This is a genomic window from Acidovorax soli (assembly GCF_014207955.1).
GTDB classification, from domain to species: domain Bacteria; phylum Pseudomonadota; class Gammaproteobacteria; order Burkholderiales; family Burkholderiaceae_C; genus Acidovorax; species Acidovorax soli_A.
Genome location: NZ_JACHLK010000009.1, coordinates 108,430 through 310,546, shown reverse-complemented (window position 1 = coordinate 310,546; position 202,117 = coordinate 108,430). Strand labels below are relative to the sequence as shown.

Annotated in this window: 182 protein-coding genes and 8 tRNA genes (1 of these 190 cut by a window edge); 110 read left to right on the top strand and 80 right to left on the bottom strand. The window is 67.1% G+C overall.

All coding sequences use genetic code 11. The annotated features are described in order from the left end of the window. Positions 1-462 (bottom strand): dihydrodipicolinate synthase family protein (locus tag HNP48_RS22405; RefSeq protein ID WP_184861209.1); only part of this gene is annotated, 462 nt, incomplete at its 3' end. Positions 463-502: 40 nt separating this feature from the next. Next, positions 503-1,480: a tripartite tricarboxylate transporter substrate binding protein gene (locus tag HNP48_RS22400; protein ID WP_184861207.1), complete on the bottom strand. Its 978-nt coding sequence runs from the start codon at positions 1,478-1,480 to the stop codon at positions 503-505. A gap of 430 nt (positions 1,481-1,910) precedes the next feature. Between HNP48_RS22400 and HNP48_RS22395 the strand changes: the two genes are divergently transcribed. Beyond that, positions 1,911-3,008, top strand: a complete 1,098-nt coding sequence (locus HNP48_RS22395; RefSeq protein WP_184861205.1) for a beta-propeller fold lactonase family protein — start codon at positions 1,911-1,913, stop codon at positions 3,006-3,008. 29 nt (positions 3,009-3,037) lie between these two features. Continuing rightward, entirely contained in the window at positions 3,038-4,030 is a 993-nt protein-coding gene (locus tag HNP48_RS22390; protein ID WP_184861203.1) for a tripartite tricarboxylate transporter substrate binding protein, read from the top strand. 21 nt (positions 4,031-4,051) lie between these two features. Here the strand turns inward: HNP48_RS22390 and HNP48_RS22385 are convergent, their stop codons facing one another. Together HNP48_RS22385 and HNP48_RS22380 are read right to left on the bottom strand one after the other, a co-directional pair. Beyond that, complete coding sequence (locus HNP48_RS22385; RefSeq protein ID WP_184861201.1) at positions 4,052-4,402, bottom strand: DNA-binding transcriptional regulator; 351 nt, start codon at positions 4,400-4,402, stop codon at positions 4,052-4,054. Between the two features lie 73 nt (positions 4,403-4,475). Continuing rightward, positions 4,476-4,976, bottom strand: coding sequence for a rod shape-determining protein (locus HNP48_RS22380; protein ID WP_184861199.1), 501 nt, complete (start codon positions 4,974-4,976; stop codon positions 4,476-4,478). 140 nt (positions 4,977-5,116) lie between these two features. On the opposite strand from HNP48_RS22380, the gene HNP48_RS22375 reads away from it, so the two are divergent. From HNP48_RS22375 to HNP48_RS22325, 11 genes are all read left to right on the top strand, one after another. After that, on the top strand, positions 5,117-5,503 hold the full coding sequence (locus tag HNP48_RS22375) for a thioredoxin family protein (protein ID WP_184861196.1): 387 nt from the start codon (positions 5,117-5,119) through the stop codon (positions 5,501-5,503). Between the two features lie 118 nt (positions 5,504-5,621). After that, the gene (locus HNP48_RS22370) at positions 5,622-9,179 is read left to right on the top strand and encodes a DEAD/DEAH box helicase (protein WP_184861194.1); all 3,558 of its coding nucleotides are present in this window, start codon (positions 5,622-5,624) and stop codon (positions 9,177-9,179) included. A gap of 253 nt (positions 9,180-9,432) precedes the next feature. Then, a complete protein-coding gene (gene rimP, locus HNP48_RS22365) occupies positions 9,433-10,026 on the top strand; it encodes a ribosome maturation factor RimP (protein WP_184861192.1) in 594 nt (197 codons plus the stop codon). A 93-nt stretch (positions 10,027-10,119) separates the two neighbouring features. Continuing rightward, positions 10,120-11,607 (top strand): transcription termination factor NusA, encoded by a 1,488-nt coding sequence (gene nusA / locus HNP48_RS22360; RefSeq protein WP_184861190.1) that lies wholly within the window; start codon positions 10,120-10,122, stop codon positions 11,605-11,607. 24 nt (positions 11,608-11,631) lie between these two features. Continuing rightward, positions 11,632-14,505 (top strand): translation initiation factor IF-2, encoded by a 2,874-nt coding sequence (gene infB / locus HNP48_RS22355; RefSeq protein ID WP_184861188.1) that lies wholly within the window; start codon positions 11,632-11,634, stop codon positions 14,503-14,505. Positions 14,506-14,525: 20 nt separating this feature from the next. Continuing rightward, positions 14,526-14,897, top strand: coding sequence for a 30S ribosome-binding factor RbfA (gene rbfA / locus HNP48_RS22350; protein WP_184861186.1), 372 nt, complete (start codon positions 14,526-14,528; stop codon positions 14,895-14,897). A gap of 3 nt (positions 14,898-14,900) precedes the next feature. Further along, entirely contained in the window at positions 14,901-15,893 is a 993-nt protein-coding gene (truB, locus tag HNP48_RS22345; RefSeq protein ID WP_184861184.1) for a tRNA pseudouridine(55) synthase TruB, read from the top strand. After that, entirely contained in the window at positions 15,890-17,713 is a 1,824-nt protein-coding gene (typA, locus tag HNP48_RS22340) for a translational GTPase TypA (RefSeq protein ID WP_184861182.1), read from the top strand. Before truB ends, typA begins: the two co-directional genes overlap by 4 nt. A 22-nt stretch (positions 17,714-17,735) precedes the next feature. After that, the gene (locus tag HNP48_RS22335) at positions 17,736-19,079 is read left to right on the top strand and encodes a hypothetical protein (RefSeq protein ID WP_184861179.1); all 1,344 of its coding nucleotides are present in this window, start codon (positions 17,736-17,738) and stop codon (positions 19,077-19,079) included. Next, a complete protein-coding gene (locus tag HNP48_RS22330; RefSeq protein ID WP_260420332.1) occupies positions 19,066-19,956 on the top strand; it encodes a DMT family transporter in 891 nt (296 codons plus the stop codon). The genes HNP48_RS22335 and HNP48_RS22330 overlap by 14 nt, the downstream gene beginning before the upstream one ends. Next, positions 19,953-21,083 carry an enoyl-CoA hydratase/isomerase family protein gene (locus HNP48_RS22325; RefSeq protein WP_184861177.1) on the top strand — a complete coding sequence of 377 codons (1,131 nt, stop codon included), beginning with the start codon at positions 19,953-19,955 and terminating at the stop codon, positions 21,081-21,083. Before HNP48_RS22330 ends, HNP48_RS22325 begins: the two co-directional genes overlap by 4 nt. Positions 21,084-21,089: 6 nt before the next feature. Here HNP48_RS22325 and HNP48_RS22320 read toward each other — a convergent pair whose 3' ends face one another. The 4 genes from HNP48_RS22320 to smpB form a co-directional block, all read right to left on the bottom strand. After that, positions 21,090-21,953, bottom strand: coding sequence for an anti-sigma factor (locus HNP48_RS22320; RefSeq protein ID WP_184861175.1), 864 nt, complete (start codon positions 21,951-21,953; stop codon positions 21,090-21,092). Between the two features lie 23 nt (positions 21,954-21,976). After that, on the bottom strand, positions 21,977-22,525 hold the full coding sequence (locus HNP48_RS22315; RefSeq protein WP_184861173.1) for an RNA polymerase sigma factor: 549 nt from the start codon (positions 22,523-22,525) through the stop codon (positions 21,977-21,979). An 18-nt stretch (positions 22,526-22,543) separates the two neighbouring features. Further along, complete coding sequence (locus HNP48_RS22310) at positions 22,544-22,909, bottom strand: hypothetical protein (RefSeq protein ID WP_184861171.1); 366 nt, start codon at positions 22,907-22,909, stop codon at positions 22,544-22,546. 254 nt (positions 22,910-23,163) lie between these two features. After that, positions 23,164-23,637: an SsrA-binding protein SmpB gene (smpB, locus tag HNP48_RS22305; RefSeq protein WP_184861169.1), complete on the bottom strand. Its 474-nt coding sequence runs from the start codon at positions 23,635-23,637 to the stop codon at positions 23,164-23,166. A 148-nt stretch (positions 23,638-23,785) separates the two neighbouring features. On the opposite strand from smpB, the gene HNP48_RS22300 reads away from it, so the two are divergent. Both HNP48_RS22300 and HNP48_RS22295 read left to right on the top strand, forming a co-directional pair. Continuing rightward, a complete protein-coding gene (locus tag HNP48_RS22300) occupies positions 23,786-24,226 on the top strand; it encodes a type II toxin-antitoxin system RatA family toxin (protein ID WP_184861167.1) in 441 nt (146 codons plus the stop codon). Further along, positions 24,219-24,569 (top strand): RnfH family protein, encoded by a 351-nt coding sequence (locus tag HNP48_RS22295; protein WP_260420331.1) that lies wholly within the window; start codon positions 24,219-24,221, stop codon positions 24,567-24,569. Before HNP48_RS22300 ends, HNP48_RS22295 begins: the two co-directional genes overlap by 8 nt. A 63-nt stretch (positions 24,570-24,632) precedes the next feature. Here the strand turns inward: HNP48_RS22295 and HNP48_RS22290 are convergent, their stop codons facing one another. Beyond that, entirely contained in the window at positions 24,633-25,184 is a 552-nt protein-coding gene (locus tag HNP48_RS22290) for a DUF4124 domain-containing protein (protein WP_184861165.1), read from the bottom strand. Positions 25,185-25,323: 139 nt separating this feature from the next. Between HNP48_RS22290 and guaB the strand changes: the two genes are divergently transcribed. From guaB to guaA, 4 genes are all read left to right on the top strand, one after another. Beyond that, entirely contained in the window at positions 25,324-26,799 is a 1,476-nt protein-coding gene (gene guaB, locus HNP48_RS22285; protein ID WP_184861163.1) for an IMP dehydrogenase, read from the top strand. 264 nt (positions 26,800-27,063) lie between these two features. Beyond that, positions 27,064-27,360 carry a type II toxin-antitoxin system Phd/YefM family antitoxin gene (locus tag HNP48_RS22280; protein ID WP_184861161.1) on the top strand — a complete coding sequence of 99 codons (297 nt, stop codon included), beginning with the start codon at positions 27,064-27,066 and terminating at the stop codon, positions 27,358-27,360. Next, entirely contained in the window at positions 27,357-27,791 is a 435-nt protein-coding gene (locus HNP48_RS22275; protein ID WP_184861159.1) for a type II toxin-antitoxin system VapC family toxin, read from the top strand. Before HNP48_RS22280 ends, HNP48_RS22275 begins: the two co-directional genes overlap by 4 nt. 29 nt (positions 27,792-27,820) lie before the next feature. Continuing rightward, positions 27,821-29,440: a glutamine-hydrolyzing GMP synthase gene (gene guaA, locus HNP48_RS22270; protein WP_184861157.1), complete on the top strand. Its 1,620-nt coding sequence runs from the start codon at positions 27,821-27,823 to the stop codon at positions 29,438-29,440. A 72-nt stretch (positions 29,441-29,512) separates the two neighbouring features. Here guaA and HNP48_RS22265 read toward each other — a convergent pair whose 3' ends face one another. Beyond that, on the bottom strand, positions 29,513-30,307 hold the full coding sequence (locus HNP48_RS22265) for a hypothetical protein (protein WP_184861155.1): 795 nt from the start codon (positions 30,305-30,307) through the stop codon (positions 29,513-29,515). Then, positions 30,304-31,176, bottom strand: coding sequence for a hypothetical protein (locus tag HNP48_RS22260; RefSeq protein ID WP_184861153.1), 873 nt, complete (start codon positions 31,174-31,176; stop codon positions 30,304-30,306). Before HNP48_RS22260 ends, HNP48_RS22265 begins: the two co-directional genes overlap by 4 nt. On the opposite strand from HNP48_RS22260, the gene HNP48_RS22255 reads away from it, so the two are divergent. After that, complete coding sequence (locus HNP48_RS22255) at positions 31,175-31,753, top strand: 2'-5' RNA ligase family protein (RefSeq protein ID WP_184861151.1); 579 nt, start codon at positions 31,175-31,177, stop codon at positions 31,751-31,753. The two genes, HNP48_RS22260 and HNP48_RS22255, sit on opposite strands and share 2 nt — an antisense overlap. Before the next feature lie 40 nt (positions 31,754-31,793). On the opposite strand, the gene HNP48_RS22250 is transcribed toward HNP48_RS22255, so the two are convergent. From HNP48_RS22250 to msuE, 3 genes are all read right to left on the bottom strand, one after another. Next, a complete protein-coding gene (locus HNP48_RS22250) occupies positions 31,794-32,819 on the bottom strand; it encodes a methionine synthase (protein WP_184861149.1) in 1,026 nt (341 codons plus the stop codon). 96 nt (positions 32,820-32,915) lie between these two features. After that, the gene (locus HNP48_RS22245; protein WP_184861147.1) at positions 32,916-33,890 is read right to left on the bottom strand and encodes a DUF1852 domain-containing protein; all 975 of its coding nucleotides are present in this window, start codon (positions 33,888-33,890) and stop codon (positions 32,916-32,918) included. A gap of 45 nt (positions 33,891-33,935) precedes the next feature. Continuing rightward, the gene (gene msuE, locus HNP48_RS22240) at positions 33,936-34,517 is read right to left on the bottom strand and encodes an FMN reductase (RefSeq protein ID WP_184861145.1); all 582 of its coding nucleotides are present in this window, start codon (positions 34,515-34,517) and stop codon (positions 33,936-33,938) included. 89 nt (positions 34,518-34,606) lie between these two features. Here msuE and HNP48_RS22235 point away from each other — a divergent pair, with 89 nt between their 5' ends. The 3 genes from HNP48_RS22235 to HNP48_RS22225 all read left to right on the top strand — a co-directional run bounded on the left by HNP48_RS22235 (position 34,607) and on the right by HNP48_RS22225 (position 38,115). Beyond that, positions 34,607-35,518: a LysR family transcriptional regulator gene (locus HNP48_RS22235; protein WP_184861258.1), complete on the top strand. Its 912-nt coding sequence runs from the start codon at positions 34,607-34,609 to the stop codon at positions 35,516-35,518. A gap of 247 nt (positions 35,519-35,765) precedes the next feature. After that, positions 35,766-37,034, top strand: a complete 1,269-nt coding sequence (lplT, locus tag HNP48_RS22230) for a lysophospholipid transporter LplT (protein ID WP_184861143.1) — start codon at positions 35,766-35,768, stop codon at positions 37,032-37,034. Positions 37,035-37,056: 22 nt separating this feature from the next. Further along, complete coding sequence (locus HNP48_RS22225) at positions 37,057-38,115, top strand: glycosyltransferase family 1 protein (RefSeq protein WP_184861141.1); 1,059 nt, start codon at positions 37,057-37,059, stop codon at positions 38,113-38,115. Between the two features lie 31 nt (positions 38,116-38,146). Here HNP48_RS22225 and HNP48_RS22220 read toward each other — a convergent pair whose 3' ends face one another. Further along, the gene (locus HNP48_RS22220; RefSeq protein ID WP_184861139.1) at positions 38,147-39,232 is read right to left on the bottom strand and encodes an asparaginase; all 1,086 of its coding nucleotides are present in this window, start codon (positions 39,230-39,232) and stop codon (positions 38,147-38,149) included. 269 nt (positions 39,233-39,501) lie between these two features. On the opposite strand from HNP48_RS22220, the gene HNP48_RS22215 reads away from it, so the two are divergent. Next, positions 39,502-40,446: a LysR family transcriptional regulator gene (locus HNP48_RS22215; RefSeq protein ID WP_184861137.1), complete on the top strand. Its 945-nt coding sequence runs from the start codon at positions 39,502-39,504 to the stop codon at positions 40,444-40,446. Positions 40,447-40,469: 23 nt separating this feature from the next. On the opposite strand, the gene HNP48_RS22210 is transcribed toward HNP48_RS22215, so the two are convergent. Continuing rightward, positions 40,470-41,387: a LysR substrate-binding domain-containing protein gene (locus HNP48_RS22210; RefSeq protein ID WP_260420330.1), complete on the bottom strand. Its 918-nt coding sequence runs from the start codon at positions 41,385-41,387 to the stop codon at positions 40,470-40,472. 178 nt (positions 41,388-41,565) lie between these two features. Here HNP48_RS22210 and HNP48_RS22205 point away from each other — a divergent pair, with 178 nt between their 5' ends. The 3 genes from HNP48_RS22205 to HNP48_RS22195 are packed head-to-tail and all read left to right on the top strand — an operon-like array spanning position 41,566 to position 44,850. Continuing rightward, positions 41,566-42,573 carry a tripartite tricarboxylate transporter substrate binding protein gene (locus HNP48_RS22205; protein WP_184861135.1) on the top strand — a complete coding sequence of 336 codons (1,008 nt, stop codon included), beginning with the start codon at positions 41,566-41,568 and terminating at the stop codon, positions 42,571-42,573. Between the two features lie 4 nt (positions 42,574-42,577). Continuing rightward, a complete protein-coding gene (locus HNP48_RS22200; protein WP_184861133.1) occupies positions 42,578-44,050 on the top strand; it encodes an amidohydrolase family protein in 1,473 nt (490 codons plus the stop codon). Beyond that, on the top strand, positions 44,047-44,850 hold the full coding sequence (locus HNP48_RS22195) for an aspartate/glutamate racemase family protein (protein ID WP_184861131.1): 804 nt from the start codon (positions 44,047-44,049) through the stop codon (positions 44,848-44,850). The genes HNP48_RS22200 and HNP48_RS22195 overlap by 4 nt, the downstream gene beginning before the upstream one ends. Before the next feature lie 66 nt (positions 44,851-44,916). On the opposite strand, the gene HNP48_RS22190 is transcribed toward HNP48_RS22195, so the two are convergent. The 5 genes from HNP48_RS22190 to HNP48_RS22170 form a co-directional block, all read right to left on the bottom strand. After that, positions 44,917-47,421: a TonB-dependent receptor gene (locus HNP48_RS22190; protein WP_184861129.1), complete on the bottom strand. Its 2,505-nt coding sequence runs from the start codon at positions 47,419-47,421 to the stop codon at positions 44,917-44,919. 108 nt (positions 47,422-47,529) lie between these two features. Further along, positions 47,530-48,525, bottom strand: a complete 996-nt coding sequence (locus tag HNP48_RS22185) for a FecR domain-containing protein (RefSeq protein ID WP_184861127.1) — start codon at positions 48,523-48,525, stop codon at positions 47,530-47,532. Then, positions 48,522-48,998 (bottom strand): sigma-70 family RNA polymerase sigma factor, encoded by a 477-nt coding sequence (locus tag HNP48_RS22180; protein ID WP_184861254.1) that lies wholly within the window; start codon positions 48,996-48,998, stop codon positions 48,522-48,524. Before HNP48_RS22180 ends, HNP48_RS22185 begins: the two co-directional genes overlap by 4 nt. Before the next feature lie 108 nt (positions 48,999-49,106). Next, the gene (locus tag HNP48_RS22175) at positions 49,107-49,850 is read right to left on the bottom strand and encodes a triacylglycerol lipase (protein WP_184861125.1); all 744 of its coding nucleotides are present in this window, start codon (positions 49,848-49,850) and stop codon (positions 49,107-49,109) included. Then, a complete protein-coding gene (locus HNP48_RS22170) occupies positions 49,847-51,514 on the bottom strand; it encodes a wax ester/triacylglycerol synthase family O-acyltransferase (protein WP_184861123.1) in 1,668 nt (555 codons plus the stop codon). Before HNP48_RS22170 ends, HNP48_RS22175 begins: the two co-directional genes overlap by 4 nt. Positions 51,515-51,902: 388 nt before the next feature. On the opposite strand from HNP48_RS22170, the gene HNP48_RS22165 reads away from it, so the two are divergent. After that, a complete protein-coding gene (locus HNP48_RS22165) occupies positions 51,903-52,637 on the top strand; it encodes a Crp/Fnr family transcriptional regulator (RefSeq protein ID WP_260420340.1) in 735 nt (244 codons plus the stop codon). Here HNP48_RS22165 and HNP48_RS22160 read toward each other — a convergent pair. Beyond that, complete coding sequence (locus HNP48_RS22160; RefSeq protein WP_184861119.1) at positions 52,606-53,559, bottom strand: GlxA family transcriptional regulator; 954 nt, start codon at positions 53,557-53,559, stop codon at positions 52,606-52,608. The genes HNP48_RS22165 and HNP48_RS22160 overlap by 32 nt on opposite strands. A 109-nt stretch (positions 53,560-53,668) precedes the next feature. Between HNP48_RS22160 and HNP48_RS22155 the strand changes: the two genes are divergently transcribed. Beyond that, positions 53,669-54,667, top strand: coding sequence for an SLAC1 anion channel family protein (locus HNP48_RS22155; RefSeq protein ID WP_260420329.1), 999 nt, complete (start codon positions 53,669-53,671; stop codon positions 54,665-54,667). A 7-nt stretch (positions 54,668-54,674) separates the two neighbouring features. On the opposite strand, the gene HNP48_RS22150 is transcribed toward HNP48_RS22155, so the two are convergent. After that, the gene (locus tag HNP48_RS22150) at positions 54,675-55,685 is read right to left on the bottom strand and encodes a GlxA family transcriptional regulator (RefSeq protein WP_184861115.1); all 1,011 of its coding nucleotides are present in this window, start codon (positions 55,683-55,685) and stop codon (positions 54,675-54,677) included. Positions 55,686-55,747: 62 nt separating this feature from the next. On the opposite strand from HNP48_RS22150, the gene HNP48_RS22145 reads away from it, so the two are divergent. Further along, on the top strand, positions 55,748-56,491 hold the full coding sequence (locus tag HNP48_RS22145) for an SDR family oxidoreductase (protein WP_184861113.1): 744 nt from the start codon (positions 55,748-55,750) through the stop codon (positions 56,489-56,491). After that, positions 56,488-57,495: a bestrophin family protein gene (locus HNP48_RS22140; RefSeq protein WP_184861111.1), complete on the top strand. Its 1,008-nt coding sequence runs from the start codon at positions 56,488-56,490 to the stop codon at positions 57,493-57,495. Before HNP48_RS22145 ends, HNP48_RS22140 begins: the two co-directional genes overlap by 4 nt. 45 nt (positions 57,496-57,540) lie before the next feature. On the opposite strand, the gene HNP48_RS22135 is transcribed toward HNP48_RS22140, so the two are convergent. The 4 genes from HNP48_RS22135 to HNP48_RS22120 form a co-directional block, all read right to left on the bottom strand. Beyond that, positions 57,541-58,443, bottom strand: a complete 903-nt coding sequence (locus HNP48_RS22135; RefSeq protein WP_184861109.1) for an MBL fold metallo-hydrolase — start codon at positions 58,441-58,443, stop codon at positions 57,541-57,543. 178 nt (positions 58,444-58,621) lie between these two features. Beyond that, on the bottom strand, positions 58,622-59,245 hold the full coding sequence (locus HNP48_RS22130; protein WP_184861107.1) for a protocatechuate 3,4-dioxygenase: 624 nt from the start codon (positions 59,243-59,245) through the stop codon (positions 58,622-58,624). Positions 59,246-59,278: 33 nt separating this feature from the next. Then, complete coding sequence (locus HNP48_RS22125; RefSeq protein ID WP_260420328.1) at positions 59,279-60,097, bottom strand: DUF4336 domain-containing protein; 819 nt, start codon at positions 60,095-60,097, stop codon at positions 59,279-59,281. 27 nt (positions 60,098-60,124) lie between these two features. After that, entirely contained in the window at positions 60,125-61,021 is an 897-nt protein-coding gene (locus HNP48_RS22120) for a LysR substrate-binding domain-containing protein (RefSeq protein WP_184861105.1), read from the bottom strand. A gap of 101 nt (positions 61,022-61,122) precedes the next feature. Here HNP48_RS22120 and HNP48_RS22115 point away from each other — a divergent pair, with 101 nt between their 5' ends. The 3 genes from HNP48_RS22115 to HNP48_RS22105 are packed head-to-tail and all read left to right on the top strand — an operon-like array spanning position 61,123 to position 64,412. Beyond that, on the top strand, positions 61,123-62,100 hold the full coding sequence (locus HNP48_RS22115) for a tripartite tricarboxylate transporter substrate binding protein (protein WP_184861103.1): 978 nt from the start codon (positions 61,123-61,125) through the stop codon (positions 62,098-62,100). 5 nt (positions 62,101-62,105) lie between these two features. Further along, a complete protein-coding gene (locus tag HNP48_RS22110; RefSeq protein WP_184861101.1) occupies positions 62,106-63,161 on the top strand; it encodes a M14 family metallopeptidase in 1,056 nt (351 codons plus the stop codon). A gap of 54 nt (positions 63,162-63,215) precedes the next feature. Then, positions 63,216-64,412 (top strand): PLP-dependent aminotransferase family protein, encoded by a 1,197-nt coding sequence (locus HNP48_RS22105; RefSeq protein ID WP_184861098.1) that lies wholly within the window; start codon positions 63,216-63,218, stop codon positions 64,410-64,412. 26 nt (positions 64,413-64,438) lie between these two features. Here HNP48_RS22105 and HNP48_RS22100 read toward each other — a convergent pair whose 3' ends face one another. After that, complete coding sequence (locus tag HNP48_RS22100; protein ID WP_184861096.1) at positions 64,439-65,299, bottom strand: MurR/RpiR family transcriptional regulator; 861 nt, start codon at positions 65,297-65,299, stop codon at positions 64,439-64,441. Positions 65,300-65,412: 113 nt separating this feature from the next. On the opposite strand from HNP48_RS22100, the gene HNP48_RS22095 reads away from it, so the two are divergent. Continuing rightward, positions 65,413-66,417, top strand: a complete 1,005-nt coding sequence (locus HNP48_RS22095) for a tripartite tricarboxylate transporter substrate binding protein (protein ID WP_184861094.1) — start codon at positions 65,413-65,415, stop codon at positions 66,415-66,417. A 7-nt stretch (positions 66,418-66,424) separates the two neighbouring features. Continuing rightward, the gene (locus HNP48_RS22090; protein ID WP_184861093.1) at positions 66,425-67,381 is read left to right on the top strand and encodes a succinylglutamate desuccinylase/aspartoacylase family protein; all 957 of its coding nucleotides are present in this window, start codon (positions 66,425-66,427) and stop codon (positions 67,379-67,381) included. Here the strand turns inward: HNP48_RS22090 and HNP48_RS22085 are convergent. Continuing rightward, positions 67,378-68,154 carry a helix-turn-helix domain-containing protein gene (locus HNP48_RS22085; RefSeq protein WP_184861091.1) on the bottom strand — a complete coding sequence of 259 codons (777 nt, stop codon included), beginning with the start codon at positions 68,152-68,154 and terminating at the stop codon, positions 67,378-67,380. The two genes, HNP48_RS22090 and HNP48_RS22085, sit on opposite strands and share 4 nt — an antisense overlap. Positions 68,155-68,489: 335 nt before the next feature. Here HNP48_RS22085 and HNP48_RS22080 point away from each other — a divergent pair, with 335 nt between their 5' ends. The 3 genes from HNP48_RS22080 (at position 68,490) to HNP48_RS22070 (ending at position 70,651) form a co-directional block, all read left to right on the top strand. After that, positions 68,490-69,149 (top strand): MSMEG_1061 family FMN-dependent PPOX-type flavoprotein, encoded by a 660-nt coding sequence (locus HNP48_RS22080; protein WP_409362577.1) that lies wholly within the window; start codon positions 68,490-68,492, stop codon positions 69,147-69,149. Continuing rightward, positions 69,136-69,867, top strand: coding sequence for a siderophore-interacting protein (locus HNP48_RS22075; protein ID WP_221480302.1), 732 nt, complete (start codon positions 69,136-69,138; stop codon positions 69,865-69,867). The genes HNP48_RS22080 and HNP48_RS22075 overlap by 14 nt, the downstream gene beginning before the upstream one ends. Positions 69,868-69,994: 127 nt before the next feature. Beyond that, positions 69,995-70,651: a 2'-5' RNA ligase family protein gene (locus HNP48_RS22070; RefSeq protein ID WP_184861087.1), complete on the top strand. Its 657-nt coding sequence runs from the start codon at positions 69,995-69,997 to the stop codon at positions 70,649-70,651. Positions 70,652-70,669: 18 nt separating this feature from the next. On the opposite strand, the gene HNP48_RS22065 is transcribed toward HNP48_RS22070, so the two are convergent. The 5 genes from HNP48_RS22065 to HNP48_RS22045 all read right to left on the bottom strand — a co-directional run bounded on the left by HNP48_RS22065 (position 70,670) and on the right by HNP48_RS22045 (position 77,101). Further along, positions 70,670-72,439, bottom strand: coding sequence for a methyl-accepting chemotaxis protein (locus HNP48_RS22065; RefSeq protein ID WP_184861085.1), 1,770 nt, complete (start codon positions 72,437-72,439; stop codon positions 70,670-70,672). Positions 72,440-72,472: 33 nt separating this feature from the next. Continuing rightward, a complete protein-coding gene (locus HNP48_RS22060; protein ID WP_184861083.1) occupies positions 72,473-72,982 on the bottom strand; it encodes a chemotaxis protein CheW in 510 nt (169 codons plus the stop codon). 265 nt (positions 72,983-73,247) lie between these two features. Continuing rightward, positions 73,248-75,782: an ATP-binding protein gene (locus HNP48_RS22055; RefSeq protein WP_184861081.1), complete on the bottom strand. Its 2,535-nt coding sequence runs from the start codon at positions 75,780-75,782 to the stop codon at positions 73,248-73,250. 2 nt (positions 75,783-75,784) lie between these two features. After that, positions 75,785-76,621, bottom strand: a complete 837-nt coding sequence (locus HNP48_RS22050; RefSeq protein ID WP_184861079.1) for an ABC transporter substrate-binding protein — start codon at positions 76,619-76,621, stop codon at positions 75,785-75,787. A 108-nt stretch (positions 76,622-76,729) separates the two neighbouring features. Beyond that, positions 76,730-77,101: a response regulator transcription factor gene (locus HNP48_RS22045; RefSeq protein ID WP_184861077.1), complete on the bottom strand. Its 372-nt coding sequence runs from the start codon at positions 77,099-77,101 to the stop codon at positions 76,730-76,732. 141 nt (positions 77,102-77,242) lie between these two features. Here HNP48_RS22045 and HNP48_RS22040 point away from each other — a divergent pair, with 141 nt between their 5' ends. Genes HNP48_RS22040 through HNP48_RS22030 form a run of 3 tightly spaced genes read left to right on the top strand, consistent with a single transcriptional unit; the run spans position 77,243 to position 79,078 of the window. Further along, positions 77,243-77,947 carry a helix-turn-helix domain-containing protein gene (locus HNP48_RS22040; protein WP_184861075.1) on the top strand — a complete coding sequence of 235 codons (705 nt, stop codon included), beginning with the start codon at positions 77,243-77,245 and terminating at the stop codon, positions 77,945-77,947. Positions 77,948-77,998: 51 nt separating this feature from the next. After that, positions 77,999-78,709, top strand: coding sequence for a response regulator (locus tag HNP48_RS22035; protein ID WP_311773849.1), 711 nt, complete (start codon positions 77,999-78,001; stop codon positions 78,707-78,709). Then, positions 78,710-79,078, top strand: coding sequence for an ANTAR domain-containing protein (locus HNP48_RS22030; protein ID WP_311773848.1), 369 nt, complete (start codon positions 78,710-78,712; stop codon positions 79,076-79,078). 12 nt (positions 79,079-79,090) lie between these two features. Here HNP48_RS22030 and putA read toward each other — a convergent pair whose 3' ends face one another. After that, positions 79,091-82,834, bottom strand: coding sequence for a trifunctional transcriptional regulator/proline dehydrogenase/L-glutamate gamma-semialdehyde dehydrogenase (gene putA, locus HNP48_RS22025; RefSeq protein ID WP_184861073.1), 3,744 nt, complete (start codon positions 82,832-82,834; stop codon positions 79,091-79,093). Between the two features lie 130 nt (positions 82,835-82,964). Between putA and HNP48_RS22020 the strand changes: the two genes are divergently transcribed. The 3 genes from HNP48_RS22020 to rlmD all read left to right on the top strand — a co-directional run bounded on the left by HNP48_RS22020 (position 82,965) and on the right by rlmD (position 85,369). Continuing rightward, positions 82,965-83,438, top strand: a complete 474-nt coding sequence (locus tag HNP48_RS22020) for an Lrp/AsnC ligand binding domain-containing protein (protein ID WP_184861071.1) — start codon at positions 82,965-82,967, stop codon at positions 83,436-83,438. Between the two features lie 95 nt (positions 83,439-83,533). Then, positions 83,534-83,836, top strand: coding sequence for a hypothetical protein (locus tag HNP48_RS22015; RefSeq protein ID WP_184861069.1), 303 nt, complete (start codon positions 83,534-83,536; stop codon positions 83,834-83,836). 69 nt (positions 83,837-83,905) lie between these two features. Next, positions 83,906-85,369 carry a 23S rRNA (uracil(1939)-C(5))-methyltransferase RlmD gene (gene rlmD, locus HNP48_RS22010; RefSeq protein ID WP_184861067.1) on the top strand — a complete coding sequence of 488 codons (1,464 nt, stop codon included), beginning with the start codon at positions 83,906-83,908 and terminating at the stop codon, positions 85,367-85,369. 58 nt (positions 85,370-85,427) lie between these two features. Here rlmD and HNP48_RS22005 read toward each other — a convergent pair whose 3' ends face one another. Both HNP48_RS22005 and HNP48_RS22000 read right to left on the bottom strand, forming a co-directional pair. Further along, positions 85,428-85,790, bottom strand: coding sequence for a hypothetical protein (locus tag HNP48_RS22005; RefSeq protein WP_184861058.1), 363 nt, complete (start codon positions 85,788-85,790; stop codon positions 85,428-85,430). 105 nt (positions 85,791-85,895) lie between these two features. Further along, positions 85,896-86,591: a Bax inhibitor-1/YccA family protein gene (locus tag HNP48_RS22000; RefSeq protein ID WP_184861056.1), complete on the bottom strand. Its 696-nt coding sequence runs from the start codon at positions 86,589-86,591 to the stop codon at positions 85,896-85,898. Positions 86,592-86,849: 258 nt separating this feature from the next. On the opposite strand from HNP48_RS22000, the gene HNP48_RS21995 reads away from it, so the two are divergent. Continuing rightward, complete coding sequence (locus HNP48_RS21995) at positions 86,850-87,257, top strand: heme-binding protein (protein ID WP_184861054.1); 408 nt, start codon at positions 86,850-86,852, stop codon at positions 87,255-87,257. Positions 87,258-87,337: 80 nt separating this feature from the next. Here HNP48_RS21995 and HNP48_RS21990 read toward each other — a convergent pair whose 3' ends face one another. The 10 genes from HNP48_RS21990 to HNP48_RS21945 all read right to left on the bottom strand — a co-directional run bounded on the left by HNP48_RS21990 (position 87,338) and on the right by HNP48_RS21945 (position 96,478). Beyond that, positions 87,338-88,543: a fatty acid desaturase gene (locus HNP48_RS21990; RefSeq protein ID WP_184861052.1), complete on the bottom strand. Its 1,206-nt coding sequence runs from the start codon at positions 88,541-88,543 to the stop codon at positions 87,338-87,340. A 394-nt stretch (positions 88,544-88,937) separates the two neighbouring features. Beyond that, positions 88,938-89,147 carry a hemin uptake protein HemP gene (gene hemP / locus HNP48_RS21985; protein WP_184861050.1) on the bottom strand — a complete coding sequence of 70 codons (210 nt, stop codon included), beginning with the start codon at positions 89,145-89,147 and terminating at the stop codon, positions 88,938-88,940. Between the two features lie 226 nt (positions 89,148-89,373). After that, positions 89,374-89,781, bottom strand: coding sequence for a biopolymer transporter ExbD (locus HNP48_RS21980; protein WP_184861048.1), 408 nt, complete (start codon positions 89,779-89,781; stop codon positions 89,374-89,376). 3 nt (positions 89,782-89,784) lie between these two features. Continuing rightward, on the bottom strand, positions 89,785-90,504 hold the full coding sequence (locus tag HNP48_RS21975; protein WP_184861046.1) for a MotA/TolQ/ExbB proton channel family protein: 720 nt from the start codon (positions 90,502-90,504) through the stop codon (positions 89,785-89,787). Positions 90,505-90,519: 15 nt separating this feature from the next. Next, the gene (locus tag HNP48_RS21970) at positions 90,520-91,215 is read right to left on the bottom strand and encodes an energy transducer TonB (protein WP_184861044.1); all 696 of its coding nucleotides are present in this window, start codon (positions 91,213-91,215) and stop codon (positions 90,520-90,522) included. Positions 91,216-91,316: 101 nt separating this feature from the next. Continuing rightward, the gene (locus HNP48_RS21965; protein WP_184861246.1) at positions 91,317-91,589 is read right to left on the bottom strand and encodes a bacterioferritin-associated ferredoxin; all 273 of its coding nucleotides are present in this window, start codon (positions 91,587-91,589) and stop codon (positions 91,317-91,319) included. 109 nt (positions 91,590-91,698) lie between these two features. Continuing rightward, positions 91,699-92,832 (bottom strand): alpha-hydroxy acid oxidase, encoded by a 1,134-nt coding sequence (locus tag HNP48_RS21960; RefSeq protein ID WP_184861042.1) that lies wholly within the window; start codon positions 92,830-92,832, stop codon positions 91,699-91,701. Positions 92,833-92,856: 24 nt separating this feature from the next. Continuing rightward, on the bottom strand, positions 92,857-93,543 hold the full coding sequence (locus tag HNP48_RS21955) for a Fe2+-dependent dioxygenase (RefSeq protein ID WP_184861040.1): 687 nt from the start codon (positions 93,541-93,543) through the stop codon (positions 92,857-92,859). A gap of 39 nt (positions 93,544-93,582) precedes the next feature. Further along, positions 93,583-95,835 (bottom strand): TonB-dependent siderophore receptor, encoded by a 2,253-nt coding sequence (locus HNP48_RS21950; protein ID WP_260420327.1) that lies wholly within the window; start codon positions 95,833-95,835, stop codon positions 93,583-93,585. Positions 95,836-96,145: 310 nt separating this feature from the next. Next, entirely contained in the window at positions 96,146-96,478 is a 333-nt protein-coding gene (locus tag HNP48_RS21945) for an SWIB/MDM2 domain-containing protein (protein WP_184861038.1), read from the bottom strand. Between the two features lie 323 nt (positions 96,479-96,801). On the opposite strand from HNP48_RS21945, the gene rraA reads away from it, so the two are divergent. Then, positions 96,802-97,314 (top strand): ribonuclease E activity regulator RraA, encoded by a 513-nt coding sequence (rraA, locus tag HNP48_RS21940; protein WP_184861036.1) that lies wholly within the window; start codon positions 96,802-96,804, stop codon positions 97,312-97,314. Positions 97,315-97,352: 38 nt separating this feature from the next. Here rraA and HNP48_RS21935 read toward each other — a convergent pair whose 3' ends face one another. Next, positions 97,353-98,306: a DMT family transporter gene (locus tag HNP48_RS21935; RefSeq protein ID WP_184861034.1), complete on the bottom strand. Its 954-nt coding sequence runs from the start codon at positions 98,304-98,306 to the stop codon at positions 97,353-97,355. Between the two features lie 114 nt (positions 98,307-98,420). Between HNP48_RS21935 and HNP48_RS21930 the strand changes: the two genes are divergently transcribed. The 11 genes from HNP48_RS21930 to HNP48_RS21880 all read left to right on the top strand — a co-directional run bounded on the left by HNP48_RS21930 (position 98,421) and on the right by HNP48_RS21880 (position 109,008). Further along, on the top strand, positions 98,421-98,840 hold the full coding sequence (locus tag HNP48_RS21930) for a gamma-glutamylcyclotransferase (RefSeq protein WP_184861031.1): 420 nt from the start codon (positions 98,421-98,423) through the stop codon (positions 98,838-98,840). A gap of 346 nt (positions 98,841-99,186) precedes the next feature. Beyond that, positions 99,187-100,506, top strand: a complete 1,320-nt coding sequence (aceA, locus tag HNP48_RS21925) for an isocitrate lyase (protein WP_184861029.1) — start codon at positions 99,187-99,189, stop codon at positions 100,504-100,506. Positions 100,507-100,904: 398 nt separating this feature from the next. Then, positions 100,905-102,824: a threonine--tRNA ligase gene (gene thrS / locus HNP48_RS21920; protein WP_184861026.1), complete on the top strand. Its 1,920-nt coding sequence runs from the start codon at positions 100,905-100,907 to the stop codon at positions 102,822-102,824. A gap of 81 nt (positions 102,825-102,905) precedes the next feature. Further along, complete coding sequence (infC, locus tag HNP48_RS21915) at positions 102,906-103,514, top strand: translation initiation factor IF-3 (RefSeq protein WP_184861242.1); 609 nt, start codon at positions 102,906-102,908, stop codon at positions 103,512-103,514. Between the two features lie 190 nt (positions 103,515-103,704). Then, positions 103,705-103,908 (top strand): 50S ribosomal protein L35, encoded by a 204-nt coding sequence (gene rpmI / locus HNP48_RS21910; protein WP_005795135.1) that lies wholly within the window; start codon positions 103,705-103,707, stop codon positions 103,906-103,908. 25 nt (positions 103,909-103,933) lie between these two features. Beyond that, positions 103,934-104,293 (top strand): 50S ribosomal protein L20, encoded by a 360-nt coding sequence (gene rplT, locus HNP48_RS21905; protein WP_005795139.1) that lies wholly within the window; start codon positions 103,934-103,936, stop codon positions 104,291-104,293. A gap of 104 nt (positions 104,294-104,397) precedes the next feature. Beyond that, on the top strand, positions 104,398-105,450 hold the full coding sequence (gene pheS, locus HNP48_RS21900) for a phenylalanine--tRNA ligase subunit alpha (protein WP_184861024.1): 1,053 nt from the start codon (positions 104,398-104,400) through the stop codon (positions 105,448-105,450). An 82-nt stretch (positions 105,451-105,532) separates the two neighbouring features. Then, on the top strand, positions 105,533-107,980 hold the full coding sequence (gene pheT, locus HNP48_RS21895; RefSeq protein ID WP_184861021.1) for a phenylalanine--tRNA ligase subunit beta: 2,448 nt from the start codon (positions 105,533-105,535) through the stop codon (positions 107,978-107,980). A gap of 36 nt (positions 107,981-108,016) precedes the next feature. Continuing rightward, on the top strand, positions 108,017-108,370 hold the full coding sequence (locus tag HNP48_RS21890) for an integration host factor subunit alpha (RefSeq protein WP_184861019.1): 354 nt from the start codon (positions 108,017-108,019) through the stop codon (positions 108,368-108,370). A 99-nt stretch (positions 108,371-108,469) separates the two neighbouring features. Next, positions 108,470-108,901: a MerR family transcriptional regulator gene (locus tag HNP48_RS21885; protein ID WP_184861017.1), complete on the top strand. Its 432-nt coding sequence runs from the start codon at positions 108,470-108,472 to the stop codon at positions 108,899-108,901. A 30-nt stretch (positions 108,902-108,931) separates the two neighbouring features. Beyond that, positions 108,932-109,008 (top strand) — tRNA-Pro (locus tag HNP48_RS21880). A gap of 197 nt (positions 109,009-109,205) precedes the next feature. Here HNP48_RS21880 and HNP48_RS21875 read toward each other — a convergent pair. Then, the gene (locus HNP48_RS21875) at positions 109,206-109,424 is read right to left on the bottom strand and encodes a hypothetical protein (protein ID WP_184861015.1); all 219 of its coding nucleotides are present in this window, start codon (positions 109,422-109,424) and stop codon (positions 109,206-109,208) included. Positions 109,425-110,009: 585 nt separating this feature from the next. Here HNP48_RS21875 and HNP48_RS21870 point away from each other — a divergent pair. Next, on the top strand, positions 110,010-110,327 hold the full coding sequence (locus HNP48_RS21870) for a single-stranded DNA-binding protein (RefSeq protein WP_184861013.1): 318 nt from the start codon (positions 110,010-110,012) through the stop codon (positions 110,325-110,327). Between the two features lie 131 nt (positions 110,328-110,458). Here the strand turns inward: HNP48_RS21870 and HNP48_RS21865 are convergent, their stop codons facing one another. From HNP48_RS21865 to HNP48_RS21830, 8 genes are all read right to left on the bottom strand, one after another. Continuing rightward, complete coding sequence (locus HNP48_RS21865; protein WP_184861011.1) at positions 110,459-110,671, bottom strand: hypothetical protein; 213 nt, start codon at positions 110,669-110,671, stop codon at positions 110,459-110,461. 288 nt (positions 110,672-110,959) lie between these two features. Further along, positions 110,960-111,035 (bottom strand) — tRNA-Thr (locus tag HNP48_RS21860). 12 nt (positions 111,036-111,047) lie between these two features. Beyond that, entirely contained in the window at positions 111,048-112,055 is a 1,008-nt protein-coding gene (locus HNP48_RS21855; RefSeq protein WP_184861009.1) for a class 1 fructose-bisphosphatase, read from the bottom strand. A gap of 32 nt (positions 112,056-112,087) precedes the next feature. Continuing rightward, positions 112,088-112,930, bottom strand: coding sequence for a tetratricopeptide repeat protein (locus tag HNP48_RS21850; protein ID WP_184861007.1), 843 nt, complete (start codon positions 112,928-112,930; stop codon positions 112,088-112,090). 16 nt (positions 112,931-112,946) lie between these two features. Beyond that, positions 112,947-115,661, bottom strand: a complete 2,715-nt coding sequence (gene pepN, locus HNP48_RS21845) for an aminopeptidase N (RefSeq protein ID WP_184861004.1) — start codon at positions 115,659-115,661, stop codon at positions 112,947-112,949. Next, the gene (locus HNP48_RS21840; RefSeq protein WP_184861003.1) at positions 115,645-116,322 is read right to left on the bottom strand and encodes an HAD family phosphatase; all 678 of its coding nucleotides are present in this window, start codon (positions 116,320-116,322) and stop codon (positions 115,645-115,647) included. The genes pepN and HNP48_RS21840 overlap by 17 nt, the downstream gene beginning before the upstream one ends. A gap of 85 nt (positions 116,323-116,407) precedes the next feature. Then, a protein-coding gene (gene prfB / locus HNP48_RS21835) for a peptide chain release factor 2 (protein ID WP_184861001.1) occupies positions 116,408-117,512 on the bottom strand; the annotation gives its coding sequence in 2 pieces (ribosomal slippage) (positions 116,408-117,430 and positions 117,432-117,512; 1,104 coding nt in all). A 246-nt stretch (positions 117,513-117,758) separates the two neighbouring features. After that, the gene (locus HNP48_RS21830; RefSeq protein ID WP_184860999.1) at positions 117,759-118,682 is read right to left on the bottom strand and encodes an alpha/beta fold hydrolase; all 924 of its coding nucleotides are present in this window, start codon (positions 118,680-118,682) and stop codon (positions 117,759-117,761) included. 183 nt (positions 118,683-118,865) lie between these two features. On the opposite strand from HNP48_RS21830, the gene HNP48_RS21825 reads away from it, so the two are divergent. From HNP48_RS21825 to HNP48_RS21780, 10 genes are all read left to right on the top strand, one after another. Then, the gene (locus tag HNP48_RS21825) at positions 118,866-119,882 is read left to right on the top strand and encodes an AraC family transcriptional regulator (RefSeq protein WP_184860997.1); all 1,017 of its coding nucleotides are present in this window, start codon (positions 118,866-118,868) and stop codon (positions 119,880-119,882) included. A gap of 116 nt (positions 119,883-119,998) precedes the next feature. Continuing rightward, a complete protein-coding gene (gene andAc / locus HNP48_RS21820; RefSeq protein ID WP_184860995.1) occupies positions 119,999-121,279 on the top strand; it encodes an anthranilate 1,2-dioxygenase large subunit AndAc in 1,281 nt (426 codons plus the stop codon). A 13-nt stretch (positions 121,280-121,292) separates the two neighbouring features. Continuing rightward, positions 121,293-121,811, top strand: a complete 519-nt coding sequence (andAd, locus tag HNP48_RS21815; protein WP_184860985.1) for an anthranilate 1,2-dioxygenase small subunit AndAd — start codon at positions 121,293-121,295, stop codon at positions 121,809-121,811. A gap of 11 nt (positions 121,812-121,822) precedes the next feature. Next, complete coding sequence (gene andAb / locus HNP48_RS21810; RefSeq protein ID WP_184860983.1) at positions 121,823-122,170, top strand: anthranilate 1,2-dioxygenase ferredoxin subunit AndAb; 348 nt, start codon at positions 121,823-121,825, stop codon at positions 122,168-122,170. Between the two features lie 59 nt (positions 122,171-122,229). After that, complete coding sequence (locus tag HNP48_RS21805; RefSeq protein WP_184860981.1) at positions 122,230-123,435, top strand: ABC transporter substrate-binding protein; 1,206 nt, start codon at positions 122,230-122,232, stop codon at positions 123,433-123,435. Between the two features lie 201 nt (positions 123,436-123,636). Further along, positions 123,637-124,557: a branched-chain amino acid ABC transporter permease gene (locus HNP48_RS21800; protein ID WP_184860979.1), complete on the top strand. Its 921-nt coding sequence runs from the start codon at positions 123,637-123,639 to the stop codon at positions 124,555-124,557. A gap of 26 nt (positions 124,558-124,583) precedes the next feature. After that, positions 124,584-125,549, top strand: coding sequence for a branched-chain amino acid ABC transporter permease (locus tag HNP48_RS21795; RefSeq protein ID WP_184861240.1), 966 nt, complete (start codon positions 124,584-124,586; stop codon positions 125,547-125,549). Then, positions 125,546-126,304, top strand: coding sequence for an ABC transporter ATP-binding protein (locus tag HNP48_RS21790; RefSeq protein ID WP_184860977.1), 759 nt, complete (start codon positions 125,546-125,548; stop codon positions 126,302-126,304). Before HNP48_RS21795 ends, HNP48_RS21790 begins: the two co-directional genes overlap by 4 nt. Continuing rightward, positions 126,301-127,020, top strand: coding sequence for an ABC transporter ATP-binding protein (locus HNP48_RS21785; protein WP_184860975.1), 720 nt, complete (start codon positions 126,301-126,303; stop codon positions 127,018-127,020). The genes HNP48_RS21790 and HNP48_RS21785 overlap by 4 nt, the downstream gene beginning before the upstream one ends. Before the next feature lie 17 nt (positions 127,021-127,037). Beyond that, a complete protein-coding gene (locus tag HNP48_RS21780) occupies positions 127,038-128,108 on the top strand; it encodes a CDP-6-deoxy-delta-3,4-glucoseen reductase (protein WP_260420326.1) in 1,071 nt (356 codons plus the stop codon). A gap of 16 nt (positions 128,109-128,124) precedes the next feature. Here HNP48_RS21780 and HNP48_RS21775 read toward each other — a convergent pair whose 3' ends face one another. From HNP48_RS21775 to HNP48_RS21755, 5 genes are all read right to left on the bottom strand, one after another. Then, positions 128,125-129,180: a hypothetical protein gene (locus HNP48_RS21775; RefSeq protein WP_184860973.1), complete on the bottom strand. Its 1,056-nt coding sequence runs from the start codon at positions 129,178-129,180 to the stop codon at positions 128,125-128,127. 50 nt (positions 129,181-129,230) lie between these two features. Further along, entirely contained in the window at positions 129,231-130,352 is a 1,122-nt protein-coding gene (locus tag HNP48_RS21770; RefSeq protein ID WP_184860971.1) for a hypothetical protein, read from the bottom strand. A gap of 55 nt (positions 130,353-130,407) precedes the next feature. Next, positions 130,408-134,007, bottom strand: a complete 3,600-nt coding sequence (locus HNP48_RS21765; RefSeq protein ID WP_184860969.1) for a hypothetical protein — start codon at positions 134,005-134,007, stop codon at positions 130,408-130,410. 148 nt (positions 134,008-134,155) lie between these two features. Continuing rightward, the gene (locus HNP48_RS21760; RefSeq protein WP_184860967.1) at positions 134,156-134,737 is read right to left on the bottom strand and encodes an acyl-homoserine-lactone synthase; all 582 of its coding nucleotides are present in this window, start codon (positions 134,735-134,737) and stop codon (positions 134,156-134,158) included. A gap of 145 nt (positions 134,738-134,882) precedes the next feature. After that, positions 134,883-135,287, bottom strand: a complete 405-nt coding sequence (locus tag HNP48_RS21755; RefSeq protein WP_184860965.1) for a DUF4902 domain-containing protein — start codon at positions 135,285-135,287, stop codon at positions 134,883-134,885. Between the two features lie 26 nt (positions 135,288-135,313). Here HNP48_RS21755 and HNP48_RS21750 point away from each other — a divergent pair, with 26 nt between their 5' ends. Beyond that, positions 135,314-136,036 (top strand): LuxR family transcriptional regulator, encoded by a 723-nt coding sequence (locus tag HNP48_RS21750; protein WP_184860963.1) that lies wholly within the window; start codon positions 135,314-135,316, stop codon positions 136,034-136,036. Positions 136,037-136,214: 178 nt separating this feature from the next. On the opposite strand, the gene HNP48_RS21745 is transcribed toward HNP48_RS21750, so the two are convergent. Next, on the bottom strand, positions 136,215-137,270 hold the full coding sequence (locus tag HNP48_RS21745; RefSeq protein ID WP_184860961.1) for an AraC family transcriptional regulator: 1,056 nt from the start codon (positions 137,268-137,270) through the stop codon (positions 136,215-136,217). A gap of 251 nt (positions 137,271-137,521) precedes the next feature. On the opposite strand from HNP48_RS21745, the gene HNP48_RS21740 reads away from it, so the two are divergent. The 8 genes from HNP48_RS21740 (at position 137,522) to HNP48_RS21705 (ending at position 147,746) form a co-directional block, all read left to right on the top strand. Further along, entirely contained in the window at positions 137,522-138,322 is an 801-nt protein-coding gene (locus tag HNP48_RS21740) for an SDR family oxidoreductase (protein ID WP_184860959.1), read from the top strand. A 13-nt stretch (positions 138,323-138,335) separates the two neighbouring features. Further along, positions 138,336-139,856, top strand: a complete 1,521-nt coding sequence (locus tag HNP48_RS21735) for an NAD(P)/FAD-dependent oxidoreductase (protein WP_184860957.1) — start codon at positions 138,336-138,338, stop codon at positions 139,854-139,856. Between the two features lie 43 nt (positions 139,857-139,899). Further along, positions 139,900-141,123: a dienelactone hydrolase family protein gene (locus tag HNP48_RS21730; protein ID WP_184860955.1), complete on the top strand. Its 1,224-nt coding sequence runs from the start codon at positions 139,900-139,902 to the stop codon at positions 141,121-141,123. A 127-nt stretch (positions 141,124-141,250) separates the two neighbouring features. Further along, positions 141,251-142,576: an ABC transporter substrate-binding protein gene (locus HNP48_RS21725; protein ID WP_184860954.1), complete on the top strand. Its 1,326-nt coding sequence runs from the start codon at positions 141,251-141,253 to the stop codon at positions 142,574-142,576. 54 nt (positions 142,577-142,630) lie between these two features. Further along, the gene (locus HNP48_RS21720; protein WP_260420325.1) at positions 142,631-144,379 is read left to right on the top strand and encodes an iron ABC transporter permease; all 1,749 of its coding nucleotides are present in this window, start codon (positions 142,631-142,633) and stop codon (positions 144,377-144,379) included. Between the two features lie 13 nt (positions 144,380-144,392). Then, the gene (locus tag HNP48_RS21715; protein WP_184861234.1) at positions 144,393-145,478 is read left to right on the top strand and encodes an ABC transporter ATP-binding protein; all 1,086 of its coding nucleotides are present in this window, start codon (positions 144,393-144,395) and stop codon (positions 145,476-145,478) included. A 232-nt stretch (positions 145,479-145,710) separates the two neighbouring features. Next, entirely contained in the window at positions 145,711-146,595 is an 885-nt protein-coding gene (locus HNP48_RS21710; protein WP_184860952.1) for a LysR family transcriptional regulator, read from the top strand. Between the two features lie 89 nt (positions 146,596-146,684). Then, entirely contained in the window at positions 146,685-147,746 is a 1,062-nt protein-coding gene (locus HNP48_RS21705; RefSeq protein WP_184860949.1) for an aldo/keto reductase, read from the top strand. 33 nt (positions 147,747-147,779) lie between these two features. On the opposite strand, the gene HNP48_RS21700 is transcribed toward HNP48_RS21705, so the two are convergent. Beyond that, positions 147,780-149,207 carry a M20 family metallopeptidase gene (locus HNP48_RS21700; protein ID WP_184861232.1) on the bottom strand — a complete coding sequence of 476 codons (1,428 nt, stop codon included), beginning with the start codon at positions 149,205-149,207 and terminating at the stop codon, positions 147,780-147,782. Positions 149,208-149,226: 19 nt separating this feature from the next. Beyond that, positions 149,227-150,237 (bottom strand): tripartite tricarboxylate transporter substrate binding protein, encoded by a 1,011-nt coding sequence (locus HNP48_RS21695; protein ID WP_184860947.1) that lies wholly within the window; start codon positions 150,235-150,237, stop codon positions 149,227-149,229. Positions 150,238-150,406: 169 nt separating this feature from the next. On the opposite strand from HNP48_RS21695, the gene HNP48_RS21690 reads away from it, so the two are divergent. The 3 genes from HNP48_RS21690 to plsY are packed head-to-tail and all read left to right on the top strand — an operon-like array spanning position 150,407 to position 152,560. Further along, entirely contained in the window at positions 150,407-151,348 is a 942-nt protein-coding gene (locus tag HNP48_RS21690) for a LysR family transcriptional regulator (RefSeq protein WP_184860944.1), read from the top strand. A 20-nt stretch (positions 151,349-151,368) separates the two neighbouring features. After that, on the top strand, positions 151,369-151,860 hold the full coding sequence (locus HNP48_RS21685; protein ID WP_184860942.1) for an aminoacyl-tRNA deacylase: 492 nt from the start codon (positions 151,369-151,371) through the stop codon (positions 151,858-151,860). Between the two features lie 46 nt (positions 151,861-151,906). Next, positions 151,907-152,560, top strand: a complete 654-nt coding sequence (plsY, locus tag HNP48_RS21680; protein ID WP_184860940.1) for a glycerol-3-phosphate 1-O-acyltransferase PlsY — start codon at positions 151,907-151,909, stop codon at positions 152,558-152,560. Between the two features lie 25 nt (positions 152,561-152,585). On the opposite strand, the gene HNP48_RS21675 is transcribed toward plsY, so the two are convergent. From HNP48_RS21675 to HNP48_RS21665, 3 genes are read right to left on the bottom strand one after another with little or no spacing between them, the layout of a single operon-like run. Beyond that, positions 152,586-153,614 carry an HD-GYP domain-containing protein gene (locus tag HNP48_RS21675; protein WP_184860938.1) on the bottom strand — a complete coding sequence of 343 codons (1,029 nt, stop codon included), beginning with the start codon at positions 153,612-153,614 and terminating at the stop codon, positions 152,586-152,588. A gap of 26 nt (positions 153,615-153,640) precedes the next feature. Beyond that, a complete protein-coding gene (locus HNP48_RS21670) occupies positions 153,641-154,294 on the bottom strand; it encodes a TIGR02281 family clan AA aspartic protease (RefSeq protein ID WP_184861230.1) in 654 nt (217 codons plus the stop codon). A 12-nt stretch (positions 154,295-154,306) separates the two neighbouring features. Beyond that, positions 154,307-154,792 (bottom strand): YajQ family cyclic di-GMP-binding protein, encoded by a 486-nt coding sequence (locus HNP48_RS21665; RefSeq protein ID WP_184860936.1) that lies wholly within the window; start codon positions 154,790-154,792, stop codon positions 154,307-154,309. A gap of 81 nt (positions 154,793-154,873) precedes the next feature. On the opposite strand from HNP48_RS21665, the gene murB reads away from it, so the two are divergent. Further along, positions 154,874-155,947 carry a UDP-N-acetylmuramate dehydrogenase gene (murB, locus tag HNP48_RS21660; protein ID WP_184860934.1) on the top strand — a complete coding sequence of 358 codons (1,074 nt, stop codon included), beginning with the start codon at positions 154,874-154,876 and terminating at the stop codon, positions 155,945-155,947. A gap of 55 nt (positions 155,948-156,002) precedes the next feature. Here murB and argG read toward each other — a convergent pair whose 3' ends face one another. From argG to HNP48_RS21640, 4 genes are all read right to left on the bottom strand, one after another. Continuing rightward, positions 156,003-157,343: an argininosuccinate synthase gene (gene argG, locus HNP48_RS21655; RefSeq protein WP_184860932.1), complete on the bottom strand. Its 1,341-nt coding sequence runs from the start codon at positions 157,341-157,343 to the stop codon at positions 156,003-156,005. Between the two features lie 23 nt (positions 157,344-157,366). Beyond that, positions 157,367-157,684 carry a pyrimidine/purine nucleoside phosphorylase gene (locus tag HNP48_RS21650; protein ID WP_184860930.1) on the bottom strand — a complete coding sequence of 106 codons (318 nt, stop codon included), beginning with the start codon at positions 157,682-157,684 and terminating at the stop codon, positions 157,367-157,369. 189 nt (positions 157,685-157,873) lie between these two features. Beyond that, the gene (locus tag HNP48_RS21645) at positions 157,874-158,491 is read right to left on the bottom strand and encodes a glycine zipper 2TM domain-containing protein (protein ID WP_184860928.1); all 618 of its coding nucleotides are present in this window, start codon (positions 158,489-158,491) and stop codon (positions 157,874-157,876) included. Positions 158,492-158,637: 146 nt separating this feature from the next. After that, positions 158,638-159,027 carry an arsenate reductase gene (locus tag HNP48_RS21640; protein ID WP_184860926.1) on the bottom strand — a complete coding sequence of 130 codons (390 nt, stop codon included), beginning with the start codon at positions 159,025-159,027 and terminating at the stop codon, positions 158,638-158,640. Between the two features lie 57 nt (positions 159,028-159,084). On the opposite strand from HNP48_RS21640, the gene folC reads away from it, so the two are divergent. The 16 genes from folC (at position 159,085) to paoC (ending at position 171,738) form a co-directional block, all read left to right on the top strand. Beyond that, positions 159,085-160,413 carry a bifunctional tetrahydrofolate synthase/dihydrofolate synthase gene (folC, locus tag HNP48_RS21635; protein WP_184860924.1) on the top strand — a complete coding sequence of 443 codons (1,329 nt, stop codon included), beginning with the start codon at positions 159,085-159,087 and terminating at the stop codon, positions 160,411-160,413. A 24-nt stretch (positions 160,414-160,437) separates the two neighbouring features. After that, the gene (locus tag HNP48_RS21630) at positions 160,438-161,355 is read left to right on the top strand and encodes an SPOR domain-containing protein (RefSeq protein WP_184860922.1); all 918 of its coding nucleotides are present in this window, start codon (positions 160,438-160,440) and stop codon (positions 161,353-161,355) included. 23 nt (positions 161,356-161,378) lie between these two features. Next, positions 161,379-161,867, top strand: coding sequence for a CvpA family protein (locus tag HNP48_RS21625; RefSeq protein WP_184861228.1), 489 nt, complete (start codon positions 161,379-161,381; stop codon positions 161,865-161,867). A 71-nt stretch (positions 161,868-161,938) separates the two neighbouring features. Further along, positions 161,939-163,444 (top strand): amidophosphoribosyltransferase, encoded by a 1,506-nt coding sequence (gene purF / locus HNP48_RS21620; RefSeq protein ID WP_184860920.1) that lies wholly within the window; start codon positions 161,939-161,941, stop codon positions 163,442-163,444. A gap of 185 nt (positions 163,445-163,629) precedes the next feature. Further along, entirely contained in the window at positions 163,630-165,060 is a 1,431-nt protein-coding gene (gltX, locus tag HNP48_RS21615) for a glutamate--tRNA ligase (RefSeq protein ID WP_184860918.1), read from the top strand. A 100-nt stretch (positions 165,061-165,160) separates the two neighbouring features. Then, a tRNA-Ala gene (locus HNP48_RS21610) sits at positions 165,161-165,236 on the top strand. A gap of 36 nt (positions 165,237-165,272) precedes the next feature. After that, positions 165,273-165,348, top strand: a tRNA-Glu gene (locus HNP48_RS21605). A gap of 60 nt (positions 165,349-165,408) precedes the next feature. Continuing rightward, positions 165,409-165,485, top strand: a tRNA-Asp gene (locus tag HNP48_RS21600). A gap of 46 nt (positions 165,486-165,531) precedes the next feature. Continuing rightward, positions 165,532-165,607: transfer RNA gene (locus HNP48_RS21595), tRNA-Ala, on the top strand. Between the two features lie 35 nt (positions 165,608-165,642). Then, positions 165,643-165,718 (top strand) — tRNA-Glu (locus HNP48_RS21590). 52 nt (positions 165,719-165,770) lie between these two features. Further along, positions 165,771-165,847, top strand: a tRNA-Asp gene (locus tag HNP48_RS21585). A gap of 448 nt (positions 165,848-166,295) precedes the next feature. Then, positions 166,296-166,931 carry a YbhB/YbcL family Raf kinase inhibitor-like protein gene (locus tag HNP48_RS21580; protein WP_184860916.1) on the top strand — a complete coding sequence of 212 codons (636 nt, stop codon included), beginning with the start codon at positions 166,296-166,298 and terminating at the stop codon, positions 166,929-166,931. Further along, positions 166,931-167,821, top strand: coding sequence for a helix-turn-helix transcriptional regulator (locus HNP48_RS21575; RefSeq protein WP_184860914.1), 891 nt, complete (start codon positions 166,931-166,933; stop codon positions 167,819-167,821). Before HNP48_RS21580 ends, HNP48_RS21575 begins: the two co-directional genes overlap by 1 nt. A 102-nt stretch (positions 167,822-167,923) precedes the next feature. Beyond that, positions 167,924-168,577, top strand: a complete 654-nt coding sequence (gene paoA / locus HNP48_RS21570) for an aldehyde dehydrogenase iron-sulfur subunit PaoA (RefSeq protein WP_184860912.1) — start codon at positions 167,924-167,926, stop codon at positions 168,575-168,577. After that, positions 168,574-169,527, top strand: coding sequence for a xanthine dehydrogenase family protein subunit M (locus HNP48_RS21565; protein WP_184860910.1), 954 nt, complete (start codon positions 168,574-168,576; stop codon positions 169,525-169,527). Before paoA ends, HNP48_RS21565 begins: the two co-directional genes overlap by 4 nt. Before the next feature lie 3 nt (positions 169,528-169,530). Next, a complete protein-coding gene (paoC, locus tag HNP48_RS21560) occupies positions 169,531-171,738 on the top strand; it encodes an aldehyde oxidoreductase molybdenum-binding subunit PaoC (RefSeq protein WP_184860908.1) in 2,208 nt (735 codons plus the stop codon). A 3-nt stretch (positions 171,739-171,741) separates the two neighbouring features. Here paoC and HNP48_RS21555 read toward each other — a convergent pair whose 3' ends face one another. Both HNP48_RS21555 and map read right to left on the bottom strand, forming a co-directional pair. After that, the gene (locus HNP48_RS21555; protein ID WP_184860906.1) at positions 171,742-174,333 is read right to left on the bottom strand and encodes a [protein-PII] uridylyltransferase; all 2,592 of its coding nucleotides are present in this window, start codon (positions 174,331-174,333) and stop codon (positions 171,742-171,744) included. 81 nt (positions 174,334-174,414) lie between these two features. After that, a complete protein-coding gene (map, locus tag HNP48_RS21550; RefSeq protein WP_184860904.1) occupies positions 174,415-175,230 on the bottom strand; it encodes a type I methionyl aminopeptidase in 816 nt (271 codons plus the stop codon). 143 nt (positions 175,231-175,373) lie between these two features. On the opposite strand from map, the gene purL reads away from it, so the two are divergent. From purL to HNP48_RS21535, 3 genes are all read left to right on the top strand, one after another. Beyond that, positions 175,374-179,369, top strand: a complete 3,996-nt coding sequence (gene purL, locus HNP48_RS21545) for a phosphoribosylformylglycinamidine synthase (RefSeq protein WP_184860902.1) — start codon at positions 175,374-175,376, stop codon at positions 179,367-179,369. A gap of 133 nt (positions 179,370-179,502) precedes the next feature. Next, positions 179,503-180,495, top strand: a complete 993-nt coding sequence (locus HNP48_RS21540; protein ID WP_184860900.1) for a DUF808 domain-containing protein — start codon at positions 179,503-179,505, stop codon at positions 180,493-180,495. A gap of 159 nt (positions 180,496-180,654) precedes the next feature. Next, positions 180,655-181,263, top strand: a complete 609-nt coding sequence (locus HNP48_RS21535) for an OmpW family protein (RefSeq protein WP_184860898.1) — start codon at positions 180,655-180,657, stop codon at positions 181,261-181,263. Here HNP48_RS21535 and HNP48_RS21530 read toward each other — a convergent pair. The 3 genes from HNP48_RS21530 to HNP48_RS21520 all read right to left on the bottom strand — a co-directional run bounded on the left by HNP48_RS21530 (position 181,260) and on the right by HNP48_RS21520 (position 183,379). Further along, positions 181,260-181,886: a LysE family translocator gene (locus HNP48_RS21530; RefSeq protein WP_184860895.1), complete on the bottom strand. Its 627-nt coding sequence runs from the start codon at positions 181,884-181,886 to the stop codon at positions 181,260-181,262. The genes HNP48_RS21535 and HNP48_RS21530 overlap by 4 nt on opposite strands. Next, positions 181,883-182,134, bottom strand: a complete 252-nt coding sequence (locus HNP48_RS21525; RefSeq protein ID WP_184860893.1) for a DUF1272 domain-containing protein — start codon at positions 182,132-182,134, stop codon at positions 181,883-181,885. The genes HNP48_RS21530 and HNP48_RS21525 overlap by 4 nt, the downstream gene beginning before the upstream one ends. Before the next feature lie 225 nt (positions 182,135-182,359). Further along, positions 182,360-183,379, bottom strand: coding sequence for a metal-dependent hydrolase (locus HNP48_RS21520; protein WP_184860891.1), 1,020 nt, complete (start codon positions 183,377-183,379; stop codon positions 182,360-182,362). A 431-nt stretch (positions 183,380-183,810) separates the two neighbouring features. Between HNP48_RS21520 and egtD the strand changes: the two genes are divergently transcribed. From egtD to HNP48_RS21495, 5 genes are all read left to right on the top strand, one after another. Continuing rightward, on the top strand, positions 183,811-184,767 hold the full coding sequence (gene egtD / locus HNP48_RS21515; protein ID WP_184861226.1) for an L-histidine N(alpha)-methyltransferase: 957 nt from the start codon (positions 183,811-183,813) through the stop codon (positions 184,765-184,767). A gap of 55 nt (positions 184,768-184,822) precedes the next feature. Next, positions 184,823-186,079: an ergothioneine biosynthesis protein EgtB gene (gene egtB / locus HNP48_RS21510; protein ID WP_184861224.1), complete on the top strand. Its 1,257-nt coding sequence runs from the start codon at positions 184,823-184,825 to the stop codon at positions 186,077-186,079. A 303-nt stretch (positions 186,080-186,382) separates the two neighbouring features. After that, complete coding sequence (locus HNP48_RS21505) at positions 186,383-191,155, top strand: RHS repeat-associated core domain-containing protein (protein ID WP_184860889.1); 4,773 nt, start codon at positions 186,383-186,385, stop codon at positions 191,153-191,155. Beyond that, complete coding sequence (locus tag HNP48_RS21500; RefSeq protein WP_184860887.1) at positions 191,155-191,610, top strand: hypothetical protein; 456 nt, start codon at positions 191,155-191,157, stop codon at positions 191,608-191,610. The genes HNP48_RS21505 and HNP48_RS21500 overlap by 1 nt, the downstream gene beginning before the upstream one ends. 428 nt (positions 191,611-192,038) lie before the next feature. Then, on the top strand, positions 192,039-192,911 hold the full coding sequence (locus HNP48_RS21495; protein WP_184860885.1) for an RHS repeat domain-containing protein: 873 nt from the start codon (positions 192,039-192,041) through the stop codon (positions 192,909-192,911). 745 nt (positions 192,912-193,656) lie between these two features. Here the strand turns inward: HNP48_RS21495 and HNP48_RS21490 are convergent. Both HNP48_RS21490 and HNP48_RS21485 read right to left on the bottom strand, forming a co-directional pair. After that, the gene (locus HNP48_RS21490) at positions 193,657-194,940 is read right to left on the bottom strand and encodes an O-acetylhomoserine aminocarboxypropyltransferase/cysteine synthase family protein (RefSeq protein WP_184860883.1); all 1,284 of its coding nucleotides are present in this window, start codon (positions 194,938-194,940) and stop codon (positions 193,657-193,659) included. Between the two features lie 150 nt (positions 194,941-195,090). Then, positions 195,091-197,094, bottom strand: coding sequence for a U32 family peptidase (locus HNP48_RS21485; protein ID WP_184860881.1), 2,004 nt, complete (start codon positions 197,092-197,094; stop codon positions 195,091-195,093). A 233-nt stretch (positions 197,095-197,327) separates the two neighbouring features. Here HNP48_RS21485 and HNP48_RS21480 point away from each other — a divergent pair, with 233 nt between their 5' ends. Then, entirely contained in the window at positions 197,328-198,476 is a 1,149-nt protein-coding gene (locus HNP48_RS21480; RefSeq protein ID WP_184860879.1) for a branched-chain amino acid ABC transporter substrate-binding protein, read from the top strand. A gap of 154 nt (positions 198,477-198,630) precedes the next feature. Here the strand turns inward: HNP48_RS21480 and HNP48_RS21475 are convergent, their stop codons facing one another. Further along, positions 198,631-199,638, bottom strand: a complete 1,008-nt coding sequence (locus HNP48_RS21475) for a GlxA family transcriptional regulator (RefSeq protein WP_184860878.1) — start codon at positions 199,636-199,638, stop codon at positions 198,631-198,633. Between the two features lie 101 nt (positions 199,639-199,739). Between HNP48_RS21475 and HNP48_RS21470 the strand changes: the two genes are divergently transcribed. From HNP48_RS21470 to tadA, 3 genes are all read left to right on the top strand, one after another. Continuing rightward, a complete protein-coding gene (locus HNP48_RS21470) occupies positions 199,740-200,360 on the top strand; it encodes a LysE family translocator (protein ID WP_184860876.1) in 621 nt (206 codons plus the stop codon). 61 nt (positions 200,361-200,421) lie between these two features. Then, positions 200,422-200,685: a hypothetical protein gene (locus tag HNP48_RS21465; RefSeq protein ID WP_184860874.1), complete on the top strand. Its 264-nt coding sequence runs from the start codon at positions 200,422-200,424 to the stop codon at positions 200,683-200,685. Positions 200,686-200,724: 39 nt separating this feature from the next. Continuing rightward, positions 200,725-202,117: the 5' portion of a tRNA adenosine(34) deaminase TadA gene (gene tadA, locus HNP48_RS21460; RefSeq protein WP_184860872.1), read on the top strand. It continues 2 nt past the right edge of the window; 1,393 of the gene's 1,395 nt are visible here — the first part of the coding sequence; it begins with the start codon at positions 200,725-200,727; its stop codon straddles the right edge of the window (only 1 of its three bases is visible, at position 202,117).

Sequence of the window (202,117 nt, the reverse complement as noted above, 5' to 3'; positions counted from 1 at the left end):
GGCCAGGGAGTTGGCCGTGAGCTTGGTGCGGTCGCGGTTGTAGACGATGACGCCGAACTTCACGCTGTTGCAGACCGCAGCCACATGCTCGATCAAGCCCTCCTGGCCAGCTTCGGTCAGGTAGTGGGGCAAGAGCAGGATGCCGTGGGCGCCCAGGCGCTCGGCCTCCTGGGCATGGGCGATGGCCGTGCGCGTGGGGCCGCCGGCACCGGCAATGATGGGCACCTTGCCGCGGCAGGTGTCCACGGCGGTCTTGATGACCTCGCCGTACTCGGGGCCCGAGAGGGAGAAGTACTCGCCCGTGCCGCCGGCGGCAAACAGGGCGCTGGCGCCGTAGGGGGCCAGCCATTCGAGGCGGGCGGCGTAGCCCTTGGGATTGAAGTTGCCCTGGGCGTCGAAGTCGGTGACGGGGAAGGACAGCAGGCCGGAGCCCATGATGGATTTGAGGTCTTGCGGGGTCATGGTGGTAGCGAGGCGGTGATGTGGAAAAAGAGGCGGGTGCTCAGTCGAGCTTGATGTTGGCGGCCTTCACCACGGAGGCCCAGCGCGCACGCTCCTTGGCGAAGAACTGGTCCTGTTCGGTGGGGGTCATGGTCACCACTTCGGCGCCCTGGCCGGCCAGGCGCGAGCGGATGTCGGGCGAGCGGATGGCGGTGATCAGCGCCTTGTTCAGCCGTTGCACCACGGCGTCGGGCGTGCCGCGGGGCAGCAGGATGCCCTGCCAGGTACCGGACTCGTAGCCTGCAACGCCTTGTTCGGCGATGGTTGGCACGTCGCCGATCAGCGGCATGCGTGTGGGCTTGGACACACCCAGCACCTTGAGCTTGCCGTTCTGCACCTGGGGCAGGGTGGCGAGCATGCCGTTCATCAGCACCTGGGTCTGGCCGGCCACGGTGTCCTGGATGGCGGTCACGCCACCCTTGTAGGGGATGTACTGCCAGCGCGCGCCGCTGGCACGCTCCAGCGCCACACCGGCCAGGTGCGGCGCGCTGCCGGTGGCGGTGACGGCGAAATTCAGGTCCGTTGTCTTGGACAGTGCAACCAGTTCCTTGAGGTTGTTGGCTTTGACCGAAGGGTGCACCACCAGCAGGTGGGGCGAGTAGGCCAGCATGGTCACGCCGCGCAGGTCCTTGGAGGGGTCGAACGACAGCTTGGTGTAGACCGAGGGGCTGATGGCGAGGGCGCCCACGTCGCACAGCAGCATGGTGTAGCCGTCCGGCTCGGCCTTGGCCACGAAATCGGCGCCCAGGTTGCCGTTGGCACCGGGCTTGTTCTCCACGATCACGGGCTGCTTGAGCAGCTCCGACAGCGATTGGCTGATGGAGCGGGCAATGATGTCCGAGCTGCCGCCGGGCGGGTAGGGCACGACCAGTTTCAGGGTCTTGGTGGGCTGCCATTCCGCTGCGGTCTGGGCGGCGGCCGTGGCCGAGGCGAGTGCGGCGGTGCACGCCAGAATGGCGTCGCGGCGGGTCAGTGTCATGGATTGTCTCCTGGTTGCTGGCTTGTTGATAGTCATCGTACAACTAAGCACGGGGAAAAACAATGGCCTTGCGAAAAAATGGCGCAATAAAGTGCTGCTGCCGTGCCGGCCATGGTGCATCCAAAGTCCTTGGGAGGGCTGCAGCGGGTGCTTTTTCCGACACGCCGAAAGCCCTCGGTTTCCCTATGGAGATGGCGCTGGATCCGGGAAGGGCACTGCGCTGATCCAGGCAGGAGGGCGGCATGCAATCGGGTTCGGGTAATCCCCTTGGTCGGATGGGCTCTCGGGCCCCACAATCCGCCATGTTGTATGACGACATATGACGGGCGGCTGATTTTTGTTGCGAGAGATGGCCTGTCGCCCCGTGTCGCCTGCTGGTTCTCTGGCCCGCCGCTGGTGGGGGCCTTCCCTCTTTTGAAAGGAAATACCGATGCTCCGTGCAATTCGTTGGCGCAGCCTGGCGCTGCCCCTGGCTGTGGGTGCCCTGTGGTTGGGGGCTGGCTCTGCCGCCCTGGCCGCCACCTGGGTCTATGTGTCCAATGCCGACAGCCAGGATCTCTCGGTGCTGGAGCTGGACCGCAGCGCCGGCACGCTCAGGCCTGTGGAGACGGTGCCGCTGGGCGGCATGGCCATGCCCATGGCCGTGAGCCCGGACAAGCGCGTGCTCTATGTGGCCTTGCGCTCCCAGCCGTTCCGGGTGGTCAGCCTGGCCATCGATCCGGCCAGCGGCAAGCTGCGCAAGCTCGGCGAGGCGCCGCTGGCCGACAGCATGGCCAATATCGACACCGATGCCACGGGCCGTTGGCTGTTCGCCGCCTCGTACCCCGGCCACAAGATCACGGTCAACAGCATCGGCAAGGATGGGGCGGTGGGGGCGGTGCAGCAGCTCATCCCCACGGCGCCCAATGCGCATGCCATCCATGCCGATGCCGCCAACCGCCACGTGTTCGCCACCAGCCTGGGCGGCGACAACCTCTCGGCCTGGCGCTTCGATGCCGAGACCGGGCGGCTCACGGCCCACGAGCCGGCGCTGACCAGCGTCCCGCCCGAGAAGTCGGGCCCACGCCATTTCGTCTGGGACCGTGCGCAGCGCCACATGTATCTGCTCAACGAACTCGATGCCGCCGTGCACGTGATGGGCTATGACGCGGCGCGCGGCACGCTGCGGTCCGTGCAGCGCACCACGGCGCTGCCGGCGGGCTTTGCCGGCAAGCCCTGGGCGGCCGACCTGCACCTTTCGCCCGATGGCCGCACGCTCTATGCCTCCGAACGCACATCGAGCACCCTCAGCAGCTTCCGCGTCGATGCTGCCACCGGCCAGCTGCAGCCGCTGGGCCAGGTGCCCACTGAAAAATCGCCACGCGGCTTCGCAGTCGATTCCTCGGGCCGTTTCCTGATCGCGGCCGGGCAGGAGTCGCACAGCCTGTCGCTGCATCCCATCGATGCGGCCACGGGCATCCCTGGTACGCCGACCCGTGTGCCCGCCGGCAAGAACCCCAACTGGGTCGAGATCGTCGACTTCCCCTGAATCCCTCTTTCTATCTGGAGACAAATCCCATGCAACGCAGAACCCTCCTTGGCACGGCCACCCTGGCGGTGGCGGGCGCCCTCATCGGCCTGCCGGCCGCCGCTCAGGGTGCCTGGCCTACGGGCAAGCCCATCAGCTACGTCGTGCCCTTTGCCGCAGGTGGTACCACCGACACCCTGGCGCGCATGATCGGCCAGCCACTGGGCACGGCCCTGGGTACCACGGTGGTGGTGGAGAACAAGGCCGGCGCCGCGGGCAGCGTGGGCTCGGAGGTGGTGGCCCGTGCGCCGGCCGATGGCTACACGCTGCTGGGCGGTACGGTGAGCTCGCATGCCATCAACGCCAGCCTCTATCCCAAGCTCGGCTACGACGCCCTCAAGTCCTTCAGCCCGGTCACGCTGATCGGCACCAACCCGGTGGTGCTGGTGGTGGCTGCCAGCAGCCCCTACAAGACGCTCAAGGACGTGCTTGCGGCCGCCAAGACCAAGGAGGGTGGCCTGTCCTCCGCCTCGGCCGGCACCGGCAGCTCGCAGCACCTGGCCGTGGAGCTGCTGGGCTTCAAGTCGGGCGTGAAGTTCACGCACATTCCCTACAAGGGCAGCGGCCCGGCCATCCAGGACGTGATCGGTGGCCAGGTGGACATGATGTTCGACACCACCGTGGTGGCGGCGCCGCACGTGCAAAGCGGCAAGCTGCGCGCGATTGCCGTCACCTCGCCCAAGCGCCTGGCCTCCATGCCCGAGGTGCCCACGGTGGCCGAGTCGGGCATCAAGGGCCTGGAGGACTTCCAGGTGCAGTCCTGGCAGGCGATCTTTGCGCCGGCCGGCACGCCGGCGCCGGTGGTCAGTCGCCTGCACGACGAGATCCGCAAGATCCTGGCCCAGCCCGAGATGCAAAAGCGCCTGGCGGGCTTCGGCATGGAGCCGGCCGACCTGGGTGTGGCACAGATCGCGGCCTTCCAGAAGGCCGAGGTCGAGAAATGGGCCCAGGTCATCAAGGCCGCGAACATCAAGGTGGATTGAGCGGCCGGCAGGGATGGGCGGCTATTCGGGCGAAATGTTTTCTTCGTCACCCGGTGCCGTGGAATCCGGCGCCGCTGCCGGCGCCTGGCCTGCATCCGGCTTGCGCTGCAGCACGAAGTCCGGGTGCTGGCCCGTGAGCAGCAGGAACATGGCGAACACGGGGCCCTGCATGCTGCGCTCGTCGCTGGTGCTCTCCAGGGCCTGCCAGGTGCGCGATTGCAGGCCGCCGCGGCTGCCGGTCTGCAGCGGATAGCCCATCAATTCAGCGGCCTGGGCCTGGCTCAGGCCCGCTGCCGTGCGTGCGGCCTTGAGCTGCTCACCGCTGGGCACGGGCATGTTCAGTGCAATGGTGTCGGGCTTGGTGGTGCTCATGGGCGTGCGGTGTCCTTGGTGGGGCGGCATGGGGTGTTGCCGTCCATTGTGATGCAGGCGCAGTGTGCATGGTTCATGCCGGCAGCACCTGGCCGGTGGCTGGGAAATATCCCGAGCGCAGGTCTTCGTCGCTGAGCGGTGTCCCCTGCCACAGGGTCACCTTGCTGGCGCCGCTGCCCATGGCCAGCTCGCGCAGCGCACGCAGTTCCACCTGGGTGTAGCCGCCAGCGGGATCGCTGGGCGGGTGCAGCACCATGTGCGGGGAGGGGGTGAGGCCCCAGGTGCTGCCGCCATTGCGCAGCACATGCTGCACGGCGTAACGCAGCAACTGCTCAGCCAGCGCGTAGTCCGAGATGATGCTGCGCGGATGGGCCAGCGGGTTCACCAGGCGGGCGCCCGTCTGGCTGGCCGCCTGCCTGGCGTTGTCGCCCACGGCCTGGATGGTGGGCTTGGGTGCCTGCGCGATGGCCAGCTCCGGCGCGCCGCTCCAGGCGCCACCGGTCCTGGCGTTGCGCACCTCCAGCCGCTGGGGCGACAGCTGCACGTACAGCACGGGGATCAGTGACTTGAGCATGGTGTGTTCGACGGCGTGTGCAACAGGGTAGCACGCTGATCCTTCATCCCTGCACGGGCCCGGGCATCCCGGGTGCCATGGACGCAGTCTGGCGGCAGCCGTTGTACAGTGCCACGCCTGAACCCACGAGGATTGCGCAGATGAACACCCCGGCCGCTTTGCCCCATGCCACCCCTGCCGCCACGCACACCGGCTGGTGGGCCGTGTGCCTGTGCGCCAATTGGTGTGGTACCTGCCGCGACTACCGGGCCATCTTCGATGCCCTGGCCCAGGACCACCCGGGCGTGCGCTTCGAGTGGGTGGATATCGAGGACGAGTCCGAGCTGGCGGGCGACCTGGATGTGGAGACCTTTCCCACCCTGCTGATCGCCGATGGCGTGCATGCCCGCTTTCTGGGGCCGCTGCTGCCCCAGGCACCCGTGCTGGCGCGGCTGCTGTCCAGCCTGCAGGCAGGGCAGGGCGGGCAGGGGGCCGGCGCCGAGGCGCAAGAGGTGTTTGCGCGCGTGCGCGCGGCGCGGGGCGGCTGATCCGCAGCGATGCGCGTGGGGCCACAGGGGGCTCCTTGGGTGCTATTTTTTGAATAGCATTTGTGCAGTACCATGGGCCGATTTCCCCTCTTCGCCCCTGTCGCGTACTGAGTTGTCCATGTCCCTGGAGTTCTGGTTCGAACCCGAGTCCCTGCGTGCGCTGTGCGATGACGGCGTGTGGGCGCGGGGGACCGCGCTTTTCAAGGCGCGCGCCGTGCGGCGGCTGGCCATCAGCGCCCAGGGCGACCACTGGCTGCTCGAAGGCGATGTGCAGGGCAGCCAGCTGGCGCCCTACCAGCTGTCCGTCTCGATGGCCCTGATGCCCGATGGTGCGGTGGACTACTGGCGCAGCCAGTGCAGCTGCCCCGTGGGCCTGCAGTGCAAGCACGGCGTGGCGCTCATGCACCAGGCCGCGCGCCAGGGCCCGAGCGAGGCCGAACGCGCGCGCGGCCTGGCGGTGCCTGCGGCCGGGCTGAGCCGCCCGCCGCCTGCGCGCAGCGATGCGCAGCAGCGCATGGCCGAAGTGCACCGCCTGGAGTCGGAGGCGCGCCTCATGAACTGGCTGCAGGCGCTGGACCGGGCGGCGGGCCTGGTCGATGGCGAGCCGCCGGCAGGCGCCAACGGCGCGGCTGACCGCCCCGAGCAGTATGTGTACCTGGTCTCCGCCGTGGGCGCGCCCCGTGCAGCGCCCATGCTGCAGCTCGAGGCCGTGGTGTCCTACCCCAAGGTCACGGGGGGCTGGGCCAAGCCCAAGCTGGTGCGCACCCAGCCGGCCAAGGGCCAGGCGGTGTTCGACCGGGCCAGCGACACCGACCGCAAGGTGCTGCAGCTGCTGCGCGCCCTGCCGCGCCAGCAGAACTACTACTCGGCCTACAGCGGTGCGCCCTGCGCGGTGCTGGAGGGGCAGATCGGCCTGCTGGCCCTGCAGCAGGCGGCCAGCACCGGGCGCCTATTTGCCGATGCGGGTGGCTCCACCGTGGGTGAGCCTCTGCGCTGGGGGGCGCTGCTGCCCATCGAGTGGAGCTGGCAGGCGGTCTCCGGCGGGGCGGCTGGAGCGCTGGCGCAGGACAGCGGCTGGGCCCTGCAGGCCCGCCTGCCTGGGGTTGGGGCCACGCTGTGCCACAACAGCCCGCCGATGTATCTGGATGCCGCTGCCGGCCTGTGTGGTCCGGCGCATGCGCCGGGCATGGAGAGCGCGCAGCTGGAGGTGCTGCTGCATGCGCCCCCGCTCAGTGCGGCCGCGCTGCAGAAGTACCAGGCCGATGTGGCCCGGCGCCTGGGTGCCCTGCCGCTGCCGCCCGTGCTGCAGGGGCTGGGCCGGCTCGATGGCGTGGCCCCGGTGGCGCGCCTGCACCTGGCGCCCACGCCGGCTCCCGGGGTGGCCTACATGGGGCTGATCACGGCGCAGCTGCGCTTTGACTACCAGGGCCATGTGGGCTGGTGGGCGGGGCAGCCCCTGTCGGTGCTGGTGGATGGGCCGGACGGCAAGGTCCTGCTGCAGCGCGATGGCCGTGCCGAGATCGATGCCGTCTCGCGCCTCATGGACCTGGGCTTGCTGGGCGTCGATGAAGGCCTCTTCGGCATTCCCGGCGAACGCCCGCAGGGCGCCTGGATGCTCTGGGCCGACGAAGACTTTGCCGTGCTGCGCAACGCCGGCTTTGCGCTCACGGTGGCCCCTGAGCTCGATGGCTGGATCACGCACGCGCAGACCGTCCATGTGCACCTGGGGCCGGAAGGTGGCGACGATGAGGACGAAGAGGCGTTCGGGCTGGATGGCGAGGATGCCGGCCAGGCCGGCGACGGTGGCGCCATCGGGGGCGATGGCGCCGGGCCGGGCCCGTCGCCCTGGTTCGAACTGTCGCTGGGCATCGAGATCGATGGCCAGCGCCACAACATCCTGCCCTGGTTGCCGGAGCTGATCGCGGCCGTGGCCGCGGCGCCGATGGGGGAGTCTGCTGGTGCCTCGGGCCTGCCGGACCTGCCCCCTCATGTGTTCCTCGCGGCCCCCGGTGGCCACGGCTATGTGCGCCTGCCCACCGATGCGCTGCGGCCCTGGCTGGCGGCGCTGCTGGACCTGGCGGGCGACCGTGCGCACGACTTCTCGGGCGCCAGCCTGCGCCTGTCGCGCCTGGAGGCGCTGCGCACCAGTGCCTCGCTGGGCGATGGCGTGGCCTGGGCGGGCGCTGCCAGTCTGCAGGCGCTGGTGCGGCAACTGCAGGGCCAGGGCCAGCTGCCCGAGGTGCCGGTGCCTCCGGGCGTGCACGCGCAGCTGCGGCCTTACCAGCAGCAGGGGCTGAACTGGCTGCAGTTCCTGCGGTCCAACGGCCTGGCGGGCGTGCTGGCCGACGACATGGGCCTGGGCAAGACCCTGCAGACGCTGGCGCACATCCAGGTCGAAAAGGATGCTGGCCGCCTCGCACAGCCCGCGCTGATCGTGGCGCCTGTGAGCCTGATGGGCAACTGGGAGCGCGAGGCCGCGCGCTTCACTCCCGGCCTGCGCAGCGTGGTGCTGCACGGCAGGGAGCGCCACGCCCTGGCCGAGTCCATGGCCGAGCACGACCTGGTGATCGCCCCGTATTCGCTGTTGCAGCGCGACCGCGAGCGCTGGCTGGAGGCGCGCTGGCACCTGGTGGTGCTCGACGAGGCGCAGAACATCAAGAACGCCACCACCAACGCCGCCCAGGTGGTGGCGCAGCTGCAGGCCAACCACCGGTTGTGCCTGTCGGGCACGCCCATGGAAAACCACCTGGGCGAGGTCTGGAGCCTGTTCCACTTCCTCATGCCGGGTTTCCTGGGCAGCCAGCAGCGTTTTCGCGACCTGTTCCGCACCCCCATCGAGCGCCAGGGCAACACCGAGCGGCTGGCACAGCTGCGCGCGCGCATCACCCCCTTCATGCTGCGCCGTGCCAAGTCGGTGGTGGCGCACGAGCTGCCGCCCAAGATCGAGACGGTGATGCCGGTGGACCTGTCGGGCGGCCAGGCCGACCTGTACGAGACCATTCGCCTGGGCATGGAAAAGACGGTGCGCGAGGCGCTGCAGGCCAAGGGTCTGGCGCGCTCGCAGATCACCATCCTCGACGCGCTGCTCAAGCTGCGCCAGGTATGCTGCGATCCGCAGCTCGTGCCGCTGGAGGCGGCGCGCAAGGTGCACCACTCCGCCAAGCTGGCGCAGCTGATGGAGATGCTGCCCGAGATGCTGGCCGAGGGGCGGCGCATCCTGTTGTTCTCGCAGTTCACGAGCATGCTCTCGCTGATCGAGGCGGAACTGGCCAGGCGCGGCCTGCCCTGGGTCAAGCTCACAGGCCAGAGCCAGAAACGCGATGCCATCATCGAGCGGTTCACCAGCGGGGAGGTGCCGCTGTTCCTGATCAGCCTGAAGGCCGGCGGGGTGGGGCTCAACCTGCCCCAGGCCGACACCGTGATCCACTACGACCCGTGGTGGAACCCTGCCGTGGAGGCCCAGGCCACCGACCGTGCCCACCGCATCGGCCAGACGCAGAGCGTCTGGGTGGTCAAATTGGTGGCGCGCGGCACCATCGAGGAGCGCATCCTGGCCCTGCAGGAAAAAAAGGCGCAATTGGCGGAAAATCTTTACCAGGGTGCCGCGGGTCGCAAGCAGCCGCTTTTCACCGAAAGCGACCTCGCCGAGCTGCTGCAACCCTTGTCTCCGTCGTAGCGCTGTACCGCGGCTGCAACGGTCCGTTTCCCGGCAAAGCCCCGCCGGGCTTGGGTTTGCGCCGAGCTGGGGCGCGCCTGCCCGGAAAAGCCCTGTTGCAACTTTGCAAACAGGTGCTTTACGGGCTACAATATGGTTCTCACGACCAAACGGGCGGGTACCAACCGCCCGTTTTTTTTGGCCGTTTGCTTTTGGAGCTCGAAGCCTCTGGGGGTTATCGGGTTTTTTGTTTTTCCGGGATTGAATAGAACACGTGGCACTGCAGCAAGTCGTTGAACAAATCGTGATTGGCCTGGGGTATGACCTGGTGGAGATCGAACGCTCCGCCGGTGGTCTGCTGCGCATCACCATCGACTTGCCCTGGGTGCAGCCTGCCGCCGATGCGCCTGCGCCGGCCGTCGAGCAGTTCGTCACGGTCGAGGACTGCGAGAAGGTCACGCGCCAGCTGCAGTTCGCGCTGGAGGTCGATGGCGTCGAGTACAAGCGCCTGGAAGTGTCCTCTCCCGGAATCGACCGGCCCCTGCGCCACGAGCAGGACTTCGTGCGCTTCGAAGGTTCGGTCGTCGACATCACATTGAAGGCGCCCATCGGCGCAGCAGGCGCGGGGCAGGTCAACGCTACGCGCAAGAAATTTCGCGGCACGCTGGAGCGGGCCGAGGCAGGGGGCTGGCAGATCGTCTGGAGCGACGAGCCACCTGCCAAGCCGGGTCAAAGAGTCAGCAAGAAGCGCGTGCCCGCCCCGTTGCAGGCGCTGGGCTTCACCCTGGATGAGCTGCGGGATGTGCGCCTGGCGCCCATCGTGGACTTCAAGGGGCGCGGCAACAAGGCAGGGCCCGCGCCCGCCTGAGCCGCAAGCCGAGCAGGCTGCTGAATGAATTGGGCAGATGGCCGCCGCGTGCAGCCTTTGCCTTTCGGGTGATTGAACTAGGAGAGTCGTCGCATGAATCGCGAATTGTTGATGTTGGTTGAGGCCATTTCGCGCGAGAAGAACGTGGAACTGGACGTGGTCCTGGGCGCCGTCGAGTCGGCCCTGGCCCAGGCCACCAAGAAGCTGTACCCCGGCGAGGTGGATATCCGCGTGTCCGTCGACCGCGACAGTGGCAACTACGAGACTTTCCGCCGCTGGCTGGTGGTGCCTGATGATGCGGGCCTGCAGAACCCCGATGCCGAAGAGCTGCTGATGGATGCGCGCGACCGCATCCCCGACATCGAAGTCGGCGAGTACATCGAGGAAGGCGTCGAGTCCGTGCCCATCGGCCGCATCGGCGCCATGGCCGCCAAGCAGGTCATCCTGCAGAAGATCCGCGACGCCGAGCGCGAGATGCTGCTCAACGACTTCATGTCGCGCGGCGAGAAGATCTTCACCGGCACCGTCAAGCGCATGGACAAGGGCGACATCATCGTCGAGTCCGGCCGCGTGGAAGGCCGCCTGCGCCGCAGCGAGATGATCTCCAAGGAAAACCTGCGCAGCGGCGACCGTGTGCGCGCCATGATCATGGAAGTGGACCTGACGCTGCGCGGCGCACCCATCATCCTGTCGCGCTCGGCCCCCGAGTTCATGATCGAGCTCTTCCGCCAGGAAGTGCCTGAGATCGAGCAGGGCCTGCTGGAGATCAAGAGCTGCGCCCGCGACTCCGGCTCGCGCGCCAAGATCGCCGTGCTGTCCCACGACAAGCGCGTGGACCCCATCGGTACCTGCGTGGGCGTGCGCGGCACCCGCGTGAACGCCGTGACCAATGAGCTCGCCGGCGAGCGTGTGGACATCGTGCTGTGGTCCGAAGACCCGGCCCAGTTCGTGATCGGTGCGCTGGCCCCGGCCAACGTCTCCTCCATCGTGGTGGACGAGGAAAAGCACGCCATGGACGTGGTGGTGGACGAGGAGAACCTCGCGATCGCCATCGGCCGCGGCGGCCAGAACGTGCGCCTGGCGTCCGACCTGACCGGCTGGAAGATCAACATCATGGACGCCGCCGAATCGGCGCAGAAGCAGGCCAACGAGACCGACACGGCCCGCAAGCTGTTCATGGAAAAACTCGATGTGGACGAGGAAATCGCCGACATCCTGATCTCCGAAGGTTTCGCCAGCCTGGAAGAAGTGGCCTATGTGCCGCTGCAGGAAATGCTGGAGATCGAAAGCTTCGACGAAGACACCGTCAATGAACTGCGCGCCCGCGCCAAGGATGCGCTGCTCACCATGGAAATCGCCCGCGAGGAAAGCGTGGAGGATGTCTCCCAGGACCTGCGCGACCTCGAAGGCCTCACGCCCGAGCTGATCGCCAAGTTGGCTGAAGGCGGTGTGCATACCCGTGACGATCTGGCCGACCTGGCCATTGATGAGCTGACCGACCTGACCGGACAGTCCGCAGACGAAGCCAAAGCCTTGATCATGAAGGCGCGCGAACACTGGTTCGCGGGGCAGCAAGAGTAAGGGTCAGGGAGGCACGAACCACATATGTCCAGTAACACTGTCGCCGAGTTCGCCAGCGAACTCAAGAAATCGCCTGAAACCCTGCTCGACCAGCTCAAGGCTGCCGGCGTGGGCAAGACCGCCCCGTCGGACGCGCTGACCGAGTCCGACAAGCAAAAGCTGCTCGTGCACCTGCAAAACAGCCACGGCACGGTTGCGGCCGACCGCAAGAAGATCACGCTGACCAAGAAGTCCACCAGCGAGATCAAGCAGGCCGACGCCACCGGCAAAGCGCGCACCATCCAGGTGGAAGTGCGCAAGAAGCGCACCTTCATCAAGCGCGATGACGGTGTGGACGGTGCTCCCGAGGCCGAAGAGGCCGCAGTCGTCGAGGAGGCGGCCGTCTCCAGCGAGGACCTGGAGCTGTCGCGCCGCGAGGAAGAGGCGCGCCGCCAGGCCGAGCTGATCCGCCGCCAGGAGGCCGAGCTCGCCGAAAAGCGTGCCGAGCGCGAAGCGCGCGAGAAGCGCGAGCGCGAGGCCGAAGAGCGCGCCGCTGCCTATGCCGCCCAGGAAGCCGAGAAGAAGGCCCAGGCCTCTGCCGAGAAGGAAGAGGCCTCGCGTGAGCAGGCTGCTGAGGCCGCTGCGCGCGCTGCTGCCCAGGCAGAAGCCCGCGAAAAGGCTGCGGCCGAATCCAAGGCCCGCTCCGACGAAGAAGCGGCCCGCGCTGCCGACCTCGACGCCCGCCGCCGCAAGGCCGAAGCCGAGGCTGCCGCGATCCGCTCCATGATGGCCACGCCCAAGAAGGCGGTCATGGTCGCCAAGAAGCCCGAGGAACCCAAGCCCGTGGCCAAGCCTGCTGCGGCTGGCGACGCCAAGAAGGGCACGCTGCACAAGCCAGCCGTGGGTACGGGCGCGTCCGCACGTGCCGGTGCGCCTGCTGCAGCCCCTGCGGGCGGTGCTGGTGCCGGCAAGGAAGTGAAGTCGGCCAAGCTGTCCTCCAGCTGGGCAGGCGACACGGCCAAGAAGAAGGAAATCAAGACCCGCGGCGACAGCAGCGGCGGCGTGGGGCGCAACAACTGGCGCGGAGGTCCGCGTGGCCGCCGCGGCAACGACCGCGACCACCGCGACGACATGCACCAGCATTCCGCCCCCGCGGAGGCGCGCATCATCGAAGTGCACGTGCCCGAAACCATCACGGTGGCCGAGCTCGCGCACAAGATGTCGATCAAGGCGTCCGAAGTCATCAAGGCGCTGATGAAGATGGGCCAGATGGTCACCATCAACCAGCCGCTGGACCAGGACACCGCGATGATCGTGGTGGAAGAACTCGGCCACAAGGCCGTGGTGGCTGCGCTGGACGACCCAGAAGCCTTCACCGACGAGGATTCGGGCCAGAAGGACGCCGAGCTGCTGCCGCGCGCTCCTGTGGTCACCGTCATGGGCCACGTGGACCACGGCAAGACCTCGCTGCTGGACTACATCCGCCGCGCCAAGGTCGCTGCGGGCGAAGCCGGTGGCATCACCCAGCACATCGGTGCCTACCACGTGGAAACCCCACGCGGCATGGTGTCGTTCCTCGATACCCCCGGTCACGAGGCCTTCACGGCCATGCGTGCCCGCGGTGCGCAGGCCACCGACATCGTCATTCTGGTGGTGGCGGCCGACGACGGCGTCATGCCCCAGACCAAGGAAGCCATCAAGCACGCCAAGGCAGCCAAGGTGCCGATCGTGGTGGCCATCACCAAGGCCGACAAGCCCGATGCCAACCCCGACCGCGTCAAGCAGGAGCTGGTGGTCGAAGAGGTGGTGCCTGAAGAATACGGCGGTGACTCGCCCTTCGTGGCCGTGTCGTCCAAGACCGGCATGGGCATCGACGACCTGCTCGAGCAGGTGCTGCTGCAGGCCGAAGTGCTGGAACTCAAGGCACCGGTGGAATCGCTGGCCAAGGGTCTCGTGATCGAAGCCCAGCTCGACAAGGGCCGCGGCCCCGTGGCCACGGTGCTGGTGCAGTCCGGTACGCTCAAGGTGGGCGACGTGGTGCTGGCAGGCCAGACCTCGGGCCGCGTGCGCGCCATGCTCGACGAAAACGGCAAGCCGGCCAAGACCGCAGGCCCGTCGATCCCGGTGGAAATCCAGGGTCTGTCCGACGTGCCCCAGGCCGGCGACGAGTTCATGGTGCTGTCCGACGAGCGCCGTGCGCGCGAAATCGCGACCTACCGCGCCGGCAAGTTCCGCAACACCAAGCTGGCCAAGCAACAGGCCGCCAAGCTGGAGAACGTGTTCTCCGAGATGACCGCAGGCGAGGTGCAGACCCTGCCCATCATCATCAAGGCGGACGTGCAGGGCTCGCAGGAAGCGCTGGCAGCCTCGCTGCTCAAGCTCTCCACCGACGAGATCCGCGTGCAGCTGGTGTATGCCGGCGTGGGCGGCATCAGCGAGTCCGACGTCAACTTGGCGATTGCCTCCAAGGCCGTCGTGATCGGCTTCAACGTGCGCGCCGATGCTGGTGCGCGCAAGCTGGCCGAGTCGAGCGATGTGGACCTGCACTACTACAACATCATCTACGACGCCGTGGATGAGTTGAAGGCGGCCATGTCCGGCATGCTGGCACCCGAGCAGCGCGAAGAAGCCATCGGTACGGCCGAGATCCGCACCGTGTTCGTGGCCTCCAAGATCGGTACCGTGGCGGGTTCGTACGTCACCTCCGGCCAGGTCACGCGCAATTGCAAGTTCCGCCTGCTGCGCGACAACGTGGTCATCTACACCGGCGAGGTCGAGTCCGTGCGCCGCCTCAAGGACGATGTGCGCGAAGTCAAGGAAGGCTTCGAGTGCGGTATCAAGCTGCGCAACTACAACGACATCAAGGAAGGCGATCAACTCGAGTTCTTTGAAATCAAGGAAATCGCCCGGACGCTGTAAAAGGCGGAAACGACGACAACATGGCTGCAAAGAAATCCGCCACTCCCAACCGCGCCTTCAAGGTGGCCGATCAGATCCAGCGCGATCTGACGGAGCTGATCGCGCGCGAGTTGAAAGACCCGCGCGTGGGCATGGTGACGCTGCAGGGGGTGGAGGTGACTCCCGACTACGCGCACGCCAAGGTGTTCTTCAGCCTGCTGGTGGGTGACCCTGTGGAAACGCAGGCGGCGCTCAACCAGGCGGCTGGGTTCCTGCGCAATGGCCTGTTCAAGCGCCTGCACATCCACACGGTGCCCACGCTGCACTTCGTGTACGACCGCACCTCCGAGCGTGCGGCCGACATGAACGCCTTGATCGCCAAGGCCGTCTCTTCGCGCGCGAAAGAGGACTAGCCCATGCACGCGCCTCGCACCAGGGTGCAGCGGCGCCCTGTGCACGGGGTGTTGCTGCTGGACAAACCGCTCGGCCTCTCGAGCAACGATGCCTTGCAAAAGGCCAAATGGCTGCTGCGCGCCGAGAAGGCGGGCCATACCGGCACGCTCGACCCGCTGGCCACCGGCGTGCTGCCACTGTGCTTTGGTGCCGCCACCAAGTTCAGCCAGCTGCAGCTCGACGCGCCCAAGACCTATGAAGCCGTGGCCCTGCTCGGGACCACCACCACCACCGGCGATGCCGAAGGCGACGTGATCGCGCGGCGCCCCGTGGTGCTGGCCGAACTCACGCCCGAGCGCCTGGCCGCCGTGCAACAGCAATTCACCGGCCCGATCCGCCAGGTGCCGCCCATGCACAGCGCCCTCAAGAAGGACGGCAAGGCCTTGTACGAGTATGCGCGTGCTGGCATCGAAGTGGAGCGCCCGGCCCGCGACGTGGTGATCCACTCGCTCTCCCTCACCCTGTTGGCGGACAATCCGGACGCCATCGCCCTTAAAATGGTGGTGCAGTGCAGCAAGGGAACCTATATCCGCACCCTGGGTGAGGACGTGGGCGCGGCGCTGGGCTTTGGCGCGCACCTCACGTTCCTGCGCCGCATCGATACCGGGGGTATCGGTGTGGAGCGCTGCGTCACGCTGGCGCAGCTCGAAGCCATGGAAGAGGGCGCGCGCCTGTCGCAACTGGAGCCGCCCGAATCGCTTTTGGCACAACACGTGCGTGTCACGCTGGACAGCGAGAATGCCGCTCGCTTCCTGTCGGGCGTGCGCCGCCGGGGCACCTGGCCCGATGCCGGGGCCGTGGCGGTGTTTGGCGACAGCCCCCCGGCGCTGCTGGGGGTGGGCCACATCGTGGGCGGGGAGCTGGTGCCCGACAGGCTCCTGAGTCCGCTGGAGATTCAACAAATTTTGGAAGGTACGCCGCACCTGCAAGCCAGCGGCACATTGGAAAAACTATGACGAAACAGATCCGCAACATCGCCATCATCGCCCACGTTGACCATGGCAAGACCACCATGGTGGACCAATTGCTGCGCCAGTCCGGCACCTTCGCAGACCACGAAAAGGTGGTCGACACGGTGATGGACAACAACGCGATCGAAAAAGAGCGTGGCATCACCATCCTGGCCAAGAACTGCGCCGTGAGCTGGGAAGGCACGCACATCAACATCGTCGACACCCCCGGCCACGCGGACTTCGGCGGTGAGGTGGAGCGCGCCCTGTCCATGGTGGACAGCGTGGTGCTGCTGATCGATGCGCAAGAGGGCCCCATGCCCCAGACGCGTTTCGTGACCAAGAAGGCCCTGGCCCTGGGCCTGCGCCCCATCCTGGTGGTCAACAAGGTGGACAAGCCCGGTGCCAACCCCGACAAGGTGGTGAACGCCGCGTTCGACCTGTTCGACAAGCTGGGTGCGACCGACGAGCAGCTCGACTTCCCCGTGGTGTACGCCTCGGGCATCAACGGCTGGTCGTCGCTCGAAGAAGGCGCGCCGGGCGAGCAGTGGGGCCCCGACATGTCGGCCCTGTTCAACACCATCCTGAAGCACGTGCCCCCGAACTCGGGTGACGCGAACGCTCCGCTGCAGCTGCAGATCTCGGCGCTCGACTTCTCCACCTTCGTGGGCCGCATCGGCGTGGGCCGCATCAGCCAGGGCACCCTCAAGCCCGCCCAGGACGTACTGGTCATGGAAGGCCCGGACGGCAAGGCCGTCAAGGGCCGCGTGAACCAGGTGCTGACCTTCCAGGGCCTCGATCGCATGCAGACCCCCGTGGCCGGCCCCGGCGACATCGTGCTGATCAACGGCATCGAAGACATCGGCATCGGCGTGACCGTGACCGATCCCGCCAACCCCTCGCCGCTGCCCATGCTCAAGGTGGATGAGCCCACGCTGACCATGAACTTCTGCGTGAACACCTCGCCGCTGGCAGGCCGTGAAGGCAAGTTCGTGACCAGCCGCCAGATCTGGGACCGCCTGCAAAAGGAACTGCAGCACAACGTCGCCCTGCGCGTGAAGGAAACCGACGAAGAAGGTATTTTCGAAGTCATGGGCCGCGGTGAACTGCACCTGACCATCCTCTTGGAAAACATGCGCCGTGAAGGCTACGAGCTGGCCGTGTCCAAGCCCCGCGTGGTGTTCAAGGATGTCGATGGCGTCAAGCACGAGCCCATCGAGCTGGTGACGGCCGACATCGAAGAAGGCCACCAGGGCGGCGTGATGCAGGCCCTGGGCGAGCGCAAGGGCGAGCTGGTGAACATGGAGCCGGACGGCCGTGGCCGCGTGCGCCTGGAGTACCGCATCCCTGCGCGCGGCCTGATCGGCTTCACCAACGAATTCCTGAACCTGACTCGTGGTTCGGGCCTGATCAGCAACATCTTCGACAGCTACGAGCCGCACAAGGGCGACATCGGCGGCCGCAAGAACGGCGTGCTGATCTCCATGGACGACGGTGAAATCTTCACCTACGCCCTGGGCAAGCTCGACGACCGTGGCCGCATGTTCGTCAAGGCCAACGACCCCGTGTACGAAGGCATGATCGTCGGCATCCACAGCCGCGACAACGACCTGGTGGTGAACGCCACGCGCACCAAGCAGCTGACCAACTTCCGCGTCTCGGGCAAGGAAGACGCGGTCAAGATCACGCCGCCCATCGACGCCACGCTGGAATACGCCGTGGAATTCATCGAGGACGACGAGCTGGTCGAGATCACGCCCAAGTCCATCCGCATCCGCAAGCGCTTCCTGACCGAGAACGAGCGCAAGCGCGCAGCCCGTTCCTGATCTGCGGGCCACGGCTGCACAGATGACCGCACCACAGGCTGCACGGCCTGGTGAGAGGGGCGCGCCAGCCTTGGGGGCTGGCGCGCCCCTTGTCTTTCATGCGCGGGACTACCACACGGGCACGGCCGCGCAGCGCGCCCAGCGGCGCCGGCTGGGCCGGGTGGTGGGCATCGTCCTGGTCATGGTGCTGGCCGTGTCGCTGGTCATGGCGGTGGCCACTCTGGTGGGTGCCACTGCCCAGCCATTCCCCTGGCAGATGCTGGCCAGCCGCTCGGCCGCCGCATGGCAGCGTGCAGACCCTCTGCGCCTGGTTTTCCATGCCCTGCAGCTCCTGCTGCTGTTGGCCCTCGTGCTTGGGCTTGCGCTGCACCGCAGGCGTGCCCGCCTGGTGCTCGACAACCAGTCGCTGCGCTATACGTCCGGGTTGCCCGTAGTGTGGCGCTGGCTGGACTGGCAACTGGACCTGGGCGCCTTGCGCAGCGGTGCCGTCTCCTGGCAACTGGCGGGTGCCCCCGTGCCCGCCAACCCGCTGGCCACACTGAGGATTACCTGGAAGGGCGGTGCACGCCTGGGCCTTTCGCCCGCGCGTTGGTACCTGCCGGGAGAGCCGGAGACCGACGATGATGTCCGCCCGCACAGCATGGCCGGCCTGGTGCTCTGGAATTCCGCGAAGAACCTGCCGGTGGTGCAGCGGATGTTCGAAGCCCTGCCACTGGTGCGCGCGTTGCGCGAGCGTGGCGTGCCCGTACCCGCTCCCGATGGTGCCCGCTCGCGCGCCGGTGTGGACAGGGACCTGATGGCCTACCCACGCATGAAGGCCGTCGTCATCGGCTTCTTCGTCGGCCTGGGGGCAGCGGCTGCGCTGTTCCATGCCATGCGACACCAGCACTACTTCATGGCTCCTCCCGTGGGTGTCTGGGGTGCGGTGGGCGCCTGCACGGCGCTTCTGGTGCTGGCCTGGTTGTGGCCTGAAGCGAAACTGGCCCATGGCAGTGCCAGCCCCACTGCCTCGGAGCGCGCGGGCTTTCGCACCACCCAGTTGCTGGTGGCAGCTCTGGCTGCCGTGCCAGCGGGCTTGTGTGCTCCCTCGGTGCCTCTGGCCTGGGCCTGGGTCACCGAGGCGCCACGCACCGTGGCCTTTGCTGTCGCGCCGTCCGTGCAGTCGCTGCCGCGCGTGGTGCTGCGGGCACCGCAAGGCGGCGATGTCCCGCCCCTGGAGCCGCGCCAGGCCATCGACTACTGGCTGAGCCTGCGCACCGGCGCCACCGTGGAGTTGCCTGTGCGGCGCGGCCTGGCGGGCCTGTGGTGGCAGTTCGACAGCAGCGTGCTCGAAGAGCGCCTGGAGGTCTTCTATGGCCGGCGCTAGGGCCGCTGTGCTCACCCACGGCCGGGCTGTCTGGCTCATGGTGGTGGTCACCCTCATGTGGTCCATCGCCGGCGTGGTCACGCGCCACCTGGAGGCGGCGCGCAGCTTCGAGGTCACCTTCTGGCGCAGCCTGTTCACGCTGGCCGCGCTGCTGGTGATACTGCCGGCGCTGCAGGGGCGGGCGGTGTTCGCCTCCATGCGCAAGAGCGGTGGGGCGCTGTGGATCGCCGGCCTGTGCTGGGCCGTGATGTTCACGGCCTTCATGGTCGCCATCTTGCTCATGCCGGTGGCCAATGTGCTGGTGACCATGGCGGTCGCGCCGCTGCTCACCGCACTGCTCGCGCGCATCTTCATCGGCCACCACATCGCGCCGCGCACCTGGGCGGCCATCGGCGTGGCGGGCCTGGGCATCGCGTGGATGTATGGTTCAGAGATGGCGGGCCTGCCGCTGGTCGGCACGCTGGTGGCGCTGTGCGTGCCCATCGCCGGTGCCGTGAACTGGACGGTGGTGCAGCATTCCCAGCGCCACGGCCACCGGGTGGACCTGGTGCCCGCCGTGCTGGTCGGGGCGGTGCTCTCGGTGGTGGCCACGCTGCCGCTGGCGCTGCCGTTCCAGGCTTCGGCGCACGACCTCGCGCTGCTGGCGCTGCTGGGTGTGGTGCAACTGGCGATTCCCTGCGTGCTGGCGGTGCGCTGCGGCCAGGTGCTCAAGGCGCCCGAGATCGCGCTGCTGAGCCTGCTCGAGGTGATCTTTGGTATTTTGCTGGCATGGGTGGGCGCGGGCGAGGAGCCCGGGGCGGCCGTGCTGGCGGGTGGGGCGCTGGTGATCGGCGCACTGGTTTTCAATGAACTGTTGGCTTGGAAGGAACAACAATGACGGAGACGACGACAACGAATGCAACGGCCGCCGCGGCAGCCCCCGAGGTGCTCAGCGAGGTGCGCGGCCAGGTGGGCTTCATCACGCTGAACCGCCCGCGCGCGCTCAATGCGCTCTCGCTGGGCATGGTGCGCGACCTCATGGCCATCCTGCTCGCCTGGCAGCACGATGACGCCGTGCTGGCCGTGGCCATCCGCGGCAGCAACAAGGAAGGCCCGTTCGGCGCCTTCTGCGCGGGTGGCGACATCCGCTTCCTGCACCAGGCCGGCAGCCAGGGCAACCCGCAGCTCGAAGACTTCTTCACCGAGGAATACGCCCTCAACCACCTGATCCACAACTACGCCAAGCCCTACATCGCCTTCATGGACGGCATCGTCATGGGCGGCGGCATGGGCATCAGCCAGGGCGCAGCGCTGCGCCTGGTGACCGAGCGCACCAAGATGGCCATGCCCGAGACGGCCATCGGCCTGTTCCCCGACGTGGGCGGCGGCTACTTCCTCGCGCGCTGCCCCGGCAGCGCAGGCGAATGGCTGGCACTGACCGGTGACACCATCGGCGCCGACCTCGCCATCGCCTGCGGCCTGGCCGACGGCTGCATCCCCGTGGACCAGCAGGCCCCCGTGTGGGAGGCCCTGGGCACGCAGCAGTTTGCCGACGCCGAGGCCGTCAAGGCCTTCGTCGTGGCCCGCCTGTTGCCCAAAAGCCAGGTCCTCCAGCCCGCGGCTGCCGAGTTGGCCCAGGCTGATGCGTACTTTGCCCTGCCCAGCGTGGGCGAAATCGTGCGCGCGCTCGAAGCCGCCGACACCGACTGGGCCCGCGCCACCGCCGCCACGCTGCGCAAGCGCTCGCCACTGATGCTGCACGTGGTGCTCGAACAGATCCGCCGCGCCCGCAGCATGGGCCTGGCCGACGACCTGCGCATGGAGCGCGACATGGTGCGCCACTGCTTCTACCTGCGCCCCGGCCAGAGCGAAACGGTGGAGGGCATCCGCGCCCTGGCCGTGGACAAGGACCACGCCCCCAAGTGGAACCCCGCGCGCATTGAAGACGTCACGCCCGCCATGGTGGTGCCGTTCTTCGCGAGCCCCTGGCCCGCGCATTCGCACCCCCTGGCCGCGCTTGCCTGAACAGGCCTATAGCTGCCGGTACACCGCCGATGCCAGCGCCAGCAACTGCTGGCGTGACAGCTGCCCGCTGAGCGCGTAGCCAAAGCCCTGATCCACCCAGTAGAAGCCGGGCACCGGGCCCTCGCTGGTGAACTGGAAGGCGGTTTCTCCGGCATCGGGTTTCTTCGATGCGGCGGTTGCCGCACCGGGCTTGCCTGCGGCGATGGCGCCCAGGTACAGCGTGATGCGCTCGCCCTGCGCGTTCTGGTACATGAATTGCGCGCGCGCGCCCGCATCGCCGGGCAGCAGGCGGCCGCCCACCAGTTCGTAGCCCTCGTCGGCCAGCACGGGCAGCTTCAGCGGCCGGCCCAGGCGTTTGGAAAGCCACTGCACCAGGTGCTCCTGCTGTGCGGCCGGCACCTCCACGGGGTGGCGCACCTCGGGCTGGTACACGGCGTGTGCCACGGCCGCCTGCTGGGCAAAGTGCTGCGCGGTGGCGGTGCTGGCCAGCGCCAGCACAGGCCCTGCCGGGGCCATGGCGGGCCACAGGCTGCGCCCGGTCCAGCCCAGGGCAAACGCCAGCAGCACCGACGCGGCCATGCCGCCCCAGCGCCACCAGCGGTCGTGCCGATCCCTGCGCGCCGAGGTGCGCAGCGCTGCGGCCACCAGCGCCTCGGGCACGGGCTCGGTCAGCATGCCCTGGTGCAGGGCGCGCAGTTGCTGGCGCTGCTGTTCCCACTGCGCCAGCGTCTCTTCGCCCCCTGCCTGGCCTTCGAGCCGCTGGCGCAGTGCGGCTGCCTCCGCAGGCGACAAGCGGCCATCCACCAGCGCGTGCCATGCGGCTTCATCGTCGGCGGGTGGGGCGGGGTGGTGGTGTGGGTGCTTTTCCATGGCGGGCTGGCGCGCGGGCTTCCTCATTTGAGGCGGCGCAAGGGGGTTGGCTGGCCGGTGGGGGCATCGGGGTCCGGGTGGTTGCCGGCGGCGGTCGGTGCGTCGGGGGCGCGCTCCATCAGCAGGCGCAGGCGGCTGCGTGCGCGCGACAGGCGCGACATCACCGTGCCCACGGGAATGCCCAGGATGCGGGCCACATCGCCATAGTCCATGTCCTCCAGTGTCACCAGCAGCAGCACGGCGCGCTGCTCGGCGGGCAGGCGCTGCAGGCAGCGCTCCAGGTCCAGGGCATCATCGTGCATGCCGTCGCTGCCCTGCAAGCTGTCGCGCAGCCCATCGACATCCAGGTGGGGCGAGGGCGGCTGTGCACGCACCTGGTTGAGGTACAGGTTGTGCATCAAGGTGAACAGCCAGGCGCGCAGATCGCTGCCCGCGCGCCACAGCAGCCACTTGCTGCAGGCACGCTCCAGCGTGTCCTGCACCAGGTCATCGGCCGCCCAGGCGTCACCCGTCAGCACGCGCGCATAGCGGCGCAGCGCGGGCAACTGCTCGACGACCTGGGTGCGGTTCATGCCGGAGAGAAGCCCCGATCAGGGTTTGGCGGTACGCCACACCTGGTTGAACCCGTCGCCGGTCTTGTCGCCCGGCTTGGTGTCCTTGACCCAGTAGTACAGTGGCTTGCCCTTGTAGGCCAGCTGCATCTTGCCATCGTCGCGCGCCACCACGCTGTAGTCGCTGCCCGGGGCCTTGTCGGCCAGCAGCGGCGGCCAGTTGGTGGCGCAGGGGCCGTTGCACACCGATTTGCCGCTGCCCGCGGCGTCGCGGTCGAAGGTATAGAGGGTCATGCCGCCAGCGCCGACGAGCACGCCGTCCACGGTCTTCACAGGGCCATCGGCCGCCATGGTGGAGCAGCCGGCAACGGCCAGGAACGCAGCGATGGACAGGATCTTTTTCATGGTTTCTCCAGGTGGAAGAAGAGGGTTTGCATGCAACGGCCAATGCCGCCTTGCACCTCCACAAACACAGGGGCGCAGTGGTTTATTCCACCGCACATGAAAAAAATCCCAAAGATCGGACCTGCCGAAGCCGCCCTCGCTTTCCGCCGCGTATGCAACTGGCGCGGCACCATGCCAGTGCCGCCGTGCAAGGGCCGCCCCGCCGCAGGGGCGGCGTCCCCCTGTAGGGGGAAGGCGCGCAGCGCCTCAGGGGGTTACCTATTCCTGCTTTTCATCGCGCGCTCGACCTCGCGCTTGCCTTCGCGGTCCTTGATGGTGTCGCGCTTGTCGTGCTCGGCCTTGCCCTTGGCCAGGGCAATCTCGCACTTCACGTAGCCGTTCTTCCAGTGCAGGTTCAGCGGCACCAGCGTGTAGCCCTTTTGCTCCACCTTGATGATCAGGTGCTCGATGTCGTTCTTCTTGAGCAGCAGCTTCTTGGTGCGGATGGCATCGGGGTTGACGTGGGTCGATGCGGTCTTGAGCGGGTTGATCTGGCAACCCAGCAGGAACAGCTCGCCCTCGCGGATGATCACGTAGCCATCGGTCAGCTGCACCTTGCCCTCGCGCAAGGCCTTCACTTCCCAGCCGTACAGGACCATGCCTGCCTCGTGGCGTTCTTCGAAGAAATAGTTGTAGGCCGCCTTCTTGTTATCGGCAATGCGGGCGGTTGGATCGGGTTTCTTGGCCATGTCTTATTAATTGAGGCGCAAACGAGGAGATAAAAGGCCTCCCTACAATGCTTGGGTCTCGCACCTGTCATTTTAGGGCGTGTCCTTCATCTTCTCGGGCGCATGCCGGTGCGTGCGCTGAGGATCCCGGACCGAACCCTGCCCCTGCATGAAAACCGTCAACAAGTCCGTCCTCATCTGGTACAGCCCCGAAGAAATGTTCGCCCTGGTCACAGGGGTGGAGAAGTACCCCGAGTTCCTGCCCTGGTGCGACAGCGCCACCGTGCTGGAGCGCTCCGAGGAGGGCATGACGGCCGAGGTGGGCATTGCCTTCAGCGGCCTGCACAAGAGCTTTGTCACACGCAACACGCACGAGGCGGGCCGGCGCGTGCAGATGCACCTGGTCAAGGGCCCGTTCTCGCGGCTCGACGGCGACTGGCACTTCCACCCCGTGGGCGACGGCAGCCAGCGCGCCTGCAAGGTCGAGCTCAGCCTGAACTACGGCTTCGACAACGCCGCCCTGGCGGCCCTGGTGGGCCCCGTGTTCGACCGCATCGCGGGCAGCATGGTCGATGCCTTCGTGAAGCGCGCGGAGCAGGTGTATGGCTGATGGTGAGTGCGCAGCCCCCGCGCTGATGCAGATCACCGTGGTGCTCTCGCGGGCGCCGCGGCAGGTAAGCGAATGCACGGTGCAACTGCCCCCGGGCAGCACCCTGGCCGACGCCCTGCAGGCCGCCGGCCCCCTGGCCGCGCAGCGCGAGGGCATGGTCTGCGGCATCTGGGGCCGCGTTCTGCCCGAAACCACCGTGCTCAAGGACCAGGACCGGGTGGAGCTGTACCGCGAGCTCAAGGTCGACCCCAAGGTGGCGCGGCGCGAACGTTTCGCGCGCCAGGGCGCACGCGCCACCGGCCTCTTTGCGCGGCAGCGGCCAGGCGGCAAATCAGGATACTAAATGAAACAAAAACGGCGCCCCAGGCGCCGTTTTTCTGCAACGAAAGGGGGCTTTTCGCCCGGCTCAGCGCTTGCAGTCGGCCGCAATGGCCGCGTTGATGCGCTTGGTCTCGGCCGCGCGCTGGGCCTCGTCGAGGAACACGCGTTCGCCCTGGGCATTGGTTTGCCGCAGGGGGGTGCCCGAATCCATCAGCGCCTTGGCTTCGCGCGCACGGGTGCAGTTTTCTGCCTTGGCCTTGGCGATCTTCTCGTCTTCGGCCTTCTTCTTCGCGGCTTCGGCGGCTTCTGCCTCGGCCTTGCGCTTCTCCAGTTCCTTGTCCTTGCCGCTGGCGGCGGCGCTGGCTGGCGCCGCGGGGGCAGCCGCAGCGCCAGGGGCTGCGGCGCTTGCGCCGCCGGCTGCTGCGGGGGCGGCTGGCGCAGCCGGGGTGACGACGGGCGTCACACGCGGGCCGCCGAAGCTCGGTTGCTTGAGCATGTTCTTTTCAGGAATATCCTGCGGCGGCGGGCGGTCGCTGAAGACCTTGCGGCCATCCTTGTCGATCCACTGCCATTGGGCAGCGGCACCCAGTGCCCAGGTGCAGGCAATGGCCAGCAAAGCAATCTTGTGCAATTTCATATGGAGAAGTTTAGCGGCGCAACAAGTCGGCCGCCAGTGCAGCCGGACGGGCGGGCGTGCTGCACCGCCGCACGGACAGGGGGAGGGCGCCAGCAGTGTCACGCGGACGCGGGTACAATCCGTCTTTTGGAGCCTTCTCATGCGCCTTCTTGGAAAAGCGCTCACCTTCGACGATGTGTTGCTGGTGCCAGCGTACTCCCAGGTCCTGCCCAAGGACACGTCCCTCGCGACGAAACTCTCCCGCAACATCCAGCTGAACCTGCCGCTCGTGTCCGCCGCCATGGACACCGTGACCGAGGCGCGTCTGGCCATCGCCATCGCCCAGGAGGGCGGCATCGGCATCGTGCACAAGAACCTCACCGCGCAGGAGCAGGCCGCCCACGTGGCCAAGGTCAAGCGCTATGAGTCCGGCGTGCTGCGCGACCCCGTGGTCATCACCCCCGAGCACACCGTGCTGCAGGTGCTGCAGCTGTCCGAGCAACTGGGCATCTCGGGCTTTCCCGTGTGCGACGGCGGCAAGGTGGTCGGCATCGTCACGGGCCGCGACCTGCGTTTCGAAACCCGCTACGACGTCAAGGTCCACCAGATCATGACCCCGCGCGAGAAGCTCATCACCGTCAACGAAAAGGCCGGCACCTCGCCCGCCGAGGCCAAGGCCCTGCTCAACAAGCACAAGCTCGAGCGCCTGCTGGTCGTGAACGACGAGTTCGAGCTCAAGGGCCTGATCACCGTCAAGGACATCACCAAGCAGACCAGCTTCCCCAACGCTGCACGCGACGCCTCGGGCCGCCTGCGCGTGGGCGCCGCCGTCGGCGTGGGTGAGGGCACCGAAGAGCGCGTCGAAGCCCTGGTCAAGGCCGGTGTGGACGCCATCGTCGTCGACACCGCCCACGGCCACAGCAAGGGCGTGATCGAGCGCGTGCGCTGGGTCAAGCAGAACTATCCGCACGTCGACGTCATTGGCGGCAACATCGCCACCGGCGCTGCTGCACTGGCCCTGGTCGAAGCGGGTGCCGACGCCGTCAAGGTCGGTATCGGCCCCGGCTCCATCTGTACCACCCGCATCGTGGCCGGCGTGGGCGTGCCCCAGATCATGGCCATCGACAGCGTGGCCACCGCCCTCAAGGGCACCGGCGTGCCCCTCATTGCTGACGGCGGCATCCGCTACAGCGGCGACATCGCCAAGGCCCTGGCCGCTGGCGCCAGCACCGTCATGATGGGCGGCATGTTCGCCGGCACCGAAGAAGCGCCTGGCGAAGTCATCCTGTACCAGGGCCGCAGCTACAAGAGCTACCGTGGCATGGGCAGCATCGGCGCCATGCAGCAGGGCAGCGCCGACCGCTACTTCCAGGAGTCGAGCACCGGCAACCCCAATGCCGACAAGCTCGTGCCCGAAGGCATCGAAGGCCGCGTGCCCTACAAGGGCTCCATGGTCTCCATCGTGTTCCAGATGGCCGGCGGCGTGCGCGCCTCCATGGGCTACTGCGGCTGCGCCACCATCGACGACATGAACAACAAGGCCGAGTTCGTCGAGATCACCACCGCCGGTATCCGCGAAAGCCACGTGCACGACGTGCAGATCACCAAGGAAGCGCCGAACTACCGGGCTGATTAAGGGACAACCCCCTGAGTCGCTTCGCGCCTTCCCCCTTCTCTCGAATGGCTGTGCCATTCGGGAAGGGGGACGCAGCCAGTGCGGCGGGGCGGCCCTTGCACGGCTGCCCTGGCTTGGGCTGTCGATGTTCGCAGGACGTGGGTCTGCTCTAACCTCAGAGATCCGGAGTCTGGCCTGATTGAAAATATCTGGTCAGAATGATATAGTCTGGTCTGAATTCACCATTCAGGCCAGACTTTTTCTTTTTTGGGGGTCCGCGCATCCATGCAGTCCGTCGGCATCTACGAAGCCAAGAGCAGGTTCTCTGCCCTGATCGAGCTGGTCGAGCAGGGTGAAGAAGTGCGCATCACCCGCCACGGCAAAGAGGTGGTGCGCATGCTCCCCGTGCGCCGCCGCCCCGTCATCACCGACGAGCAGATCGCCCGCGAGCTGGGCCAGATCGACGCGCTGCACGCCACGGTTCGCCCCGTAGTCGGGGCGAACCCTCCCGATACTTTGCGAGCCGCAGGTGAGGCCACCGCCACAGATACTTTGCGCCGCAAGGGCAGGGCCGTCGCATGACCGCCTTTGTCCTCGACGCCTCCGTCACCGCCGCCTGGCTGCTGCCCGACGCGGCCAGCGAGCACACCCGCCGCCTGTACACCCTGATCCGCCGCGACGAGGTCGAGCCCCAGGCCCCCAACCTCTGGCAGTGGGAGTGCAGTAACCTCATCAGCAGCGGCGTGCACAGCGGCCGCATCCCACCCGCATCGGTCGAAGGCCTGTGGGGCGTGCTCGAAGCCATACGCCACCGCGTGGAACTGCACGACCTGGCCCCCGCCCAGCACAAGGCCGTGATGGACGTGGCGCTCGACACCGGCCTGCCCACCTTCGACGCCGCCTACCTGTGGCTCGCCCGCTCGCTGCGCCTGCCTCTGGCCACCTTCGACGCTGCGCAGGCAGCCGCTGCCAAGCGCAGCGGCGTACCGCTTCTCGATCTCTCCAGCCTTTAAGTAAAACACCCCAACCGCCGCCCAACACCATGCAACACCAGAAAATCCTCATCCTCGATTTCGGCTCGCAAGTCACCCAGCTCATCGCCCGCCGCGTGCGCGAAGCCAATGTGTACTGCGAGGTGCACCCCTGCGACGTGACGGACGAATGGGTGCGCGATTACGCCAAGGACGGCTCGCTCAAGGGCATCATCCTCTCGGGCAGCCACGCCAGCGTGTACGAAGACACCACCGACAAGGCGCCCGAAGCCGTGTTCCAACTCGGCCTGCCCGTGCTCGGCATCTGCTACGGCATGCAGACCATGGCCCACCAACTGGGTGGCAAGGTCGAAGGCGGCCACAAGCGCGAGTTCGGCTTTGCGGCCGTGCGCGCCCGCGGCCACACCGCCCTGCTCAAGGACATTGCCGACTTCACCACCCCCGAAGGCCACGGCATGCTCAACGTCTGGATGAGCCACGGCGACAAGGTCACCGAGCTGCCCCCGGGCTTCAAGCTCATGGCCAGCACCGACAGCTGCCCCATCGCCGGCATGGCCGACGAAGAGCGCCGCTTCTACGCCGTGCAGTTCCACCCCGAAGTCACGCACACCGTGCAGGGCAGGGCGCTGCTCGACCGCTTCGTGCTCGGCATCTGCGGCACCAACCCCGACTGGGTCATGCGCGACCACATCGCCGAAGCCGTGGAACAGATCCGCGCACAGGTAGGCGATGAAGAAGTGATTCTCGGCCTCTCCGGCGGTGTCGATTCGTCCGTGGCCGCCGCCCTGATCCACCGCGCCATCGGCGACCAGCTCACCTGCGTGTTCGTCGACCACGGCCTGCTGCGCCTGAACGAAGGCGACATGGTCATGGACATGTTCGAGGGCAAGCTCCACGCCAAGGTCATCCGCGTGGACGCCAGCGACCTGTTCCTGGGCAAGCTCGCTGGCGTGAGCGACCCCGAGCAAAAGCGCAAGATCATCGGCGGCCTGTTCGTCGACGTGTTCAAGGCCGAGGCCGCCAAGCTCAAGGCCGGCGGTGCGGGACACAAGGGTGCCACCTTCCTCGCCCAGGGCACCATCTACCCCGACGTGATCGAATCCGGCGGCGCCAAGAGCAAAAAGGCCGTCACCATCAAGAGCCACCACAACGTGGGCGGCCTGCCCGAGCAACTGGGCCTCAAACTCCTGGAGCCCCTGCGCGACCTGTTCAAGGACGAAGTGCGCGAACTCGGCGTGGCCCTGGGCCTGCCGCCCGAAATGGTCTACCGCCACCCCTTCCCCGGCCCCGGCCTGGGCGTGCGCATCCTGGGCGAGGTGAAGAAAGAGTATGCCGACCTGCTGCGCCGCGCCGACGCGATCTTCATCGAAGAACTGCGCAACCACGTGGACGAGGCCACCGGCAAGACCTGGTACGATCTCACCAGCCAGGCCTTCACCGTCTTCCTGCCGGTCAAGAGTGTTGGCGTGATGGGCGACGGCCGCACCTACGACTACGTGGTCGCCCTGCGCGCCGTGCAGACCAGCGACTTCATGACCGCCGACTGGGCCGAGCTGCCGTACGCCCTGCTCAAGAAGGTGTCGGGGCGCATCATCAACGAGGTGCGGGGCATCAACCGCGTGACCTACGACGTGAGCAGCAAGCCGCCGGCGACGATTGAGTGGGAGTGAGGCAAGGCCGCCCTGGCGGCCTTGCGTTTGAAGCCAAAGCGCCTCATCAAGCGATGAGGCGCTTTTGTCCGTTCAGTGGCCTGCCGGCTTGACCTGGCTGTGGCTGCCGTAAGAATGGGACACAACAGACAGCTGCCGCTGCGCCAAAAACTCGGATGCCGCCTGCCGCTGCTCTTCCGACATGATGGCCCAGACATGCAGGCCCGGGGTAAGCCGCTCAAGACCACCGAACACCGCCAGTCCATTCGCCAGCGCCTCGCCCGAGGTCGAAGCCTTCATATCCAGAAAATCCCGGCCCAGCACATTGACCGGAAACGCGTCCCTGACGTACGCGCCATCCGTGTTCCACGCGCAGGCGCGAAACCAGCGTGCCACTTTTTCCTCGTCGGCAAACAGTGGGGCCAGCTCGGGGCTCGGCTTGCCTGCGCTCATGCCCAGGCCACAGTACACGTCCTTCGGGGTGCGCCCGGAATAGCCGAAGCCGTATCTGATGTCGGCGATGCCAGCCAGCGCCTGGGCCGAGGCGACAAACCAGTCGTGCAGGTTGGCGGGGGTAGAAGAGGGCTCGCGGTAGCGGCAGAGGTGGGCATCGTGCTCGCCGGGGTGGGCGCAGTAGATGCCCCAGCCGTCCAGAGGGTCGCGGCTTCTGGGGTTGCTGCCTGCCTGTACCGAGCGGTTGCGCGATGCCGCAATTGCCTCGATCAGCGCCTCGCGGCCGGGTGGGGCCTTGCGCCAGCCAGAACCCTTGCCGCCCACCAGCGCAGGGGTGTTGTGGCCGTGGGCGGCGATCTGGTCGATGGCAAAGCGGGCCCAGGCGCGGGCGTCCGGTGCGCGCTGGAGGCGAAAGAACACGAAGTCGAAGCTCATGGGGCCGCTGACGCCGTGCCCTGCAGCCTCTTGCGAATGGCCCGCAGCGCCGACTTTTCCAGCCCCGCATGTGGGCCGCTAAAGGGCTTGATCGTGGCCAGGAACTGGGCCGTGGATTCATCACCCACACCCCGCAGGGCGCAGACCACGGTGCAGCGCTCGGCTTCCTTGCGGGCCAGGGGGTAGAGCGCCATCAAGAACGACCGGGCCTGGTCGGCCTGGGCGGGCGTTGGCGGCAAAGAGCCCTTGAACGAAAACTTGATGTTGATGGTGCTGGCCAGTTCCAGCGCCTCTGCCACATGGCCCCCTGGGTCGTCCAGCACATGGGCAAACAGGGAGAAGAGGGCGTCGTTGGCTTCCTGCGTCTTGAGCGCCTCGAGCATCGCAAGCACGTAGTCGGCGGGTGCCCCGTGCCCTGCTGCTGCCCGCGCCGTCGCCTGCATCCACCCTGCCAGGCCGGGGATGCCATGCTCTGCGTAGGCGCCCGCCACCTCGGCCCAGCGGGCGAAAGGCACGACGTGGCCGCCACCGCGTGGGTGGGGCGTGTGCGACCACTCCAGTTCGGCAGACAGGCGCTGAAGCTCTTCCTGCAGGCCCGCTGGGCGGCGCGCAGCCGCCGCCAGAATGTCCTCGACCTCCAGCGTATGGGCTTTGGCTTTCTTGCGCAGGGTGTTGATGTTCACGGTGAAAAAGTGCGCTCCATCGGTGGTGGCAACCTGTCCATTATTGCGGGCCGCATCGGCGTCTGGACCTGTCAATTTTTCGGGTGCGCGAGCCTGGTCTTTGGGGTGTTTAAGGAAAAATAACTGTATTTTTATACAGTATTTGTGCAAAATGGGTGCCGCCTTCACCGGACGTCTGATCGCCATGGCACAGCCCCACGACCTCTACTTTTTTGTCGGCCTTCCTGCCCATCTGGCATGCCGGGCAGTCGGGCTGCTCGGCAGCCTGGGCCTGTCGCCCTTTCCTGAGCGGGGCGCGCCCATGCGCGAGGACGGCCTGCACATCACCATCGAGAAGATGGGCCGCTTTCTGGACCGCATTCCAACCCGCCAGCTCGATCTGGCAATGGCGGCGGGCAACACCGTGGTGGCCGAGCCGTTCGACATCTGGCTGGATGCCGTGCAATCGAGCACGCACCCCGATGGCAAAAGCATGGCGCAGCTGACCGGCCGGGCGGCGGGCCTGCGCGGCATTTGCGGTTTCGAACACAGTCTGGCGCAGGCGATGCGGCGGGTGGGCTTTCACGAAAGCCAGATTCGCCGCAGCTTCAGCCCCCATGTCACGCTGGACTACCGGCATGCGCCCTTTGCCCGGCGCGCGATTGAGCCGTTTGCATGGCGGGTGTCGGAGTTCATGCTGGTGGACAGCCTGTATGGGCTGAGCGAGCATGTGGTGCTGGGCCGCTGGCCTTTGGTGTCGCGCCAGCAGGCATTCGATTGGTAGCGGTGGTTGTGGTCTGCGCAGCCTGCCTGCCGCGGGGGCGTCACGCCGCGGCCAACCGCTCCTTCGCCAGCTTCGTACCCTCAGCCAGCGCCTGCAGCTTGCGCCACGCCACATCGCGCCCCATGGGAGCCAGGCCGCAGTTGGTGCACGGGAACAGCCGTTCCTTGGGCACAAACTCCAGAGCGCGGGCAATGGTGTCGGCCACTTCCTCGGGGGTCTCGACCACGTCGCTGGCCACGTCGATCACGCCGACCATCACGTCCTTGCCGGCCAGCAGCTTCATCAGCTCGGGCGGCACGTGGGAGTGGATGCATTCCAGGCTCACCTGGTCGATGCTGCTCTTGGCCAGGGCCGGGAACACGGCCTCGTACTGGCGCCATTCGTCGCCCAGGGTGCTCTTCCAGTCGGTGTTGGCCTTGATGCCGTAGCCGTAGCAGATGTGCACCGCCGTCGTGCAGGTCAGGCCCTGCGCGGCGCGCTCGAGCGCCTGCACGCCCCAGTCGGCGGCGTCTTTCATGTAGACGTTGAAGGCGGGTTCGTCGAACTGGATGATGTCCACGCCATCGGCCTGCAGCGCCAGGGCCTCCTGGTTGAGCAGTTCGGCAAAGGCAAAGGCCATCTTCACCTTGTCGCCGTAGAAGCGGTCGGCCACGGTGTCGACAATCGTCATGGGGCCGGGCAGGGTGAACTTGAGCTTCTTCTTCGTGTGGGCGCGCGCCAGCTGGGCCTCGAAGGCGTGCACGCGGCCTTTGAGGCGCAGGGCCGAGACCACCTGCGGCACCATGGCGTCGTAGCGGTTGTCGCGGATGCCCATCTTCACCTTGTGCTCGAAGTCGATGCCTTCGACCTGTTCGAGAAAGCCGTGCACGAAGTGCTGGCGCGACTGCTCGCCATCGCCCACGATATCGAGGCCTGCGTCTTCCTGCGCCTTGATCCACAGCAGGGTGGCGTCGGCCTTGGCCTGGCGCAGTGCATCGCCTTCGGCCATCCACTGGGGCCAGAGCTTGTTGGTTTCTGCCAGCCAGGCGGGCTTGGGCAGGCTGCCGGCGATGGAGGTTTCAAACATCTGAGAATTCCTTTGTTCTAAACGAAGAGGGTTGGGTGAGCATATGCCGAGGCGTCAAGGCACGCTATCACACCGGCAGATCGAGCATCAGAGCGGTCATCGGGCCGCCCATTGCTCAAGAACGTTCTTGTACGGCTTGATGAAGTGCTCTTCGGCAAACTTGCCCTGCGTGATCGCCAGTTGGCTGCGTTCTTCGCGGTCGTAGACGATCTGCGTGGACGAGTAATCCTGGTTCTTCAAGCTCGGTTGGTAGATTCTGCCGGCGGCAGAGTTGGCGTTGTAGATCTCGGGGCGGTAGATCTTCTGAAAGGTCTCCATGGTGCTGATGGTGCCGATCAATTCGAGGTTCGTGTAGTCGCCCAGCAGGTCGCCATGGAAGTAGAAGGCCAAGGGCGCAACGCCATTGGGCGGCATGAAGAAGCGCACCTGCATGCCCATCTTGGCGAAGTACTGGTCGGTGGAGGACAGTTCGTTCTGCTGGTACTCGACACCCAGCACCGGGTGCTGGTTGCCGGTGCGCTGGTAGGTCTTGCTGGTCGAGGCGCTGATGCAGATGACCGGCGGCTTGCCAAAGTGCTCCTTGTACAGGCGTGAGTTGGCAAACTGCTGGAACAGCTTGCCATGCAGGTCGCCAAAATCGTCGGGCATGCCAAATTCCGCGCGATGGGCGTTGTATTGCGGCAGCACCACGCTGAAGTCGTAGTCGCGCACGTAGGACGAGAAATTGTTCCCCGCGATGCCGTCAATGCGCTGGTTGGTTTTCTTGTCGAGGATGCAGGTTTTCAGGATCTCGATCAGCGGAAACGCCGCACGGCGGGTCTCCGCGCCGATGCTCATCTCGACCGAGATGATCTCCAGTTCGACGGAATAACGGTCGCCCGTCGGGTTGTCCCAATGCGCCAGGTTGTTGAAGCGGTTGTCGATCATCCGCAGCGTATTGCGCAGGTTCTGCTGGCGGCTGGTTCCGCGGGCCAGGTTGGCAAAGTTGGTGGTGATGCGCGTGCTGTCCGATGGCTGGTAGTTCTCATCGAAACAGATGCTTTTGAGGTGAAAGGCGGGTTCTTGGTGCATGGCGATGGGGTGGGCTGAATGGGGGGAGTCAAGGCGGGTCATGGCTCAGGCCAGCACCACGTCTTCGGCCTGCAAGGGCTTGGTGTGGCGCGCCAGTGCAATGAGCGGCAATGCCCGCTGCACCGCCAGCCGGGCCCGCGCGATCAGGGCCTCGCTCTGCAGGCGGTGGTTGGTGAAGTCCTGGTCCGTGGCGTAGACGCCCAGCGGCAAGGTGCGCGCCTGAAAAAAGCTGAACAGTGGGCGCAACTGGTGGTCGATCACCAGCGCATGGCGCTCGCTGCCGCCGGTGGCCGCCAGCAAGACCGGCTTGTCGACCAGGGCGTCCTGGTGGATGAAGTCGAAGAAATGCTTGAACAGCCCGGTGTAGGCGCCGCGGTAGACCGGGGTTGCCACCACCAGCACGTCGGCTTGTTCGACCACTGCCAGCTCCCGCTCCACCGCATCGGGCAATTGGGAGCGCCACACCGCGCCCGCCAGCTGCGGCGCGAGCGGGCCCAGCTCGACCAGGCGCTGTTCGCACGGGAGTTCGTCGGCGATCAGGTCCAGCAGATGCTCTGCCAGAGCCGCCGCCTTGGAGGGGCGCTGCAAGCCGCCGGAAACCGCGACGATGCGCAGGGGATGTGCCATGTTTGCTGTCATGGGAGGGGATGCTAGTGGCGGCGGTTGATGAAGTAAAATGGTTTTATTTCACAAATCCATGAATTTGGATCATGCAAATGTTGGAGCGCATCCACCTCAGCATCGTTCAGCAGGTTGAAAAGCAAGGCTCGCTCACGGCCGCTGCCGGCGTGCTCAACCTCACCCAGTCGGCCCTGAGCCACAGCATGAAGAAGCTGGAGCAGCAGCTGGGCACCGACATCTGGCTGCGCGAAGGCCGCAGCCTGCGCCTGACGCAGGCCGGCCAGTACCTGCTGGCGGTGGCCAACCGCGTGCTGCCGCAGCTGGACCTGGCCGAAGAGCGCCTGGGCCAGTTTGCGCAGGGCGAGCGCGGCGCGCTGCGCATCGGCATGGAGTGCCACCCCTGCTACCAGTGGCTGCTCAAGGTGGTGTCACCCTACCTGGCCGCATGGCCTGATGTGGATGTGGACGTGAAGCAGAAATTCCAGTTCGGCGGCATCGGCGCGCTCTTTGGCTACGAGATCGACCTCCTGGTCACGCCCGACCCGCTGTTCAAGCCGGGGCTCAAGTTCGAGCCCGTGTTCGACTACGAGCAGGTGCTGGTGGTCGCCAAGGGCCATGCCCTGGCTTCGGCGGCCTACGTGAAGCCGCAGCAGCTGACGCAGGAAGTGCTCATCAGCTACCCCGTGGACATCGAGCGCCTGGACATCTACAACCAGTTTCTGCTGCCGGCCGGTGTCACGCCCAAACGCCACAAGGCCATCGAAACCACGGACATCATGCTGCAGATGGTCGCCAGCGGCCGCGGCGTGGCGGCCCTGCCGCGCTGGCTGGTCGAGGAGTACGCGGCCAGAATGGACGTGGTGCCCGTGCGCCTGGGCGCGCGCGGCATCGCCAAGCAGATTTTTCTGGGGGCGCGCGAGGCCGACACGGCCATCGACTATGTGCGGGCCTTCATCGAACTGGCCAGGCGGCCCTCTGCGGCTGTGGAGCAAAGCGCCAGCGCATAGGAGCCATTGCCAAACGCAGAGCGCTGGCTTGCCCGTTCTGCTGGCATGGCAAGGTGTTGCCGCGTCACTGCAGCGCGCCGTGCCCGAGGGAGACCGCAGAGACGCTGTTGGCCCTGGCATCGGCTGCACCAGCTTCTCCTTTCTTTTGTCCAGGGCGCGGTAGAGGGCTACCGTCACGCAAAAGACACATGCGCCCTGCCTAATGGCGCGCCATGAACGCATGTGGCAGCCCTGCAGGCGACACCCCATGAGCATTCGTGGTGTGCGCCTGCTGGTCGCCGCGCAGTTCGTCTCGGGGCTGGCCGACAACGCGCTGCTCGTGGTGGCCATTGCCTGCCTCATGCAGAGGGGCGAGGCGGCGTGGCTGGCGCCGCTGCTCAAGCTGGTCTTCACCGTGGCCTATGTGGTGCTGGCGCCCTGCGTGGGCGTGGTGGCCGACCGCTGGCCCAAGGAGCGGGTGATGCTGGCCGCCAACCTGCTCAAGGCCTGCGCCGCGCTGGCCATGCTGCTGGGCCTGCACCCGCTGGCGGCCTTTTGCCTGGCGGGGCCGAGCGCGGCCTGCTATTCGCCCGCCAAGTACGGCCTGGTCACCGAGCGCGTGCCGCCTGCGGCCCTGGTGCGCGCCAATGGCTGGCTGGAGGTGAGCACCGTGGGCGCCATCATCCTGGGCACGGCGCTGGGGGGCTGGCTGGTGAGCGATGGCTTTGCCGCGCTGTGGGGAGAAGGGGAGGGCGGGGGCCTGCAGGTCGCGCTGCTGGCCGTCATGGCGGTGTACCTGGCGGCCGGTGTGCTCAACGGCTTCATTCCACGGCGCCCGGCGGCGGGTGCATCGTCGGCCTGGCGCTTGCCCACGCTGCTGTCGCGCTTTGGCCTGGCGCAGGGCGTGCTGTGGCGCGACCGGGCGGGCGGCCTCTCGCTGGGGGTGACCACGCTGTTCTGGGGCGCGGGCGCCACGCTGCAGTTCGTTGTGCTGGCCTGGGCGCAGCAGTCGCTGGCGCTGGGGCTGGACCAGGCGGCCTATCTGCAGGCTGTGGTGGCGGTGGGCATTGCGGCCGGTGCTGCCCTGGCGGGCCGCTGGGTATCGCTGGCGCAGGCGCCGCGCGTACTGCCGCTGGGCGTGCTGATCGGGCTGGCCGTGCCGCTGATGCTGCTGGTGGAGTCAGTCGCCTGGGCCATTCCGCTGCTGGCGGCCGTGGGCTTTGCCTCGGGCGCCTTTGTCGTGCCCATGAATGCGCTGCTGCAGCACCGCGGCCATGTGCTGTTGAGCCCGGGCGAATCCATCGCCGTGCAGAACTTCAATGAGAACCTGAGCGTGCTGCTCATGCTGGGCGCCTACACCCTGCTGCTGGCACTGGGGGGGACCACGGGCGGGCTGATCGCCGCGCTGGGCCTGCTGGTTGCGGGCTGCACGGCGCTGGCCGGCTGGCGCTGGCACGTTTCGCACCGGGCCCTGCAGCAGGCCGACAGTGAGGCGCCGCTGCAGGCCGCGCAAGCCACATCCCCCCACCACCCTTGATGCAAAAGGAAGAGAGGCGCCGATGAAGATACTGATCGTGAGCGATGCCTGGGAGCCCCAGGTCAATGGCGTGGTGCGCACGCTCAAGATGACGCGCGCCGAGCTGCAGCGCATGGGGCACGAGGTCGAGATCCTCTCGCCCCAGGGCTTTCGCTCCATGCCATGCCCCACCTACCCCGAGATCGCGCTGGCGCTGACCACGCGCGCCGAGGTGGGCCGGCGCATCCGCGCCATCGACCCCGACTGCCTGCACATCGCCACCGAAGGGCCGCTGGGCTGGCTGGCGCGGTCTTTCGCCATCCGCGAAGGCTGGCCCTTCACCACGGCGTACCACAGCCGGTTTCCCGAATACGTGCACGCCCGCATCGGCCTGCCCACACGCTGGAGCTATGCGCTGCTGCGGCGCTTTCACAACGCCGCGCGCGCCACGGTGGCGCCCACGCCGGCCATCGTCGACGACCTGAAGGCGCGCGGCTTCACCGGTGCGCGGCTGTGGTCGCGCGGGGTGAACCTGTCGCTCTTCTCGCCCGAGGGCGAGCGCATGGAGCGCGGCAGCGCGCCGTTGTTCCTGTACGTGGGCCGCATCGCGGTGGAAAAGCAGGTGCACAAGTTTTTGGAGCTGGACCTGCCCGGCGAGAAGTGGGTGGCGGGCGAGGGCCCCGAGCTGCCCCGGCTCAAGGCCCGCTTCCCCCAGGTGCGCTGGATCGGCGTGCTCGACGGACAGGCGCTGGCTTCCGTCTACCGCACGGCCGATGTGATGGTGTTCCCCAGCGTCACCGACACCTTCGGCCTGGTGATGGCCGAGTCCATGGCCTGCGGCACACCCGTGGCGGCCTACCCGGTGCCCGGGCCCATCGACGTGGTGGGCAAGGACTCGCCCGGCGGTGTGCTCGACACCGACCTGCGCGCCGCCTGCCTGGCGGCCATGCTCAAGCCGCGCGACGCGGTGCGCCGCCATGCCGAGCAGTTCAACTGGGAGGCCGCCACACGCCAGTTCGAGCAGGCGCTGGCACCGCGGCGTGCCCAGGCGCTGGTGCCGCCGGTGGTGGGTGGGGTGCAGGTGCCTGGCGGCTCGGCCTGAACCTCTGGGGGAGGTTTGCTGCAGCCCTTCTTCAATACTCGTTGAAGATGCGCTGAATCTCCTTGGGGTCGTTGGTCTTGGTGAGGGCCAGCATCAGCAGGATGCGGGCTTTCTGGGGTGAATGCATCATCGCGCTGGCAAAGCCGGCCTTGGTGAATTCACTGGTGGGCGTGACGATGCCGGTCATCACGCGGGAGCCCGTGACGATGGCCACGCCTTTTTGCTGGGCCGTGACCAGGCTGGCCATGGTGGCATGCGGCATGTTCGCGTGCCCTGTTCCCGCGTTGACGATGCCGCGGGCGCCGGCGGCCACCGCCGCGTCGATGAGCACGCCGTCCGACCCCAGCGTGGTGTAGTTGATGTCCACGCGCGGCAGGCTTTGCAGCGGGCCGATGTCGAACTCGCTGTCGAGCGTGTGCCTCTTGGCGGGGCTGGCGATGAAGAACGGCTCCGAGTTCTGCATGTAGCCGAGTTCGCCGCCGTCCGGGCTCTTGAAGGTGGCGGCATTGGTGGTGTTGGTCTTCATCACGCCGAAGGCGCTGCTGATCACGTCGTTCATGCTCACCATCACGCCCCGGCCCCTGGCCGCGGGGCTGGCTGCCAGCGCGACGGCATTGACCAGGTTCAGCGGGCCGTCTGCGCTCATGCCGGTGCTGGGGCGCATGGAGCCGACCAGCACCACGGGCTTGTGGGTCTTGACCACCAGGTTCAGGAAGTAGGCGGTTTCCTCCAGGGTGTCGGTTCCATGCGTGATGACCACGCCGTCCACCTCCTTGGTTGCCAGCAGGGCGTTGGTGCGCTTGGCCAGGGCCAGCCAGTTGTCGATGCTGAGCTTGGAGCTGCCGACGTTGAAGAGCTGCTCGCCCGTGATGTTGGCGAATTTCTGGATCTCGGGCACGGCGGTCACCAGGGCCTGGATGGCCACGGGCTGGAGGCCGACGCTCTGCCCGTAGTCGGTCAGCGCCAGGCTGTTGGCGCCTCGGCTGGCAATGGTGCCGCCGGTGGCCAGGATGGCCACGTTGGCCTTGGGCGCCGGTTGTTGCGCCCAGGCCGGGGCAGCGCCGATGGTGAGGGTGGCAGCGCACAGCACGGTGGCGGCGAGTTTTTCGAGTGGCATGGTCAAGGTCTCTCCGGGGGATCAAAAAATGGACGGGCGGGTGTGGCGGGCAGGCGGGGGCGGCCCTGGCGCTGCGGCCCGGGCATGCCCTGGTTCCACTACCATGGCGGAGCTCGGGCGGGCAGGGCAGGTGGGCGGCGGCGCATGGCATCAATCCTTTGTGGGGCGGAACATGGCTGGCAGCGTATCGCCGCGCTTTGCCGCGCCCAAATAGAAAAACATGGCTGCATTCGCACACGAAGTTATCTACGCCAAGGGTTTCCACCAGCATGTCTGACCATTCCCCCGACCCCGGCGCAGAGGCGGCCAACGCGCCCCGTGGCCTGAACATGCGGCAGCTGGAGGTGTTCCACGCCATCATGACCACGGGCAGCTTGAGCGGCGCTGCCCTGGCGCTGCATGTGTCGCAGCCAGCCTTGAGCCGCACCCTGTCGCACTGCGAAGTGCGGCTGGGCTATCCCTTATTCGAGCGCGTGGGCCGCAGGCTGCAGCCCACGCCCGAAGCCCTGCGCCTGCACGAAGAGGCGCGCGACGTGTACCGCGGCCTGGACCGCCTCAACACCCTGGCGCAGCGCATGGGGACCGCGGGCGTGGACACTCTGCACATCGCCGCCAGCGCCACCTTTGCCACCACCCTGATCCCGCAAGCCCTGCGGCAGCTGATGCGCCACAGCCCCGGTGCGCGCATCGACTTTCGCACGGCCACCTATGACGAGCTGCCCGAGCACCTGCTCTCGGGCCAGGCCGAGGTCGGTGTCTCGCTGGTGCAGTCCGACCACCCGGGCCTCAAGTCCCGGCTTCTGGGGCGTCAGCCCCTGTTGTGCGTACTGCCTGCGGACCACCCCCTGGCGGGCGAGCCCTGCATCGACCCGCAGCAGCTTTGCCGCAGCGCGTGGATTGGCTACCCGCCCGACACGCCCCTGGGGCGCACCTGTGAGCGGCTGCTGGGCATGGACATCGCCTGCGCCAGCATCCAGGTGCGGTCACCGGTGATTGCGCTGAGCTGCGTGCAGATGGGTCTGGGCGCGGCCATCGTGAGCGCTTCCTGCCTGTCGCTGGTGCCGCCCGGCGACTGCGTCACCCGCCCCCTGGCGGTGGTTGCCGACTCGGACATCTGGGCCATCACCTCGGCGCGCCTATCGGGTTCGGCGCTGGCGCAGAATTTCGTGGATGCCCTGTATGCCGTCATCCAGCGTCTGGAGCGCGCTGCCTGACGGCGATGGCCAGGCAGCCTGGGCTATGGAGTGGCCGTTGGATCCGTCTGCGCGCCTTCGGCCTGCGACAGGCCGAGCAGCCAAGTGCGAAAGGTCTGCAGGGCGGGCAGGCGCTGCGACTCTTCGGGGTAGACAAGGTAGTAGCCCCGGGCGTAGCGCCACGTGCGTGGTGACAGGCGCTGCAGGCGGCCGGCCTGCACCATGTCCTGCGCCATGTAGTCGGGCAGCAGCACCACGCCCAGGCCCGCCACGGCGGCGTTGAGCGCCATGGCCATGATCTCGAAGCGCGGGCCGTCGCGGCCGGGGCTGGCGTCGATCTGCTCGAAGCTGAACCATTGCTCCCAGGCATCGGGCAGGGTGTGGTGGTTGAGCAGGGCCGTGCGTGGCGTGGAGGCGTCCACCCGTGCGCCATGGCGCTTCACCCATGCGGGCGCGGCGTAGGGCGAGAGATGGAGCGCGGCCACGAAGTCGCTGCGCAGGCCCGGGCGCTGGCCGTCGCCGAACTCCAGCGAGGCGTCGATGGCGCCGCTCTTGAAGTCTGCGGGCCCCACGCGGGTGCTCAGGTTCAGCGTGATCTCGCCGTGGGCCCGGGTGAAGGCCGGCAGGTGGGGGATGAGCCAGTACGCGCCCAGGGATGCGCCCACCGACAGGGCCAGCCCGCCGCCGCGGCCCTTGAAGGCCGTCACGTTCACCGTGGCGCGTTCCAGGCGCTGCAGCAGCGGGGTGATCTCGTCCAGGTAGTAGCGGCCCGCATCGGTGGGCACCAGCGCATCGCGCCGGCGGGTGAACAGCCGCACGTCGAGCCGGCCTTCCAGCGCCTGCACCTGCCGGCTCACGGCGCCCTGGGTGAGGTGCAGCTCCTGTGCGGCGGCGGTGAACGAGCCCAGCCGCGCACTGGCTTCCAGGCACAGCAGCGACATGGTGGACGGGGCGCGGTACATGCTTTGCTCCATGAGGTATGCACATGATCGGTGCAAGAAGGCCTTGCAGAGATAGCCGGGCACCATCAAGATGCATGAGCTTTTTGCATGGTACCCGCAGAAATCATGGTTTGTGAAAAGGGCGGGCGGTTTCTAGCATTCCCCCATGACACGCCGCTCTCCACGAAAGGAATGCACCATGACATCCGCCGCTTCTCCCTCCCAGGCCATCACCACCCGCCGCATCTGGCTGCAGGCCGCCACCGCCGGTGCCGGTGCGGCGCTGCTGCCCGGCTGGGCACGGGCCTCCGGCTACCCCGATCGCCCCATCCGCCTGGTGCTGCCCTCGGCTGCCGGCGGCTCCCCCGATGCCATCGTGCGCATCCTCACCAACGAGCTGGCCCGTTCCCTCGGCCAGCCCCTCGTGGTGGACAACAAGCCCGGCGCCAGCGGCGGCATCGGCATGACGGATGTGTTCCGTGCAGCGCCCGACGGCTACACCCTGGGCTATGGCAACGTGGGCACGCTGGCCATCAACCGCGCGCTGTACGCCAAACTGCCCTACGACCCCGATGCCCTGGTGCCCGTGGCCCTGCTGGGCTTTGTGCAGAACGCCCTGGTGGTGCGCAAGGACCTGCCCGCCAACAGTGTGAAGGAACTGATCGCCCTGGCCCGCGTGAAGCCCGGCGCGCTGAGCATGGCTTCCGCCGGCAGCGGCACCACCGGTCACCTGAGCGGTGAGCTGTTCAAGTCCATGGCCGGTGTCTCGATGACGCACATTCCGTACCGCGGCAGCCCGCAGGCCATCCAGGACCTGATGGGCGGCGTGATCGACGTGATGTTCGACAACCTGAGCTCCATCACCCCGCACATCCAGTCGGGCCGTGTGCGGGTGCTGGCCGTGAGCGGCAGCACGCGCAGCCCGCTGCTGCCGCAGGCGCCCACGGTGGCCGAGTCCGGTGTGCCGGGCTACGAGACCGTGGCCTGGGGTGGCATCGTCGCGCCGCCGGGCACGCCCAAGCCCCTGGTAGCGCAGCTCAACAAGGCCATCAATGAACTGCTGCGCCTGCCCGCCGTGCAGGAGAAGTACGCCGCCATTGGCTTTGAGGTGACCCCCGGCCCCGCCGAGCGCCTGATGGAGCGCGCAAAGAAGGAATCACCCATGTGGGCCGAGATGGTCAAGCGCTCCGGCGCGCAGGTGGGCTGAGCGCATGCTGGACCTGATCATCTCCGGCGGCACGGTCGTCGACGGCAGCGGCGCGGCGCGCTTTCGGGCCGACGTGGGCGTGGCCCGGGGCCGCATCACGGCGCTGGGCGACCTGCGCGGCCAGCCCGCCCTGGCGCGCCATGACGCCAGTGACCGCATCGTCTGCCCCGGCTTCATCGACGTGCACACGCACGACGACCGGCTGCTGCTGGCCACGCCGCACGGCCCGCACCCCAAGCTCACGCAGGGCGTGACCACGGTGGTCACCGGCAACTGCGGCATCAGCCTGGCGCCGCTGGTCAGCGCCACCACGCCCCCCGCGCCGCTGGACCTGCTGGGCACCGACGACTGGCGCTACGAGCGCTTTGGCGACTACCTGGAAGCGCTGCAGGCCGCGCGCCCGGCCCTCAACGCGCTGTGCCTGGTGGGCCATTCCACCCTGCGCGTGCGCCATGTGGCCGATCTGGAGCGGCCGGCCACCGCGCATGAGGCCGCGCGCATGGCCACCGACCTGGCCGATGCCCTGCAGGCCGGCGCGGGCGGGCTGTCCACTGGCCTGTACTACCCACCCGCCCGCGCTGCCACGGCGCAGGAGGTGATTGCCGTGGGCGGGCCGCTCACGGCGGCCCGTGGCATCCTCACCATGCACCTGCGCGATGAGGCCGACGGGATCGACGATGCCCTGCGCGAGGCGCTGCACATCGGCAACGCCCTGGGCGTGGAGGCCGTGCTGTCGCACCACAAGCTCATCGGCCAGCGCAACCATGGCCGCTCGGTGCACACCCTGGCGGCCGTGGATGCGGCCGCCGCGCACCAGCCGGTGTGCATGGACTGCTACCCGTACAACGCCTCGTCCACCATGCTGCTGGCCGCGCGCGTGGGCCAGTCCAGCGAGGTGCTGGTCACCTGGTCGCGCGGCGATCCCAGTGCCGCTGGTCGCTCGCTGTTGGCACTGGCGCGCGAACGCGGTTGCACGCCCGAGGCCTTGGTGGAGCAGATCGCGCCCGCAGGGGCGGTCTATTTCGCGATGCACGAGGACGATGTGCGCCGCATCCTGGCCCATCCGCTGACCATGGTGGGATCTGACGGCCTGGCCCACGATGCCGTGCCCCACCCGCGCCTGTGGGGCACGTTTCCGCGCGTGCTGGGGCACTATGCGCGCGAGCAGCGCCTGTTCTCGCTGGAGACGGCCATCCACAAGATGAGCGGGCTGAGCGCGCGCCGCTTCGGCCTGCAGGACCGGGGGCGCATCGCGCCCGGGTGCGCCGCCGACATCGTGGTCTTCGACGCAGACCACGTGGCCGACCGCGCCAGCTTCGAGCACCCCACCACGCCGAGCGCGGGCATCGATGCTGTCTTCGTCAACGGCCAACTGGCATGCGAGAACGGCCGCACGGTGCATGCCCATGCGGGCCAGGTGCTGCGCAGGCGGGTGGGCCTGCAATCGGCGTCCGCGTCGCAGGAGCAGGCCGCATGAGCGCCGTACGCAAGGTTGGCATCCTCGGCGGCATGGGGCCGGCGGCCGGCGTGGATTTCGTGCGGCTGTTCCTGGCGGCCTGCGAGGCCCATCTGCACGCGCGCGGCCAGGCCATCCGCGACCAGGCCTACCCCGAGCACTGGATGGTGCAGGTGCCCGCGCCGGACCGCACGGCCGCCTTGCTGGAGGGCGGGCTCTCACCGTTTCCCAGCATGGCCAGGGCGCTCCAGGGCTTGCAGCACGAGGGCGTGGCCACGGTTGCCATCGCCTGCAACACGGCGCACGCCTGGCACGCGGACATGCAGCGCGAATGCCCGGGCATCGAACTGCTGCACATCGTGCAGGAGACCACGGCCCAGTTGGTGCGCGAGGGCATCACTTCCATCGCCCTGCTGGCCACGCTGGGCACCTACCGGCTGGGCTTGTACGAGGGGGCGCTCCAGCAGGCGGGCATCGACTGCCACCTGCCACGGCCTGACGAGCAGGCTGCGGTGATGCGCGGCATCAGCGAGGGTGTGAAGGCCGGCGATCTGGCACTCGCGACCGCGCTGTTCACGGAGGTGGCCGCCCGCATGGTGGAGCGCCACCGCTGCCAGGCGGTGGTGATGGCCTGCACGGAGATTCCGCTGGCCTTGCAGGCGTTGGCGGGGCATCCCGCGGTGCGGCTGGTGAATCCGGCGCAGGTGCTTGCCGGTGTGCTGGCGCAGCGGGCTTATCGGGGCCACGGGCAGCAGCAGCTGTCCGCAGGCGCACCGGGCCGTCTGCGCGAGACGGCATCCTCGCCCCGCCGTGATGCATGACAATTTGGAAATTGTCATGCATCCCACTGTGCCGGGCGTGAACCGGCTGGGGCCGCCGCCCCTGGCTCAGAACCGGTAGCTCGCCTTCAGCCACGCATTGCGCGGGTTGCCGTACACGTAGGTGGAAAACCCGCTCAGGTTGACGTACTGCTTGTCCGTGGCGTTCTCCACGTTGAGCGACACGCTCAGCTGTTTGTTCACGTCATACCGCGCCATCAGCCCCAGCACGGTCACGCCGCCCTGCGCCACGGTGCCCTGGCCGTAGAACTCGTTCATCCAGATGGCGCTTTGCCAGCTCAGGTTGGCGCCCAGGGTCAGGCGGTTCCAGTCGCCGGGCAGGCGGTAGGTGGTGGCCACGCGCAGGGTGCGTGCGGGCAGGTGGGGCGAGAGCAGGCTGCCGTCGTTCTTGCGCGGGGTGACGTAGCTGTAGCCGCCCATCAGCTGCCAGCCGGGCAGCACTTCGCCTGCGGCCGTGAACTCGTAGCCGCGGCTCTTGGTGCCCTTGGCGGGGCGGTAGGCGGCCGAGCCGTCGGGCTGCGTGCCGCTGGCCACGGGCACGTTGTCCTGCTCGGTCTCGAACAGCGCGAAGCTGGTGTTGAGCTTGCCGCCGAAGTGCTCGCCCTTGATGCCCAGCTCCAGGTTGGTGCCGCGCTGCGGGTCCAACACCTGGCCGCTGCTGTCGTTGACGGTGTTGGGCTGGAAGATGTCGGTGTAGCTGGCGTAGACCGAGAAATCACGGCTGACGTCAAACACCACGCCGGCATACGGGGTGAACACCGCGTCCTCCACCGTGCGCAGGCCGTTCACCGGGCGGCCCGTGCCGCCGCTGAACCAGATGCGCGTCCAGGGCGCGTTGTCGTACCAGGTGAGGCGCCCGCCCAGCAGCACCGACAGGGCGTCGGTGGGCTTGAGGCGCGTGGAGGCGTAGACGGCCTTCTCCTCGGTCTTGGCGCCGTAGTAGTAGCGCGGGTACTTGAAGTCGGGCTTGGCGATGGCGTCCACGTTGAAGATGTTCACCGGGCGCTGGTCGATCATGGTGCCGGTGGCCACGGCGCGATTGGTCTCAATGGCGTAGGCATAGCGGTTGATGTTGAAGCCCAGCACGGCCTGGTGCGTGCGGCCGAACAGCTCATACGGCCCGGTGGCGTGGAAGTCGAGCGACTTGTTGGTGCCGTCCGCCGGGTTGTCGCCCAGCTGCATGGTGCCGATCTGCGTGCTGGCGTTGATGTTGGCCGGGCTGGTCCAGATGTCGCCGCTGTAGCGCTCGCGCTCGTTCTTGAGGTGGTTGGCCTCGGCCTTGAGGTGCCAGCCGTTGGCCATGCGGTGGTCCAGGTTCACGAAAACACGCTGGGTCAGCATGTTCCAGGTGCTCCACGAGGTGCTGGAGTTGAACGAGCGCGGCACGCTGATGGGTGTGCGGTTGTTGTAGAACAGCGGTATGGCGCCGAAGTTGGCGCCAGCGATGGACGTGTCCTGGTACTCCAGGCCGGCGGCCAGCACGGTGCCGGGGGCGAGGTCGGCCTCGGCAATGGCGTAGAGCACGTCTTCGCGGCGGCTCTTGTTCTGGGTGAAGGTGTCGCCGTTCAGGTGCGACGCCACCACGCGCCCGCGCAGGCTGCCCGATGCGTTGAGCTTGCCGCCGATGTCGGCCTCGGCCGCGTAGCGGTTCCAGCTGCCCACGCCGGCCGACACGCTGCCCGTGAACTCGGTGGTGGGGCGCTTGCGCACCATGTTGACCGAGCCGCCCGGCGCGCCCACGCCGTTGAGCAGGCCGGCCGCGCCGCGCACCACTTCCACGCGGTCGTAGATGGCGGTGCTGGACATGCTGGCCTCGGCCGCCACGTTGCTGTAGGCCAGGGTGGGCACGCCGTCCACCATCTGGCTCAGTGCAAAGCCGCGCGCGTAGAAGTCCACGCGCTCGTCGCGCCGGTTGACGATGATGCCGGGCGCCTGGCGCAGCGCGGCCTCCATGGTGGTGAGGTTCTGGTCCTCCATCTGCTGGCGGCCCACCACGCTCACGGACTGCGGGGTTTCGCGCAGCGACAGCTCCATGCGCGTGCCCGCGCCGGTGGCGCGCGTGGTGTACGAGCCCGTGCCCTCGGTAGTGCTGCCGGCCTCGGCCTGGGCGGTCACCGTCACGGGGGCGAGCTCCGCTGCTGCGCCGGGGGCGATGGGTGCTGGGGCTACCGATGCCTTGCGCAGGGCAAACGCGCTGCTGCCTTGCGGCACCGCGACAAAGCCGCTGCCGCGCAGCAGCAGGTCAAAGCCCTGCTGCGTGCCATGGCTGCCCTGCAGGCCCGGGCTGCGCAGCCCCGCCAAGGCCGCAGGGTCGAACACCAGTTGCACCCCGGCCGTGGCCGCGAACTGGGCCAGCACGTCGGACAGCGGGCCCGCGGCAATGGCGTAGGTACGGGGCGTTGCCGCGGCGGGTGCCGGGTCTGCCGCCCGCGCGGGCGCAGCCGCCAGGGTGGAGAGGGCCATGCCGGCCAGCGCGGCGCGGATGGCGGCCGTGCTCAGGGCCATGGCGAACGGTGCTGGTGCGCGCAACGGGCGCGAAGGGGATGCGGTCATGGTGTACGGGATCTCGAATGGGTGGGCAGGCTGCCTGGTTGGCATCCTTCTGCCCACTACACCGGACGAGGCGCAAAAAGTGATCACCCTGGCGCAGATTTTTTTCTGCTACTGCGGCCCCACCGTCACCCAGTATTTCGTCAGGCGCTCCACCCGCACGGGCAGCGAGCGTTCCAGCAGCGCCAGCGCCATGTCGGTATCGCCCAGTGCAATGGCGCCCGATACCTGCAGGTCGGCCACGGCCGGGTGGCAGCGCAGCACGCCGCTGCGGTGGCGCGCCATTTCGGCCAGCACGTCGGCCAGGCGCATGCCGCGGGCCAGCAGCATGCCTTGCTCCCACAGCGTGGCGCTGGCGTCCACCGGCACTGAGGGCTGCACGGCGGTGGCCGTGAAGTCGGCCTGTTCGCCCGCGCGCAGGGTGCGGGTGGCGCCGCTGTCGGCATGCACCTGCACCGCGTGCTCGAACACGGCCACGCGGCTCGCGCCTTGCGCTCCATCGAGCTGGCGCACGCTGAAACGCGTGCCCAGGGCCTGCACGCTGCCCTGCGCGGTCTGCACGGTGAAGGGGCGGTGGGTGGGCGATGGGTCGGCGTGCCCGGTGGTCACCAAAATCTCGCCCGCGCGCAGGTGCACGCGGCGCTCCGTGGCAGTGAAGGCAATGTCCACGGCCGTGGCGGTGTTCAGCACCAGCTGCGTGCCATCGGCCAGCTGCAGGGTGCGGCGCTCGCCCGTGGCGGTGGCTATGTCGGCCGACCATTCCTGCCAGGGCACCTGGCGCCAGGCCAGCCAGCCGGCAGGGGCCGCCACCAGCAGGGCGCCCAGCAACTGCAGGCTGCGGCGGCGCCCGGCGCGTTGTTGTTGCTGCTGCTGCAGGCTGCCCAGCGCGTTCTTGCCGATGCCGGCGGGCAACTGGGCAAAGCTGCCCATCACCGCCTCGGCCCGGGCCCAGGCCTCACCGTGCGCGGGGCTCTGTTGGCGCCAGCGCTCGAAGGCCTCGGCATCGCGCTCGGCCGCGCCGCCGTAGCGCAGGGCCATGACCCAGTCGGCCGCCTCCTTGAGCAGGGCGGTGTCCGGGGTGGTGGTGGTTGGGGGTATGGCGCTCATGCCACCGCCATGCAGGCCACCAGAGCGCGGTGGATGTGGCGGCGCACGGTGATCACGGGCATGCCCGTGGCGCTGGCGATCTCCTGCAGGGTCAGCCCGTCGAGCTGGGCCAGTAAAAACACCTCGCGTGTGCGCGCGGGCAGGCTGCCCAGCATGGCGTCGATGCGCAGCAGCGCTTCGATGATGAGCAGCCGTGCCTCGGGCGAGGGCGCCTCGGGCTCGGGCAGGTGGGCAATGGCCTGCAGGTAGGCGCGCTCCACATCCTGGCGCCGCCAGTGGTCCACCACCAGGCCCTTGGCGATATGGGTGAGCAGGGCGCGGGGCTCATCACCCAAAGGCTGCTGCGCACGCCGGCCGGCCATGATGCGCACGAAGGTGTCGTGCGCCAGGTCGGCCGCGTCAAACGCATTGCCCAGCTTGCGCTGCAGCCAGCCCTGCAGCCAGCCGTGGTGGTCGCTGTACAGCGCATGCATGTCGACCGTAGTTTCGCCTGCCACGATAGTCCCGCCCCCTGTGCCGTATGGATTGCCATCTCATCTGAGAATGGTTCTCATTTTACAGCGGCGGGCGTTGGCAGGTGCTCAGCCTCTCTTGCAGACGCACGACCCCTGCCGTGGCTGCCAACCCTCTTCGGGCTGCGACAGGCGCTCGGCCAGCAGGCGCAGCACCACGGGGTTCATGCCCATGCCCACGTGGCTGGCGGGCACGCGGATGTTCTGGGTTGCGGGGCCCTCGGGCTGCAGGCTGGCGCGCCAGTCCACGATGCCATCGCTGCGGCTGTAGATGGAGGTGCAGGGCACGGGAACGGGCTCGTCCAGGCGGGCCATCAGCTCCGGGTCATAGGCGCGCGGGCCGCTCACGAACTCATACAGGCGCCGGGCGTTGGAGGCATTGGCGTGGTGCCTGACCGGGCTGCCCAGGGTGACCACCTGGCGCACCGCACCGGGCAGCCGCTTGGCCAGTTCGCGGGCGTAGACACCGCCCAGGCTCCAGCCCACCAGGCTGACGCGGCGGCCCGATGTGGCGTGCAGCTGCTCCACGCGGTCCAGGCAGGCCTCCAGCACGCCGGGGCGGGGCCCCAGGTTGCGCCCCTGGCGCCAGGCATGGGGCTCCCAGCCCTGCGCGCGCAGAAAGCTGCGCAGCAGGTGGGTGGAGACATCGCTGGCCGCCAGGCCCGGCAGTACCAGCACGCTGTGGCCGTCGCCGCGCGCCGCGTTGCGCAGCCAGGGCCACAGGGCCAGCGATGCCGCGGCCTCCATGGGGGCGCGCCATTCCAGTGCCAGGCGCAGCGCCCCGGGGGGCGAGGGTGGCCGCGGCGCCTTCATGCGCCGGTGGCCGCAGTGCGGCGGCGTGCGGGTTTCTTGGTGGTTGCGGCAAGCGCTGGCGATGCGGTGGGCGTTTTGGGTGTGGCCGGCCGTGCGCGCTGCGCCCGGACGGGCGTGGTGCGGCGGGTTTTGGCCGGGGCAGCGGGCGCTTTCTTGGCGGCAGCGGGCTTGCTGGCTGCCTTGGCGGTTTTTGCCGGCGCCTCCTTTGGCGCTGGCGGGGCGGCGGCTGGGGGCGCTTCCGCAGTGGCCGCCGCAGCGGCAATGCTCTTGGCCAGTTCGTGCGCGGCGTCGATCATGTAGTCGCCCAGGTCGCCCACATCGGGCATGGCGCGCCGGCAGGCGGTCAGGCCGATCTCGATGGTGCCGTTGTAGCTTTGCACCGTGATGTTGAGCGCCATGCCGTGGGCCGGTATCGATACGGGCGAGTAGGTGGCGATCTTCGCTCCCGCCAGGTACAGCGGTGCCTGCGGCCCCGGCACGTTGGAGATGACGACATTGGCCACCGGCGGAATCTTGTCGGCCAGGCGCGAGCGGCCATACAGCGAGGCCAGCCCGCTCATGAGCCAGGGCGCACCGAAAGAGGGGAAGTCCATCGGTATCGCCCCCTTCACCTGGCCCGTGACCCGCTTGCCCGTGTTGGCCGAGGCGTGGATGGCGCGCAGCCGTTCCAGCGGGTCCTTGATGTGCGTGGCCAGGCTCACCATGATGAACGAGACCTGGTTGGTCATGTCCTGGTTGCCCTGCTCGCGCAGCGACACCGGCACGCCGGCCACCAGGGGCTTGTCGGGCTTGCAGTCGTATTCGGCCAGGTAGCGCCGCAGGGCGCCGGCGCAGATGGCCATGACCACGTCGTTCAGGCTGGTGTTGCTGGCCTTGGCCAACTGCTTCAGCGTGGCCAGCGGCAGCGCGCGCGTGGCGAACGAGCGCTGGTTGGTGATGGCCACGTTGATGGGCGTGCGGGGCGCCAGCTTCCAGCCCTTGGGCAGGGCCAGGCGGCGCTTGCCCGTGGCTTCGTCCACCGGCAGCAGCACGCTGCGCGCGGCGCGCAGCGTGGTGGGCAGGGTTTGCACCAGCTTCACGTACTGGCGCACCGTATTGCCCAGGGCGGCCGTGGCCAGCTCGGCCACGCCCAACTGGTAGCGGTTGAGCTGGCGGCGCGGGCGCGGCGGCTTGACCACGCGCGGCTCGGCGCTCAGGTCCAGCAGCGCGGCGGCCAGAGCCACCCCGGCCTGGCCGTCGATGGCGGCATGGTGCACCTTGGTGTAGACGGCCACCTGGCCCGTGGCCAGCCCCTCGATGACCACCATCTCCCACAGCGGGCGGCTGCGGTCGAGCAGCGGCGAATGCAGCCGGCTCACCAGGCGTTCGAGCTGCTCGCGCGTGCCCGGGCGCGGCACGATCAGGTGGCGGATGTGGTGATCGATGTCCAGGTCTTCATCGTCCACCCACACCGGGTTGGCCAGCTCGAAGGGCATGAGCGCCAGCTTGCGCTGGAACACCTTGGCCAGGTGCAGGCGCTTGCCCACATGGGTCTTCACGTTTTCGTAGAAGTCGCCGACATAGCCCTCGGGCAGGTCCAGCACCATGAGGCTGCCCACGTGCATGGGCATCTCGGGCGTTTCCAGGTGCAGGAACGAGGCGTCCATTCCGCTCAGGTGGTTCATGCGGTCTCCTTGTGGTGAAAGTGCTTTATGCCGCGGCGCAGGCCACCGCCGCCGGGCGTGCGGTGGCCCAGTGTTGCGCACAACCGGGGCGGGCGGGATCGAGACAAGCGCTGATGCCGTTGCGGCGTGCCCGTGGCAAGATACGGCGGCTGGCTTGGGCGTGGAAGATCTGTAGAGGCTGGCTCGGCGGCAATCAGGTGCATGCGGGGATGTCTTCTTCCATGCGCCGAAGTCGGCTGTTCCAGCATAGGCCGCCGCGCCGGCGCAGACTGTGCGCTGCAGGACACTCTGGCGCTGCAGCCCCTGGGGGTTACCCCGAAGGCAGTGGTTCCAGGCCTGGGGTGAGAATGGACCTCGACCCTTTGCCTGCAGCCCCTTTACCTCCTTGATGGCCGACCACGCCGACGCAGCGACCCTGCGCACCACCATGCTGGCCGACAGCTGGTTCCGCCACTGCGGCGCCGCCCTGCAGGATGCCTTGCTCGCCCACGGCCGCCAGCGCGTGCTGCAACCCGGCGAGCACCTGTTCGCCCAGGGCGAGCCAGGCGGCGGGCTGTGCTGCGTGCTTTCGGGCTCGCTCACGGTGCAGTCGGTCGATGCCGATGGCCAGATGCCGGTGCTGGTGGTGCTGTCCCCCTGCCTGTGGTTTGGCGAGCTGTCGTTCACCGACGGGCAGCCGCGTTCGCACGATGCCGTGGCAGACGTGCCTTCCACCGTGTTCTGCGTGCCGCGCGAGCCGCTGCTGGCCTGGCTGGAGGCGCACCCGCAGCATTGGCGCGCCATTGCCGGCCTGGCGGTGGGCAAGCTGCGCATCGTCTACCGCGTGATCGATGAGGAGATGCGCCGCCCGCTCACCCAGCGCATCGCGCGCCGCCTGTGGCTGGCCCTGCACGGCTGGGGCTGGCGCCACGACAACCCCGTGCACGCGGTGCACTGGTCGCAGGAGCAACTGGCGCGCATGCTGGGCAGTGGCCGCTCCAGCGTCAACCGGTCGCTGCGCGAGCTGCAGGAGGGCGGGGCGATACGGCTGAGCTACGGCAGCATCGAGGTGCTGGACGCGGCGTTGCTGCGGCAGGCGTGCGACATGGGGCTCAGCCCGCAAAGCGCCGTCGGTACTCCGTGAGGCCCACGCCCAGGCGGCGGGTGAAGGCGCGGCGAAAGCCGTCCACGCTGGCATAGCCCACGGCATCGGCCAGGCGCTTGGCCGGCAGGTCCGACTCCTCGGCCAGGCGGCGCGCGGCGTCGATGCGTGCGTTCTCGACGAACTCGGCAGGCGTGGTGCCGGTCTCGCTGCGGAAGGTGCGTGCAAAGCTGCGCTCGCTCATGCCGGCGTGCGCCGCCAGGGCGGGCACCGAGAGGTTGGCTTGCAGGTTGGCCAGCACATGCTCCTGCAGCGCGCGCACGCTGGAGCGCTCTGCCGTCTGCGCCGCCAGGTGGGCACTGAACTGGCTTTGCCCGCCCGGCCGCTTGAGAAACATCACCAGCTCGCGCGCCACGCGCAGCGCCAGATCGCGGCCATGGTCCTGCTCCACCATGGCCAGCGCCAGGTCCATGCCGGCCGTGACACCGGCCGAGGTGAAGAGCCTGCCGTCCTGGACGTAGATGGCATCGGCCTCGACACAGGCGTCGGGGTAGCCCGCTGCCAGCTGGGCGGCAGAGTTCCAGTGGGTCGCCACGCGCTTGCCGTCGAGCAGCCCGGCAGCGGCCAGCACGAAGGCGCCAGTGCACACCGAGCCATAGCGCCGCACTGTGCGGGCGCGGCGGCGCAGCCAGTCCTGCAGCGGTACGTCGGTCGCCATGTCGTTCCGGTCAGGGCTGCCCGCCACCAGCAGCGTATCGATGGCGCCGCGCTGCGTGGCCACGGTCGCATCCACGGCCATGCGCAGCCCACAGCTGCTGCGCAGCGGGCCTGGGCTCGCGCTGAGCATCTGCACCTGGTAGGCCTGCGCTTGGCCCAGCTGGCGCGCCGCCTCGGCAAACACATCGGCAGGGCCGGCCACATCGAGCAGCTGGAAACGGGGAAAGGCGAGGATGGCGATGCGCATGGCAGACAGGGCCCGGTCATTGGCAGAAAACGCCGTGCCGTGGCCGGGACGGCCGCGCCAGTTTGGCAGAAACTACCTATCCATGCAAATTCTGCCAATCAGGCCCACCATGCAAGCATCTTCCATCCCTTCCTCTCCTCCCGCACTCCACCCGCGCTCCCAGGCCTCGGTGCGCAATCTGCCCGTGAATCTGTTCGCCGCCGTCATGGGCCTCAGTGGCCTGGCACTGGCCTGGCGGCTGGCGCATGGCGGCCTGGGGGCACCGGCCGTCATCGGCGAGGCCATCGGGGCGCTGGCCTTCGGGGTCTTCGTACTGCTGTCGGCAGGCTACCTGGCCAAGCTGGTGAAGCACCCCGATGCCGTGCACGCCGAGTTCCACCACCCCGTGGCGGGCAACTTCTTCGGCACCATCGCCATCTCGGTGCTGCTGCTGTCGGCCGTGGCCGCGCCCTACAGCGCGGGCGCCGCGCAGACCGCCTGGGCGCTGGGCGTGGCGGCCACGCTGGTGCTGTGCTTCGTGGTCGTCTCGCGCCTGCTCAAGGGCCAGGTGGATGCGTCGAACGCCGTGCCGGCCTGGATCGTGCCCTGCGTGGCCACGCTCGACATTCCCGTGACCGGCGCGCACATGCCCATGGCCTGGGCGGCGGAGGTGAATCTGCTGGCCGCCGCCATCGGCAGCATGATGGCGCTGGTGCTCTTCACCCTGATCGTGGGCCGGCTGGTGCACCGCGAACCGCTGGCGCCGGCCATGGCCCCGTCGCTCATGGTGCTGCTGGCGCCATTCGCCGTGGGGTTTCTCGCCTACTGCAATCTCGTGGGCGGCGTGGACCGGTTCGCGGCGCTGCTGTTCTACTTCGGGCTGTTCATGTTTGCGGTGGTGGCGCCCAAGGTGTTTCGCCCGGGCATCCCGTTTTCGCCGGGCTGGTGGGGCATCAGCTTTCCGATGGCGGCACTGGCCAATGCGGCGCTGCAGTATGCGCAAGCCCGGGCGAGCGGGCCGCTGTGGGCACTCGCCATCGTGCTGCTGGGCGTGCTGAGCGTGGCGCTGGCCGTGCTCCTGCTGCGCACCGTGCGCATTGCGGTGGACGGGACGCTGCTGCGGCCGTAGCCGACCACTATCTGCGCGCAAAGCGCCTGCGGTAGTCGCGCGGCGCCACGCCCAGGTGGCGCTGAAAGGTCACGCGCATGCGCTCCTCGTCGCCAAAGCCGCATTGCGTGGCGATCTGGTCGATGTGGCGGATGGAGTCCTCCAACAGGCGCTTGGCGGCTTCGAGGCGAAACACCTCAACCGCCTTGGCTGGCGTGCGGCCGGTCTTTTCCTTGTACTGGCGGGCAAAGTTGCGCGGGCTCATGCGGGCGCGCTCGGCGAGGAACTCCACCGTGAGGTCCTCGCGCTGCAAATGGGCGCAGATCCACAGGTTGAGCTCTTCGAAGGCGGGCGAGGTTTCGGCCTGTGAGCGCAGCAGGGCGCTGAACTGGGACTGCCCGCCCGGCCGCTTGAGGTAGACCACCAGCTCGCGCGCCACCTCCATGGCCACGTCGTGGCCGCAATCGGCCTCCACCAGCGCCATCGCCAGGTCGATGCCCGCCGTGACGCCAGCCGAAGTCCACACGGCGCCCTGCTGCACGAAGATCGCGTCGCGGTCGATCTCCACCGTGGGAAAGCGCTCTTTCATGCGGTCGAACATGAGCCAGTGCGTGGTGGCGCGCTTGTGGTCCAGCAGGCCGGCCGCGGCCAGCAAAAAGGCGCCGCTGCACACCGATGCCGTGCGCCGCGTTCTCGCCGATGCGCGCCGCAGCCACTGCACCAGCGGGGCGGAGTGCTCGAGCACCCCATCCATGTGGGGCGAGCCGGGCACGATGAGCGTGTCCACCGACGCCGCGCGGCATTGGCGCAGCGCCACGGTCTGCAGCTCCAGCCCCTCGGCGCTGCGCACCAGGCCGCCCGCGGGGCTGGCGGTGATGCGCTCATAGCCCGGCAGGCCGCGTGCTTCCATGGCCTTGGTCGCGGCCCAGAAAACGGTCTGCGCGCCCGTCAGGTCAAGCAGGCCCACGTCGGGAAAGGCGACGAACAGCACGCGCCGGGCACGCGCACGTTTTGGCAGGATTTCAGGGGTATTGGTCATTTGAGACGGATGCCATCGATCCTACCATTCAGGCATCAACCTGCATGTGCCCAAGGAACACCATGAAGATCGTCGTCATCGGAGGCACCGGCCTCATCGGCAGCAAGCTCGTCCAGCAGCTCACCGCGCGCGGCCATGAGGCCGTGGCGGCATCGCCCAACACCGGCGTCAACACGCTCACGGGCGAGGGCCTGGCCCAGGCGCTGGCCGGCGCGCAGGTGGTGGTGGACGTGGCCAATTCGCCCTCGTTCGAGGACAAGGCGGTGCTCGACTTCTTCGAGACCTCGGGCCGCAACCTGCTGGCGGCCGAGGCGGCGGCCGGCGTGCGCCACCATGTGGCGCTTTCAGTGGTGGGCACCGAGCGCCTGCAGGCCAGCGGCTACTTCCGCGCCAAGCTGGCGCAGGAAAAGCTGATCAAGGCCGCGGCCATTCCCTACACCATCGTGCATGCCACGCAGTTCCTGGAGTTCCTCGCCGGCATCGCCCAGGCGGGCACCGAGGGGCAGACGGTGCGCCTGTCGCCCGCGCTGGTGCAGCCCATCGCCTCCGACGACGTGGCCTCGGCCATGGCCGACGCAGCACTCGGCGCCCCCGTCAACGGCACCATCGAGATCGCCGGGCCCGAGCGGTTCGGGCTGGCTGCGCTGGTGCAGCGCTACCTGGCGGCCGTTGGTGATGCGCGCACGGTGGTGGCCGACGCCACTGCGCCGTATTTCGGCGTGCAGCTCGACGACCGCTCGCTCACGCCGGGCGAGGCGCCACGCCTGGGCACCATCACATTCGAAACCTGGATGACGCAACGATGAACGTTGGCAGGGGATACCGGCTCTCCGAGTTCATGGTCTGGACGCGGCGGGAGATCTATGTCCTGGTCGCGCTGGGCCTGGTGCCGGTCTGTCTCTACCAACTGGCGCACTGGCGCTGGCTGAGTGTGCCCTGGACCGTGGTGGCGCTCATCGGCACGGCCACGGCGTTCATCGTGAGCTTCAAGAACACCCAGACCCATGGCCGCACGGTGGAGGCCCAGCAGGTGTGGACCGGTATCCTCAATGCCAGCCGCGCCTGGGGCCTCGTGAGCCGCGACTATGTGAAGAGCGAGGCGGCCACCCGGGAACTGGTGCACCGGCACCTGGCCTGGGTCACCGCGCTCAGGTACCAGATGCGCCGGCACAGGGCGTGGGAGAGCACGAACCGGCGCACCAATGCCGAGTACCAGCGCCGCTACTGCGTGCCCGAGCAGGAGACGGCGCTCGAGGTGGAGTTGGCCAGGTTTCTGGATGCGGACGAGCTGCGCGCGGTGCTCGCCTCGCGCAACAAGGCCACCGCCTTGCTGGCCCAGCAGAGCAGGACCATTCTGAAATTGTTCCAGACGGGCGAGATCCCCATCAACTTCTTCATCGAGATGGAAAAGGTCCTCAAGGAGCTGCTGGACCACCAGGGGCGCAGCGAGCGCATCAAGAATTTCCCGTACCCGCGCCAGTACGCGATCATCAACACCTTCTTCATCCGCTTCTTCTGCGTGCTGCTGCCCTTTGGCTTGCTCAAGGAGTTCGATGCGCTGAATGCCTTGGCCAGCGGTTGGATGCAGGGCCACATGGTGTGGCTGGTCGTGCCCTTCAGCGTGGCGGTTTCGTGGATGTACACCACGCTGGAGCAGGTCGGTGCCAGTACCGAGAACCCGTTCGAAGGCGGTGCCAACGATGTGCCCATCGCCCAGATCAACCGCATGGTCGAAATCGAACTGCGCGAACTGCTGGGCGATGCGGACCTGCCGCCGCTGCTGCGGCCGCGCAACAACATCATCCTGTGAGCGCCGTGATCGGGCGCGGCAGTCACTTCCATGCCGCAGCCGTCCTCACTGGCAGGCCGCCGCAGGCACCCAGGGCATCTCGCCCTTGTTGACCTTGGCGCCCAGGGCCAGCACGTCATCGCCGATGGCCTTGGGGTAGCGCCTTTTCATGGTGGCGATGAGCTCGGTGGCGTTCCGGGCCTTGGGCAGTGCAGCGCCGTACGCCTGCAGGTAGGCCTTGCTGAAGCGCACGGCGCCCAGGTCCGTGGGGTGGCCCGGGCTGGCATGGCCGGGCACCACGGTGCGGGGTGCCAGGGCCTCGATGCGCTGCAGGTCGTTCAGCCAGCATTGCCGCTCTGCGGGCGAGGCGCTGTCCGTCATCCACAGGTGCATGTTGCCGAAGACACGCACGCCGCCGACCACGGCCTGGACGGAGGGAATCCAGACAAAGCTGTACAGCGGCGAAGGGCCGTCCAGCCCGATCACTTCGAGCCGCTGGCCTTCGAGTTCGAATCCGTTGCCTGCCAGGGCGGTGGGTACGATGGGTGCCACCGGGCCATTGGCGCCGAGCACGGGCCCCCAGACCTTCATCTTCTCGGGCAGGCTCGCGCGGATGTGCTCGATGGTGGCCTGGCTGGCGATGACCTGGGCCTGGGGGAAGGCCTGGTGCAGGACTTCCAGCCCGAAGTAGTAGTCGGGATCGCCCTGGCTGATGTAGATGTGGGTCAGCCGCTTGCCGCTCGCCAGGATGTTGGCGACCAGGCGGTGGGCATCGGCGCGGGTGAACTGGGCGTCGATCAGGACGGCGTCCTGCTGGCCCATGACCAGGGTGGACGCCACGTGAAAGCCCTTGGCATCAGCCCGGTAGATCTCAAGGGCAAGGGGTGCGTTGCTGGCCAGCGCTCCACTGGCGTGGCCCAGGAACAGGGCCAGGAGGGCTGCGATCAGGCGGCAAAGAATCGGGGGCATGGTGGTGTCCTGAAGGGGGGTGTAAGGGCCCGCAGGATGCCATCGGGTGCAGCGCCTGTTAAGTACGCACCTGAAGGTACGCACCCGAAGGTGAGTGGTGCGCCGGGAGCGGCTTTTCGGCTTTGCCTGCGCTCACGGCGGCAGGGTGTTCCACCGCCGCAGGTGAGCCGGGCCGTGCTCAAGCGGCCACGACGATGGGAAAGCGCGCCTGCAGTCCATCCGCACCGCGGGTGAACGGCACGGTGAGCGCGTTGCGCCCCGCCTCGGACAGGTTGCGCCAGAGAAAATCGCGCGCATTGCCGGCATCGCCCGCCACGTAGAGCTGCGTGGTCAGCAGCTCGCGTGGGCCCAGCCGCACCTTGAAGTGCACATGCGGTGTGCGCCCGCTGTAGGGCACGGGGCGGATGGTGCGAAAGCGGTAGCTTCCATCGGCCCCCACGGTCACCCGGCCAAAGCCCTGGAAGGCGGCGTCGGCCTTGCCGCCATCGCCCGGGTGGTGGTAGTGGCCGTTCTCGTCGCACTGCCAGATCTCCACCTGCGCGCCGCGCACCGGCTTGCCCTCCAGGTCGGTCACCGTGCCTTCCACCCAGGCCGGCTGGCCGCCGCGGTAACTCAGCTGGCCGTTGCGCAGCAGGTCGTGGTCTGCATCGTCGGGCAGGCGCACGGGGTAGAAGGGGCCTTCGGTCTGCGCGGGCGTGGCGGTGCGTGCGGCAACGGGCTGGGCGCGTGCACCCAGCCAGAGCGTGGGGGCGGCGACCAGGGCGGCGGCGACGGTGCGCCGGGGCAGGGCGGTGGTGTGCATGGCACTGTGAGCCGTGCTCTGCGCACGAGTTCCTCACATTTGCGCCAGGGCCTGCGAAAGCTGCGCATGCGCATCTGCTTCGATGACCGCGTTGTGTGCCATCACCAGGCGGGAACAGGGCCACTGGAGCATGTTCTGCGTACTGCGCTGGAACGCCTGCCTGTCGCGCACCAGCAGGCGCACCGTGCGTGCCACCGCCAGCCGCTGGCGCACCCCGGTGAGCGAGGCGTAGGCGCGTGCCTGCCAGGGCAGGTCGCCCTGCCACCACTGCACCAGGTCGGTGACGATGAGGGTGCGGGATGGATGGTGGAACCACACCGTCTCGTTGCCGGCGGGGATGCCTTCGATCTGCAGGTGCTCGAGCTCGGGCCGCCAGGGCGCCTTCTCTTCGGGCCGCGGCAGGTCCTGCAGAGCCGCCAGGTCCGGTCGCTTCGCGCGCAAGCCGGGGGCGCCAAAGAGGGCTGCCTGTGGGAATGCTGCTGCGCACGAGGGGGCGAACAGGTGGTGCGTCTTGCTCGGCGCCACGATGTAGCGAACGGTGCCCAGGGCCTCGATCTCGGTGCGCAGGGCGGCGTGGATGGGAATGGGCGAATGCAGCAGCAGCCTGTCGCCTGATAGGCGCACCACGGTCATGCGCGTGGAAACCGGCAAGCCGTGGACGACGAAGGTGTGGGTGGCATGCCAGAGCGCGTTGGCAAGGGGGTGGAGATGTTGCACGAAGTGGCGGGTGTCCTGGTGGAAAACGCCCATCGTGCCCCCGGTGGTACGCACCGTCTTGAACGATTTCGACATGCACCGGACGGGCGGGCCCTGGCCCTGCAGGCCCACGCGCGCCTTGCGTTGGGTGCGCAAGCGCTCTCTGCCATCGATCCTGGCCTTTCAGTGCGCTTGTTTCCCCATGCGCTCCAGCATGTCCACGAAGGCCTGGGCCGCAATCGTGGCCTGCGAGCCCCGGCGCCGGATCACGCTGACGGTGGAGGCCGGCAGCAGCTCGCGCAGCGGCAGGGCCTTGAGGCCATGGCGGCCGAACTCGGTGCGGGCCAGCGATGCGGCAAACACGCTCAGGTAGTCCATCTCCTTGATCAAGGCCAGTGCCAGCGTGAGCGAATAGCAGCTGGTGATGCGCTTGGGCACGGGAAGACCGTGGGCCGTGAACACGTGCTCGCTGGGGCTGTGGACGTCGTGGCCGCTGGAGGGCAGCAGCCATTCCGCATCGAGCAGGCTGCGCAGCGAACGGCTGCGCACCAGGGGGTGCTGCGCGCGTGCGCCCACCACCGAATCGAGCGTGTACAGCGGCTGGGACTCCATGTCCGGGTCGAGCGGCTGCGTGGTGCCCTGCATCACCACCAGATCCAGGGTGCCGTCGCGCAGGCGGTCCAGGCTGGACGGCTGCACGTCTTCCCACAGGTTCACCTGGGCGCGCGGATAGGCCTGCTTGAACGCCGCCAGTACCCTGGGCAGCAAGGTCAGCGCCACGGTGGAGCCCACGGCCACCGACAGTGTGGCACCCACGCCATCGCGTATCAGGGCCAGCTCCTCGCGCGCGCGGCTGCTCTCCTGCATCAGCAGGCTGGCGCGCAGGCGAAAGGCTTCGCCGAATTCGGTGAGCTGCACGCCGGCCACGCCGCGCACGACCAGCGGCACACCCAGGTCGTGCTCCAGCTCGCGCAGCGACTTGGTGACCGCGGGCTGCGACAGGGGCAGGGCCCGGGCCGCGGCGCGGATGCTGCGGTGTTGCGCCACGGCCAGGAAGCAGCGCAGTTGGTGGAATTTCATGATCACCGAAAGTTATCACATGGGAAAATTTTCTGTCTTTTTATTTGCGTCTGCCTTGCCTAAGCTTCGCCCATTCCCACAGGCTCGAACGGAGACAACACATGCAAAGACGGATGGCCCTCAACACCCTGGCCGGACTGGCCACCGCCACTGCCTGGCCGGCCCTGGCCCAAGGCGCGGGAGACAAGCTCATCACCCTGGTGGTGCCGTACCCTCCGGGCGGCGGCTCGGACATCCTGGCCCGGGCCATCCAGCCTGGTCTGCAGAAGGTGCTGGGGCAGACGGTGGTGGTGGAGAACCTCGCCGGTGCCAACGGCTCGCTGGCCGCGCGCAAGGTGCTGGCGGCGGCGCCGGACGGCAACACCCTGCTCATCGGCTCGCCCAACGAGGTGGTGCTTGCGCCGCTGTCGATCCCGGGCTCGCGCTATGTGGCGGAAGACTTTCGCATGCTCAACCTGTTCTATGCCACGCCCCTGGCGCTCTATGTGCGCAACGGCCTGGCCGCCAGCAGCCTGGACTCGCTGATCGCCCTGGCGCGCAGCGAAGGAGGGCGGGAGCTGTCGTATGGCAGCACGGGCATGGGATCGATGTACCACCTGGTCAGCGAGAACCTGCGTACGGCCAGCGGTGCCCGCATGTTCCACGTGCCCTACAAGGGCGGCGGGCCGCTGATCCAGGACCTGATCGGCGAGCAGATCGACATGACCTTCCTGCCCGTGGCGCGCAATCTGCTGAACATGGTGGACGCACGGCAGATGAAGATCCTGGGGGTGGCTGCTGCCCAGCGCTCGACCCTGGCGCCGAACGTGCCGATCTTCGACGAGGGCAAGCTGCTCAAGGGCTTTCACCACTCGCTGTGGTTTGGCACGCTGGCCCCGGCCAAGACGCCCGATGCCGTGCTGCAGCGCCTGAACCAGGCGCTGGCGCAGGTGGTGCAGATGGCCGAGACGCGCGCCGCCACGCAGGCCGCAGGCGCTGAACTGGGCCCGGCGCTTTCGCTGGCCGATGCCGGGCGCTACTACGCGGCCGAGAACACGCGCATCCGGCGCATGGCGCAAGGCGTCAAGCTGGAGGGGTGAACCGCGTGCTGCCAACCCCGACCTACATGGCGGCGCGCGAGCGCCTGCGGCACGGCGCAGCCCAACTGCGCCTGCCTGTGCATGCACACGAACTCCCCGGCCATCGCGGCGCGCAGGGCGAAGCCCTGGGCATGGACACCGTGCTCTGCGGCCCGGCCGATGCGGACCGCCTGGTGGTCGTGACCTCCGGCGTGCATGGTGTCGAAGGCCTGTGCGGCTCGGCCGTGCAGGCTGCGCTGCTGCACGACCCGGACCTGCAGGACCGTCTGCACCAGGGCCGCGTGGCCTTGTTGCTGGTGCATGCGGTCAACCCGCATGGCTTTTCGTACCAGCGCCGGGTCAACGAGGACGGCGTGGACCTCAATCGCAACTTCCTCGATTTCAGCCAGCCGCTGCCGGCCAACGCCGGTTACGCTGCGCTGCATGGCCTGCTGCTCCCGCCGCAGTGGCCGCCCGGGCCCGACAACCGGGCGGCGCTGGATGGGCAGGCGGACTGGCTGCGCACCACCATGCGCGGGCAGGCCAGCCATGCCGATGGCCTGTTCTTCACCGGCCTGCGGCCCGCCTGGAGCAACACCACGCTGCGCGCGGTGCTGCGCGAGCAGGGGCGCGCCAGGCACCGGATCAGCTGGATCGACATCCATTCGGGGCTCGGTCCCTTTGGCCATGGCGAAAAGATCTTTGCCGGCCGCGGCCAGCCGGGCGAACTCGAGCGCGCCCGGGCCTGCTGGGGCGCGGACGTGTTCTCGCCCCAGCAGGGCCAGTCGGTGTCGCAGGCCCTGCAGGGCACGGCGGCCAGTGCGATCTACGACGAGTGCGCCGGCGCCACCGTGGATTGCATGGCACTGGAGTTTGGCACCGTGCCGGCTGCCGACATGCTCGATGCCCTGCGCGCCGACCACTGGCTGGCCTTGCACCCCGACGCCGCGCCGGCGCTCGCTGCCCAGGTGCGGCACGCCATGTTCAATGCCTTTTGCAGCGAGAACCCGCTGTGGCAGGGCATGGTGCTGGGCCAGGCCCGCACGGCCGTGGTGCAGGCCGTGGCCGCCCTGGCCGCGTGATCCGGCACCCGCCGCTTTTCTTTTTTCTTTCTTGCGTTTTCAACGAGACAGACCATGCCCCTTCGATTCGCCGACCGCCTGAACAACGTAGAAACCTCCGCCATCCGCGAGCTCTTCAAGCTCCTGGGCAAGCCGGGCATCATCAGCTTTGCCGGCGGTTTCCCCGACAGCGCGATGTTCGACGTGCAGGGCATCCGCGAAGCCAGCAACCAGGCCCTGACGGAGGAACCCGGCGCCGCCCTGCAGTATGGCGCCACCGAAGGCTACCAACCCCTGCGCGAGCAACTGGCCGCCTTCATGGCCAGCAAGGGCGCCAAGGACCTGGCCCCCGAGAACCTGATCGTCACCACCGGCAGCCAGCAGGCCCTGGACCTCCTGGGCAAGACCCTCATCAGCCCCGGCGACAAGGTCATCGTCGAAGGCCCCACCTTCCTGGCCACCATCCAGTGCTTTCGCCTGTATGGCGCCGAACTCATCAGCGCGCCCATCGACGGCAACGGCGTGAAGACCGACGAGCTGGAAAAGCTGATCGCCGAGCACAAGCCCAAGTTCGTCTACCTGATCCCCACCTTCGGCAACCCCAGCGGCGCCATGCTCAGCCTGGAGCGCCGCAAGGCCGTGCTGGAAATGGCCGTCAAGCACCAGACCCTGATCGTCGAAGACGACCCCTACGGCGACCTGTACTTCGGCGAAGCCCCCCCGCCCAGCCTGCTCAACCTCTCGGCCAGCGTGCCCGGCAGCCGCGAACTGCTGGCCCACTGCGGCTCCATGAGCAAAGTGCTCTCGCCCGGCCTGCGCGTGGGCTGGATGATCGCTCCGGCCGAACTGCTGGCCAAGGCCACCATGTGCAAGCAATTCAGCGACGCGCACACCAGCACCTTCGCCCAGGCCACGGCCGCCCAATACCTCAAGGCCGGCCGCATGCCCGCCACCCTGGCCAAGGTGCGCAAGGTGTACGCCGAGCGCGCCCAGGCCATGGGCGATGCGCTGCGCAAGGAACTGGGCGAGGCCATCGACTTCGTACAGCCCCAGGGCGGCCTGTTCGTCTGGGCGCGCCTCACGGGCGCGGGCGGCAAGGTGGCCGACGGCAACGTGCTGGCCAAGCGCGCCATCGACAAGGGTGTGGCCTTCGTGCCCGGCACGCCGTTCTTCTGCGCCAACCCGGACAACGCGACGCTGCGGCTGTCGTTTGCGACGGCGGATGTGGAGAAGATCCGCGAGGGCGTGGCGCGCCTGGGGCAGGCCCTGTAGCGCGGGTTGCTCGGAGGCGGGCCGCGTCAGGCGCTGCCTTCCTTCCAGTGCCGGGCCCACAGGGCCTCGCCGCGCTCCAGCGTGGCGCCCAGCTCCTTCTTGCGGCGCTGTGCCACGGCCATCACGAGCGCATTGGCCACCGAGAGCGCGGCCGTGTACGAATCGAACGGCGAGGCGCTGGAGGTGCGCACCAGCAGCACGTGGTCGGCCGAGGCGACCGCGGGCGCCGTCGGATCGTCGGTCATGAGCACCACCTTGGCGCCTTGCTCCCGGAAGTATTTCGCGGCGCGGGTGATGGCCAGCGAATGGCGGCGGAAGGTGGGCGCCAGCAGCACGTCGTGCTCGCCCAGCCAGAGCATCTCGTCTTCGATGAACAAGGGGCTGGTGGCCGCCATCAGGCGCACCTCGGGCAGGCACATGTTCAGGTGCAGCGCCAGGTGGCTGGCAATGGGGGTGCCATGGCGCTGGCCCAGCAGGTGCACGCGCGCCTTGCGCTGCGTGAACAGGCGCACCGTGGCCTCGAAGGCCGCCACATCCAGCGCGGCAAAGGTGGTGGCCAGGTTGTGCTGGTCGTGCAGCAGCACATTGTCCAGGCAGGAGCGGATGGAGGTGTCGTCGCCGATGACCGCATCGGCCCGCGTGCCCGGCGTGGCGAGCAGGGCCGTCACCTCCGAGCGGGCCTCCATCTGCGCCTCGGCGTAGCTCGCATAGCCCAGCTTGGTGAGCAGCCGCACCACCGTGGAGGCGCTGGTGTTCACCTTGCGCGCCAGCTGGGTGGCCGATTCGAGCAGGCCCTGCGGGTGCTGGGCCTGGAGTTCGGCGACCAGGCGCTGTTCGCTCTTGGTGAGCTTCTTGCCGTAGCTGGCGATGCGTTGGTTCAGGTTCATGGCCATGGGATTGTGCGCAGATCGGGGCAATGTCCATTTTGCGCGTGTTGTTGCAAAATTAAAATCAAACTGCAAGAATGCCGTCAAATTTCCTACATCCTTCCCGCAAACCCATGAACTCCACATCCCCTGCCTTCACCCTGCGCCGCCGCGAACTCCTGGGTGCGGGCCTTGCCGCTGCCACGGCGGCATTGCCCTTGGCGGCCCGTGCGCAGGCCTTTCCCTCCCGCCCGGTCACCCTGGTGGTGCCGTTCCCCGCCGGGGGCTCGGTGGACCTGATCGCGCGCCTCTATGCCGAGCCGCTGGCCAAGGCGCTGGGCACCTCGGTGGTGGTGGACAACCGCGCGGGGGCGGGCGGCTCCATCGCCAGCGCCCAGGTGGCACGTGCCAAGGCTGATGGCTACACGCTGGTGGTGTCCTCGCAAAGCTCACACCTGGCCAACCCGCTCACGCAGGCCAATGTGGGCTACGACCCGATCAAGGACTTTGCCTCCATCGCCCAGCTGGCGCGCACGCCCAATGTGCTGACGGTGAACCCGGCCGTGCCGGCCAAGACGGTCAAGGAATTCATCGCGCACCTGAAGGCCAACCCGGGCAAGCTCAACTACTGCAGCGCAGGGCCGGGCAGCATGGGCCAGCTCAACGTGGAGCTGTTCAAGAGCACCACGCAGATCGATGCAGTGCACGTGCCCTACAAGGGCGGCGGCCCCATGATCACCGCGCTGGTGGCCAACGAGGTGCAGTTCGCTCTCGACAACCTGGGCCCCTTCCTGCAGCAGATCCAGGCCGGCAAGCTGCGTGCGCTGGCGGTGGCCGCGCCCAAGCGCCTGGCCGTGTTGCCCGAGGTGCCAACCTTCGAGGAACTGGGCTACCCGCTGAGCAACGCCACCTCGTGGATCGGCCTGGCCGCCCCGGCCAAGACACCGCCCGAGGTGCAGGCCGCGCTGTACAAGGCCGTGCGCACCGTGGCCGAGCAGCCTGCGATGGTGGAAGGGCTGCTCGCGCGCGGCATGCTCGCGCCCGAGGCCCTGTCGTCCGCCCAGTTCACCGCCATGATGGGCGAGCGCCTGGCGGTCTATGGCGATCTGGTCAAGCGCCTGGGCATCCGTGGTGAGTGAGCTGTCCATGCCCCGGCAGGCTGCCTTCGCTCCTGACGATTCGCCCCTGGAGGTGCTGCCGCGTGACCTGTCGGCCTACCGGAAGGGCAACACGGGTATCGACTACGTGCACCGTTTCGAGTCGGGCCGGCCTGGCCCGCATGTGCTGATCAACGCGCTGACCCATGGCAACGAGATCTGCGGCATGGTGGCGGCCACGCACCTGCTGGACACGGGCGTGCGCCCGAAGATCGGTACGCTCACGGTGAGTTTTGCCAATGTGGAGGCCTACGAGGCCTTCGACATCGAGCGCCCGTACGAGAACCGCCAACTGGTGCACAACCTCAACCGCATCTGGTCGCCCGAGATGCTTGATGGCAGCGAGTACAGCCCCGAGCTGCGCCGCGCCCGCGAGTTGCGCCCGGTGCTGGCCGCTGCCGACAGCATCCTCGATATCCACTCCACGCGCGCGCCGGTGCAGCCCTTCTGGGTCTACCCGGAGTTTGCGCGCAATGCCGCGCTGACCCTGGCCGTGGGCAGTCCGCTGGTGCATCTGGTGATGCCTCCGGGCGCAGCACCGGGCACGGGGGTCATGTCCTATGCGCGCCATGGCGACCCCGCCGGCGACAGCCTGGGCGCGGTGGTGGTGGAGTGCGGCCAGCATTTCGCCCGCTCGGCCGCCGAGCTGGCCACCGATGTGACGCTGCGCTTTCTGGCGCACCACGGCCTCATCGAGGCCCTGCCGGCCCCCGCCGATGCCGCGCCTGCGCGGCGTTTTCGGCTGCTGGAGGTGCACCTGGTGCAGACGCCGCAGTTCGCTTTCACGCGGCCGGTCATCGGCTTCGAGACCTTTGCCAAGGGCGAGCTGATCGCCACCGATTCCGGCAAGGAAATCCGCTCGCCCTGCGACGGTTGCACCATCTTCATGCCCACGCGCGACCCCGTGGTCGGGCGCGAGGGCGTGTACCTCACGGTGCAGATCTAGAGCCGCTGCCGGTACACCGCCGGCGTCTCGCCGAAGGTGCGCCGAAACAGGGTGACGAACGCGCTGGCCGTGGCATAGCCCAGGTCCAGCGCAATGGCATTCACCGGCACGCCTGCGGCCAGCATCTCCAGCGACCGCATGAGGCGCGCGCGCTGCCGCCAGGCGGTGAAGTGAAAGCCCGTCTCCTCCACGAAGCGCCGGCTCAGCGTGCGCGAGCTCGTGGCGGCCCAGCGCGCCCAGGCCTCCAGGTCGCGCGCGTCCGCAGGGTCGGCAATCAGGGCGCGGGCAATGCGCTGCAGGCGCGCATCGCGCGGCAGCGGCAGGCCCAGGGGCTCGACCGGCAGGCTGCGGATCTCGTCCAGGATCACCCCGGCCACGCGCGACTGCACGGCATCGAGTGGCCCCAGCGGCCATTCGGCGGCGCGCAGCACGGCCTCGCGCAGCAGGCCCGAGGTGCGCAGGGTGCAGGCCGTGGCGGGCAGCGTCCGGCAGGCCTCCGGGTCGATGTAGACGCTCCATCCATGGAAGGGCCCGTGCGATGCCGCCGAATGCCGGTGGTGCGGCGGCAGCCACACCGCATGGATGGCCGGCACCACCCACACCGCCTCTTCCACCTTCACCGAGATCAGCCCGCGCAGCGAGCCGAACAGCTGGCCGCGCTCATGCTGGTGCGGCTCGGACATGCGCTCGCTGTCGTCCGAGCCCGCTGCCGCGATGAGCAGCGGGCCGCCGGGTGCGTCGATGACCCGGGGGTCGAGTTTCAGGTCGGACATGGCGCGGGCGAGGAATGGCGGATGCGAGCAATCAATTGGCTTGCGTAGTTTACAGCCGCCATGTGAATGCGTCCTATTCTTGTCTCCATCGCAACCCCAGGAGCCAGACCATGCGCGCACAGGATGTACTGCCAGACCATGTCAACGAGGTGGAGGCGGGCGGTGTCACCGTCCGCAAGGGATCGGTGGGAGCCTTCCTCGCCAATGCACGGGTGCTGCAGGACCCTGCCACGCCGGCCGCAGAGCGCGAGGCGGCACGGCGCGACATCGAGGCGCTGGCCCCGGGGCTGCGCGCGCTCGGCCTGTTCGATGTGCTCGAAGTCCGGGACCCGCAACTGCGTGCGCTGGTGGCGCAGCCGGCCCCGGCCAGGGCCGACGCCGCCGACCTCGATGCCCTGTACGCGCCCCCGTCGGAGATGATCCAGAAGGCGGTGCTCGACCGCCTCATCGGCTTCCACGAACAGTACCTGAAGGCCGCGACCTTCTTTTGCCTGGCCACGGGCAGCGGCCAGGGGCTTGATGCCTCGCCGCGAGGCGGCCCTCCAGGCTTTGTGCGGGTGCTCGATGCCCACACCCTGGCCTTTGCCGACTGGCCGGGCAACAACCGCATCGAGTCGCTGCGCAATCTGCAGCACGACGACCGCGTGGGCATGCTGTTCCTCTTTCCCGGGCTGGAGGTGTTCCTGCGCATCAACGGCCAGGCCCGGGTGTCCACCGCGCCCGAGTTGCTGGCCGAGCTGGCGGAGCAGGGGCGCACGCCCAAGACCGCCACGGTGGTGGCCATCAGCGAGGTGCTCATGCATTGCGGCAAGGCGGTGAACCGCGCCAGGCTGTGGGCACCCACGTCGCAGGTGAACCGCAAGGCCCTGCCCACGGTGGGGCAGATGCTGGCGGAGCTCACGCGGCTAGGGGATGCCGGGGCCCAGGTCAGCGAAGAACAGGTGGGCCAGATCGACGCGCACTACGACCACGAGGTGCGCCATGCACTTTACTGAGCCGCGCAGGCCGGGCCTGCTGGAGCGCACCTTCGACCGGCTGCTGCTGCGCAACACCTGGGTGGCTGCGGTGGAGCCGGTGGCACAGCGCTTTCGGCGCATCACCCTGGAGGGCGAGGCCCTGCAGGGCGTGGCCTGGGCCCCTGGACACAAGCTGCAGGTCAAGGTGGCGGGGCCGTTCACGGCGCGCACCTTCACACCCATCGTCTTCGATGCCGAACGCGGGCGCACGCGCATCCTGGGCCATGCCCACGGCGCCGGGCCGGGCAGCGACTGGCTGCGCCGCGTGCGGGTGGGCGATGCGTGCCAGGTCTTCGGGCCGCACCGCTCGCTGGCGCTTGGCGACCTCACCGGGCCCGTGGTGCTGCATGGCGACGAGACCTCGTTCGGACTGGCCGCTGCGGTGGGCGCGGCGATGGCCGGCAAAGCCCTGCCGCGTTGCGTGTTCGAGGTGGAGTCCAGAACCGAATCCGCCCAGGCGCTGCAGGCACTGGGCGTGGTGCCTGCGCTGCTGGTGGAGCGCAGCGACGAGGCAGGGCGGCTGCAGGCCATCGGCGGGCTGTGGTCGCAGTGCAGCGGCGATGGCACACGCTTCGTGCTCACGGGCCGGGCGCAGTCAATCCAGCAGGCGCGCCAGGCGCTCAAGGCGCGCGGCGTGCCGGCATCGCGCATCGTGTCCAAGGCCTACTGGGCGCCCGGCAAGACGGGCATGGACTGAGGCTTTCCAGCCTGGTCGGTGCCCGGGGGCGTTCGCCGGCAGGTCCTGGTTACAGCTGTTCCCGCTGCGCACTGGACAAGCGGGCGCGCGAGCGCTAGTGTGGGGACCAGTCCATGGAGTCCATGCCATGCCACACCAGCTGTCCTTGCCCGGGGTGGAAGCGGCCGAGCCACGTTCGTCACGGCCGCACCCCCAGCCTGCTCCCGAGCGGCGTGCCCGGCCCCACCACCTCTTCTTTGCCGTGCTGGCGGACCCCGCGACCGCGTGGTGTGCGGACCGCATGCGCCGCGACCTGGTCGCACGCCACCAGCTCACCGGCAGCGAGGTGCGCACCGAGCGCCTGCACCTGACCTTGGTCTCGCTGGACTGGCATGCCGAGTTCTCCCCGGCACTGGCCCTGTGGGCCGCGCGGGCCGCCAGCGGGGTGGACATGCCGGCTTTCAACATGCGACTCGACCGGTTTCTGAGCTTTCACCGGCGCCGCGGCAACCGCCCGCAGGTGCTGTGCGGCGAGGGCGAGGGGGTCGCCGGCTTCCTGGCGCTGTACCAGGCACTGCACGAGGCGCTGCAGGCGGCCTGGCCGCTGCCGCACTTCGCGCGCAGTGCGCCGGTCATCACGCCCCACATGACCTTGTACTACAGCCCGCGCGACGTGCCCGAGCACCCGGTGGAGCCGCTGTGCTGGACGGTGCATGGCTTCCAGCTGCTCTACAACCGGCTGGGCTCGGGTGGCGCCTACCAGGTGCTGGGGCGCTGGAGGCTGGACCACCACCGGTTTCACTAGTGCGGGGCCGTCCGCGCGTCAGAAGCTTTCCCAGCTGTCATCCCCGCCCGCGGTCGCGGTGGCCCTGGTGTGCTGCTGGCCGGCTTGCCCGGAGGCCGGGCTGCCGATGCGGGGGGTCTTGCGGCGCTCCACGGGGATGCGGGCCGGCTGCGGCATGGTGGTGCGTGGTGCGGGACGGATGCCCTGCGCAGCCGGGGCGGCCAGGGCCATGCCATCGCGCACGGGCAGGCGGAACACGGCCACGGCCTGCACCAGTTGCTGCGCCTGCAGTTGCAGGCTTTGCGCGGCGGCGGCGCTTTCCTCGACCAGGGCGGCGTTCTGCTGCGTGACCTGGTCCATCTGGGCCACCGATTGGCCCAGCGAGCCCACGCCCGTGCTCTGTTCGCGGCTCGCAGCGCTGATTTCTCCCATGATGTCCGTCACGCGGCGGATCGAGTCCACGATCTCCTGCATGGTGTGGCCCGCCTGGTCCACCAGGGCGGAACCCTGCTCCACCTGGGTGACGCTGTCGGTGATCAGGGTCTTGATCTCCTTGGCGGCCTGCGCGCTGCGCTGGGCCAGGCTGCGCACTTCGCTGGCCACCACGGCAAAGCCCCGGCCCTGTTCACCGGCGCGGGCCGCTTCGACGGCGGCGTTGAGCGCCAGGATGTTGGTCTGGAAGGCGATCGAATCGATCACGCCGATGATGTCGACGATCTTCTTGCTGCTGTCGTTGATGCCCTTCATGGTGCCCACGACCTGGTTCACGACCTCACCACCCCTCACGGCCACTTCCGATGCCCCCACGGCCAGCTGGTTGGCCTGGCTGGCGTTGTCGGCGTTGTGGCGCACAGTGGTGCCCAGCTCCTCCATGGTGGCCGCCGTCTGCTGCAGGGCGCTGGCCTGCTCTTCGGTGCGCTGGCTCAGGTCGGTGTTGCCGGTGGCGATCTGGGTGGAGCCGGTGGCGATCGAGTCCGAAGCGCCGCGCACCTGGCCCACGATCTCGGCCAGGTTGGCCTGCATGGTGGCCAGCGATGCCAGCACGCTGCTGCCGTGAGCCGCAGCGGCCCCGGGCACCGGGCTCAGGTCGCCGCTGGCCACGCGCTGTGCGGCGTCGCCCAGCGCTGCGGGTTCTGCGCCCAGGGCACGCGCCAGGCTGCGGGTGATGAGCACGCCGGCAAGCGTCGCGGCCAGAAACGCCACCACACAGGCGGCCAGCAGCAGATTGCGCTGCAGGGCAAAGCGTGCGGCCGACTCGTCCACCATCTGCTGGGCGCGCTTTTCGGTCACGCGGCTGTACTCGCGCGTCTTGGCGATCAGTGCGGCCAGCAGGGGGCGGCATTCCTCGTTCATCTTGGCGATGGCTTCATCGCGTTTGCCGTTGAGGGCCAGGTCCACGATGGCCAGTGCCACGGGGCCGTACTTCGCCTCGATGGCATCGATCTCTTTCACCAGGGTGCGTGCCTGGTCGCTGGAATCGTCGGCGCCGGCGATCATGGCCTTGAGCTTGCCCAGGCGCTCCTGGACGTCCTGGTGCGCCTTGACCACTTCGGCCTTTTCCTCGGCGATCGCTTGCGGCGTGGTCACGAGCACCAGGTTGCGCGCGGCGATGGCGCGGCGGTCGACGGCGGTGCGCACGGTCTGGGCCACGTCGCCGCGTGCATTGATGCCCGTCACGTAGTGGTCGAAGGCGGTGTTGGCGTCCGACAGGGCCTTCCAGGACAGGCCCGAGACCAACAGCACGAGGATGGCGAGGCCCCCGAAAGCCGCGCCCAGCTTGGCGCGCACGGTCATGTTGCGGAAATTCATGCTTGTCTCTCGTTTTCGGTTACAGCGTGGTGCTCATGCCCGCGGGACATGGGCCGTGAGCAATCGGGGCAGGTCCAGCAGCAGCAGGGTGCGCTCCAGCCCCTCCTGCGTGGTGGAGGCCAGCCCGCTGACGTAGGGGGTGCTGCCCTGTTCGCCCAGGGAGGGCATCTGCCGGAAGTGGCCGGCCTCCAGCTCCACCACGTCCGACACCGAATCGACCACCAGGCCCACGGTCTGGCGGCCATCGGGGTTGGCCACCACGGTGACGGTGCCGGCATCGAAATGCGGCGCCAGCCCGAGGCAGGCGCGCAGGTCGATCACGGGAATGCTTGCGCCCCGCAGGTCGAAAACTCCCAGCACGTGGGGCGGTGAACCCGCGATGCGCGTGGGGGGCTCATAGAAGCGTATCTCCTGGATGCCCAGGATGCTCACGCCATACGACTCGGTGCCCAGGCGAAAGACCAGGTATTTGCCCGCTTTGTAGGCGGTGGCTGCGGCCCCGGGTGCTCCGGTGGGAGCGGGAGAGGCGGGACGGGATGGCATGACGCACTCCTTGTAAAGTGATCGAAATGATATTTCCGTCATTTTAATGATAAATATCATTTTTGCAACTTCAAGGACAATTGTTTGCTTTCGATCCGGTGCCATGGGAGACACAGGCGCAGGTCTGCAGGCTGCCGTTGCAGGGGGTGTTGGGGGAGGAAGGCGCGTGCCGCCAGCCTCTGGCGACAGCAGACTCAAGGGGGCAGATCCCCCGTGGCCGAGGGCTGGCTGCCTGGCAGCGCTGGTCTGCGCCCGGGGCAGGGGCCTACAGCGCCGCCGAAATCGTCTCGCTCGAACCCCGTGCCGGCAGCACGACGTGGAAAACGGAGCCGCGCCCGGGGGCGTTTTCGGCGTAGATCTGCCCGCCCATGGCTTCCACGATCCTTTGGCAGATCGCCAGGCCCAGGCCCGTGCCGCCCGAGCCGTCCTTGGTCTTGCTCGACTGGCGGAAGGCCTCGAAGATGCTTTGCAGCTCCCCGGGCGGTATGCCCGGGCCGTAGTCGCGCACGGCCAGGCGGATCTGGCCGATGCTGTCCACCCGGCCCAGCAACTGGATGGCCGATCCCTCGGGAGAGAAGCGGATGGCGTTGGCCAGGATGTTGCGCACCACCTGCTGAAAGCGCACCGGGTCCACCTTGGCGATGAGCGGTACCTCGCCCAGGCGCACGTCCAGGTGCAGCCGGCCCGGGGCCAGCAGCGGCTCGAGTTCGCGCAGCACGGGGCGGATCACGCCGCGCAGGTCCAGCCGCTCCAGGTGGAAGGTGCCGACGGTGCTCTCGATCTTGGCCACGTCCAGCAGGTCGTTGACCAGGTTGAGCATGCGCTCGCCCGAGCGGTGGATGTCCTCGAACATGCCGGACAGCCGCGCGTCGGCCTTTGCGCGCAGCAGGCCCAGCTCGGAAAAGCCGATGATGGACTGCAGCGGCGTGCGCAGCTCGTGGCTCATGTTGGCCACGAATTCCGATTTGGTGCGCGAGGCTTCCTCGGCCGCGTCGCGGGCCTCTTGCGTCACGCGCTCGGCCTCGCGGAAGTCGGTCACGTCCATCAGCGTGCACAGGATGCCGGTGGCTTCTCCCTGGGCGTTGAACACCACGGCCTTGGTCACGCGGGTGTCGCGCAGCGAGCAGTCGCCATGCAGGATGCGCGTCTCGAACTGCACCTGTCCCCCCTGTTGCAGCAGCATGCGGTCCGCACGGGCATGCACCATGGCCTCGTCGATGGGCAGAAAATCCTCCAGGCGCAGGCCGACCACGTGCTTGCGCTGGCGGCCCTGGTACTCTTCCCAGGCGCGGTTGACCAGCACGATGCGGCTGTCCATGTCGGTCAGCGAGATCGGCAGCGGGTTCATCTGCAGCATCAGGTCGCGGAACTCGAGCTGGTTTTGCAGGTTGCGCTGCGCCGCCCAGCGCTCGGTCACGTCCACCGCGCTGCCCGCGAAGCCCAGCACCCTGCCGTTCTCCAGCAGCGGCACCACGGCCACGTCGAACAGCAGGCGACGCCCTGTGCCCAGCTGGATCCTGGCCTGGCAGGTGCGCACGCCGCCTTGGCCGCCGCGCTCGAACAGCTGGGCCGCCTGGCTGCGGTCCTGTTCGTCCACCAGCTCTGGCAGCAGGCGGCCGATGGCGGCCGATTCGTTGCCGCCGCTCAAGGCCGCCCAGCGTGCATTGACGAAGGTGATCACGCTGTCCGCGTCGGTGCGGAAGATCAGCTCCTGCACACTGCGCATGAGAACGGCGAGCTCCCGCTCGCTGTGCGCGATGCGGGCCTGCGCCTGGTCGGCCAGCAGGCGCGCCGTCTCGCGCGCACGCAGGCTGCGCCAGGCCACCAGCGTGAGCAGCAGCAGCAGGGCGCTGGCGGCCGCGCCCACGTACAGGAAGCCGGTTGAATTGCGGAGCCAGCGGCTGGCGGAGACCGCGTGGCTCTCCTCCACCACCACGACCAGCGGCTGCGTGCGCGACGCGCGGAAGGCGACGATCTGCCTTGCGCCACCCATGCCGGCACCGACGTAGCTGGCATGCTCCACGCCGGGCAGGTAGTCGCGGAACACCGGCAGCGCTGCCAGATCGCGCCCCGCCAGGGCAATGCCCGAGCTGACCAGCACCTCGCCGTCATAGGAGGCGATGGCCGAGCCGAAGCCTTCTTCGCCCACTGCGAGCTGCTGCCGGTTGGCCAGCGAGTCCGGGTTGAGCAGGCCCACCAGCTGCAGCGGCCGGCCGGTATCGTCCGCATAGCCCCGCACCAGGGGAATGAAACCCAGGCCGCCGGGGGCGCCGAGGTCTGGCGCATCCCGGGCCAGGCTGGCCAGCCCGCGTCCGCGCAGAAAAGGGCCGATGGTGCTGCCGCCATTGGACGGCACGGGCCCCAGTTGCTCGACCTGGATCGCCAGTTCGGCTTCGCCTGCCAGGCTGCTGGCGATGACGCGGCCGCCGATGTCCACCACCGCAATGGCGCGCAGGTAGGGCGTGCCGGCCAGGGCCTGGCGCAGTGCCGTTTCGGTCTGGGCCGGTTCCTCCAGGGGTTTGCGCAGGGCGGCCGTCTCGGCCAACGCCCCGAGCGCAAAGATGCCGCCCTCCACGGTGCGCGTGGTCTGGTCCTCCAGCATGCGCGCCAGCAGTTCGGCCTTTTCCTGGTCCCAGCGCAAGGCGTTGGCCCGGTCGCCGAGCCCCACCAGCGTGGTGGCCACGGCCACCGCGACCGTGAGCAGCAGGCCGCTGGCCAGTGCCAGGGCGCTGACGCTGCGCCGCACCCGGGCCAGGGCGCGCAGCGCCTGCTGGAAGCGGGGCGGCGCCTGGGTGCCCATGTTCAGCGGATCACGATCTCGCGCAGGCCGTTGCGGCTGGCGGCGGCGTCGAGCCGGCCGTCGCGCTGGATGCGTGCCACGAAGTCGTCCAGGGCCTTGAGCCAGGCCTCATCCCCGGGCTTGACGGCATAGGCATAGGGCAGCACGTGCACAGGCTGGGGTGGCGCCACCAGCCGCGCCCAATCGGCGTTGTCCAGCAGGCGCCGGCTGTAGGGGTAGTCGGTCATGAACACGTCCACCCGGCCGCCTTCGAGCTCCCGCTCGCGCGTGGCGGGCGGTGTCACCGTGACCACCTTGGCGTGCTTGAGCAGCTCGGCCATGGCCGGCCCCATGAAGGTGCCCGCCTGCACGCCCACCAGCACACCGGGCTTGTCGATGTCGGACCACTGCCGCACCACGGGATTGCTCTTGGTCGTGATGCCATAGATCCCGCTGGCCAGGTAGGGCCGGGTGAACTTCAGGTGCTCCATGCGCTCGCGCGTCATGCCGATGGCGAACATGCCTGCATCGCAACGGTCCGCCTTCAGGTCCTGCACCAGGGTGGCGAAGGAGGATTCGACGTACTCCACCTTCATCTGCAGGTCCCGGCCCAGCTCGGCCGACAGATCGATGTCGATGCCGCTCAGCTGGCGTGTGCGCGGGTTGCGGAAGGTGACACCATAGTAGTCGGGCCAGATGCACACGCGCACACTGTGGCGCGCCTTCACCTGGTCCAGTACCGGGCCGGCATGGGCACTGGCGCCGAGCACCACGGCCAGCAGGGCGGCGCCAAGCAGCATGGCCTGGCGCAAGAGGGGGCTGCGCGGCGGGCGCGGGAGGCGGTGGGGCAGGGCACGCATCGATCCGTCAATCCGTCGGTGGTGGGGTGGGGCCGTGGGGTGCCCCGAGTATCGGCAATTCCACCGGAGCAGGCGAGGCTTGCATTGCCATCATGCCCGCCCGCGCCCTCACATGGCAGTTTCCAGCCGGTAGATGGAGGCCAGCACCTCGGCGGTGCGAAAGGGCTTGACCAGGTAGTCGTCTGCACCGGCTTGCTGGCCCCGCTGCCGGTCCTGCGCCTGGCCGAGCGCGCTCAGCATGATGACCTTGGCGTGCCGCAGGGCCGGGTCCGCCTTGATGAGGCGGCAGGCGTCCAGGCCGGAGCAGGGGCCCGGCATCATCACATCCATGAGCACGATGTCCGGGGCCAGTTCACGCGCCATCGCCAGGCCGGCGGCGCCATCGGCGGCTTCGTGGATCTCGAAATCGTCGAACTCCAGCGTCATGCGCAGCAGTTTGCGGATGTCGGCGTGGTCTTCGACGATCAGTACCTTTTTCATGCAGTGGCGGCTTGTGTGCCTGGTTCTTGGGAGGAGGTGGTGGTCCGCGCAGCGGTTTTTTGATGGAAGCTCATCAAAAAAATCATTTTTATCAAATATGGAGTGTAGTGCAAACAGTGAAAGCGTTAAACTGGTGAAGTCATGAAAAGTGAAACATCCCCGGAATCCGAGCCATCCGGCCAGGCGCATGTGAGCACCTTCGAGGCCGCTCGCATGCTGGGCCTGGCGGTGCGTTCGGTGCAGCTGATGGTGGATCGCAACGAGCTGCGTGCCTGGAAAACACCGGGCGGCCATCGGCGCATTTCGCGTGAATCGGTGGAGCAGTGGCTGCGTGGCCGGGCGGGCGGTGGCGCAGTGCCTGCCGGCAGCGAGTGGGGGGGGCTCACCGGGCCAGCACCCCTGGCTGTGGTGCCGCCGGCACCGCCCATGCCCCAGCCTGCGCCCACGCTGGCCCGCGACGGTGCTGCGCAGGTCCTGCTGATCGAGGATTCCATCCATTTCCAGAACCTCGTATCGCTGCTGGTGGAGCAGAACTTCCCCGGCGTGCAGCTGCATATCGCCAACGACGGCATCACGGGTTTGGCCATGTACGGCCAGATCCAGCCCGACGTGCTGATCGTGGACATCCTTTTGCCCGGCATCGATGGCGGGGCCCTGATCACCACGCTGCGTTCGCACCCGCAGTTCGCCAGGAGCCGCCTGATCGTCGTGACCTCGCTGGATGAGTCGCAACGCGCACCCTATGCGTTTGCGTTGCAGGGGGTGAACGTGATCCACAAGCCCCGCCTGGTGGCCGAGCTGCCGCCGCTGCTGGCCAGCGACCTCGGGCAGAAGGCCGTGGGGTGAGCGCGTGAAAGCGTTCCAGGTACCTGGCAAGCCGTCCATGGAGCTCCTGGCGTGAAGAACCGGCGCGTGCTCCTGGTCGAGGACGACGCCTCCATCTCGCGTTTCGTCGCCATGGCGGTCGAGGACCTGGAGGTGGACCTCGTGCCCTGCGCCGACGTGGCGTGCGCGCTGGCCGAGCTGCAGGCCAAGCCCGCCCGCCTGCTCATCACCGACCTGATGCTGCCCGGCCTGTCGGGCTTTGACCTGCTGCAGCGGCTGCAGGCCGACCCGGCCCTGCAGGGCGATGCCAAGGTGGCGATCTTCAGCGCCGGCATCAATGCCGCCGTGCTGGCCCAGCTGGAGGCGCTGCCCGTGTGGCGCGTGCTGCGCAAGCCGGCCTCCGTGGTGCAGTTGCAGGCCTGTGTGCAGGATGCCCTGGCGGATGCCGAACCGCCTGCGCCGCCGCAGGCCCCCGCCATGCCGGACGATGGCGACGTCGTCACCACCTACTTCGCCGGCAATACGGCGTTGTTCCACGCCTACCGCGCCAAGTGCCGGGTGCAGTTGCCACACGACCTGCAGGCCGGTGATGCGGCGCTGGACCTGGGCGACCTCGCGGCCCTGCAGCGCCTGTCGCACAGCTTGGCCACGGTGTTGCGCACCCTGGGATGGAGCGCCGACAGCGTGTTGGCCAAGCAGATTGAAGCGGCCGCGGGCGCAGGCGACCCGGTGGCGGCCCGGCAGGCCTGGGACCGGCTGCGCCCACGCCTGCTGCAGGTGTAGATGCCCTGCAGGGTGCGCGGGCGCGGCGTGCTCACCAAGCTGTGGGACACGCGGGGTCTTTGCCAAGCCTTTCCGTTCCTCCGGCATCCTTGGCAGGCTGGTACTGGCGCGGCGACCCAGCGCTTTCAGCGGGGCAAGACCGACAAGCTCGAATCCACCATCAAGTCGCGGCGCCAGATCAAAAAGGCCATCCGTGTGCTGGTGGACTACCAGCGCATGACCGAGGCCCAGGCCTACGAGCACATGCGCGAGCGCGCCACCGGCCTGCGCGTGACGGTGGCCGAGGTGGCCGCCATGCTGCTGGAGACCCACGAGGCCATGGAGAAGCTGGGCTTCGGCGCGGCCAAGCCTGCCGGCAAGCCCAGGTAGGCCTGGCCCCGGTCAGCCGATGGTCATCAGGCTGGCATTGCCCCCGGCGGCCGCCGTGTTCACGCTCAGCGCGCGCTCGTTCAGCAGGCGCTCCAGGGGCACATCGGTGCTGCCCGGGTGCACCGCAGTGACGGCGACGATGGGGCCGGGGCGGCGCGCCAGTTGCTCGCAGGTGCTGCGCAGCGCCTCGCTGCTGCCGTGGTGCAGCACGGCCGCCAGTTCGATGCCGCCATCCGTGAGCGCATTGCCCTTGGTCGCGATGCGCGCCTGCACCTCGGCGGGCAGGGCAGTGCGCAGGGCGGTGTCGGCGTCGCTCCACACGGCCTTGCCCCCGCTGGCCAGCACGGCGGCCAGTTGGGTCAGCAGGTCGTCTTCGGCGCTGGCGACGCACAGCACCGTGGCGCGCGGCTGCAGGCTGTAGACATTGCGCTCGCCCGTGGGGCCGGGCAGGGTGCGTGCCGTGCCGCTCTGGCTTTCGCTGGCAAAGCGGCGGCAGGTGGCGGCGAGCGCCGCCTTGTTTTCCATCTGCGCCCAGCGCTCCAGCGCGCGCAGCGGCGCCAGCAGGCCATCGCGCGCGGCCATGTCGGGCGGGGCGGCGCGGTCCGCCGCCGCAAAGGTCTGGGCCAGCGCGTTGGCCGGGCGCTCGGCCAGCAGGCGCAGCAGGTACAGGGGGCCGCCGGCCTTGGGGCCCGTGCCCGACAGGCCTTCGCCGCCGAAGGGCTGCACGCCCACCACGGCACCCACCATGTTGCGGTTGACGTAGACGTTGCCGGCATGCGCGCGGTCCACGACGCGGGCGATGGTCTCGTCGATGCGGGTGTGCACGCCCTGGGTCAGACCGTAGCCGGTGGCGTTGATCTGGTCGAGCAGTTGGTCCAGGTCCTTGCGCGCATAGCGCACCAGGTGCAGCACGGGGCCGAAGACCTCGCGCTGCAGCTCGCCGATGTGCTTGAGCTCGATCAGCGTGGGCGGCACGAAGGTACCTTCTGCAACCTGGGTGGCATCGCTGCGGCAGTGCTGGAACACGCGGTGGCCGCGCTGCTTGAGGGCCTCGATGTGCTTTTGGATGCCGGCCCGGGCCTCGGCGTCGATCACCGGGCCCACGTCCACGGCGAGGGCGCCGGGGTTGCCCATGCGCAGCTCGCCCATGGCACCCTGGAGCATCTCGACCACGCGGTCGGCGGCATCCTCCTGCACGCACAGCACGCGCAGGGCCGAGCAGCGCTGGCCCGCGCTGTCGAAGGCCGAGGAGACGGCGTCGGTGACCACCTGCTCCACCAGGGCCGAGGAGTCCACGATCATGGCGTTCTGCCCGCCCGTTTCGGCAATCAGCGGGATGGGGCGGCCGGCCGCGTCGAGCCGGCCGGCGATGGTCTTTTGCAGGATGCGCGCGACTTCGGTGGACCCGGTGAACATGACACCCATGACGCGCGCATCGCCGATCAGGCGTGCGCCCACGGTCTCGCCCTGGCCGGGCAGCAACTGCACCGCGGCGCGCGGCACGCCCGCGCGCCAGAGCAGGCGCACGGCTTCGGCGGCGACCAGCGGGGTCTGCTCGGCCGGCTTGGCCAGCACCGGGTTGCCGGCGGCCAGTGCCGCCGCCACCTGGCCCATGAAGATGGCCAGCGGAAAGTTCCAGGGGCTGATGCAGGCCACGGGGCCCAGCGGGATGTGCGTGCTGTTGTCGAAGGTGGTTTCGACCTGGGCCGCGTAGTAGCGCAGGAAGTCCACCGCCTCGCGCACCTCGGCGATGGCGTTGCTGGCGCTCTTGCCGGCCTCGCGCATCAACAGGCCCATCAGCGGCTGCATGCGGTCTTCGAGCAGGTCGGCCGTGCGCTGCAAGGTGGCGGCACGCTCGGTGGGGGCGATCGCGGCCCAGGCGGGGGCCGCCTGTTGGGCGTTCTTCAGGGCCAGGTCCACGTCGTCGGCCGTGGCCTCCTGCACCTGGCCGACCACATCGCGCAGGTCGGCGGGGTTGCGCACCGGGGCCGTGGGGCCGGTGGGGGCATCGGCGGCCAGCAGGGGGCCGGCCTTCCACTCGTGCAGCGCACTGGCCTGCAAGGTGGCTGTCAGCTGTGCCAGCACGGCGTCGCTCGCAATGTCCAGGCCCTGCGAATTGGCGCGGCCGCTGCCGTACAGGCCCTCCGGCAGCGCAATGCGCGGGTGCGGCAGGCCGGCCCGGCCTTCGCGCGCGGCGGCTTCGTCCACCACCTGCACGGGGCTGCGCACCAGCTCGGCCAGGGGGATGGTCTCGTCGGCGATGCGGTTCACGAACGAGGTGTTGGCGCCGTTTTCCAGCAGGCGACGCACCAGGTAGGCCAGCAGCGTCTCGTGCGTGCCCACCGGGGCGTAGATGCGGCAGGGCCGGCCCAGCTTGCCGGCGGTGACAGCGCCCACTACCTGCTCGTACAGCGGCTCGCCCATGCCGTGCAGGCACTGGAATTCGTACTGGCCCGCGTAGTAGTTGCTGCCCGCCAGCTGGTAGATGGTGGCCAGGGTCTCGGCGTTGTGCGTGGCGAACTGCGGGTACACGGCCTCGGGGGCGGCCAGCAGCTTGCGCGCGCAGGCCACATAGGAGATGTCGGTGTGCACCTTGCGCGTGTAGACCGGGTAGCCCGCCAGGCCGTCGATCTGGGCACGCTTGATCTCGCTGTCCCAGTAGGCGCCCTTGACCAGGCGCACCATGAGGCGGCGGCGCGTGCGCCGGGCCAGGTCGATCACGAAGTCGATCACGTAGGGGCAGCGCTTCTGGTAGGCCTGGATCACGAAGCCGATGCCGTTCCAGCCGGCCAGGCTCTGGGCGTGGCACAGGCGCTCCAGCAGGTCCAGCGAAATCTCCAGCCGGTCGGCCTCCTCGGCGTCGATGTTGATGCCGATGTCGTAGCTTCTGGCCAGTTCGGTCAGGCGCAGCACCAGGGGGTAGAGCTCGTCCATCACGCGGCTGAACTGGGCGCGGCTGTAGCGTGGGTGCAGGGCTGACAGCTTGATCGAGATGCCCGGGCCTTCGTAGATGCCGCGCCCGGCCGAGGCCTTGCCGATGGCGTGGATGGCCTGCTCGTAGGAGGCGTAGTAGCGCTCGGCGTCGGCCGTGGTCAGGGCCGCCTCGCCCAGCATGTCGTAGGAATAGCGAAAGCCCTCGGCCTCCATGCGCCGCGCGTTGGAAAGCGCCTCGGCAATGGTCTCGCCGGTCACGAACTGCTCGCCCATCATGCGCATGGCCATGTCCACGCCCTTGCGGATCAGCGGCTCGCCGCCCCGGCCGATGAGCCGGCCCAGCGACGCGCCCAGGCTGCCCTCGCTGTGCGTGGCCACCAGCTTGCCGGTGATGAGCAGGCCCCAGGTGGCGGCGTTGACGAAGAGCGAAGGGCTCTTGCCCAGGTGGGGCTCCCACTGGCCGTTGCTGATCTTGTCGCGGATCAGCGCGTCGCGCGTGGCCTTGTCGGGAATGCGCAGCAAGGCCTCGGCCAGGCACATCAGGGCCACACCTTCCTGCGAGGACAGCGAGAACTCCTGCAGCAGGCCCTGCACCAGGCCCGCACGCCCGGTGCCTGCCTTGCGCTCGCGCAGCGCGCCGGCAATGCGCAGCGCCAGTTGCTGCGCGGCGGCGGCCACGTCCTGCGGCACGCGGGTCTGTTCCAGCAGTGGCGCCAGGGCCTCGGGCTCGGGGCGGCGGCAGGCGGCGGTGATGGCGGCGCGCAGCGGGCTGGCCAGCGGGGTGCGCGGGGCGAAGTCGGCAAAGGCGGCGGTGGAGGTCATGGCAGCGGGATCTCTCTGGTAAGGATTCGGGTCCGGCAACCGCCGGGCCCACTGCAATGGATCATCTCTGGACTTTTGTTGAATAAATGTTCGAAAATCGCCAGATTCAACGAATTATTCACTGAGGCTCATGAGCAACGAAGCCGATCTGGACCGTATCGATCGCCGAATTCTGTCAATCCTGCAGGAAGACGGGCGCATTGCCAACCTCAAGCTGGCCGAGGCCGTGGCCCTGTCGCCCACGGCGGTGCTGGCACGCGTGCAGCGGCTCACGCGCGACGGCTTCATCCTGGGCTATGAGGCACGGCTGAACCCTCTCAAGCTCGGCGCGGGCATGCTGGTCTTTGTGGAAGTGCTGCTGGACCGCACCACGCCCAATGTGTTCGACCAGTTCAAGGCCGCTGTGCAGGTGCATCCCGAGATCATGGAATGCCATATGGTGGCGGGGGGATTCGACTACCTGCTCAAGACCCGCTCGGCGGACATGAATGCCTACCGGGTGTTTGCGGGCGACGTGCTGTGGCAGCTGCCGGGCGTGCGCGAGACACGCACCTATGCGGTGATGGAAGAGGTCAAGCACACCAACCACCTCGTGCTGCGATAGACGCCAGATAGGCACGCGCGCAACGCTTGCATTGGCGAGTGCGATGCAAGCCCGCATAATGGAACCAGTACCCGAAAATTGCAGGAGGAGTTCCCATGTCCGCATTCAAATACGCCGCAGCCGCCTTGGTGGCTGCCTGCTTTGGCCAGTCTGCCTCCGCCGCCTGCTACGTGGTCTACAGCCCGGCCAAGGAAATCATCTACCGTTCGCCCGAGCCGCCGGTGGACATGTCCTACCAGATCCACGAGGTCCTGCCCCGTGTGGCCCCCGGCAGCACCCTGGTGTTCACGCTGGACAACCATGGTTGCGACCTGCGCATCAACGAACTGCCCCGTTTCGCTCCTGCCAGCATGACCGGCCCCGGCGGCCGCCGCGCACCGCGCGCCGACCGCGGCTGATTGCGCTGGCCTCCCCTGCCGCCTGCAAGGGGCGGCGGGCAGGTTCGCGGCCTCTGAGACAATCGGGGGATGAGCGAACCCAAAGAACTGTCCCCCTCGTATGAACCCGCCCAGCAGGAAGCGGGAGAACTGCCGGAAGGCTGGCTGTCCGTGCAGGCCCTGGATCTTGACGCCCAGGGCGTGGCCCGCAAACCCGATGGCAAGGTGGTCTTCATCGATGGCGCACTGCCCTTCGAATACGTCAGCGCCAACACCCACCGCAAGAAGAACAACTGGGAGCAGGCCAGCCTGACGGCGATCCACCGCGAATCGTCGCAGCGCGTGCGCCCGGGCTGCCAGCATTTCGGCCTGCATGCGGGGGCCTGCGGCGGCTGCAAGATGCAGCACCTGCATGTGGGCGGCCAGGTGGCTGTCAAGCAGCGCGTGCTGGAGGACAACCTCTGGCACCTGGGCAAGGTCCGGCCGCAGACGGTGCTGCGCCCCATCGAAGGGCCGGCCTGGGGCTACCGCTACCGCGCGCGCCTGTCGGTGCGCCATGTGATCAAGAAGAGCACGGTGCTGGTGGGCTTCCACGAGCGCAAGAGCCGCTATGTGGCGGACATGGTGACCTGCCCCGTGCTGCCCCCGCATGTCGATGCCATGCTGATGCCCATGCGCGCGCTGATCGCCTCCATGGACGCGCGCGACACCTGCCCGCAGATCGAACTGGCCTGCGGCGACAGCGTGACCGCGCTGGTGCTGCGCCACCTGGAGCCGCTGAGCGCCGCCGACATAGGGCGCCTGCACGCCTTCGCGGCCGAGCACCAGGTGCAGTGGTGGCTGCAGCCCAAGGGCCCGGACACGGTGAAACTGATGGAAGAGGGCGGGGAGCAACTGTCCTATGGGCTGCCGGACTTCGGCATCACCATGCCCTTCAAGCCCACCGACTTCACGCAGGTCAACCCGCACATCAACCGCGTGCTGGTCACGCGTGCGCTGCGCCTGCTGGACGTGCAAAAGCACGAGCGCGTGATCGACTGGTTCTGCGGCCTGGGCAACTTCACGCTGCCCCTGGCCACACAGGGCCGCGAGGTGCTGGGCATCGAGGGCAGCGAGACCCTGGTGGCGCGCTCGCGCGAGAACTACCGGCTCAACCAGCGCCTGGTGGCCGAGGGCGGCAAGGCGCTGGCGCCCACCGATTTCGTGGCGCGCAACCTGTTCGACATGACACCCGAGATGCTGATCGCCGATGGCTCGGCCGAGAAATGGCTGGTGGACCCGCCGCGCGAAGGCGCCTTCGCGCTGGCCAAGGCGCTGGCGGACATCGAGCAGGCGCGCATCGGTGCCGAAGGGGCGGCTCCGCTGCCTCCAGGGGCCGAGAAGTGGACCCCGCCCAAGCGCATCGTCTACGTGAGCTGCAACCCCGCCACGCTGGCGCGCGATGCGGGCCTGCTGGTACACCTGGGCGGCTACCGCTGCACGGCGGCGGGCATGGTCAACATGTTCCCGCACACGGCGCACGTGGAGAGCATGGCGGTGTTCGAACGGGATTGAGGCCCGGGTTCATCTCCGCGCAAAAAAAAGGGGCCTCGGGCCCCTTTCTTTTGCGGTTTCAATGCTCGGCGGGGGCGGATGCCCGTGGCGCCGCGCGCTTGGGCGGCGGCTCAGCCGGCCTGGCCACCACCGCAGGCGTGCCCTCGATCTTGTTCTCGCGCATGTACTGGTCCATCTCCTTCCAGCCATCGAACACCGCGGCCTTGGGGGCCTTGGGGTTGAGGGTGTAGCAGTCTTCCACCCCGCGCAGCGCGTGGCGGCAGGCCCCGCCGATGGCCTTGGCCTCGGTGTCCTTCAGCTGAGCTTCGTTCAGTCCCAGCCTGGCAGTGACCTGGTCGCACCCGGCCAGTGAAAGCAGGGCGGCGGACAGAGCGAGCAGGCGCAGGGCGGAGCGGATGTTGAAGGAATCGATGGGGTGCATGTATCTTCATTATCGGCATCGGGTCGCCGGGGTTGAGGGTTGACCATTGTGCGAGGTCAACAAAAAGGCTCCCGAAGGAGCCTTTGTGCAGGGAGCGGGGCGATGTCAGTCGCGCTCGCCGCCCATGATGCCCAAGAGGGCCAGCAGGCTCTGGAACACGTTGAAGATGTCCAGGTACAGGGCCAGGGTGGCGCTGATGTAGTTGGTTTCACCGCCGTCCAGGATCTGCTTGAGGTCGTACAGCATGTAGGCGCTGAAGATACCGATGGCCGCCATGGAGATGGCCATCATGCCGGCCGTGGAGCCCACGAAGACGTTGATGATGGCGCCGACCATGAGCACCAGGGCGCCCACCATGAGCCATTTGCCCATGCCCGAGAGGTCGCGCTTGATCACGCTGGCCAGGCTGGCCATCACGAAGAACACGCCTGCCGTGCCGGCGAAGGCCGTCATCACCAATTCGGTGCCGTTCTTGAAGCCCAGCACCATGCCGATCAGGCGCGAGAGCATCAGGCCCATGAAGAAGGTGAAGGCCAGCAGCACGGGCACACCGGCGGCCGAGTGCTTGGTCTTTTCGATCGCGTACATGAAGGCGAACGCGCCGCCCAGGAACACGATCAGGCCCACGCCGCCGCGCAACGACTGCGTGATGCCCGTGGCGACGCCGATCCAGGCGCCCAGCACGGTGGGGATCATGCTCAGTGCGAGCAGCCAATAGGTATTGCGCAGCACCTTGTGGCGCTCTTCCTGCGAAATGCCATAGCCCGCCGACGGGTTCAGGGTGGTGACTTGGTCATTCATCTGTGTCTCTCCTTGTGCCTGCACGGTACAGGCCTGGACAAATTCTAGGTGGAGGCGTTCTCGCCAATGGCAATACCCGCACCGGCCAACGGGCTTGAGGTGGGAGGTATTGGGGGGCGGGGAGAGGGATTGCGCTGTCCCTGGTCACTATTCTTTCGCCCCAGGCAGGCTTGGTGGTGCCCGCGGGAGCCGCTATGCTTGCCGGTTTCCATCCCTTGGGGGGCGCGCTCGCACCCCCTCCAACCTCGCACCGCATCCATGAAGACCAAGCACGAACTCGAACTGGCCGACGTCAAGGCCATTGCCGCTGCCGCCGAAGCCGAAGCCCTGAAGAATAACTGGGCCGTGACCATCGCCATCGTGGACGATGGCGGCCACCTGCTGTGGCTGCAGCGCCTGGATGGCGCCGCTGCCGTGTCCTCGCACATCGCCCCCTCCAAGGCCCGTACGGCCGCCCTGGGCCGCCGCGACAGCAAGGTCTATGAAGACATCGTGAACGGCGGGCGCACTGCGTTCCTGAGCGCCCCCACCATCGACGGCCTGCTCGAAGGCGGCGTGGCCATCCTCAAGGACGGCCAGTGCCTGGGCGCCGTGGGTGTGAGCGGCGTGAAGTCGACCGAAGACGCGCAGATCGCGCGCGCCGGCATCGCTGCCATCGGCCTGTGAGCCCTGGCATGCCCTGCGGCATGCAGCATCCATGAAAAAAACCGGCCTTGGCCGGTTTTTTCGTTGGGGGACGCCAGGTATCAGGCGGTGGCGTCCGCCATGGGGTGGGGCAGGGCGTTGCCGCTGCCGCTGGGCGCAGGAGAAGGGTTGGGTACGGGGGCCTGGACGGGCGCCGCGGGCCGGCGCACGGGGTTGCGCAGGGCGACCAGGCCCTTGCGCTCCAGGTCGATGCGCGGGGCGCTGGGCTGGCCCTTGAAGTCCAGCCACTGGTGGTTCTCGTAGTCGTAGAGCTTGCAGGTGCGCATGGTGCGCAGCAAGGTACGCACCGAGGCCTTCTCGATCACCAGCTTGTGGCCGACCAGCTCGTTCATGCGCTTTTGTGCGGCCAGCAGGTGGTAGGACGGGATCCCGGCGTGTGCGTGGTGCGCCGCGTGGTTGTAGACGTTGTTGACCACCTTGGAGAACCAGTCGGGCAGCACCCAGACCACGGAGCAGACTTCGGGGCTGTGGCGGTTGCTGCGCAGGTCGTCGCTCTTGAACCAGGGAATGTCGGGGTGGGTGTGCATGATGTACAGCGAGGTGCTGCTCAGGAACATCAGCGTGAACAGTGGCAGCACCCAGCCCAGCAGCACGGCCTGCAGGGCGGTGATGGGCGCAAAGGCGGGCGCGCACAGCAGGAAGGCCACATAGCTGCCGTGGTAGGCCAGCAGCAGGGCCGAGTATTTGCGCGACTCGGGCACCTGGTCCTTGGGCGTGCGCACATTGGGGTAGACGCGGGTCGGGAACCAGTGGATCGCAAAGTACAGCCACAGGCCGATGCCCAGGGGTGCGCGGTAGATGTGCTCCAGCACCTTCTTGTGCCAGGGCAGCGCGTCGTAGCCGGCCTTGGAATAGGGCGTGTAGTAGTCGAAATGGTCGCCGTTGGTGTAGGGGTGGTGCACCTTGTTGTGGTCGTGCGACCACATGCGGTAGTTGTGCGTGGCGGGCACGCCGGCCAGCAGGGCCAGCACCCAGTTCAGGCGCTTGGAGCGGGCCAGGGTGCCGTGGGCGGCATCGTGCGCCAGGGTGTAGAACGAGGACAGGCGAAAGCCCGCCATCAGCGCGGCCACGACCTTGAGCCACATCGGCTCGGCCAGCAGCACGGTGGCGATGAAGGCCCAGTACAGCACATGGTCGCGCAGCACCAGGGTCACGCCCTTCTTGTCGCTGGGGTTGGCGAAAGCCGACAGTTCCTGCAGCAGCTGGGCTTTGGAAATCTCGGGCCGGGCGGTGGAAGGCTGGGTCATGGGCTGTGCACAGGGTGGGCAGATGGCCTCTTTGCGTGGCACTTCCGGCATGTGGCAGGCGTTTGGATGGGGCCTGGCGGGCGGTGCCTGCAAAGGGGAGAAACGTCAAGAAGTGTTTCACACCGGACCCGCCATCCTGGGGGCGAACAGCGGGGTGAAATCCGGCCATTTCGGGCGTTTGCCTGGAATGCCGCGCGCCAAAGAAAAACGGCCCCGAAGGGGCCGTTTGGGGCAAGCGCCCCGGTGAGGGGGCTTGCCTGAGGGAGGCAGGTACCGTGGAAAAAAGGCCTGGCTACGCGGGTCAATCAAGCCCGTTGGCTGGCAAAAACGACCCTTGCGGACTGTGTGCCCGGGAGTCGCCCCACGATGAAACCTGGAAAAGAAGGGCTCTTGCTTACTTGGTGAGGATCAGCTTGCCGAGCTTGGTGGCCTGCAGGCGGTACACCGACCCGTTGTGGCTGATGGCCACGGCCTTCTGGCCTTGCAGCAGGTCATTGCTGTCCACGGCAACCGTTGCGTCCACGCCGGGGGTGCCTTGCTGCGGCTGCAGGGAGTCTGCAGAGGCGGGGCGCAGGAGCGTGGCGGCAGTCAGGGTGGCTTGCATGGGAGAGGTTCCTGGTGCGTTGAATTCTGTACGGTTCGCTAATGATAGTGATTCGCAATTACTGGTCAAGCAATTTCTGCAGGAACCGGTGAGAATCTTTGCTGCGGCAGGCCGGGCGGCTGCCGAGGGCCGCACGGACACCGCAGGCACCACGCAAAACAGGCCCGAAGGCCTGTCGTTGCGTGGCGGTCGCGGCCGGCGCCTTGCGGCGCCGCAGGCGCGTCGCTTACTGTGGATCGGTCACGAAGCCGATCTTGCGCACACCGGCGCGCTGGGCGCTGGCCATGGCCTGGGCCACGCGCTCGTAGCGCACTTCCTTGTCGCCGCGGATGTGCAGGTCCGGCTGGGGCTGCTTGGCAGCCTCGGCCTGCAGGCGCGGGAAGAGCTCCTCGTCCGTCACCTGCGACTCGTTCCAGTAGTACTTGCCGTCAGCCGACACCGACAGGCGCACGGTTTCGGGCTTTACGTCCTCGGGCTGGTTGGTGGCGCGGGGCAGGTCCACGTTCACCGAGTGCTTCATGACGGGCACGGTGATGATGAAGATGATGAGCAGCACCAGCATGACGTCCACCAGCGGCGTCATGTTGATTTCGTTCATCACGTCATCGGCTTCGTCTTGGGTTCCGAAGGCCATGGCTTAGCTGCCTTTCTTGATGGGCAGCACCTTGCCTTGTTCGCCACCAGCGGACACGCGGGCACCGGTCACGAAGTAGGCGTGCAGGTCGTGGGCGAAGCTGTTGAGGCCGCCCAGGATGGACTTGTTGCCGCGCACCAGGGCGTTGTAGCCGAGCACGGCCGGGATGGCCACGGCCAGGCCCAGTGCGGTCATGATCAGGGCTTCGCCGATGGGGCCGGCCACCTTGTCGATGGTGGACTGGCCCGAGGTGCCGATGGCGACCAGCGCATGGTAGATGCCCCACACGGTGCCGAACAGGCCGATGAAGGGGGCGGTGGAGCCGACCGACGCCAGGATGGCCAGGCCCGATTGCAGGCGCGCCGTGAATTCGTCGATGCAGTTGCGCAGGCAGCGCGTGACCCAGTCGCTCACGTCCAGGCTGTCGTGCAGGTGGGCCTTGGTGTTGCGGTGGTGGGCCGTGGCTTCACGGCCTTCCAGCGCCAGGTGGCGGAAGGGATTGGTGTTGTCATTGCCCAGCTTGGACAGGCCGGCCGCGAAGTCCTCGCTGTGCCAGAAGTCCTGGGCGGCGCGGCTGTGCTTCTTGAACTTCACGATGTCCAGCGCCTTGATGATGATGACGATCCACGAGGCCAGGGACATGGCCAGCAGGATGACGGCCACTGCGCGGGTGACAAAGTCGCCCTGGATCCATACGTTGGCGATGCCGAATTGCGATTCCATGAGAACTCCTGATGATTATTCGAGAACAAAATTGACGGGTACCAGGTTCCACATGGTCTCTGGCACGCCATTGCGCTTGCCGGGCACGAAGCGCCAGCGCATGACGGCTTCCTGGGCCTGGCGGTCCAGGCGTTCGAAGCCGCTGGACTTGTTGATCTCCACCTTCTGCGGCGAGCCATCGGTGCCGATGAGCACGCGCAGGATGACCTTGCCCTGCTCGCCCATGCGCTTGCTGATGGCGGGGTAGCTGGGCTTGGGGTTGTTCAGGTAGGCGGCGTCGCTCGAGGGCAGCTCGATCTTGGGCGGGGCCGGGGGCGCGGGCGGTGCCGGTGGCGGCGCTTCCACCGCCACGGGCGCGGCGATGGGCGGGGCCGGGGGCTGCGGCGTGGTCACGCCCGTGGGGGCATTGGGGGCCGGTGTCGGGTCGGGAATGGCCACCGGCATGGGGGCCGGCTTGGGGGCCTTGACCTGCTGCGGTGCGGGTTTGGGCGGTGGCGGCGCGGGCTTGGGTGGTGGCGGTTCCACCTTGGGCGCAGGTGGCGCGATGAACTCGCTGAGCAGCTCCGCCGGCACGATGACTTCCGCCGCGCGGCGCAGCAGGCCCGATTGCAGCGCCCAGATGCCCGCCACATGCAGCAGCACGACGGAACCTACGATCACGGTATTGCGACTGACGCCCCCGGGAGGGGCAAAACGATCAGGGTGAGACATAAGTGTGATGGCGGCTGCCGCCGCTTGCGCGGCAAACGGCACAGGCCTGTGAGACCTTGATTATTTGCGGAAGATCCACCAGGCCGAGCCTGCGACGAGGATCAGGCTGCCGGCGAGTGTAGAGAGGAGTTCCATGCCTTGCTTTCCGTGATGGAGCTGGCAAGCTGGATCGTCTGGGACGCTGCCTCGTTGTGCAAGGCGGCGATGGGACCCGAGGCGCTGCACTGGGCCACCACGTCGCGGGCGCAGCTTTCGCAGCATCCACATTGGGTTGCAACGCCCAGTTCGAACTGGATTTCATCAAAGCTCATGCCTGCACGGGCGTGGCGGGCGATTTCGCGGTCAGAAATCCGGCGGCAAACACAGACGATCATGGCGGCAGGCAGTGGTGGCTGGCTGGTAGAAGATGGCTGATTATAAATGCGAATTTTTCGCATTTGCAACAAATCATTCCTGGCGAGAGGGGAAAACCCGATTGCCGCCCTAGCGGCCGGCGTCCAGCAAGGCCGGAGAGGCATCCGCCAGTGTGGCGCAGCCGGTGAGTGCCATGGCGATTTCCAGCTCGTCGCGCAGCAGGCGCAGCACATGGGCCACGCCGGCGGCGCCGGCGTTGGCCAGGCCCCAGACCACGGGGCGGCCGACCAGCACGGCCGAGGCCCCGAGCGCCATGGCCTTGAGCACGTCGGTGCCGCGGCGGATGCCGCCGTCCACCAGCACGGGCAGGCGGCCTTCCACGGCCTGCACGATGCGTGGCAGCGCCGTGGCCGTGGCGGGAGCGGTGTCCAGCGTGCGGCCCCCGTGGTTGGACACCACCAGGCCCGCGACCTGCAGGCCGGCCGCCTGGCGGGCATCGGCCGGGTGGAGCACACCCTTGAGCAGCACCGGCAGGCGGGTGATGGATTGCAGCCAGGCCACGTCGTCCCAGGTGGGGGCCTGGTGCAGCAGGGCGTCGAACAGGGCGCTCTGGCCGGGTTGCAGGGCCACGCGCGGGGCGGGCGGGAGCTGCGCCAGGTTCACGGCCGTGATGCCGGGGGGCAGGTGAAAGCCCGCGCGGCGCTCCCGGTCGCGCGCGCCGCTGGAGGGCGCATCGACGGTCAGCACCAGGGCCTCGTAGCCTGCGGCTTCGGCACGCTCCACCAGGGCGCGGGTGAAGCCCCGGTCGTGCTGCAGGTAGAGCTGGAACCACAGAGGGCCGCGCCCGGCGTCGTTCAGTATGGCCTGGGCGATGGTTTCCAGGGGCAAGGTGGCCTGGGTGCTCAGCACCAGCCCGGCGCCCAGCGCGGCGGCTGCGTAGGCCGTGGCCAGCTCGCCATCGCCGTGGGCCATGCGCTGGAAGGCCACGGGTGCCAGCAGCACGGGGTGGGCCAGCGTGCGGCCCAGAAGCTGTACCCGGGTGTGGCCGCCGGCCAGGGGGCGCAGCACGCGCGGCCACAGCGGCAGGGCGTCCCAGGCGCTGCGGTTGGCGCGCAGCGTGATCTCGTCGGCCGCGCCGCCGGAAAAGTAGGCCCAGGCGTTGTTGTCGAGCTGGCTGCGCGCATGGCGCTCGTGGTCGTCGAGGGTGACGATGTGCGCCGGGATTGGCTGCAGCGCAGGGGTGTCGGGGGAGGGGGGCGGCATGGGCAGGTGCCTGCGGAATAGCGGCTACACGTCGGCCCACATGCGCAGCAGGTTGTGGTACGAACCTGTCAGGCCCACGATGGCGCCCGAGGTCTCGCCCACGCTGCCGCGCAGCTGCGTCAGGTGCTGGTCCATGTCGAACAGCAGGCGGCGCTGCTCGTCGCTGCGCACCATGCTCTGCACCCAGAAGAAACCGGCCAGGCGCTGGCCGCGCGTGACCGGCTCCACGCGGTGCACGCTGGTACCGGGGTAGACCACCATGTCGCCTGCTGCGTACTTTGCGCGCTGGGGGCCATGGGTGTCTTCGATGACGAGCTCACCCCCGTCATAGTCTTCGGGGGCACTCAGAAAGACGGTGCACGAAATGTCCGTGCGCACGCGGCCCTTGCCGTCGGGCAGGAAGCGCACGGCACTGTCCACATGGTTGCCGAAGGCATTGGTGGCCCCGCCATAGCGGTTGAACATGGGGGGCGAAATGGTCTTGGGCAGGGCGGCTGAGAAGAACAGCGGGCTGCGCTCCAGCCCGCGCAGCAGGATCTGGCGCAGGGCCTGCGCCGCCTCGCACTGCTCGGGCAGTTGCTCGTTGTTCTTGGCCTGTGCCGCCTGCGGCCCGGCCGAGACACGCCCATCGTGCCATGGCGCATCGCGAAGCAGCTCCTGAGCGCCGCGCAGTTCGTCGGCGCTCAGGAGGTTCGGAATGTGCAGCAGCATAGTGGGTGTGGGTGGCTCGGGATGGGCCGATGGCAGGGCTTAGAAGCGCGTGCCCACCGTCAGGCGGATATTGCGCGGCTCACCCAGCGTGACGAAACCGGGGTACAGCTGGTCGCCGTAGCTGCGGTTGGCCACGTTGTTGATGTTGAGCTTGGCGTACACGCTTTCGGTGAAGTTGTACTGGGCCATCAGGTCCATGGCCACATAGCCTTGCGCATAGGCGGTTGCCGAGGCCGCGCCCGTGGTACCGGCCACGGGACGGTTCTCGCTCACGCCGCGCACGCCGCCTGCCACACGCAGCTTGGGCGTGGCCTGGTAGCCGAGCCAGACGCTGGCGCTGTGCTTGGGCGTCAGGCCCACGCGCTGGCCGACGGTGTTGGCCGCGGCGCTACCGGTCTTGTCGATGGTGGCCACCGGAATCCAGGTGTAGGAGGCGTAGATGTCCCATTGGGGATTGATGCGGCCGACCACGTCGAGTTCCAGGCCTGAGGCATGGCGCTTGCCGTTGAGCAGGTAGGCGGTGCCGGCGAAATCGGCATCGGTGGTGCGCTCGTTGTACTTCTCGGTGCGGAAGATCGCGGCGCGCGTCGACAGGTTGCCGTCCAGCCAGTCCAGCTTGGCGCCCAGCTCGAAGTTGCGGCTCTTTTCCGCGTCGGTGTTGGCGGTCTGCTGCGTCGTGAAGCGGTAGGTGTCGGCCGAGGTGTTGAACGAGGTGCTGTACGAGAAGTGGTAAGACGCGGTCTCGCTCGGCTGGAACAGCACGCCCACGCGCTGGCTCCACAGCGAGTTGTAGCGCAGGCGCGTCGTCTCGTGGGTGATCACGCCGTTGGTGTACAGGTCACGCTCGGGGGTGGAGCTCACGCGGTCCCAGCGCAGGCCGCCCAGGAGCTTCCAGTGCGGGGCAATCTGCACCAGGTCCTGCACGTAGGCACCGACCGACGAGGAGCTGTAGTTCTGGTCGTAGCGGTACGAGGGCGAGATCGCGGTGGTGCGGCCGTCGTCCGGCGTGCCCACAGTGGTGTTGCCCTTGTTGTAGTTGGTGCCGGGCTGGCCCAGGGCGACGTTGAAGAACGCCTTTTCCTGGCTGGCATCGATGCCGGCCATCAGCTCGTGCTTCATGCCACCCCAGTTGGCCTTGGCGGTGTAGTTGGTCTGGGCGTACACGCCTTCGTGCGTGTCGGCGCGCGGGCTCAGGCCGGCGCTGGTCAGGATGGTGCTGCCGTTCAGGTTGGCCCAGGTGGTGGCGACGCCGCCCGTGGTGCCGTAGCCGGCGGTGGTGCCCCATTGCGAGCGGTCGAACTTGCCGGCGCGCAGTTGCGTGGTCAGCTCGCTGTCGTTGTCGAAGCGGTGGATCCACGAGGCCATGCCGTAGGTGGCCTTGCCACGCAGGTAGTCGCTCTGCGTGCCGTAGAAGTTCTTGGGGTTGATCAGCGTGGGGGCCGAACCCTGCAGGTAGCGCAGGTTGGCCTGGGGCACGTTGTCCGTGTCCAGGTGGAACAGGCCCACCGAGAACTCGTTGCGCGTGCCCACACCCCAGCTCACGGTGGGGGCGATGCCGTACTTGTCGATCTTGGCGCCGTGGTTGTCGCCCTTGGTGCGCATCAGGTTCAGGCGGAAGGCTGCGTTCTCGCCCAGGTGCTTGTTCAGGTCGGCCGTGGTGCGCAGCACGTTGTCGGTGCCGTAGGTGGCTTCCAGCTCGTACTGGTCGAGCAGCAGGGGCTTCTTGTTGACCTGGTTGACCACGCCGCCGGTGGAGCCACGGCCGAAGAGCATGGAGGCCGAGCCGCGCAGCACTTCGATGCGGTCGTAGTTGAAGGTGTCGCGCTCGTACTGCGAAGGGTCCTTCATGCCGTCGATCATCAGATCGCCCACGGTTGCCACGGGGAAGCCGCGCAGGCGGATGTCCTGGTCGGTACCGTTCTCGGTGGCTGCGAAGGTGATGCCCGAGGTGTAGTGCAGGGCCTGCTTCAGGGTGTCGAGCTTGGCCTCGTCCATGAGGCGCTCGGTCATGACCGTGAGCGACTGGGGAATGTCGCGGATGTCCTGCGTGCTCTTGCCGATGCTGCTCTTCTTGGTTTGCAGCGTGTCCTTGGATTGCACTTCAGCGGCTTCCTTGACCGTCACCGTGCCCATGGTGGCTTCGGGTGTGGCGGTCTGGGCCCAGCTGCTCACCGATGCGGCCAGCATGAGGGCGCCCAGGGGCAGCAGGCCCTTGTCGGAGGTATGGGCGGTGGCGACGGGGGCGGCGGCGCGCGCGACGGGCTGTGCGCGGCGGTGGTGTTTCTTGGCCAAGGGGGCTTCTCCAGCGGAACAGTGAGGGGGCGCGAGGGGCTCGCGACGGTGTTCTGAAGCAGTGGCTGGCAGGCGGCATGCGCGGGCAGGGGCCTGGAGGTGTGCAGTGGCTGGCAACCGCAGATCGCGTGCGTGGCTGTGCTTCGGGGCGCCGGAATCTTAATCGTGTTGCTAATAATTCATATTCAATTCGTTACTTTTCTGCAACAGCTTTACCCGGGCTTTACGGCGCCAGACGCAAAAAAGCCGGCACAGGGCCGGCTTTTCCGAGGCGCAGGGAGCGAAGCCCTGCGCACTGGCGTGTGGCTGCTTACTTGACGTGCTTGCCGATCAGGCCAGCCAGTTCGAACATCGACACCTGGGGCTTGCCAAACAGATCCTTGAGCTTGGCGTCTGCGTTGATGTTGCGCTTGTTGGCTGCATCCTGCAGGTTGTTGGCCTTGATGTAGACCCACAGCTTGCTGATGATTTCCGTGCGTGGCAGCGGTGCCGAGCCGACCACAGCCGCCAGGGCGGGGCTGGGGGTGAGGGCCTTCATGAACGCAGCGTTGGGCGTGCGCTTCTTGGCAGGAGCGGCGGCCTTGGTGGCTGGCGCCTTGGCGGCGGGAGCTGTTTTTGCCGGAGCCTTTTTTGCAGTTGCCATGTTGGATTTTCCTTGTTGGAAGTAGATTGTCTGACCAGTGAGAGCTGGCCTCTCTGCTGGCAGGCCGATGCTACTGGGAAAAAAACGCGTTTCCAAGGGAGAAAACGCTTTTTTTGCCTCGATTTGTTGCGTGCTTGCCCTTGGGAAGGTAAAGCTCACCGTTTTGGTGCTTTCCCAGGGGCGGAAAGTGGTTCGCAGGAGTTATGCGCCTGCGCGTTGGGCTGGGGCTTCGGGTGCGCTGCACGACAATGGCAAAAGGAGGCGGCGGTTTGCGCCACCGCGTTGGTTCTTCATTTCATTTTCGCCCGAAAGGTCTTTGCAACATGACAGCCCCATCTTCACCGGCCTTCAGTACCTGTGATTTCTGCGACGCGCACAAGGGTGACGACAGCGGCGCCTTCCGCGTGCTGCCCCCGGTGTTCCAGGATCTGGGCGGCGTTCCGGCCTTTTGCGGGCCGGTGAGCACCGTCAAGTGTTTCGAGGACAACACCCTGGTCAAGGCGGCGGTGGATTCGCCCGGCAATGGCCGCGTGCTCGTGGTCGATGGCGGCGGCTCGTTGCGCAAGGCCCTGGTGGGCGGCAACCTGGCCGCGGCTGCGGCGCGCAACGGCTGGGCCGGCGTGGTGGTGGACGGCTGCGTGCGCGACATCGCCGAGCTACGCGCCGCTGCCGTGGGCATCCGCGCCCTGGCCCTGATGCCCCTGCCCACCGAAAAGCGCAACGAAGGCCAGCGCGATGTGGCCGTGCAGATCCAGGGCGTGCGGGTGCGCCCCGGCGACTGGCTCTATGCCGATGCCGATGGCATCGTGGTCAGCGCAACGCCGCTCTCAGTCTGAGTCAGGGCCTGTTCACGCTGATTTCGCGATCCCCGAAATTAGCGTGAACAGGCCCTTCCCACGCGCCAAGCCAGGCGCGAGGGCAGGGTGGCCAGCAGCACGCTGGCCAGCGCTACGGCAAAGGCCAGCAATTGCAGGCCGCTGAGCGACTCGCCCAGCACCAGCACGCCCATCAAGGCCGCGCTCACGGGCAGCAGCACCGTGAACACGCCGCCCTGCGCGGCGGGCACCACGCGCAGGCCCGTCATCCACAGCCACACGGTCCAGATGCTGGCGGCCAGCGCATAGAACACCAGCAGCACCCAGGTGCCCCAGCCCACGGCGGCGAAGTCGAAGTGCCAGGCGGCGTACAGGCCCAGGGGCGCCGACAGCGTGAAGCCCCAGAGATTGATGATGGAGGTGATGCGCCGGGGGCCGAGTGCGCCGGTGAGCTTCTTGCCGATCACGGAATAGGCCGCTTCGCAGAACACGGCGCCCAGCAGCAGCAACTGGCCCAGCCAGGCGGGGCCGGCTTTGCCTGTGCCTGCCGCAGGCTCGGGTCCATGGCCCGGGCTGGCGATGGCGAACAGGGCGATGCCGGCCACGGCCAGGCCCACGGCTACCCAGGTGCGCGGCGCCACCTTTTCGCGCAGAAAGGCCCAGCTCATCACGGCCACGGCGGCCGGCATGCTGGCCATGGTGACCCCGGCCGTGACCGCATTGGTCAGGCTCACGCCGTAGATCATGCAGGCGGTGAACAGGAAATTGCCCAGGAAGGATTCGAGGAACAGCAGGCGCCGGGTCTGGACGGTCATGGGCGGCTCGTCGGCCGGCTTTTTCAGCCAATGCAGCATGGCCAGGCCGCCGATGCCAAAGCGCATCCAGGCGAGCAAAAACACGGGCAGCACGGCCGCGAGAGGCTTGGACAGGGCGACATAGCTGCCCACCAGGGACATGCTGAGACCCAGGCAAAGGTAGGCCAGGGGCCGGGAGAGTGGGGCTGAGCGGGACATCGGAGCGGAGCGGTGCAGGCGGCGTTGCGCGGCGGGTCGGCCATGCCGGCCTTCGATCAGCGGGGCCCACGGGCTCCCTACACTGGCGCACTGCAAATCAAACGGACCCGCATGATGCCTGACGAAACCCCTTCCCCAAGCCCTGTGCGCTGTGTTTTTGTCTACGGGACCTTGCGCAAAGGAGGCTCCAACGACATCACGCGGCTGCTTCCTGCGCCCCGCTTCGTGGGCGGTGCGCAGACCCAGGGCACGCTGTACCACCTGGGGGCCTACCCGGGACTGGTGCTGGGGGGCACCGAGGCCGTGGTGGGCGAGGTCTATGCGATCGGGCCCGCACTCGAGCAGCGCCTGGACGGGATCGAGGAAATCCACGGGCGGCCGGACGACGAGTATTTCAAGCGCGAGGTCCGCTTGCTGGTGAATGGGGTGCCCATGGACTGCCTGGTGTACGAGATCAACCCAGACCGGCTGGCCGCAGCGCCCCGCATCGGCAGCGGCGACTGGATGCGGCAAGCCGGGCACGGCCTGGCCTGATGGGGGCGTGTGGGCACTGCGGTTTTGCGCAAAGGGCGCAACCACTTGTGTCGGATGGCACCGCGCGCACCGGTTTTTCTTGAGGAGAAGGGCGTTATTTCATATTGCAAAAATTGCTTTTGCCGATGTGGAATGCAAGAATGTTGCGGTGCGGCAATTTCTCTCAATACGAGAAAACGGTTTTCGCATTGAGGAATTTGAAGCATAAAGTCTTGTTTTATAAGGGAAAAATTTATCTCTTATATAAGACATAAGAGCTTGTGCAACTCTTATACAAGACTTAAAGTTCTCTCCATGGGCAGCAGACGCAGCCCGGTGTTTTCAACCAACCTCAGGAGTAGACCCCATGCCCCAATCCTTCAACGAACAACTGAGCCGCGAACAGCAGATTGCCGCCCTGGAAAAAGACTGGGCGACCAACCCCCGCTGGAAGGGCATCAAGCGCGGTTACACCGCTGCCGATGTGGTGCGTCTGCGCGGCTCCTTCCAGGTCGAGCACACGCTGGCCCGCCGTGGTGCCGAAAAGCTGTGGGACCTGGTGAACAACGAGCCCTACGTGAACTGCCTGGGTGCGCTGACCGGTGGCCAGGCCATGCAGCAGGTGAAGGCCGGCATCAAGGCCATCTACCTGTCGGGCTGGCAAGTCGCTGCCGACAACAACGAATACTCGGCCATGTACCCCGACCAGTCGCTGTACCCAGTCGACTCGGTGCCAAAGGTCGTGGAACGCATCAACAACTCCTTCACGCGCGCTGACGAAATCCAGTGGTCCAAGGGTGTGAACCCTGGCGACAAGGGCTACATCGACTACCACGCGCCCATCGTGGCCGATGCCGAAGCCGGCTTCGGCGGCGTGCTGAACGCCTACGAACTGATGAAGGCCATGATCCGCGCCGGCGCCGGTGGCGTGCACTTCGAAGACCAGCTCGCTTCCGTGAAGAAGTGCGGCCACATGGGCGGCAAGGTGCTGGTGCCCACCACCGAAGCCTGCCAGAAGCTGATCGCGGCCCGCATGGCTGCCGACGTCTATGGCGTGCCCACCCTGGTGATCGCCCGTACCGATGCCGAAGCCGCCGACCTGCTGACCAGCGACTACGACGAGAACGACAAGCCCTTCCTGACCGGTGAGCGCACCGCAGAAGGCTTCTACAAGACCCGTAAGGGCATGGAACAAGCCATCTCGCGCGCCGTGGCCTACGCCGAGTACGCCGACCTGGTGTGGTGCGAAACCGGCACGCCGGATCTGGAGTTCGCCAAGAAGTTCGCCGAAGCCGTGCACGCCAAGCACCCCGGCAAGCTGCTGGCCTACAACTGCTCGCCTTCGTTCAACTGGAAGAAGAACCTGGACGACGCCACCATCGCCAAGTTCCAGCGCGAACTGGGCGCCATGGGCTACAAGTACCAGTTCATCACGCTGGCTGGCATCCACTCCATGTGGTACAACATGTTCGATCTGGCCCAGGACTACGTGGCCCGCGGCATGTCGGCCTATGTCGAGAAGGTGCAGGAGCCCGAGTTCGCAGCGCGTGACCGCGGCTACAGCTTCGTGTCGCACCAGCAGGAAGTGGGCACGGGTTACTTCGACGAAGTGACCACCGTGATCCAGGGCGGCAAGTCCAGCGTGACCGCGCTGACCGGCTCGACCGAAGAAGAGCAGTTCCACTGATCTGAAGTCCCTCGCGTCCCTCACAAAGGGGGGGTGAGGACGCTCCAGAAGGCCACCCTGCGGGTGGCCTTTTTTGCGTTCGGTGACCCGGGTGGGCGTTGCCATGGAGCGACGGCAGATGCCGCAGCAAGGCGCCACAGGGCGAACATGGTTAAAATGGCGGGATCAACTGTTTGATTTCCCACAAGGGCGAGAAAGGCAATCTGGTTATGACACCGCGAACTACCACGGAGACCTCCACCGGCCACTAGTGGCTGGCCGTTCGCGCCTGCACGAGATTCACCTCTCACCCAACAAAAGCGCGGCCGGTTCCGCGCTTTTTTGTTTTCCGATTCCCGATGGCCTGGGCCTTCGCGATCGACCCCCATCCCCACAAATCCACGGATTAGAGACCCATCATGATTCACATCACGCTCCCCGACGGCTCGCAGCGAGAGTTTCCCGGCCCGGTCACGGTCGCCGAAGTGGCGGCCTCCATCGGCACCGGCCTGGCCAAGGCGGCCCTGGCCGGCAAGATCGGTGACAAGGTGGTGGACACCAGCTACCAGATCACGGCCGACAGCCCGCTGTCCATCGTGACGGCCAAGGATGCCGATGGCCTGGACGTGATCCGCCACTCCACGGCCCACTTGCTGGCCTATGCCGTCAAGGAGCTGTTCCCTGAAGCCCAGGTGACCATCGGGCCGGTGATCGAGAACGGTTTCTTCTACGACTTCTCGTACAAGCGCCCCTTCACGCCCGAGGACCTGGTGGCGATCGAGAAGCGCATGGCCGAACTGGCCGCCAAGGACGAGCCCGTGGTGCGCCGTGTGCTGCCGCGTGACGAGGCCGTGGCCTACTTCAAGGGCCTGGGCGAGCACTACAAGGCCGAGATCATCGCCAGCATCCCGAGCAACGAGGACGTGAGCCTGTACCGCGAAGGCAACTTCGAGGACCTGTGCCGCGGCCCGCACGTGCCCAGCACGGGCAAGCTCAAGTTCTTCAAGCTCATGAAGGTGGCTGGCGCCTACTGGCGCGGCGACCACCGCAACGAGATGCTGCAGCGCATCTACGGCACGGCCTGGTCGACGAAGGACGAACTGCAGCAGTACCTCACGATGCTGGAAGAGGCTGAAAAGCGCGACCACCGCAAGCTTGGCCGCGAACTCGACCTGTTCCACATGGACGAGCACTCGCCCGGCACCGTGTTCTGGCACCCCAAGGGCTGGGCCCTGTGGCAGGAGGTGGAGCAGTACATGCGCCGCGTGTACCGCAACAACGGCTACCAGGAGGTCAAGGGCCCGCAGATCCTGGACAAGCAGCTGTGGGAGAAGACCGGCCACTGGGACAAGTACCACGAGAACATGTTCACGACGGAGTCGGAAAAGCGCGAGTACGCGCTCAAGCCGATGAACTGCCCCGGCCACATCCTGATCTACAAGCAGGGCATCAAGAGCTACCGCGACCTGCCGCTGCGGTACGGCGAGTTCGGTGCCTGCCACCGCAACGAGCCCACGGGCGGCCTGCACGGCATCATGCGCGTGCGCGGCTTCACGCAGGACGACGGCCACATCTTCTGCACCGAAGAGCAGGTGCTGGAAGAGTGCGCCAACTACACGGCCCTGGTGCAGAAGGTCTACAAGGACTTCGGTTTCACCAACATCATCTACAAGGTGGCGACGCGGCCCGAGGCGCGCATCGGCACCGATGAGTCCTGGGACCGTGCCGAGAAGGCGCTGATGGACGGCCTGCGCCATTCGGGCTGCGAGTTCGAGATCGCCGAGGGCGAGGGCGCCTTCTACGGCCCGAAGATCGAGTACACGCTCAAGGACGCGCTGGGCCGACAATGGCAGTGCGGCACGATGCAGATCGACCCCAACCTGCCCGAGCGCCTGGACGCCGAGTACGTGGCCGAAGACGGCAGCCGCAAGCGCCCGCTGATGCTGCACCGCGCCACGGTGGGCAGCATGGAGCGTTTCATCGGCATGCTGATCGAGCACTATGCCGGCGCCTTCCCCGTGTGGCTGGCTCCGGTGCAGGTTTCGGTGCTCAATATCACCGACGCGCAGGCCGATTACTGTCGCGAAATTGTTGAACGGCTGCAAAAAGCACTGCCGAATCAAGACCTTAGGGTGGCCCTGGATCTGCGCAACGAGAAGATTACGTATAAAATACGGGAGCATTCGTTGCAAAAGCTGCCCTACATCCTCGTCGCGGGCGACAAGGAGAAGGCGGCAGGTTCCGTCGCAGTGCGCGCCCGGGGTAACCGTGACCTCGGCGTGATGTCGATCGAGGCGTTCGTTGAACTGATCGCCAAGGACATCGCCACCAAAGCCTGATTTTTCGGTCAGATAACGCTTTGACGTGCGCCAGTCGTGCGGGTGTAGCTACATTTTTCGTAGCATTTTGATTGAAGGAAGATAGCCATCGCTACTGAATTTCGTGATCGTCGCCACCGTGAAGAGCGCAAGCACCGCCTGAACCGTGAAATCATGGCCCCGGAAGTCCGTCTGTCCGGGCCTGACAACGAGCCTTTGGGCGTGGTCAGCCTCATGGAAGCCCTGCGCATGGCCGGTGAGCTGGATGTGGACCTGGTCGAGATTGCCGCCACGGCCAACCCGCCGGTGTGCCGCCTGATGGACTACGGCAAGTTCAAGTACCAGGAGCAAAAGCGCGCCGCCGAGGCGAAGGCCAAGCAAACGGTCATCGAGATCAAGGAAGTCAAGTTCCGTCCGGGTACGGACGATGGCGACTACAACATCAAGATGCGCAACATCCGCCGCTTCCTGGCCGATGGTGACAAGTGCAAGATCACGCTGCGGTTCCGCGGCCGTGAAATCACCCACCAGGAGCTGGGGCTGGCGCTGCTCAATCGCATTCGCGATGAGCTGGCCGACACCATCATCATCGAGCAGTTTCCCAAGCTGGAAGGCCGCCAGATGATCATGATGATTGCGCCGGGCAAGAAAAAGCCCGCCGCAGCCAAGCCGGCCGCTGCCGAAAGCACGCCTTCGGGCAGTGCCGCCTGAGGCGCAGGCAGGGATACGACGGACAAGCATTTGCTGTGGCGGCCCCGAAAGGGGCCTGCCCGGCGATAGGCAGTGCTTCGGCGCTGCCGCACAGCCGGCGAAAGCCGGCTGAAAAAGTGGCTCGGGGCCAACAAGTTTGCAGATCGGTTTCTGCAAACGCCTCACGAGCACAAAGAAAAGGAGCATTCACATGCCCAAAATGAAGACCAAGAGCAGCGCGAAAAAGCGTTTCCGCGTCCGTCCAGGTGGTACCGTCAAGCGCGGTCAAGCCTTCAAGCGTCACATCTTGACCAAGAAGACCACCAAGAACAAGCGCCACCTGCGTGGTGCAGTGAATGTGCATGAGACCAACATGGGCTCGATCGCACAAATGCTGCCCAGTGCTGGCCTGTAAATAACGACGAACAAGGAGTACTCACATGCCTCGCGTCAAACGTGGTGTAACGGCCCGTGCCCGTCACAAGAAAGTTCTCGCCCTCGCCAAGGGCTTCCGTGGTCGCCGCGGTAACGTCTTCCGCATCGCCAAACAGGCGGTGATGAAGGCTGGGCAATATGCCTACCGTGACCGCCGCACCAAGAAGCGCGTGTTCCGCCAGCTGTGGATCGCCCGTATCAACGCCGCTGCCCGTGAACTGGGCCTGACCTACAGCCAGTTCGCCAACGGCCTGAAGAAGGCTTCCATCGAGATCGACCGCAAGATGCTGGCCGACCTCGCAGTGCACGACAAGGCTGCCTTCGGCAGCATCGTGGAGCAAGTCAAGGCCAAGCTGGCTGCTTGAGTTCACGACAGGCGGCCGTCTCTCACCGGACGGCTGTTTGCGCAATAACAGCAAGGGCTAGGGCTTGTGAAGGCACTAGCCCTTGTTCATTTTCAAGAGTCGATATGAACGAGTTGGATACCCTGGTCGAGAGCGCGACGCAGTTGTTTGCGCAAAGCGCCACCCCTGCTGATCTGGAAAACGCCAAGGCGCAGTTCCTGGGCAAGTCGGGTCGCGTGACCGAGCTCATGAAGGGCATGGCCCAGCTGTCGGTGGACGAGAAGAAGTCCCGCGGTGCCGCCATCAACGTCGCCAAGCAGGCCATCGAAGCCGCGCTGACCGCGCGCCGCCAGGCGCTGGCCGATGCCGAGCTGCAGGTCCAGCTCAAGGCCGAGGCTCTGGACGTGAGCCTGCCGGGGCGCCAGCGCGGGCAGGGCGGCCTGCACCCCGTGTCGCTCACGTTCGAGCGCATCGAGGGCATCTTCGGCTCCATGGGTTTCGACGTGGCCCAAGGCCCCGAGATCGAGACCGACTGGTTCAACTTCACCGCGCTGAACACGCCCGAGGACCATCCCGCGCGTTCCATGCACGACACCTTCTACGTCGAGGGCGGCACGCCCGAGGCGCCCAACCTGCTGCGCACGCACACCAGCCCCATGCAGATCCGCCACGCGGTGCAGCATGTCAAGGCGCACCGCGCCGCGCTGGACGCCGGCCAGCCCATGCCCGAGATCCGCGTCATCGCGCCGGGCCGCACCTACCGCGTGGACAGCGATGCCACGCACTCGCCCATGTTCCACCAGTGCGAAGGCCTGTGGATCGGCGAGAACGTGAGCTTCAAGGACCTGAAGGTGGTCTTCACGGCCTTCTGCCGCACCTTCTTCGAGAGCGACGACCTGGTGCTGCGCTTCCGTCCGAGCTTCTTCCCCTTCACCGAGCCCAGCGCCGAGATCGACATCCAGTTCCAGACCGGCCCGCTGGCCGGCCGCTGGCTGGAAGTGGCGGGTTCCGGCCAGGTGCACCCCAACGTGGTGCGCAACATGGGCTTGGACCCCGAAAAGTACATCGGCTTTGCCTTCGGCATGGGCATGGACCGCATGACCATGCTGCGCTATGGCGTGAACGACCTGCGCCTGTTCTTCGACGGCGACATCCGCTTCCTGTCGCAGTTCCAGTAAAGGCTGGCCCGCCGAGCCGTTTTCGCCCAGGCGCGCGCTGCATCCATGCCGCGCAGGGCACTTTCCGTACAAGAGTTCGACTATGCAATTCCCTGAATCCTGGTTGCGTGAGTTCTGCAACCCACCCCTTTCGACCGCCGAGCTGGCCGAGACGCTGACCATGGCCGGCCTGGAGGTGGAGGAGCTGCGCCCCGTGGCGCCGCCTTTCTCCAAGATCGTCGTGGGCGAGATCAAGGAGGCCGTGCAGCACCCCGACGCCGACCGCCTGCGCGTGTGCCAGGTGGATGTGGGCCAGGGCGCCCTGCTCAACATCGTCTGCGGTGCGCCCAACGCGCGCGTGGGCATCAAGGTGCCTTGCGCCCTGGTGGGCGCCGAGCTGCCGCCTGGCGACGATGGCAAGCCCTTCCTCATCAAAGTGGGCAAGCTGCGCGGCGTGGAAAGCCAGGGCATGCTGTGCTCGGCACGCGAACTCAAGCTCTCGGAAGACCATGGTGGCCTGCTCGAACTCGATGCCTCTGCCCCCGTGGGCCAGGATATCCGCGCGCACCTGAATCTGGACGACACGCTGTTCACCCTGAAGCTCACGCCCAACCTGGCGCACTGCCTGAGCGTGTACGGCATCGCCCGCGAAGTCTCGGCGCTGACCGGTGTGCCGCTCAATCAGCCGGCCTTCCCGGCGGTGGCAAGCCAACTGGCTGACACGCTGGCCGTGAAGATCAGCGCGCCCGACCTGTGCGGCCGCTTCTCGGGCCGCGTGGTGCGCAACGTGAACACGCGCGCCACCACGCCGCAGTGGATGCTGGACCGCCTGGCGCGCTGCGGCCAGCGCGGCGTGTCGCCGCTGGTGGACATCTCCAACTACGTGATGTTCGAGCTGGGCCGTCCATCGCACATCTTCGACCTGGACAAGATCCATGGCGAGCTGGACGTGCGCTGGGGCAGGGCGGGCGAGTCGCTCAAGCTGCTCAACGGCAACACCATCACTGTCGATGAGAAGGTCGGTGTGATCGCCGACAGCCAGCAGGTCGAGTCGCTCGCAGGCATCATGGGCGGTGACGCCACGGCCGTGTCGGACGACACCAGGCACATCTACATCGAGGCCGCCTTCTGGTGGCCCAAGGCCGTGGCCGGCCGTTCGCGCCGCTACAACTTCTCGACCGATGCTGGCCACCGCTTCGAGCGCGGTGTGGACCCGGCATTGACGGTAGAGCACATCGAGCGCATCACGCAACTGGTGATCGACATCTGCGGCACGCCCGAGACGGCCTGCGGCCCGATGGACGACCAGCGCGTGAACGTGCCTGTTCCCGCGCCTGTCACGCTGCGCGTGGCCCGTGCCGCCAAGGTCATCGGCATGTCAATCACGCAGGCGCAGTGCGCCGACGTGTTCAAGCGCCTGGGTCTGCCGTTCGCAGAGGGCGAGGGCACCGTCACTGTGACCCCGCCGGCCTACCGCTTCGACATCACCATCGAGGAAGACCTGATCGAAGAGGTCGCGCGCATGGTGGGCTACAACAACCTGCCCACCACGGCACCGCTGGCCCCCATCATGCCCAAGCTGCCGGCCGAGGCCACGCGCAGCCCGTTCGCCGTGCGCCGCCTGCTGGCCAGCCTGGGCTACCAGGAGACCATCAACTTCAGCTTCGTCGAAGAGCGCTGGGAGCAGGAGCTGGCCGGCAATGCCCAGCCCATCAAGCTGCTCAACCCCATCGCCAGCCAGATGAGCGTGATGCGCTCGAGCCTGCTGGGCTCGCTGCTGCAGGTGCTCAAGTTCAACCTGGACCGCCGCGCCGAGCGCGTGCGCGTGTTCGAGCTGGGCCGCGTGTTCCTGCGCGATGCCAGCGTGCAGAACACCGATACCACGGTGCAAGGTTTCCACCAGCCCATGCGTGTGGCGGGTGTGGCCTATGGCGCCAACGACATGCTGCAGTGGGGCCGCAAGGAACAGGGCATCGACTTCTTCGATGTGAAGGGCGATGTTGAGGCGCTGCTGGCACCGCTCAAGGCGACCTTCGAGCCGGGCGAGCACCCTGCCATGCACCCCGGCCGCTGCGCGCGCGTGCTGGTGCAGGGCAAGCCGATCGGCTTCGTGGGCGAGCTGCACCCGCAGTGGCGCCAGTCGTGGGAGTTGCCGCTGGCGCCCGTGATGTTCGAGCTGGAGCTCGACGCGGTGCTGCAGCGCGTGGTGCCGCAGTTCAAGGCGGTGGCCAAGCACCAGGCCGTGGAGCGCGATTTGGCACCGGTGGTGGCTGAGCGTGTCACGCACGCCGAGATCGTGGCGGCCGTGCAGGCCGCCATCCCCGGCGGCATGCTGCGTTCTGCCGTGGTGTTCGACATCTACCGCCCCAAGCCGCTCAAGGCCGGCGAGGAGACGCCTGCCGGTGGCTTGGCCCCCGGCGAGAAGAGCGTATCCGTGCGCCTGACCCTGGGCAGCGACGAGGCCACCTTGACCGAGGCCGAGATCGAGTCCGCCGTGCAGGCGGCTGTGACCCAACTCACACAGCGTGTGGGTGCGCGGCTGCGCGGCTGAGGATCACGGCGACAATAGCGGGGCACACACAACAACATGACGATGCTGACGGGGAGAGATGCCGTGATCGAATTTGCAGTCGAAAGCCTGGAAACCCCTGCGCTCACCAAGGCGCAGCTGGCCGATCTCTTGTTCGACCAGATCGGGTTGAACAAGCGCGAGTCCAAGGACATGATCGACGCCTTCTTCGACCTCGTCTCGCAGAGCCTGGTGGAAGGCAACGACGTGAAGCTCTCGGGCTTTGGCAACTTCCAGATCCGCACGAAGGCGCCGCGCCCCGGGCGCAATCCGCGCACCGGCGAGTCGATCCCGATCCAGGCGCGCCGCGTGGTGACCTTCCACGCCAGCAGCAAGCTCAAGGAACAGATCCAGGCGGCCGCCGGATTGTGAATTTTTGCCTGATCGGTGGCTGAATCGGGGCTGGCGGTCTGGCGGTTCCTGCCGGCCTGCAGTACCCTTGCAGGCTTTCCCATTTGAATCCAGAACCCCATGGGCACTGTGCTTCCTGCCATTCCTGCCAAGCGCTACTTCACCATCGGTGAGGTGGCGGAGCTGTGTGGCGTGAAGCCGCATGTGCTGCGCTACTGGGAGCAGGAGTTCACCCAGCTGCGCCCCATGAAGCGGCGCGGCAACCGGCGCTACTACCAGCACCACGAGGTGCTCATGATCCGCCGCATCCGCGACCTGCTGTACGACCAGGGCTTCACCATCAGTGGTGCGCGCAACAAGCTGCAGGAGTTGGCACTGCCGGCGCGCAGCGAGGTGGGGCAGGGCGATCCCGAGGCGCCGTACATCGAACCGCCGAGCATGTTGATCGATGATGCGGTTGCGCTGTCCATCGGTTCTTCGGCCCTTGTTTTCGACTCCAACGCAGTGCGACAAGAATTATTTGAGATTCGAGCCCTACTTTCTCCGAACTAGCCAAATTTGTGCATATAATCTAAGTCTTGTCGGCGTGTAGCGCAGCCTGGTAGCGCACTTGCATGGGGTGCAAGGGGTCGCGAGTTCGAATCCCGCCACGCCGACCATTTTCTTCGATGAACAACGGGCTATCGCCACAAGCGATAGCCCGTTTTTCTTTGTGCGCCTGCGCGAGCGCTGTTTGTTCTTCTTGGTGGCGAGCCTGGTGCTTTGAGCCCGTGGGCGCATGCGCCGGTGATGGGGTTGTAGATCCCCTTTTTTTCGGGCCCGGGTTATGGGCCGGCGCCTGGTGGTGGCAAGGTCATCAGCGCCCCAGCCGCGCCAGCGACTGCTGGATGCTGGCAAAGGCCTGGGTGAGCTTGTGGGTGGCGCGTTGCAATTCCTCGGGCCGGACTTCGCTGGTGCGGCGGCAGCGCGGGCAGGTGATGCGCGGGCTCAGCTTGAGCTTGCCCAGCCGCTCCTTGATGGTTTGCTGGCAGTGCGGGCAGGGCAGTTCGATGTTGGCGTCGTCCAGAACAGTCATGGTGGCCCCTCTCGAAAGATGGTGGGTGTGAACTGGTGGAGGTTGCCGGGCCATTGTCACCGGTTTGCCGGTGCCCGCCAAATCCGGGCTGACCCTTTGAGGCTGCGCATGGGCGCTGTCGGATGCGCGGGTGTCGCCCTGGCCTGCTGCCGGCAGTGTCGCGCGCTAGCCGCACCGGGGCTTGCGAGGCGCCGGGTTTGAAAGGCCGGTGGTTACAATACGTACTGGCTTTTGGATGGATGTGCGTGCCGCTGATGGTGGTGCGTGCAGGTCATGAGACAGGACGCCGTGCGGGTTGGTCCGGGGCTGTGGGGCTGTGCTGCTCCGCGGCGGGCCATTCCAGGGGGGGCGAGGGCGTGGAGCCCGCCATGTGCTGGCGAGGCGGTTGCGGCTTGGTGCCTCTTTGGAAAAAGCCCGTGCCGGCGGCGACCCCATCATCCACGGCAAGAGCCCAGAGCCAGTTGGTCCTGGGCTTTTTTGTGGACAGGGGTGGCGTGTTTTTCGAGACTGCTGTGTTCCGGCCGGGTGGGCGGGGCGATGGCCCCGGCATGAACAAACCGACAACAAGTGCTGGATGGGGATTGCATGATCGATGGACTGATTTCGGGCCGTCTCTACGGGGGGCCAGAACGGCGTCTGGACAAGGTGGGAAAGCCCTACATGGTGGCCAAGGTGCGGGCCCCGAGTGCGGAGGGCGAGATGCTGTTCGTCAACGTCATCGCGTTCGACGATGACGTGTGCCAGGCCATGGAGCAGATGCACGACGGCGAGTCCATCTCGGTCGCCGGCTCCATCACCCCCAAGGTCTGGACCGACAAGCAGGGCAATGTGCGTCCGGCGCTCGACATGGTGGCCCACCGCGTGATGAGTGCGCGCGACGCCTACCAGACGCAAACCAACTGAGCCATTTGGGGGTGGGTGGGCCTGGTGCCCATGGCCTCCGGGCTGTCCATCTCCTTTGCGCCTGGCATTTGCCGCTTGCTGCGAATGGCGCTGGCCGCGCGAGGCGTGGGCGGCGTGATGGCCGATGGTGCTCAGGCGGTTCTTTTTTGCGGGGTGGGCGCTGCTGTCTGTGTGCCCATCACAAACCCCAGGGCCTCCAGTTCTTCGCGCGAGAGGTGCAGTTCGCGGACCTCGGGCTGGCGGTGCTCGATGGAGCGGCGGCGCTCGTGCTTGCCGGGTGGCCCGGCCTCGGTCTGGCGGCGGTCCTTGCCGCTGCGTCGTTCGTGAAAGGCTGGGTTCTCCATGGGGTTTGGGCCTGTCAAATCCTGGGGCTGTCGGTCCATCAAGGGGCGTTCGTTGTGGGCGAGTGCCGGGGTGCATGTGCGCCCCTTTGTGCCATGGTGGTGAGTATGCCCCGTGTGTTCACCCGGAGCGGCAGGAAATGGCCTGCCAAGGCCGGCTGCAATGTTTGTTGACGTTTGCAGTACGGGTGCTTTCTCTGCTGCGGTTTCGATGGGCTGCATGGCGGCTTGTGGAAGGGCGCGCAGGCATGAAAAAAGCCCCTGACTCTTGCGAATCAGGGGCTTTTCATTTGGTGCCGGAGAGATGAATCGAACACCCGACCTTCTCATTACGAATGAGCTGCTCTACCGACTGAGCTACACCGGCGTAAGACTTAGATTATAGCGTGGAATGGTAGCTTGTCACGCGTTCCACCTCATTTTTTGATCCAAGAATCACACTGACGCGTTCGTGCAACTGCGTGGGCTGGATGTCCATGATGCGCTGCTTGCCGTTGGTCGCGGCGCCGCCGGCCTGCTCGATGAGCCAGGACATGGGGTTGGCTTCGTACATCAGGCGCAGCTTGCCGGGCTTGTTGGGTTCGCGCTTGTCCCAGGGGTACATGAAGATGCCGCCGCGCGTGAGGATGCGGTGCACGTCGGCCACCATGCTGGCGATCCAGCGCATGTTGAAGTCCTTGCCGCGCGGGCCTTCCTTGCCCTGCAGGCATTCGTCGATGTAGCGCTTCACGGGCTCATCCCAGTGGCGCATGTTGCTCATGTTGATGGCGAATTCCTTGGTGTCCTCGGGAATGCGCACGTTCTCTTCGGTGAGCACGAAGGAGCCTTGCTCGCGGTCCAGCGTGAACATGGCCACACCATCGCCCACGGTCAGCACCAGCGTGGTCTGCGGGCCGTAGATGCAATAGCCCGCGGCCACCTGCGCCGTGCCGGGCTGCAGGAAGTCACCGGCCTCCACGCCGCGGTCGTCATCGGGCTTCTTGAGCACGCTGAAGATGGTGCCGATGCTCACGTTCACGTCGATGTTGCTGGAGCCATCGAGGGGATCGAACAGCAGCAGGTACTCGCCCTGCGGGTAGCGGTTGGGCACCAGGTAGATGCCGTCCATTTCTTCCGAGGCCATGGCGGCCAGGTGGCCGCCCCATTCGTTGGCTTCGATCAGCACTTCGTTGGCGATGATGTCCAGCTTCTTCTGGATCTCGCCCTGCACGTTTTCGCTCGATGCCGAGCCGAGCACGCCGCCGAGCGCGCCCTTGTTGACGGCCTGGCTGATGCTCTTGCACGAGCGGGCCACCACTTCGAGCAGCAGGCGCAGTTGCGAGGGGATGTGCCCGTCGATGCGCTGCTGCTCGACCAGGTAGCGGGTAAGGGAGATGCGGGAGCTCATCGGTGGATCGTCCTTGGCTTGGGTTTGGTGAATTACTTGGATTGCTGTTCGCGCTCGGCCAGCTCGGCCAGCGTGGCCTCGGCTTCTTCCAGCAGATCCTGGTCGCCGCTGGCGCGGGCGATGGCCACCCGCTGCGTGAGCAGGCTGCGCGCCAGGGCGCCGTCGCCGGTCTCGTGGGCCAGCACGCCTTGCTGGAACAGCGTGTCCAGCACGATGCCGTCGTCCTTCAGCGCCTGGCCCAGTGCCAGCCGCTGCTGCAGATAGCCCTGGGCCTGGGCATGCTCGCCCAGTTCGTAGGCGTTCTGTGCGAGGTTGTTGACGAGGCCGGCGAGGCGCTGGTCGGTATCGGAACCAAAGACCTGCCGCGCATCGGCCAGCAGCTGCTGGTTGTGCGCCAGGGCCTCGGCAAAGCGGCCGGCCTCGTGCAGGGCATAGCCGATCTCTTCGCGGATGCCCAGCTTCTGGTCGGCGCTCAGCGTGGCACCCTCCTGGTCGGCCCAGTGGGCCGACTGGCGCAGGTGCTCGATGGCGGTGTCGTACTCTTCGGACTGCAGGGCCGACTCGCCGATGGCGTAGTGCTTCTGGCAGCGCTCCGCTGTGCTGAGGTCGCCCAGCACCGAGCGGATGGCCAGGGCGCGCAGCCCCAGGGGCAGGCCCTCGTCGTCCATCTGGCGCTTGGAATACACCACGAACTGCAGCCACAGCAGCTGCGCCAGCTCGGGCGACTCGGCGCCCAGGCTTTCGGCCAGCGGGCGCAGGGCGGCCAGGTCGGCCGACATGGCCGAGCCGCTGAACATGGCGTCGGCGTCGTACACCGTGTCGAGCAGCTGGTTGAAGCGCCGCGCGAACTCCTGCGCGGAATCGGTGAATGCCATGGTGTTTCGCTTGTCGTCAGTCTGCCAGCGCGCGGGTGACCACCTCGCGCACGTCGTTGCTCAGGTCCGGGCGCGTGGCCACGCGGGCAATCGCCTCGCGGGCGGCCGTGCGCCAGGGGTCGGCCAGCTTCTTCCAGCGGTCCAGCGCGCGCGCCAGGCGGGCGGCGACCTGCGGGTTGATGGCGTCGAGCTCGATCACGCGGTCGCTCCAGAACACATAGCCTGCGGCGTCGGTGCGGTGGAAGGCGCCCGGGTTGGCGCTGCAGTAGCTGAAGATCACACTGCGTGCGCGGTTCGGGTTCTTGAGGCTGAAGTCCGGGTGCTGCATCAGCTGGCGCACGGCGGGCAGCACGTTGCCGCCCTTGTCGGGCGCGCCGGCCTGCAGGGCGAACCACTTGTCGATGACCAGGGGCTCGTCCTTGAACAGTGCATGGAAGCGCGCCAGCGCCGGCGCCGCATGCACACTGCCGCTGGCCACCAGGGCGGTGAGCGCGTTGAAGCGGTCCGTCATGTTGCTGGCCACCTTGAAGCGCTGGTAGGCCTTGCCGGGCCAGACTTCATCGCCCATACGCTGGGCGGCGATGCACAGCATGTGCAGCGCCATGCCGCTGAGCGAGCGGCGGCCGGAGGAGACCGGGTCGGGGCTGTAGCCGCCGGTGTCCTGGTTCTGCTCCCAGGCCCATTCCCAGTCGGCCTTGAGCGCCAGGGCCAGCTGTTCGCGCATGGCCTCGCGCACCGCGTGGATGCGCTGCGGGTCCACCACGTCGAGCTGCTCGGCGATGTAGGTCTCGGACGGCAGGGTCAGCACCAGTTCCTTGAAGGCTGCGTCGAGTGCCGGGTTGCGCAGCACGCCGCGCAGTGCGTCCACCACGGCCGCAGGCAGGATGTCGCTGCTGGCAGGCGCGCCGCCCTGGATGGCCGCGATGGCGGTGCGCAGCGCCAGGCGCTGGCCGGCCTCCCAGCGGTTGAAGGCGTCGGGGTCGTTGGCCAGCAGGGTGAGCAATTGCTCGTCGCTGTAGTCGATGTCCAGCACCACGGGGGCGCTGAAGTCGCGCAGCAGCGAGGGCACGGGCGCGGCATCCAGGCCCGTGAACACCAGGGTCTGCGAGGCTTCGGTCAGCACCACGGTGCGCGATGGTGCACCGGCGGCAGCCTCGCCCTGCAGCTGCAAGGGCAGGGCGGCACCTTCGTGCGTGAGCAGGCCCAGGTTGACCGGGATCACAAAGGGCAGCTTCTCGCTCTGGCCCGGCGTGGGTGCACAGCTTTGCGACAGCGTCAGCGTGTAGCTGCGGGCGGCGGCGTCGTAGCTGCCCGTGGCTTTCACGCGCGGCGTGCCGGCCTGGCTGTACCAGCGCTTGAACTGGGGCAGCAGGCGCGCCAGGTCGCTCTCGGGGTTGGCGTCGGCAATGGCCTGGGCGAATTCGTCGCAGGTGACGGCCTGGCCGTCGTGGCGCTCGAAATACAGCTTCATGCCCTTGGCAAAGCCTTCGCGGCCCACCAGGGTGTGCATCATGCGCACCACCTCGGCACCCTTTTCGTAGATGGTGACGGTGTAGAAGTTGTTGATCTCGATGTAGCTGTCGGGCCGCACCGGGTGGGCCATGGGGCCGGCATCTTCGGGGAACTGGGCGGTGCGCAGCACGCGCACGTCCTCGATGCGCTTGACGGCGCGGGCCGAGGGGCTGCCCGCCAGGTCCTGGCTGAACTCCTGGTCGCGGAAGACGGTGAGACCTTCCTTCAGGCTCAGCTGGAACCAGTCGCGGCAGGTCACGCGGTTGCCGGTCCAGTTGTGGAAGTACTCGTGGCCGACCACGCTCTCGATGTTGGCGAAGTCCACGTCGGTGGCGGTCGCCTCGCTGGCCAGAACGTACTTCGTGTTGAAGATGTTCAGGCCCTTGTTCTCCATGGCGCCCATGTTGAAGTCGCTGGTGGCGACGATCATGAAGCGCTCCAGGTCCAGCGGCAGGCCGAAGCGCGCCTCATCCCAGGCCACGCTGGCCATCAGTGAGTTCATGGCGTGCTCGGTCTTGCCCAGGTCACCGGGGCGCACGTAGACCTGCAGCAGGTGGTCGGTGCCGGCGCGGGCGCGGATCTTCTGCTCGCGCGCCACCAGCTTGCCCGCCACCAGGGCGAACAGGTAGCAGGGCTTCTTGTGCGGGTCCACCCACTTGGCGAAGTGGCGGCCTTCATCGAGGTCACCGCTTTCCACCAGGTTGCCGTTGGACAGCAGCACCGGGTACTGGGCCTTGTTGGCGCGCAGCGTGACGGTGTAGCTGGCCATCACGTCCGGGCGGTCCAGGAAGTAGGTGATGCGGCGGAAACCCTCGGCCTCGCACTGCGTGAAGAAGGTGCCCTGGCTCACGTACAGGCCCATCAGGTGCGTGTTCTTGGCGGGGCAGCAGGTGGTGAAGATCTCGAGCGCGAAGGCATCGGTGCCCGTGGGCAGGTTCTCCAGCACCAGGCGGGTGCCTTCCATCTTGAACGAGGTGCCCTGGCCGTTGACCAGCACGCGCGCCAGGTTCAGGTCCTCGCCGTCGAGCTTGAGCGGCAGCTCGGCCACGTCCGGGTTGCGGCGCAGCGTCATGCGGTTGAGCACACGCGTCTTGGCCGGGTCCAGGTCGAAAGTCAGCTCGACGCTGTCGATCCAGTAGGCGGGGGCGGTGTAGTCCTCGCGGCGGATGGCGGCGGCCGGGCCCGCTCCGCTGGCGTCGGCGTTATGCGATGGCAACATGGATGCGCTCCAGAAAGTCGGTGTTCATGAGTTCGTTGTAGTCGCGCACGGCCGCCAGCACGTGCGGGCCGGCGAGTTCCTGCGCGCTGTGGGTGCTGCACACGGCCACGGCATGCATGCCGGCGCGGCGCGCGGCCTCGATGCCGAAGGGCGCGTCCTCGAAGACGACGCAGCGCTCGGGGGCCACGCCGATGCGGCGTGCCGCCTCCAGGAAGATGGCCGGCTGCGGCTTGCCCGGCAGGCCCTCGTCGCCGCGCACGATGGTCAGGGGCTCGGGCTCCATGGACAGGCGCGCCATGGCAAACGCCACGTTGTGGATGTCGCCCGCCGTGCCCACCGCCAGCTTGTAGCCCTGCACCGAGGCATGGGCCGCAAAGGTGCGAAAGCCCGCCACCTCGGCGAACGAGGGGCCAAACAGCTCGCGGTAGATGTCTTCCTTCTCGCGCGTGAGCGCGTCGGCCTCGGCCTGTTCCACCTCGCGCTGCAGCAGCTCGCGGATGCACTCGGTGCCGGTGCGGCCCGTGGTGCGCGCCATGAGGTCGGGCACGTCGATGGCCATGCCGCGGCGGCGCGTGAACTCGACCCATGCCTTGGCGTGCCAGGGCATGGAGTCGATCATGGTGCCGTCCATGTCGAAGATGAAGGCTTCGACCGGGATCATGCGCGGCCCCCGCGGTGGCAGGGGGAGCTGGTTCGCTCGAACGTGGCGGTGATGGCGGCGGCTGCTGCAGCGTGGCGATGGTTCATCACACGCCCTGCTTGAGCGAGGCTTCGATGAACGCGTCCAGGTCGCCGTCCAGCACCTTCTGCGTGGCCGAGATTTCCACGCCGGTGCGCAGGTCCTTGATGCGGCTGTTGTCCAGCACGTAGCTGCGGATCTGGTGGCCCCAGCCCACGTCGGTCTTGGTGTCCTCGAGCTTTTGCTGCTCTTCCATGCGCTTGCGCATCTCGAAGTCGTACAGCCGGCTGCGCAGGCGCTGCCAGGCCACGTCGCGGTTGCTGTGCTGGCTGCGGCCATCCTGGCACTGCACCACGATGCCGGTCGGGATGTGCGTGAGGCGCACGGCCGAGTCGGTCTTGTTGATGTGCTGGCCACCCGCGCCCGATGCGCGGAAGGTGTCGGTGCGCACGTCGGCCGGGTTGATGTTGATCTCGATGGAGTCGTCGATCTCGGGGTAGACGAACAGCGAGGCGAACGAGGTGTGGCGGCCGCCCGAGCTGTCGAACGGGCTCTTGCGCACCAGGCGGTGCACGCCGGTCTCGGTGCGCAGCAGGCCGAAGGCGTACTCGCCCTCGATCTTGATCGTGGCGCTCTTGATGCCGGCCACGTCGCCGGGGGTTTCGTCTTCCACCGTGGTCTTGAAGCCCTTGCGCTCAGCGTACTTGAGGTACTGGCGCAGCAGCATGCTGGCCCAGTCGCAGGCCTCGGTGCCGCCGGCGCCGGCCTGGATGTCCACGAAGCAGTTGAGCGGGTCGGCCTCGTTGCTGAACATGCGGCGGAACTCCAGCTCCTCGATCAGCGGGCGCAGCTTGGCGGTCTCGGCCTCGATGGTCATGAGGCCGGGCTCATCGCCTTCCTCCTTGCTCATCTCGTACAGCTCGGCGTTGTCGGCCAGCTCACGGGTGAGCTTGTCCAGCGTGACGACCACGCTGGACAGGGATTTCTGTTCCTTGCCCAACTCCTGGGCCTTCTTCGGGTCGTTCCAGACTGCCGGATCTTCCAGCGAGGCGTTGACGGTTCTCAGGCGTTCGAACTTGGCATCGAAGTCAAAGATACCTCCGTAACTCTGCCGTGCGCAGAGCCAGGTCGTCGAGGGTGGTGCCGATGAGGTTGATGCGTTCTGCGTCCATGATGGTGTCCTGTCGTATGGTTGTTCGGTTCTGTAGGGTGGTCGATGCAGCTTGGGTGCCTCGCGCAAGGCGGGGGCAAGGCCCTGGCAAGCCGGCTGGCGGCGTTGCCTGCCGCGCCAGCACAAGGCCCCATGAGGCAGCGCGAACGCGGGTTCGGCATCTTCCGAATCAACCATTTTCTCACGGACCGGGCAGGGGCTCCCGAAAGCCCCTTGTGCCTGTGAAAACCGGGTCCTCAGAACGTTCTCAGGACAGGTGTTCTTCGATCAGCCTGGCCACGGCGGCCGGCTGGTCGTGGTGCAGCATGTGGGCTGCATCCTGCACCACGGCCGTGCGGCAGTGACGCACATGGGTCAGGCGCTGGTGGTACTCGGGCAGGGCATAGCGGCCCTTCCACCACAGGCCCAGGCTGTCGTCGCTGGCTTCCACGGCCAGCACCGGGGCTTCGATCTGCGCGTACAGGGCCAGGGCCTCATCCAGCCGGTACAGCTGCGAGCTGGTGATCTTGTGCGCCGGATCGCCCAGAATCTCCCAGCGGCCCTGGGCATTGGGCTCGGCCCAGTGCTGGGCCAGCCAGTCGGCCTTGTCCTGCGACAGGCGCGGGTTGGTCTTCATGAGGCGCTGGGCCACACCGGCCACGCTGTCGTAGGCCTTGAGGGCCATTTCGCCCTTTTCCAACTGCTTGATCTCGTCGATCCACTGCGCATAGCGTTTGGGGGCCTGTTCGGGTTTGGTGGCCGGCATGCCGAAGCCCTCCAGGTTGACCAGCCGGCGGATGCGCCCGGGCCGTACGCCCGCGTACATCATGGCGATGTTGCCGCCCATGCTGTGGCCCACCAGGTCCACGGGCTGGTCGCCCACGTAGTGATCCAGGAGCAGGTCCAGGTCGGCCAGGTAGTCGGGGAAGGTGTAGTGGTCGCAGGGCGCGGGCAATTTGCTCAGGCCAAAGCCCCGCCAGTCGGGGGCAATGATGTGGCGGCCTTGGGCGAAGGCGGCCGAGAACGCGTCCACCACGAACTGGTAGGAGGCAGCGACATCCATCCAGCCATGCACCAGGACCAGCGGGGTGCTGGCCTTGTCGGGCGAGGCCTCGCCCCAGTGGCGGACGTGGTAGCTCAGGGTGCGGATGGGGACGAACTCGCTGCGCGAGGGGCGGACGGTGGAATACATGGGAGCGAAAAGGGGGGCGGTAAGTTGCTCCGATGGTACGTCGGCAGCCCGCTGCGCGTGGCCGTGGGGGTGTCGCATGGGCGCCTGCCGGCGCATGGGTATGGAAATTGCTGAGATTGATGCACATCAAAGCGGCGCGCCCTGATGCGTGCTGCGCTCCTTCCCACGCGAGGTCTCTGTCCGATGGTTCCCCTATCGTCCGCCCTGTCCCTGGATCTGTCGGCGCTGCAGCAGCGCCCGGTCTTCACGTCGGACCTCCGGGTGGACTCCCATGAGCTGGTGGCGCGCGAGTTCTCGGACCATGGGCTCAAATGGTGCGGTGGGCCGGTGGCCACGGCGCTGTCCAAGGTGCGGGTGCGCCAGTTGCAGCTGTTCATGCTGCAATACGGTGCGGAGGTGGAGATCCGCCCGCGCCCCTTCGACGACTTCGTGCTGGTGCACCTGTCGCTCGCGGGCACGGCGCAACTGGTGTCCGATGGCGTGCCCGTGCGCCTGCCGGCCGGTGCCGCCGCGCTGATTGCACCGCGCCACAACCTGCACATGCACTGGCAGCAGGGCGCGCGCCAGCTCATCCTCAAGGTGCCCTGCAGCCTGTTGCGTGCCTGGGCGCCCGAATCACTGGTGGGTGAATCGACCTTCGTGCACCCGCTGCTGCCGCTGAGTGCGGGGCAGGGCCAGCAATGGCACTTTCTCATGCAGTCGCTGCTGCACGTGAGCCAGCAGGCGGTGGAAAGCACGGCGCATGCGCGCTGGGTGGACCACATGGAGAGCAATGTGGCGCTGTTCCTGGCCTCGTGCGCGCAGAGCGTGCCCGTGCCGGCTGCGCCGCGGCTGCCCTGGCTGGATGGGGATGCCTGCAGCGCCGCGCAGGCCCCGCAAGGCGACATGGGCCGGCTCGACCGGCTCGACGCCTACATGCGCAGCCGCCTGTGCGCCCCCGTCGCGCTGGAAGATCTGGCGCGTGTCGCCGGTGTCAGCGTGCGCGGCCTCAATGCGCTGTGCCAGCGCCACCACGGCGCATCGCCCATGGCCCTGCTGCGCAATATGCGGCTCGATGCCGTGCGCGCGCGCCTCATGGAGCGCCCCGGCCACTGCGTGACCGATGCGGCGCTGGAGTTCGGCTTTGGCCACCTGGGGCGTTTTTCCAGCTACTACCGCGAGCGCTTTGGCGAGCTGCCGAGCCAGACCGCCGTCAACTGAACTGAGCAGATTTGCAAGAACCGGACAGGCCCGAGGCACCCGGTTGCCGATAGTGGATAGCGGGGCAGGGCGTTGATTTCTAGCATGGAGGCAACCCAATCGAAGAGGTGTTGCCCATGTCTGAAATCCCCGTCGTCGCCGTTGCGCCACCTGCCTCGCTCAAGGCCCAGCGCCAGGTCTTCTTTCCGCAGCCCGATGGCTCCAACGTGCCCTACCGGGTGTTCAGTTCGCAGGAGGTCTACGACCGCGAGCAGGAGCGCATCTTCCGTGGCCCGGTCTGGAACTTCCTGGGGCTGGAGGCCGAGATCCCGAACGTGGGTGATTTCAAGTCCACCTTTGTCGGCGACACGCCGGTGGTGGTCACGCGCACGGCCGAGGGCCTGGCCTGCTGGGTCAACCGCTGCGCGCACCGCGGCGCCATGGTGTGCCGCGAAAAGCGCGGCAACGCCGCCAGCCACACCTGCGTGTACCACCAGTGGAGCTTTGCCGCCAACGGCGACCTGCAGGGCGTGCCGTTCCGCCGCGGGCAAAAGGGCATGGTCGGCATGCCCAAGGACTTCAAGACCGAGGAACACGGCCTGCAGAAGCTGCGCGTGGACAGCTACAAGGGCCTGCTGTTCGCCACCTTCAGCGACGACACGCCGCCGCTGCCCGAGTACCTGGGCGAGCAGATGCGCCCCTGGATCGACCGCATCTTCCACAAGCCCATCGTCTACCTGGGCTGCACGCGCCAGTACTCCAAGTCGAACTGGAAGCTGTACTTCGAGAACGTGAAGGACCCCTACCACGCCAGCCTGCTGCACCTGTTCCACACCACCTTCAACATCTTCCGCGTGGGGATGAAGGCGCGCTCCATTCCCGACGCGACGCACGGCCTGCACAGCATCATCACCGTGACCAAGCCCGAGGTGGAGACGGACACCGCCGCCGCCTACAGCGCGCAGAACATCCGCTCCATGGACGAGGGCTTCACGCTCGAAGAACCCACCTTGCTCGGCCAGATCAAGGAGTTCGACGAGATGACCACCAACCACATCCAGCCGATCTTTCCACAACTGGTGGTGCAGCAGATCCACAACACGCTGGTGGCGCGCCAGCTGCTGCCCAAGGGGCCGAACAACTTCGAGCTGGTGTTCCATTTCTTCGGCTATGCCGACGACACGCCCGAGCTGCGCGAGCTGCGCCTGCTGCAGGCCAACCTGGTGGGGCCGGCGGGCTACATCTCGATGGAAGACACCGAGGCCACCGAGCTGGTGCAGCGCGGCACCGTGCGCGACGGCGACAAGCATTCCTACATCGCCATGGCGCGCGAGGCGCCCGAGCAGATGGACACCGTGATCACCGAGAACCTGATCCGCCGCTTCTGGGTGGGCTACCAGGGACTGATGGGCTACTGAAGGACTGCACGCCATGACCACGATGACCACCCCCACAGCCCCCATCGAGATCAGCCGCCAGGAGCGCCTGCAGCTGTGGACCGAACTGCTGGAGCTGCAGCACCGCTACGTGAGCGCGCTGGACAACAACCGGCTCGAAGAGTGGCCCGGCTTCTTCGTCGAAGAGGGCCGCTACGAGATCATCCCCAAGGAGAATTTCGACGCGGGCTTTCCCGCGCCCATCATGTACTGCCGCAATGCCGGCATGCTGCGCGACCGCGTGCTGTCGCTGCGCAATGCCAACATCTACGAAGACCATGTGTACCGCCACGGCACCTCGGGTCTGGTGATCACGGCCATCAAGGACGGCGTGGTGCACACCCAGTCGAGCTATGTGGTGGTGATCACCGGCGCGGCCGGCGAGTCCAGCGTCTACCAGGCCGGCACCTACCTCGACGAGGTGGTGCAGCACCAGGGCGAGTGGCGCTACCGCAGCAAGCGCGTGGTGTACGACACCTCGCGCGTGGCCACCTTGCTCGCCACCCCCATCTGAGGACCCGCACCATGCAGACAACGACCGACAACGCACTGGAGCAGGGCTCGGTAGCCGCCTGGCACGACGTGGGCGAGCCCGAGGACTTTCCCGACGGCGCCGTGTGGCCCGTGGTGGTGGACGGCCTGCCCGTGGCGGTGTTCCGCGACGGGGAGGGCCTCTTCGCCCTCTACGACCTGTGCACCCATGGTGCCGCCAAATTGTCCGACGGCTGGGTCGAGGACGGCTGTGTGGAATGCCCCTTGCATCAGGGCACCTTCGACATCCGCACGGGGGCGCCTTGCAAGGCGCCCGTCACCGAAGCGGTGCGCACGTTCCCGGTGCGCGTGGTGGCGGGGCGTGTCGAGGTCGGGCTCTGACGCCCTGCTGGCACCGCCCCTGGTTCTCTTTTCTTTTTGTTGATGGATAAGGATTGACGATGGCACAACTCTCCCGCACCTCGCTTCGCCACCGGATCGGCGCAGCCGCACTGGCCACCCTGGCGGCCTGCGCCAGCTTCACGGCCCTGGCGCAGCAGGGTCCCATCAAGGTGGGCATGGCGCTCGACATCTCGGGGCCTTTCTCGGGCCCTGGCGCCGATGCGCGCGACGGCTTCAATCTGGCCATCAAACAACTGGGTGGCAAGCTCGGTGGCCAGCCCGTCGAATTCCTCCAGACCGACATGGCCGGCAGCCCCGACCAGGCCAAGCAGCTGGTGGACCGCTTCGTGCAGCGCGAGAAGATCGACCTGTTCACCGGCCCCATCGCCTCCAACGTGGCGCTGGCCGTCGCGCCCACGCTGTTCGCGGCCAAGGTGCCCTACCTGTCGAACAACGCGGGCCCGAGCCAGTTGGCCGGCGCGCAGTGCAATGCCTACTTCTTCGGCACGGCCTACCAGAACGACCAGTACCACGAGGCCGCCGGCCAGTTCGCGGCCGACCGCGGCTTTGGCCGCATGGTGCTGATCGCCCCCAACTACCCCGCGGGCAAAGACGGCCTGACCGGCTTCAAGCGCAAGTTCAAGGGCACGGTGGTCGACGAGGTCTACACCAAGGTCGGCCAGCTCGACTACGCGACCGAGCTGGCGCAACTGCGTGCCGCCAAGCCCGAGGCGGTGTACTTCTTTCTGCCCGGTGCCATGGGCATCAACTTCATCAAGCAGTTCGTGGGGGCCGGCCTGTCCAAGGACATCATGCTGGTGACCAGCGGCTTCTCGGCCGACGAGGACATCATCGGCGCGGTGGGCGAGCCCATGCTGGGCCTGTTCAACACCTCGCACTGGGCGCATGACCTGGACAACGCCGCCAACAAGGCCTTCGTGGCCGCCTTCCGCAAGGAATACGGCGGGCGTTATCCGTCCATCTACGCGGCGCAGGCCTTCGATGTGGTCACCGCCATGGACTCGGCCGTCAAGGCCGTGGGCGGCAAGGTGGCCGACCGCGAGGCGCTGGCCAAGGCGCTGGCCAAGGCGCAGTTCCCCTCGGTGCGCGGCAGCTTCCGCTATGCCAACAACCACTATCCCGTGCAGAACTTCTACCTGCGCACCATCGGCAAGAACGCCGAGGGCCGCGTGACCAACAAGACCATCAAGACGGTGCTGGAGAACTACGGCGACGCCTTCTCTGCCCAGTGTCCTCTCAAGTGACATCCCCCTGAGGCGCTTTGCGCCTTCCCCCTTCTCTCGAATGGCTGTGCCATTCGGGAAGGGGGACGCCGCCAGCGCGGCGGGGCGGCCCTTGCGCGGCGGCCCTGGCATAGGCCGCGCTAATTCAAAGGACTGAGGATATGCAGACGCTTTCGATAACTGACGCGATGCGGAAACGATGCCCGTGGAGCCATTGACCCCATGAACTGGATCCTCGTCATCGAGCAATTGCTCAACGGAGCGGGCTACGGGCTCATGCTCTTCCTGATCGCGGCCGGCCTCACGCTCGTCTTCGGGATCATGGACGTGATGAACCTCTCGCACGGCTCGCTGTTCATGGTGGGCGCCTATGTGGCTGCCACGGTGCACGTGCACAGCGGCTCCTTCGCGGGGGCGGTGCTGGTGGCGATCGCCGCCACCGTGTTCGTGGCCGCCTTGCTGGAGGTGACGCTGATGCGCCGCCTCTACGGCCGCGACCACCTGGCCCAAGTGCTGGCCACCTTCGGCGTGATCCTGGTGGCCGACGATGCGGTGAAGATGGCCTGGGGCCCCTCGCCCGTGATGGCGCCCACGCCGGCCCTGCTCGCGGGCCCGGTGGAGCTGTTCGCAGGCCTGCCGTACCCCTCGTACCGGCTGGTGGTGCTGGTGGCGGGCGTGGCGGTGGCGGGGCTGTTGTACCTGCTGGTCAACCACAGCCAGGTGGGCATGCTGGTGCGGGCCGGTGCCTCGGACCGGTGGATGGCCGAACTCATGGGCGTGCGCGTCAAGCGCGTGTTCTGCGGCATCTTCGTGCTGGGCGCGGCGCTGGCGGCCCTGGCCGGTGCGCTCATGGGGCCCATCATGGCTGTGCAGGTGGGCATGGGCGAATCCATCCTGATCCCGGCGCTGGTGGTCATCGTCATCGGCGGCATCGGCTCGGTGCGCGGCGCCTTCGTGGCGGCCTTGCTCGTGGGGCTGGTGGACACGATTGGCCGGGCCTTCCTGCCGATCTTGCTGCGCGCCACGCTGCCGCCCTCCGTTGCGGCCGACCTGGGCCCGTTGTTCGCCGAGGTGGCCATGTACGCCCTGATGGCCGCTGTACTGAGCTTTCGCCCTGCGGGGCTGTTTTCTGCCAAGGCCTGAGCATGTCCGCTTCCTTGATTTCGTCTATGCCGGCAGGCACGGTCGTACCGCGTTGGCGCGGTGCATTGCTGCCACTGGTGCTATTGGCTGCGCTGGCGGTATTTCCCCTGGTCGCGCCCGCCCTGGGCCTGGATTTCTATGTAGGCTTTGTGCGCCGGGTGCTGGTGGTAGCGCTGGCTGCCGCCAGCCTGAACTTCATCATGGGCTTTGGCGGCATGGTGGCGCTGGGGCACGCGGGTTTTGTGGGCGTGGGCGCCTACGCCGTGGTGGTGCTCAGCGATGCCGGCGCCACATCGGCCTGGGTCGTGTGGGGTGCCGCCGCGGTGGCTGCCGCGGTGGTGGCCGCTTTGGTGGGGGCCATCTCGCTGCGCACCCAGGGCGTGTACTTCATCATGATCACGCTGGCGTTTGCGCAGATGCTGTACTTCGTGTTCGTCTCGCTGCGCAGCTATGGCGGCGATGACGGCTACACCCTGCCCATGCGGCCCGCGCTGGGGCTGGGCCTGGATGCGATGCACGAGCCCACGCTGTACTGGGTGGTGCTGGCCCTGGTGGCAATGGTGCTGTGGTGGCTGGACCGGGCCACGGCCTCGCGCTTTGGCGCGGCGTTGGCAGGCATCCGCGACAACGAGACGCGCATGCGCGCCCTGGGCTACCCGGTGTACCTGCTGCAGTTGGCGGCCTTCACCTTGGCCGGCGCCGTTGCCGGCCTGGCCGGTGCGCTGCTGGCCACGGGCAACAGCTTCGTGAGCCCGTCGATGATGCACTGGACGCAATCGGCCACGCTGATCGTGATGGTCGTCATCGGCGGCCTGGGCCGGCGCTGGGGCGGCCCGCTGGGCGCGGCCGTGTGGCTGGCGCTGGAAGAGGCGCTCAAGCTGCACACCGACTACTGGCACATGCCGCTGGGCGTGCTGCTGATCGCCACCGCGCTGTATGCGCCCAAGGGCCTGGCCGCTCTGGCGGACCTGCGCGCAAGGAGCAAGCCATGAGCCTCTTCCAAGTGCAAGGCCTGGTCAAGCGCTTCGGCGGCCTGCTGGCCACGGACCATGTGAGCCTGTCGGTGGCGCATGGCGAGGTGCATGCCCTGATCGGCCCCAACGGCGCGGGCAAGACCACGCTGGTCAACCAGATCTCGGGCCTGCTGGCGCCGGACGAGGGGCGTGTGCTGCTCGATGGCGCCGACATCACGGCGCTGCCCATGCACCGCCGTGTGGCGCAGGGGCTGTCGCGCTGCTTCCAGGTCACGCGCATCTTCCCCAAACAGAGCGTGCGCGACAACCTGCTGCTGGCCGTGCAGGCGCACAGCGGATCGAGTTTCCGCTTCCTGAAGCCGCGCTCGCACGAGTGCGGCCTGTACGAGGCCGCCAACCGCCTGGCCGAGCGCGTGGGGCTGCAGGGCCAGCTCGGCGAGATCGCCGGCGCCCTGCCGCACGGCGCGCAGCGCACGCTGGATGTGGCGCTGGCGCTGGCCTCCGGGCCCAAGCTGCTGCTGCTGGACGAGCCCATGGCCGGCATGGGGCCCGATGAGTCGCAGCACATGGTGCAGCTCATCGAGACTCTGCGCCAGGACATGGCCGTGCTGCTGATCGAGCACGACATGGAGGCCGTGTTCCGCCTGGCCGACCGCATCTCGGTGCTGGTCTATGGCCGTGTGCTCACGGCGGGCACGCCCGACGAGATCCGCAACAACCCCGAGGTGCAGGCGGTGTACCTGGGCAACGAAACCCTGGAGACCACCCCATGAGCGCGCCCGAGCCATTGCTGAGCTGCCAGGGCCTTGAGGCCGGCTACGGCGTGAGCCAGGTGCTGTTCGGCATCGACCTGCAGATCGGGGCCGGTGAGGTGGTGTCCCTGCTGGGCCGCAACGGCATGGGCAAGAGCACCACCATCAAGACGCTGGTGGGGGCGCTGCGCCCCACGGCGGGAGGCATCCGCTTTGCGGGCCAGGCCACCGACCGCCTCAAGAGCGACGCCATCGCCCGCCTGGGCCTGGCCATCGTGCCCGAGGGGCGCCACGTGTTCCCCAACCTCACGGTGCGCGAGCATCTGCAGGCCTTTGCCGACCACCGCAACGGCCTGCGCGATGCCTGGGACATCGAGCGCATCTACGGCGTGTTCCCGCGCCTCAGGGAGCGGCAGAACAACCTGGGCAACCAGCTCTCGGGTGGCGAGCAGCAGATGCTGGCGATCGGCCGGGCGCTGTCGACCAACCCGCGCCTGCTCATCCTGGACGAGGCCACCGAAGGCCTGGCCCCTGTGATCCGCGAGGAGATCTGGCGCTGCCTGGCCACGCTCAAGGCCGCCGGCCAGACCATCCTGGTGGTGGACAAGTACGTGCACCGCCTGGTGGGCCTGGCCGACCGCCACGTGATCCTGGAGCGCGGGCGCGTGGTCTGGCAGGGCGACTCTGCCGCGCTCAATGCCGACCGCAGCCTGTGGTCGCGCTACCTCACCGTCTAAGCCTCCAAAGGGTTTCCATGCAGATGACCGAAGAGGCCGGCGTAGCCGTGGCCGAAGCGCCCGCGTGCGCCATCACCCTGTTGCCCTCCGGCAAGTCCTTCACCAGCCACGCGGGCGAAAGCGTGCTCGATGCCGCCCTGCGCCAGGGCATCCTGCTGCCCCACCAGTGCAAGACCGGCACCTGCGGCGCCTGCCGTGCCCGGGTGGTCGATGGTGAGGCAGCCTGCCTGCCAGGTGCGCAGCCTGCGGCGCTTTCAGCAGAGGAGGCGGGGCAGGGCATGCACCTTTTGTGCTGCACGCAGGCCACCAGCGACCTGCGCATCGAATGCGCAGAGATCCCGCACATCCCCGGCATCGCCGTGCGCAAGCTGCCGGTGCGCGTGACGGCCCTGGAGCGTCTTGCGCCCGATGTCATGCGCGTGTTGCTGCAGCCCCCGCCGGGCCAGCGCCTGCACTATGCAGCCGGCCAGTACGTGGACGTGCTGCTGCCCGGCAACCGCCGGCGCAGCTATTCGCTGGCCACGCCGGCCCGCGAGGGGCAGGAGCAGTTGGAGTTGCACATCCGCCACCTGCCGGGCGGGCTGTTCACCGGCCAGGTATTCGGCAGGCTCAAGGCGCGCGACGTTTTGCGCATCGAGGGGCCGTTCGGTACCTTCGGCATGCACGATGGGGCGTCCACCGCGCCGGCCATCCTGCTGGCCAGCGGCACCGGCTTTGCGCCCATCAAGGCCCTGGTCGAGCAACTGCTGGCCACCGGCAGCCAGCGCCCTGTGCACCTGTACTGGGGCGGCCGCAAGCGCGAGGACCTGTACCAGCATGCCCTGTGCCTGGAATGGGCGCAGGCGCTGGCGGGCCGCCTGGCCTACGTGCCCGTGCTGTCCGACGCGCCCGCATCCGACGGCTGGGCCGGCCGCACCGGCTGGGTGCACGAAGCCGTGCTGCAGGACCATGCGGACCTGTCGCAGCACGAGGTGTATGCCTGCGGCGCTCCGGCCATGGTGGAGGCCGCGCGGCGCGATTTTGCGGCCCGCGCGGGCATGCGGGCCGCGGCGTTCTTTGCCGACGCGTTTGTGGCGCAGCCCGGCTGACCCGGCCTTCGCCCGGTCAGGTTTGTGTGGTCACGAATGTGACGGAGCCCACCGGGGCCACCTGCTGCGGACCGATGCCGTCGCCGGTGGCGGCTTGGGCATAGCGTGAGTCCAGCACGCCCAGCGTCAGTGCCTTTTCGAACTTGTCCTGGGGAATAAGGTAGTTGGCCGTTACGGTGATTTGGCTGCCCGCAGCAGGCACTTTGCCGGAGGTGTTCCAGTACTGGATGGCGATGGAGGCGTTGAAGCCTGGGTCCACGTCCACCTGGATGCCTGCCACAAAGCCGTTGCCATTGGTTTTTGTGGGAAGCAGGGCGATGGATTTCATCTCCGGCGTATAGCAGTCGGTGATCAGGCCGATGGTGTCGCCCGCCGGAATGCCCTGGACGGACACACTGATCTGCAAAGTGGCCGACTCTCCTACGCTCATCGGGATGTCGAAGCCCAGCCGGTAGAGCATGGGGCCCGCGACGGGATCGAACGCCACCATGTTGCGAAAGCCGAACCCGAGCTGCTGCGTCAGCAATTGCGACATCTCCAGCCAGCTGCTGATGGTCGGTATGGCGCTGGCCGTGTTCTGCGCGACGAAGGCGTAGAAAGAGTTGGCGTTGGGCAGGCGCTGGGAGGCGGTGTTGAGGCCGAAGGGCTGGGCGCCCACGCCGATGTGCCCCACATCGGCCTGCATGCTGACCTCCTCCCGGCCGTTCAGGGTGCTCAACGGGTTGTTCTTCCAGCTCGATGGAAAGAGGATGAGCTGGGAGGGCGTCCAGTACAGCTGCACGCTGCCATCGAATGCCTCCAGCGCCCCGTTGAGGCCGCGCAGGTAGTAGTAGTTCTGCCCCGGTGTGGGCTCGGTCGGGTAGGCCTGCTGCCAGCTGTCGATGGTGCTGAAGGTCACGCCCGGGTTGGACACGGGCACGCTGCTCTGGATGATGTCAGGGCACTGGTTGAAGGGGCTGACGGCCGGGACCGTTCCGAGGGAGGCGAGGTTGTCCCGGAAATAGAACCCATTGAAGGTCGACGCGGTGCTGGCCTGTGCAGGCGCAGCCTGGTTGGCGAATCCTGTGGTCATGAAATTTCTCCTGCTGGACGATGAAAGGAATGCGGCGGACCGGGGTCGGCTTATCGCCGGATGGTTTCCCAGTTGTAGGTGCCCTGGATGATCCAGGCCTGCGGTCCGATGTCGAACGCCTCTGGGCAGTAGCGGCGCAGGCGCAGCATGAACTCGGTGTCGATCAGGTTTCTGGCGATGGCCTCCCGCAGCTGCGGGGGGGTGGAGGCCACGTAGTTGACCGACATCGGCACGCGTGCACCTGCGGGTGGGGGGCTGCCGTTGGGGCTGTACATGTTCACGGTCATCAGCGCCTGGTAACCCGGTTCGAGGACGGCGCTGCTCACCCCCAGCAGCACGCCATCCTGCGTCACCTTGGTACGGCCCAGCTTGATGGGGTTGCCCGACGAGTCGGAGCGGCTGGCATAGAACTCCGCGTCCCAGCCGACATAGCCGGTGGGTGCGATGAAGATGGAGTAGGCGTTGGTGGTGGGGTAGTCCGCCGGAATGGTCAGAGGCTCGGTGTACTGCCATGTCGGCGTGGCTGCGATCATGGAGGTATTGCGCCAACCCCAGCCCAGGTTGTTCATGATCAGCGAGCCCATGTCCAATGCGGTGTCCACGCTCGGGAAAGGATTGCTGTTGTTGGCGTCATTGAACTGCGCGAACAGGCAGTAGTGGTCACTCCCCGGCGGCGGAGGCGTCACGTTGGTCCAGACGAAGGTCGCGTCGCAGACGCCGATGGTGTTGGGCGCCAGATTGATGATGTTGCCCTGCGCCTGCCCCATGTCCGTCTTGATGACGTTGTTCTTCCATTGGGAGGGTGCGTTGATGATGCCCGAGGGCGCGTAGTACAGCTGGACGGTGTTGGTCTTGTTGACCGTGGCGCCGTTTTTGCCACGCACGTAGATCAGGTTGGTCTGGCCCGAGTAGATGTTGTTGCTGGACGAGGTGGCGTAGCTGCTGTCCGTGGCCAGGGCCTGCTGGTAGTTGGCGATGGGGGTGGTGCCTGCGAGCCAGATGTCGGGCGATGCCGAGTACGGGCCCGTGGCCGGAACGCTGCCCGCATTGCTGGAGTTGGGGCGCAGGTAGACGCCATTGAACTGGCTGGCAGCCTGTGCCATGCGCGAGGCCGGCAGGCCCACGGGGCCGCGGCTGACAAGGGTGTTGCTTCTGGGAACGCGGATCAACATGATGGACTCCTTGATGGGGAGGGTTGGGAAACCGGTGGCCGACGGGTTGGGGGGATCAGCCTTGCAGGGCCGCAACGGCTCCCGCGATGGGGCGTGGGGATGCGTTGGAAGACGCCAGCAGGTCGGCAAACGAGATCACGCCGGCGGCGGTGATGCACAGTGCGTCTTCCGCGGCAACCACCACCAGGGATGCGCCGTATGTGGCCGTCTCGACCGCGGGCAGCTTGAGCAGCTTGCACACCTCGGGGATGCACTGGACGATGTTGGCGGCCCGCGAGAGACCGCTCAGTTCGCTGAAGGTGACTCCGGTGACGATGGCGTGCCCGACGCCGTACACCGTGGCTACCACGAGGCCGGGCAGGGTGTCGTCGTTCTCGGGGAATGCGCCCTCGTACACGGCATAGCCGCAGTCGAGCACCACGCCCAGGCAGGTGTAGATCCAGACCCACTTGCCGGCACCGTCCGCCGTGGAACAGTTGGGCGCGCCCGCGCTGTAGATCCACGGGCAGTAGGCTGCCTGCGCGTAGATCTCCGCGCCCAGGGCGAACTTGGTCAGCACCTTCACCACCGGGTCGACCGCTCCAGCGCCGGTGGTGGGCTTGACGTCCATGGCGGCCGACAGGAAGCCGTAGGCGAAGCCCGATACCGTTGCGGACACGCCAAGCAGCACCTGCGCGGCATTGAGCGCCTCGGCCGACAGAGGGACGGCGGGCGCCGGTGCCTCGATGGCGGCTTTCTTCTTGCCGGCCTGCGTGCCCTGGGCCAGGCCCGAGTTGGTCAGCATGGTCTGTGCGCTGAACGAGGCCTTGAACTGGTCTACGCTCGCCTGGTCCGGGAATGGGGCTGCCCCGTACATGGCCTTGTAGATGATCGTCGATGGAATGGCGAGGATCAGCGACGACAGGTCGGCCAGCGAGAGTGCCGAGCCATTGGTCAGCCAGGCGTAGAACTGGGTGACGAAGGGAATGTTCCACTCTGCCGTGAACTCCTGCTGCAAGGTGGTCAGGAAGCTTTGGACGAGCTGCAGCAGTCCGTCGACGATGGCCTGCACGCCGGCGAGCATGGCATTGGCCAGGCCCTGCGCTACGCGCAGCAGCGCCGACAGCAGCTGCGAGAAGATCTGGTCGGGGTTGCCGCCCAGGTTCTGCATGTAGCCCAGGGCTGCCGTGAAGGCCGGGTCATCCTGGACGGTGGTCGTCCACGTTGCTATCTGCTGGGTGAGGATGTCCCAGGGGCTGGCATTGGGCGGCAGCACGGTGCTGATCTGGCGCGAAGCCGAGGAATTTTCCAAGGTGGCGTTGAGCACCAGGTTGTTGGCGTTGCCCGACGAATAGACCGGCTCGTTGGGGGTCTGGGTGTTGGTGTAGCCGCCCAGCGATGCCGTGCCCCCCACGCTGGCCACCAACTGGTCGAATATCGCGGCCAGTTCGTTGCGCGCCGTGGCGATGCCCTGGTCGAACAGGCGCTGGATGCCGGCCACGGCCCCCGGCAGAAAGCCCAGGAACTGCGCCATCGTGTAGGACAGCGCATCGTGCGTGCGCAGGATGTCCTGCCAGGAGAAGATGAACCCGAGCCACTCGAAGATCTGGGTGAAGACCACCTTCACCTGTGCAAAGAACACCTCGACCAGATCGAATGCCTGTTCGATGAACTCCACCACGGTCTCGAACAGGTAGGTCACCCCGTTCACCACGAACGAGATCGCCGCATTCACGGCGTTGCCGACGGTCGTGATGACGGTATCGACCACGGAAATGATGCCGTCGACCACGCCGCTCACGAAGTCGCCGATGCTGCCTATCCAGTCGAACAAGCCGCCCACGGACTGGCCGGCCGCCACATGGGAAGCCCGTTTCTCCAGCAGCAGCTGGTGGGCCTCCACGGCACTCAGTTCGCGGTACTGCGGCTGGCCGCTGCGAAAGTCCAGCTGCCAGTGGGTCGCCTGCGTGGGCGCCTTGATGCGGTTGAGCCCATGGGTGGCATCGCTGGCCACGCAGCTCACGCCGCGCTTGGGCCTGGTCCCCAGCATGGCGTGCCGGGTGTCGCGGGCCACCGCCGGGTTGCTGGCCAGGGCCATGCACTGGTTGAAGGCGGTGGCCAGGCTGTCGGTCTGTGCGACGGTGCGGTATGGGTCCTGCAGCAGGTAGCTGCCGTCGGCCGTCTTGGCGTTCATGAGATCGTCTCCGGTGACGGTCTCCAGCCGCGCCTGGACGCCGGCATACTGCTCCAGGGCGATGCCCTGGCCCGAAGGCATCTGGTTGACGATGTTGATCTGCAGCGCCGGGATGCCCAGGATGCCGGTGCCCTGGGTGATGCTCAGGGTTCCGGAACTGGAGCAGGTGAGGTTGGCGGGGGTGCTGGCATCGATGGTGTACGAAGCCCCATTGACCGTGATCTGCGTCTGTGTCGCCGCCCATACCTGGATGGGGGCATTGGGCAGTGGCGCGCCTGCGGCGTCGTACACCATGAGATCGGTCGAATAGGAGATGAACTCCTCCACCTGCCCCGAGGTCGGAACCTCCAGGTTGCTGATCTGCCAGTTGCCGCTTTGCTGCTGGTTGATCAAGTGGCGCAGGGTGGCCTGTGCCGTTCCCACGGTGAAGACTTCGAGGTTGCCCTGGTTCTGCTGGGCCACACCCATCAGGGCCACGCCCGAGTCGATCACCATGGCGTCCGTCCAGCCCTTGCCGGTAACCTGGCTGGGCTGGAAGTGGAAGAGGCGCCCGCCAGTGTCCAGCGTGAACAGCTGGATCTCCTGGGCGCTCGACAGCGCGCTCTGCACGTCGCGGTAGCCCATGCCCTGGGTGATCTGGGCCCAGCTGAAGACGGTGGTGCCCACCATCTGGTACAGGTTGCCGTCAGCGAGGATGGCGAAATACCGGTTGTTGCCGCTGCTGTCCAGGCTGCTTGTCACCGCCAGGGATTTGAACGTGGCCGCAAACGGGTAGCGCCTTATGGTCTGTGTGGATACGTTGAATCCGAGGTACACCGTGTCCAGCACGGTGAATTCTGCGGTCGATGCCGCCGAGCCGGACCACACGCAGTTCAGCGTGGACAGGTTGACCGAGGTGGACCTGAAAACGCCAGGCTGGTCGTCCCACAGGGCATAGGCCAGCGCATACGAATTGCCCGGGCTGGCGCTCTGGAACCGGGTGAGTGCACCCACGTACAGGCGTCCGCCGATCTGTTGTGCGTACAGGCCGGAGATGGCAAGGGCGGTCGATGGCAGGGACAGCTGTGCCGTCATCACGCTGCCCCAGCGGTTGGCGCCGGCCTGGCCGGTCTCGACCACATAGTTCAGCACCAGGTTGTTGGCTGCGAACAGCACGATCCTGCCGGCGGCATTGAGCCCTGCCACCACCCACTTGGCTGCCAGGCCGGTGCTGACGCTGCTGTAGCCCGTGTCGCTGTTGGTGTCGGGGTAGAAGTTCCAGACGGTACCGTCGGTCCCTACGGTGAAGGTCTCGACCTGGCCACGGCCATTGCGCAGTGCAACGATGTCGCCGCCGCCGTGCGCGGCCGCGGCGATGCGGTACTGCTGCATGAACTTGGTCTCGGTGTTCAGATGCGGCCCCCCCTGTCCGCCGGACAGGGCGGCGAAGGCGGGGAGGCTGGCTGCGATGGCCGCGGGAAGCGGCTTGGGGGTTTCGGACATGGTGCGTGCTCCTGGTGGTGTGGTGGTGGGCAGGCCGGCCTGTCTCTGGATGCGATGGTTGCGGCCTGCAGTGCGGGGGGCGCGATTCGCGCTCGGTGATGCGCGGGCGGGGCTGTCGGGTGCGGCTTGCCGTGTCCGGGCCCAGTTCTCAGGACAGCGCGGGTGCGGGCTGCCTGGCGAGCGGGCGTTCGACGTTGACGGCCTGCAGCGTGGTGTCATCCACCTCGACAATGCATGCGACGGCCATCGCGATGCCGATGCGAACCGGTGGCCCGAAGCGGTGGATGTGCAACCCTTGCCGTTTGAGCAGGCGCTCGATGGGCAGGGTGGTCACGGTCACATAGCGGCTGATGCCGTGCGCCATCGCAAACCGTGCAGCCTCGGCCATCAGCGAGACGGACAGCGGCCCGAAGCCTTCTGCGCTGGTGGCGATCCGCTCCGTGGCGAGGGCGAACCGGCTCAGTTCCCAGGTGTCCAGCGCCTGGGGAGCCGCCTGGCCATGCAGGAGCTCGGGAAAGGTGTCCCTGAGCATGTAGGAGCCCACGGTGGGCAGTAAGCGCCAACAGGCGTCCACCCGGTGCTCCGGTGTTTTGCCGAGGATGTAGACGGCCGACGTTCCGTCGAAGCCATCGCGTTCCATGCCGTCATGCGTGGCGACATCCCAGCCCAGGCGCGTATGGAAGGTGTCGTAGCGCAGTCGGAACATGCCTTCTGCATCTGCGGACGACATGCTTTGCAGCCGGTGGGTCTGAACTGAGTGCACGATTTCCCCTCGTCGTTGGCGTGGGGGAATTTCACCAACACTGAGGGCTGGGCGGTACTATCAAAAGTTGGAGGGGCGGTGGCTTGCGCGGGGGCAGGGCCCCTCGCCGGGCTCAGGGTACCGGCTGCCACGGAAGCCGGCAGATGGCGCCCACCAGGTGCCTTTGCGAGGCGGGCATGGGCAGGTCGTAGCCCTGCCGATCCCTGATCTGGATATTGGTGCGGATCCCCGCATGGACATCAATGCGGGCGCCCTGGTTGTCGACCTGGAACCAGTCCCATCCGAGCGAGAACACCTGGCCGTCCTTGAAGGCGCACCATTCGGCTGCGCCGCAGCGCATGCCGTCCATGCGCGGGTCCTCGGCCAGATAAGCCAGCACCCAGTCGAGCGCTGCGAGTTCGTTCGCGCACAGCCGCAGGTAGCCGTCCGGGGAGTGTGCCTGGGGGCCCGCCGGCAACGGAAAAGGCACCCGCCGATGGTGCCAAAAATTTCTTGAACCCGACGAATGGTTGGTCATAGCATCCTCTCTCGCTTGGAGCTTCTATGTCATCAACGCCATCCCTGGAAGACGTCGCGGCCATCATGGCTGCGGACTCGGAGCAATCGCTTCTGGACCGGGTCCGCAAGTCAGCCACAGCCCTGGGTTTTGACCACTTCATGCTGGGCATCGAGGTCTCGCGCCCCCTGCTCAAGCCCATGCAGCACGTGAGCAGCGGCTATCCCCTGGCATGGCGCCGCATCTACGCGGAAAAGGAGTATGCGTGGAAGGATCCGACGGTGAGCCACTGCAAGACCCAGGCAACGCCCCTGCTCTGGTCCGAAGCGATGTACCCGGCGCAGAGCCGGGATCTGTGGGAGGATGCCAGGGCCCATGGCATAGGTTTTGGCATGAGCATACCGGTGCACGACTTTGCCGGAAGCAAGAGCATGTTCAGCCTCGCGCGCGACCAGCCCATCGAGCAGGACACGCGGGTGCTCGAGCATGTCAGGGCCTGCGCGCAGGTGCTCGCCAGTTGCGCCCATTTCGTCATGAACCGGCTCATTGTTCCGGGGCTGCTGAGCAAGGTCGATCCGAAGCTCACGGCCCGCGAGCGGGAGTGCCTGGCCTGGACGGCCAAGGGCAAGACGGCGGCCGAGGTGGGGATGATCCTGCAGATCTCCGAGGCAACAGCAGTGTTTCATCTGAACAATATGGTGCGCAAGTTCAACGTGGCCAACAAGACCCAGGCCATTGCGGTGGGGGTCGCGATGGGGCTGGTGAACTGAACTCCCCCCGGGCAGCCCGGGAGGTGAAGTGCCGGTTCGCCAGACCATTGTGGGCAGGTTCCCGCGGGTGATGCACTCCCAAGAGTGATAGGACGCCCCATGGCCTCGTCCTGCTAGGAGGCGTCTTTTGCCGCGCAGATTCCCACGGGGCGCTGCGGGGCAGCCGTCAGGTGGGGCTTCAGTGGCGGGGTTGGCGGTTGCCCATTCGCGTCTCGGATGGCGTTTCCCCAAAGCGCTTGCGGTAGCCCTCGGCGAAGTGGCCCAGGTGCAAGAAGCCGTAGCGGGCCGCGATGTCCGACACCTGGGGCGCGCGCTCCGCCGTTGTGGGCTGCAGCAGCGCCACGCGCACGGCGTCGAGCCGCATTTCGCGCAGAAAGGCCATGGGGCTCTTGCCTGTGCACTGTGCAAAGCTCTGCTGCAGTGCGCGGGCACTGACGCCCACGTGCGTGCACACCTCGGCCAGGGTGATGGGCAGCTCCAGCCGGCTGTGCATGAACTCCTGTGCGCGCTTGACTGCGCGTGGCAGCACCACCGGGGCGGAGCCAGGCGCGGCCGTGCCCGCAGCCAGGGCGGTCGAGTAGTTGTGCCGGGTGGACAGCAGCAGGCTGGTGAGCAGATGGCTCTCGGCCTGCTCGGCCAGTACCGGGTGGCCCAGCAGGAAGGCATGGGTCTCGACCGCCGAGCGCAGGTAGGCAATGAAGCTGGCCATGCCCATGAGTGCCGGTTGGGCCAGGTCCACGCCGAGGTTGAACACCAGCGGCTGCTGCACGGGCGCCTGCAGCAGGGCCGACAGGCGCTGGTGCAGGGCGTCGCGCTCGATCTTGACGATGAACTGCGGGCTGTCGTCGTGCCAGCGCATGGACAGCGGCTCGGTGGGCGAGGGCAGGGAGGCCATGAGCGCATGCGACTCCAGCACCTGGCCGCCGCAGCGCACCGTGGAGCCACCGCGCAACGGTATCTGCAGCAGGTAGAAACGGCCCAGGTACCCGGGCTCGATGCGCACCGCCGGGCCGTATTGCACGTAGTTCAGGCTGGCGTCGCGGTGCAGGGGCACGCTGTGGTGGCAGGCATCGAGCTGTGCACCCGGGCGCAGCGTGGCCAGCTCGTGCGGGCAGAACACCCGGCCCACGAACTCGCGCGCCTCGTCCAGGTCATGGCTGTCGAACAGGCGGTAGTGCGCCAGCGGTAGCGGGTGCGCGTCACTGCTGCTGATGCTCTGCTGGGCGGTGGGCATGCGGTTCGGCCGGTGGAATGTGGGTTCTTCTGGGGCAAGCACGAAACACGCCACGGCGGGGCGCGAAAACATGCGTTTGCGGGATACGCCCTGCGCTTTCGGGATGCGGATGCACGGGCGGCTTTCCTATTCTTGTGCCAGCCCCGCGCGGAGCGCAAGAGCGTTAGCACCGGGGTGTTCAGGCGCGGATGTGACGGCGTGTTACCGCTGCTGCACCGCAGCATGTTCAAGGCACTACAGGAGTCAGCAGCATGGTCCAGGGATTCGAGGGGATGCGCGGCAAGAGCGCGATCGTGACCGGGGGCGCCACCCTCATCGGTGCCGGGGTGGTGCGTGCACTGCACCAGGCTGGGGTGAAGGTGATGGTGGCCGACATCAATGCAGAAGCCGGCCAGGCGCTGGCGGATGCGCTGGGCGAGGGCGCGCGGTTCCGGCGCACCGACATCACCGACGATGCCGATGTCGAGGCCTGCGTGGCTGAAGCGGCCGAGCGCCATGGGGGCGTGCACTACCTGGTGAACCTGGCGTGTTCGTACCTCGACGACGGCATCGCCTCGCCGCGCGCAGACTGGCTGGCCTCGCTCAACGTCAACCTGGTCAGCGCGGTGATGGTGCTCAAGGCCGTGCGCCCCCACTTCCAGCGCGCAGGCGGCGGGGCGGTGGTCAACTTCACCAGCATCTCCTCGGGCGTGGCGCAGACCGGGCGCTGGCTCTACCCCGTGGGCAAGGCCGCCATGGTGCAGCTCACGCGCAGCATGGCCATGGACCTGGCAGGCGAGGGGGTGCGCGTGAACAGTGTCTCCCCCGGCTGGACCTGGTCGGCCATCATGGACCAGCTCACCGGCGGCGACCGCGCCAAGACCGACCGCGTGGCCGCGCCCTTCCACCTGCTGCGCCGCGTGGGCGACCCGGCCGAGGTGGCGAATGTGGTGCTCTTCCTGTGCTCGGACCTGGCCAGCTTCGTGACCGGTGCTGACTATGCGTGCGACGGCGGCTACTCGGCCATGGGCCCTGAGTCCTATACGCCCGCCATCCCCCAACTCATGTCGTGAAGGAGCCATGGCCATGACCATCCGTTCCGTAGGCATCATCGGTGCCGGCTTTGCCGGCCTTTCCACGGCCAAGGTGCTGCGCGCCTTCGGCTTTGAGGTGACGGTGTTCGAGAAGGAGCTCGACGTGGGCGGCGTCTGGGCCGCCTCGCGCCGCTACCCGGGGCTGACCACGCAGAACCCGCGCACCACCTATGCGCTGTCGGACTTTCCGATGCCGGCGCACTACCCCGAGTGGCCTTCGGGCCAGCAGGTGCAGGCCTACCTGCATGCGTATGCCGAGCACTTCGGGCTGATTCCCCACCTGCGCATGTCCACCACGGTGGAAAGCGCGGTGCTGGACGAAGAGGCCGGGGTGTGGACCGTGAAGGCCCGTCGGGCGGTGGCCGGGTTGCCCGCCGAGGTGCACCGTTTCGACCACCTGGTGGTGTGCAACGGCATCTTCAGCGAGCCGGCCGTGCCGCAGTACCCGGGGGCGGATGCCTTCGAGGCAGCGGGCGGGCGCGTGTGCCACACCAGCCAGTTCAACGATGCGGGCGAGGCGCGCGGCAAGCATGTGCTGGTGGTGGGCTACGGCAAGTCCTCGTGCGATGTGGCCAATGCCATTGCGGCCGACAGCGCCAGCACCACGGTGCTGGCGCGCCAACTGATCTGGAAGATCCCCAAGAAGTTCATGAACGTGCTGAACTTCAAGTACCTGCTGCTCACGCGCATGGGCGAGGCGCTGTTCAAGTACATCGAGCCCAAGGGCTTCGAGAAATTCCTGCACGGCGCGGGCCTGCCGGTGCGCAACTCCATGCTGGGCAGCGTGGAGTCGGTGGTCACGCGGCAGTTGAAGCTGCGCGAGATCGGCCTGCATCCGGGCACGCCGCTCGAAACCATTGCCCGCAGCACCGTGAGTCTGGTGACCGACGGCTTCTATGAAAAGGTGGCGGCCGGCCAACTGGGCGTACGCAAGGGCGTGAGCATCCGTGCGCTGCAACCCGGCCAGGCCGTGCTCAGCAATGGCGAAACGGTGCCGGCCGACCTGGTGGTCTGCGGCACGGGCTGGCAGCAGCAGGTGCCGTTCTTCGACGCCAGCGTGCTGCAGCGCGTGACCGATGCGCGCGGCAATTTCCGGCTGTACCGCTCCATCCTCCCCGTGGGCATGCCGCGCCTGGCCTTCAATGGCTACAACTCGTCCTTTTTCAGCCAGCTCAACTGCGAGATCGGCGCGCTGTGGCTGGCGAACCACCTGCGCGGTGGGCTGCAGCTGCCGCCCGTGGGCGAGATGAACGCACAGATCGACCGGCGCCTGGCCTGGATGGAGGAGCGCACCGATGGCAAGCACTCCAAGGGCACCAACATCATCCCGTTCTCGGTGCACAACATCGACGAGCTTTTGCAGGACATGGGACTGCCGCTAGGGGCGCTCACGCGCTTCAAGCAATGGCTGGGACCGGTGGACCCTGCCGACTACGCCGTGGTCACCCGCCAGCTGCTGGCGCGCCACGCCCACACGCCGGCAGATGCCAGCCTGGCCGCCCAGGCTGCCTGACCCGCGCCTCGCGAAATTTTCCAACGACAAAGGACTCCCCACCATGCCAGGACAATGGACCACGCTCGATGCCGCCGATGGCAGCGGCCGCTTTCGCGCCTACCTCGCCACCCCCGCCAGCGGCAGCGGCCCGGGGCTGGTGCTCGCGCAGGAGATCTTCGGCGTCAACCAGACCATGCGCGATGTGGCCGACTACTACGCCGAGGAAGGCTATGTGGTGCTGGTGCCCGACCTGTTCTGGCGCCAGCAGCCTGAGGTGGAGCTCGATGCCGCGAGCGACATGCCGCGCGCCTTCGGGCTCTACCAGGGCTTCGACGAGGCCAAGGGCGTGGACGACCTGCAGACGGCCATCACCGCGCTGCGGGCCCGGCCCGAGGTGCGGGGGCAGGGCGGCGGCAAGGTGGGCGTGCTGGGCTTTTGCCTGGGTGGCAAGCTGGCCTACCTGGCGGCCTGCCGCACCGATGCCGACGTGGCCGTGGGCTACTACGGCGTGGGCATCGAGGCAGCTCTCGCCGAAGCCAGTGACATCCAGTGCCGCCTGGTGCTGCACATTGCCGAGCTCGACGGCTTTTGCCCGCCGCCCGCGCGCGCGGCCATCGTGCAGGCCCTGTCGGGCCGCGAGAACGTGGAGCTGTACGTCTACCCCGGCACCGACCATGCCTTCGCGCGCGTGGGCGGCGACCATTTCCACAAGCCCTCGGCCCTGATGGCGCACCAGCGCAGCGTGGCCGCCCTGCGGCGCGAGATGGGCCCGCACTACGACCTCTCGGCCCTGTGGGACAAGCACTGCGAATACGAGTTCGCCACGCGCGATGTGGATGCCACCATGGCCACCATGGTGGCCGAGCCCTATGTGAACCACATCCCCACCATGACGGGCGGGGTGGGCTACAAGCACCTGCACGACTTCTACACGCGCCATTTCGTCAACAGCAACCCGCCCGACACCAGCCTCACGCCGATCTCGCGCACGGTGGGGGCGACTCAGGTGGTCGACGAGATGCTGTTTTGCTTCACCCACACCACCGAGATCCCCTGGATGCTGCCCGGCGTGGCGCCCACGGGCCGGCGCGTGGAGATACCGCTGTTGGCGGTGGTGAAGTTCCGCGGCGACAAGCTCTACCACGAGCACATTTACTGGGACCAGGCCAGTGTGCTGGTGCAGGTGGGCTTGCTCGACCCCAAGGGCCTGCCGGTGGCCGGGGTGGAGACGGGGCGCAAGCTGCTCGATGAAACCCTGCCGTCCAACGGCCTGATGGCGCGCTGAAGCCGCCAGCTCTCCTAGGTGATAACCCGACAGGCCGTGCCACTGATGTGCCGCATCAGAAACAATGATTGGCGGCGACGGGCGGGGCGGCCTACATTGGACGCACTAGAACACCGAGGAGACAAGCATGCAGCGCATTCTTCGTGCGGGGGCTTTGGCCGCCGCTGGGTTGCTGGTGGCCCAGGCCGCCCAGGCGGGCACCGTGACCGTGCTCACGTCCTTTCCCAAGGAGTTGACCACGGCCTACCAGAAGGCCTTCGAGGCCAAGAACCCGGGCATCAAGATCGAGATCCTGAACAAGAACACCACAGCGGCGATCGCCTATGTGCGTGAGTTGCCCGAGGGCCAGCGCCCCGACATCATGTGGGCCTCGGCCCCCGATGCCTTTGAGGTGCTGGCGCGCAACAAGCTGCTGCAGGCCGCGCCCGACACCAAGAACCCCGCTGCGCCGGCCAAGATCGGCAATTACCCGCTCAACGATCCGCAGGGCCTGTACTACGGCCAGGCGCTGGCGGGCTACGGCATCATGTGGAACACCCGCTACCTGCAGGCCAACAAGCTGCCCGCGCCCAGGGAGTGGGCGGACCTCACCCGGCCCGAGTACTTCGGCCATGTGGCGATCTCCTCGCCCTCGCGCTCGGGCACCACCCAGCTCACGGTGGAAACCATTTTGCAGGGCGAGGGCTGGGACAAGGGCTGGGCCCAGTTGCTGGCCATGATGGGCAACGCCGCCGCCGTGACCGACCGCAGCTTCGCCGTGCCCGATGGGGTGAACAACGGCCAGTACGGCATTGGCATCGTGATCGACTTCTTCGGCCTGGCGGGCAAGTACTCGGGCTTTCCGGTGGACTTCGCCTACCCGGCCATGACGGCCGTGGTGCCGGCCAACATCGCGCTGATCGCGGGCGGCAAGAACACCGACGAGGCCAAGAAGTTCATGGCCTTCAGCATGTCCACCGAGGGGCAGCAGCTGCTGTTCGATCCCAAGATCAGCCGCCTGCCCATCTTGCCCTACAGCAGCCTGAAGGCGCCCGCGGGCTACCCGGTGCCGCAGGACGTGGCCAAGCGCGCCAAGGTGCAGTTCGATGCCGACCTGTCCGAGAACCGCTACCAGGTGGTCACCAGCCTGTTCGACCAGATGGTGACCTTTCGCCTGAAGGAGCTGCAGGCCGCCACGCGTGCCATCCACGATGCGGACAAGGCGCTCAAGGCCAAGCCCAACCCCAAGGGCGCCGAGCTGCTGGCCCAGGCGCGCAGCCTGGCCTACACCTCGCTGGTGGGCGAGGCGAATGTGAAGAACGAGGAGTTCCTCGCGCTGTTCCGCAAGAACCGGCGCGATGTCGAGGTCTCCAAGCAGCTCACGGGCCTGGAGCAGATGTGGGCCACCAAGGCGCGCGAGAACTATGAGCGCGCGCGCGGCCTGGCGCAGCAAGCCCAGGGCATGGCGAAGTAAGGCACCCCTCTCTGACCTAAGGGCGCCCGTCGCAGGCGCCGGGAAGCTCCCACCATGTCCGCTGTCTTTTCCGATCCCGGCGCGGCCGGGCCCGGTGCGGCCCGCCCGCGCCGCCTGCTGCATGCCCTCTCGGGCGTGGGGCCCTGGCTCGCCTTCGGGCTGATCCTGGCCTTTCTCGCGCTGTTCCTGCTGATCCCCGTGGGGCTGGTGGTCTACACCGCCTTCATCAACGAGACGGGGGCGCTCACCATTGGGCACTTCGCCAACTTCTTCGAACAGTCGGTGTTCCGGGAGTCGTTCTTCAACAGCCTGGTGGTGTCGCTGGCCAGCGTGTTCTTCGCGAGCCTGATCGCGGTGCCGCTGGCCTACCTCACGGTGCGCTTCGAGTTCCGCGGGGCGCTCTTGATCCAGACCCTGGGCGTGCTGCCGCTGATCATGCCGCCCTTTGTCGGCGCGGTGGCGCTGCAGCTGATCTTCGGGCGCAACGGCTCGGTGAACCTGCTGCTCAATGAGTACCTGGGCTTCACCGTGCCCATCATGGACGGGCTGGTGGGCGTGACCTTCGTCGAGAGCATCCACTACTTTCCGTTCATTTTGCTGAACCTGGTGGCGGCCATGCGCAACATCGACGGGGCCATGGAGGAGTCGGCCCTGAACCTGGGCGCGCGCGGTTGGCGGCTGTTTCGCCGCGTGATCTTCCCGCTGGCCATGCCGGGCTACCTGGCGGGCGCGGCGCTGGTGTTCGTGAAGGTGTTCGACGACCTGGGCACGCCGCTGGTGATGGGCGTGACCAACATGCTCGCGCCCCAGGCCTATCTGCGCATCACCTCGGTGGGCATCGACGACCCGCTCGGCTATGTGATCAGCGTGATCATGATCGCGTTCTCGATCCTGGCGCTGTGGATGGCGGCGCGTGTGATGAAGGGCAAGGACTACGCCACCCTGCAAAAGGGCGGCAGCGCGCTGCAGCGCCGGCGCCTGTCCACCTGGGAGTCGGTGCTGGCCTATGGCTGGATCGGGCTCATCCTGCTGGTCACGCTGGCGCCGCACATCGGCATCCTGCTGATGTCGTTCTCCAAGGTGTGGAGCTTCTCGGTGCTGCCCGATGCCTACACGCTGGAGCACTACGCCACGGTGTTCACCGACTCCAAGCAGATGATTGGCAACACGCTGCTCTACTGCTTCATCGCAGCGGGGCTGGATGTGGTGATCGGCACTTCCATCGCCTACCTGATCCTGCGCACCCAGCTGCCGGCACGGCGCTGGCTCGACTACCTGGCCTCCGCCGCGCTGGCCATCCCGGGCCTGGTGCTGGCCATCGGCTACCTGCGCATGTTCAAGGGCGTGAACCTGCCGTTCACCGACACGCCGGTGGTCACCACCTGGGTGCTCATCATGCTGGCCTATGCGGTGCGGCGCCTGCCGTATGCGCTGCGCTCGTGCATGGCGGCGCTGCAGCAGGTGCATGTGTCGCTGGAAGAGGCGGCGCAGAGCCTGGGGGCCTCGCGCCTGTCCACCATCCGCCGGGTGATGGTGCCGCTGATGATGGGCGGCATCCTGGCGGGCTTTGTCACCAGCTTCATCACGGCGGCGGTGGAGCTGTCGGCCACCATCCTGCTGGCGTCGGCCCAGAGCCAGGCGCCCATGAGCTACGGCATCTACCTGTACATGCAAAGCATCTCGGGCCGCGGTCCGGGCGCCGCCCTGGGCGTGCTGGCCGTGCTGGTGGTGGGGCTGGGCACGTATTTCTCGCACCGCTTCGTGGAGCGTTCGCGCACCACGGTGCAGGCCAAACAGGGGTGAGCATTCCATGCATCTGAACAAAGTCTCTCTCGAAGCCCGGCACATCAGCCTGAGCTATGGCAGCACCGAGGTGCTGCGCGACGTGAACCTGCGCATCGAGCCCGGCGAATTCTTCGCGCTGCTCGGCCCCTCGGGCTCGGGCAAGTCCACCCTGTTGCGGCTGATCGCGGGCTTCAACCAGCACCAGCGCGGCGAGCTGCTGGTGGACGGGCAGGACATCACCGGCACGCCGCCGCACGCGCGCAACGTGGGCATGGTGTTCCAGAACTACGCCCTGTGGCCGCACATGACGGTGTGGGACAACGTGGCCTTCGGCCTGGTGGAGCGGCGCGAGACCAAGGAGGCCATCCGCCGCAAGGTGGGCGCCGTGCTGGAGCTGGTGGGCCTGGCCGACTATGCGCAGCGCCGGCCCGGGCAGCTCTCGGGCGGCCAGCAGCAGCGTGTGGCGCTGGCGCGCACCGTGGTGATCGAGCCCAAGCTCTTGCTGCTGGACGAGCCCCTGTCCAACCTGGACAAGCAGCTGCGCGTGCAGATGCGCGAGGAGCTCAAGAACCTGCAGCGCAAGCTCGGCCTGACCACCATCTTCGTCACGCACGACCAGGAGGAGGCCATGACCACGGCCGACCGCATGGCGGTGCTGGACAAGGGCATCCTGCAGCAGGTGGGCGCCGCCACGGGGCTCTACGATTTTCCGGTGAACCGCTTCGTGGCGGGCTTCGTGGGCACGGCCAACCTGCTCGAAGGCGAGGTGGTGTCGGTGGGCGGCGAGACGCTGGTCTTCAGCGTGCAGGGCCTGGGGCAGCTCACGCTGCCCCGGCCGGCCGAGCCGCCGGCCGTGGGGGCGGCAGCGCTGGCCTTCCGCCCGCACCAGGTGAGCATCCGTGTGCGCGACGAGCAGGTCGATGCCTCGCGCCTGTGGCTGAGCGGACGGGTGGAGAGCGCAGAGTTCCTGGGCGAGTTCTCGCGCTACCGGGTGCGCGTGGGCGAGGTCGCCCTGGTCACCGACCAGCCGCACTACGCGGGCCTGGCCATGTTTGCGCCAGGGGCCGAGGTGCGCCTGGGCATCGAGCCTACGCAGGTCCGTTTCCTCGATCAATGAGAAGGTGTGAACGAACCCGCCATGCCCGCTCATGCAGCCAAAACACGCGCGCTCTTCGTTGCAAATGCTCGCCATAGCCCCCGCTATGGCTGTGCTTTGCGCCTAGATCGCGCGCGTTTTGACTGCCTGCTCGGACACGCCGGATTCATTCGCACCTTCTGACCACGCCACAATGCAGCGTGATGATTGAACCCCTTTTCTTCGTTCAACCCCTCTCCGTGGCCTGAGCGGCATGGAGATCTACCAACTGCGTGCCTTCGTCACGGCGGCCAAGCTGGGCAATGTCACGCGCACGGCCGAGGCCCTGCACCTGACCCAGCCGGCCATCACCGCCCAGATCAAGGCGCTGGAAGAAGAGCTGGGCGTGGCCCTGTTCGACCGGCGGCCTGGCCGCATCAGCCTGACCCGGGCTGGTGAAACCCTGTTGCCCGAGGCCGAGACGGTGCTCACGGCGGCCGGCCACCTGCTGGGCAAGGCGCGCGACCTGCAGGGCGAGGTCACCGGCACGCTGACCCTGGGCACCGTGGCCGACCCCGACACCCTGCGCCTGGGCTCGCTGCTCGGTGCGCTGGTGCGCAGCCTGCCGCTTCTGGAGATCCGCACGCGCAACGGCGCTGCCGAGGAGCTGCGCGAGCAGGTGGCTGCCGGCCTGCTGCAGGGCGCCTTCTACATCGGCCCGAGCATCCCGCGCGAGGTGGCCGGGCTGGCGCTGCAGACCCTCCACTACCGCATTGCCGGGCCCGCCAGCATGGGCCAGCAGGTGCTGCATGCGGGCTGGCGCGACATTGCGGCCATGCCCTGGATCGGTGCGCCGCCGCTGCACCATGTGCAGACGCTGATGCGCGACATGTTTGCGCGCCAGGGGCTCACGCCGCACCAGGTGATCGAGTCTGACGAGGTTTCGCTGCCGCAAAGCCTGGTGCGCGCCGGGGTGGGCCTGTCGCTGCTGCGCGAGGACGTGGCCCTGCCCGCCAGTGAGCGTGGCGAGGTGGTGATCTGGCCCCATGCCCGGGTCGGGGCACTGCTGGGCTTCATCTACCCGCCTGCGGCCGAGCACGACCCGGCCATCGTGGCCACGCTGCAGTTGCTGCGCACGGTGTGGGGGCTGTCCGGGTAGGCCCCGTCCTTATTCAGTAGCGGTAGAAGCTCATGCCTGCAGAGTTTCTCTTCAGCCCGTACACTGCGCGGCTTGCCAACGGAGTCCGCATGAACACCATCCAGCTCGGTCAGAGCGATCTGCACGTCACCCCCATTTGCCTGGGCACCATGACCTTTGGTGAACAGGTGAGCGAATCCGATTCCCACGACATCCTGGCCCGTTCGCTGGCCCGGGGCGTGAACTTCATCGACACGGCCGAGATGTACTCCGTGCCGGCCAAGGCCGAGACCTTCGGCGCCACCGAGACCATCATCGGCAACTGGTTCGCCAAGAACCCTGGCGCCCGCCAAAAGCTGGTGGTGGCCACCAAGGTGGCCGGTCCCTCGCGTGGCATGCCCTGGGTGCGCGAAGGCAAGGGCATGACCCCTGCCGACATCGTGGCCTCGTGCGAGGGCAGCCTGCGCCGCCTGCAGACCGATGTGATCGACCTCTACCAGATCCACTGGCCCGAGCGCCATGTGCCCGCTTTCGGCGCCATGTACTACGACCCGGCCAAGGAAACCTCGCAGACCCCCATCCGCGAGCAACTGGAGGCACTGGCCGGCTTGGTCAAGGCCGGCAAGGTCCGCTACATCGGCCTCTCCAACGAGACCCCCTACGGCGTGCACGAATTCGTGCGCCTGGCCGAGCAGCATGGCCTGCCGCGCGTGGCCACGGTGCAGAACCCCTACTGCCTGGTCAACCGCACCTGGGAGAACGGGCTGGACGAAACCTGCCACCGCCTGAATGTCTCGCTGCTGGCCTATTCGCCCCTGGCCTTCGGCCTGCTGACCGGCAAGTACGACGAGAGCGGCACCACCGGCCCTGATGCCCCCCAGGGCGCACGCATCTCCTCCTACGAATCGGTGCGCAAGCAGCGCTGGGGCCGCCCCGAGTCGCTGGAGGCCGCGCGCCGCTACAACGCGCTGGCGCGCGCCAACGGCTTGACCCCTACGCAGCTGGCGCTGGCCTTCTGCTACACCAAGTGGCAGGTGGCCAGCACCATCATCGGCGTGACCTCGGTGGCGCAGCTCGAGGACGACCTGAACGCCTGGGGCACGACGCTCTCGCCCGAAGTCCTCAAGGCCATCGACGCGATCCGCCACGAACTGCGCGACCCGGCGCTGTGACGGCCGGGTGACGGCCCGGCCGTCACCTCGTCTTCAGGCTGCGGCAGCCTCGGCGGCCAGCGCGCCTTCCTTCCACGGCACACCCGCGGGCTCACCCAGGTCCCAGAACAGGCCGGCCATCACGGCCAGGCCCTCGCGGGCCACGCTGGCCAGCAGGTGCTCGTTGGGCGCGTGCTGGGCGCAGGCCGGGTACGAATGGGGCACCCACAGCGTGGGCAGGTTCAGGTCGTCGGCGAAGATGTCGTTGGGCAGCGAGCCTGCCAGGTTGGGCAGCAAGGTGGCGGGCGCGCCTGCGCTGTGCTGCATGGAGGCCAGCGCCCAGTCCACCCAGGGGTTGTGCAGGTCCAGGCGCGTGGCGCCGCACTGCATGCCCAGCTCGATCTCCACCTCGGCAAAACCATGCGCGTCGAGGTGCGCACGCACGATGTCCTTCAGGTTGCGCCAGTCCGTGCCGACGACAAAGCGCAGTTGACAGTGCGCCACGGCGCCCGACGGAATGGCATTGACCGGGCGCGCGGGCGAGCCGGCACCCAGGGCCAGCACCTCCAGCGTGTTCCAGCCGACCAGTTGCTCGCCCGGTGTCAGGCCGGGCTCGCCCCAGCCCGGCGTCAAGGCCGGGTCGTCGGCGCCGCCGCCGATCACCACGTCCTTCATGGCCGTGCGCAGCTTCTCGGGCAGGGGCGGGGGCAGCAGGCTGGGCACGAGCATGCGGCCATGCGCATCGACCATGCTGGCCACCGCGTGGGCCAGCACCGTGGCCGGGTTGGACAGCACGCCGCCCCAGTTGCCTGAGTGGTAGGCCCGGGGCCGGCTGTTCACCTTGAGCGCAAAATTGATGGCGCCGCGCGAGCCCAAAAACAGCGTGGGCCGCGCCGCATTCACGCGCGGGCCGTCGCTGGCGATGAAGAGGTCGGCGCGCAGGGCCTCGCGCTGCTGCTGGCAGAAGGCGGCCAGGCCCGGTGAGCCGGCCTCCTCGCCCATTTCCATGAGCAGGGTCACGTTGTAGCCCAGGCGCCCCTGGCGTGCGGCGATGGCCTGGGCCAGGGCGGTCAGCACCACCGTGTGCTGGCCCTTGTTGTCGGCCGTGCCGCGGCCGTACCAGCGCTCGCCCTCGATCGTGAGTTCCCAGGGCGACAGGCCTTCGCGCCAGTTGGCGTCCTGGCCGTTGACCACGTCGCCGTGGCCGTAGGTCAGCACGGTGGGCAGCTCGGGCGACTCCACGCGGCGCGCCAGCAGCACCGGGCCACCGCGCGGGTCGGGGTTGTCCAGCACCTCGCAGGCAAAGCCCAGGGGGGCGAGGCCGGGCACGATCTCGTCGGCCAGGTACTGGCGCAGGGCCGGTGCGCCGGGCTGGCCGGTGTCGCTCTCGGTGCGCCAGGCCACGCGGCGGCGCAGGTCGGCCTCGAAGCGGCCGGCATCGAAGTGCTGGTGCACGTTGCTCAGCAGTTGCTCTCGGTTCATCGTCGTTGTCATGTCGTTGTCACTCCACAATGATTTTGGCGCGGTGGGCCAGGGCGCGGTAGCGCACGATTTCCTCGTCGATCACGGCCCGCGTGGCCACGGGGCCCAGGTGCACGGGCTCCATGCCCTGGGCGCGCATCTGCTCCTGGATGGCGGGGTCGCGCGTGATGGCCTCGACCTCGGTCACCAGCCGGCGTATCACGGGCTGCGGCGTGCGCGCGGGTGCGGCAATCGCATACCAGGCGTCGAAGGCGGCGGCCGGCAGCTTGAGTTCTTCGACCGTGGGCACGCCGGGCAGCATGGTCGAGCGCGCCTTGCCTGCGATGGCCAGGGCGCGCAGCTTGCCGGCGCGGATCTGCGGGGCGGCTGCCGCCACGGTGTCGATGCCCAGCTGGATCTCGCCACCGATCAGCGCCATCAAGGACTGGCTGCTGCCGCGGTAGGGCACGTCCTGCAGCTGGATGCCGGCGGCCTGCTCCAGCAGCGCCCCGGCCAGGTGCGGGCCCGAACCCGAGCCGAAGGTCGCGTAGTGGATGGTCTTGGGCGCGGCCTTGGCGGCGGCGACCAGGGCGTTGAGGTCCTTGTAGGGCGCATTGGCGCTGACCACCATGACCAGCGGCGCGCGCGCCACGGTGGCCACGGGCACCAGGTCGGCGGCCGGGTCGTAGGGCAGCTTGGCGCGCAGCGCCGGGTTCACCGAATAGCTGGTGGAGCCCGACACCAGCAGCGTGTAGCCATCGGCCTTGGCACGCACCACGGCCTCGGTGCCGATGATGGTGGAGGCGCCAGGCTTGTTGTCCACCACCACGGGTGTGCCCAGGCGCGTGCCCAGTTTCTGGCCCAGGGCGCGGGCCACCGCGTCGGTGCCGCCGCCGGGCGGGAAGGGTACGACCAGGCGCACGCTCTGGTGGGGGTCGGGCCAGGCGTCCTTGGTGGCTGCGGTGGTGGCGGTGGCGCTCTGCGCATGGGCGAGGCCGCAGGCGGCGGCGAGGGCGGCCATCAGCAGGGGGACTCGAAGGCGTTGTGTCATGGGGGCTCCAGGGTAGGGCGCCGGGCTGCGCAGCACCAGGGCGGCCGCGGCAGGGCGATGGGTTGATTGGAGCCTCGATGCACGCAAGATCGATGCTGGTTTACCATTGCTTTCGATAGAGAATAAGCATCGATGTATTGCCTCAAAGGCAATACGAAAACCCTCCCATATGCCCCTGTCCCTGCTGAGCCTGCCCCTGCGCTACTTTCTGGAAGTGGCGCGCACCGGTTCGGTCAACCAGGCCGCACAGCGCCTGCATGTGGCGGCGTCGGCGGTCAGCCGGCAACTGGCCAAGCTCGAGGATTCGCTGGGCGTGGTGCTGTTCGAGCGCCAGACCCGCGGCATGCGCCTCACGACGGCAGGTGAACGCCTGCTGGCCCATGCGGGCGCGCATGCGCAGGAGTCCGCCCAACTGGTGGAGCAACTGCAGGGCCTGGCCGAGCAGGAGGCGCGGCGCGTGCGTCTGGCCTGCACGGAAGGGTTTGCGGCCGGTTTCATGCCCCTGGTGATGGCCCAGTTCCGCGAGATGCACCCCGAGGTGGAGCTGCAATTGCATGTGGGTGTGCCCGAGGAGGTGTCCGCACAGGTCCAGCGTGGCGATGCGGACCTGGCCCTCAAGTACAGCGTGGCGCCCGAGAAGGGCCTGGCGGTGCTGCACTCGGCCATCGCCCCCGTGTTCGCGATCACCGTGGCGGGCCATCCGCTGGCACTGCAGCGCAGCGTGAGCGTGGCCGATGTGGTGCGCTACCCCCTGCTGCTGGGCACGGCCGGCATCACCGGGCGCCAGCTGTTCGACCTGTCGTGCACGCTGCAGGGCCTGCGCTACACGCCGGCGGTGGTGAGCAATTTTTCATCGGCGCTGCTGCCGCTGCTGGGCCCGAGCGACGTGGCCCTGGCCAGCTACCTCACGGCGGCGCGCTGGGTGGAAGAGGGCGTGCTGGCAGCCCGCCCATTCGAGGACGTGCAGCTGCAGCAGCGCCGGCTGCAGGTGCTGGCGCTCGATGGGCGCGTGCAGCCGGCGCTGGTGCAGGAGTTCGCCCGCGTGTTGGTGGCCGCCATCGAGCAGTACGGCAAGCGCAAGGTGGGGCGGCGCAAGCGGGCCACCTCCTGAATGGGTACCATCGGTGCGCCATGGCCAAGAAAGAACACGTCTCCGAAACCCCCGCCACCCAGTTGCTCAAGGCCCGCAAGGTGGCCTTCACCGAGCACCCGTATGAATACCTGGAGCACGGCGGCGCCCTGCACAGCGCCGAGGTGCTGGGGCTCGACCCCTTCACCGTGGTCAAGACCCTGGTGATGCAGGACCAGAATGCCAAGCCCCTGATCGTGCTGATGCACGGCAACCGCAAGGTTTCGACCAAGAACCTGGCGCGCCAGATCGGTGCCAAGTCGGTCGAGCCCTGCGCGCCCGAGGTCGCCAACCGCCACAGCGGCTACCTGGTGGGCGGTACCTCGCCCTTTGGCACGCGGCGCGAGATGCCGGTCTACATCGAGGGCAGCATTCTGGAATTGCCGCGCATCGCCATCAATGGCGGGCGGCGCGGCTTCCTGGTGCAGATCGACCCCCAGGTCTGCGTGCAGCTGCTCGGCGCCCAGACGGTGCACTGCGCGCTGGCAGAATAGCGGGCCTGGGTACCTGCGAGTACCCGCCCCATCCAAAGGAATTGTCTTGAACGCCGTGTACCCCCTGATTGCCACCGTGGCTGCGTATCTGCTCGGTTCGCTGTCGTTTGCCGTGATCGTGACGCGCGCCATGGGCATGCGCGACCCGCGCACCTATGGCAGCAAGAACCCCGGCGCCACCAATGTGCTGCGCTCGGGCAGCAAGGTGGCAGCCATCGTCACCCTGCTGCTGGACGCGGTGAAGGGCTGGCTGCCCGTGGCACTGGTGGCCTGGTTCGGCAAGCCCTACGGGATGGAAGAGGGCACCATGGCCCTGGTGGGGCTGGCCGCGTTCCTCGGGCATCTGTGGCCGGTGTTCTTCCGCTTCGAAGGCGGCAAGGGCGTGGCCACGGCGCTCGGTGTGCTGCTGGGGGTGAGCGTCTGGCTGGGCCTGGCGGCGGCGCTCACCTGGGTGATCATCGCCTTTTTCTTTCGCTACTCGTCGCTGGCCTCGCTCGCGGCGGCCTTGTTCGCGCCCATGTACTACCTGCTGGCCGATGGTGCGGTATGGAATGCCGACAACCGCATTGCTGCCGCCATCGTGGTGATGGGCCTGCTGCTGGCCTGGCGCCACAAGGAAAACATCAAGCGCCTGCTCGAAGGCAAGGAGTCGCGCCTGGGGGGCAGCAAGGTGGGCAAGGCCAAGGGAGCCAAGGGCTGAGCCCTCGGCCCATTGACCGCTGGTATCAGCGCGCCCCAAGCGCTGCGGGCGCGGTGATGAGTGAACGCATGCCCGAGATGCGCTGTGCGGCATACAGGCCCAGGCGCACCATGGTGCGGTGGTTGAGCTCCACCTTGACGGCCGAGCGGGCCATGGCCGACTGGATGCGCGGCTTGCCGCTGGCCGTCTGGTACAGGTTGGGCAGGGTCTGCTGCTGGCCCACGGGGTCCAGCAGGCTGGCCACCAGGGGGTAGTTGGCCTTTTCGCTGCGGCGCAGCACGATGGCCACCTCGCCGTTGTCCAGGCGCACGAAGGTGCCGGGCGGGCACAGGCCGATGGAGCGCACGAGCGTGTAGCTCACCTCGTCGCGCTGGTCCACCTCCTGGCCCACGATGGCGCGCACCGAGTCGGTGGCGCTGCGCCCGGCACGCGACTTGCGCGGGCTGATCATGGCCGCGTAGCGGTCGATGGTGCCCAGGATGCGCGTCAGGCGGTCCGGGGGGTCTTGCTGGGCCAGGGGAACCTGGTCGGCCATGTTGGTATGGTGCTGGCCCACGACGTCCAGCCACAGCTGGTCGTTCACGAACAGGCGCTCCAGCAGCGCCTGGCTTTCCTCGGGGTGGCTGCGGATGGCCTCCTGCTGGGCGCTGCTGGGGCGTTCGCGCTGTTCGGCCAGTTCGTCCTGCAACGCGGTCATGCCGATGTTCATGGTGAGCGCGGCGCGCACCAGGCTGTCGCGCTCGCCAGGCTCCAGGCGCAGGTCCTGCGCCATGATGTGGCACAGGGTGCCGCAGACCAGCGCGTGCGCCGCGCTGTAGCCCACCGACGAGGTGGCAGCGAGCTGGAACATGAGGTACAGCGCTGCATCGATGTCATGCGCCACGAGTTCCTGCAACCACAGGTCGAAGCTGCGCACCTTGCCCGGAAAGTCCTGCACCTGCAGCGGCTTGGACAACAGTACCGACAGGCCCGACTCCAGGTCTGACCACAGGCCGAGCAGGTCTTCGTACTCGCCTTCGGGCGGGCTGTTGCTGGGCAGGGCGATGGCGTTCATGGTGGTGCGTGCGTCGTGCCTGGTGTTCAGTGGCGCTTTTCCAGAACCATCTGGTCGTTGGTGCGCGTCATCTGGAACTGGGTCAGAAAGCTGTTGCCCAGCAGCACGAAGGGCATGCCTTCGGGCATGATGACCGCCATCACGCCCAGCACTTCCACATCGCCCAGGCGCACGGAGTTCAGGCGCACACGCCAGCCGACGGCCGAGCCGTTGGCCGTGCTCATGATCACCTTCTGGCTGTCGTCGACCTTGATGCCCATGCGGTCTGCATCGGGCTTGCCGATGGCGACCACCGAGGCGCCGGTGTCGACCATGTACTTCATGGGCTTGCCGTTGATGGTGCCGGTGTTGATGAAATGTCCCTGGGTGTCGGCCATGAGGACGATGCGCTTGCCGCTGCCGCTCGATCCGAGCGCGACCGGCGATTCTCCGAGCCGCAGCAGGCGCCGGGTTCCCTGGATGTCCACGGTGGCCTCATCGCGCGTCACGGACAGCACCTTCACGCCCTGGTGCGTCTCCCCGGGGCCCACGGCGCGTGGCTCCCCCCCATCGACCACGAGCAGGGCCTTGCTCCCCAGCATGCCGGCCAGGGCGATGGATTTGCCGGAGGGCTGCGCCGCCAGCGGCCAGGCCAGGCTGGCGGCGAGGGCGAAGCAGGAGATGGAACGCAGCGGACGCATGGCCAAGGCGTTTCAGTCGCGGAAGTTGTCGAAGGACAGCGGCACGTCGGTCACATCCTTGCGGATCAGCGCCATGGCGGCCTGCAGGTCGTCGCGCTTGGCGCCGGTCACACGCACCTTGTCCTCCTGGATGGCGGCCTGCACCTTGAGCTTGCTCTCCTTGAGCAGCTTCTGGATCTTCTTGGCCAGATCGCTCTCGATGCCGTTCTTCACCTTGATGACCTGCTTGACCTTGTCACCACCCATTTTCTGCACGTCGCCCATGTCCAGGAAGCGCACGTCCACATTGCGCTTGGTGAGCTTGTTGCGCAGCACGTCCTCGATCTGGGTGAGCTGGAAGTCGGCGTCGCCGATCAGCGTGATCTCCTTGTCCTTGATCTCGATGCTGGCGGAGGTGCCCTTGAAATCGAAGCGGGTGCCGATCTCCTTGGCGGTGTTTTCTACGCCGTTCTTCACTTCGACCAGGTTGGCTTCGCAGACGGTATCAAAAGATGGCATGGTGGTGGCTCTCTGTCTATCTATCTCGGGAATACGGGTTTCGCCCCAGCGCGCGCATGCACGGGTGCGACAATCGGGCCAATGGTAGTCGAGAAAAACGTCCCTTTGCAGCCCTGCAATACCTTCGGCATCGCCGCGCGCGCCCAGACCCTGGTGCGCGTGCACGCTGCCGATGATATTGCGGCCTTCCTGGCCGATAAAGAACTGTCTGGCGGCCCGGTCTTCGTGCTGGGTGGCGGCAGCAACATCATCCTGACCGGCGATGTGCGCCCCGTGGTACTCAAGATGGAGATCAAGGGCCTGCGCCTGGTCGAGGAAAGCCCCCGGGCCTTCATCGTCGAGGCCGGCGCCGGCGAGGTCTGGCACGACTGCGTGGCCTGGACGTTGGAGCAGGGCTACCCGGGCCTGGAAAACCTGGCCATGATTCCTGGCACCGTGGGCGCATCGCCGGTGCAGAACATCGGCGCCTATGGCGTGGAGCTGCAGGACCGCTTCGACTCGCTGGATGCCATCGACCTGGCTACGGGCGAGCGTTTCACTCTGGACGCCGCGCAGTGCGCCTTCGGCTACCGCGACTCGGTGTTCAAGCATGCGCCTTCGCAGCCGGTGGTGGCTGGCGGCCTGCCGCGCGGCATGGGCCTGGCCGGGCGCGCGGTGATCACGCATGTGCGCTTTCGCCTGCCACGCCCGTGGAAGCCGGTGCTGGGCTACCTGGACCTGGAGCGGCGCCGCGCCGAGGCCGGCGTGGCAGAGCCCAGCCCCCGGCAGATCTTCGACTGGGTCTGTGACATCCGCAGGAACAAGCTGCCCGACCCGGCCGTGGTGGGCAATGCGGGCAGCTTCTTCAAGAACCCCACGGTCTCGCCCGAGCAGTGCGCCGACATCATCGCGCGCGACCCCAAGATCGTGCACTACCCCATGCCCGACGGCAGCATCAAGCTGGCCGCCGGCTGGCTCATCGACGCCTGCGGCTGGAAGGGCAAGTCCATCGGCAAGGCGGGCGTCTATGAAAAGCAGGCCCTGGTGCTGGTCAACCGCGGCCGTGGTGAGCAGAGCGTGACCGGCGGCGAGGTCATGACCCTGGCCAAGGCCATCCAGACCAGTGTGTACGAGCGCTTCGGCATCCGGCTGGAGCCCGAGCCTGTGGTCGTGTAGCTGTTGCCATGAAAAAGCCACCCGAGGGTGGCTTTTTTGATCGTGCGGTGACTTGTTACTCGCCGCGTTCGTCGTTGAGCTGCGCGAGGGCGGCATTGCCACCCAGCGACAGCAGGCCGGCGCGCGAGTACACGCCCAGTTTGGCGCGCGTGTCCACGATGTCCAGGTTGCGCATGGTCAGCTGGCCGATGCGGTCGGCGGGCGAGAACGGCGCGTCTTCCACCTTTTCCATGCTCAGGCGTTCGGGCGCGTAGGTCAGGTTGGGCGACTCGGTATTGAGCAGCGAATAATCGTTGCCGCGCCGCAGCTCGACGGTCACCGTGCCGGTGATGGCGCGGGCCACCCAGCGCTGGGCGGTTTCGCGCAGCATGATGGCCTGGGGGTCGAACCAGCGGCCTTGGTACAGCAGGCGGCCGAGCTTCAGGCCGTTCATGCGGTACTGCTCGATCGTGTCCTCGTTGTGGATGCCGGTCACCAGGCGTTCATAGGCGATGTGCAGCAGCGCCAGGCCGGGGGCCTCGTAGATGCCGCGGCTCTTGGCCTCGATGATGCGGTTCTCGATCTGGTCGCTCATGCCCAGGCCATGGCGGCCACCGATGCGGTTGGCTTCCATGATCAGAGCCACGGGGTCGCTGAACTCCACGCCGTTGATGGCCACGGGCTGGCCTTCCTCGAAGCGCACCGAGACTTCCTCGGCCTTGACCTGCACGTCGTCCTTCCAGAACGCCACGCCCATGATGGGGTTGACGATGCGGATGCCGCTGTTCAGGAACTCCAGGTCCTTGGCTTCGTGCGTGGCACCCAGCATGTTGCTGTCGGTGCTATAGGCCTTCTCGGCGCTCATCTTGTAGCCGAAGCCTTCCCGGGTCATGAAGGCCGACATCTCGGCGCGGCCGCCCAGCTCGTCGATGAACAGCTGGTCCAGCCAGGGCTTGTAGATCTTGAGCGAAGGGTTGGTGAGCAGGCCGTAGCGGTAGAAGCGCTCGATGTCATTGCCCTTGAAGGTCGAGCCGTCGCCCCAGATGTGGACGTCGTCTTCCTTCATGGCGGCCACGAGCATGGTGCCCGTGACGGCGCGGCCCAGCGGCGTGGTGTTGAAGTAGGTGATGCCGGCGGTGCTGATGTGGAAGGCGCCGGCCTGCAGCGCGGCAATGCCTTCGTGCGCCAGTTGCGTGCGGCAGTCCACCAGGCGGGCCTTCTCGGCGCCGTACTCCATGGCCTTCTTGGGGATGGCGTCGTAGTCGGGCTCGTCGGGCTGGCCCAGGTTGGCCGTGTAGGCGTAGGGCACGGCGCCCTTGTTCTTCATCCAGCGCAGTGCGGCGCTGGTGTCGAGGCCGCCGGAGAAGGCGATGCCGACCTTCTGGTTGACGGGCAGGTTCTGGAGGATGGTGGCCATGGCGGTCAGGACTTTCTCAGGGCTCAGCCGAAGTGGCAGATGTAGTGGTAGGCGCTGGCCACGCGGATCTCGAACTTGGAGTTGCCGGGCACGCTGAACTTCTCGCCCGCGCCGGACTTGACCCAGGTGTCGGTGCCGTCGAGCTTGTACTCGCACTCGCCGCCCACGCATTCCATGATCTCGGGCGCGCCGGTGTTGAAGGTCAGCGAGGCGGGCAGCACCACGCCCACCGACTTCTTCGTGCCATCGGGGAAGGTGATGTTGTGGCTCACGCACTTGCCGTCAAAGTACACATTGGCCTGGGTGGTGACGGACACGCCGTCGATTTTTTCGGTGGTCATGGATGCGCGTTGGTTAGAGGGAAACCCCTGATTTTAGGCCAGCGTACCGGCGCTGCCGCGCCGGGAAAAAAAAAGAGCCCCGAAGGGCTCTTTGAAGACTGGACGCAGGGGGAGGGCGACCCATGATGGCAATGGTCACTGGGCCTGCGGCGTGCTCATGCCGCCGGCTGCCTGGGCTGCCCGCCCCGCTCAGCGCCAGTAGGGATTGCGCGGGTGGTGGTACGAGCGGTCGTAGCCGTATTCGATCACCGTGACCGGGGGCGTCACATACGTGGGTGCCGGGTAGGTCGAGGTGACCACGCCGGGCTGGGCATAGCCCTGCTGGTAGGCGGGTTCCGTGGAATAGGTCTGGCCCGGCTGCACGCTCACGGGGATCCAGCGGCCCGGGTCGTACTGCGTGCGCGTGGTGTATTGGCGACCCGCGTACTCGTAGACCACGTTGTAGCCCACGGTGCGGTTCTCGTAGTAGGTCTGGTTGTGGCAGCGCTGCACGTTTTCGTACTGCGGCTGGCCGCCTTCGATGTTGTTGCCCAGCACGGCGCCACCGATCACGCCCAATGCCGTGGCGGCGGCCCGGCCGCTGCCCTTGCCGATCTGGTTGCCCACGGCACCGCCAGCGATGGCGCCCAGCACGGCGCCGCCGCCCGAGGTGCGGTTGCCGCTGTACACGGTTTCGTTGTTGCACACCTGCTGGGGCACGGCCACCTGCTGGACGATGGGGGTGGACGAGAGCACGCGGCCCTGTTCCTGGGCGGTGGCCAGGGTGGCAACGGCGACCATGGCGGAAAAAATGGCGATCTTTTTCATGGAGAAACTCCTTTCAGGTCGGTACATAACGCACCAGACTGTTGAAAAGTTTAGGCCTGGCGGGTCAAAACCGGGTGGGCTGGCCGTAAAACTGCGTAAAGATTTGTGCAATATCTCCGGTTTCCAGCGGCGGGATCCCGGCGATCTCAGGGCTTGGAGCCGCTGTTTCGCCATTCGTTCCAGGTTTCAGGCGCAAAACCGACCGAAATCCGGGTGCTGCCGCCCGCATTCCACTCCACCACGGGGCGCTTGACCACGCTGGGCTGGGCCTGCAGCAGGGCGCTGGCGCTGGCATCGTCCTGCACGGCGGCCTGGGTGTCCGCATCGAGCTTGCGCCAGGTCGTGCCCTGGCGGTTGACCAGCCTGTCCCGGCCCACGGCGGCCAGCCAGGCGGGCAGGCGGTCCGCCGGGACGCCCTGTTTCTTGAAATCGTGGAACACGTAGTCCAGGCCCTGGTCGGTGAACCAGGTGCGGGCCTTCTTCACGGTGTCGCAGTTGGGAATGCCGTAGAGGGTGATGGTGCTGGGGCTTGTCATGGGTAATACGGATTCAGGAGGTACGCGAGCGCAGGCTCGGCGACAATCGCGGCCTGTATGGACACGAATAATATCGACACCCTGGACGGCTGGCTGCAGCATTGCGAGCGCCTGCATCCGCACAACATCGACATGGGCCTGGATCGGGTCAGCGAAGTGGCCCGGCGCATGGCGCTGCGCTTCGACTGCCCGGTGATCACCGTGGCGGGCACCAATGGCAAGGGCTCCACCTGCGCCATGCTGGAGGCCGTGGGCCTGCAGGCCGGCTACCGCACGGGGGTGTACACCTCGCCGCACCTGGTGCATTTTGAGGAACGCTGCCGCGTGCATGGCGAGATCGTGGCCGCCGCCGACCTGGTGCCGCACTTCGCGGCCGTGGAGGCCGCCCGCGTGCAGGGTGGCGAGGCGATCTCGCTGACCTATTTCGAATTCAGCACCCTGGCCATCCTGCGCCTCATGAGCCAGTCGCGCCTGGACCTGGCGATCCTGGAAGTGGGCCTGGGCGGGCGGCTCGATGCCACCAACATCATCGATGCCGATTGCGCCATCATCACCAGCATCGACATCGACCACACCGAGTTCCTGGGCAAGGACCGCGAAAGCATCGGCCGCGAGAAGGCCGGCATCATGCGCGCCGGCCGCCCTGCGGTGGTCAGCGACCCGATGGCACCCCAGAGCGTGGTCGACCATGCAGCCGCCATCGGGGCGGACCTGTGGCGCTCAGGCCGGGATTTCAACGTCTCGGGCGACAAGCAGCAGTGGAGCTGGGCCGGGCGCGGCCGCCGCTATGCCGGCCTGGCCTACCCCTCGCTGCGCGGCGCCAACCAACTGGTGAACGCCGCCGGCGTGTTGGCCGCCTTCGAGGCGCTGCGCGATCGCATTCCCGTGACCGCCCAGGCCGTGCGCACCGGCATGGCCATGGTGGAGCTGCCAGGGCGCTTCCAGATCGTGCCGGGCGAGCCCACGCTGGTGCTGGACGTGGCGCACAACCCGCATTCGGTGGCGGCCCTCACGGCCAACCTCGATGCCATGGGCTTTTTCCCCACCACGCACGCGGTGTTCGGCGCCATGGCCGACAAGGACCTGGCGACCATGCTCGCCAAGGTGGGCCCGCTGGTGGACCGCTGGTATTTCACCAACCTGCCCACGGCGCGGGCGGAGACCGGGGCCTCACTGCAGCAGAAGTGGAACGCCCTGCAGATGGTGGCTGGCGGGCGCCGCGAGGTGACCACCAGCGTGCACCAAGACCCCCAGCAGGCGCTGCAGGCTGCTGTGGCAGCGGCAGACCCGGCTGATAGAATCGTGGTCTTTGGCTCGTTCTACACGGTGGGCGGGGTATTGATCAACGGCACCCCCCGCCTGCACGCCAAACATCTGGGTGCGTGAGCACCCCGCACGAGTCGCAACCCCATGGCATTTTTCAAGTTTCGGTGGCCCGGTCAGAGTGAATCCGCCGCACCGGCCGACAAGCCGGCTGCCAAGCGCTCGCGCGCGGCGCCCCCGGCCGAAAGCATCGAAGCGATGCGCCGGCGTGCGCGCCACCGCCTGATCGGTGCCGCCGTGCTGGTGGCCCTGGGCGTGGTGGGCTTTCCGCTGCTGTTTGACACCCAGCCGCGCCCCATCGCGGTGGACATTCCCATCGAGATCCCGGACCGCAACAAGACCGCGCCCGTGGTCGTGCCAGCGCCCGCACCGGCCGCTGCCCAGGCCCCTGTGGCCGCGCCGGCGTCTGCGGCCGTGGCGCGCCAGGCTGCGCCGGCACCGCAGCCCGTGGGCCGCACGGCAGCGGGGCAGGGCCATGCCGGCAATGGCCTGAGCGAGGGCGAGGAGATCATCTCCAGCCCCAAACCCGCGCCAGCACCCAAGCCGCCCGTGGTGGCGGCCGCACCCAAGCCCGAGCCCGCGCCCAAGCCGGAGCACAAACCCGAACCCAGGCCGGAGCCCCGGGTCGCCGCGGCAACGCCGGCCCCAGCACCAGCCCTAGCGCCTGCGGCCCCGCCTGCGCGCAACAGCGATGAGGCCGCCCGTGCCCGCGCCCTGCTCGAGGGCCGCACGGCGGCACCGGCCGTGGCCGCCGCTGCCTCGGCCGGTGCCGAAGAAAGCCGCTTCATCGTGCAGGTGGGCGCCTTTGCCGATGCCGAGAAGGCCCGCGAGGCGCGCACCAAGGTGGAGCGCTCCGGCCTCAAGACGTTTGTGCAGGTGGTGGATACCAAGGATGGCAAGCGCACCCGGGTGCGCGTGGGCCCCTTCAACAACCGGGCCGATGCGGACAAGGCGGCTGGCAAGATCCGCGCGCTGGAACTCTCGGCCTCGGTGCTGACGCTCTGATGCCGGAGCAGGTTGCGCCGGTGATGGCAGCGCTGGACTGGATTTTCGTGGCCGTGCTGCTGGCCTCCATGCTGCTGGGGGCCTGGCGCGGCCTGGTGTACGAGGTGATGTCCCTGGTGGGATGGGTGGTGGCCTTCTTTGTGGCGCAGTACCTGGCCAACGATGTGGCCGCGCTGCTGCCGATGGGCGAGCCGGAAAGCAGCCTGCGCTATGCCGCAGGGTTCGCGCTGGTGTTCATCGGCGCGGTCTTTGCGTGGGGCTTTCTGGCCTGGCTGGCCAAGAAGCTGGTGGAGTCCATCGGCCTGCGTCCGGTGGACCGCACGCTCGGGGCAGCCTTCGGTGTGCTGCGGGGGCTGGTGCTGCTGCTGGCCGTGGCCGTGGTGGCCCGGCTCACGCCGCTGCACGAAGCCGCCTGGTGGCAGGAGTCGCGGGGAGCACCGGTATTGGCCCAGGTGCTGGAGGGGTTGAAACCGGTGCTTCCGGAAGAATTTACAAGGCACTTGCCTTCGTGATACGCAGTGGCCAGAAGCCGCTGTTGTTGGTGTGTAGCGGGGATGTTCCCGCAAACGGATGGAAACGAACTATGTGTGGAATCGTTGGCGTCGTCAGTACAACGCCCGTCAATCAGTTGATCTATGACGCCTTGCTGCTGTTGCAGCACCGGGGCCAGGATGCCGCCGGCATCGTGACCCAGCAGGGCCGCAAGTTCTTCATGCACAAGGCCAAGGGCATGGTGCGCGACGTGTTCCGCACGCGCAACATGCGGGCCCTGCCGGGCAATGTGGGCCTGGGCCAGGTGCGCTACCCCACGGCCGGCAATGCCTACAGCGAGGAAGAGGCCCAGCCCTTCTACGTGAACGCGCCCTTCGGCATCGTGCTGGTGCACAACGGCAACCTGACCAACGCGCAGACCCTGCGCACCGAGCTGTTCCAGACCGACCACCGCCACACCAACACCGAGAGCGACTCGGAAGTGCTGCTCAACGTGTTCGCGCACGAACTGGAGCGCGCCACGGCCGGCGTGCCGCTGAGCCCCGAAGACGTGTTCAAGGCCGTGCGCGCCGTGCACAAGCGCATCAAGGGCTCGTACGCCGTGATCGCGCTGATCGCCGGGCACGGCCTGCTGGCCTTCCGCGACCCGCATGGCATCCGCCCCCTGGCCATTGGCCGCGGCGCCGATGGCACCGTCATGGTGGGCAGCGAATCGGTGGCGCTGGAGGGCACCTCGCATGTGTTCGAGCGCAACATCGAGCCCGGCGAAGCCGTGTTCATCACGCTCGACGGCACCGTGCACTCGGCCCAGTGTGCCGATAACCCGCAGCTCAACCCCTGCATCTTCGAGTTCGTGTACCTGGCGCGCCCCGACTCGGTGCTCGACGGCATCTCGGTCTACCAGGCGCGCCTGAACCTGGGCGAGGCCCTGGCCAAGCGCGTGGTCTCCACCGTGCCGCCCAACGAGATCGACGTCATCATCCCCATCCCCGAGTCGAGCCGCCCCAGCGCCACGCAGCTGGCGCACCTGCTGGGCGTGCCCTACCGCGAAGGTTTCGTGAAGAACCGCTACGTGGGCCGCACCTTCATCATGCCAGGGCAGGGCGTGCGCAAGAAGTCCGTGCGCCAGAAGCTCAATGTGATCGCCAGCGAGTTCAAGGGCCGCAACGTGCTGCTGGTGGACGACTCCATCGTGCGCGGCACCACCTCGCGCGAGATCGTGCAGATGGCGCGCGATGCCGGTGCCCGCAACGTCTACCTGGCCAGCGCCGCGCCACCGGTGCGCTACCCCAACGTGTATGGCATCGACATGCCCACCAGCAGCGAGCTGGTGGCCCATGGCCGCACGGTGGAAGAGATTCGCCAGGTCATCGGCTGCGACGCGCTGATCTACCAGGACGTGGATGGCATGAAGAAGGCCGTGGGCTCGCTCAACAAGGCTATCGTGGGCTTCGACGCATCGTGCTTCGACGGCACCTACGTCACGGGCGACATCACGGCCGACGAGATCGCGCGCCTGAACGAAGGCCGCGTGGGTGTGGAAGAGAACGAGGAAGACACCTCCCGCCTGGCCCTGCCCAACGCCCAGGACGCATAAGTAACAAGCAAGCCCTTTCGGGGGCTGGCATCCTTCGCTGACAAGCCATTCGTGGGCGCGCCGGTCATCGGGGCGCCCATGCCGTTTCAGGGCAGGCCCGCCCGGCACTTATCATTATTGGCATTGCACGCCGCCTTTTGCCCGTGCCATGGCCCGCAGGGCAGGGCGGCCCACCTCACAAGACTATGACCGACCAGAACACCACCCCCACCCCCACCGCCGGCCGCGTGCGCACGCGCTTTGCGCCATCGCCCACGGGCTTCATCCACCTGGGCAACATCCGCTCGGCCCTGTATCCCTGGGCTTTTGCGCGCGCCATGGGTGGCGATTTCGTGCTGCGCATTGAAGACACCGACGTGGAGCGCTCCAGCCAGGTGGCCGTGGATGTGATCCTGGAAAGCATGGAATGGCTGAGCATGCAGCCCGACGAAGGCCCGTTCTACCAGATGCATCGCATGGACCGCTACCGCGCCGTGCTCGAAGAGCTCAAGGCCACGGGCCTGGTCTACCCCTGCTACATGAGCATCGCCGAACTCGACGCCCTGCGCGAGAAGCAGATGGCCGCCAAGGAAAAGCCGCGCTACGACGGCACCTGGCGCCCCGAGCCCGGCAAGGCCCTGCCAGCCATCCCCGAAGGCGTGCAGCCTGTGCTGCGCTTCAAGAACCCGCAGGGCGGCGTGGTCGCCTGGGACGACAAGGTCAAGGGCCGCATCGAGATCCGCAACGACGAGCTCGACGACCTGGTGATCGCGCGCCCCGATGGCACGCCCACCTACAACTTCTGCGTGGTGGTGGACGACATCGACATGGCCATCACCCATGTGATCCGTGGCGACGACCATGTGAACAACACGCCGCGCCAGATCAACATCTTCCGTGCCCTGGGCAAGGAACCCCCGGTGTACGCCCACCTGCCTACCGTGCTCAACGAGCAGGGCGAGAAGATGAGCAAGCGCAACGGCGCCAAGCCCGTGACGCAGTACCGCGACGAAGGCTACCTGCCCGACGCCATGGTCAATTACCTGGCCCGCCTGGGCTGGAGCCACGGCGACGACGAGATCTTCAGCCGCGCGCAGTTTCTCGAATGGTTCAACCTTGACCACCTGGGCCGCAGCGCTGCGCAGTTCGACGAGGCCAAGCTGCGCTGGGTCAACGCCCAGCACCTCAAGGCCATGGACGACGAGGCCCTGGCTGCCCTGGTCTCGGCCCAACTGCAAAAGCGCGGCCTGGCTGCTGCCGATCTGGCCGACGGCCGTCTGCCGCGCATCTGTGCCCTGTTCAAGGACCGCTGCGACACCACCGTGGCCCTGGCCGAATGGGCCCAGGTCTTCTATGGCGACGTGACGCCCAACGAGGCGGAGCTGGCCCAGCATGTGACCGATGCCATCAAGCCCGCCATCGCCGCGCTGTCCGAAACGCTGGCCACCTGCGAATGGAACAAGGCTGCGATCAGCGCCGCCTTCAAGCAAGTGCTGGCTGCCCATGGCCTGAAGATGCCCCAACTGGCCATGCCCGTGCGCGTGCTGACGGTGGGCACGGCCCATACGCCATCGGTCGATGCGGTGCTGGAATTGCTCGGACGCGAAAAAATTCGCGTTCGTTTGCAAAACGGCTAAAAACCTGTCTATAATTTGAGTCTCTGATGAAGACGACATACACAGTGTGAATGAAGTCGACAAAGGGCAGTTTGGGAAGGTATTTCCAGCTGCATCAAGTGGGGGTATAGCTCAGCTGGGAGAGCGCTTGCATGGCATGCAAGAGGTCATCGGTTCGATCCCGTTTACCTCCACCACTTTCCATCAGAACGGTTCGCAAGTTCCAAGGTTTTGACCCTATCGTCTAGAGGCCTAGGACATCACCCTTTCACGGTGAGTACCGGGGTTCGAATCCCCGTAGGGTCGCCAAGTTGTAGCGCTTGGCTTGTGTGATGTGAAAACATTGCTGCAAGCGAAAGCTGCCTGCCAGGAGTGGTAGTTCAGTTGGTTAGAATACCGGCCTGTCACGCCGGGGGTCGCGGGTTCGAGTCCCGTCCACTCCGCCAGTTTATTGCCGTCGTGTGTCATCTGTGTGATGCGCGAAGGCCCCGTGGGGGTATAGCTCAGCTGGGAGAGCGCTTGCATGGCATGCAAGAGGTCATCGGTTCGATCCCGTTTACCTCCACCACGGTTTTTTGGTTAGTCGGTTAGTTCCAAGGTTATGACCCTATCGTCTAGAGGCCTAGGACATCACCCTTTCACGGTGAGTACCGGGGTTCGAATCCCCGTAGGGTCGCCAAGTTTGTAGCGCTTGGCCTGTGTCGCACGATGCAGGCGAAAGCTATCTACCAGGAGTGGTAGTTCAGTTGGTTAGAATACCGGCCTGTCACGCCGGGGGTCGCGGGTTCGAGTCCCGTCCACTCCGCCAAAATGAAAGCCGATGCAAATTTCTGATTTGCATCGGCTTTTTCATTGGTGATTTTGATTTGAGATCGATCCTGGTAAAAATGCGCCAAGCATTTGCAGTAGAAACTCCGTGCCTGGTCCGAGGCTTCATTGGTCTTCGCCCCTGATGGCACTGCCTTCGCACTACTGCGTTCAAGGCATTGCCGGCACAAGGCACGGCTATTTCAGAGGATGAAGGGGCTGATCAACGCCCGCAGCATCCCATGGGCTACCGCACTTTTGTGTGGCGCACCGCTCCCGTTGACACACCTTGCACCCTCAGATTGACGGGATGGGTCCCTAGTTTGATCGGATCAGGAACCCGTGCCGCGCGGCCTGTCCCTAGAATTCCGGTGCGTTCCCGGTGCCCACCGGCCACCCGGCACATTCTCTTCTCCACTGCCAAGCAACCTCCAAGGATGGGATCTTCCATGCAACTCACCAGCCACAGTTTCCAAGACGGCCAGGCCATTCCCGGCGAATTCGCCTTCGCGGTGCCCGATGCGGCATCGCATGTGGCCCTGTCCTCCAACCGCAACCCGCACCTGGCTTGGAGCGGTGCGCCCGACGGCACCCAGTCGTTCGTGGTGGTTTGCCATGATCCCGATGTGCCCAGCCGCGGCGACGACGTGAACCAGGAGGGCCGCCAGGTGCCCGCCACGCTGCCGCGCGTGGATTTCTTCCACTGGCTGCTGCTCGACATTCCGGCCGGCACCACGCAGATCGAGGCGGGCGCGCAGTCGGGTGCCGTCACGCCGCGCGGCAAGGGTGGCCCTGCGGCGCCCGGTGGCCTGCGCCATGGCATCAACGATTACACCGGCTGGTTTGCGGGCGACGAGCAGATGAAGGGCGACTACTACGGTTACGACGGCCCCTGCCCACCCTGGAACGACACCCTGGTGCACCACTACGTCTTCACCGTGTATGCCCTGGCCGCGCCGACCCTGGCCGTGCAGGGGCCGCTGACCGGCGCGAACGTGCGTGCCGCCCTGGCTGCGGCCCCGGTGCTGGCGCAGGCCCGCCTGACCGGTCTCTACAGCCTGAACCCTGCGGTGCCTGCCGCTTGATGAGTGCCAGGGACGCATGGCCGCCAGCTGCCGTGCCGCAAAAGGGTGCTGGCGCAGGCTCGGGCTGGTGGCTGCCGGACCGCACCCCCGTGCTGCGGCGTGGATTGTGCGGGCTGGCGCAGCCCTGCCTGAAGCAGCCCCAGCACACGCCGCGTTTCCTGTTCCACGAGGCGACCCTGGTGCTGGTGGCGGCAGGTCAGTTGCAGCTGGACGAGGGTGGCGGGAGTCCGGCGGTGGTGGTGGACACGCCAGCGTCGTTGCTGCTCGTCCAGCCGGGCACCTGCGCCGAGCTGGTGAAGACGCCAGGTGGCGCCGAGCAGCGCTTTCGCTCCGTGCTGCTCACGCTGTCGTCCGATCTGCTGGAGGCCTTCCAGCGCGCCCGGCCGCCGGGTGGGGCGGATGCGGCCACGGCAGCAGCAGCGCCGTTCACGCGAATGCCCTTGGATGAAGACCTGGCCGCCACCCTGCGGCATGTGGTGGACAGCGCTGGCGGCCTGCACCTCAGCGACGAGCGCCTGGGCTACCGCCTGATGGACCTGCTGGCCGCTCTGGCAGAGCGTGGCCATCTGTTCAAGGCTGGCGCGCAGCAGGGCACCTCGGGGCGCCTGCGCACCCTGATCGGCGAGGCGCCAGAGCGGCACTGGACGGCCCAGGAGGCCGGGCGGGCCCTGGCCATGAGCGAGGCCACCCTGCGCAGGCGCCTTGCCAAGGAGCAGGTGCGCTTCGATGTGCTGTTGGTCGATGTCCGCATGCACCATGCGCTGATGCTGGTGCAGACCACGGCCTGGAGCATTCCGCGCATTGCGCAGGCCTGTGGCTACCAGTCGCGGGCGCGTTTTGCCGAGCGCTTCCGTGCGCGCTTTGGCTACCTGCCGTCGGCCGTTCGGTAGGCCTGCGGGCAATCGTCCTACATCGATTCAGGACGCAGCCGCCATGGGCTGGCGGGCCCCGGCGCCCACCATGGATCGATATCCGCCCCACAGGAAAAAGCCATGGAAGACCATCCCGCCAGCTGGCCCGTGTCCCGGCGCGACCTGCTGATCGCAGGTGGCGCCTGCGGCGCGGCAACGGCCGCCATGCCCGCCCACGCCCAGGTGGCCGTGCCCCAACCCCCGGGCGTCACCTTCCCCATCCCCATGGCCAAGGTGGCCTTCATCGTGAACAGCCAGCCGCGCGAGCTGGAGCTGGACACCCGCACCACCTTGCTCGATGCGCTGCGCGAGCACCTGCAGCTCACGGGTACCAAGAAGGGCTGCGACCATGGCCAGTGCGGCGCCTGCACGGTGATCGCCGATGGCCGGCGCATCAACGCCTGCCTGACCCTGGCGGTGATGCACGAGGGATCGCAGATCACCACCGTGGAGGGCCTGGGCACGCCGCGCAACCTGCACCCGATGCAGGCGGCCTTTGTGAAACACGACGGCTACCAGTGCGGCTATTGCACGCCCGGGCAGATCTGCTCGGCCGTGGGCGTGCTCGACGAGATCCGCCGCGGCATCCCCAGCCATGTGAGCGCCGACCTCACGGCGCGGCCGCTGCTCTCGGCCGAGGAACTGCGCGAGCGCATGAGCGGCAATATCTGCCGCTGCGGTGCGTACTCCAACATCGTGGATGCCCTTGCGGACGTGGCGGGGGTGAAAGCATGAAGCCCTTCACCTACGAGCGGGCCCAGTCGCCCGCAGAGGCGGCCGCGGCGGTCGAGCGGGTGCCTGGGGCCAAATTCATCGCGGGCGGCACCAACCTGCTGGACCTGATGAAGCTGCAGATAGAGAACCCCGTGCACCTGGTGGATGTGAACGCACTGCAACTGGACAAGGTCGAGCCCGCGCTGGACGGCGGCCTGCGCATCGGCGCCCTGGTGCGCAACACCGACCTGGCCGCGCACGAACGTGTGCGGCGTGACTATGGCGTGCTTGCGCGTGCCCTGCTGGCGGGTGCCTCGGGCCAGTTGCGCAACAAGGCCACCACGGCCGGCAACCTGCTGCAGCGCACCCGTTGCCCGTACTTTTACGACACCCACATGCCCTGCAACAAGCGCCAGCCGGGCAGCGGCTGCAGCGCCATCGGCGGGGTGACGCGCCAGCATGCGGTGATCGGCACCAGCCCGGCCTGCATCGCCATGCACCCGAGCGACATGGCCGTGGCCCTGCGCGTACTCGACGCCAAGGTGGAGACGGTGCGCGGCGATGGCCGCACGCGCGTGATCCCGATCGCCGACTTCCACCGCCTGCCGGGCACCACGCCGCACATCGAGACGGTGCTGGCACCGGGCGAGCTCATCACCGCCGTGACCCTGCCCCGGCCCGTGGGCGGCACGCATGTCTATCGCAAGGTGCGCGATCGCGCCTCGTATGCCTTTGCGCTGGTTTCGGTGGCCGCCATCGTGCAGCGCAATGGCACGGGGCGCGTGGCGCTGGGTGGCGTGGCCCACAGGCCCTGGCGTGTGGAGGCGGCCGAGGCCGAGCTGCCCAACGGCGCCAAGGCCACGGCCGGCAAGCTGCTGGCCGGCGCGCAGCCCGCGCACGACAACGCGTTCAAGCTGGCATTGGCCGAGCGCACCCTGGCCGCCGTGCTGGCACAGGCAAAAGGGGCTTGAGCCATGCAATTCGACACGCCCGCCACCACCAACCCCATCGACCAGCTGCGCGTGGTCGGCCAGGCCGTCGACCGCATCGACGGCCCCCTGAAGACCAGCGGTGTGGCGCCCTACGCCTATGAGCGCCACGACGCAGTGGCCAGGCCCGCCTACGGCGTCGTGGTCGGCGCCGCCATTGCCAGGGGCCGCATCGAGTCCATGGACCTGCGTGCCGCGCAGGGCTCACCCGGCGTGATCGCCATCGTCACGGCGAAGACGGCGGGTGCCCTGGGCCAGGGAAAATTCAATACGGCCCGCCTGCTGGCCGGCCCCGAGGTGCAGCACTACCACCAGGCCATCGCCCTGGTCGTGGCCCACAGCTTCGAGCAGGCGCGCGCCGCGGCGCAGCTGCTGAAGGTGCAGTACGCCCGCGCGCCGGGCCAGTTCGACCTGGCGGCCGCGCGCCCTTCGGCGCAGAAGCCGCCCGAACAGGACGGATCGCCCGCCGACACCCGCAAGGGCGGCTTCGAGAAAGCCTTCGATGCGGCGCCCGTGCAGCACGACGCCACCTACACCACACCCGACCATTCGCACGCCATGATGGAGCCGCATGCCACCACCGCGGCATGGAACGGCGACAAGCTCACCGTCTGGAGCTCCAACCAGATGGTCGACTGGAGCGTGGGCGACCTGGCCAAAACCCTGGGCATCCCCAAGGAGAACGTGCGCCTGGTCTCGCCCTTCGTGGGTGGCGGCTTTGGCGGCAAGCTGTTCATCCGTGCCGATGTGCTGCTGGCCGCACTGGGCGCCAAGGCGGCGCGCCAGCCCGTGAAGGTGGCGCTGCAGCGGCCGCTGATCGCCAACAACACCACGCACCGGCCGGCCACCATCCAGCGCATCCGCATCGGTGCCGCGAAGAACGGCAAGATCAGTGCCATTGCCCATGAAAGCTGGTCCGGCGACCTGCCGGGCGGCAAGCCCGAGACGGCGGTGAACCAGACGCGCTTGCTCTATGCCGGTGCCCACCGGCTCACCGCCACGCGCCTGGCCGTGCTCGACCTGCCCGAGGGCAATGCCATGCGCGCCCCGGGCGAGGCCCCCGGCCTGATGGCGCTGGAGATCGCCATGGACGAGATGGCGCACAAGCTGGGCATCGACCCGGTGGAGCTGCGCGCGATCAATGACACCCAGGTGGACCCCGAACATCCCGAACGCCGGTTCTCGCAGCGGCAGCTGGTCGAGTGCCTGCGCACCGGTGCCCAGCGCTTTGGTTGGAGCCAGCGCAAGGCAGAGCCCGGCCAGGTGCGCGATGGCCGCTGGCTGGTGGGCATGGGCGTGGCCGCGGCCTTTCGCAACAACCTGGTGATGAAGTCCGGCGCGCGCGTGCGGCTCAGCCCGCGCGGCGTGCTCACGGTGGAAACCGACATGACCGATATCGGCACGGGCTCGTACACGGTCATTGCACAGACCGCTGCCGAGATGCTGGGCCTGCCGGTCCACAAGGTCATGGTGCGCCTGGGGGATTCGTCCTTTCCCGTGTCGGCCGGCTCGGGCGGGCAGTGGGGTGCCAATTCGTCCACGGCCGGGGTGTATGCGGCCTGCGTGAAGCTGCGCGAGGCCATTACCCAGAAGCTGGGCATGGCGGACGAGGGCATCCAGTTTGAAGGCGGCATGGTGCGCGCCGGCGAGCGCTCCGTGCCCCTGGCCGAGGCGGCGGCCGATGGCGAACTGGTGGTGGAAGACAGCATCGCGTATGGCGACCTGCAGAAGAAATTCCAGCAATCGACCTTCGGCGCGCATTTCGTCGAGGTGGGCGTGGACGTGGCCACCGGCGAGATCCGCGTGCGCCGTATGCTGGCCGTGTGCGCTGCAGGCCGCATCCTCAACCCCAAGACGGCGCGCAGCCAGGTCATTGGCGCCATGACCATGGGCGTGGGGGCCGCGCTGATGGAAGACCTGGCCGTGGACAAGCGCCAGGGCTTTTTCGTGAACCACGATTTGGCCAGCTACGAGGTGCCGGTGCATGCCGACATCCCGCACCAGGAGGTGGTCTTCCTGGACGAGACCGACCCGACTTCGTCGCCCATGAAGGCCAAGGGCGTGGGCGAGCTGGGCCTGTGCGGCGTGGGCGCCGCCATTGCCAACGCCGTCTTCAACGCCACGGGCGCGCGGGTGCGCGATTACCCGGTCACGCTGGACAAGCTGCTCGACAAGCTGCCGCCCATGGCCTGACGGTCAGGACGTGAGCTCTTTGAGCAGTTCCGTCTCGATCTGGATCTGCCGTGCGTTGTTCTGCAGCTCCGGGCCCTGCACCAGAAAGGTGTCTTCCACGCGCTCGCCCAGGGTGCTGACCTTGGCCAGTTGCACGCTCAGGTGGTGCTGGGCCAGCACGCGCGCCACCAGGTAGAGCAGGCCGGCGCGGTCGCTGGCCGAGATGGCCAGCAGCCAGCGCTGGGCCTTTTCATCGGGGCGCAGGGTGACGCGCGGCGCAAAGGGGAAGCTCTTGACCCGGCGCGAGACGCGCTTGCGCGTGGGCTCGGGCAGGGGGCCGCCTTCCTCGATCACATGCACCAGGTCGCTCTCCACCATGTGGGTCAGCTCGCGGTAGTGGCCGGCCTGGTCGTCGGCCACGATCTGGAAGGTGTCGAGCGCATGCTGGTTGTTGGCCGTGTGCACGCGCGCATCGAGGATGCTGAAGCCCGCGCGGTCGAAATAGCCGCAGATGCGCGCGAACAGGTCTTCCTGGTCGGGTGCGTAGACCATCACCTGCAGGCCGTCGCCGGCCAGCGACTGGCGCGCACGCACCACGGGCTTGGGGGCGCCCACATGGCGTGAGAGGTGGCGCGTGTGCCAGGCGATGTCGGCCGCCTCGTGGCGCATGAAGTAGCTCACGTCCAGCGTGGCCCACAAAGCCTTGTGCGCCTCGAAGGGCAGGGCGCTCAGCGCCAGCAGCACCAGGGCCTCGCGCTTGCGCGCCTCGACCTCGGCCGCGGCGTCGGGGGCGCGCCCGCCCAGGGCGCGCAGCGTGGCGCGGTACAGGTCTTCGAGCAGCTTGCCCTTCCAGGCGTTCCACACCTTGGGGCTGGTGCCGCGGATGTCGGCCACCGTGAGCAGGTACAGCGCCGTGAGGTAGCGCTCGTTGCCCACGCGTTTGGCAAAGGCGGCGATCACGTCCGGGTCGCTCAGGTCTTCCTTCTGCGCGATGCGGCTCATGGCCAAGTGTTCGCTGACCAGGAACTCGACGAGCTGGCCGTCTTCGCGGTCCACCTTGTGCTGGCGGCAAAAGCGCCGCACTTCCATGGCGCCGATCTGCGAATGGTCGCCGCCGCGGCCCTTGCCGATGTCGTGGAACAGCGCGGCCAGGTACAGCAGCCAGGGCTTGTCCCAGCCGCCGGCCAGTTGCGAGCAGAACGGGTACTCGTGCGCATGCTCGGCCATGAAGAAGCGGCGCACATTGCGCAGCACCATCAGGATGTGCTGGTCCACCGTGTAGACGTGGAACAGGTCGTGCTGCATCTGGCCCACGATGCCGCGGAAGGCCCACAGGTAGCGCCCCAGCACCGAGGTCTGGTTCATGAGCCGCATGGCATGCGTGATGCCGGCGGGCTGCTGCAGGATGCGCATGAAGGCGGCGCGGTTCACCGGGTCGCTGCGAAAGGCCCCGTCCATCACGCCGCGCGCGTTGTACAGCGCGCGCAGGGTGCGCGCCGACAGGTCCTTGAGCCCCACCGTGGTCTGGTAGAGCAAAAAGGTCTCCAGGATGGCGTGCGGGTCCTTGAGGTACAGGTCGTCGCTGGCGACCTCGATCAGGCCCGATTTTTCGAAGAAGCGCTCGTTGATGGGGCGCAGCTCGTGCGCCGAGGGGTTGAGCGCCTCCTCGATGTTGAGAAGCAAAATCTGGCTGAGCTGCGAAACCGCCTTGGCCGCCCAGTAGTAGCGGCGCATCATGGCCTCGCTGGCGCGCATGGGCAGGCGCGAGCCATCGGGCGCCTGCGAGCGGTAGCCGAAGGACTCGGCCACGGCGGTCTGCAGGTCGAACACCAGCCGGTCTTCGTGCCGGCCCGCCGCCGCATGCAGGCGCGCACGGATCAGGCACAGCACAGCCTCGTTGCGCTCGATCTGGCGCACCTCGAAGGCCGTGGCCATGCCGTTGGCGGCCAGTTCCTTCCAGGTGCTGCCCAGGCCCGCTGCGCGCGCCACCCACAGGATCATCTGCAGGTCGCGCAGGCCGCCGGGCGACTCCTTGCAGTTGGGCTCCAGCGAATAGGGCGTGTTCTCGTACTTGTTGTGGCGCTGGCGCATCTCCAGCGTCTTGGCCACGAGGAAGGCCTGCGGGTCCATCTGCGCGCGGTACCGCTCCTGGAACCGGGCGAAGAGTTCGGTGCTGCCGCAGATCTGGCGCGCTTCGAGCAGCGAGGTCTGCACCGTCACATCGGCCGCTGCCTCGGCCAGGCATTCGGCGATGGTGCGCACGCTGGAGCCGATTTCCAGCCCTGCATCCCAGCAGCTGCCGATGAAGCCTTCAAGCTGGCCGCGCAGCACGCTGCAGCCGTCGGCCGCGCGGTCGTCGGGCAGCAGCAGCAGCACGTCCACGTCGGAGTAGGGAAACAGCTGGTCGCGGCCAAAGCCGCCCACCGCCACCAGCGCCAGATCGGGCGGCAGCTCGGCGCGCTGCCACAGCTGCTGCAGCAGGTCGCCCGCCAGGGTGGAGAGCTTGCGCAGCAGCACCCGGATGCCGCGGGTGGAGGCACCCGTGGCCTGGATCGAGGCCATCAGCGCCGCCTTGTCGCGGCGGTAGGCATCCCGCAGGGCGTGGATTTCGGTCATGGACGATAGGGGCGTTGCAGTCGATATGGCCATGCAGTGTTCCACGCAAGAGTCGTGCGCAGCGGGTTTCCCGCTGACTTTTTATGTCTTTGTGGATGTCACAAAGGACGGCAGCGGCGGCGAGCCGGCCGAGATGGTCATCACCTCGTAGCCCGTCTCGGTGACCAGCACCGTGTGCTCCCACTGGGCCGACAGGCTGTGGTCCTTGGTCACGATGGTCCAGCCGTCGTTGCCGTGCTCCTTCACCTCGCGGCGGCCGGCGTTGATCATGGGCTCGATGGTGAACACCATGCCGGGCTTGAGCTCGTCGAGCGTGCCGGGCTTGCCGTAGTGCAGCACCTGGGGCTCTTCGTGGAAGCGCTGGCCGATGCCGTGGCCGCAGAACTCGCGCACCACCGAGAACCCGAGGCCTTCGGCGAACTTCTGGATGGCGTGGCCAATGTCGCCCAGGCGCGCGCCCGGCTTGACCTGTACGATGCCATGCCACATGGCGTCAAAGGTCATGGCGCACAGGCGCTTGGCGGCGATGGAGGTCTCGCCGATCAGGTACATGCGGCTGTTGTCGCCATACCAGCCGTCCTTGGTGATCACGGTGACGTCCACGTTCACGATGTCGCCCTTCTTCAGGGGCTTGTCGTTGGGGATGCCATGGCACACCACGTGGTTGACCGAGGTGCACAGCGACTTGGGGTAGGGGGGGTAGCCGGGCGGCTGGTAGCCCACCGTGGCCGAGATCGTGCCCTGCTGGGCCATGCATTCGGCGGCCAGCCGGTCGATCTCGTTCGTGGTGATGCCGGGCTTGATGTGGGGGGCGATGTAGTCCAGCACTTCAGACGCCAGGCGGCACGCCACGCGCATGCCCTCGATGTCCTGTGCACTTTTGATGTTGATCGTCATACCGGGATTATCCCATTGCGGACCGGACACTGCATGCGGTGGGGCGCGGCCGGTTAAAATGAGAGGCTAACCGCTGCCCGCGCAGACTTTTCGGGGTGGCGGTTGTGCCCACGTACCCCTCACACCCCCAACAGGCCGCTACCGTGACCTTGCACATGACCACGCTGGCGGGCGGCAACGCCCTCAGCACCTTCCGCGCCCAGCAACTCCAGCCCGCCCTCGAGGCCATCCACCCCAAGATCACCGGCATCGCTGCGCGCTTCGTGCACCTGGTGGCCACCGACAGCCCCGTCTCGCCCGCCGAGCAGGAACGCCTGGCGGCCCTGTTGACCTACGGCGACCCCTACGCCGGCCCCGACAGCGGCGCCGTCATCGTCGTCACCCCGCGCCTGGGCACGCTCTCGCCCTGGGCCTCCAAGGCCACCGACATTGCGCGCAACTGCGGCATCGCCATCCGCCGCGTGGAGCGCATCACCGAATACCGTGTCTCCCTCAAGCCCGGCCTGCTGGGTGGCACGCCCGAGCTGAATGCCGAGCAGGTGGCCCAGGTCGCCGCGCTGCTGCACGACCGCATGACCGAATCGGTGGTGGCCGACCGCAGTGCCGCCGCCGCCCTGTTCACCGAACTGCAGCCCGCGCCCATGGAGCATGTGGACCTGCTGGGCGGCGGCCGCGCCGCGCTGGAGGCGGCCAACACCCGCTTCGGCCTGGCCCTGGCCGAAGACGAGATCGAGTACCTGGTCAACGCCTTCACTGGCCTGGCACGCAACCCGAGCGACGTCGAGCTGATGATGTTCGCCCAGGCCAACAGCGAGCACTGCCGCCACAAGATCTTCAACGCCCAGTTCACCATCGACGGCGTGGCCCAGGACAAGAGCCTGTTCGGCATGATCCGCAACACCCACCAGCTGGCGCCCCAGCACACGGTGATCGCCTACTCGGACAACGCCTCGGTGATGGAAGGCCACCAGGTCGAGCGCTTCATCGCCCGCATGGGCGATGCCGGCACGCCCGGCTATGCCAAGAGCGAGGCCACCCAGCATGTGCTGATGAAGGTGGAAACGCACAACCACCCCACGGCGATCTCCCCGTTCCCCGGCGCATCCACCGGCGCGGGCGGCGAGATCCGTGACGAAGGCGCCACGGGCCGGGGCTCCAAGCCCAAGGCCGGCCTCACGGGTTTCACCGTCTCCAAGCTCTGGGGCAGCGAAGTGGGCAAGCCCGAGCACATTGCCAGCCCGCTGCAGATCATGGTCGAAGGCCCTCTGGGCGGCGCCGCGTTCAGCAACGAGTTTGGCCGCCCCAACCTGGCGGGCTATTTCCGCGAGTACGAACAGAACGTGGGTGGCGTGCAGCGCGGCTACCACAAGCCCATCATGATCGCGGGCGGTGTGGGCGTGATCGACGCCGGCCTGACCAAGAAGATCGAATTCCCCGCCGGCTCGCTGCTGATCCAGCTGGGCGGCCCCGGCATGCGCATCGGCATGGGCGGCAGCGCGGCCAGTTCCATGGCCACGGGCACGAACGCGGCCGAGCTCGATTTCGACTCCGTGCAGCGCGGCAACCCCGAGATCGAGCGCCGCGCGCAGGAGGTCATCAACCACTGCTGGGCGCAGGGCGCGGCCAACCCCATCCTGGCCATCCACGACGTGGGTGCGGGCGGCCTGTCCAACGCCTTCCCCGAGCTGACCAACGACGCCGGCCGCGGTGCACGCTTCGACCTGCGTTCCGTGCCGCTCGAAGAATCGGGCATGGCGCCCAAGGAAATCTGGAGCAACGAAAGCCAGGAGCGCTATGTGCTGGCCATCGCCCCCGGCTCGCTGGCCCAGTTCCAGGCCTTCTGCGAGCGTGAGCGCTGCCCGTTTGCCGTGATCGGCACCGCCACCGAAGAGCGCCAGCTGGTGCTGGACGACACGGCCGTGGCCGGCGGCGACCAGAAGCTGCCCGTGGACATGCCCATGAACGTGCTCCTGGGCAAGCCGCCCAAGATGCACCGCGACGTGGCCACGGTGGCGCGCGAGTTCGCGCCCATGGACCTGACCGGCGTGCCGCTGCAAAAGGCCGTGATCGACGTGCTGGCCCACCCCACGGTGGCGTCCAAGCGTTTTCTTATCACCATCGGCGACCGCACGGTGGGCGGCCTGTCGCACCGCGACCAGATGGTGGGCCCCTGGCAGGTGCCCGTGGCCGATTGCGCCGTGACCCTGGCCGACTACAAGGGCTTTGCCGGCGAGGCCATGAGCATGGGCGAGCGCACGCCGCTGGCCGCGATCAACGCCCCCGCTTCCGGCCGCATGGCCGTGGCCGAGGCCATCACCAACCTGCTGGCCGCGCCCATCGAGCTGCCACGCGTGAAGCTCAGCGCCAACTGGATGGCCGCCTGCGGCGAGCCCGGTGAAGACGCTGCCCTGTACGCCACGGTCAAGGCCGTGGGCATGGAGCTGTGCCCGGCGCTGGGTGTCTCCATTCCCGTGGGCAAGGACTCGCTGTCCATGCGCACGCAGTGGAAGGACGAGGGCGCGACCAAGAAGGTCACCTCGCCCGTGAGCCTGATTGTGAGTGCGTTTGCCTCGCTGGCCGACGTGCGCGGCACGCTGACCCCGCAACTGAACGCCACCGAGGAAGACTCCACCCTGGTGCTGATCGACCTGGGCAAGGGCCAGAGCCGCATGGGCGGCAGCATCCTGGGCCAGACGCTGGAGCAAAGCGGCGATGTGGTGCCCGACCTGGACGACCCGCAGGACCTGGTGAACCTGGTCAACGCCGTGAACGCGCTGCGCGCCAAAGGCCAGATCCTGGCTTACCACGACCGCAGCGATGGCGGCTTGCTGGCCGCGGCCGCCGAAATGGCCTTTGCCGGCCATGTGGGCGTGGCGCTCAACGTGGACCTGCTGGTCACCGAAGGCGACGGCATCAGCGACAGCCGCATGGAAACCGGCGACGCCAAGAACTGGGCCAGCCAGGTCAGCGCGCGCCGTGAAGAACTCACGCTCAAGGCCTTGTTCAACGAAGAGCTGGGTGTGCTGCTGCAGGTGCGCACGTCCGAGCGCAACGACGTCATGCAACTGCTGCGCGAGCACCATCTCTCGCGCTTCAGTCACTTCGTGGGCAAGACGCGCCCCGTATCGTCCTCCATCGACGCCGGCAAGGGCGAGCTGCAGGTCTGGCGCGATGCCAAGGCCGTGTTCAGCGCACCGCTGTCCGACCTGCACCAGGTCTGGGACGCCGTGAGCTGGAAGATCTGCCAGCAGCGCGACAACCCTGCCAATGCCGATGCCGAGCACGCCGCCGCCGGCGCGCCGGCCGACCCGGGCATGCACGTGCACCTGACGTTCGACACGGCCGACAACGTGGCCGCGCCGTACATCAACCTCGCGCGCCCCAAGGTCGCGATCCTGCGCGAGCAGGGCGTGAACTCGCACATCGAAATGGCCTACGCCTTCACCGAAGCGGGTTTCGAGGCCTACGACGTGCACATGACCGATCTGCAGACCGGCCGGGCCCAGCTCGCCGACTTCAAGGGCGTGGTTGCCTGCGGTGGCTTCAGCTACGGTGACACGCTGGGTGCCGGCATCGGCTGGGCGCGCAGCATCACGTTCAACCCCGTGCTGGCGGCGCAGTTCCAGGGCTTCTTCGGCCGCACCGACACCTTCGGCCTGGGCGTGTGCAATGGCTGCCAGATGTTTGCCGAACTGGCCGACATCATCCCCGGCGCGCAGGACTGGCCGCGCTTCACCACCAACCAGAGCGAGCGCTTCGAGGCCCGCCTGTCGATGGTGGAGGTGCTCGAATCGCCCAGCCTGTTCCTGCAGGGCATGGCCGGCAGCCGCCTGCCGATCGCTGTGGCGCACGGCGAGGGCTATGCCAACTTCCGCTACCGCGGCAATGCCGACAAGGCGATTGCCGCCATGCGCTTCGTGGACAACCACGGCGCGGCCACCGAGCAGTACCCCTTCAACCCCAACGGCAGCGCCGCCGGCCTCACGGCCGTGACCACGGCCGACGGCCGCTTCACGGCCATGATGCCGCACCCCGAGCGCGTGTTCCGCAACGTGCAGATGAGCTGGACCAGTGGCGACCGCAGCGAGTTGAGCCCCTGGATGCGCATCTGGCGCAACGCCCGCAAGTGGGTAGGTTGAGCCTGGCGCGCCAGCGCCAGGACTGATCGGAAACGGGGCCCAGCGCCCCGTTTTTCATGTCCATTCGCCGTGTGGGGGATTGACCTGCATCATTGCTATAGTCTGCGGTTTTTACGTATATCAAGGACCTTCCATGGCCGCTGGCAGCCTTCTAGCCCTGTTGGACGACATCGCCACCATCCTCGACGATGTCGCCGTCATGACCAAGGTGGCGGCCAAGAAGAGCGCCGCCATGGCCGACGATGTCTCGGTCATGACCAAGGTGGCCGCGCAGAAGACGGCCGGCGTGCTGGGGGACGATCTGGCGCTCAACGCCCAGCAGGTCACCGGCGTGAGCGCCGAGCGCGAGATCCCCGTGGTCTGGGCCGTGGCCAAGGGGTCCATGGTCAACAAGGCCATCCTGGTGCCCGCCGCGCTGCTGATCAGTGCCTTCGCGCCCTGGGCCATCACGCCGCTGCTCATGATCGGCGGCGCCTTCCTGTGCTTCGAGGGCTTCGAGAAGATCGCGCACAAGTTCCTGCACAGCGACAGCAAGGACGCTGCCGAGCACGAAAGCCACGCCCAGGCCAACGCCAACCCGGCCGTGGACCTGGTGGCCTTTGAGAAGGACAAGATCAAGGGCGCGGTGCGCACCGACTTCATCCTCTCGGCCGAAATCATCGCCATCACGCTGGGCACGGTGGCCACGGCCTCGTTCGCGCAGCAGGTGGCCGTGCTGACAGGCATTGCCGTCATCATGACGGTGGGCGTCTATGGCCTGGTGGCCGGCATCGTCAAGCTCGACGACCTGGGTCTGTGGCTCAACAACAAGCGCAGCGCGGCGGCCAAGGCCCTGGGCACGGGCATCATCAATGCGGCGCCCTGGCTCATGAAGTTCCTGTCCGTCGCGGGCACGGCCGCCATGTTCCTGGTGGGTGGCGGCATCCTGGTGCACGGCGTGCCGGCCCTGCACCATGCCGTGGAAGGCGCGGGCGCTGCCGCTGGCACCTGGCCTGCGGGCGCGCTGTGGGGCGGCCTGGTCTCCAACCTGCTCAATGCCGTGGTGGGCATTGTCGCGGGCGGCCTGGTGGTGGCTGTGGTGACTGCCGTACAAAAAATGCGCGGCAAGGGCGCGGCCGCGCACTGAGCTTATCTTGACCCAGATCGAAAGCCGGCCATCGCGCCGGTAAGGTGCCGGGCCAGCGGCCCATGGGTTGATCTGTGGCAAGGCGCGATGGGGGCGCTGGGAGCCCAATGCATGCACGGGGGTCGTCCCCGTTCAACGCATCCATCGAGAGTAGCTCCCATGAACAAGAAGATGAATCTGCTGGCCCTGGCCGCCGTGGCCAGTTGCGCCCTGACCTCCGGCGCCGCCTTTGCGCAGGACGCCCAAGGCCCCTGGCTGGTGCGCGCCCGTGCTGTGAACCTGGACAGCGCCAACAAGGACACGACCGGCCTAGGCCTGTCGGTCAACGACAAGGCCATTCCCGAGGTCGATGTCTCCTACTTCTTCACCAAGAACATCGCGGCCGAGCTGATCCTGACCGTGCCGCAAAAGCACGACGTGCGCGCCAGCACCCTGGGTGGCAAGATCGGCACGCTCAAGCACCTGCCGCCCTCGCTGCTGCTGCAGTACCACTTCGACGCACCCGGCTTCAAGCCCTATGTGGGCGCGGGCCTCAACTACACGCGCTTTTCCAGCGTGCACCTGCCCGCCGGCGTGGGCATTGATAAAAGCAGCTGGGGCGCTGCCCTGCAGGCCGGGGTGGACATTCCACTGTCCAGGAACCTATACCTCAACGTCGACGTGAAGAAGGTCTATATCCAGACCGACGTGTTCGCAGGCGGCGCCAAGGCGGGCACGTTCAAGGTCGACCCCGTTCTCTTCGGCATTGGCCTGGGCTACCGGTTCTAGGCGCTGCGGCGGTAGAAGGCCAGCGACCCCGCCAAGGCCAGCAGCGCCCCACCGCAGCAGCGGTCCAGCCAAAGTACCGCACTGCGGCGCAGCAGCTGCACGGCCTTGGCGCCGGTGATGGCGTAGGCCAGCATCACCGCGAAGTCCAGCCCCGCGAACACCACCGCAATGGCCGCGTACTGCGGCCATTGCGGTGCACTCGCGTCGATGAACTGCGGCAGCAGGGCCGAGCAGAACAAATAGCCCTTGGGGTTGGTCACGGCGACCAGGAAGGACTTGGCGAAGATGCCGCGGGCCGTGGCGCTTTCGTCGCCGTTGGTGGGTGACAGATCCAGTCCGCCCTGCGAGCGCAGCAGGCGCAGCCCCAGCCAGGCCAGGTAGGCGGCACCTACCCATTTGACGACCGAGAACCAGAACTCCGAGGCCGCGAGCAGCGCGCCCAGGCCCAGCGCCACGGCGCCCACGAGCACGAAGTCGGACGCCACCGCGCCCAGCATGCCCGGCAGCGAACGGCGCACGCCATAGCGCGAGCCATTGGCCAGCGCCAGCAGCACCGTAGGCCCGGGTGTGGCGATGGCCACCAGGGCCACGAGCGAGAAGACGAAGAGGGTGGTTGCGTTCATGCCAGCACCGGCCCGCAGCCTTGCGGCTTGTGCACGCGCTCGGCCGACGCGGGGAATTTCGCGAGCTTGGATGCCGGCCGGCGCGGGCGCTGCAGCAGCTCACCCCCGCAATTGGGGCAGATGCCGCCCAGCGCACCGCCCGCGCAGCTGCTGCAGAAGGTGCACTCGAAGGTGCAGATGCGTGCCTCGGTAGTGTCGGGCGGCAGGTCTTTGTCGCAGCATTCGCAGCTGGGGCGCATCTGGAGCATGGCGGGTCTCGGTGGGGGCGGTGGACCGAGCACTCTAAGCGCCGCCGCCGTGCGCTGCAAGGTACAGACGGTGGCCGCCGAGGCAGGGATCTGTATCGCCCTCAGCCTATGAAACTGGCACGACCAAAGCCAGTGCCCCCGCGCAAGGGCCGCCCCGCCGCGCTGGGGGCGTCCCCCTCCCGACTCGCGCAGCGAGTCGAGAGAGGGGTGAAGGCGCGAAGCGACTCAGGGGGTGTTTCCTTCATTTCCCCACATGCGGCGCCACAGCCAAGGCAGGGCGGTGTCCAGGTCGGGGCGCTGCCGGGCGTTCACCGCCCGCGTGGGCGTGCCCGCGGCCAGGGCCTCGCGCGTGCCGATGTCGAAATGGAACGAGTACGCAGGCTCCATGCCCATGCGCAGGTCGGTGATGTAGACATGGCCGCCCGCCGCGCTCATGCGGTAGAAGCCATGTGTGAAGCGTGACAGGCGCTGCACATGGGCATTGCCCTGGTAGGCGGCGTACAGCCCGGCTCCACGCTCATGGCGGGTCCAGCGCATGGGCTGGTCCTGGCCGTCGGCCAGCGAGCGAAAGCCTTCCAGGTAGTGCGTGGGCGTCATGGCCACCACGCGCCACAGCACGGTGGAGAAGGGCGCGGGCGTCACCAGCACGCGCTCGGCTGCAATGCCCTGCGATTGCAGCGAGGCGCGTGCAATGCCCTCCACATGCTGCTGTGCCAGCACGCTCCAGCCCAGGTAGGCGGTGCTGAAGACCAGGGCCCAGGCGTTCCAGCGCAGGCCGCGCCTGCCATCGCGCCCGCGCGCCACCAGCGCTGCCAGCACGCCGATGAGCAGGGGCACGGTGTACAGCGGGTCGATGATGAACACGCTGCCCACGCCGTAGGGGTGGTGGGTGTAGGGGTAGAGCAGCTGCGTGCCGTAGATGGTCATGGCATCGAGCAGCGGGTGGGTCACCAGCGCCAGCCACAGGGCCAGCCACCAGCGCAGCAGGTACGGCGTTTCGCCATGCAGGCGCGCGACCAGCCAGGCCAGCGGTCCTGACAAAAGTGTGAGTGTCAGCAGTGCATGGCTGCTGCTGCGGTGCAGCACCATGTTGAGCATGGCATCGCCATGGTCGATGAAGGCATCCAGGTCGGGCAGCGTGCCGGCCACGGCGCCCCAGAAGACGGCTTTCCACGCGGCGGTGCGGCGGCCCATGGTGGCGAGGGTGACGGCGGATCCCAGGGCGATCTGGGTCAATGAATCCATGGGGCGGTGTGTCCTTGTCAGGAGGCGGTGGGCGGTTGCAGCAAAACCCTGTTTGCAAGCGAAATACGGGCCAGCCCCAGCAGGGCTTGCGGTACCAGCGCCGGGGGGCCATGATTGTGGCTTGGCTCGATGACAGGCGTGGGCACGGTGGCTGCCCGGCGGGTTGCGGGCGCATGTTGTCTGCTCGCTGCCCACGGTGCTGCGCGGCCTGGCGCCTGCCAGGCGAGGCACACGGGCGTTCGTCCTACCCGGGGGGCACCTGCCCCTCGCTAACCTTGCGACCCATGGCCCAAGCATTCCTGCACAATCCCTCGCCCTTGCTTCCAACCCGGAGCGCGCCGCGCCAGGCGGCCTGGAATGCCAAGCCACCCCACCTGGCCTTTGAAGCCTTCGAGGGCCTGGCCCCTGAAGCGGAGAGCGCCGCCGTGCCGGTGGCCGCCCAGGCACTGGCAGAGCAATCGGTGTTCGACGAGATCACCCAGGGACTGCTGCAGCAACCCGCCACCATCTCGCCCAAGTTCTTCTACGACCAGCTCGGCTCGGAGCTGTTCGAGTCCATCACCCGCCTCCCCGAGTACTACCCTACGCGCACCGAGCATGCCGTCATGCAGCAGCATGCGGCCGAGATCGCCGCGGCGGTGGGCCAGGGCCGCACGCTGATCGAGCTGGGCGCGGGCAACTGCGAGAAGGCGCGCGCTCTGTGCCGCACGCTGGCGCCGGCCTGCTTTGTGGGCGTGGACATCTCGGCCGATTTTCTGCAGGGCGCCGTGGCCCGCATGCGTGAGGAGTTCCCGCACATGGACGTGCGCGCCGTGGGCGCCGACATGACGCGCGGCGTGACCCTGCCGGCCAACCTGCCGCGCACCGGGCGCCTGGTGTTCTACCCCGGTTCGTCGATTGGCAACTTCGACCCGCCGCATGCGCTGATGCTGCTCGAACAGATGCGCGAACTCGTGGACGGCGAGGGTGAGCCCGGTGCCGACGGCGGCCTGCTCATCGGTATCGACCTGCCCAAGGAGGTGGAGGTGCTCGAGGCTGCGTACGATGACGCGGCGGGTGTCACCGCGGCCTTCAACCTCAATGTGCTCACGCATGTGAACCGCCTCATCGGCAGCAACTTCGACCCTGCGCAGTGGCGCCACCTGGCCTTCTTCAACACCCTGCATTCGCGCATCGAGATGCACCTGCAGGCCATGTCGCCGCTGCAGGTGCGCTGGCCTGGTGGCGGCGTGCGCGACTTTGCGGCCGGAGAGTGCATCCACACCGAGAACAGCTACAAGTACACGCTGCCCGCCTTCACCGACCTGCTGGCGCGCGCGGGCTTTTCGCGCGCCCGGGCCTGGACCGATCCACGCGACTGGTTTGCCGTGGTCCATGCGCAGCCTTGAAGGCCCGGTGCTCCCGGTGCGTGCGCGCGCAGCGCCGCTGGGGCACACTGCAGGGATGGCCGCGCCTCCCACCTCCGCTGACTATGCCGCCGTGCGCCAGCGCTCGGTAGAGCTGGTCGCACCCCTGTCGCCCGAAGACGCCAGCGCCCAGTCCATGCCCGACGCCAGCCCCGCCAAGTGGCACCTGGCGCACACCACCTGGTTTTTCGAGACCTTTGTGCTGGAGCCGCACGAGGCCGGGTTTGCACCGTTCCACCCCGCGTTCCGTGTGCTGTTCAATTCGTACTACAACGGCGTGGGCGCCAAGCACCCGCGCCCCCAGCGCGGCCTGCTCACCCGGCCCTCTTTGGCCGAAGTGCTGGCCTACCGCGCCCATGTGGATGGGCGCGTGCAGCGCCTGCTGGCCCAACGCGCCGACGACGCCAAGCTCCATGCCCTGGTCGAGCTGGGCCTGCACCACGAGCAACAGCACCAGGAACTGCTGGTCACGGACATCAAGCACCTGCTGTCGTGCAACCCGCTGTTCCCGGCCTACCACGCGCTCCAGCCGGGCGCCGGCAGCAGCCCGGCCCAGCCCCTGGCCTGGCACGAGAGCGATGGTGGCGTGGTCGAGATCGGCCACACCGGCGAGGGCAGCTTCGCCTTCGACAACGAGCTGCCGCGCCACCGCGTCTACGTGCAGCCCCATGCCCTGGCGTCCCGCCTGGTGAGCAACGGCGAGTACGCCGCCTTCATCGCAGACGGCGGCTACCGCAACCCCGTGCTGTGGCTGGCCGAAGGCTGGGACTGGCGCAGCGCCCAGGGCCTCACGCAGCCCATCTACTGGCACCGCGAAGGAGAGGGCGGTGCCTGGCATGAGTTCACCCTGGCAGGCCTGGTCCCCCTGGCCAGCGCGCTGCCCGCCGTGCACCTGTCGTATTACGAAGCCGAGGCCTACGCCCGCTGGGCTGGCGCCCGCCTGCCGACAGAGGCCGAGTGGGAGTGTGCCGCTGCGCGCCAGCCCGCACAGGGCCACCTTGTCGACGGCCCCGGTGCACCATTGCACCCCGGCGCGGCCGAAGGCCCGGGCCTGGTGCAGATGTTCGGTGACGCCTGGCAATGGACCCAGTCGAGCTACGCCCCGTACCCCGGCTTTCGCACGGCAGAGGGCGCCGTGGGCGAGTACAACGGCAAGTTCATGGTCAACCAGTATGTGCTGCGTGGCGGCTCGTGCGCCACGCCGGCAGGGCACACGCGTGCCACCTACCGCAACTTCTTTCCGGCGACTGCGCGCTGGCAGTTTGCGGGGGTGCGGTTGGCAAGGGACGTGTAGAGCTGCCAAGATGCATGCGACCGCCTCGTGTTTCGCATAGCTGCCTGATTCTGCGTACCCTTCAACTGAGGGTACCTTATTCCGCCCCCGCAGGGACGTGAACGCTCCGACAAGGGTTCATCTTTGGTTCCTGCGCCCCGTGGAAATCGACCTCGCCAGCGCATCTTCTGGATGCAATTGCTTACAACAATGGCCCGCAGTCAGCTTGGGTTGTCGATTCGCTTGCCTTCCCTTTAGTTACATTCTTCAGATCCAAAAAAGAGCCCAACGGTTGCGGGCAGAGATCACGAGAGGGAGAGTCAGATGCGTTCTTGGGTTACCAGGCTATTGGCGCTTGGCATTTTGCTGTTGGCGGGCAATGCATATGCCAATTACGAATACAACAAATTTTGTATCGAGTCCGGCGACAAGGCGGCGGCGGCTACCTGCCGATTGGCGCCGGATGGCTTCGATCGCTGGTCTTACACTACCGGTTTTGGTACTGCTGACCAAACACTGATCGATGGACGGTCTGGTTATGAGTCCGAAGAGGTCGCTTTCCAGAAAACCATGGACGAATTGATCTATAAAAGTCCAGGCTATTCGTCGATGTGCCAAATCTCGTACACCCTTGGAGAGGTGGAGGTTACCAGGCGCGATACGTTTAAGACATCTGATGAGCCTGTCGCGCAGAAAAGACCCTTCCAGATCAAGCATGGGAGTTTGGATCCATCAGGAAACTGCTACGGCGTGGTAGACATGTATGGCGGGTGGATCAATGGTACCCGCGGCATACGTTGCAATGATCCTGCCTATATCGGTTGGATGACGGACGTCGCCAGCTCCGCCTGCATTCAAGATCTGAGCAAGTCGCCTCAACCATGTGACATCTGTCAGGCGACAAAATCGTTCGCCACGCGAGGCAATCCAATTCTTGTTCCCGTACAGGAAAAATTTGAATTCATTGTGGATCTGGACAGTGGCGGACCGCTGCCATTGACATTCGCTCGCATCTACCGAAGTCATCGAGCGCGAGACAAGGCTGTCTGGTTTGGGAAGTATTTCAAACCCGCTCTTCCGGGGGACATGGGTGATGGGTGGACGCACAACCACAGTATTCACCTGGCTGTTGGACCGCAGTTCAATATCGTTGCGCCAGTACGCATCCAGATGGGAGATGGTTCGTTCATCTATTTCAATGCTGACAAAAGCTCTGGGCAAGGCTACAAGACTGTCAATCCCTTGCATGTATTGACCAAGGACAATGCTGCGGGCGGGTGGATCTTCGATGACAAGGCGAATGAAACCCGCTACCTTTTTGGCAGGGACGGGATGCTGTTTATGCAGATAATGCGCAATGGGTGGTCGTATGCCTATACGCATTCAGGGGATAAGCTGACCAGTATCACCAGTTCGCTGGGGCGCCAAATCTTCCTCGCTTACGGCGATGGCGGGAAATTGGTCAAGGTGACCACATCCGACCAACGCAGCGTAACCTACAGCTATGCCAATGGTTTGCTGACTGGAGCGCGGCAGTCGGATGGCACTGTCAGGCAATACCTCTACACCGAAGCCGCCGCGAAGCTCCCACCTCTCTTGTCGGGAATTGTGGACGAGCAGGGCAATCGGTATTCGACCTATACCTACGATAGCGAAGGCTGGGCCCAGTCTACCGAGAAATCGGGCGCGGTGGATCGCTATTCGGTCTCGGGCAAATCGAATGTCGTTGATCCATTGGGCACATCGCGCACTTACAGTTTCGGTCGATTTGGAAACTGGGTTGTTTATCAAGGCGTATCCAAGCCTCCGGCATCCAGCAGCGAACCAAAAATAACTGCGGCCTCCGCCAATTCAAATGCCTTGATAGATTTTTATTATGACTTTAACTATACACAGACCCGTTTTACTTGGGACACACCACGCCGACTGCCCTTGACCGTCACCGAGGCGGCCGGCCTGTCCGAATCCCGCGTGGCAAGCGTGGCATGGCACTCAGAATGGCGTGCTCCTGTGACCATTACTGAGCCTGGCCGCATCACTACCTATACCTATGACAGTGCCGGCAATACAACGAGCCAGTCGGTCAACGACGCGGCTGCCGGCGTGGTTCGCACCACAGTGTGGACCTACAACGCGGCAGGCTTGGTAGCGACCGAAACTGCGGCCAATGGAGCGATCACCAGTTATGGCTATGACGGCCTGGGCAATCTCACCCAGGCCACCAATGCATTGGGTCATGTCGATGTGTACACCTATGACGGCGCGGGTCGGGTGCTCGCCCACACGGCCCCCAATGGTCTGCTGACCACATACGCCTACGACGCCCGGGGCCGGGTGCTCACCAGCAATCGCGGTGGCGAAGTCTCCACTTTCACCTACCGGCCCAGCGGTGAGGTGCTTGCTGCCACGCTGCCCGCCGGCCACAGCATCACCTACACCTACGACCCTGCCCACCGCCTCACAGGCTGGAGTGACAACCGCGGCAACACGGGCACCTACGTGCTCGACAACATGGGCAACCGCCTGAGCGAAGAAGTACGCAACAACCAGGGCCACCTTGCCTGGCAACTGGCGCGCAGCGTCAACAGCCTGAACCGGCGGGCCTCTGAGACCGTGGGCACCGGCGGTGCGCCCACGACCCACACATACAACGCCAATGCCAACCTGCGTGTCAGCACGCAAAGCGTCAATGGCAGCACCATACAGACCTCTTACTCGCGCGACGCCTTGGAGCGCGTCACCTATATCAATGATCCTGAGTCCGGGGGCACGACACTCAACTACAACGCATCGGACGCCATCACCAAGGTCACGGACGCCAAGAGCGTAGCCACGACCTACACACGCGATGCCGAAGGCAACCCCCTCACGGAAGGCAGCCCCGACAGCGGCAGCAAGATCGCCCAGTACGACGCCTTGGGCCTGCCCAGCAGCATCACCAACGCCCTGGGCCAGGCAACGACGATCACCCGTGACCTGCTGGGCCGCCCGACTTCCATCGCGCACGCCAATGGCACCGTCACGACCCTGCGCTACGACCAAAGCACCACCGCCAAGGGCTACCTCAGCGAGATCGAAGACGCCAGCGGCATCACCACCTACCAGCGCGACGTGCACGGCCGTGTGGTTAGCCAGACCCAAAAGCTCATCAACAACGACAGCCGCACCCTGGCCTACAGCTACCACCCCACCACGGGCCTGCTGAGTTCCACCACCTACCCCGGCGGCCAAGTGCTGCAGAACGTCTACGACGCCACCGGCCAACTCACCGGCCTGACCTGGGCCGGCCAACCACTGGTCAGCGGCATCACCTGGAGCCCCCTGGGCCAGCCCACCGGCTGGAGCTGGAGCCTGCCCGGCGGCTCGGCAGCCATCCCCGCCACCCGCAGCTACAACACCGCAGGCCAGCTCACCGCCACCGAGTTCAGCAGCTACACCTACGACGGAGCAGGCCGCATCACCAGCTTGACCCAGGGCTTGATGCAACCCGCCAGCACCGACGCCCAGGCCAGCAGCCTCACCCTGGCCCCCGCCACGTGGACCGTGCAGTACAACCTTGCAGGCCGCATCGTCGGGTTTACCAGGGCGGTGGCGAGTGGAGCACCTGCCAACAGTGCCACCTACACCTACGACAAGAACGGCAACCGCGTTACCAGCAACCAGCAGCAGGCGGGCACCACAACCAGCCGTACATACGCACTGGCGGGCAATCGCCATACGGCATTCAGCCAGACCAAGACCGGCCCGGCGGGGACTGCCAACAGCCTTGTCAACTTCCAGTACAACGCCGCAGGCGACCTGCTCAGCGACGGCCTGCGCACCTTCCAGTACGACAGCCAGGAACGCCTGGAAAAAGTCACCACCGGCACAGGAGTGGACGCCCCCAGCACCCAGTATGCCCACAACGCCCTGGGCCAGCGCGTGTTCAAGACCGAACCACTGTTCGCCAGCGGATCGGGATCAGGATCGACCACCAGCGGCAAGAACCTCAACAACCTGCTGTCCGACCCCGAAGACCAGGAAGAGGCAGAAGCGGAAAAAGACAAAGGCTTCATCCAGACCGCGTATGAATTCTTCACCCGCCTGTGGAGCCCCGGCAGCAGCGACGCGCAAAAGCTCGGCTTTGCGTATGTCTACGGCCAGGACGGCACCCTGCTGGGCGAATACGGCATGGGCGGCAGCAACAGCAGCGGCACCACCCAGTACATCTACCTGCCCACGGCCAACGGCCCCATGCCCATTGCCGCCATCGTCAATGGAACAGCTTATGCGGTGCACAGCGACCACCTGAACACGCCCCGCAAGCTCACCCAGCCCGACGGCCAGGTGGCCTGGCAATGGGCGTACAGCGCGTTTGGGGATGAACAGCCCACCGTGGGAGCCAAGCGCTTCACCGACGCAACCACCAACCCCACCACGGGCACCACCAGCATCCCCGAGGTGACCTTCAACCTGCGCTACCCGGGGCAGTACTACGACAAAGAGAGCAACCTGCACTACAACTACTTCCGCAGCTACAGTGCGGAGCGGGGGCGGTATACGCAGGCCGATCCGATTGGGCTGGAGGGTGGGTTCAATCGGTTTGGGTATGTGGAGGGGAATGCGCTAGGGTTTGTCGATCCTTATGGACTATTGACCCTTGACGACATTGCATTCTTAACGCCTGAGAGAGCGGCTAGTGCAGCGCAGTATTGGGCTGATAAACAAAACCAAACCGGCAATTGGGGCTACGCCATTCCGGGCATGGCTGCTGCCTTGTTGGCAGAGAACTATGACGTGGCCATGATGGCCATGTGTTCTATTCGGGGCACGCCCCCGCGTGGAGGGGAAAATGCTGCTGCTGCTGTGGGACGTCGAGCTCATTTTAATTATAGGTTTGCGCTAGGTGAAAATTTTGATATGAAAGCTAGGCTGCTGAGTGGAAAAAGGCCAGATGCGGTTGATTGGGCGAATAGTCAAGTTAGAGAGCTAAAGCCTGATAATCCCAGGGCGGTTAGTCTCGGTGAACGTCAGGTAGAAGGCTATCGCAAGGAGCTAGAGTTAATGACTAATCGGCCTTGGACATCCGTTGTAGATGTGTATCGAGGGGGTAAGTGATGAAGGGTGTTGATTTTAAAAGCGGTATATTTAAATTGTTTAAGCAAAAGGGGTTTGATCGGCGGGGAGCGGTGATGATGCTGTCAGGAAGTGGGGTCACTGCTTTAATTGGAGTGGATAAGGGATTTGGAAGCCAGTGGTTTATTAATGTTGGATTTTGTTTCCATAGGCTTGGCCGAAATGCGGTTGACAAGATTGAACAGGCGGATATGTATTTTCGACTTGAGCGCTTGTTTCCTCGTCATCGGGATGTTATTCTTGGTGCGGGTGATTTTGGTGAGTTGGATCAGCCTGGTATGTATCAAATGTTGTTAAAATTCCTTGAGGGGGAGATTGTATGTGATTTAAAAATACTTTGTGATGAAAAAGAAATTTTTAATGCGTATGGTAATGGTCGTTTTATTCAGGGGATGGTGTCGGGGGGGGCCAGGGATTTGATGCTTGCTGGAAAATAGTTTGAATTTATGTAATGCAGTGACTGTGACGCTTGGGGGCGAACGAAAATTAGGTAGTGTGTGTATAGAGCGCTGCACGCGACGGGCGTGGATGATCGACGAAACGCAGATTGAACCGGTCGTTGCAGAGTGCCCTGGAGGGTTTACGGTGTTGATCCGGCACGCGACAGCGGGTCTTCAAGACCGAGCCGCTGTTCACTGCTGCAAGCAGCGGCTCAGGCACCACCAGCGGCAAGAACCTCAACAACCTGCTGGCCGACCCCGAAGACCAGGAAGAAGCAGAGAAGGAAAAGGAGCAAGACAAAGGCTTCATCCAGACCGCGTATGAATTCTTCACCCGCCTGTGGAGCCCCGGCAGCAGCGACGCGCAAAAGCTCGGCTTCGCGTATGTCTACGGCCAGGACGGCACCCTGCTGGGCGAATACGGCATGGGCGGCAGCGCCAGCACTGGCAACACCCAGTACATCTACCTGCCCACGGCCAACGGCCCCATGCCCATTGCCGCCATCGTCAATGGAACAGCTTATGCGGTGCACAGCGACCACCTGAACACGCCCCGCAAGCTCACCCAGCCCGACGGCCAGGTGGCCTGGCAATGGGCGTACAGCGCGTTTGGGGATGAACAGCCCACCGTGGGAGCCAAGCGCTTCACCGACGCAACCACCAACCCCACCACGGGCACCACCAGCATCCCCGAGGTGACCTTCAACCTGCGCTACCCGGGGCAGTACTACGACAAAGAGAGCAACCTGCACTACAACTACTTCCGTAGCTACAGTGCGGAGCGGGGGCGGTATACGCAGGCGGATCCGATTGGGCTGGAGGGTAGGTTCAATCGGTTTGGGTATGCGGAGGGGAATGCGTTGAGCTTCAAGGATTCGTTAGGACTTGCAACAAAAGCAGAAATTAACGCCGCAGTAGAGATTTTGCGAGAAAATTTTCCTGAAATTATTCCAAACCCAAAATCAGTGATGGGCGTGCCTGATTTGAAGGGAACATTGGGGCAGAAATTGTCTGGCAGAACTGATTTGATGGGGAATATTAAATACAACTCTGATTTATATGGCTTGGATGGTGTGCCCATTCCCGATTGTAAAGTGTTTGATTTTTTGCAGATGATGGCTCACGAGTTGCAGCATGTCAATGAAAGTGTGCGAGATAGAATCGGTTTGAGTACGGGGGAGTTGCTTAATAGATTAAATCCTGGTTATCCGAGTGTGGAGGATATTATTGATGGAAGTGCAAATATTATGATGGCCAAAACAATCGATAAATTCAAAAAGAAAATTGGAGGAAAGTGAGAATAAAATGAGGCATGTGAGATTTTTGATCTTAAGCGTCATTGTTTTAATTGTGGTATTTCTTTTTTTGATATTTGGTGATTTTGGTAAGGGTATTTGACTGGCGTGCGAAGGTGGTTTGAGGGGGCGCTTGATGAATAAGGGGGGATGAAGAATGAATTGCAACACCTGACGCAGCTTAGTTGGCCCGACGGCCTCAAAAAGCCGATAATTGTCCATGCATTGCAAGTCAACTCCAGACGCGAGGTGTATCCCATGGGTGTCCGATATCGTGTGGCCGCGGCTTGGGGCTTTGCTTGCAGTCAGCCCGCTTTAGTTCCTGATCGTCCCACCTTTGGACAGCAATGCCGACGGGCACAGGAAATGCAGACGACCGCCAGCTTCGAACTGATTGGTGGATCTTGGGATGGGGCCGCTCAGCATGGGCGTGTGCCCAGCGGTCAGGAGGCGCTGAGCGTTCTAAAATTGCACCTTTCCTCTGTCCGCGATGTGCGGGGCATCCCCTGGTTGGCGGTCGGCGACCATGGCGGCTGCAAATTCCAACTGCGGTCTGCGGGGCTCATGGCCAGGATGACGGGGGGGCGACGACGATTTGGTCTTTTCTGCGTGACAGCCTTCTCAAGGCTTCCTGACAGTCGGAAAGCAATATACAACGAGGACTATTTGCTTAGCCTTTGGCGACCTGCCTCCTGATGGCAGGCGGTCCCAACTTGCTTGACCAGCCTACCGGCAGGCCAGTCCGCCATCACACCTTCGCCAGCGCCTGCTCCAGGTCTGCCTTCAGGTCGTCGATGTGCTCGATTCCCACGGACAGCCGCACCATCCCCTCGCTCACCCCGGCCTTGGCCAGTTCCTCGGGATTGAGCTGGCGGTGCGTGGTTGATGCGGGGTGTGTGGCCAGTGACTTCGCATCGCCAATGTTCACCAGACGGGTGAACAGCTGCAGCGCGTCGAGAAAACGCGCACCCGCTGCCCGTGGATCGGTATCGCTGTTCTTCACACCAAAACTCAGGATGCCCGAGGCGCGCCCGCCCAGTTGGCGCTGGACCAGTGCATGGTCCGGGTGGTCGGGCAGGCCGGCATAGCGCACCCATTCGACCTTGGGGTGGGCCTGCAGGTACTCGGCAATGGCCAGGGTGTTGTCGCAGATGCGGTCCAGGCGCAGGGCCAGGGTCTCGATGCCTTGCAGGATGAGAAACGCGTTCTGCGGTGCCAGTGCGGCGCCCGTGTTGCGCAGGGGTACGACGCGGGCGCGGCCGATGAAGGCCGCGGGGCCCAGGGCCTCGGTGTAGACCACGCCGTGGTAGCTCACGTCGGGCTCGTTCAGGCGCGGGAAGCGCTCCTTGTGCTGGGCCCATGGGAACTTGCCGCTGTCCACGATGGCGCCGCCCACGCTGTTGCCATGGCCGCCCAGGTACTTGGTGAGCGAGTGCACGACGATGTCGGCCCCGTGCTCGATGGGGCGCAGCAGGTAGGGCGTGGGCACGGTGTTGTCCACGATCAGCGGCACGCCGTGGTCGTGGGCGACTTTGGCCAGGGCGGCGATGTCGGTCACATTGCCCAGCGGGTTGCCGATGCTCTCGATGAAGATGGCCTTGGTGCGCGCATCGATGTGCTGCGCAAAGCTGGCCGGGTCGCGCGGGTCGGCAAAGCGCGTGGTGATGCCCTGCTGGGGCAGGGTGTGGGCGAAGAGGTTGTAGGTGCCACCGTAGAGGGTGCTTGCGGAAACGATGTTGTCGCCCGCTTCGGCAATGGTCTGGATGGCATAGGTGATGGCGGCCATGCCCGATGCGACGGCCAGCGCGGCAATACCGCCTTCGAGCGCCGCGATGCGCTTTTCCAGCACATCGTTGGTCGGGTTCATGATGCGGGTGTAGATATTGCCCGGCACCTTGAGGTCGAACAGGTCGGCGCCATGCTGGGCGCTGTCGAAGGCATAGGCCACCGTCTGGTAGACGGGTACGGCGACTGCTTTTGTCGTTGGGTCAGGGCTGTAGCCGGCGTGCACGGCCAAGGTTTCGATCTGCATGGTTGGCTTGTCTCTTGGAAAGGGGTGGTGCGAATGGGCAAGGCACCCCAACGGGGCGCCCGGACCATTCTTCCACCGCCCCTCCAGAGGCAGATCGAATCGTTTCGTATGTGCTTATGCGGCCTGCGTTGGCAGGCCGCGCCCGCCTGCTCAACTGGTGCGCTGGGGCCGGGTGCGGTAGAAGCTCATCGGCGTCTCGCGCGCCTGGTTGAGCACCTGGCGCTTGATCTTGCCCACCACGTGCATCTCGCAGGGCTTGCAGTCAAAGCGCAGGGTCAGCTTTTCCTTGCCGTTGATGAGCATCAGCGGCTCGGCCTTGATGGTGCCTTGCACGCCGGTCACGCCCTTGGCCTGCTTGGGGCACAGGCTCATGGAAAAGCGCACGCAGTGCTTGGTGATCATGAGGCTGACTTCGCCTTCCTCCTCGTGCGCCTCGTAGGTCGCATCGATCACCTTCACGCCGTGGCGCACGTAGAAGTCGTGCGCCTTGTGGTTGAACACATTGCCCAGAAAGCTCAGCGTGTCCTCGGGGTAGGGGGCCGGGGGCTCCACCGGGGTGGCGCGCTGCAGGCGCAGGAAGCCCTTGGCGCGGTTGGCCTCCAGGTCGGCCAGCGCATCGCGGCGCAGCGCGTTGACGGCCGATGCCGGGATGAACCAGGGCTGCGAGAGCTGCAGGCCCACATCGTTCACCGCGAAGATGGTGGCGCCGAAGCGGGCGAGGTGCTCGCGCAGGCTGGCTTCGGCCTTGGCGGCGTCGGTGGCCGGCTGGTGCGCATGGTCGAGCTGCGCGCCGCCGGCAAAGCCGTCTTCGTCGGTCAGGGTCAAGGCGAAGCCGGTGGGCGTCTCCGACAGGTAGGCCCACAGGCCGATGCGGCGGTCGCTCGACTTCTTGTCCAGCGTGCGCACCCAGTCCATGTCGCGGTTGCGGTTGATCTCGGTGCCCTTGCGCAGGTCCTTGAAGCCCTCCATCGGGTCTTTGGGGAACACGCGCCACTGCGTGGTGCTGCGCGGCGACACGGGCTCGGCCCGGTTGATGGCCATGCCCACCAGTTCCTTGTGCAGGTCGTAGTAGCACAGGCCGTCGCCGTTGTGCAGCACGGTCTCGGGGCTGCTCACTTCCAGCTCCACGAAATCGGCGCCCACCTTGGTCACCCAGCCGATGGCCTGGCCCGGGTTCTTGGGCGTGTCGAAGGCGCCGATGTCCTGCTTGCGGCCGGTGACGAAGTAGTCGGTGAACTCGCGGTTGAAGTTCTGCAGCGGGTCGGGCGTGAAGGTGAAGCTGGTGCGCCCGCTCGACGAGCGCGACAGCGGCAGGCCCGAGGCCTCGCGCTCTTCCATGATCCCGTCGATGATGGTGCGGTAGTGGGCCGTGATGTTCTTCACGTAGCCCATGTCCTTGTAGCGGCCTTCGATCTTGAAGCTGCGCACGCCGGCGTCGATCAGCGCGCGCATGTTGTCGCTCTGGTTGTTGTCCTTCATGCTGAGCACGTGCTTGTCGTGCGCGATGAAGCGGCCCTGCGCGTCGGTCACCTGGTAGGGCAGGCGGCAGGCCTGGCTGCAGTCGCCGCGGTTGGCGCTGCGCCCGGTCTGCGCATGGCTGATGTTGCACTGGCCGCTGTAGGCCACGCACAGCGCGCCGTGGATGAAGAACTCGATGTTGGCGCGCCCCGGTGCATCCACCGGGCCCAGGGCCTTGTGCACTGCTGCTATCTGCTGCACCGTGAGCTCGCGCGCCAGCACGATCTGCGACAGGCCCGCATCCTGCAGAAAGCGCGCCTTCTCGGGCGTGCGGATGTCGGTCTGCGTGCTCGCATGCAGCTGGATGGGCGGCATGTCGATTTCGAGCAGGCCCATGTCCTGGATGATCAGTGCATCGGCCCCGGCCTCGTAGACCTGCCAGGCCATCTTGCGCGCGTCTTCGAGTTCATCGTCGCGCAGGATGGTGTTGAGCGTGATGAAGATGCGGCTGTTGAAGCGGTGGGCGTGCTTGACCAGGCGTTCCAGGTCGCGGATGTCGTTGCCCGCGCCCACGCGCGCGCCGAAGGCCGGGCCGCCGATGTAGACGGCGTCGGCACCGTGGTTGATGGCTTCGATGCCGATGTCTGCGTCGCGCGCAGGCGAAAGCAGTTCGAGCTGGTGGGGCAGGAGGGACATAGCCCTCGATTATCCCAGGGCGGGGCTTCCCGAGGGAAGTGAACCACCAATTAGATCAACTAATACTGTATGCAATTCTGTTGTGCAAGTCTGGTGTACCCGCGGCGGGTTAGGATGCCGGCACCTTGGCCGGCTGTGGGTATTGCCCACGGCCGTTCCATGGGGCATCCCCTGTCCGTGAGGACTGCCGGTTGATTGCCTGCTTATTTTTCTTTCATTCTGGAGACTTGTCCGTGTCGTTTGCTTCCCGTTCGCGCTTTTCCCTGTCCCTGATCGCTGCCGCCGCAGCCCTGGCTTCCACCGCCGCCCTGGCGCAGGAGGTGCAGGTCGTCAAGATCGCCCACGCGGGCCCGCTGTCGGGCGGCATTGCCCACATCGGCAAGGACACCGAGAACGGTGTGCGCCTGGCGCTGGACGACTTGAACGCCCAGAACCTGGTGATCGGTGGCAAGAAGATCAAGTTCGAGATCGCCGCCGAAGACGACGCCGGTGACCCACGCCAGGCCACGGCCGTGGCGCAGAAGCTGTGTGACCAGAAGGTGGCCGGCGTGGTGGGCCACCTGCAGTCGGGCACCTCTATCCCCGCTGCCGCGGTGTACGACAAGTGCGGCGTGCCGCACATCACGGCCGCCGCCACCAACCCCGACCTGACCAAGCCCGGCTACAAGACCACCTACCGCCTGATCGCCAACGACAGCGCCCTGGGTGCTGCGCTGGCCATCTTCTCGGCCGAGCACCTGAAGCTCAAGTCCGTGGCCATCATCGACGACCGCACGGCCTATGGCCAGGGCGTGGCTTCGGTGTTCAAGGCCACGGCACAGCAAAAGGGCATTTCGGTGGTGGGCGAGGAGTTCACCACCGACAAGGCCACGGACTTCATGGCCATCCTCACCGCCATCAAGAACAAGAAGCCCGACGCCATCTTCTACGGCGGCCTCGATGCCCAGGCCGGCCCCATGCTGCGCCAGATGGAGCAGCTGGGCCTGGGCAACGTGAAGTTCTTCGGCGGCGATGCGCTGTGCACCGAAAAGCTGCCCGAGCTGGCTGGCAAGACGCCCGCCCTCAAGAACGTGACCTGCGCCACCGGCGGTGCCTCGGTCGCCAAGATGCAGGGCGGCGCCGACTGGAAGAAGCGCTACGACGCCAAGTTCCCGGGCCAGTTCCAGATCTACAGCCCCTACGCCTACGATGCCGCCATGGTGCTGGCCGATGCGATGAAGCGCGCCAACTCGGTGGACCCCAAGGTGTACATCCCCTTCATTGCCAAAACCGAGTACAAGGGCGTGACGGCGAACATCGCGTTTACCAACAAGGGCGAGCTGACCACGCCTGCCGTCACCCTCTACACCTACAAGGACGGCAGCCGCGTGGCACTGAATTAAGGGTCAACCCCCTGAGTCGCTTCGCGCCTTCCCCCTTCTCTCGAATTGCTGCGCAATTCGGGAAGGGGGACGCTCCCAGCGCGGCGGGGCGGCCCTTGCGCGGGAGCGCTGGCTTGATGCGCGCCAGTATCGACTAGCGGGTCCTTTGTGAAATCTAGGCGTCCTCCGATTCGGCATTGGCCCGCCCGGCGCGCAATGCGCCGGGGCTGGTGCCGTAGTGTTGGCGGAACAGCCGCGCCAGGCTGCTGGCATTGCCCAGACCGACCTCGTCGGCAATGGCTGCCAGGCTGTGGTGCGAGTGGGTCACACGCCAGTGCGCGTGTTCCATGCGCATCTTCGTCCAGTGGTCGTGGGCACTCATGCCCATGTGCTCGGTGAACAGCCGGTCGAGCTGCCGGCGGCCGATGCCGATGCGCTCGGCCAGCTCGGCCACGGTCAGGCCCTCGGCCAGGGCGCTGCGCATCAGCGCCACGGCTCGCGCCAGGTGGCGGGTGAGGTCGGGCCCGCCGCCGTCCATGGACTGCAGCTGGTGCCCCTGGTGGCGTGGTGCGTCCACCAGCATGTCGGCCAGTCCCTTGAAAGCCCGCACACGGCCGCAGTGGCGCGAGAGCAGCTCCACCGCCATGTCGATGGCGGCCGTGCCGCCCGCGCAGGTGATGCGGTCGCGGTCAAAGCAATAGATCTGTTCGCTGGCCACGGCGATGCGCGGAAAGGCCTCGCGGAACTCGGCCACATGGCGCCAGTGCAGGGCCACGCGGTGGCCCCGGAGCAGCCCCACCTCGGCCAGCAGAAAGCTCGCGTTGTCGATGGCCACCAGCGGCAGGCCGCGTGCCGCCGCCTTGCGCAATACCGGGCCATAGGCGTCGGCGTATGCGCGCGAAGCCTGCACCGTGCGGCTGCCAAAAACCACCAGGTAGTCGAAGGCCGAGAGGTCCACCGCATCGGCCGTGGTGTCCATGCCCACCTGCACGCCGCTGCTGGAGACCACGGGGGCCGCGTCGATGCCGAGCAGGGTCCAGGCGCAGTAGCGCTGGCGGCTGCGGTCCTCGTCGTCGGCCGAAAAGCGCAGCTTGTCGAGGAAGGCGCCAAAGGGCAGCAGGGCGAAGTCGGGCAGCGGCACCAGCAGCAGGCGCACATCGGGGCGGGGCAGGGTGGTGCGCATGCGGGGTGTCCAATTTGGTATCCATATTAGCCAAATTGGATGCTGTGCAGGTCGCCTTGCCCACCTAGACTGCAGGCCATGTTTCAAGAGACGGTGCTGCCATGGAATTGAAAATCTGGCTGGTGTATCTGCTGGCGGTCATCGGCCTGTCGCTGACCCCGGGGCCCAACAGCCTGCTGGTGCTGGCCCACGGGGCACTGCACGGGCGGGCGCGTACGCTGTGGACCATTGGCGGCGGGGCGCTGGGCTTCGCGGCCCTGATCGGGCTGTCCATGCTGGGCATTGGGGCGCTGCTGCAGTCGTCGGCCCATGCGCTCACGGTGATGAAGTGGGTGGGCGGCGCCTACCTGGTGTGGCTGGGCATTCAGCTGTGGCGTGCGCCGGCGATGCAGTTGGAGGCATTGCCTGCGGGGGCTGGCGAGCGTGCAGTCACGGGCGGCAGGCTGTTTCGCCAGGGGTTGCTGGCCGCCATTTCCAACCCCAAGGTGCTGTTGTTCTATGGCGCCTTTCTGCCGCAGTTCATCACGCCGGGGCGCGACCTGTGGCTGCAGTTCGTGGTCATGGCGGGTACGTTCGCCATCGTCGAGTGCCTGGTGGAATTCGGCCTGGCCAGCCTGGCGCACCGCATCCGGCCCTGGCTGCAGCGCACGGGCAAGAAGTTCAACCGCTCCTGTGGCGTGCTGTTTGGGCTGATGGGCGCGGCGCTGCCGATGACGCATTGAGCGCCGTCACCGCCGTCCCGGTTTACAGTGCGGTGTTGTTGCACAGTATCGGGGGCAGGGCATGCGGGGATTGTTTGGTTTGGTCGGGCTGGTCGTGGTACTGGCCATCGTGGGCCTGCTGGCCAAGAAGCAGCTGTCGGCCACGCGAGCACCCGCGGCCGCGTTGCAGCAGGCCCCGATCGCGGGCACCGGGGTCTCGGTGCCGGTGATCAACCCCACGGGCAATGTGCAGCAGCAGAGCCAGCAGGTACAGCAGCAAGTGCAACAGCAGCTCGACGAAATTGCCAAGCAGCGGGCCCAGGCCATGGGCGAGGCAGAGAAGTGAGCAGGACCTGCCTGTGGCCGACCCAAGGCGGGTGACCCCGTGGTGACTGCATTGACCGACGAAGACGGCATGCGCCTGGCGCTGGCCGAGGCGCGCGCCGCTGCCGCGGCGGGCGAGGTGCCTGTGGGTGCCGTGGTCGTCAAGGACGGCCAGGTGGTCGCCACGGGCCGCAATGCCCCCGTGCAGGCCAACGACCCGACTGCTCATGCCGAAATCGTCGCCTTGCGCGCGGCGGCACAGCGGCTTGGCAACTACCGGCTCGATGGCTGCACGCTCTATGTCACGCTGGAGCCCTGTGCCATGTGCAGCGGGGCCATGCTGCACGCACGCCTGGCCCGCGTGGTCTATGGTGCCGTGGAGCCCAGGACGGGCGCCGCAGGCTCGGTGCTCGACCTGTTTGCCCACACGGCCATCAACCACCAGACGGGCGTGCAGGGCGGGGTGCTGGCCCATGAGTGCAGTGCGCTGCTCACCGGCTTCTTCGGCGCGCGGCGCAGCCAGCAGCGTGCCGAGGCCCTGGCGCGCCACCCTTTGCGCGACGACGCCTTGCGCACGCCCGATGCCGCCTTTGCCGACCTGCCGGGCTACCCCTGGGCGCCACGCTATGTGAGCGACCTGCCCAGCCTGGCGGGCCTGCGCCTGCACTACCTGGACGAAGGCCCGCGGGATGCCCCGCGCACCTGGCTGTGCCTGCACGGCAACCCGGCCTGGAGCTACCTGTACCGCCACATGCTGCCCGTGTGGCTGGCGGCGGGCGACCGCGTGGTGGCGCCCGACCTGATCGGCTTTGGCAAGAGCGACAAGCCCAAGAAGGAGGCTGCGCACCGCTTCGAATGGCACCGCCAGGTGCTGCTGGAGCTGGTGCAGCGCCTGGATCTGCAGCGCACCGTGCTGGTGGTGCAGGACTGGGGCGGCATTCTGGGCCTGACCCTGCCCATGGACTGCCCGGAGCGCTTTGGCGGCCTGCTGGTGATGAACACGCTGCTGGCCACCGGCGATGTGCCGCTGCCGCAGGGCTTTGTGGATTGGCGCGCGATGTGCCGCGACAAGCCGCTGTATGGCGTGGGCCGGCTGTTTGCGCGGGGCAACCCGCAGCTGTCGCCGGCCGAGTGCGCGGCCTACGATGCGCCGTTTCCCGACAAGGGCTACCGCGCGGCGCTGCGCGCCTTTCCCGAGCGCGTGCCCGCCGGGCCCGACGATCCGGGTGCCGCACTGTCGCGCCAGGCGCGCGATTTCTGGCGCCGGCAGTGGCAGGGCCAGAGCCTGATGGTGGTGGGCGCGCAGGACCCGGTGCTGGGCATGGCGACCATGCAGGCACTGCAAAAGGACATCCGCAACTGCCCCGAAGCGGTGGTGTTGCCCCAGGCCGGGCACTTCGTGCAGGAGCATGGCCGGGGCATTGCCGAGCAGGCTGTGGAATACTTCAGGCCCT

Bases quoted from the DNA above. Each gene is read 5' to 3' on its own strand.
- HNP48_RS22400 (WP_184861207.1), bottom strand. From the start codon at position 1,480: ATGACACTGACCCGCCGCGACGCCATTCTGGCGTGCACCGCCGCACTC.
- HNP48_RS22395 (WP_184861205.1), top strand. From the start codon at position 1,911: ATGCTCCGTGCAATTCGTTGGCGCAGCCTGGCGCTGCCCCTGGCTGTG.
- HNP48_RS22390 (WP_184861203.1), top strand. From the start codon at position 3,038: ATGCAACGCAGAACCCTCCTTGGCACGGCCACCCTGGCGGTGGCGGGC.
- HNP48_RS22385 (WP_184861201.1), bottom strand. From the start codon at position 4,402: ATGAGCACCACCAAGCCCGACACCATTGCACTGAACATGCCCGTGCCC.
- HNP48_RS22380 (WP_184861199.1), bottom strand. From the start codon at position 4,976: ATGCTCAAGTCACTGATCCCCGTGCTGTACGTGCAGCTGTCGCCCCAG.
- HNP48_RS22375 (WP_184861196.1), top strand. From the start codon at position 5,117: ATGAACACCCCGGCCGCTTTGCCCCATGCCACCCCTGCCGCCACGCAC.
- HNP48_RS22370 (WP_184861194.1), top strand. From the start codon at position 5,622: ATGTCCCTGGAGTTCTGGTTCGAACCCGAGTCCCTGCGTGCGCTGTGC.
- nusA (WP_184861190.1), top strand. From the start codon at position 10,120: ATGAATCGCGAATTGTTGATGTTGGTTGAGGCCATTTCGCGCGAGAAG.
- infB (WP_184861188.1), top strand. From the start codon at position 11,632: ATGTCCAGTAACACTGTCGCCGAGTTCGCCAGCGAACTCAAGAAATCG.
- rbfA (WP_184861186.1), top strand. From the start codon at position 14,526: ATGGCTGCAAAGAAATCCGCCACTCCCAACCGCGCCTTCAAGGTGGCC.
- truB (WP_184861184.1), top strand. From the start codon at position 14,901: ATGCACGCGCCTCGCACCAGGGTGCAGCGGCGCCCTGTGCACGGGGTG.
- typA (WP_184861182.1), top strand. From the start codon at position 15,890: ATGACGAAACAGATCCGCAACATCGCCATCATCGCCCACGTTGACCAT.
- HNP48_RS22335 (WP_184861179.1), top strand. From the start codon at position 17,736: ATGACCGCACCACAGGCTGCACGGCCTGGTGAGAGGGGCGCGCCAGCC.
- HNP48_RS22330 (WP_260420332.1), top strand. From the start codon at position 19,066: ATGGCCGGCGCTAGGGCCGCTGTGCTCACCCACGGCCGGGCTGTCTGG.
- HNP48_RS22325 (WP_184861177.1), top strand. From the start codon at position 19,953: ATGACGGAGACGACGACAACGAATGCAACGGCCGCCGCGGCAGCCCCC.
- HNP48_RS22320 (WP_184861175.1), bottom strand. From the start codon at position 21,953: ATGGAAAAGCACCCACACCACCACCCCGCCCCACCCGCCGACGATGAA.
- HNP48_RS22315 (WP_184861173.1), bottom strand. From the start codon at position 22,525: ATGAACCGCACCCAGGTCGTCGAGCAGTTGCCCGCGCTGCGCCGCTAT.
- HNP48_RS22310 (WP_184861171.1), bottom strand. From the start codon at position 22,909: ATGAAAAAGATCCTGTCCATCGCTGCGTTCCTGGCCGTTGCCGGCTGC.
- smpB (WP_184861169.1), bottom strand. From the start codon at position 23,637: ATGGCCAAGAAACCCGATCCAACCGCCCGCATTGCCGATAACAAGAAG.
- HNP48_RS22300 (WP_184861167.1), top strand. From the start codon at position 23,786: ATGAAAACCGTCAACAAGTCCGTCCTCATCTGGTACAGCCCCGAAGAA.
- HNP48_RS22295 (WP_260420331.1), top strand. From the start codon at position 24,219: ATGGCTGATGGTGAGTGCGCAGCCCCCGCGCTGATGCAGATCACCGTG.
- HNP48_RS22290 (WP_184861165.1), bottom strand. From the start codon at position 25,184: ATGAAATTGCACAAGATTGCTTTGCTGGCCATTGCCTGCACCTGGGCA.
- guaB (WP_184861163.1), top strand. From the start codon at position 25,324: ATGCGCCTTCTTGGAAAAGCGCTCACCTTCGACGATGTGTTGCTGGTG.
- HNP48_RS22280 (WP_184861161.1), top strand. From the start codon at position 27,064: ATGCAGTCCGTCGGCATCTACGAAGCCAAGAGCAGGTTCTCTGCCCTG.
- HNP48_RS22275 (WP_184861159.1), top strand. From the start codon at position 27,357: ATGACCGCCTTTGTCCTCGACGCCTCCGTCACCGCCGCCTGGCTGCTG.
- guaA (WP_184861157.1), top strand. From the start codon at position 27,821: ATGCAACACCAGAAAATCCTCATCCTCGATTTCGGCTCGCAAGTCACC.
- HNP48_RS22265 (WP_184861155.1), bottom strand. From the start codon at position 30,307: ATGAGCTTCGACTTCGTGTTCTTTCGCCTCCAGCGCGCACCGGACGCC.
- HNP48_RS22255 (WP_184861151.1), top strand. From the start codon at position 31,175: ATGGCACAGCCCCACGACCTCTACTTTTTTGTCGGCCTTCCTGCCCAT.
- HNP48_RS22260 (WP_184861153.1), bottom strand. From the start codon at position 31,176: ATGGCGATCAGACGTCCGGTGAAGGCGGCACCCATTTTGCACAAATAC.
- HNP48_RS22250 (WP_184861149.1), bottom strand. From the start codon at position 32,819: ATGTTTGAAACCTCCATCGCCGGCAGCCTGCCCAAGCCCGCCTGGCTG.
- HNP48_RS22245 (WP_184861147.1), bottom strand. From the start codon at position 33,890: ATGCACCAAGAACCCGCCTTTCACCTCAAAAGCATCTGTTTCGATGAG.
- msuE (WP_184861145.1), bottom strand. From the start codon at position 34,517: ATGGCACATCCCCTGCGCATCGTCGCGGTTTCCGGCGGCTTGCAGCGC.
- HNP48_RS22235 (WP_184861258.1), top strand. From the start codon at position 34,607: ATGTTGGAGCGCATCCACCTCAGCATCGTTCAGCAGGTTGAAAAGCAA.
- lplT (WP_184861143.1), top strand. From the start codon at position 35,766: ATGAGCATTCGTGGTGTGCGCCTGCTGGTCGCCGCGCAGTTCGTCTCG.
- HNP48_RS22225 (WP_184861141.1), top strand. From the start codon at position 37,057: ATGAAGATACTGATCGTGAGCGATGCCTGGGAGCCCCAGGTCAATGGC.
- HNP48_RS22220 (WP_184861139.1), bottom strand. From the start codon at position 39,232: ATGCCACTCGAAAAACTCGCCGCCACCGTGCTGTGCGCTGCCACCCTC.
- HNP48_RS22215 (WP_184861137.1), top strand. From the start codon at position 39,502: ATGTCTGACCATTCCCCCGACCCCGGCGCAGAGGCGGCCAACGCGCCC.
- HNP48_RS22210 (WP_260420330.1), bottom strand. From the start codon at position 41,387: ATGTACCGCGCCCCGTCCACCATGTCGCTGCTGTGCCTGGAAGCCAGT.
- HNP48_RS22205 (WP_184861135.1), top strand. From the start codon at position 41,566: ATGACATCCGCCGCTTCTCCCTCCCAGGCCATCACCACCCGCCGCATC.
- HNP48_RS22200 (WP_184861133.1), top strand. From the start codon at position 42,578: ATGCTGGACCTGATCATCTCCGGCGGCACGGTCGTCGACGGCAGCGGC.
- HNP48_RS22195 (WP_184861131.1), top strand. From the start codon at position 44,047: ATGAGCGCCGTACGCAAGGTTGGCATCCTCGGCGGCATGGGGCCGGCG.
- HNP48_RS22190 (WP_184861129.1), bottom strand. From the start codon at position 47,421: ATGACCGCATCCCCTTCGCGCCCGTTGCGCGCACCAGCACCGTTCGCC.
- HNP48_RS22185 (WP_184861127.1), bottom strand. From the start codon at position 48,525: ATGAGCGCCATACCCCCAACCACCACCACCCCGGACACCGCCCTGCTC.
- HNP48_RS22180 (WP_184861254.1), bottom strand. From the start codon at position 48,998: ATGCATGCGCTGTACAGCGACCACCACGGCTGGCTGCAGGGCTGGCTG.
- HNP48_RS22175 (WP_184861125.1), bottom strand. From the start codon at position 49,850: ATGAAGGCGCCGCGGCCACCCTCGCCCCCCGGGGCGCTGCGCCTGGCA.
- HNP48_RS22170 (WP_184861123.1), bottom strand. From the start codon at position 51,514: ATGAACCACCTGAGCGGAATGGACGCCTCGTTCCTGCACCTGGAAACG.
- HNP48_RS22165 (WP_260420340.1), top strand. From the start codon at position 51,903: ATGGCCGACCACGCCGACGCAGCGACCCTGCGCACCACCATGCTGGCC.
- HNP48_RS22160 (WP_184861119.1), bottom strand. From the start codon at position 53,559: ATGCGCATCGCCATCCTCGCCTTTCCCCGTTTCCAGCTGCTCGATGTG.
- HNP48_RS22155 (WP_260420329.1), top strand. From the start codon at position 53,669: ATGCAAGCATCTTCCATCCCTTCCTCTCCTCCCGCACTCCACCCGCGC.
- HNP48_RS22150 (WP_184861115.1), bottom strand. From the start codon at position 55,685: ATGACCAATACCCCTGAAATCCTGCCAAAACGTGCGCGTGCCCGGCGC.
- HNP48_RS22145 (WP_184861113.1), top strand. From the start codon at position 55,748: ATGAAGATCGTCGTCATCGGAGGCACCGGCCTCATCGGCAGCAAGCTC.
- HNP48_RS22140 (WP_184861111.1), top strand. From the start codon at position 56,488: ATGAACGTTGGCAGGGGATACCGGCTCTCCGAGTTCATGGTCTGGACG.
- HNP48_RS22135 (WP_184861109.1), bottom strand. From the start codon at position 58,443: ATGCCCCCGATTCTTTGCCGCCTGATCGCAGCCCTCCTGGCCCTGTTC.
- HNP48_RS22130 (WP_184861107.1), bottom strand. From the start codon at position 59,245: ATGCACACCACCGCCCTGCCCCGGCGCACCGTCGCCGCCGCCCTGGTC.
- HNP48_RS22120 (WP_184861105.1), bottom strand. From the start codon at position 61,021: ATGAAATTCCACCAACTGCGCTGCTTCCTGGCCGTGGCGCAACACCGC.
- HNP48_RS22115 (WP_184861103.1), top strand. From the start codon at position 61,123: ATGCAAAGACGGATGGCCCTCAACACCCTGGCCGGACTGGCCACCGCC.
- HNP48_RS22105 (WP_184861098.1), top strand. From the start codon at position 63,216: ATGCCCCTTCGATTCGCCGACCGCCTGAACAACGTAGAAACCTCCGCC.
- HNP48_RS22100 (WP_184861096.1), bottom strand. From the start codon at position 65,299: ATGAACCTGAACCAACGCATCGCCAGCTACGGCAAGAAGCTCACCAAG.
- HNP48_RS22095 (WP_184861094.1), top strand. From the start codon at position 65,413: ATGAACTCCACATCCCCTGCCTTCACCCTGCGCCGCCGCGAACTCCTG.
- HNP48_RS22090 (WP_184861093.1), top strand. From the start codon at position 66,425: ATGCCCCGGCAGGCTGCCTTCGCTCCTGACGATTCGCCCCTGGAGGTG.
- HNP48_RS22085 (WP_184861091.1), bottom strand. From the start codon at position 68,154: ATGTCCGACCTGAAACTCGACCCCCGGGTCATCGACGCACCCGGCGGC.
- HNP48_RS22075 (WP_221480302.1), top strand. From the start codon at position 69,136: ATGCACTTTACTGAGCCGCGCAGGCCGGGCCTGCTGGAGCGCACCTTC.
- HNP48_RS22070 (WP_184861087.1), top strand. From the start codon at position 69,995: ATGCCACACCAGCTGTCCTTGCCCGGGGTGGAAGCGGCCGAGCCACGT.
- HNP48_RS22065 (WP_184861085.1), bottom strand. From the start codon at position 72,439: ATGAATTTCCGCAACATGACCGTGCGCGCCAAGCTGGGCGCGGCTTTC.
- HNP48_RS22060 (WP_184861083.1), bottom strand. From the start codon at position 72,982: ATGCCATCCCGTCCCGCCTCTCCCGCTCCCACCGGAGCACCCGGGGCC.
- HNP48_RS22055 (WP_184861081.1), bottom strand. From the start codon at position 75,782: ATGGGCACCCAGGCGCCGCCCCGCTTCCAGCAGGCGCTGCGCGCCCTG.
- HNP48_RS22050 (WP_184861079.1), bottom strand. From the start codon at position 76,621: ATGCGTGCCCTGCCCCACCGCCTCCCGCGCCCGCCGCGCAGCCCCCTC.
- HNP48_RS22045 (WP_184861077.1), bottom strand. From the start codon at position 77,101: ATGAAAAAGGTACTGATCGTCGAAGACCACGCCGACATCCGCAAACTG.
- HNP48_RS22040 (WP_184861075.1), top strand. From the start codon at position 77,243: ATGAAAAGTGAAACATCCCCGGAATCCGAGCCATCCGGCCAGGCGCAT.
- HNP48_RS22030 (WP_311773848.1), top strand. From the start codon at position 78,710: ATGCCCTGCAGGGTGCGCGGGCGCGGCGTGCTCACCAAGCTGTGGGAC.
- putA (WP_184861073.1), bottom strand. From the start codon at position 82,834: ATGACCTCCACCGCCGCCTTTGCCGACTTCGCCCCGCGCACCCCGCTG.
- HNP48_RS22020 (WP_184861071.1), top strand. From the start codon at position 82,965: ATGAGCAACGAAGCCGATCTGGACCGTATCGATCGCCGAATTCTGTCA.
- HNP48_RS22015 (WP_184861069.1), top strand. From the start codon at position 83,534: ATGTCCGCATTCAAATACGCCGCAGCCGCCTTGGTGGCTGCCTGCTTT.
- rlmD (WP_184861067.1), top strand. From the start codon at position 83,906: ATGAGCGAACCCAAAGAACTGTCCCCCTCGTATGAACCCGCCCAGCAG.
- HNP48_RS22005 (WP_184861058.1), bottom strand. From the start codon at position 85,790: ATGCACCCCATCGATTCCTTCAACATCCGCTCCGCCCTGCGCCTGCTC.
- HNP48_RS22000 (WP_184861056.1), bottom strand. From the start codon at position 86,591: ATGAATGACCAAGTCACCACCCTGAACCCGTCGGCGGGCTATGGCATT.
- HNP48_RS21995 (WP_184861054.1), top strand. From the start codon at position 86,850: ATGAAGACCAAGCACGAACTCGAACTGGCCGACGTCAAGGCCATTGCC.
- HNP48_RS21990 (WP_184861052.1), bottom strand. From the start codon at position 88,543: ATGACCCAGCCTTCCACCGCCCGGCCCGAGATTTCCAAAGCCCAGCTG.
- hemP (WP_184861050.1), bottom strand. From the start codon at position 89,147: ATGCAAGCCACCCTGACTGCCGCCACGCTCCTGCGCCCCGCCTCTGCA.
- HNP48_RS21980 (WP_184861048.1), bottom strand. From the start codon at position 89,781: ATGGCCTTCGGAACCCAAGACGAAGCCGATGACGTGATGAACGAAATC.
- HNP48_RS21975 (WP_184861046.1), bottom strand. From the start codon at position 90,504: ATGGAATCGCAATTCGGCATCGCCAACGTATGGATCCAGGGCGACTTT.
- HNP48_RS21970 (WP_184861044.1), bottom strand. From the start codon at position 91,215: ATGTCTCACCCTGATCGTTTTGCCCCTCCCGGGGGCGTCAGTCGCAAT.
- HNP48_RS21965 (WP_184861246.1), bottom strand. From the start codon at position 91,589: ATGATCGTCTGTGTTTGCCGCCGGATTTCTGACCGCGAAATCGCCCGC.
- HNP48_RS21960 (WP_184861042.1), bottom strand. From the start codon at position 92,832: ATGCCGCCCCCCTCCCCCGACACCCCTGCGCTGCAGCCAATCCCGGCG.
- HNP48_RS21955 (WP_184861040.1), bottom strand. From the start codon at position 93,543: ATGCTGCTGCACATTCCGAACCTCCTGAGCGCCGACGAACTGCGCGGC.
- HNP48_RS21945 (WP_184861038.1), bottom strand. From the start codon at position 96,478: ATGGCAACTGCAAAAAAGGCTCCGGCAAAAACAGCTCCCGCCGCCAAG.
- rraA (WP_184861036.1), top strand. From the start codon at position 96,802: ATGACAGCCCCATCTTCACCGGCCTTCAGTACCTGTGATTTCTGCGAC.
- HNP48_RS21935 (WP_184861034.1), bottom strand. From the start codon at position 98,306: ATGTCCCGCTCAGCCCCACTCTCCCGGCCCCTGGCCTACCTTTGCCTG.
- HNP48_RS21930 (WP_184861031.1), top strand. From the start codon at position 98,421: ATGCCTGACGAAACCCCTTCCCCAAGCCCTGTGCGCTGTGTTTTTGTC.
- aceA (WP_184861029.1), top strand. From the start codon at position 99,187: ATGCCCCAATCCTTCAACGAACAACTGAGCCGCGAACAGCAGATTGCC.
- thrS (WP_184861026.1), top strand. From the start codon at position 100,905: ATGATTCACATCACGCTCCCCGACGGCTCGCAGCGAGAGTTTCCCGGC.
- rpmI (WP_005795135.1), top strand. From the start codon at position 103,705: ATGCCCAAAATGAAGACCAAGAGCAGCGCGAAAAAGCGTTTCCGCGTC.
- rplT (WP_005795139.1), top strand. From the start codon at position 103,934: ATGCCTCGCGTCAAACGTGGTGTAACGGCCCGTGCCCGTCACAAGAAA.
- pheS (WP_184861024.1), top strand. From the start codon at position 104,398: ATGAACGAGTTGGATACCCTGGTCGAGAGCGCGACGCAGTTGTTTGCG.
- pheT (WP_184861021.1), top strand. From the start codon at position 105,533: ATGCAATTCCCTGAATCCTGGTTGCGTGAGTTCTGCAACCCACCCCTT.
- HNP48_RS21890 (WP_184861019.1), top strand. From the start codon at position 108,017: ATGACGATGCTGACGGGGAGAGATGCCGTGATCGAATTTGCAGTCGAA.
- HNP48_RS21885 (WP_184861017.1), top strand. From the start codon at position 108,470: ATGGGCACTGTGCTTCCTGCCATTCCTGCCAAGCGCTACTTCACCATC.
- HNP48_RS21875 (WP_184861015.1), bottom strand. From the start codon at position 109,424: ATGACTGTTCTGGACGACGCCAACATCGAACTGCCCTGCCCGCACTGC.
- HNP48_RS21870 (WP_184861013.1), top strand. From the start codon at position 110,010: ATGATCGATGGACTGATTTCGGGCCGTCTCTACGGGGGGCCAGAACGG.
- HNP48_RS21865 (WP_184861011.1), bottom strand. From the start codon at position 110,671: ATGGAGAACCCAGCCTTTCACGAACGACGCAGCGGCAAGGACCGCCGC.
- HNP48_RS21855 (WP_184861009.1), bottom strand. From the start codon at position 112,055: ATGAGCTCCCGCATCTCCCTTACCCGCTACCTGGTCGAGCAGCAGCGC.
- HNP48_RS21850 (WP_184861007.1), bottom strand. From the start codon at position 112,930: ATGGCATTCACCGATTCCGCGCAGGAGTTCGCGCGGCGCTTCAACCAG.
- pepN (WP_184861004.1), bottom strand. From the start codon at position 115,661: ATGTTGCCATCGCATAACGCCGACGCCAGCGGAGCGGGCCCGGCCGCC.
- HNP48_RS21840 (WP_184861003.1), bottom strand. From the start codon at position 116,322: ATGATCCCGGTCGAAGCCTTCATCTTCGACATGGACGGCACCATGATC.
- HNP48_RS21830 (WP_184860999.1), bottom strand. From the start codon at position 118,682: ATGTATTCCACCGTCCGCCCCTCGCGCAGCGAGTTCGTCCCCATCCGC.
- HNP48_RS21825 (WP_184860997.1), top strand. From the start codon at position 118,866: ATGGTTCCCCTATCGTCCGCCCTGTCCCTGGATCTGTCGGCGCTGCAG.
- andAc (WP_184860995.1), top strand. From the start codon at position 119,999: ATGTCTGAAATCCCCGTCGTCGCCGTTGCGCCACCTGCCTCGCTCAAG.
- andAd (WP_184860985.1), top strand. From the start codon at position 121,293: ATGACCACGATGACCACCCCCACAGCCCCCATCGAGATCAGCCGCCAG.
- andAb (WP_184860983.1), top strand. From the start codon at position 121,823: ATGCAGACAACGACCGACAACGCACTGGAGCAGGGCTCGGTAGCCGCC.
- HNP48_RS21805 (WP_184860981.1), top strand. From the start codon at position 122,230: ATGGCACAACTCTCCCGCACCTCGCTTCGCCACCGGATCGGCGCAGCC.
- HNP48_RS21800 (WP_184860979.1), top strand. From the start codon at position 123,637: ATGAACTGGATCCTCGTCATCGAGCAATTGCTCAACGGAGCGGGCTAC.
- HNP48_RS21795 (WP_184861240.1), top strand. From the start codon at position 124,584: ATGCCGGCAGGCACGGTCGTACCGCGTTGGCGCGGTGCATTGCTGCCA.
- HNP48_RS21790 (WP_184860977.1), top strand. From the start codon at position 125,546: ATGAGCCTCTTCCAAGTGCAAGGCCTGGTCAAGCGCTTCGGCGGCCTG.
- HNP48_RS21785 (WP_184860975.1), top strand. From the start codon at position 126,301: ATGAGCGCGCCCGAGCCATTGCTGAGCTGCCAGGGCCTTGAGGCCGGC.
- HNP48_RS21780 (WP_260420326.1), top strand. From the start codon at position 127,038: ATGCAGATGACCGAAGAGGCCGGCGTAGCCGTGGCCGAAGCGCCCGCG.
- HNP48_RS21775 (WP_184860973.1), bottom strand. From the start codon at position 129,180: ATGACCACAGGATTCGCCAACCAGGCTGCGCCTGCACAGGCCAGCACC.
- HNP48_RS21770 (WP_184860971.1), bottom strand. From the start codon at position 130,352: ATGTTGATCCGCGTTCCCAGAAGCAACACCCTTGTCAGCCGCGGCCCC.
- HNP48_RS21765 (WP_184860969.1), bottom strand. From the start codon at position 134,007: ATGTCCGAAACCCCCAAGCCGCTTCCCGCGGCCATCGCAGCCAGCCTC.
- HNP48_RS21760 (WP_184860967.1), bottom strand. From the start codon at position 134,737: ATGTCGTCCGCAGATGCAGAAGGCATGTTCCGACTGCGCTACGACACC.
- HNP48_RS21755 (WP_184860965.1), bottom strand. From the start codon at position 135,287: ATGACCAACCATTCGTCGGGTTCAAGAAATTTTTGGCACCATCGGCGG.
- HNP48_RS21750 (WP_184860963.1), top strand. From the start codon at position 135,314: ATGTCATCAACGCCATCCCTGGAAGACGTCGCGGCCATCATGGCTGCG.
- HNP48_RS21745 (WP_184860961.1), bottom strand. From the start codon at position 137,270: ATGCCCACCGCCCAGCAGAGCATCAGCAGCAGTGACGCGCACCCGCTA.
- HNP48_RS21740 (WP_184860959.1), top strand. From the start codon at position 137,522: ATGGTCCAGGGATTCGAGGGGATGCGCGGCAAGAGCGCGATCGTGACC.
- HNP48_RS21735 (WP_184860957.1), top strand. From the start codon at position 138,336: ATGACCATCCGTTCCGTAGGCATCATCGGTGCCGGCTTTGCCGGCCTT.
- HNP48_RS21730 (WP_184860955.1), top strand. From the start codon at position 139,900: ATGCCAGGACAATGGACCACGCTCGATGCCGCCGATGGCAGCGGCCGC.
- HNP48_RS21725 (WP_184860954.1), top strand. From the start codon at position 141,251: ATGCAGCGCATTCTTCGTGCGGGGGCTTTGGCCGCCGCTGGGTTGCTG.
- HNP48_RS21720 (WP_260420325.1), top strand. From the start codon at position 142,631: ATGTCCGCTGTCTTTTCCGATCCCGGCGCGGCCGGGCCCGGTGCGGCC.
- HNP48_RS21710 (WP_184860952.1), top strand. From the start codon at position 145,711: ATGGAGATCTACCAACTGCGTGCCTTCGTCACGGCGGCCAAGCTGGGC.
- HNP48_RS21705 (WP_184860949.1), top strand. From the start codon at position 146,685: ATGAACACCATCCAGCTCGGTCAGAGCGATCTGCACGTCACCCCCATT.
- HNP48_RS21700 (WP_184861232.1), bottom strand. From the start codon at position 149,207: ATGAACCGAGAGCAACTGCTGAGCAACGTGCACCAGCACTTCGATGCC.
- HNP48_RS21695 (WP_184860947.1), bottom strand. From the start codon at position 150,237: ATGACACAACGCCTTCGAGTCCCCCTGCTGATGGCCGCCCTCGCCGCC.
- HNP48_RS21690 (WP_184860944.1), top strand. From the start codon at position 150,407: ATGCCCCTGTCCCTGCTGAGCCTGCCCCTGCGCTACTTTCTGGAAGTG.
- HNP48_RS21685 (WP_184860942.1), top strand. From the start codon at position 151,369: ATGGCCAAGAAAGAACACGTCTCCGAAACCCCCGCCACCCAGTTGCTC.
- HNP48_RS21675 (WP_184860938.1), bottom strand. From the start codon at position 153,614: ATGAACGCCATCGCCCTGCCCAGCAACAGCCCGCCCGAAGGCGAGTAC.
- HNP48_RS21670 (WP_184861230.1), bottom strand. From the start codon at position 154,294: ATGCGTCCGCTGCGTTCCATCTCCTGCTTCGCCCTCGCCGCCAGCCTG.
- HNP48_RS21665 (WP_184860936.1), bottom strand. From the start codon at position 154,792: ATGCCATCTTTTGATACCGTCTGCGAAGCCAACCTGGTCGAAGTGAAG.
- murB (WP_184860934.1), top strand. From the start codon at position 154,874: ATGGTAGTCGAGAAAAACGTCCCTTTGCAGCCCTGCAATACCTTCGGC.
- argG (WP_184860932.1), bottom strand. From the start codon at position 157,343: ATGGCCACCATCCTCCAGAACCTGCCCGTCAACCAGAAGGTCGGCATC.
- HNP48_RS21650 (WP_184860930.1), bottom strand. From the start codon at position 157,684: ATGACCACCGAAAAAATCGACGGCGTGTCCGTCACCACCCAGGCCAAT.
- HNP48_RS21645 (WP_184860928.1), bottom strand. From the start codon at position 158,491: ATGAAAAAGATCGCCATTTTTTCCGCCATGGTCGCCGTTGCCACCCTG.
- HNP48_RS21640 (WP_184860926.1), bottom strand. From the start codon at position 159,027: ATGACAAGCCCCAGCACCATCACCCTCTACGGCATTCCCAACTGCGAC.
- folC (WP_184860924.1), top strand. From the start codon at position 159,085: ATGGACACGAATAATATCGACACCCTGGACGGCTGGCTGCAGCATTGC.
- HNP48_RS21630 (WP_184860922.1), top strand. From the start codon at position 160,438: ATGGCATTTTTCAAGTTTCGGTGGCCCGGTCAGAGTGAATCCGCCGCA.
- HNP48_RS21625 (WP_184861228.1), top strand. From the start codon at position 161,379: ATGGCAGCGCTGGACTGGATTTTCGTGGCCGTGCTGCTGGCCTCCATG.
- purF (WP_184860920.1), top strand. From the start codon at position 161,939: ATGTGTGGAATCGTTGGCGTCGTCAGTACAACGCCCGTCAATCAGTTG.
- gltX (WP_184860918.1), top strand. From the start codon at position 163,630: ATGACCGACCAGAACACCACCCCCACCCCCACCGCCGGCCGCGTGCGC.
- HNP48_RS21580 (WP_184860916.1), top strand. From the start codon at position 166,296: ATGCAACTCACCAGCCACAGTTTCCAAGACGGCCAGGCCATTCCCGGC.
- HNP48_RS21575 (WP_184860914.1), top strand. From the start codon at position 166,931: ATGAGTGCCAGGGACGCATGGCCGCCAGCTGCCGTGCCGCAAAAGGGT.
- paoA (WP_184860912.1), top strand. From the start codon at position 167,924: ATGGAAGACCATCCCGCCAGCTGGCCCGTGTCCCGGCGCGACCTGCTG.
- HNP48_RS21565 (WP_184860910.1), top strand. From the start codon at position 168,574: ATGAAGCCCTTCACCTACGAGCGGGCCCAGTCGCCCGCAGAGGCGGCC.
- paoC (WP_184860908.1), top strand. From the start codon at position 169,531: ATGCAATTCGACACGCCCGCCACCACCAACCCCATCGACCAGCTGCGC.
- HNP48_RS21555 (WP_184860906.1), bottom strand. From the start codon at position 174,333: ATGACCGAAATCCACGCCCTGCGGGATGCCTACCGCCGCGACAAGGCG.
- map (WP_184860904.1), bottom strand. From the start codon at position 175,230: ATGACGATCAACATCAAAAGTGCACAGGACATCGAGGGCATGCGCGTG.
- HNP48_RS21540 (WP_184860900.1), top strand. From the start codon at position 179,503: ATGGCCGCTGGCAGCCTTCTAGCCCTGTTGGACGACATCGCCACCATC.
- HNP48_RS21535 (WP_184860898.1), top strand. From the start codon at position 180,655: ATGAACAAGAAGATGAATCTGCTGGCCCTGGCCGCCGTGGCCAGTTGC.
- HNP48_RS21530 (WP_184860895.1), bottom strand. From the start codon at position 181,886: ATGAACGCAACCACCCTCTTCGTCTTCTCGCTCGTGGCCCTGGTGGCC.
- HNP48_RS21525 (WP_184860893.1), bottom strand. From the start codon at position 182,134: ATGCTCCAGATGCGCCCCAGCTGCGAATGCTGCGACAAAGACCTGCCG.
- HNP48_RS21520 (WP_184860891.1), bottom strand. From the start codon at position 183,379: ATGGATTCATTGACCCAGATCGCCCTGGGATCCGCCGTCACCCTCGCC.
- egtB (WP_184861224.1), top strand. From the start codon at position 184,823: ATGGCCGCGCCTCCCACCTCCGCTGACTATGCCGCCGTGCGCCAGCGC.
- HNP48_RS21505 (WP_184860889.1), top strand. From the start codon at position 186,383: ATGCGTTCTTGGGTTACCAGGCTATTGGCGCTTGGCATTTTGCTGTTG.
- HNP48_RS21500 (WP_184860887.1), top strand. From the start codon at position 191,155: ATGAAGGGTGTTGATTTTAAAAGCGGTATATTTAAATTGTTTAAGCAA.
- HNP48_RS21495 (WP_184860885.1), top strand. From the start codon at position 192,039: ATGGGCGGCAGCGCCAGCACTGGCAACACCCAGTACATCTACCTGCCC.
- HNP48_RS21490 (WP_184860883.1), bottom strand. From the start codon at position 194,940: ATGCAGATCGAAACCTTGGCCGTGCACGCCGGCTACAGCCCTGACCCA.
- HNP48_RS21485 (WP_184860881.1), bottom strand. From the start codon at position 197,094: ATGTCCCTCCTGCCCCACCAGCTCGAACTGCTTTCGCCTGCGCGCGAC.
- HNP48_RS21475 (WP_184860878.1), bottom strand. From the start codon at position 199,638: ATGCGCACCACCCTGCCCCGCCCCGATGTGCGCCTGCTGCTGGTGCCG.
- HNP48_RS21470 (WP_184860876.1), top strand. From the start codon at position 199,740: ATGGAATTGAAAATCTGGCTGGTGTATCTGCTGGCGGTCATCGGCCTG.
- HNP48_RS21465 (WP_184860874.1), top strand. From the start codon at position 200,422: ATGCGGGGATTGTTTGGTTTGGTCGGGCTGGTCGTGGTACTGGCCATC.